Here is a 226122-nt window from a genome sequence, read left to right as displayed (position 1 = left end):
GCACGGACCGAACGGCTTCGACCTGCACGCCCTCAGCGGCAACCTGTGCCGCTGCACCGGCTACCGCCCCATTCGCGATGCCGCGTACACCCTGGGCTCCCCGGAGCAGAACGACCCGCTGCAGCAGCGACTGACACAACCCGCACCCCGCGCCATCCCGACGGATGCCGAGGTCGAGGGGGCACGCTTCATCCGCCCGGCCTCCCTCGACGAAGCACTGCGGTTGCTGCGCGATGAGCCGGATGCGCTCCTGGTCGCCGGTTCCACCGACTGGGGTGTCGAGGTGAACATCCGCGGCCGCCGAGCCCCGCTCGTCATCGCGATCGAACAGCTCGAGGAGCTGCGCACCCTGAACGTCACCGACGACGTCGCCTCCGGCGCCGATGGCGACATCGAGATCGGCGCAGCCCTCTCGCTGTCCGAGATCGAGAAGCGCCTGGACGGCGCGGTGCCGCTGCTGGCCCAGTTGTTCCCCCAGTTCGCCTCCCGTCTGATCCGCAACCGGGGAACGCTCGGCGGAAACCTGGGCACCGGCTCGCCGATCGGCGATACGCCGCCGGCGCTCCTCGCCCTCGGGGCGCGCCTCGTGCTGGCATCCGCCGCCGAAGACGGCTCCGGGGTCGTCGAGCGCGAGGTCGACCTCGCCGAGTACTTCACCGGATACCGCCAGACCGTCAGGCGTTCCGACGAGCTGATCCGCGCGATCCGCATCCCGCGGCCATTGGCGCAGGTCACGGCCTTCCAGAAGATCGCCAAGCGGCGCTTCGACGACATCTCCAGCGTCGCCATCGCCTTCGCTCTCGACATCGAAGACGGGATCGTCACCGCGGCCAGGATCGGCCTGGGCGGCGTCGCCGCCACGCCGCTGCGCGCCCGTGCCACCGAGGACGCCCTGATCGGACGGCCGTGGAACATCGCGACCGTGCGTGCGGCATCCGAAGTCCTCGGCAGTGAAGGCACCCCGATGTCGGATCACCGTGCGAGCGCGGACTACCGCTCGCTCATGCTCAACACCGCACTGCTGAAGCTGTACAGCACGACGGTCGTCGAATCGAAGGAGGTGTCGGCATGAGCGCTCTCGCCGATCGTCCGGCCAACTCCGTCGTCGGAACCCGTGCACCGCATGAGAGCGCGGTGCTCCACGTCACCGGGGCGGCCATGTACACCGATGACCTCGCCGCGCAGACCGCGGGGGTGCTCACCGCGTGGCCGGTGCAGTCGACCAACGCGCACGCGAAGGTCACCATCGACGTCTCCGGAGCGTACGAGGTTCCCGGTGTCGTCCGCGTGCTCACCGCCGACGACGTGCCAGGGGTCAACGACGCCGGCATCAAACACGATGAGCCTCTCTTCCCCAGCGAGGCGATGTTCTACGGGCACGCGCTGGTGTGGGTGCTCGGCGAGACGCAGGAGGCCGCCCGTCTCGGCGCCGAACGCGTCACGGTCGAGTACGAGCCGCTGCCGTCACTGATCACCGTGCAGGAGGCCATCGCGGCCGGTTCGTTCCAGGGCATCGCCCGAACCGTGCAGCGCGGGGATGCGGCATCCGCCCTGACCTCCGCGGCGCACGTCTTCGAGGGCAGCACCGAATTCGGCGGCCAGGAGCACTTCTACCTCGAGACGAACGCCTCACTCGCGCTGCGCGACTCCGAGGGTCAGTACTTCGTGCAGTGCTCGACACAGCATCCCTCCGAGACGCAGGACATCGTCGCCCACGTGCTCGGAATCTCCGCCAGCGAGGTCACCGTGCAGTCCCTGCGCATGGGCGGCGCTTTCGGCGGCAAGGAGATGCAGCCTCACGGTTTCGCCGCCATCGCGGCGTTGGGCGCCAAGCTCACCGGTCGCCCGGTGCGTCTGCGGTTGAACCGCACACAGGACATCACGATGACCGGCAAGCGGCATCCGTTCCTCATCGACTGGAAGGTCGGCTTCGACGCCGACGGCCACCTGCAGGCGCTGGATGCCGTGCTCACCTGCGACGGCGGGTGGAGCCTCGATCTCTCGGAGCCGGTGCTCGGGCGCGCGCTCTGCCACCTCGACAACGCCTACTGGATTCCGAACGTGCACGCGCACGGACGGATCGTCAGGACCAACAAGGCCTCGAACACGGCGTTCCGTGGCTTCGGGGGTCCGCAGGGCGTGTTCCTCATCGAAGACATCCTGGGCCGGGTCGCCCCCGCGCTCGGCATCGACCCGCTCGAGCTGCGCCGCAAGAACTTCTACCGGCCTGGTCAGTCCACCCCCTACGGCCAGCTGGTGAAGGATGCCGACCGGATGGTGACGATCTGGGACCAGCTGCACGGCGAGGCCGACATCGATGCCCGTCGCGCCGAGATCGCCGCCTTCAACGCCACCAGCCCGCACGTGAAGCGAGCACTGGCGATGACTCCGGTGAAGTTCGGCATCTCGTTCAACTTCGCGGCCTTCAACCAGGCCGGCGCGCTCGTGCACGTGTACAAGGACGGCTCCGTTCTCATCAATCACGGCGGCACCGAGATGGGCCAGGGCCTGCACACGAAGATGATGCAGGTGGCGGCGACCGCGCTCGGGCTGGAGCTGCACCAGGTGCGGCTGGCTCCCACCCGCACCGACAAGGTGCCCAACACCTCGGCGACCGCGGCGTCGTCGGGCGCCGACCTCAACGGCGGTGCGGTGAAGAACGCGTGCGAGCAGATCCGTGAGCGGATGGCGAGCGTCGCCGGGCGCATGCTCAACGTCAACGAACGCGACGTGCAGTTCGAGGGCGGTTACGTGACCGGCCTCGGCAACCGCGACCAGCGCCTGACCTTCGGCGAGGTCGCCAACGCCGCCTACCTGCAGCGCGTGCAGCTCTTCGCTGCGGGGTACTACCGCACCGAGGGCCTGCACTGGAATCCAGAGATCATGCAGGGTTCGCCCTTCAAGTACTTCGCCTACGGGGCTGCGGCGACCGAAGTCGAAGTCGACGGATTCACGGGCGGTTACACGCTGCGCCGCGTTGACATCGTGCACGATGTCGGCGACTCGCTCTCTCCGATGCTCGACATCGGCCAGATCGAGGGCGCGTACGTGCAGGGCGCCGGCTGGCTCACGCTCGAGGAACTGCGCTGGGACACCGGCGACGGCCCGAACCGCGGTCGGCTGCAGACCCAGTCCGCGTCGACGTACAAACTGCCCAGCTTCTCGGAGATGCCGGAGCAGTTCCATGTGCGCCTGTTCGAGAACGCCCGCGAGGACGGCGCCGTGTACGGGTCCAAAGCCGTCGGCGAACCGCCGTTCATGCTCGCTTTCAGCGCGCGTGAGGCGCTCCGTGAAGCGGTCGCCGCCTTCGGCCCGGCCGGACGCACTGTCGAGCTCGGTTCGCCCGCCACCCCGGAGGCCGTCTTCTGGGCGGTCCGCGCGGCGCAGCAGGCGGCCGACCCGGCATCCGATCACACCGAGCGCGAGCTCGCGGCCGCTCGCTGAGCGGAGTCTTCGATGGACTGGCTCGACGCTCTGCAGGACCTGCGCTCACAGCGGGTGCCCGCCGTCGTCGTGACCCTGGCCGTCGTGCGCGGCCACGCGCCCCGCAATGGCGGCGCGAAGATGGTGGTCTCCCCCGACGATGTCTTCGGAACCGTCGGCGGGGGCAACCTCGAAGCGACGGCGATCGAGAAGGCCAGGGAGATGCTCGCGGCAGGAGCCGCCGAGCCCGAGCTGCTGGCACTCACGCTCAGCGACAAGGCCGTCACCGAGTACGGTGTGCAGTGCTGCGGAGGAGAGGTCACCATGTTGCTCGAGCCGATGCGCGTGACGCCGACGATCGCGATCTTCGGCATCGGCCATGTCGGGCTCGAGCTCTCCCGCATCCTCGCCAGACACGAGCTGGACCTGCACCTGATCGACTCACGACGCGAGATGCTCGCGCCCGATCGGGTCGGCGCACCCGGTGCCTCCGGCCTCTTCGCGGACAGTGTCGCGCGGGTGCACATCACGCACGCGCCGGTGCCGGAAGCCGCCCTGACCGGACTCCCGCCTGGCGCACACGTGCTCGTGATGACGCATGACCACGTCGAAGACCTCGCCGTGGTCGATCAGTCGCTGCGCACCGACGGCATCGCGTCGATCGGTCTCATCGGCTCGTCGTCGAAATGGTCGCGCTTCCGGAAGAAGCTGCTCGAGCTCGGCCAGACCGAGAGCGATCTCGCGCGGGTGACCACTCCCATCGGCATCCCCGAGGTACCGGGCAAGCAGCCGGCGGCCATTGCCGTCAGTGTCGCCGCCCGGATGCTGCAACTCATCGACGAGGCAGCGCCCGTCGACGTCTCGCGCGACTGACTCGCCCGGCAGCCTCCAGCATCCGCCCCGCCGCAGATGCGCGTCGCATACCGCCGCGGGTACACCCGCATGCCGAGAGTACAGATGTCTGCTGAGATCGGTGGATTCCAGCATGCATCTGTACTTTCAGCATGCATCCGTACCCGGTGAAGCGCTCACCTCACAATTCCCGGTCAGAAGACGGACGTTTCCCCGCACACGGATGAGGCCGCCCCCATGCATGGGGGCGGCCTCGGCCGGCGGATGCTTCGGTCAGCCGGCGAGCAACGTCTCGATCGGCCCGCGCACGAAGTACACGGCGAAGCCGACGGCGACGATCCACAGCAGCCAGTGCACCTTGCGGGCACGACCCGCGAGCGTGTTGACGACAGCCCAGGCGATGAAGCCGGCACCGATGCCGTTCGCGATCGAGTAGGTCAGCGGCATCGTCACGATCGTGAGGAATGCCGGCATCGCGACGGCGAACTTGTCGAACTTGATCTCGCGGATCTGCGACATCATCAGCGCGCCGACGATGACCAGTGCCGCGGCGCCCACCTCGATCGGCACGATCGCCGTCAGCGGGGTGAAGAACATCGACAGCAGGAAGAGTCCGCCGGTGATCAGGGCGGCCAATCCGGTGCGCGCACCCTCGGCGATACCGGCCGCGCTGTCGATGAAGACGGTGGCCGACGAGCTCGACGTGCCGCCACCCATCACCGCACCGGCGCCCTCCACCACGAAAGCGCTGCGCAGGCGGGGGAAGGTCGAGTCCTTGCGGGCGATACCGGCCTCTCTGGCGAGACCCGTCATCGCGCCCATGGCGTCGAAGAAGTTCGTGAACAGCAGCGTGAAGACGAGCATGACCGCCGACAGGACACCGATCCGGCCGAAGGAGCCGAACAGGTCGAACTGTCCGATCAGGGAGAAGTCGGGGATGCTCAGCCACTGGGTCGGAAGCCCCGGCACGGACATGTGCCAGCCACCGGGGTTCTCGCCGTCGGCGCCGAACAGCGGTCCGAGCTTCATCGTCGCTTCGACGATGATCGACCCGATCGTGCCGGCGACGATGCCGATGAGGATCGCACCGGGCACCTTGCGGGCGATGAGGATGCCCATCAGCACCAGCGTGCCGACGAAAATGAGGGTCGGGATCGACGTCAGCGAACCGTTGTCGCCCAGCTGCACCGGAGGACCGGCGGGCGTCCGATTGACGAATCCGGCGTCGACGAATCCGATGAAGGCGATGAACAGGCCGATGCCGACGGTGATCGCCGCCTTCAGCGCCTGCGGGACGGCGTGGAAGATCGCGGTCCGGATGCCGGTGGCACCAAGCAGCACGATGAGCACGCCGTTGATCATCACGAGGCCCATGGCCTCGGGCCAGCTGACGTCTCCGACCACCGATACGGCGAGGAAGGAGTTGATCCCGAGGCCTGCGGCGAGCGCGAACGGAACCCGGGCGAACAGTCCCATCAGCACCGTCATCACACCGGCGGTGAGTCCGGTGACGGCGCCGACCTGTGCGAAGTCGAGCGCGGTGCCGGTGACGTCCTCGCCGCTGCTGAGGATGATCGGGTTGAGGATGACGATGTAGGCCATCGCGAAGAAGGTGACGAGCCCGCCGCGGATCTCCTGCGGGATGCTCGAGCCGCGTTTGGTGATCTCGAAGAAACGGTCGAGCGCGCTCACGGGCGGCTGTTCATCCGGGGCGTCCGCGCCTTTGCGGACTTCGGCGGTCTGAGACATGAAAGTACTCTCCTGCTCGGGTGGGGTGAGGCTGAGGAAATCGGGGAGATCAGTAGTCGATGCGAGTGGCCGTCTGGCTCCACTCGGTGAAGGCGGCGACGCGCTGCGCCGGCGGAAGGGGCTCCTGCGCGACGGGCATGATCGCGCGGTCTTCGTCGCCGCCTTCGAAGTAGCGATAGAAGACCGCGTCGTCGAAGCCGGCGTCTGCGGCGTCGTCGCGGTTGGCGGCGAAGTAGACCTTCTCGATCCGCGCCCACAGCGAGGTCGCGAGACACATCGGGCACGGCTCGCAGCTGGTGTAGAGCACCGCACCGCTGAGATCGAAGGTGCCGAGGCCCTGGCAGGCATTGCGAATCGCGGTGACCTCGGCGTGCGCTGAGGGGTCGAGATTCGCGGTGACGCGATTCACGCCCTCGAACACGCGGCCGTCGGCCGAGACGACGATGGCTCCGAAGGGACCGCCGTCATTGCGAACGTTCTCGGTGGCGAGGTCGACGGCGCGAGCCAGGTACTCGGCCGGTGACGGCTGAACGTCTGCGTGCGTCGTGACGATGGACGTGGTGATGCCGGTGGAGTCCATGGTGAAGAGCTTCCTTGCGTTCGATCGGATGCTCGAGGACTCACGGGTTTCGTGCGTGATCCTCGTCGATCCGCTGACTGTGATTTCGTGCCTGACCGCGACCCTCGAGAGGGCTCCGGCGGGACTCTCCGACAGTAACAGCGAAACGGCTGTCCGTCCAGTTTTTTTGGAATTCCTATTCCACCATGCGGTATTGTTGATTGCGCTTCCGCAAATGCGCCACTAGTGTACGTTTCATGACGCATTTCCGGATCAGTGAGGCCGCCTCCCTCCTCGGCGTGAGCGACGACACCGTGCGCCGGTGGGTCGCCGACGGCGTGCTCGCACTGGGGCACGACTCTTCCGGACGCCAGGTCGTCGACGGTGCCGAACTCGCCGCGCGCGCGCAAGCACTGGCGACAGCGGCCTCCGATGTCGGCGACGTCCGCCGCAGTGCGCGAAACCGCTTCACCGGGCTGGTCACGCACGTCGAGATCGACGGCCTGATGGCCCAGGTCGAACTGCAGTGCGGTCCGCATCGCGTGATCACACTGATGTCATCGGAAGCCGCGCGCGAGATGAATCTCCACGTCGGGTCGAAGGCCGTCGCCGTGGTCAAGGCGACCATGGTCATCCTCGAGACGGAACGGGATGCTGCGCAGTGACTGCCCTGTCCCTTCGGCGCCTGGTCGCCGCCGTCACCCTGGTCGGCTGTCTCGGGATCGTCGGATGCTCGGCATCCGGCCCTTCGGGTGAGACGGATGCCGCGAGCACACCGGACCGCCAGGGCGGAGCGGGACTGAGCGGCGAACTCACGATCTTTGCGGCCGCTTCCCTCTCCGGAGCGTTCGACCAGTTGGCAGCGGACTTCGAGGAGCAGCATCCGGGCGTCGATGTCCGCCCGATCAGCTACGACGGCTCCTCGGTGCTGGCCGTCCAGTTGATCGAGGGCGCGGCGGCCGACGTCTTCGCCGCGGCGGACGAGAAGAACATGACGAAGGTGGTCGATGCAGGGCTCGCCGTCGAACCGGAGTCGTTCGCGAGCAACGTCCTGCAGATCGCGGTGGCACCGGGCAACCCCGAGAGCATCGACTCGCTCGCCGCCCTCGCCAGCGACGGGCTCGCCGTGGTGCTGTGCGCCCCCGAGGTGCCGTGCGGCACGGCCGCGCGTGCGCTCCTCGACGACGCCGGCATCGAGCTCAGGCCGGCCAGTGAGGAGCAGAACGTCACCGCTGTGCTCAGCAAGGTGAAGTCGGGCGAGGCCGATGCGGGCCTGGTCTACCGCACCGATGTCGCGGCGGCCGCCGGTGATGTGACCGGAGTCGACATCGCCGGCGCCGAGCGCGCCACCAACGTGTACCCGCTGTCCGCACTGCGGGATGCCGCGAATCCGACCGCGGCAACGGCGTTCGTCGCGTTCGTGCTGTCCGAGTCCGGCCAGCGAGTACTCGCCGAGTACGGTTTCGGAGCGCCATGACCCTGCTCACGTCGTCGCCACGCAGCACCAGGGCACCGCGTCCGCCGTTCTGGATCGTGATTCCCGCGACGCTGGCGACGCTGCTTCTCGTGCTGCCGTTCATCGCCTTGCTCCTTCGCCTGGATTGGGCAGGCGTGCCCGCGACGATCGCCTCGCCCGAGGCTCTGCAGGCACTCGGGCTGTCGATGTCGACGGCGACGATCGCCACGCTGATCTGCGCCGTCCTCGGCATCCCGCTGGCGGTCGTGATCGCTCGCAGCCCCGCCTGGCTGGCGTCGATCCTGCGCACCCTGGCGACTCTCCCGCTCGTCCTTCCTCCGCTCGTCGGAGGCATCGCGCTGCTCTCCCTGCTCGGCCGCGGCGGCATCCTGGGCGGTGCCCTGACGGCAGCCGGCGTGCAGATCCCGTTCACCACCGCCGCCGTCGTGATCGCCCAGGTGTTCGTGGCGCTGCCGTTCCTGGTCATCTCGGTCGAGGGTGCATTGCGCACCGCCGGCACCGGGCACGAGCTGGTCGCATCGACGCTCGGGGCCGGCCGGTTCACCGTGTTCCGCCGGGTGACGCTGCCACTCGTCGCACCAGGGCTCGTCGCCGGTTCTGTGCTCTGCTTCGCCCGCGCACTCGGCGAGTTCGGCGCGACGGCCCTGTTCGCGGGCAACGCCCCCGGCGTCACCCGCACGATGCCGCTCGCGATCTACACCGCGTTCAACGGCGCCGGCGTGCGCGAGGACACCGCGATCGCCCTGTCGCTCATGCTCATCATCGTGGCCATCGGCGTGCTCGTGCTCATGCGCGGCTGGCGAGCGGATGCGATCCGATGACGCTCGACGTCGGCATCCGCGCCCGCGTCGGAGTGTTCCTGCTGGAGGCCGCGATCACGGCGAACGCGGGCGAAGTGCTCGCCGTTATCGGACCGAACGGCTCGGGCAAGTCGACACTCCTCGGCGCGATCGCCGGTCACCACAGTGCCGTCGAAGGCCGGATCACCCTCGGCGGGCGAACGCTGGATCGCTCAGTGCCGCCGGAGCGCCGCCGGATCGGTCTGCTCGGGCAGCGCCCGATGCTGTTTCCGCACCTGACCGCACTGGAGAACGTCGCATTCGGGCCACGCTCGCAGGGGATGCCGCGCACCGAGGCCCGCGATGTCGCGCACGCACAGCTCGCCGATGTCGGACTCGACGAACTGGCGCAGCGGCGCCCTGCGCAACTGTCCGGCGGGCAGCAGCAGCGCGTCGCTCTGGCTCGCGCCCTGGCGGCTGCGCCCGACGCGCTGCTGCTGGACGAGCCGTTCGCCGCCCTCGACGCGCAGACGGCGGGCCAGGCCAGACGACTCGTCTCCGAACTGCGTGACCGGGCCGGCATCCCGATCGTCCTGGTCACCCACGACCCCCTGGATGCGGTCGTGCTCGCCGCGCAGACCGCGGTGCTGCAGGACGGACGCGTGGTGCAGCAGGGCACGACCGCTGAAGTGCTGGGGCACCCGAACTCGCCCTTCGTGGCGGCCGTGGCCGGCGTGAATCTCGTGGCAGGCTCGGCCGATGCCGACGGCATCCTGCAGACGGGCTCCGGCTTGCGCTGGGCAGGGCAGGGCGACCGGCTGCGCTCCGGGGATGCCGGAACCGCGGTGTTCGCCCCCGGCTCGGTGCGGATCCATTCCCCCGAGGCCCTCGTTGACGCGGCCGCCAACACCTGGACCGGCACGGTCGCGCTGATGGAGCCGGTCCCCGGAGGGGTGCGGCTCTTCACGGCGGAGCATCCGGATATCGCCGTCGATTGCCCGTCGTCCACCGCCCTCACCGCAGGGGCGCGACCGGGCGCGCACCTCCGGTTCTCCATTTCCGACCACGACGTCTCGATGCGCCGCTCGTCCTGAGCGGTGCTACCGTAGCCACTCAAAGGGGACGCGATGTCGATCACTCCAGATCCCGCTGCGCATTCGCGGGCCACAGGGGTCATGCGCCTGCCCTCGACCGGCGGCCTGACCGACCGATTCGACCGCTCGCTGCGCGACCTGCGCATCTCGGTGACCGACCGCTGCAACTTCCGCTGCGTCTACTGCATGCCTCGATCGGTGTTCGGTCGGGACTATGCGTTCCTCGATCGGGAGGAGTTGCTCAGCTTCGAGGAGATCGAGAGGATCGCGCGGGTCGCCGCCGCACACGGCGTGCGCAAACTGCGGCTGACCGGCGGCGAACCGCTGCTGCGTCGCGGCATCGAAGATCTGATCGCCCGGCTGGCTGCTCTGCGCACCCCCGAAGGCGAGCGGCTCGAGATCGCTCTGACCACGAACGGCTCGGCGCTGACTCTCAAGGCGCAGGCGCTGAAGGATGCCGGACTCGACCGGCTGACCGTCTCGATCGACTCGCTCGACGACGAACTGTTCCAGCGGATGAACGATGTGCGCTTCCCGGTCGCCCGGGTGCTCGACGGCATCGATGCCGCGCACGCCGCCGGGCTCGGGCCGATCAAGCTGAACATGGTCGTCAAGCGCGGGCTGAACGACGGTGAGATCGAGGGGATGGCGGCGCGGTTCAAGGGAACCCCGTACGTGCTGCGGTTCATCGAGTACATGGACGTCGGCACCTCCAACGGCTGGTCGCTCGACGAGGTGGTGCCCTCAGCCGAGATCGTCGAGCGTCTCGGTGCGCTCTTCCCCCTCGAACCGGTCGGTGCGGCAGTGCCGGGTGAGACGGCCCAGCGGTGGCGGTACACCGACGGCTCCGGAGAGATCGGCGTGATCTCGTCGGTGACGAACACGTTCTGCGGCACGTGCAATCGGGCGAGGATCTCGACGGAGGGCAAGCTGTTCACCTGCCTGTTCGCCACCGAAGGCCACGATCTGCGTGCACTGCTGCGCGGCGGTGCCGATGACGAGGAATTGGCGACGGCGATGGCGTCGATCTGGGGCGCCAGAGACGATCGCTACTCGGAGGTGCGCGCGAGCCTCACGCCGGAACTGCGCGAAGCCCGCCAGCGCATCGAGATGAGCTACATCGGCGGCTGACGCCGCCCGGCTCCTGCTAACGTCGGCGATGCGCTCCCGAAAGCGCGGATGCAGGAAACGATGAACGCGCTGCACTGGCTGGTCGACAGCTTCAACTCGTACTGGACCCTCCCCGGCGGACAGGTCCTCCTCGTGCGAGAGGTGGTCGGCAACGCCTTCGGCCTCGCGAGTGCGCTCGGGGGCATGCGCCGCAAGATCTGGGCCTGGCCGGTCGGAATCATCGGAAACCTGCTGCTGCTCACCGTGTTCCTCGGTTCGGTCCTCAGCCCGGACCACTCGCTTCCGCATCTGCTCGGACAAGCCGGACGTCAGGTGATGTTCATCGCGGTCGCGATCTATGGATGGATGCGGTGGCGACAGGCCGCGGCCGGGGGCGGCCGCCTGACTCCGCGCTGGGCACCGACGGGCGCGCGGATCGGTCTCGTCCTCGGGATGATCGTCGGCACCGTCGCCCTCACGCCGCTGTTCCGAGCACTCGGCTCCTGGGAGCCGGTATGGGCGGATGCCTGGACCTTCGTCGGATCCCTGCTGGCCACCTACGGCATGGCCAAGGGCTGGACGGAGTTCTGGCTGATCTGGATCGCGGTCGATGTGGTGGGGGTGCCGCTGCTCTTCGGCGCCGGCTACTACGTCACCGGGTTCATGTACGTGTTCTACGGCATCTTCACCGCGATCGGCTTCGTGGTCTGGTGGCGGGCGCACGCGGCATCCGCTCCGCCGGTGAACATCACCCCGCCCGATCCGAGCCCGCGGCACGCCCAGGGCGAGCGGGACTGACGTTCATTATCCCGATCAGGCGACGACCAGAGGACGCACCTCGTGCGCTCTTCCGGCCAATTCGCGCGCGAGATCGTAGTTGGTCTGCATCGCGAGCCATGCCCGCGCAGTCCCCACGCCGGATCGCTCCAGGCGCACGGCGAGATTCGGACTGATCCCGGCGTGACCGTGGATCACTCGGCTGAGCGTGACACGGGCGACCCCAAGTCGCGATGCCGCTTCGGCGACACTGAGACCCAGTTCGGCGAGAACGTCCTCGCGGATGATCGAGCCGGGATGCGGCGGATTCTTCATCATGTCCCACTCCCTCAGTGATAATCCCGATAGTCGACGAGTTCGACATCCAGCCCGATGAAACGAAACGTCACGCGCCAGTTTCCGTTCACCCAGATCGACCAGTGCCCCGCGAGTTCGCCCTTGAGCTCATGAGTACGAAAGGACGGAATCGCAAGGTCCGTGGAGGTCTGCGCAACGTCCAGAGCAGCCAGGATTCGGAGCAACTTGGCCGCGTGGTCGGGTTGGATGCCCCGCTTCGAGTCGTCCTGGTAGAGCGCCTCCAGACCCTTATGCCTGAAGCTGACGATCACAATTCCACCGTATCGCGTATCGCATCACGATACAATCCCATCCATTCCGGTAGCCGCGCCGCGAATGTCACGTTCAAGCCGTGCGCCAAGATATTTGCAGGTTCGATGCGCAGGGCTTCCTCCAGGTAGGCGATCGCGAGGGCGCGGCGCCCCTGCGCCCATTGCAGCCAGGCGATGACGCAGAGGAGAGGAGGACGGAACGGTTCCGGTGCGAGCGCCGAAGTGCGGCGGAGCAGCGCGATGGCGCGCTGCATCCGGACACACGACGGAACCCGGCGAGACTCGCCTCGGAAGAGCCGAACCGGGCGATCGTGCGGGATAGCATCCGCGACTCTGAGGTCTTCGATGTACTCGTCGACGGTGATTCCGCGATTGTGCGCGCGAACCGCGAAACGAGCGATCTTTCGAAACTGCTCCTCCCCGATCTTGCGACCGAACGCGACCTGCAGCGCAAGCGATTCGGGGATGCTGGGGAAGGCGCACATGAGAATCAGTTGGGCGTGGAATTCCAGCCCGAGCTCGCGAACGTCGTCGTCGTCGAACAGCGACTCGACGACAGGCACGATCAGCCCGAGAGTTTCGGCGTGCGTCAGCGCCCCGGAGCCGCCATTGCTCTCCAGATTATCCAGAGCGCGCCACGCCTCATTGGAGGACATCACGATCGTCACCTCCGGCAGACCGTCCCGAACCACCATCAGGTGCTCCCACACCTTGTCCCGTTCCTCCGGGTCGATTGGAGGCAGGTGGATAGTGCGTTCGGAGGCGTCGAGTGCGGAGCCGGTGTCCATGTGCCGATCTTCTCGAAGCGGCGATCGAACCGCACCGCCGATCCGCTTCATCATCAAGATCTGTGGAGAACTCGGGCGACATCAGCTGTGTGCAGAACGAGTCACCGACCGCAGGGCTGACGCGCCTCGACGCGATCCGGCCGCGACGAGCATCGACGTCGGTGGCATCCGCCACGATGGAAGACATGACCGATGGCTACGACGCACAGTTCCTCGCCACCCCGCTGCCGCTGCCGAGTCTCGAGCGCCCGACGCGGTTGCTCCCCTACCCGCGGTTCTCCGTGCTGCTCGACCCTGCACGCAGACTCGCGGCCGTCACCGCGGTGAACATCGACGGCGCACGACTGCGCGAACTCCCCCGCACCGGCGAATGGCGGCTCGACCCGAGAGTCGAGGACGGCGAGCAGACCGGCCCCGAGGTCTACGCCCGCAACGACCTCGACCGCGGCCACCTGGTGCGCCGACGCGATCCCGGTTGGGGAGACACCGACGAGGCACGCGACGCCACGGAGGCGACGTTCTTCTACCCGAACGCCGCTCCCCAGGCGGCCGGCTTCAACCAGTCCAAAGAACTCTGGCTGGGCCTCGAGGACCACGTGCTCGGCTATGCCGAGACGACGGATCAGCGCCTGTCGGTGTTCACCGCCCCGGTTCTCGGCGCCGAAGATCCGACCTACCGCGGCGTCCGCATCCCGCTCCGCTTCTGGAAGGTCGCGGCCTGGCAGGGCCCCACCGGCCTCGCCGCCGCCGGTTTCCTGCTGGACCAGTCCGAACTCGTCGACACCCCCGAAGGACTTCTGGCCGCACCACCACTGGGAGCGTTCCGCACATTCCAGGTGCCGGTGGCCGACCTCGCCGGCATCATCGATATCGACCTGGGTCCGTTGCCGGATGCCGACGTGCTGCCCGGACGAACCGCGCGCCCGGGCAGCTGGCTCACTCTCCGTGAGCCCTCCGACATCGTGCTCTGAGGGCGCTCCCCTACCCCCAAGCCGAGATCGCTCCCAGCACGAACACGACGACGCAGAAGAGTCCCGAGATCGCGAGCCTGGCGATGCGCAGTCCCAGCCGGCGGCGCTCGTGCAGCCACGGGAGAGTCGGGACGCGGAGTACGAGACCCGCGACTCCGCCGGCTGCGAGCACGACGGACACCACCCACAGCACCACCGGAACCCCGGCCCACCCCGTCGCGAAATGCAGCACCGTGAACAGAGCGAGCAGTCCGGTCGACTCCGCGATGGCGCCGATCCGATCCGCGATGCCGAATCGCTTCGGTTTCCCGGCCCTGAGCGCGTAGAGCGCCGAGAAGATGACGAGGACGAAAGCGAGCAGGGAGGAGGGCGACAGGCTCATTCGGTGAAGCCTTTCTTGACGAGGTTCAGGACGACATCCGGAAGCTGAGCCGCCGAGTTGGACAGCACCACCGCTCCTTTGCCGCTTTCGCGATCGAGGACGAGGAACGAGGCGAAGCCCCCGGTCTGCCCGTTGTGAAGCGTCAGTGTCGAGCCGTCGTCCTGGTCGAGGATGAGCCAGGCGTACCCTTCCGCCCCGTCTTCGCCGACGAGGTGGCGGTCCATCGCGGATGCCCCGGGGGCGGTGCCGTCGAGAAGCGCCTGCACGTAGCTGGCCATGTCGCCGATCGTCGAGCGGATGCCGCCGGCCGGCGCGAACGGTCCGATCGACCACGCCTCCTGCGGGATCCCCGTGGCCGAGTATCCGGTGGTGAGATCCGGCTGGTCGGCCCCGCCGAGGACGATTCTGCTGTGCGTCATCTGCAGCGGATCGAAGATCCTCTCCTGCACGAGTTCGGGGTACGAGAGACCTGCGCGCTGAGCCAGGGCCTGCCCGAGCAGCGACATCCCCAGGTTCGAGTAGAGGAAGTGTCCGGGGGCGACGAGTTGCTGACGCCCCGCCTGTTCGAGCAGCTCATCTACGGTGCCGCGATACGGATTGCGATTGGTGACGGTGTCGAGGAGAACCTGCGGGGTGGAGGCCTCATCCAGACCCGGCATCCCCGAGTGATGATTTGACAGACTCTCCAACGTGACCCCGCCGGCCGGGGTTCCGTCCAACTCGGGGAAGACCGCGGCCAGGGTCTCCGTCGGTGTCACCTCACCGCGGTCGATCGCGATCGCGAACAGGTTGCCGGTGAAGGTCTTCGTGACGGAGCCGATCTCGTACTCGGTGTCGTCGTCGGCTCCGAAGCCGGCGGTCACCGTCTCGTCGTCGGAGTCCAGATCGATGAACGCGACGCTCACGCGATCGAGCGCGCCAGCCGAATGGGCGTCCTGCTCGACCGCCCGAGCGAGGGCGGCGTCACCGCTCGTGTGCGGCTGAAGGCTCGGAGAGGGTGGAGTGGCGAAGAGGCCGACGGCGACGGCGACACCCGCTGCGACGACGGCGGATCCGATTGCGAGGGGAGATGACCTGGTCATGCATCCATGCCATCAAGAGCGAGCGCGCTGCAGAAGTGACCTCGTGTCATCCCTTTCCGTGACAAATTGCACGGGCGTGCATTCGCGTTCGGCGCTGAGCCAGGAGCCGAACCGGCGGAGTACGGTGGCGGTGTGGATGAATCCGACCAGCTGCCTGACCACCCGGCCCCCGACAATCCGCAGGGCAAGCTCGTGCTGCTCCGGCACGGCGAGACGGAATGGTCGAGAACGGGCAAGCACACCGGGCGCACCGACATCCCGCTCACCCCGCGCGGGGAGGACCTGGCCAGAGCGGCCGGCGACCTCGTGCGGGATTACGACTTCGGACTCGTCCTGAGCTCACCGCTGCAGCGAGCACGACGAACGGCCGAGCTGGCCGGGTTGGATGCCCAGATCGACCCGCTGCTGATCGAGTGGGACTACGGCGGGTACGAAGGGCGCACGACCAAGGAGATCCGCGCGGAGCTCGGCTACAACTGGACCGCCTTCGCCCACGGCGTGATCAGGGGCGAGACCCCGGGCGAGACGGTCGAAGAGGTCGCCGCGCGCGCCTCGCGGGTGCTCACCCGCGTGCTGCCGGCGATGGCCGACGGCGACGTCGCGTTGATCGCACACGGGCACTACCTGCGCATCCTCGCGGCGGTGTTCCTGCGTGAGGCTCCTCGTTTCGGCGCGCAGATCACCCTGGATGCCGGCTCCGTCTCGGTGCTGGGCTTCGACCGTGAACAACCAGCGATCCTCGCGTGGAACCACGGTCCGCGCCTGCCGTTGAAACCGTCCGAGTCCTGAGGCCGGAATCGGCGGTCGCCGTCGCGGCAGTCAGTCGCGAAGCACCGCGAACAGCGAGTGGATGTTCCCCTCGGGGTCAGCGAAGAACGCGGAGTAGTGCCCCCAGGTCGTCTGCACCGGTGCCGCGACCACGAGGCCGCCGAGCCTCCTGATCTTCGCGAGCAGCTGATCGACTGCCGGAGCATCGGCGCATTCGAAGTTCAGCTCGAACGCTTGGCCCGATCTCGGCATCCGGTAGTCGGGGTGATCGTGCGTGTTCGGCCCCATGCCGGGGCGGGAGAACACGGCGAACCGCACGCCCTCCCCCTCGAACGCCGCATAGTCGTTCTCGACGATGGCCGGTCGCAGCCCGAGGGCATCACGGAAGAACGCCGTCAGCGCCGCCACGTCGTCGGCCAGAACGGTGATTCCCTCGAGTCGCACGTCAGTCACGCCCTCACGCTAGCGGCGGCCTCTGACATCTGCTCTTCGTGCGTCAGCGCCGCACGCGCGCGAGGAACTCGGCGGTGTCCGGATGCTGCGGCGCGTCGAAGATCTGCTCGGGTGGACCCTGCTCGATCAGCACACCCTCCTTGAGGAAGACGACGCGGTCGGCGACCTCCCGCGCGAACGACATCTCGTGCGTGGCCATCACGATCGTGGTGCCGCGGCGCTTCAGCTCGCGCACCAGATCGAGGACCTCGCCGACCAGCTGCGGATCGAGCGCGCTCGTGATCTCGTCGAGAAGCAGAACGGCGGGGTCGGTGAGGATCGCCCGCACGATGGCCACGCGCTGCTGCTGGCCGCCGGAGAGCCGGTCGGGGTACTCATCGGCCTTGGCGCCGAGCCCGAGGGTCTCGAGAAGTTCGCGGCCGCGGGCGTGCGCCTCTGCCGTCGGCATCCGGTGCACCTTGCGCGCCGCCAGCGTGACGTTGTCGAGCACGCTGAGGTGCGGGAACAGGTTGAAGTGCTGGAAGACCACGCCGATGCGGGCACGCACGGCGTCGGCATCCACCCGGGGGTCTGTGATGTCCTCGTCCGTGAGGAAGATCTGACCGTCGTCGACGCGCTCGATGAGGTTCATCGTCTTCAGCAGAGTGGATTTGCCCGATCCCGATGCGCCGATGAGCACGACCACCTCGTGTGCACCGACCGCGAGGTCGACGCCACGGAGCACCTCGTGGTCGCCGAAGCGCTTGCGCACGCCCCGGGTCTCGATGACGGGAGGAGTTTGACCCTCGGGAACGGTCATACGACGCCTCCGGCCTGCTCGCGCTTGTTCAGTCGCGCCGTGAGAGCGTCCGTGAGCCGGATCATCGGCCAGCTGAGGGCGATGAAGAACAGACCGGCGACGATGTACGGCGTGTAGTTGTATGTGTCGGCGACCTGCAGCTGCGCCGCGCGCACCGCATCGATGACGCCGAGCACCGAGATCAGGCCGACGTCCTTCTGCATGGACACGAAGTCGTTCATGAGCGCAGGGACCACCTTGCGGACGCCCTGCGGGATGACGACGATCCGCAACGTCTGCGCGTGGCTGAGTCCCAGCGATCGGGCGGCGACGCGCTGCGAGGGGTGCACGGCCTCCATCCCGGCGCGCAGCACCTCGGCGACATACGCCGAATAGGTGAGGATGATCGCGATCGTTCCCCAGAACGCCGGGGGCATCCGCGGGAAGATCATCAGGGCCGGGATGCCGAAGCCGATCAGGTAGAGCACGATCAGAAGCGGGATGCCGCGGAAGAAGTCGGTGTACGCCGCGGCGAGCGCACGCAGCGGGAAGAACACCGGGCCCCGCAGCGATCTCGTCGTGGCGAGGAGCGTGCCGAGGATGGCGACGCCGACCGCGGCGATGACCAGCACCAGGAGGTTCGTCAGCAGCCCCTGGAAGATCGGTCCGATGCTCTTCACCGCGATCTCGGGGTCGAAGAACGTCTGACGGACGACGGCCCAGCCCGGGGTGTTGACGATGATGACAGCGAGCACCGCGACGAGCACGACGCTGCTGACGAGGGCGATCAGGACCGAACGGCTCGTCGCCCGACGCCGCAGAGCACGGCGTGACAGCTCGAGGTCGCTCGGCTGCCACGCCGTGTCGGCGGAGGTGCTGGTCACTTCAGGACGGGGACGTCGACCGCGTCACTGAGCCACTCCTGCTGCAGCTCGTCGAGCGTGCCGGCGTCGCGCAGGGCGTCGACCGCATCGGTGACCGCTGCCGTGAGCGCCGAGCCCTTCGGCAGCACGAACGCGAACTGGTCGCCGCCGTCGGTGCTCGCGAACTGGCCGGTCACGGTGGCGTTGTCGACCAGGGCGCCGGTGACGTAGAACGCGCCGGGCAGGTCGGTGATCATGGCATCGATCTGGCCGCCCTTGAGGGCGAGCACGACGTCATCGACGGTGTTGAAGACGCTGAGGTTCGCCTCGCCGAGCTGCTCCTTGGCGACGGTGTAGCTGGTGGTGCCGGATGCGACACCGACCGTGGCCTTCTTGAGGTCGGCGATCGAGGTCGAGGATGCGGCAGTCGAGTCGTTCAGCGCGACGACGGCCTGAGTGGTCGTGTAGTACGGCGAGGAGAAGTCGACGGCCTTCTTGCGCTCGTCGGTCACCGAGAACTGCTGGATGTTGATGTCCCAGTCCTTCGGGCCCGGTGCGATCGCCGCGTCGAAGCCGGTGCGCACCCAGACGATATCGTCGGCGTCGAAGCCCAGCTGCTCGGCGACGGCGAGCGCCACGGCGCCCTCGAACCCTTCACCGTTGGACGGGTCGTCGTCGACGAACCACGGCTCGTAGTTGGGCTCACCCGTCGCGATCGTGAGCTTGCCGGCGGTGACGGTCTGCAGCGAGCCGTCATCAGTGCCGGCGGACGAGTCTGCCGGCGCACCGGCGCAGGCGGCGAGAGAGGCAGCGGCGAAGACGGCGACGGCTGCGGCCGCGGCGCGGCGAAGGGTGGTGGCAAGGGGCACGGCTACTCCTGAATAGAGTTCGGTTTTGGTACCAGCGTAGGCGAGTGCCCCCGCCGTGAATCAGCGGCATCGAAACCTGGCGACACGAAGTCGTTCGGCGTCTCGATGGCGGTCATGAGATCGACCCAGGGATCACAGGGAACGACGATGCGGCATAGCGGAGCACGCCCGACACGACGGTGGCCGCGGCTCGGCCCGCGCCCGTCTCGACGAGCTCGGCGATCGAATCGCCCCCCGCCGGCACGTCGAAGAACGTCAGATCGGCGAGTGCGCCGACGGCGAGGTAACCGGTGCGGTCGGGGCCGACGTCGATCCCCATCGCGTGAGCACCGCCGATGGTCGCAGCTCCCAGCAGACGTGCGTGCAGGTCGCGGTCGGTGTACCCCTGCGCGCGGGCGATGCGGGCGAGTTCGGCGACGTCGGCGAGCACATCGAGCGAGGGACTGGACGAAAGGGAGTCGGTGCCGACCGCGATCGGGCTGCCCTCGCGCAGGTAGGCGGCGATCGGTGGTTCCTCGAGTCCGATGACGGCGTTGGAACGCGGGCACAGCGCGACGGTGGTGCGGCGCTCGCGAAGGATCGCCCGGTCTCGTGCACTCATGTAGACGCCGTGCGCGATGTGGCAGTCGGGTCCCAGGACGCCGAGCTGGTCGACGAACTCGGTCGCGCTCGTGCCGAATCCGGCATCCCGCAGCTCCTGGAAGCTCGCGAGCCCTGCGGTGTGCCAGGCCTGCGGATGCTCGTGCGCGAACTCGCTCTCGAACGCGGCCTCACCGAGGTGGATGTGGATGCGCCCGCCGCGCTCGCGCACGATGTCGGGGATCTCCAGCAGCGGCTCGATGTCGAGGGAGTAGGGCGCGTGGGGAGAAAGCCCGGTTCCTGGAGGGGTGGGCAGGGCGTCCAACGCCTGCTCGACCTGAGCACGTCCCGTGCGTGCCCATTCCGTGTTGGTCCAGCTCATCACCTCCCAGTAGGTGATGCCGTGCAGGCCCGCATCGTGGAGCGCCGTCGCGGCGACGTCATCGGTCACCACATCGGCGATGGCAGTGGTTCCGGAGCGCAGCGCCATCTCGGCGCCGGCTGCCGCATCCACCCCCCAATCACGTCCGCCTTCGTAGACGGGATCGAACGCTCGGACCCAGTCGTCGAAGCCGTCGTACTGTCCTCGTCCCACCTGCGCCATGCCGGTGTACTGCAAGTGCGTATGCGCGTTCACGAGCCCCGGCGTGAGAACACCCGGCCAGTGCACCTCCTCCGCGGCGATTCCGCGATCAGCCAGAGAGCGCAGAACCCATGCCCGCTCACCGACGTGCATGATGCGTCCGTCGCGGACGGCAACGGCGCCGTCGACGATCGGGGGCGCCGTGATCGGCACCACGAGCCCGGCCGAGAACACCGTGACCGCACTCATGCCATCGCTCCGCGGAATCGCGGCGAGCGCCATTCGCGCTGCGCCTCGACCTGTGCCGGGCTGCGCTCGTCGATCCGCTCACCGCGGACCGCGAGGGAGGCGACCGCGATCGCCGTGTCGGCGGCAGCCGGGAACGGATGCACGCCCGGCGGCAACGTCGATGTGAGGAGCTGTTCGACGGCGGCGAGCTGCACCGCGAACGAGAGGTCCATGATCTCGATCGGATTGCCCTCGGCCGCAGCGAGGTTCACACACCCGCCGCGAGCGATCAGCACTGCCCCTTCACCCACGCGGTCGAGGAAGGGCGAGGTCGCGCCGCTCTCGGTCGCGTAGGGGCGCAGGCTCGAGAGATCGACGTCGACCTCATGGGGCACACCGCCTGCGACGGCGACGATGCGCGCAGTGCGCAGTGCTTCGGCGCCGATCGTATGCGCGACCCCGGTCGCCGAGACGACGAGCGCACCCGGCGCGAGGTCTTCGAGCCGTCCGATGTCGTAGCCGTCGTGCGCGGCGCGGAGTGCCCGGACCGGATCGGTCTCCGTGACGTGAACACGCGCGCCGAGGGCACTCAGGTGCGCAGCCACGCCTTCCCCGACGGGACCGTAGCCGATGACGACGGCCGGCTGGTCGCGGATCCCGATGCCGACAGCATCCAAGGCGTCGGCGATCGCGAACACGCAGGACTGCCCCGTACCGTATCGGTTGTCGAAAGATGTCTTCATCGGAGCATCGTTGACGGCGATCACCGGGATGCCGAGTACGCCCTCGCGCTCCATCACCCGGAGCGGTGTGAGCCCGCTCGTGGTCTCCTCGGCGGCACCGCGCAGTGACGAGGCGAGACCCTCCTCGTGAGCGAGGCGGATGAGGTGCGATCCGTCGTCGAGCAGCAGGTCGAAACCGCGGCGCAGGAAGGAGACCGCAGCGGCCCGCTCGACGGCACCGGAGATCTCGGGGTCGCCGTCGACGGGGATGCCGCGGGCACGCAGAACGTCGGCGACGGATACGTCGATCTCGTCGGGGTGAGCGTAGACCGCGACCGTGGCACCCGCGTCGCGCAGCAGCAGTGCGAGCTGTGCCGTCTTCGGCTCGAGCACCATCGCGATGCCGATCCGAACCCCTCGCACCGTTCCGGCATCACGCAGTCGCCGAGCGAGGTCGGTCGAGACCGGCATGTGCGCACCCGCGGCGTCGACCCGCGCCGCTGCGGTGTCTCGCGGAGGCAGCGGGCGTCCATTGAGCCGAATCTCCGGCGACTCGCCCGGAGCGAAGACGACACCGCCGTCACCGAAGCGGGCGCCGAGCGCCGGGAGGAGTTCGCGCAGTGCGTCGGCGACAGCATCCGTCCCGACGACCGAGAACTCGCGACCGGCGACGAGCAGGTTCGTCTCGCGGGCGAAACGGCGCACAAGACGCTCAGCAGAGGTGGTCGCTTCGGTCACTCGTTCAGCGTAGACGCACCGGGCAAGGCGCCATGCGCTGCGTCCTGAGCCGTCACTTGCCGTCGGAGCGGAACAGGTTTCGCAGCACGAAGAACACCACGACCGCCACCACGGCGACGATCGCCAGCTTCGCGATGAACCAGAGCAGCGAGAACAGCGCTCCGACGATCCACCAGGCGATGACCACGGCGATGACGACGCCGACGACAGTCCAGAGAGAGTTCTTGGTCATGGGTCCAGCCTAGGGCGGGCCGCTTGACGCAGTCTCTACTGTGGAAGGCGCATCCGCGTCGGAACGAAGGAGACACCGTGTCGCATGTGAACATCGGCAAGATCTACGCTGCCCCATACCGGGCGATGCTGGAGTTCAGCGCCAAGGCCGCTGAGGCCGGAGTGGATGCCGGACTCTCGCCGTTGCTCGTCGAACTCGTCAAGGTGCGGGCCTCCCAGCTCAACGGTTGCGCCTACTGCCTGAGGATGCACTGCGCCGATGCGGTCACGCACGGCGAGACGCCCGAACGACTGGCGGTGCTCGCTGCGTGGTGGGAGTCGCAGTACTTCAGCGCCGAGGAGCAGGCGGCGCTGCAGATCACCGAGCGGGTGACCATGATCGGCGACCATGGCCGGCTCGCGGATCGTGGCGTCGACGTGGAGAGCATCCTGAACGAGAAGCAGATCGCGGCCGTGACCTGGCTCGCCGTCGCGATCAACAGCTGGAATCGCATCGCGGTCAGCAGCCAGTATCCGGTGGGTCCCTGATGGGATCTCCGCAGGCATTGAGTGAGGCCGATCGCCGAGTCGTCGCCGCCTGGGCAGCGGACTGCGCGGAACGAGTACTGGCGTTGTTCGAAGCCGAAGAGCCTGCAGATCCGCGCCCACGGGATGCGATCACTCGAACTCGCGCCTTTGCCGGCGGCGACCTCGATGCCGCCGGGGAGATCCGTCGCCGCTTCGTCGCGGGTCGCGCCGCGAAAGCCGTGACTGCTCCGGCCGCTGTGGCAGCCGCCAGGGCAGCCGCGCAGGCGTCTGGCGTCGCTCACATGGGCGCTCATGCTCTCGGTGCAGCGGCATACGCTGCGAAGGCCGCAGGTTTGGCAGCGCCGGATCGCCCAGATGCCATGCATGACGAGATCCACTGGCAGCTGAGTCATCTGTCCGCCGAGGCAAGGGCCGCGCTTCAGCGCCTCCCTCTCCTGGGCGAAGACTCTGCCGGCCCACTCGGACCTGGGCTTCTCGGTTCTGGCGTTCTCGCAGAGGTCATCCGCGTCATCCAGGCCGACCTGCATGGATGAGCACCCGAGTGCGGCATGCTCCGCCTCGAGGACGGTTAGCATTCAGGAATGACGAGCACGGATCCGATCGAAGACGTTCCCACCGGAGGCGAGGTCATCCGCCTCGGACAGTTCCTCAAGTTCTCCGGCCTGCTCGACTCCGGCGGCAACGCCAAGGAGGTCGTCATCGATGGGTACGTCAACGTGAACGGTGAGGAAGAGCGTCGCCGGGGGCGCCAGCTGCAGGACGGCGACCTGGTCACGTTCGAGGGGCGCACGGTTCGCGTTCGCCGCTGACCTCGGCTCTCCTGGGGTGACGCCGCCACTACCTACACTGAGGTAATGCCCAGCCCGCGACCGCTCACCTTCGAGATCGTCGACCCCCACAGCGAGGATGGGGCGAGGGTGCTCGTGCGGTACTACGCGGACATCGTCGGCCGGTACTGGGGGCGCGCGGCGACGCCGGCCGAGACCGAGAATGCGATGCTCGACGAGCCCAGTGACCACCTGCGCGGTGACGGAGGGTTCCTCGTACTCGTTCGAGATGGAGCGGATGCGGTCGGGTGCGGCGGTGTCCGCATCGTCGAGCCGCACGTCGGCGAACTCACGCGGATCTACCTCGATCCCGTTGTCCGCGGCCGCGGTGCGGGACGAGCCTTGCTGAGCGAACTCGAGGCGATCAGTATCCGTCGGGGAATCCGGACTCTGCGGCTGACCGTGCGCCAGGACCTGGTGGAGGCTCATGGGCTCTATCGGCGTTCAGGGTATGAGCCGGTCGAGGCGTTCTCGACGTCGCCTTATGCCGATCACTTCCTTGCGAAAGAACTCGAGCCACTCGAAGGGGCACCATGATCTCCATCCATCTCCGATACGAAATCGATCCGGACAAGCTTGACGAATTCCGTGAGTACGGGCGCCTCTGGATCCCTCTCGTCGAGCGTTTCGGCGGACGTCATCACGGTTATTTCCTCCCCAGCGAAGGAGACAGCGACGAGGCATTCGCGCTCTTCACCTTCGATTCCCTCGCGGCATACGAGCGTTACCGTCAGGATTCTGCGAACGATCCGGACTGCATGGAGGCGTATCTCTACGCGAAGCGCACCGGGTGCATTCGACGCTACGAACGTCGGTTCCTGACTCCGCTGTTCGGCGCAGCCGACGAGTAGGGCCACCTCGCACTCGGCAGCATGCCGATCGTGGGAGCGGACCGCCCGGGGTCAATCACCGGGAGGGCCATCCAACACGGTCGGAATGTACTCGAGCAGCTGGATGCTCATGTCGAATGTGCGGGCTTCGACGAGGTCCAGGCGGACATCCGGGTAGCCGTCGAAGATGCGGTCGCGGCCGCTCGCCCCCGTGATGACGGGGAAGATCCCGACCCGGTACCTGTCGACAAGACCCGCCCCCAGCAGCGAACGGCACAACGCAATGCTGCCGATGGTGCGCAGCGGTCGATCGGAATCCTCTTTGAGCCGCCGGACGTACGCGACGGCATCCTCTCGCACCAGCGTCGAGTTCTCCCACATGAGCGGCTCCGCCAGAGACGAGGAGAAGACGTATTTGGGGATGCCGTTCAGCACGTCCGTGCCCGGCTCTCCGCCAGCCGTGAGCTTCGACATCACCCGATAGGTCTTCGCGCCCATGAGCAGAGGGTCGTCCTTGTCAGGTGCGCCCTCGAGCCATTCGAGATACCCGGGGCTCTCCATACCCCACCATCCCGGCCACCCCTCGGCGGCACCGTAGCCGTCGAGGGAGCAGATGAAGTCGATCGTCAGCGTCTGCATCGTCGTCTCCTTCGTGCCCCGCGTCGCCACGCGTCAACGGCGACGCGGAGCCGAACGGATCTTTCGGGCAGGAGTCTAGGCCGGTCGACGGCGCGGCGGAACCCTGTCTCGCGGCACGCGACTTCCGCTGCCGACGACGATGGTCGCGGCCATGGTCGCTGCAGCGGCGTAGCCAGGACTCCCACGGCGCGGCCACGCCGGGAACGGCATCCGGGTCACGCGCCGACCGCGGTCACGTGCCCCAGTTTCTGCGGGCTCATCACCCAGAGAATCTGAAGAATTCCTTCGCTCGACGTCGTCGCGGTGACGAGTGTGGTGACCACACCGTCCTCGGTGAGCGTTGCGGCGGGCTGGCCGTTGACTTGAACCCAGTCGATCGCCTTGTTCCTCCAGAAATGGCTCGCGAACGCGGCGATGAACTTCGCCACTTGCAACCGTCCGGTCACCGGAACACGCGCCGCGATCTTGACCCCGTTGCCATCGGTGTAGCTCACGACATCCGCGGCGAAGAGCGATTCGAGTTCTCGAGGATCACCCTTCTGCGCGGCCGTGAGAAAAGCCTCGAGCAGTCGCCTCTGCGAGGAAGGGTCCACCGTCGCGTTCCTCGCGGAGGACAGATGCGACCGCGCTCTGCTGACAAGCTGCCGCGCGTTGACCACGCTGCAGGAGATCACCTCCGCGATGCGCGCGTACGGATAGTCGAACGCCTCCCGCAGGATGTACGCCGCGCGCTCCGTCGACGTCAGCTTCTCCAACGTCAGCAGGATCGCGAACTGCAGCGCCTCCGCGCGCTCTGCGCCGAGGGCGGGATCGTCTTCCGTGTTCACCGGTTCGGGGAGCCACGGCCCGACGTACGTCTCCCTTCGCAGGCGGGCGGACTGCAGGACGTTGATCGACAACCTGGTCGCGATCGTGGTGAGGAATGCCGCCGGCTCCTGCACCTTCGTGCGATCCGTGTTCTGCCACCGGATCCAGGTCTCCTGAACGATGTCTTCGGCGTCGGCCACCGTGCTCAGCATGCGATACGCGATGCCGAACAGCCGTCGACGGTGGGCGTCGAAAGCCTCCACCGCCTGGTCGAGATCGTCACGCACAAGGGAATTGTCGCCGTTCCTCGTCACTTCTTCCACTCTCATGCGAGTCCGTTCTCAACCTGCACCTGTTCATGCGGATGCCGCTCTCCAATGGAGACCGGACAGCGACGCGATTTGTGACAGCCGGATATGAGCGGCATCCGCGGGTCGTCACATCGGGGGCATCCGCGCTGTCATAGCTGATGGGTGCCTCTCGGCCCCCTGAGAGGAAGGAATGACATGGCGAAAATCGTCGTAATCGGAGGCACGGGTCTCATCGGCTCGAAGGTCGTCACGAAGCTCACGGAGCATGGCCATGAGGCTGTTGCCGCGTCACCGAATACCGGCGTCAACTCCCTCACGGGCGAAGGTCTCGCCGAAGCGCTGGCCGGCGCGAACACAGTCATCGACGTGTCCAACTCGCCGTCTTTCGCCCCGGACGACGTAATGGACTTCTTCACGACGTCGACTCGCAACCTGCTCGTGGCAGAAGCCGAGGCCGGCGTGACCCATCACGTCGCCCTCACGATCGTCGGAACGAACCGACCGCAGAGCATCCCCTATTTCGCGGCGAAAGTCGCCCAGGAGAAGCTCATCCGCGAATCCGGCATTCCGTACTCCCTCGTGCATGCCACGCAGTTCTTCGAGTTCGTCGGCAGCATCGCCGACATCTCGACGGACGGCGACACTGTGACGCTGCCCGGCGCGCTCATTCAACCGATCGCGGCGGAGGATGTCGCGACCGCAGTGGCTCGCGCGGCGGCCGGTGAACCGGCAGGGGACTTCGAGATCGCCGGCCCTGAGGCCTTCGGAATGGACGAGTTCGCGCGCCGGGCTCTCGCGTTCCGGGGCGACGCCCGCACGGTCGTCCGCGACGACAGCGCTCCGTACTACGGCGCCCGGATCGCGGAGCGCACGCTCATCCCGATCGACGGCGCTCATGTCTTCGAGACACGCCTCGAGGAGTGGTTGCCGCAGAATCCGCCGCGCGGATAGGGAGTCGGGCCAGCGGGACGAAGGCACCCTGGCTTCGGTACGTGCATGCTGTTGGGGCTCGGCGGGATCACACCCCCTCGGGCCCCACCAGCACGGCTGACTTCTCACACTCAGGCGGAGTCCCCGCCAGGCGCCATGTCGCGGAACCGCGAGTAATGCCCCCGGAAATGGAAGGTCATTGATCGGTTGCGCTCCACTCCTCTACCCACGACATCTCGACCTCGCCATCACGCAGTCGCATGGGCAGCCACACGGCGGGCGAGTTCTCCAGGTCCTTCTCCTGCCAGCGATCGCCGACGTAGAGGAAACGGTCGCCGCCCAGCGGCACGACCGCGCTCACCTGGGAGTCGTAGGTCGCTGTTCCCGGAGGGGCGATGTCCGCCCAATCGCTCCAGGGACCCTCGAGGCTCGTCGCCGTTGACATCTTGTTGTCGTTGGTCGACCAGCCGGTGAGGTCGGAGCCGAACAGGTAGTACAGGCTGTCATGCTTCACGAGAGCAGGGGATTCGTAGCCGATCTCGGGTCGAGCCTGCTGGAGCAGCGTCGCAACGACCGACTCGACGCCGAGGTAGTCATCGCGGAGGCGGTAGATGTGCAGGCCGTTCTCGCGGTCCTCCGACAGCAGATATCCCGTTCCGTGCTCCTGATAGACGCCGATGTCGCGGCTGATGTTGCCGAGCGGTCGCTCGCTGCCGATGTAGGTGTACGGCCCGACCGGGTTGTCGGCCACCGCGTAGCCGACGCGCGCGTCCGCGTAGTCGTGCGACTCGATGTGCAGGAGAAGCACCCACGCACCGTCCGGTCGCTGCAGGGCCTTCGGCCTCTCGATAATGCGGTCGGCGCCGAGCTCGGGGTGGTTTTGCACTTCGAGCGAGTTCCCCTCGAAACGCCACTGGGCGAGGTCCGGCGAGGAGTAGCAGCCGACAGCAGTGAAGAAGGATCCGTTCGACTTGTCTTCACCCCAGGCGTACCACCGGTCCCCCACACGGACCGGCGCACAGCCGTGCAGCTGCGCGACCTGGCCACGGTCGTCGGTGAACACGTGCCCGGGCCGGATGGTGCCGGGCCTGACGGTATCAAAAGACATCATCGTCTCGTTCCTGTCGATCTGATTGTTTACGTAAACAACATCGGCGACGATATCCAATGAACCGCGCCGCGCGCAAGTGCCCGGATCGCTGAGTGCATAGACGCGTGCCGCGACCACACGGCCTCCGTTGCGGGCTGCGGCGGCCGAGATCCGCCCTAAAGTGTCAGAGGATGGGGAGATCGGAGGTACGGATGCCAGAAGCAGGCGCGAAAACGCAGCGCAGTCCATCGATGGCCGACGTCGCGAGAGCCGCCGGAGTGTCCGGACAGACGGTTTCGCGAGTTGCCACCGGTCGCGGCGTGGTCAAGGCGGAGACCCGGCAGCGCATCATCGCCACGATGCAGGAACTCGGCTATCGCCCGAACGGCGCAGCGCGTGCTCTGCGCGACGGCCGGTACCGGAGCATCGGCGTCATCATGTCTTCGCTGTCCTCTCACGGAAACATGCGCACCATCGACGCCATCGCGTCGGAGTGTGCGGCCGGCGGCTACTCCCTCAATCTGATCCCGCTCGGAGCGGCGACGCAGGCCAGTGTCTCCGGGGCGTTCGCCCGGCTCAATGAAGAGGCGGTTGACGGCGTCATCATCGTGATCGAGGCGCACAGTCTCGCCGAGGCCGAGGTCGAACTGCCGACAGGCCTTCCCGTCGTCGTCATCGACTCCGATCGAAAAGGTCGCTACCCCGTCGTCGATACCGATCAGGCTCAGGGCGCGAAGCTCGCGACCGAACACCTCCTCGATCTGGGGCACGAGACCGTCTGGCACGTTGCCGGTCCCCCTGAGTCGTACTCGGCCCACGGCCGTCGGCAGTCGTGGGAGCGCACCCTCATCGAGCGGGGCGCACGCGTGCCTGAAGTCATCACCGGCGACTGGAGCGCTGATTCTGGACACCGCGCCGGGCTCATCCTGGCGGCGCGCGACGATGTGACCGCCGTGTTCGCGGCGAACGACCAGATGTCCCTCGGTCTTCTGCGCGCGTTCCACGAGCGCGGACTCCGTGTTCCGGACGACGTGAGCGTCGTAGGGTTCGACGACATGGCGGAATCTGCGAATTTCTGGCCGGCTCTCACGACGGTCCGTCAACATTTCGATCAGGTCGGCGTCGAAGCGATGCGCGCGCTCATCGCCGCGATGGAGCATCGACAGACGGCCCCCGCCGACCTCGTCCCGACCGAGCTCATCGTGCGCGGGAGCTCGGGGCCTCCCCCGCACCGACGCTGAGGTTTGTGCGCCGCCGGTTCGCACTGACCGGTCTCCGGTGCACGATGATCGCGCCACCGATGACCGCCAGGGCGATCGCCACGGAGATCAGCAATGCGGGGTCGGCGCCCGTATCCGGAAGCGTCGCGATGCCATAGTCCGGCGCGATCGTGACCTGCACGGTGACGCCACCGCTGTCGATGTCGTCGGTGACCTGCTCGTACACCGCGAGAGAGGCGACGGACAGTGACGAGATGAAGCTCCAGGCGGTGTGCCGAGCCCGGAGAAGAATGCGGCGCACGATCATCCCTCGATGCGCGCTTCCCGGCGCCCGGCTTCCCGCGCGGCATTCACGAGCGTCTCGACCTGTCGCCGCCGGCGGCGACCCCGGAATGCCATTCCGCCCACCATGAGCACCAGCGAGAGCAAGACGAGCAGCTGCGGCCATGGAATCGCCGACACCGACACGGTCTGCATGACGGGGCCGATGTGCTCGCGCGAGCCGTCGGGAAGGACGACGGCCCGCTCCACAGAGAGTGGCACCGACAGCAGACCCAGCGGCCAGACATCTCGGAGGTGGAGTTCGACCGCCCGGTCATCGCCGGGCAGGAGCTCGACGGTCTCACCGGAGACGGTCCGGCCATTCCATTCGACGGCGCTGGAGGATTCGAGACGCACGTTGCCGGAGTTGTGGAGCGTGTACCTCACGACGACGGTCCCCGGATTCAGAGGGTTCCATTCGGTGATGTACTCCCCCGCTCCATGCACCTCCAGGCCCGGTGCGACGTCACCCGCGACCCGGACCATCACGCGGAAACCGACCCGACTCTCGACTCCCACCGCGGCCCCCTCCGAAGCACCTTCGGAGCGGATGGAGGCCGCGACTCCCGCCGCGTGGTCGCCCGGTGTCGCATTCTTCGGGACTTCGACGAGGAACGGAACGACAGCGGTTGCACCCGGCTCCACGGTCACCGTTGACGGCAACGTGATCCACGTACCGGCTCGGGTGGACTTCTCGTCCGACGGCAGCATATTGAAGCGTCCGGATTCGGTGAGATAGCCGTCAGCGCTCGCGAGCGAGAACGTGACGGCCGAATCTCCGAGGTTGATGACCGCCATCCGCTCTGTCGTCGTTTCGCCAGGCTCGAGCTCGAGCTCGGCCCACGCCCGGCCATCTGGACCCGATTCGTCGGCGGGGCGCACCGACCAGGTGACGGTCTGGTCGTCATCCGCGGATGCTGACGTCGACCAGACGGCCGGTGCGATCGCAGCAGCGAGGACCGCTGCAGCGCACGCGACCCGCGCGAACCGTGATGAGCGTCTCTTCATCGTTTTCTGGGCCTTCCTGCGACGGGAGCAACCACCGGGGTCGCGATCACGATCGTGAACGCGACCGCGGAGTCCTGCGCTACTCGAAGAGGGAGAGCGTCACCGTTCCCGAGTACGATCCCGGCGCCACCTCGGCAGGAGTGCGCAGCGTGAGGTCCGCCGTAGCGGTCCACTGCCCTTCTGCAGCGATCGCTGCGGAATCGAGCGCCATCGCGAACAGCTCCTGGTCGACGAGACCGAAGGGATCCGGCGCCGTGGTGTCGAGCACGGTCTGCACGGGATCGCCTTCTGTGACCAGGCCCGCGTCACCGCCGTCGATCAGGCGCGGTGTCCAGCCGAGATGATCCGCTCCGATGGCCGGCTGTCCTGCGTCTCCCGCGAAGGCGCTGGACGAGCCGAGCACGTACCACCCCACCCCCGCAGGGATGTCACCCGGGTCACGAGTGTCGGTGACCGTCACTGTCGGCAGCGATCCGGTGAACTGACGGACGAGGGCATCCGACCCGTTCTCGACCAGGGTCGTCGTCGTGCCTGCGATGCTCATCGCGAGCACGCCCGGTTCGTCGATCTGCGCGATCGAAACGGAGACGTCCACCGCCTCGTCACCGTGCTGCTCCTCCGCGACGGCGGCACCGGCGATGCCGACGAAGATCGCCGCTCCGGCGGTCACCGCGGTCCACCTGGCCAGACGTGTTGCATTCATTCGGGTATCTCCTTCGATATGACGGGAAAAGTTGCTTGTGTCAGCCGCACGAGAGCGCCGGGTACGGGGCAGTCAGCGTGCGGCTGACCGGATGACCGGCCACCGTGCCCGTCGCTTCCACGGTCACCTGCCCAGCGACGATCCCGGCCTGACGTGTCGTGAACGCATGCGAAACGCTCTTGTCCACGGTGAACGAGGCGAACGACTTGACGCCGAACGATGACCGCGCGACCGCGGCGACGGAGGCATCCGCATGGTTCTGGACCTGCACCGTCACGACCGCCTTGCCGGCTACGCAGCGGACAGCGGCGCTAGTCCTGACATCGAGCTCGGGGGCAGCAGCCTCGTCGAGGGTCACCATGATCCAGCTCACCTGCACATCGGCTGCGCGCGTCGGATGCAGGACGAGTTCGATCTCGCCGGCAGTCCCGATCGTGATGTCGCCGTACGACTTGGCCTCGTCGGCCGCACCGTAGTCGTGGTCGGCCTCGACGACGGAACCGTTGACGCTCACCTGCGCGCCGCGGTCGTCCCACTGATCCCAGGGATCTGCGTATCCGACGTGCACGGAGTACTTCCCGGGATCGAGATCGCCGAAGCGATACGTGATGTCTCGGCCTTCGACCGCGTACCGCATGGTGGAGAACATGGTGCCGTCGACCCCGCCGTGGGTCTTGCTCCCCTCGCTCACATAGCCCCAGGATGCCCCACTGTCGGCATCCTCTCCGTAAGCCTGATCTGCCGTGGAGTTGAGCAGGTCGTCACCGCCTGCGGACTGAACGCCCAGCCAATCGTCGGTCTCCTGCCCACCCGCGTTCACCGCGTACACGAGGCCATCGGGGACGACCGCGATGGTGCGCGTGAAGGTGCGGCCGCCGAAGTCCGGGAGAGTCCCTGTCGCCGTCACGACGCCCGGTGCGCCGAATGATCCGGAGATGCTCCACGTCACGGGCTGGGTGGATTCGACTCCGTTCTGCCGAACGGTGACCGTCGAGACGTCAAGGCTTCCGCCCACCGGCACGGTGGCAGGAACTCCGCTCACGTCCCACGCCGCCCACTGGCCGAGCTGATCGAGTGTCCATTCGTCATAGACCTCGACCGCCATCGTGTCGCCGCCCTCGCCCAGGCTGATCGGCAGCCACACCATCTGCGCGTTCTTCAGGTCGTTCCCGCCGTTCCAGCGGTCACCCATGTAGATGTACTTCCCGTTCTCGCGATCCACCGGGATCACCGAGGAGGGCTGAGAGTTCCACGAGTTGCTCTGCGCCCACCAGGGGAACGGGTCTCCCTTGTCGGTCCAGGTGCCCATGATGTCGGTCGAGGTCGCCCACCGCGCGGGGTTGGGGTTCCAGCCGGTCGTGCCCGATGTGATGAGGAAGTACCGCTCATCGTGCTTGAAGATCGCCGGAGATTCCCGGGACTGACCCACGAAGATGCGGTTGTAGTCGACGCCCAGCACGGCTTCGTCGGCCGGGGTGGCGAGATCGGTGTAGTCCGCGTTGAGCTTGGAGATGTACATCGTCGCGTTGCCCTCGCTGGAGTAGATGATGTAGCCGGTGCCGTCGTCATCCACGAAGAGGTTCATGTCGCGCGCCATACCCGGGGTGTCCCACCCCTCGGGCGAGTAGTTCAGGTAGTAGCTGTCGATGTACTGGAAGGGACCGAACGGCGAGTCCGAGATCGCGACTCCCGCCTTCGCCTTCGCGTACTGGGCGCTCGACGTCGCGGAGGGACCGTCCATGTGCGCCCACATGACCCACTTGCCGGTGCTCTCGTTGTAGATCGCCTTCGGGCGCTCGATGATCGGCGGCGTGACGCCGTCGACCGGAGTCGTTCCGAGGTCGCGGTACACGGCGTCCTTCTGCTCCTGCGTGTAGTCGCCGTACAGCGCCTCGAAGTACGGGTCATCGAACTGCGCCGTCGACTCCAGCGCCCGCAGCGCGACGCCCTGATCCTCCCAGTTGTAGAGATCGTAGGAGCTGTACACGTGAACACCCGGGGACGAGTGGTAGCCGTTGGTGCGGTCCTCGCCGTACAGGTAGTAGATCGTGCGGCCATCGTCATCCTTCGACGGCACCACCTGGCCGCCATGCGCCTGGATGATGTCGCCGTCGGTGTCGAGCCACTCCTGACCCGGATGGAAACTCGTATACGGAGCGATCTCCGCGCGAGCAGGCTCCAGCTTCCACTGCTGGTTGGCACCCCAGTTGGACTGCCACACGCCCACGTGCGCACCGGCCGACGTCGAGGCGCCGGCCACGTCGAGCACGGCGTTGGTGCCGGCGTTGAGCAGGCTGAAGGTCACGCCGTCGGTCGAGGTCATCAACCACAGCGTCGACGGGTCGCTCGCCGCTTCGGTGTCGCTGACGGTCCGCATCTCGGTATCGCCGCCGGCTGCGGCGAGAGTGCGACCATCACCCGAGCGCAGCGCGAAACGGTCGCGCGAGGTGCCAGGCTGATCGTCGATCAAGGTCGCGGTCCACGTCTGCGCGGCGAGTTGTTCCGGGTCGCGGGCGTTGCCGAGTGCAGCGGTGTCGCCGGCCGCGCTGAGTGGGAGATCGCTCTGCGCGCCCGTGATGGTGAAAGACTCGCCGTTGCGCAGGGCGGGAGCATCGTCGTTCACATCGGAGACACCGGTCACGACGAACGTCGTCACCGACTTCGCGGGGACTGTCAACGTCGCGGTCTTGTCCGCACCCACCACCACCGGATCCCCCGCACGGAGCGCGTTCACAGACGGATCGGATGCCGGAGACCCGGTGGTCACGACCGGAGTCACCGACGCACCGGTCGCGACATCGCCGAACAACGAGAGGTCGATCTGGATCGTCTTGGCTTCGTCGTCGTTCGTGTACACGAGAGTCGCGCCTGAACCGTCGCCGTCGATCGCCGCGGTGGTGTCGTTATCGTTCACCCGGACCAGCTGGTCACCGGGCTTGATGTAGTGCGTGAAGTTGCGCAGCGTGTCGTACTTCGAGTTGGTGCGGATGCCGCACTCGGGGTTCTGGTCACCGTCGGCGATCCGTCGGACGGAGTCGCCCTCGGCGTTGCAGTCGAAGTCGATGAAGACTGAGCCCCAGTTCTTCTTCTCGACCTTCTCCATGTTGTAAAGGTCTTCCACCGGCTGCCAAAGCACCCAGGCTTCCGGCTCGAGCTCACGCAGGTCGGAGTTCACACGCTCGGCGATGCCGAGGCCGTTCTCGATCGCGTCGGGGTTCCAGCTGTCGCCGCCCCAGTTTCCCTCGACTTCGCTCATCCACAGCGGCTTATCGGCACTCTTGGCGATATCTCGGACGAGGTGGCGACTGCCGGTGGAGTAGGTGTGCACGTTGAGCTGAGCCACAGCTCCCTTCGCCTCAGAACTCCAGCCGTTCCAGTCCTCGACGAACCGGTCCGGGCTGGTCTCGTCAGGACCGGAGATGACAGCGTCTGTCGTCGTGCCGGGTTCGGCGAGCTCTGCGGCCAACGCGGTGATCACCGCTGACTGCAGACCGGGACCCGCGTGCGCCCCCTCCTGCCCACCCTGTTTCGGCCATCCGTCGTCGCCGATGTTCGTCTTCCAGTAGTTCGTGTTCGGCTCGTTCAGCGGATCGATCGTGGCGAACTCGATGCCCTGGGTGTCTTCGACGTGCTGCGTCACCGTCTTGACGTACGTGGCGAACTCATCGACCGAATCGGCTCGGATCTGGTCGGCCCACCCATCCGTGCCGCCGCTGACGAAACCGCTCTCGGTCATGAAGTAGGGCGGGGAGTTGCTGAAGGCCTCCCAGGTGTCGACCTCGTCCTTGATCGCCGTGACCCAGGCGAGCTGGGCGGCATCCGAGGAGAAGTCGTAGTCACTCGCGTTCTCGCCCGTCCACGCCGCGCGGAAGCGGTCGCGGTCAGCGAAGGTCGAGGAGATCTCGCCGTTCTCGTCAGCGAGTGGCGCATCGGCATTCCACCGTCCGGGCACGGCGCCGCCGGGCCGGAGGTAGCCGGGCACATCGGAAGCATTGCCCCCGCCGATGTTGTAGCGCGCGATGTTGAGGTTCAGCCCTTCGTCACCGAAGATCTTGTCGATGAGCTCGTCACGCAGGTCGGCCGGGTACCCGCCCGTTGCATTCGCCATCCAGACGAGACTGGTGCCCCATCCGGCAAAGGGCGCGCCGGCGTAGGCGGGGTTCGGTGTGAGCACGACATCAGGATCCGCCGCACTCGCGCTCAGCGCGGGCACCGTGACGAATGCGGATACGGCGACTCCGAGCCCGGCGCCGAGCGCAACGACCTGACGGGTTTTCGATTTCAACATCTTTGTCCAATCTCGAAACTGCGGTGCTGGTGAGGCAGGCGAGCTCGCGAACTTCCGGCTCGCCGCCTCGGGATTTCAAGGATTTCCGTGCGCACTTCTTCGTCCGTCGGAGCCGCGAACGGCGCAGACGGGCCGCCCGCATCGGAAGGCTTCTGGGATGGCGATCCACACCGAAGTGGGAGTCGTCTAGGGAGACGTCAACGCCATTGTTTACGTAAACTATTTGCAGTCGAGTCACGCTAACGCACGTGTGCCGTGTTCGTCAATCCATGAGTCGGGGCGAAAAAGCGGAACCTCAGAGCCCGTCTTCGTCGGACCAGTGGTCCTGCCAGCGCCAATCGATCGGGTCCGAGATCCGTTGGTAGCGGATATCAGTGGACAGGCGGATGCGGCGAGCCGGATCGACGTTGTCGGTCGAGGCGTGCACGATGTGCGCCGAGTGCACCATCACATCGCCGGCCGTGTAGTCGTTCACGAGCCACCGAGTGTCGTACTCGTCGGCGAGGCCCGGCAGGTCAGCGGTGATCGACGCCGCGGGCATCTTCAGCCTTCCGGCGCGTTCCTGAGCCATGACGCGGTGGTGGCTGCCTTCCAGATAGGCCAGCCCTCCGGTCTCGACGGCGCAATCGCCGAGAGGAATCCACATCGACAGCACGCGGTCGGTGCCTTCGCGCAGGTAGACCAGGTCGTAGTGCGCTTGGGTGGCGGTGCCGATTCCGTTCTCGCCGGGCCGGGTGTGACGAATGATCCGGCGCTTGTGCAGGTGGACATCGTCTCCGAGGAACCACTGGAACCATCCGCGGATCGTGGGATGCGAGGTGAGCGCTGCGTACTGGTCGCCGGGGACGATTTCATCGAACAGCGTGCTTCGCGTGAGACCGCGATCGATCTCACCATCGGCGTCGATCCCCTCTGCCACACCGCTCGGGGCAACGAGCCCAGTCGGTTCGAGTTCACCGAAGTAGTAGCTGCGGAAGTCATTGACCAGTGCGGGATCGAGGTGACCGCCGAGATAGAGATAGCCGTCGCGACGGATGCGCTCCCACAGCGCGTCCCTGTCGTCGCGCAGCGATGCGGGGACAGCTTCCAAGCGTCCGAGACGTTCGGGGCGCTCATCGAGAACGTAGCCGTTTGACGTGATCATGTCATGCATCCTGACGGATGCTTGGATGATCGGTCCATGGATTGTTGAACATGAACCTTGGATTTTCAATGCTTCGTGGCCATACTTGGACGATCATGAGCGACTGGTCCCGTTACGCGCATCCCGCACCCGCGTTCGCCGACCGCGCGATCGTGTGCATCGGGGCCGGGGAGTATCGCGGGAATGACAGCGAGGTCCGCGATCGCCCGTTGCGTTCTCATGCCGCGGTGGTGGTGAGCGAGGGGAGCGGCTGGTTCCGCAGTCAGCTCTCCACGGATGTGGCGATCGAGGCGCCGGCCCTGATCTGGCTCTTCCCTGGAATCCGGCACAGTTACGGCCCGGATCGGTCCGGTTGGACGGAGCACTGGGTTCTCTTCGGCGGCACCGTGACCCGAGACCTCGATGCACTACCCGCGTGGAGTCCGGCGACGCCCGTCGTACAGCTGGGGGCCGTTCCAGCTACATTGGCGCCTACCTTCACGCGGCTTCGATCGGACCTCGCGGAGCCGGGATCCGTCGGCGCTCTCCGAGCGTCGGCGATCTGCTACTCCTGGCTCGTTGACCTGGCGGCGTCTGCCAAGCCCGCCGGGGCGCCCGACCTTGTCGCCGCCTTCGCGCGCGGTGCGACCCGCCAGGTGTCGATGGAAGCGCGCGCTCGTGAGCTCGGGGTCAGCCTGGCCGAACTGCGGGCCGAGACTCTGACGGCCACGGGATTGACCCCGCTCCAACTTCTCATCGAATCACGCCTGGCACGGGCACAGTCGCTTCTCGTCGAAAGCGATCTCGAGGTCGGCGTGATCGGCAAGACCGTCGGTTTCGACGACCCCGCCTACTTCTCGCGGCAGTTCACGCGACGCCGCGGAAGTTCCCCCAGCATGTTCCGCAGCGAACAGCGCCGGGTTCCCTCCGAAACAGGTGAAGAGCAGTGACCTCAGAACTTTTCGTCCTCATGACCGATTGGGTGACGCAGCTTCAACCGCGCGAACTCATCGACCACGCACTCGCGCAGGGATATGACGGCGTAGAGGTCTGGTGGCCGACCGACCCGCAGGCGCAAAACCGCCTCCGCGCCGCAGTCGACAGCACGGGGGCTGCCCTATCGCTCCTCACGGGAGGAGACGCCTCTGATCCGCGGGATCATATCGAGGAGATCCACCGCAGAACTGCCGCGATCGCAGACAGCGGGTTGGCTCCCCTGCACGTCACGCTGCACGCCGGGCGAGACCACTGGGACCCCGCCGATCACGATCGGCTTGCGGATCAGATCAGCGAGGACCGGGCAGAGACCGGCCTCGATGTCCTGGTCGAGTTGCACCGATCGCGGATGCTGTACGCGGCACATGCGGCGAAGCGCGTTCTGGAGCGACACTCCGACCTGCGCGTGACCTTCGACGTGTCGCATTGGCTGGTGGTCGCCGAGACGATGCTCGAGGATCAGTCGGGTGCCGTCGAGCTCGCGATCTCCCGCGCCGATCACATCCATGCACGGATCGGGCACCCCCAAGGCCCACAGGTGAACGATCCGGAGGCAGCGGAATGGGCCGCTGTGGTCGAGCAGCACCTGCGCTGGTGGGACGAGATCGTGCGACGTCGGCGATCCGAGAATCGGCCGGTGACGTTCCTCGCTGAGTTCGGTCCCGTCGACTACGCCCCGTGCCACGCGGGCACTCGAGTACCTCTCCGCGATCCGGAATCATCCAACCTGTGGATGCAACGCACTCTTCGCGAACGATACGGCGCGTCCGATCACTAGGCGAAGTCCCCACCCGGCGCCATGTCGCGGAAGCGCGAGTAGTGACCCTGGAAGGCGACGGTGATCGTCGCGGTCGGGCCGTTACGGTGCTTGGCCACGATGAGGTCGGCCTCGCCGGGGCGGATGTCCTTGTCGTAGACCGAATCGCGGTGCAGCAGGATCACCATGTCGGCGTCCTGCTCGATCGAGCCCGACTCACGAAGGTCGCTGATCGCGGGCTTCTTGTCGGTGCGCTGCTCGGGACCACGGTTCAGCTGCGACAGTGCGATGACCGGAACCTGCAGCTCCTTCGCGATGAGCTTGAGGCTACGCGAGAACTCCGAGACTTCCTGCTGACGCGACTCGACGCGCTTGCCCGAGGTCATCAGCTGGAGGTAGTCGATGATGACCATGCGCAGGCCCTCGCGCTGCTTGAGTCGACGGCACTTGGCGCGGATCTCGACGAGCGTCATGTTCGGGCTGTCATCGATGTAGAGCGGGGCATCATTGATGCGCCCTCGGGTCGCGGCGACCGTGGTCCAGTCCCGAGGGTCGAGGTTTCCCTTGCGCAGGTTCTGCAGGGGGATCGCACCCTCGGCACTGAGCAGACGCATCGCGATCTCGCTCTTGCCCATCTCGAGCGAGAAGAAGACGGAGGGGATGTTGTTGCCGATGGATGCCGAGCGCGCGAAGTCGAGTGCGAGTGTCGACTTACCCATGGCAGGACGCGCGGCGACGACGATCATCTGCCCGCCGTGAAGGCCGTTGGTCAGTTCGTCGAGCTCCTTGAAGCCTGTCGGAACGCCTGTCATCGATCCGTCGCGGCCGCTCGCAGCTTCGATCTCCTCGAGCGCGGCGTCGACCGCGACCTGCAGGGGAACGTAGTCCTCTGCCGTCTCGGACCCGGTGATCGAGTAGATCTCGGCCTGCGCGTTGTTGACGATGTCGGTCGCGTCGCCCTGACCGTCGTAGCCGAGCTGCACGATGCGCGTGCCGGCGTCGACGAGCCGACGCAGGATCGAGCGCTCGGACACGATGCCGGCGTAGTAGCCGGCATTGGCGGCCGTCGGCACGATCGACGTCAGCGTGTGCAGATAGTCGGCGCCGCCGGCCCGGCCGAGCTCGCCGGTCTTGATCAGCTCGTCGGTGACCGCGACGACGTCTGTCGGCTCGCCGTGCGAGTAGAGCGAGAGGATCGCCTCGAAGATGAGCTCGTGCTTGGGGATGTAGAAGTCGGCGCCCTTGAGCGTCTCGATCACATCGGCGACCGCGTCCTTCGACAACAACATGCCGCCGAGCGCGCTCTGCTCCGCGAGAAGATCATGAGGCGGCACGCGCTCCGGCGTGCGCTTTCCCCCGAGACGCTCCTCCGAGATGTCGGCGATCGACACACTGCTCCCTTCGACGCGACGTGATTGCTTCGGATGCTGCTCGAACCCGATTCGGTGCGGTGGGCGGTGAGGCGTGCCCACGCAGACAGCGAATCAGGACCCCCCGACATTCGGTCGCTCGACCACGCTAGGAGCGGCCGAATCCACACGCAACACAGGCTGTGGATAACTATGTGGAAAGCGTGCGGACAAAGTCGGAGTGTCTGTGCACAACGCCTGTGGATAACCCCGTGGACTCCCCTGCATCTGAAGTTTCTTTTTACCTACGACCAGGTGTTTCACGTTTCCCCAGCCTGTGGATGGGAATCAACCTAAAGGTTTGATTGAAGGTTTTGCCACCAAGAGGCGGATGTGCAGAACCTGGGGAAAGTCAAGCTGGATCTCTCCCGGGCGCGCCATCGGAGATGTCCCGTCCCGCCGCACCGAATTCTCCTGGACAACGACCAAGCCCAGGAGTACTCTCGGCGGCACGATGCATGGCGCGTCGTGACGAAGTTTGCCTTCAGGGGGGAGGTCGGCGTGGGCGATCGAGCCACCCGGCGCAGCACTCCTGAGGTTGCCGTCTGGGGCGGTTTCTGTGTTCTCGCGTGGGCGATCCTCAGCGTCTTCGCATCCCGGACGCTCGATCAACTCCCCAGAAACTCGACCCTCGCCACCCCGAGGAACGTGGCGAGCACCTTTCCCTCCGTGACCAACTCCCCCGCAGCGGCGTCGTCGAGTGCCGTGAACGGAGCGATGCGCAAGGCATCTCCGTCGAGACTCCAGGTGCCGCGGAAGAGACCGTCCAGAAGGAACGTGCCGGCGCGTGCTCCGTTGCCGGGCGGCAACGGCACGCGGCGGGACGTGTCGATGATCCGCCGTCGATCCCGATGCGAGAAGAGGACGTTGTCGTACTCGGAGAGGAACCGCGGCGGCACCGGGATGTCCGCATCCGGCCGCGGCGCGTCGGGGAGGTCGTACAGCGCGTCTCCATGCTCCGAGGTGAACACCCGCAGCTGCGGCGCCAGGCGATCGAGAACCTCGCGCAGCCCGGTCAGTCCCGACCACGCCTGCACGTCACCAACACTGGCGGGTCCGAAGGCACCGATGTACCGCAGCACGACATCGTCGATCGACGGCGCGGGGACGAGGGGCCTTCCAATCCAGGCGTCCATCAGGGCGAGTCGTGCCGCGCCCTGCGGTTGCCCCCACACACCCCTCGGTGTCGGCTGGACCGTCGGCAGCAGATAACTGACGGCATACGCCATGGCATCGGCATCCAGCTCCGGCCACCGCTCCAGGAAGAGCCGGCGCAATTCGACCCGCGATCGTGGCCCCTGCGCCAGCAGTTCGCGACCGAGCTCCACGACCTTCCGTTCGTCGTCGTGCGTGAGCTGACTGCTGAATCCGCCCTTGAACCCGCGGGCGATCGCCGGTTCCACCAGCGGCCGCAGCTGCAGCGCATCGTCGGCCGTCACCAGATGCACCGTGCCGCGCATCAGGGTCGCGCGGACGAGAGAGCGCTCCTCGAGCGCATCCGCGAGCGCACGAGGCGCGAAGTCGCCGAGCCGTGTCCACAGTCCGACATAGGGAGCCAGCGGCGCTTGCCCCTGCATGCCGACGAGCAGGTGGACCGCATCGGTCACGGACTGGTCACCCCGCTCGATCAACAACTGCCGGGAGAGCAGCGCCCTGTTCAGCGCCCGGTCGCTGAGAATGTGCTCCGGCATGATCAGCGGTGCTCGCCGAAGAAGCGGCGAAGATCCGTGACGAGGACTTCGGGTGCTTCCATCGCCGGGAAGTGGCCGGCGATATCGTGCTCGGTCCAGGACTCGAATGCGGATGCCGGATCGACGACGGGGCGGACCGAGAAGTCGGCGGCGAAGACCGAGACCGCAGCCGGGGGCATAGCCGGGGCCTCCCAGCCGCCGGAGTCGCCTCCCTGCCAACCGCCGGAGTCGCCTCCCTGCCAACCGCCGGAGTCCCCCGTCTCCCCGTCGCCGGAGTCGCTCTCATCAGAAGCTGCCGCGCCCCCGGTGGTGCCGGCCGTCATGGCTGCGAACCTGCGGTACACCTGCATCCCCTCGTAGAGCGCATGCGCAGACGACCAGCCGCCCTCCGTGAACCAGTACAGGCTGACGGTCGTCAGCAGGCGGTCGATGTCGACGGCATCCTCGGGCAGGGCGGCCGTCGGATCGCTCCACTCCTTGAACTTCTCCACGATCCACGCCAGCTGGGCGACGGGCGAATCGTTGAGACCGTAGGCAATGGTCTGCGGGCGGGTGGCCTGGATGTGCAGGTAGCCCGCGCCGTCTTCACGGAAGGTGTTGAACCGCTCCGCGCGTTCCCGATCAGCCTCGTCGAGGCCCTCGACCGGGATCGCCGGGCCCAGCGGGAACGGGCTCGGGCCGTTGACGTGCGTGGCGATGATCCGTCCTGGCGCCACCATCGGCAGCACCCCCACGATGCCCGATCCGACATCGGTGCCCTGCGCGAGGAATCGGTCGTAGCCGAGTCTCGTCATCACCTCGGCCATTGCGCCGGCGACACGGAACAGATCTCCCCACCCCGCACCTGCCAGCGGCGAGAACCCGAAACCGGGCAGTGACGGGATGACAACGTGCACGGCATCCTCTTCTCGCCCACCGTGCGCCACCGGGTCGGTGAGCGGTCCGATCACGTCGAGGAACTCGACGAACGAGCTCGGCCAGCCGTGCAGAAGCAGCAGCGGCCGTGCCCCTGGCACCGTGGAGCGCACATGCACGAAGTGGATCGTCTGGCCCTCCACGTCGGTGGTGAAGTGAGGCAGCTCGTTCAACTGCGCCTCCTGAGCTCTCCAGTCGAACCGGTCGCGCCAGTACTCGGCGAGCGGGCGGAGGTAGCTGACCGGAACGCCGCGCTCCCACGCGGTCTCATCGAGGTCGCGCGGCCACCGGGCCTGCGAGATTCTCTCGCGGAGATCGTCGAGAGCGCGGTCGGAAATGTCGATGCGGAAGGGCTGGATGCTGCTTGATGTGTTTGTCATGATGCAAAAGTAGAAGCAGATGCGGAAAGTTCACTTCCGCAATCTAAAAGAAACTGGAACCATGTTGAGAACCTCCGAGCGCCTGCTGCAGCTGCTGTCCCTCTTGCAGGTCAGACCGTACTGGCCAGGGCACGAGCTCGCCGAGCGCTTCGAGGTGACCACACGGACGATCCGCACCGATATCGAGCGTCTGCGCGAGCTGGGCTACCCCATCCAGAGCACCCCAGGCGTCGCGGGCGGGTACCGGCTCGGCGCGGGAGCCGCCCTGCCCCCGCTGCTCCTCGACGATGAGGAGGCGATCGCGGTGGCTGTGGGTCTGAGCACCGCCGCAGACGGGTCGATCGCCGATCTCGAGGAAGCGTCCGTCCGCGCCCTCGCGAAGCTGCACCAGGTACTGCCGTCGCACCTCCGCCATCGCATCCGCACCATGCAGTCGACGATGGTCGCCGTGCCGTTCCATGGACCCTCGGTCGGCTCCGACTTGCTCCTCACCCTGGCGACCGCGTGCCGGGATGCGGTGCAGCTCAGGTTCGACTACCGATCGCACTCCGACTCGGCGTCGCGCCGCATCGTCGAACCGTACCGACTCGCTCTGCGCGCCGGACGCTGGTATCTGCTCGCCTTCGATCTCGAGCGCGACGATTGGCGCACCTTCCGCGTCGACCGGCTCTCCCCCCGTCTTCCCACGGGTCGGCGATTCACCCCTCGCGAGCTGCCGCCAGAAGGCCCAGCCGACCACGTCGACCGCGGTGTCGCGTCGGCGCCGTGGGAGTACCGTGCGCGCATCGTGATCCTCGCACCGCTGTCGGTGGTCGCCGAGCGTCTACCGTCGTCTGCGGGTCGTCTGACCCAGCGCGATGACGAGAGCTGTGTGCTGGAAAGCGGCTCAGACGATCCGGCCGCGCTGCTGCGTCACCTCAGCATGCTCGACCTCGACTTCTCGGTCGCCGACACACCAGCGCTTGCCGCCGAAGCCCGCCGGCTCGCCGATCGCCTGTCGCGCGCGGCCGGTCGAGAGTGACGGCCCCGGAGATCAGGACGTCATCGCGTCTCGAGCTGAGGCTCACCCTCTTGTCCGTGTGCCGCTTCTCCCACACGGCCACGGATGAAGAAGAGCAGCACGACACCGACCACGATGACGGCGATGTTGCCCAAACCCGCGATGCCGGTGAGCGTCCCGCCGGCTGGGAACAATGTCTGCAGGAAGATCGACGGGTCGGTCATGGCGTGCAGCAGGATCGGCCAGATCAGGTTGCCGGTGACCCGCAACGTCAGATACATGCACAGCCCGAACGCGAACGTGTAGACGAGCTGCAGCAGGGTCACGAACACCGATTGCCCGTTCAACAGGTTGCCGGCGTGCATCGCGGCGAAGAGCGCTGCCGACACCAGAGCGACCACGATCTCTGTATAGCCGTGCTTGCGCATCAGCTTCACGACGAACCCGCGGGTGAGCAGTTCTTCGGCAATGCCGATGAAGAGACCGGCCACAAGCCAGGCGACCACGATGCCGACTCCGGCCTTGCCGTAGTCGATCGTCGCGAAACGCAGCACGTTGAACAGGATGACGACCGCGACCGCGATCCACATCCAGCGGCGCCCCGCGATCGGCTGCGGACCGAAGAGTTCTCGCAACCACCCCAGGGACCAACCGAACGCCAGGAGGATCACCGCGCCGAGCGCGATGGGCAGTCCGGTGCCGACGAGCACTTGCAGCGCCGGATCACGGGTCGAGGTGAGAAGCGGAAGGAACAGCAGCGACCCGAGCTGATACAGCACGAAATACACCCCGACGGCGAGCAGCGAACGCCACCAGCCGCCGCGCTCCCAGAAACGTCGCCATCCCGAGGGGGTCATCTGCTCTGCCACGACTGGCCTCCGTCTCCTTGTTCGCCGCTTGCTGATCAGCCGCCACGAGAGCGTCTGCGCGACGAAGTGCGACGATTTCGTCTGGAACCACGGTAGTGGCAGGAGCGCCGATGCGAGGTCGATTCCGCATCCGCGCAGGCCCAGTCCGATGCGTTTCAGACCTCGCACCGCGTCGCACCTTGGACGCCCCGGAAACGACGAATGCCCCCGTCCCGAAGGACAGGGGCATTCGTACGGGTATCGCGCCTTACTTGGCGGCGACGACCTGCAGCGTGATGACTGCGGTCACGTCGTCGTGCAGACGAACCGTGGCCTCGTGCTCACCGGTCACCTTGATCGGCGACGTGATGTGCACCTTGCGCTTGTCGATCGCGCCGAGGCCCGCGGCTGCGACTGCATCCGCGATGTGCTCGGTCTTGACGGAACCGAAGAGACGGCCTTCGCCGCCCGCCTTGACGGCGAGGCGAACCTTGGTGCCCTCCAGAGCGTTCTTCAGCGCCACAGCGTCGTCACGGTCGTGGATCGCGCGTGCCTGACGCGCGGCCTGGATCGATGCGACCTGCTTTTCGCCACCACGGGTCCACGCCGTAGCGAAGCCCTGGGGGATGAGGTAGTTACGGGCGAACCCGTTCTTGACCTCGACCACGTCACCGGCGCTACCGAGCCCGGCGACCTCGTTCTTGAGAATCAGCTTTGCCATGTCCCTACCCCTCAGCGTCCAGCGCCGGCGTAAGGCAGGAGTGCCATTTCGCGTGCGTTCTTGACCGCCGTGGCGATCAGACGCTGCTCCTGCACCGAGACACCGGTGATACGACGGGCACGGATCTTGCCGCGCTCCGAGACGAACTTGCGAAGGGTTGCGACGTCCTTGTAATCAATGACGCCAACCCGGATGGACTTCGCGGGAGCGGTGGGCTTGCCACCCTTCCGCGGCTTGCGGCGGTCGCCGCTCGACTTTCCAGCCATAGTTATTCCTTATTGATGAGCGGATGCCGAGGCATCCGGAATCCTGTTAAAACGGGGTGTCGTCGCCGAAGCTGCCCGGAGTGCTCCAGGCATCTGCGCTGGTCGAAGAACCGGGCGTCGACCACGGCTCCTCCGACACCTGCTGCTGCGCGGGACGAGACTGTCCACCGCCACCGCCACCGCCGGCACCGCCGGTCGAGGCCGCACGGGTGACCTGCGCCGTCGCGTATCGCAGCGAGGGGCCGATCTCGTCGACCTCCAGCTCGATCGCGGTGCGCTGGTTGCCCTCGCGGTCCTGGTAGGAGCGCTGACGGAGGCGACCCTGCGCGATGACGCGCATGCCCTTCGTCAGCGAACCCGCCACGTGCTCCGCGAACTCGCGCCAGACGGATGCGCGGAGGAACAGCGCGTCGCCGTCCTTCCACTCATTCGCGGCACGGTCGAAGTTGCGCGGCGTCGATGCGATGGTGAAGTTCGCCACCGGCAGCCCGTTCTGCGTGTACCGCAGCTCGGGGTCGGCCGTGAGGTTTCCCACAACGGTGATGACGGTTTCGCCGGCCATGAGACTTAGGCCTTCGCAGCCTTGGCAGCCTTGCGGGCAGCCTTCTCGTCGGAGCGCTTCGCCTCTGCGATGACCATCGCCTGAGCCTCTTCAGACCGCAGCACCTTGGTGCGCATGATCTGCTCGTTCAGCTTCAGCTGACGGTCGAGCTCCTGCGTGGCCTCGCTGGTCGCGGTGAAGTTGACGACGGCGTAGATGCCCTCGTTCTTCTTCTGGATCTCGTATGCAAGACGGCGCTTGCCCCAGATGTCGACCTTGTCAATCGAGCCACCATCGTTGGTGATGACCTTCAGGAACTTGTCGAGCGTAGGGGCTACCTGGCGCTCGTCGATCTCGGGGGTCAGAATGACCATGAGTTCGTACTGGTGCGTCACTTACCCACCTCCTTCGGACTAGAACGGCTTCCGGGAATTTCCCGAAAGCAGGAGGGTGTGTGAACGTGTCGGCCGTTTTCCGGAGATCCCGGAATCGAGCAGACAACCTTGGCAGTCTAGCGGAGATCCGGGCGTGTCGCGAACGCTGCGCCCGTGGTCAGCGGCGGATCGGATCGCGGTGCGGGGTCGGCTCGAGGGTGTAGTCGGTCCCGGCATCCGCCCAGGTGTCCTCCGCGGCACGCCCGCGGGCCTGCCGCAGCGCGACGATGCCGCGCACCAGCGGACTGCCGATTCCGAGCGCGACGCGTCCGACGAGCGTGCGGTCCTCGGCACCGAGCACGCTCGCGCGGTGCCAGGCCGCGTGCAGCGCACCACCGCGCCCGACGGGCACGGGCCTGGCGCGCAGTCCGCCCTCGCGACGCAGCACGACCAGCTGCTCGACCTGCTCCCACCAGGTCGATTCCGCAGCCCGGTGGAAGTAGTTGTCGCGCAACCACTGCGGATGCGGATGCCGGAACCGGCGACCGATGACCTCCTCCGCACCGCCCAGAAGTCCGCTGCCGACGAAGACCGTGTTCAGCAGCGGCTTGCTCACACCGAACATGTCGAGCGCGATCACCGGGACGTCGCGCGCGATCGCCTCGACGATCGCGGTGGAGCTGACCGTGACCAGTCCTTCTGCGCTCTCCAGGGCGGTCGCCATCGGCTGGTGGGAGAACACGAGGTTCGCGGGTCGCGCACCGAGCAGATCCGCATAGGCGTCGCGCTCGAGATGCGTCTCGGCCTCACCCGGCCGCGAGCGCAGCTTCACCACCACACGCCGGGTCGGATCGGCGTCAGCCGCCTGGCGCAGCACCTGGGCGAGTGCCTCGCGCTCGTGCCGTTCGGCCGGCACCAGGGCCTGCGCGGCGAACACGAGGTCCGTACCCAGCACCCGAGGCACGGGGCGCTCAGCGAGAGCGACCGCCCCCGCCGAGAAGGCGCGCGTGCTGCCGTGGCCGACGGCACCGCTCGCCGTACGGTGACCCGCTGATCCGGCGTGCGTCGAGCCATCTGCGCGCGCGATCCCCGCCGAGTCCGGCCGCGCGAACGGCAGCGTGGCCAGTGCCGTCGGCGTCACCACACCGATCCGGCGCCCGAGCTCGGCGAACGCGCGCTCCTCCCGATGCGAGTGCAGCACGAGGAGGTCGCTCTCGCGGCGGTACTCGAGGGCTCCGCGCTGCGCCGGGATCGACATTCCCGGCAGCCCGCTGACGACCACAGGGCGACGCCGCATTCGGTCGATGCGGCGCGCCACGAGCCGCACGAACGGCCCGCGCCCCGCCAGCACGACGACGTCAGGGCTGTGGCCGCCCAGCCAGCCGTCGAGCTCGTCGAATCCGATGCGCGTCACTCCGCCATCGGCGAAGGACGTGCCGGCGAGCGCCGCCCGTTGCTGCGACGGGCTCACGGTCAGCGGCGTGCGCACGATCAGCAGGTGACGACGGATGCCAGGCACCGTGTCGAGCAGCGACGCCGACCACTTCACGAACGAGTCGGCGTCGGCGATCGCGACGACCCGCAGCGGATCCCGGAACGACGCGGAGGCGCTCATGCCGGAACGCGACGCAGCTTCGCCATCGGAGCCTGCTCGCCGGGGAAGACCCGCTTCACGCCGTCGCCGAGAGCGGTCTCGATGACACGGATGTCGCGCACCAGATGAGCGAGACCGGCCGGCTCCAGCGACGCGGCATGATCCGAGCCCCACATGGTGCGGTCGAGGGTGATGTGCCGCTCGACGGCCACGGCGCCGAGCGCAGCGGCCGCAAGGGAGATCTGCAGCCCTCGTTCGTGCCCGGAGTAGCCGACCGGTACGCCGGGGTAGCGGTCGCGAAGCGTGCTGATGACCCGCAGGTTCGCCTCCTCCGGCTCCATCGGATAGGTCGAGGTGGCGTGCATGAGCACGACCCGATCGGTGCTGAGGGTGTCCAGCGCCCGGTCGATCTGCTCGATCGTCGACATGCCGGTGGAGAGGATGATCGGCTTGCCGGTCGCGCGGAGCGCCTCGAGCAGCTCGATGTCGGTGAGGCTGGCCGAGGCGACCTTGTGCGCCACCACGTTGAGGTCTTCCAGGAATGCCACGCTGGGCACGTCCCACGGGGAGGCGAACCAGTCCAGGCCCTGCAGGGTGGCGTGGTCGCCGATCTCGACGTACTCGTCGCGGCCGAACTCCACGCGGCGGCGGTAGTCGAGGTAGGTCATGGTGCCCCAGGGCGTCTCGCGCGGCACGTTGCGCATGTGCTCGGGCGTCGAGATCTCCGGAGTGCGCTTCTGGAACTTCACCGCATCGGCACCCGCGCGCGCCGCGACGTCGATGAGCTGCTTGGCGATGTCCACGTCGCCGTTGTGGTTCAGGCCGATCTCCGCGATGACGTATGCGGGACGGCCCCCTCCGATCACACGCGATCCGATAGTGACGGTCATGTCGTCCTCCAGTCGTAGCCTTAGCTTCCTGGGTACGCGCCGGGGGTGAACATCGCGCGAATCGCGGGTTACCGGGGTCGGTCGACCTGCAGAACGCGCTCGATCAGCTCGCGGACGGCACCCTGTCCGCCGGCGGCGCTGAGCACCACGCGCGCTTCGGATCGCACCAGCGGATGCGCGTTCGCAACGGCCACCGGCCAGCCCACCGATCGCATCGCAGCGAGGTCGTTGACGTCGTTGCCGAGGTAGGCGATGTCCGAGAGCGCGATGCCGTTCTCGGCGGCCCAGTCGGCCAGCGCCGCCTGCTTGTCATCGATGCCGTGCAGCACCGGCACGCGCAGCTTGTCGGCGCGGGCGCGGACGACGGGGTTCGTCTCGGTGGAGAGGATGAGCATCGGGATGCCGGCACGCCGCAGCAGCGACACCCCCATGCCGTCCTCCCGACTCACGCGCACGAACTCGCGGCCGTCGCTGTCGATGAGGGCGGTGTCGTCGGTGTGCACGCCGTCGAAGTCGGTCACGACTGCCCGCACGTCGATCGCCTCGGTTTCGATCACGAGACCGGCCACGGCCGACGCCACGGCGAGGTGCTGAGCATCGTCGATCTCGACCGCCGTCCACTCCGGCACTTCGACGATCCCGAGCCTGCCGAAGAAGCGGTACCCGGCCCGCCGGAACCCCTCGGTGCCGAAGGCGTAGAAGGCTCCGGTCTCGAGGTAGTGCGGTTCGCGGTCCTGGCGCCGCGGGCGGTGCGCGGCGTCGTGGTTGATGGCGACAGCGGTGCCGTCCTCGCCGCGCGCCCACAGGAACCCGTAGGTCTCATGCGCCGAGAAGACGCTGTCGTAGCTTCCGGAGCGCACCTGATCGATGGCCTCGTCGATCCCCTCGCTCGGGATGAACGGCGAGGTGGCCTGCACGAACACGACGATGTCGACCGGTATCCCCTCGCGCTCCAGCTCGTCGAGGGCATGCAGCACTGCGCTCTCCGACGACGCCGTATCTCCGGCGAGCTCGGGCGGGCGCCGGACGACGTGCGCACCGGCGGCAGCGCTCACCGCGGCGATCTCATCGTCGTCGGTGGTGACGACGACGATGTCCACCCCCTCGGCAGCGGCAGCAGCACGCACGGCGCGCACGATCAGCGGAATGCCGCCGACCCTGCTGAGGTTCTTCCGCGGGACCTGCTTGGATCCGCCTCGTGCGGGAATGATCGCTGCCACTCGGATCATCGGCCACGCACCACCTTCCATGCTCGTGCGGCGCGCGTCCGCGCTCCGGCGATCGTCAATCGAAGTTCCTCGGCGCGGCCGACGCCACCGGTGGACCGCAGCGCCCGGCGGACGATCCCCTCCTGCGGTGCGCCGGGCAGGCGCAGTTCGATGAGGCGCTCCGGGGAGAAGTACCGGGCCCGCTCGGCGGCGTTCAGAGACCCGAGCAGTTCCTCCGCACGCGGCCGCAGATGCGCGGCGATGACCGGCTGCATGGCATAGCCGACGGCATCGATGAGCAGCTGCAGCCGCTCGGGGTCACGGTACGGGGATCCTGGCCGGGTCAGCGCGTCCACGATCGTCGCCGGTACTCGATTGCTGTTCTCGTACGGTGTCAGCCGCCGCAGCACGGTGGCTGTTCCCGCCGCGGCGATCGGGCGGCCGGAGAGCGCCTGCACGGTGGGCAGCGCCGTCGAGAAGCCGGCGACCACGCCGACGGCCTCCAATCGGTCGGCGACGAGCTCGGCCCATTCCGGTCCGTCGTAGACGGCGAACTCCATGCCGTGGCTGCGCGCTTGCTCGCGCAGTGCCTCGACGACCTGCGGCGGGGCGGCGGGGTGCGGCTTGAAGACGATACGCCCCGGCGCCCACTGCGCCGCGTGGTCGACCATCGCCTGCTGCATCGCGATCTCCTCGGCAGGGGCGACGAGGCCGAGAGCGGCGAGGTACTGGCCGAGCACGAGCGCCGTCGGCGTGCCATCGGCGAGAGCATCCAGGTCGGGGTCGGACGCCGCCGTCTCGGCGAGCACGGCACCGAACCTGCTCGGCGGCACCGGCACTCGTGCCGCGCCGGTCTCGGTGAACACGAGCGGCTCGACACCCGGCACGACATCGGCGTAGACGACCCGTCCGATGCGCTCGACGACCGTGCGCGGCAGCGCGACGCGGATCGGCGAATAGGTCATCAACCCGTCGCCGATGATGGTCAGTCGCGCGTCGGGGAACAGCGACAGCAGGGTGCGCGCCGGCGCGACCTGCGGGCTCTGCACGCACAGCTCCAGATCGTCGTCGAGTTCCCAGGCGCGGGTGAGCAGGCGCCGCAGCACGACCAGGTCACCCTCAGAGGGGTCCCAGGAACTCGGATGCAGCGGCGTGAGCAGCGCGTCCAGCGACTCGACCCGATCGAACCGGGCGCGCAGCGGGGCGAGGTTCGGGAGCTCATCGATGCCGTGCGTCGTCTCCGGTACGCGGGCGGAGTTGAAGGGCACCAGGATGCGCGGGCCGCCGGCGTCGAAGACACCCTCGTCGATGGCCGCGGCGGCGGTGGCCAGGCCATAGGCGCTGTGCAGGGCGAAGAGCTGCGTCATGCTGCCCGCCCCGCTCCCCGGAGCGAGCGCGCGAGCACTCTCCGTCGCGCTCCGGAGAAGTCATCGAGAACCGCGGCGACCTCGGCGGCGGGCAGCCGACGGAGCAGCTCGCGGATGCCACCGCGCATCTCCGCACGAAGCCGAGGCGTCATCTGCCGGGAGCGGACGAGGTGGTGCGAGCTCAGCGCGAGTGCCGTCCAGACCGCTTTGGGCAGGAAGCGCTGCGCCTCGGCATCCTGTTCCACGATGTCGATCACCTGGCTGAGCGATCGGGCGAAATCGAGCTGCCGGCGATCGTGGACGCGGGTGAGCGAGGTCGAGACGCCGCGGCGATAGAGGAGTGCGGGTGCGTCGACCACGGCGAAGGTATCGGCGTTCAGGTGCAGGCGCCAGATCCACGGCCGGTCCTCAGCGGTGAACAGGCCATCCGGGAATGCGGCGAGGCCGCGATCGATGAGGCTCCGGTGGAAGATCCCTGCCCAGGCGTACGGGTAGTCGACCATCGTCGTGTCGTCGGCGGGGAGGATCGCCTCGCGCGGCGATGCCACGACACCGCGCCAGGCGAACGGAGCGCGCACGAGCGTGCGCTCGGTGCCGGCCACGCGCACGTGGTCGGTGCGCACGAAATCGCAGTCCAGCGCGCGCAGCCGATCGGCGAGCACCTGCAGGCGACGCGGCTGCATCCAGTCATCTCCGTCGACGAAGCAGAAGGCTTCGCCCTCAACGTGCGCCAGCCCCTGGTTGCGGGCGGTCGCGAGACCGACCGGGCGAGGGTTGACGAGCACCTCGGCGTGCGCGAAGCGCTCCGCGTAGCGACGCATCTGCGCTCCGGTGTCGTCGCTCGATCCGTCGTCGATCGCGACGAGCTTCAGCGCGGCCGGATCATCGAACTGCCGCAGCAGCGTCTCCAGCGTCGTCCCGATGAACGCTCCGGCGTCCTTCGCGGGAAGGATGACGGTGACGGATGGCGTGCGCACAGAACTCCCGGGGCTGGACGGTATCCGGCATGGTGGCACTCCCCGCTTTCCGGCGGGCGACGCCCGGGTGAACAGCGAGTGACCGGTGCCGGCCCGCTCAGCGCAGGATCGGGGCGACCTCGATCCAGTTCAGCCGGTCCTCGGCCGTCGGCGCATCCGGAATTCGCCCTGCCCCATCCGGCTCCGGGATGGCGGCCAGCAGCGATCGGGTGTACGGATGCTGCGGCTCGGCCCACAACTCGGCAGTGGGGCCGGATTCCAGCACCTGGCCGCCGTACATGACGAGCGTGCGGTCGGCGATGCGCTGCACCACCGCGAGGTCGTGCGAGATGAACAGCATCCCCGCCCCCGCTTCCGCGACGAGGTCGCGCATCAGGGCAGCGACGCTCGTCTGGGTGGACGCGTCCAGCGCCGAGATCGGCTCGTCGGCGACCAGCAGATCAGGTCGTGCGGCGAGCGCCCTGGCGATGGCGATGCGCTGCTTCTGACCGCCGGAGAACTGGTGCGGGAAGCGCGTCGCGACCTGGGTGGGCAGACCGACGCGCTCCAGCCATTCCTCGACCCGTGACCCTGCTTCTCCGCGGTGTCTCGCGGTGGCGATGCCGTCGGCGATCTGGTCGCCGACCCGGCGACGCGGGTTGAGCGAGGTCGATGGATCCTGGAACACCATCTGGATGCCGGTGAGAGCGGTCGGGCGTCGGCGGATGCCGAGCGGCGCGACCTCGGCATCGCGGAATCGCACGCTCCCGGCCGCGATCTTCTCGATGCCGACCACGGCGCGGGCGAGGCTCGACTTGCCGCTGCCGGATTCGCCGACCAGCGCCACGGTCTCCCCCGCGGCCACCTGCAGGGACACCCCGTCGACGGCGATCACCGGAGGATTGCCGGGGTATCGCACCACGACGTCCCTCGCATCGAGGACAGCGATCTCACTCATTCCCGTCCTCCTCGATCCGTGACCCGGGCAGTGCCGCGAGAAGCTTCCTGGTGTATTCGTGCTGCGGTGAACGGAACAGCGTCTCCCTGTCGGCACGCTCGACAACCTGGCCGTCCTTCATCACCATCACCTCGTCGGCGATGGCGCTCATGACGCCCAGATCGTGCGTGACGAGCAGCACCGCGAGTTCGCGCTCGGACGCGAGGTCGCGCAGCAGGCGCAGGATCCCCGCCTGCACGGTGACATCGAGCGCCGTCGTCGGCTCGTCGGCGAGGAGCACCTCGGGGTCGCAGGCGAGGGCGCACGCGATCGCGATGCGCTGGCGCTGACCTCCCGAGAACTGGTGCGGATAGCGTTTGAGGGCCTCGGCGGGATTCGGCACCTGCACGGTCTCGAGCAGTTCCACCGCGCGGTTCCGCGCCGCCTCGCCGCGGAGTCCGAGGTGCACCCGCATGTGGTCGGTGAGCTGGCGGCCGACCGGGAGCTGCGGATGCAGAGATGCCGATGGGTCCTGGAAGACCATCGCGACCCGTCGACCGCGGATGCGATTCAGCGCGCGACGGGGCATGCCGAGCAGTTCTTCACCACCGAGCGTGATGGAACCGCCGGCGCGTGCCTGCCGCGGCAGCAGGCCGAGCACGGCCAGTGCGGTCAGTGTCTTGCCAGAACCGGATTCACCCGCCAGGCCGTGGATGCGACCCGGCTCGAGTTCCAGGGAGACACCGCGGACGAGAGGACGACCGATGTCGATGGTCAGGTCGCGGATGCTGAGGACGCTCGCGGCGCTCATGCGGCCACCCCCTTCGCATCTGCGACGCGCTCCGCCTGCTTCTCGTGCGTCACCTCAGCCGTCGGGTCGAGGACATCGCGCATCGCGTCCCCGAGGAAGTTGAACGCGAGGACGACCGTGAGGATCGCGAGTCCGGGGAACACGCCCAGCCACCAGGCATCGAAGTTCTGGATCGCGGCCGAGATCATCGACCCCCACTCGGCGGTCGGCGGTTGTGCCCCGAGGCCGAGGAAGGACAGCCCGGACAGCAGCAGGATCGCCGCGCCGATGTCGAGGGTGGCGAGCACCAGCACGGGACCGGCGATGTTCGGGAGGATGTCGACGAAGAGCGTCCGCAGTGGCGAGTGGCCGAGCAGGCGCCCGGCGATCACGTAGTTCTGCCCGCGGAGCCCCAGCACGATGCTCCTGGTGACACGGGAGTACTGCGGCCATGACACCACGACCGCGGCGATCACCGCGTTGAACAGCGAGGGGCCGAGGGATGCGGCGACGACCATCGCGAGGATGACGGTGGGGAACGCCATGAAGAGATCGGTGATGCGCATGAGGGTCTCGTCGACCCAGCCGCCGAAGTATCCGGCAACGGCGCCGATGACGGTGCCGATCACCATCGCGGCGATCACGAGCATGAGTGCGAGCGGAAGGCTCACGGTCGCGCCGGTCATCAGCCGCGAGAAGATGTCACGGCCGTTGCCGTCGGTGCCGAGAAGCGTGTCGATGCCCGGCGGCTGCAGGCGCGGCAGCACCTGCGCGTTCGGGCCGAACGGCACCCACCACTGCGCGGTGAAGGCGACGATGATCCAGGCGGCTGCGATCAGTGTGCCGATCACGCCGAGCGGAGTGCGCCAGGCGCGTGGCCAGCGGAAGCGGAACCGCCAGGGTCCGGATGCTGCGTCGATGCGGCTCATGCGATCCTCACTCTCGGGTCGAGGACGCCGTAGAGCAGATCGACGACGAAGTTGATGAGGAGGTAGATGAGTCCGACGACGAGGCCGACACCCATGATGCCGGGGAGGTCGAGGTTCGCCGCCGAGTTGTAGGCGTAGGTGCCCAGGCCCGGCCAGGCGAACACCGACTCGACGAGCACGGTGCCCGACAGCAGCGATCCGAACGCGACGCCGACGACGGTGAGGATCGGAAGGGATGCACCACGGAGCACGTAGCCGAGGATCACGCGCATGGCGGGCAAGCCCTTTGCCCTCGCCGCCCTGACGTAGTCGCTGCCGAGCACTTCGAGCACAGAGGTGCGGATGAAGCGCGTGAGCAGGCCGATGGTGACAAGCGACAGCACCATCACCGGCAGACCGAGGTGTGCCAGTGCGTCGAAGTACCCGACGCCGTCGCCGTTCAGGAGGTAGTCGATCGTGTACATGCCCGTCACCTTCGGCGGCGGAGTGATCGATGGCGAGATGCGTCCGGATCCCGGTGCGATGTGCAGCTGCAGGAAGAAGATGTAGAAGCTGACCAGAGCCAACCAGAAGGTCGGCACGCTCAGCCCGATCAGGGTCACCACGCGGATCACCTGATCGGTGACGAGGCCCCGGCGGTACGCGGCAAGGGTGCCGAGCACGGTGCTCACCGCGAGGCTGAGGATGATCGCGGCGATCGCGATCTCTATCGTGGCCGGCACCGCGGTGGCGAGGTCGCTGGCGACCGGACGACCGGTCACCAGCGACGTACCGAGGTCTCCGCGGAGCAGGTTCCCCATATAGATGAAGTACTGCACGATCAGCGGCTGGTCGAGGCCGTGCTCCTTGATGAACGCCTCGCGCGTCGCCGGGTTCTGCGATGCCCCCTCGCCCAGCGCCGCGGAGACGGGGTCTCCTGGCACCAGGTTGGTCAGCGCGAACGTGACGATGGTGACGCCAACGAGCAGGAGCAGCGAGGTGCCGATGCGGCGCAGCAGGTAGCCGGCGAGCGGCGACCTGCGCCGCGTCGCCTGCTGCCTCACCGCAACTGTCGTCATGAGAGCGGCCCGCTCAGCCGGCGGGGTTGATCTCGGCGATGTCCATCTCCCACACCGAGTTGTACACGGCGCCGGTGACGGCGTCCGCCGTGGCGATGTTGCGACCGGGGACGATCAGCGGCACGAAGGGACCTTCGGCCTGCATCGCCTCGGCGAATGCCGTGAACGCGGAGGTGCGCTGCGCAGCATCCGTGGCGCTGGCCGCATCCGCAGCGATGCCCGCGATCTCCGGGTTCGCCTCTGCAGTCCAGCCTGAGCGCAGGCCGACCTTGAGGCCCGGCCCGAAGGGGAGGAAGTTCGCCGAGTCGGCGTAGTCCGGACCCCAGAACCACAGGCCGAAGCCTTCGGTGCCGTTGACGTAGGCGTCGAGCTCCGTGGCGAACGGCTGCGGGGCGAGCTCGACCTTGATGCCGGCATCGCCCAGCTGCGCCTGAACGCGCTCGGCGAGCGGAGTGAACTCCACGCCGCCGACCGGGTAGTCGTTCGGGAACTGCAGCTTCAGGGTCTGGCCCGTGTAGCCCGCCTCGGCGAGCGCGGCCTCTGCCTTGTCGAGATCCTGCTCGACACCGCTGTCCAGGGCGCCCTCGAATCCGGGCGGGATGACGCCGGTGGCCTGCACGGCGCCGGCACCGGCCAGTTCGAGCAGCGCGTCGTAGTCGAGCGCGTAGCGGATCGCCTCGGCGATCTTCACGTTCGCGAGCTCCCCTGCGACGGCATCCGACTGGTTGAGGAGCAGGAAGATCGTCTGGCCGGACGGCACCGATTCGACCTCGAGGCCGTCGCCGAGTCCCGCGACCTGGTCGCCGTTGAGGTCCATCGCGACCATCGAGTCGCCGCCCTTGAGGTTGGCGAGCTGCGTCGCACTCTCGGAGACGTTGCGCACGACGACGCGGTCGTACCCGGCCTCTTCGTCGCCGTTGTACTCATCGTTCTTCGTCAGGACGACCTGGGAGGAGAGATCGAGCGTGTCGAGCGTGAACGGACCGGATCCGGCGGACTCGCCGTCGAGGAACTTCTGCGCGCTGTCGGTGCCGTCGATCGCACCGCCGTTCTCGATCACGACGTCGGAGTTGACGATGCCGAGCGCGGGGTTCGCGAGGATCGCGGGCAGCTGCAGGAGCGGGGTCTCGGACGTGATCGAGATCGTCTTCTCGTCGACCTCGGTGATCGTGAGACCGCCGAGGAGGAAGTTGGGCTTCGCGTCGACCATGCCCTGGACGCGCTGCAGCGTGAAGACCACGTCCTTCGCCTCGATCGCCGAGCCGTCGGAGAAGACGCGGTCTCCCTCCAGCGTGAAGGTGAACTCGGTCGCGGTGTCGTTCTGCTCCCACGAGGCGAGACCGGCGACCGGGGTCGAGACATCCGAGCCCTCGAAGTCGACGAGGGTCTCGTAGAGCGCCTTCGCGATCATGTTGCCCGTCGGGTCGTAGGTGTGACCGGGGTCACCCGTCTCGATGGAGAACGCCGTGTCGATGACGAGCGAGCCGCCACCGTCGGAGTCTCCGCCGCCGTTGTTCGCGGAGTTTCCGCCGGAGCAGCCGGCGAGGGCCAGGAGCGCGACGGCTCCCAGGGCGATGAACGATGTGCTTCGGGGCGACACCATGGCGACCTCCAAGGGCGAGGAGTACATTCGGGTAAGTCGGCACCGTTGTGGACGACCGGGATCAGATTCCCACGATATGCGACGATCCGTCTATCAAGAATGCGTAACGCTGTGAAGTTCTGATGCCGAACCCCTTATCGAGGAGCAGTATGTCCAGCAGAGACACGGAAGTCCCGAAGCAATCTGGACGAAGTGCCATGCCACTGGATGATGTGTCGTACAGAATTCTGGACGTGCTGCGCGAGAACGGCCGCGTCTCGATCGCGGCTCTCGCCGAGCGGGTCGGCATCTCGCGGGCGAGTGCGTACACGCGGGTCGAATCCCTTGTGCACGATGGCGTGATCACCGGGTTCAGCGCCCGAGTGGATCCGGCGAAGGCAGGGCTGTCGATCGCCGCCCTCGTATTCGTGACGGTCATGCCGCAGTCCTGGGCGTCGTTCCGCGAGCGCGTGACGGAGATGCCCGACGTGGAGTGGTGTGCCATCACCACGGGCGAGCACGACGCGATGCTCCTGATCCGCGCGGTCGATGTCGGCGGCGTGCATGAATTCTCCACCGGTGTGATCGCGCAACTGCCGGAGGTGCGCACGGTGGTCAGCGTCGTCGTTCTCGACGAGGTGATCCGCCGTGCCTACCTGCTGCCGTCGGATCTCCCCGAGCGCACCACCGAGATCCCGTTGGGAATGACCCGCTGGACGCCGGCATCGCCCGGCCGGGACACGCTGCCGCCGCGCTGATGCCCGCCCCTGCGGTCAGATCGCGGCAACCTCTTCGCACACGCTGAGCTGCGGTGCGCCGTGCATCTCGTAGTGCTCCACGAGGCGGATGAGTCCGTCCGCGGTGAGTTCGAGCTCACTCTCGCCGTCGCCGGTGACCACCGTGCCGTCTGACACCAGCACGTGCACGAACGACACCCAGATCGAGTCGGCCGTGCGCGTGCCGACGAATCGGCCGAACGTCACGGTGTCGCCGGAGTACTCGCCCCAGATCGCACCGTCCCGCTCCCAGTAGACGAACTCGCTCGGCGCGTCAGGGTCGACAGCCGACGTCGTGGAAGACACCATCCGGAATCGGCGGCCGTCGAGGGAGGGGATGGTTGCAGTCGGGTTCACCCCTCGATTATGAGGGATGCACTCCGACACCGGCCGCGCGTCCGGCGCGCCACTCCCTGTCGAGCAGGCCGTAGATCAGCAGCGTCGTCCACTCCTCCTTGAACCAGGAGCTCTCCACCAGGCGCGCCTCCTGACGAAACCCCAGCCGATCCACGACCCGTGCGGATGAGGTGTTCCGTTCGTCGATGCGTGCCGCGATCCGGTGCAGCCCGAGCCCCTCGAACCCGAGCTCGAGAAGGGCGGCCACGGCTTCCGTCGCATAGCCCTTGCCGGATTGTGCGGGGTCGAGGATGTAGCCGACCTCGCCCTCACGATCTCTCTCGCTCCGCCAGAACAGCACCACGTCCCCGACCAGCCGGCCGGTCTCCCGTTCCTCGATACCCAGGCAGACGGCGTCGTCCTGCTTCTCGAACCGAGTCGTCGACCACCGAGTCTGAATCCTCTCCTCGATGTCGGAGAGGGAGAGTTGCCCGTACGGGACGTAGCGCACCGCATCGGCATCCGATTTGTAGACGAGCATCGGCGCGGCGTCATCCAGCGTGAGCGGGCGCAACAGCAGCCGCTCGGTGCGGATCGGATACTCCGGTGCGTACATTCTTCCTCCTGGCGGTGCGGACCCGAACGGCTTCCACCGTAGCCGGGGGCGCGGCGGGTGGGCGCGGCCGGTCCGCAGCGCCCGGGTAGCGTGGTCCCCATGGAGTGGACAGCGGATCCGTCGGCCGGGAGCTGGCTGCGCGAGCGACTCGACGACGGCGTGTCGACGGGCACGGACGCCTGGACCATGCACGTCGTCGTGCCGCGCGGCTACCCGGCGTACGTGCGTGTGTTCCACCCCGCGCGCCGCGACCGCCCGGTCGGAGACGAGTGGCCGGGACTCCCCTACGACGCGCACCGCCACGCGTGGGATGCCTTCCAGGCACGCGACCCGGAGATCATCGGTGAACAGGTGAGCTGGGCAGACACCGCCGCCGCGATGGGCACGAAGATGCATCGCGAAGCGCAATGGCAGCACCTCGTCGCGCCGGGGCGCATCGTCGAGAACGAGGACGGCCCGCGCGACAGCGCCGGGTGGCGTTACCAGGATCCGCCGATTGGCGGGCTGGAGATCGAGTCGCTCGCCGCCGTCGCCGAGCACCTCGTCTCGCACACGTCGACCCCGGATGCCGGATGGGCGGCGGTCTGGGAGGGATGGGGCGGCCTCCTCGGATTCCGTGGTCACGGCCCGTCACGAGCATTCCTCACGTTCAGTGACGATCCGAACCATCAGGCGATGCTCGGCCGCAGCGGTCGCGACCCCTTCAACAGCGTGTTCCGGAGGAAGACGTGGCAGGAGGGAATCCTCTCCCGAGAGATCTCCGAAGGCCCGAGACTCGAACTCCCCGACCGTCGTCATGTCCTGTTCTCTGCAGCACCGCAGACCTTCGCGCACCCCGAGTGGATCCTCGACGCGCCGTGGCGCGACCGCCTGGCCGAGGAGCACGGCTTCCCGGCCGCGGCCCAGAGTCCCAGCATCATCTGGCCCGAAGACCACGCCTGGGTGCTGGGCAGCGAGGTCGACTTCGATTCGACGATCGTCGCCGGATCGGAAGCACTGATCGCGGCGATCTGCGCCGACGAACGCCTCGAGGCTCTGCAGATCCCCGAGGGCGCCGACCTCACCGACGCTGCCGACGAGATGAACCGATGACATCCACCCGACCGGAGTTCACATTCGACGCCCGCCCGCTCACCGAGCCGGTCGATCCCCGAGGAGTGAGCGCTTTCGCCGCGGAATTGCGGGCGCGCGGCACGTCGGGACCCTCCGTGTCGACGATCATCGCCATCGTCTCGCTCGCCATCGCTGCGATGGTGTTCATTCCGGTCACCGCGACGGTCGTCATCGCGATCGCCTCGTCGAGCAGGTCGCCCTGGACCGCAGCCATCCCGCTGGTCATCCTCGCCGTGATCCTCGTCGGCGGCGGCGCGCTGGCGTGGGTCGGTGTTCGCGGAGCACGCGAACGCCGCTACCGCCTGCATCGCTTCGCACAGGCGAACGGGATGAGCTACGAGGCCAAGGTTTCTGATCCACCGCTGCCCGGCATGATCTTCAGCATCGGTGGCGGACGTGTCGCGAAAGACCTGGTGCGGGGAACCTCACCGCGGTTCGTCGAGTTCGGGAACTACCAGTACACGGTGAAATCCGGGAAGAACTCGACCACCTACAGCTGGGGCTACGTCGCCGTGAAGCTCGACGTGCCGCTGCCGAACATCGTCCTCGACGCCGAAGGCAACAACTCGATGTTCGGGTCGAACCTGCCGGCGGCGTTCCAGAAGGAGCAGCGCCTCTCTCTCGAGGGCGATTTCGACAAGTACTTCGCGCTGTACTGCCCGGCCGGCTACGAGCGCGACGCTCTGTACCTGTTCACGCCCGACATCATGGCGCGATTCATCGACAACGCCGCGCAGCTCGATGTCGAGATCGTCGACGACTGGTTGTTCCTCTACACGAAGCGCCAGGTCTCGACCCTCGATGCGGCGACCTGGGCGTGGTTGTTCGGCACCGTCGGCGCACTGATCACCAAGTTCGACCAGTGGGCGCGCTGGCGCGACGAACGACTGCTCGAAGAGAACCCCGCCGCAGCATCCGTGGCGGGAACCCACCAGGCACTGCCTTTCGCGGCGCCTGCCGGAATGCTCACTCCCCCGCCGGGCGTCGCGCAGCAGGGGCGGCGTCTCAAGCGCCGCTTCACCTGGCTGCCGATCGTGGTCATGATCGGGTTCGGCGTGCTCTGGTTCTGGATGCAGCTGCGCTGAGCGGTACCGGATGAGAAGCGGGTGTCGGGGTGGGCGCCTGTTGGGGAACCAGCGTCCACCCCATCCCCCCTCGGGATCGGAAGAAGATCGACTCCCCCTCCGTACGACGGCAATGCCGCCCACGCCTGCGGTCAGCTGGGGACTGACGCTGCACGGCGTATGCGGGAAAGGGTATACCCGCATACGTTGCGGGCGGTTGCGTCCATGCGTCTGAATGCGGCGTGACCTCAGGTCGAGGACGACGCGAGGCCGAAGTGCTCCAGCTCGGCGTCGTTCAGCATTCGGGAACGGATGAGGAACCGCATGCCCGTCGGACCCTCAACGCTGAAGCCGGCGCCACGTCCTGCTACGACATCAATGGTGAGATGGGTGTACTTCCAGTACTCGAACTGCGACTCCGACATGAACACGTCGATCTCGGCATCCAGGCCCACGTCCAGTGAACCGAGAAGAACGTCACTCGGCCCGGTGATGAACATCCCCACGGGATAGCACATCGGTGACGAACCGTCGCAGCATCCGCCGGACTGATGGAACATGAGCGGCCCGTGCTGCGCCGAGAGCTTACGGACGAGGGATGCCGCGGCATCCGTGACCGCAACCCGTCGGCAGGTTTCGGTGCTGACCATGATCGTGCTCCTTCCTGCGTGGTGCCGGGCGGGTGTCCCCCGACACCCGCCCGGATCTGTTGGCAGCTCAGAAGAAGCCCATCGGCCCTTCGGCGTACGAGACGAGGAGGTTCTTCGTCTGCTGATAGTGATCGAGCATCATCTTGTGGTTCTCGCGACCGATGCCGGACTGCTTGTATCCGCCGAACGCGGCGTGCGCCGGGTACTGGTGATACGTGTTCGTCCACACGCGCCCGGCCTCGATCGCCCGCCCCGCGCGATAGGCGATGTCGCCGCTGCGGCTCCAGACGCCGGCGCCGAGGCCGTAGAGCGTGTCGTTGGCGATGCCGATCGCGTCGTCGAAGCCATCGAACGAGGTCACCGACAGCACCGGACCGAAGATCTCCTCCTGGAAGATGCGCATGTCGTTCGTGCCCTCGAAGACGGTGGGGGCGACGTAGTAGCCGTCGCTGAGATCACCACCGAGGTCGACCCGCTCGCCACCGGTGAGCAGCCGCGCCCCGCCCTGCGTGCCGATGTCGATGTAGCTGAGGATCTTCTCGAGCTGGTCGTTCGACGCCTGTGCACCGATCATCGTGGCCGGGTCGAGCGGGTTGCCCTGGATGACCTTGCCGACGCGCTCGAGTCCGTCGGCGAGGAAACCGTCGTAGATCGACCGCTGGATCAATGCTCGGGACGGGCACGTGCACACCTCACCCTGGTTGAGGGCGAACATCGTGAACCCCTCCAGCGCCTTGTCGTAGTACGGGTCGGATGTCGAACGGGCGACGTCCTCGAAGAAGACGTTCGGACTCTTCCCCCCGAGCTCGAGGGTGACCGGGATGAGGTTCTGCGAGGCGTACTGCATGATGAGGCGCCCGGTCGTCGTCTCTCCCGTGAACGCCACCTTGCGAATGCGCTTGTGCTGGGCGAGCGGCGCCCCCGCCTCAATACCGAAGCCGTTGACGATGTTGACGACGCCGGCCGGAAGCAGGTCGCCGATGATCTCGAACAGGAAGAGCAGGGATGCCGGTGTCTGCTCGGCGGGCTTGATGACGACGCAGTTGCCTGCGGCGAGCGCCGGCGCGAGTTTCCAGACGGCCATCAGGATCGGGAAGTTCCAGGGGATGATCTGTCCGACCACGCCCAGCGGTTCGTGAAAGTGGTACGCGACGGTGTTCTCATCCAGCTGACTGATCCCGCCCTCCTGGGCCCGAAGCACCCCCGCGAAGTAGCGGAAATGATCGACGGCGAGAGGGATGTCGGCCGCGAGGGTCTCGCGGATCGGCTTTCCGTTCTCCCAGGTCTCGGCGATCGCGATGCGCTCCAGGTTCTCCTCGATGCGATCCGCGATCCTGTTGAGGACGACAGCGCGCTCCGCCGGGCTGGTCTTGCCCCAGCCCGCGAATGCCTTCCAGGCGACATCGACCGCGCGGTCGATGTCCTCACTGGTGCCGCGGCCGACCTCGGTGAACGGCTTGCCGTTGACCGGGCTGATGTTCTCGAAGTACTGGCCCTTGACCGGGGCGACGAACTCGCCGCCGATGTAGTGGCCGTAGCGGGGGCGGTAGTCGGCGAGCGCTCCGGGCCGACCCGGGGCCGCATAGGCGGTGGACACGTTCTCTTCGACGATGGTCATCGTGACTCCTTCGACGGGCCGCAGCGTCGATGCTGCGTGGCTGTCCCTCGACGGTAGGTCGGCGGAGGTTGCGCCTCGGTGCGCAACGTTGCGCCGGGTTGCAGGGCCTGTCGGCTCAGGCGCCCTCGAGGCGTTCGATCCTCGCGACGAGGCTCGCCCGCTTCGGCGAACGCGCCGGAAGCATCTCCAGCGCGAGCCGGAGCGCCTCGGCATCCACCTGTCCCTCCGGGATCTCCGCGTATGCCAGGAGCACGTCGAGGCTCGCCTCGGACCGCATCGCCTCCCGCAGCGCCGATCGCACTGTCTCGCGGAAATCCTCCACACCGGGGGAGGTCGATTCGGGCAGCACCGGACCCCGATAGGCCGTCAGAGCGACTCGGTGCGCGCCGCGATCGAGGAGCGAGAGCACGTCATGCGCATCGGTCTCCAATGCGGCGGTGAGCCGATACGGACGAGACTCCGGCACGAGTTCGGGTGCGCTGCGCTCGAGGACCTTGCGCAGGCGCACCATCTCGGGGCGCAACGTATCCGGCGAGACGTCGCCGCCGTAGACGAGTTCGCACAGACGCTCGGCCGACAGACCTTGACGGTGCACGGCGAGCATCAGCAGAATCGCCGCGTGCCGGGCGCTGAGTTCGGTGACGATCTCCTCGTGCGCCGACATCGCCTCCAGTCGAGCGCGATCCCGTCCGAGTACACGCAGCGTCGCGCGGGCCGCGCTCGGCGCCTGGTGCTTCGTCGTGCGCGCCCGCGGCGCCTCGCTCCGCGCACGCAGACGGGCGACCATGATCTCCGACTCGACCGCACGCGCCGTGGCATCCACCAGCATGCGCGCCTGCAGCGTGACCGCCTCCGCCCCGCCCGTGACATCGATCACACCCAGCACCCGCATCGTCTCGGGGTCGCGCACCGGCGCTGCCGTGCACGACCACGGGTGCACGAGCCTGTTGTAGTGCTCCGCGCCATGGATCTGCACGGTCTGTCCGAGGGCGAGCGCGGTGCCGGGGGCTGCGGTTCCGACCGCGTCCTCCGACCAGTTCGCGCCGGCCACGAAGCCCATGTCACCCGTGAGCGACCGCAGTTGCCGATCGCCCTCCACCCAGAGCAGGCGCCCTGCCTGATCGCCGACGGCGACGATCACGCCGGAATCCTCGGCGGTGCCGGGAAGCAGCAGTGCGCGGATCATGTCCATCACCGACGCGAGCGGGTGCGACAGCCGGTACGCCTCCAGTTCCTCGGGGACGAGTTCCAGCAGCGGGGCGCCCTCGGGGCCGACACGGCCACGCCAGGATCGCTCCCAGGACTCGCGGACGAGTGGACGGACATGCTGCAACCGCTGATCGTCGAGGTTGCCGGCGAGCAGTTCTTCGTGCGCACGCTCGATGAGGAGGCGTGACGCCGCGGGTTCGCCGTCACGCGAGGAAGACCATGATGCCGCCAACGGGCCTCCGATCCTCTCCGACCTGCCCCGCACCCCAGCATAGGAGCGTTCCCATCCGCGCGGAACAGGCTCTCGAACGGTCAGCTTCGGGCGGCCCACCACTCGCGCAGCCGCTGCTCGGCGGCATCCGCCCCCAGCACACCCTCGTCGAGGCGCAGATCCAGCAGGAAGCGGTAGGCCTCGCCGACCTCGCGGCCCGGTTTGATCCCGAGCACCTCTTGGATGCGGTTGCCGTCGACCTCGGGGCGGATCGAGTCGAGCTCCTCCTGCTCGCGGAGGGCCGCGATGCGCGACTCGATGTCGTCATAGGCGCTGGCGAGACGTGAAGCCTTGCGCTTGTTCCGGGTGGTCACGTCGGCGCGGGTGAGGATGTGCAGCCGCTCCAGCAGATCGCCGGCGTCGCGCACGTACCGGCGCACCGCGGCATCCGTCCATGCACCCTCGGCGTAGCCGAAGAAACGCAGATGCAGTTCGATCAGGGTCGCGACGGCATCCGTCGTGTCCCCGTCGAAGCGCAGGGACTGCATCCGCTTGCGCGCCATCCGCGCCCCGACGATGTCGTGGTGGTGGAAGGTGACGACGCCGCCGTCTTCGAGCTTGCGCGTGCGCGGCTTGCCGATGTCGTGCAGCAGCGCGGCGATGCGCAGCGCGACGTCGGGCCCGGCCTCTGGGTTGCGGGTGTGCTCGAGCTCGATGGCCTGGGTCAGAACCGTCAGCGAGTGCTCGTAGACGTCTTTGTGGTGGTGGTGCTCATCGACCTCGAGGCGCAGCGCGCTGACCTCGGGGAGGAACTCTTCGATGAGACCGGTATCGACGAGCACGCGGATGCCGCGCACCGGATCGTCGGTCTGCATGAGGCGCACCAGCTCGGATTGGATGCGTTCGGGACTGACGATCTTCAGGGTCGCGCGAAGACGCTCGATCGCGGCGCGGGTGCCCTCTTCGATGTCGAAGCCGAGCTGCGCGCTGAACCGGGCGGCGCGGAGCATCCGTAGCGGGTCATCGCCGAAGCTCACGGCCGGGTCGGCCGGCGTGCGCAGGATGCGGGCGACGAGGTCTTCGACGCCGCCGGTCGGGTCGACCAGCTTGACCGCGGGAACCTGCAGCGCCATCGCGTTGACGGTGAAGTCACGGCGGGCGAGGTCGCCGTCGATCGTGTCGCCGAACTCGACGGTCGGCTTGCGGGTGACGCCGTCGTAGCTGTCGGCCCGATAGGTGGTGATCTCGACCTGCTCGCCCTGCACGCGGGCGCCGATCGTGCCGAAGGCGCGGCCGATGTCCCAGTGCGCCGTGGCGATCGGCTTCACGATGCGGAGGATGTCGTCCGGCAACGCGTCGGTGGTGAAGTCGAGGTCGTTCGTCGGGCGTCCCAGCAGTGCATCGCGCACCGGACCACCGACGACGGCGAGGTCGAAGCCGGCGTCGGCGAAGGCGCGCGCGAGCGTCGCGACGACGGGATGCGCGGCGAGCGCGCCGAGGCGGGCCAGGCCGTCGGCCATGTTGAGCATGGGTTCCAGCGTACCGGGGCCGGTGCGGGGTGCCCCTGCCCCGCCGGCCTGCGCCGAGTCCTTCCTCCCGAGTTCCGACGGCGATATATAGGATCGGCGTCATGACCGACAACGACGAGCCGTCCCCCGAAGAGGTCGCGGCGGCCCAGCGCGCCACCTCTCGGCGCGACTTCTTCAAGATCGGCGGCGCGGCCGTCGCGGGCGCGGTGGCGGGCGGCGTCGGCGGGGCAGTGATCGGGAATGCGATCGGTGAACGGCAGGGATTCCTCGAGGGGTCGACCGACTTCGGCGCTCTCGCTCCGCGCCACGCGCCCGGGTTCGATCACCTCGTCGTCGTGATGGGCGAGAACCGCTCGTTCGACAACCTGCTCGGCTATCTGTACTCGAAGGAGGATCTGCCGGAGGGGCAGACCTTCGACGGCCTCAACTTCGGCGACTACGGCAACTTCTCGGTCGACGGCACGACGTGGGTTCCCGCGCACATCTACCAGGGCGACACCGACAAGATCATGGGCTATCCCAACCCTGATCCCGGTGAGGAGTTCCCGCACGTCAACACCCAGATCTTCAACACGGTCGTGCCGGAATCGAACTCGGCCCTGTTCGTGGAGCAGATGCAGCCGCCGTTCAACACACCGCAGAACGGTGAGCAGCCGACGATGAGCGGCTTCCTCACCGACTACATCATCAACTACATGCGCCTGAAGAAGGGCACCGCTCCCACCGCCGACGAAGCCAGTCAGATCATGGGTTCGTTCTCGCCGCAGATGCTGCCGACTCTCTCGACGCTGGCGAAGGAGTTCGCCGTCTTCGACAGCTGGTTCTGCGCCGTTCCGTCGCAGACGTTCTGCAACCGGTCGTTCTTCCACGCCTCCACCTCGCATGGCTTCGTCACGAACAAGCACGGCGGCGGCTACGACAAGTGGCTCGACGCCCCCGCGGCACCGACGATCTTCAACCGCCTCGAAGACGCCGGCCTGAGCTGGAAGATCTACTTCGACGAACTGCAGATGGTGTCCTTCACCGGGGTGCTGCACGCGCCGGTGCTGGAGAAGTTCTGGAAGACCGAGCACTTCGGCACGATGGACGATTTCTACGCGGATGCCGAGCATGGCGAGCTGCCGGCGTACGCGTTCATCGAGCCGCGCATGGTCTACAACCACAACGACTTCCACCCGCCGTTCGGAGCGCTGCACGAGAGCGACGTGTTCGGTTCCGACGTGATCAACAGCGCACACTCCGACGTACGCGCCGGTGACGAGCTCATCCACGACATCTACACGGCGATCCGGCAGAGCAAGTCAGCCAAGGGGTCCAACGCGGTCAACACGATGCTGTTGATCACGTTCGACGAGCACGGCGGATGCTACGACCACGTGCCGCCGCCGGAGGCGACTTCGCCGAGCCCGGCAGATGATCCCGGCGAGATGGGGTTCGAGTTCGACCGGCTCGGCTGCCGTGTTCCCGCCATCGCCGTGTCCGCGTACACCCGGCGCGGCACCGTCATCAATGACGAGATGCACCACGGCTCGGTCATCGCGACGCTGAGCAGGCTGCACGGCCTCAAGCCGCTCACCCGACGCGATGCCACGGCGAACACCATGTTCAACGTCATCAACCTCGACAAGCCGCGGCATCCGGCGGACTGGCCCGAGACGACGCCGTCGTTCACTCCGGAGAACCCCGAGGCGACCCCGCCGCATCCGGCGCACGCGCACAAGGACAAGCCGCTCACGCCGCCGGCGCACGGGCTCCTCGGTCTGCTGCTCGCGCGCTACGGCCTGCCGGACGACGAGGAGCCGCAGACCTACGAAGATGCCTACAACCTGCTGCACAAGCACGGGCGAGGCCTCTTCGGCGTCGAGCAGGGCTGAAGCCGGCTGTCGTCGGCGCGCGGCGGCGGCGTGGTCAGAACAGCGGGTTCTCGCCCCTGGCCTGCGCGAGGGCCGCGGCGCGGTTCTTCAAGTGCCGCATGAGGAGCGTGCTGAGCGCCACGCCTCCGATCAGCGCGACACCGGCAAGGATCCAGACTCCCATCTCGGGGTCGACGAGTCCGAGCACGTAGACGGCCACCACCACGATCAGCAGCACGGTTCCCTCGACGAGGGCGAAGTTGCGGAACAGCTTCGTCTGGCGCTGCGCGTAGTCCTTCTCGACATCTCTCGCGCGTCCACCGACCGACGAGTCCCCTGCGTAGCTCATGCGTCCCACCGTAGCGAAGGCGGTTCCTCGGTCGGGACGGATGTGCGTCCAGCGGTGCTCAGGCGAGCTCGAAGAACAGAAGCCTGTCACGCGCGTCCCAGGGAGCGGCGGGAGAGAATCCCAGCTTTCGATACAAGAGGATCGCCGGCTCGCGCCAATCCCACACCGAAAGTCTCACCGGTCGAGAAGCATCCCGAAGTGCTTCACGGATCAGTGCGCTTCCCACGCCGTGACCTCTCGCTGGCGGTGTCGTCCAGAAGCGCTTGACCTCTGACGCGCCCGCCGTCCTCGTGACGACGACGATCCCGCAATCCGCACTGTCGACCGATGCGACGAGCACGCGCATCCCGGCCAGCGATTTCTCGGGGTCGGAGATCTCGCGCGCGTAGCGATCCGGGAGTACAGCTGCTCGTGGGGTGAGGCCGTGATCCCCCTTCTCCGCTTCCGTCTGCCGGAGATAGTCCCCCAGCAGAGCAGACACGGACTCTTCGTCCTCTGGGAAGGAGGCCTCACGGATATCGACCTTGCTCTGGCGGCCTGTCATGCGCGGTCTTTCGTTGCAGCGCGACGCGCGCGGAGGAGCTTGATGCCTCCGACGGTCAGAAGCACTGCACCGAGCAGAACGACCCCGGCACTGAACCAGGCGACGACATCCCATCCGGACCCGGGTACCAGGACCACAAGGCCCGCGCCTCCACCGATGAGGCAGAGCGCACCACCGAGAAGCGGTCCGCCCGCTCCTGGCGTGGGCGTGTGCTCCCAATCCGTCATGGCGTCAGTATCCCACTGGCGATTCGTCGACCTAGATCGGGTACCCCTCGACGGGTCCTTCCGTGTTCGGCTTCCAGCCCAGTGCCGGCGCGACGTGCTTCGCGAACGACTCCAGCACGTGCAGGTTGTAGTCCGGGCCGAGCTGGTTCGGGATGGTCAGCATGAGGGTGTCCGCGGCCATCACCGCCTCATCGGCGAGAAGCTGCGAGATGAGCACGTCCGGCTCCGCGGCATACGTCTTGCCGAACGTCGAGCGGAAGCCGTCGATGATGCCGACCTGATCGCTGCTCTCCTCGGAACGAAGGCCGAAGTAGGCGCGGTCCATGTCGGAGATGAGGGGGAAGACACTTCGGCTGACCGAGACCCGGGGAGTGCCGGTGTGACCCGCCGCCTTGTAGGCAGCGCGGTACAGGTCGATCTGCTCGCGCTGCAGTTCGTGGAACGGCACGCCCGTCGCTTCGGTGAGGAGTGTCGAGCTCATCATGTTGAGGCCGCGGCGCCCGGTGTCCTCGGCGGTCGCCCGCGAACCGGACCCCCACCAGATGTGGTCGCGCAGGGTCGGTGACTGCGGCTCGATCGCCAGGTAATGCCCGGCGCCGACCATCCTCGGGTCGCCCGGAGCGATGCGCTCGCCCTCGATGGCGGCGAGGAACAGGTCGAACTTCTCGCGGGCGAGCACGCTGCCGCGCTCGGCATCCTCTTCATCGACGTACCCGAACGTCTCGTACCCGCGCAGCGCCGTCTCGGGTGACCCACGGCTCACGCCGAGCGCGATGCGCCCGTCGGCGATGAAGTCGAGAGCGGCCGCCTCCTCGGCGAACTGCAGAGGGTTCTCGTACCGCATGTCGATGACGCCGGTGCCGACCTCAATGCGCTTCGTCCGCGCAGCCATCGCGCTGAGCAGCGGCATCGGGGACGCCGCCTGACGAGCCCAGTGGTGCACGCGCACGTAGGCGCCGTTCACGCCGATCTCGTCGGCACCCTCGGCGATCTCGATGGTCTGCTTCAGCATGTCCCCGGCGGTGCGGGTCGCCGAACCGGGCACGTCGGCGTAGTGCCCGAACGAGAGGAATCCGAAAGCCTTCATGATCTATGCGAACGAATGGATGCGGTCGACTATTCCCGTGAACGGACGCTCACGATGCGGCAGGGGCCAGGAATCCGTCGAACACGAGCGAACGGATGCGGGGCTCGAGATCGGTCCACAGGTCGGCGAACGGCACCTCGAACAGATCGGCGAGCGCCGCGGCGATCTGCATGACGGTCAGTTCGCCGTCGCAGGCGCCGACGAACGCGGCGAGCGCCGGATCGACCGACAGCGTGCGGGCGAAGCCGCCGCCCTGACGCAGTTCGATCACGCTCGGATCATCGTCTCCGGGGAGCAGGTGCCGCGCCTCCGTGACGTCAGCAGCCGTGACGAGAGTCACCGGCAGCCCGGTGCTGAGCAGATCGTGCGCGGCAAGGCCGTTGCGCAGCGCCACCCCGACACCCGACACCGGCTGCGACACGGTCTCGATCCGCCGCAGCGGCGAACCGTCGACAGGACGACGCCGCAGCAGCACGTACCCGAATCCGATCGACGTCACGCCACGCTCCGCGAAATCGTCGAGCCACGCAGTGAGCAACGGCGTGAATGCGGCTTCCCTCGGCGTCGTGCCTCCGTCGCGGATCCACAGCTCCGCGTAGCCCAGTGGAGTGAGTTCCTCCCGCTGGATCACCCATAGGTCGAGATCATCCCGAACCCACGAGGACAGCCGATCCAGCCCGGACGCACCGTTTCGCGACTCCCAGTTGCCGAGCAGTTGAGCGACCCCGCCGGGCGTCAGGTACGCCGGCACGTCACGGATGAACTGCTCGACGAGTGCATCGCCGATGAGTCCGCCGTCACGGTACTCGTACTCCGGCACACCGTCGCCGCGCGGGGTGATCACGAACGGCGGGTTCGACACCACCAGATCGAACGCCTCGCCTTCGACCGGTTCGAACATGCTGCCCTGGCGGAACGTGATGTTCGAGACGCCGTTGATCCGGGCATTGATCTCCGCGTAGGCCAGGGCGCGTGCCGAGATGTCGGTCGCGATGACCGTGCCCGCGTATCGGGCGACCAGAAGGGCCTGGATGCCGCATCCGGTGCCCAGATCGAGGGCACGATCGACCTCGATCGGCATGATGATCTCGGCAAGGGTGCGCGAGGCACCGCCGACGCCGAGCACGTGATCGGCAGGAAGAGCCGTTCCGAGCGCGACCTCGTCGAGATCGCTCGCGATCCACCACTCCCCGACGCCGTCGGCGTCGACGAACGACTGCGGCCGCAGCAGCGCGGTCGGCACTACTGTCTCCGCGCTGACCTCCGCCAGCCCGAGAGCGGCCAGACCTGCCACGCCGAGCCGTGGAACAGCAGCCTCTACGAGGTGCGACGGCTGCGGCATCCCGAGCACGAACAGACGCCCGAGCGTCGCGAGCACTCCCTCGTCGCCCGCGATCGCGCGCAGGATCGGCTCGCGCATCCCTCGCCCGAGAGCGTCGTCGGCGTCCTCTCCCCACAACCGTCGGAGCGGTTCGGAGCGGAAGTCCGCGGCATCGAGGTCGGCGGCGAGAGCCGCGCAGTGCAGGGGCTCCGGAACGGGTGCAGAGGTGTCGGACACGGCCGTCACTCTACGCGTGTTCAGGGTTCTCCTTCAGTCGCCCACCTAGAATCACAAGGTCAGTACTCACGAGCAGCCAGCGTCGCCGGCGTTCGAGGAAGACCCTATGACCGTGAACACTCCCGAAACCGGCCTTCGCGCGCAACTGCTGCGGCTCGCGCGCGGCGCGGTCGCATTCGCGATCGTTCTGGGCGTCTGCGGTGGGGGGGCGTCTGCGAGCTACGCCGCGACCGACAAGCAGGTCGAAGACGGATCGGTGGAACTGTTCATCTCCATCGGCGTGCACGGATCGGTGGCGCCGGGAACCGCGACCACGGCTGCGCTCACCGTGCAGAACAGCACCGATGCCGAGGTCTCCGCGGGGCGCGTGGTGCTCGAACTGGGCCGCACTCCTCTTGCCGACAGCGCGGCCCTGACGGCCTGGCTGGATGAAGGAACGACCGACGCCGTGTTCGCGCCGCTGGGCGCCGATGACACGGCATCCGTCGATCCCCGTGGGTCGACGACGGCGAACGTGGTCGTTCCGCAGGAGTCGCTCGCCGACCTCGCCCCCGGCATCTATCCCCTGCGCGCCGGACTCGACGGGGCCACCACCGACGACCTCGATTCCGACACGGCCATCCTGACCGAGGTCTCGTCGACGAGCGTCCTCGTCATCACCGCCGCAACGGCCCCGCAGGTGGGCGTGCTCGTGCCGATCACCGCGACTCCCACTGGTGGGGCGCTGCTCACCCTCGACGAACTGACCACTCTGACCGCCCCGGACGGCGCGCTCACCGCTCAACTCGACGGCGTCGTCGGCACCGCCGCGGCGCTCGCGATCGACCCGGCCATCCTCGCCGCCATCCGTGCCCTGGGTACGGCAGCGCCGACGAGTGTCGTCGAATGGCTCACTCGTCTCGAGGAGCTCCCCAACGAACGCTTCGCCCTGCAGTTCGGCGACGCGGATGCCGCCACGCAGGCGCACGCCGCACTCCCCGCGCTGCTCGAGCCGACCAGTCTGCGCAACTTCCTCGACCCGAAGATGTTCCCGAGCATCCCGAGCACGGCGACACCGACACCCACACCGGAACCGACCGCTGAGCCGAGCCTGCCCGACGATGCCGAACTGACGACGCTTCCCGGAGCGATGCCCGGCATCCTGTGGCCGCGCGGCGACGTCACCGGCGACGACCTCGCCACGTTCGCCGGATACCTGGGCGGGCCGGGAACGACGATCCTGCCCTCCACCTCCATCGGCGAGAAGATCAGCGGGCACGCCGCCGTCGGCGAGAACGACCTCCTCATCACGGACGCCGCCGTCTCGGCGGCCCTGTCCTCCGCAGCGACCGAGCCCGACGCCGACGCACGGGCGCGCTCCCTCGCGGCGGCGAACGCGCATCTCGTCCTGGCGGCGCAGAGCGCGCCGGGCATTCCCCTTCTCGTCGCGCTGGAGCGGAACGAGCTGCGCACCGCCGAGGCGCTGCGCGCCGCCATCTCGGCCGTCGACACCCCGGCCTTCGAACTCTCCGCGCTGCGGGCCGCACCGCCGGCATCCGTCACTCTGACGGCGGAACCTGATGCGTCCCGAGCCACGGCGCTGCAGAACCTGCTCGCTGACGAGGCGACCCTGAACGAGTTCTCGTCGATCCTCACCGACCCGCAGGTGCTCCTCAGTCCTGAACGCATCCGGATCCTCCGCGTGATCGGGGTCGGCTCGACGGCCGAGGAGTTCGCGGAGGCGATCACCACCCATCGCGCGGCCACGCAGACCACTCTCGACGCCGTCGGCATCGAGCCGTCGAGCCTGATCCAGCTGTACGGCGCGAATGCCGAGTTCGGCTTCTGGGTGCGCAACGACCTGCCGTGGCCGGTGAACGTGCGCCTCTTCGCGGAGCCCTCCGACCTGCGCCTCGACGTGCAACGCGAGACCGAGGTCACCGCGGACGCCGCCAGCAACACCCGCGTCAAGGTTCCGGTGGCCGCGCGCCTCGGCAGCGGCGACCTCGACGTGGAACTGAGCCTGAAGAGCCCGACCGGGGTCGACATCGGAACGACGCGGTACGCGGACGTCTCGGTGCGCGCCGAATGGGAGAGCATCGGCCTGATCATCTTCGGCGGGCTGGCCGCACTGCTGATCGTCGTGGGCGTTGTGCGCACGGTGCGTCGCCGACGGCGGCATGAGGCGGCTGAGGCGTCGGATGCATCGGATGCCGAGACAGACGTTGAGGAAGCGGATGCGGAGGCCGAGTTGGCCCCGCTCGAGGAGGAACGTTGAGCAGTCTCGGCCGAGCGAGCGCGATTCTCGGAGCGGGAACGCTCGTCTCACGCCTGACCGGGCTGCTGCGCACGATCGTGCTGGTGGCGGCGATCGGTGAGATCGGGCGTGCGCCGGACGCCTTCGGCATCGCGAACCAGCTTCCGAACAATGTCTTCACGCTCATTCAGACCGGCATCCTGACCGCCGTGATCATTCCTCAGATCATCAAGTCCGCGGCCCACAAAGACGGCGGTCAGGCCTTCATCTCGAAGGTCTTCACGCTCGGAACCATCGTCTTCCTCGCCGCGACAACCCTGGCAGTCATAGCGGCGCCGTGGCTCGTCCATCTCTACGGGCCCGAGTTCACCCCCGCACAGCTCGCCCTCGGCACGGCGTTCGCGTACTGGTGCCTGCCGCAGATCCTGTTCTACGGTCTCTACGCCCTCATCGGCGAGACCCTCAACGCGAAACGCATCTTCGGTCCGTACACCTGGGCGCCGATTGCGAACAACGTCATCTCCATCGCCGGTTTCCTCGTGTTCATCGCCCTGTTCGGCGGAGACCGCAGGCACGTCGACATGTGGGATCCGACCATGATCGCCGTCCTCGGCGGCACTGCGACCCTCGGCATCGCCGTCCAGGCCCTGATCCTTCTCGCTGCCTGGCGGCGCACCGGTCTGCACCTGCGACCGGACTTCCATTGGCGCGGTGTGGGCCTGCGCGACATCGGCCGGCTCGCCGGCTGGACCTTCATCATGGTGATCGCCGGTCAGCTGGCCGGGCTCGTGCAGTCAATGGTCGTCTCGGCGGCGTCCGGGCAGTTCCCCGCCGGTTTCATGATGGGCAACGCCTGGCTGCTGTTCATGCTGCCGTACTCGATCTTCGCCGTATCGATCGGTACTCCCTACTTCACGCAGATCTCCGAGCACGCGGCGGAAGGCCGCGACGAAGAGGTCCGCGGAGACGTCGCGCGCTGCATCCGAGCCGTCTCGCTCTTCATCGTGGTCTCGATCGCCGCTCTGGTGGCAGCCTCGGTCCCGGCGACCCGCATCTTCACCAACAGTGCGGAGGGCGCCGCTCTCGGGGCCCCGGTGCTCGTCGGCTACCTCGTCGGTCTCCTGCCGCTCTCCGTACTCTTCATCGTGCAGCGCACGTTCTACGCATACGGCGACACCCGCACCCCGTTCTGGATCACGATCGTGCAGTGCGCGATCATCGTCGGCACGGCACTCGTGATCCCGCTGTTCGTTCCGCTCTCGCACCTGGCAGCGGCGATTGCTCTCAGCCAGTCGGCCGCCGGCACCGTGCAGATGATCATCGCGGTCTGGGTGCTGCGACGTCGCCTCGGCGGCCTCGAGCTGGGACAGACGCTGCTCTCGATCGGCCGTTTCGTCATCGCGGCCGTCCCGGCCGGTTTCGCCGGCTGGGGAACGTTCCTGCTTCTCGGCGGCGTCGACGGCTGGTCCGCAGCCGACAAACTGCTCGGAGCCCTTGGCACCAGTGTGATCGGCGGGGTCACCGTCATCGTCTATGCCCTCGTACTGATTGTGCTGCGCGCCCCGGAACTCAAGGTCGCCACCGTGATCCTGCAGCGTTTCCTGCCGAAGCGCTGATCGACCAGGAGGTCGACGAGCCCGCGTCATCTACAGACTGTTCACCTTGCAGCGTCCGTCGGCGCTGTCTCAGGGAATGACCCGCGGTTACCATGGGTTGAAGCAGGGGAACAGACTTTCAGCAACGGAGAGCACATGCGTCAGGTCATCATCATCGGGTCCGGCCCGGCCGGTTTCACAGCTGCCATCTACGCAGCGCGTGCGAGCCTGCAGCCGCTTCTCATCGCCAGCTCGGTCGAGGTCGGCGGCGAGCTGATGAACACCACCGAGGTCGAGAACTACCCGGGCTTCCCCGAGGGCATCCAGGGCCCCGAGCTGATGGCCAAGTTCCAGGAGCAGGCCGAGAAGTTCGGCACCGAGGTTCTCTACGACGACGTCACATCGCTCGATCTGAACGGTCCGGTCAAGACGGTCACGCTGGGCAGCGGCGCAGTTCATGAGGCGTCCACGGTCATCTACGCGACCGGCTCGGCCTATCGCAAGCTCGACGTCGCCGGCGAGGAGCGCCTCTCCGGATATGGCGTGTCGTGGTGCGCGACCTGCGACGGCTTCTTCTTCCGCGAGAAGACGATCGCGGTCGTCGGCGGCGGCGACTCGGCGATGGAGGAGGCGACCTTCCTCACCCGCTTCGCTTCGAAGGTGTACGTCATCCACCGCAAGGACTCCCTGCGCGCATCGAAGATCATGCAGGAACGCGCGTTCGCGAACGAGAAGATCGAGTTCATCTGGAACGCCGAGGTCGCAGAGATCCGTGGCGAGAGCGCGGTCTCGGGTGTGCAGCTGCGCTCGACCGTCGACGGCTCGGTGTCGGAGCTGCCTCTGGACGGCCTGTTCGTCGCGATCGGAAACGACCCGCGCACGCACCTCGTGCACGGCAAGCTCGACCTCACCGCCGAAGGCACGATCTGGGTCGACGGTCGCTCTTCGCGCACCTCGGTACCCGGTGTGTTCGCTGCCGGTGACGTCATCGACCCCACCTACCGTCAGGCGATCACCGCTGCCGGCACCGGAACGGTCGCCGCGCTCGACGCGGAGCACTTCCTCGCCGACCTCGAGGACGCGTCGATGGAAGTTCCCGCTGCGGAGGCCGCGGAGATCATCGTCGCCTGACCAGGCGGGAACACATACCGGTCGCCCGCTGTTGTAGCAGGCGAATCCCACGATCAAGGAGAGTTTCTGATGAGTGCACAGGCGACGAGCCAGGCGACCTGGGAGCAGGACGTTCTGCAGGCCGATGGTCCCGTTCTGGTCGACTTCTGGGCGGAATGGTGCGGCCCGTGTCGCATGGTCTCCCCCGTGCTCGACGAGATCCAGTCGGAGCATCCCGAGAAGATCACGATCCTCAAGCTCAACGTCGATGAGAACCCCGAGCTCGCCATGAAGTACCAGATCACGTCGATCCCGGCGATGAAGGTCTTCCAGGGCGGCGAGGTCAAGCAGACCATCATCGGCGCCAAGCCGAAGTTCGCCCTCGAGAAGGATCTCGAAGCTTTCATCGGCTGACCCATCGACGTATCGAAGCCCGTCACCTCCCCACGGAGGTGACGGGCTTCGTCGTTCGGAGCGGAAGGTGTAGGGCGGAGTTTCACGTGAAACATGGTCAGCAGGGTCATCGCACCCACCTCGTGCCCGCTAGTGTCCTCCGTATGACGACAAATGCACCGAGCAGCTCCCGCCGCGGTCTCGCGATCACCTCCGTCGTTCTGGGGGCGGTGGCTACGCTGATGATCCTCGGCTTCTGGATCATCGGCAGCGCCTTGGACGGACAGGGCCTCTCGAACGGCGCCGTTCTCGCGGTCCTGTCGTTCTACGCGTCCGTCGTCGTCGGCGCGGCGGCCGTTCTTGTCGGTATCGCCGCAGTCATCGTCTCTCGGCCGAGAATCCTCGGGATTGTCGGATTCATTCTGGGTGCTGTGCCCGTCGTCGGGTTCTTCGTGACGATGGCGGCTCAATCCGGACAGTGATCTTCCGGAGGCCAAAGCCGTAGCTCCCCGCGGGCGTCACTGGTTACTTGTCGTAGGCCGACACCTGAGGAAGCCCTCGAGCAGCACGAGCCCGGTCGAGGATCTCTTGAATGACTGCGGTCTTACCTCCGTTGTAGGTGGATGCTCCACTCCTCGCCGCCTGCTCGGCGGCGATCTTCGCGTCTTCGTAATGGGCGGCGTCCGCCGGATTCGTGCGTAGCCAATCGCGCAGGATCCGTTGGTTCGCGGTATCCCACTGTTCCTCCGCGAAGAAGTGGACAATTTGGACACGACGTTCATCCTGCTCGAAGACCATGACCGGGTGCGTTCGGACGCCGCTCCCGACGCGCCACCCCGAGGATTCCAGGCTCTGCCGGTGCTCCTCAAACTCCGTGATGTCCCGGATACGAACGGCCACATCGATGATCGGCTTCGCTCGCATGCCGGGTATCGACGTGGACCCGATGTGTTCGATCACCCACGTCGGGTCGCCGACGCTGCGCAACTGCGCAGCCACGCGTTCGAACTGCTCTGGCCAGGAGGCGTCGTACGGAGTCAGTAGTCCGGACATGTCATCCCTGGCCTTGCCCTCAAGAGGCGACGGTCGGGTCCCAGCGTCGGTGCTTGCGCTTCTCGTCGAGAAGTCCCCACACCGCAGGGGTCAACTCGGGGTACTCCAGGGCGATCTGGCGGAGCACTCGGTAGTGGCGAGCGGCATTCGGGCGCAGCCCGTCATTGGCATTGATGTTGTCGGCGCGGAGCAGATACACGACGAGCTCGTCCACGCTGGGGAGGTCCTCCATGAACTCCCACGGGTCCTCGCCTCCGAGCAGGCGCTCCTGAATCAATACGGCAAGTTCATCCGCCGCTTCCGCACGCAGCACTTCGAGGCTCGCGCGGCGGGGGATGGATTCGGACACGATTCCAGCCTAAACGCTCCCGGAAACGGGGCGGGCGCGGATGCCGCGGTTCGCAGCATCCGGCCCGATTCTCAGCGCTTTCTCGGCGCCGCCGCCCCTTCCGTCATGTCCTCCAACGACTTGCCCTTCGTCTCCTGCACGAATCTCCAGACGAACAGCAGCGACAGGAGCGCGAACGTCGCGTACAGACCGTACGCGAGGCCCAGCGAGATGTCCTTGAGTCCGGGGAACGAGACCGTGATGATCCAGTTCGCCACCCATTGGCCGGCAGCGGCGAGAGACAGCGCCGCTGCACGCATCCGGTTCGGGAACATCTCCCCCAGGAGAACCCAGACCACCGGGCCCCACGACATGCCGAAGGACACGACGAACAGGTTCGCCGCGACGAGCGCGATCGGTCCTGCCATTCCTTCAAGATGCGGAGAGCCGTCGATGACGGGTGCGGTGCCGAAGATGAATGCCATCGTCGTCAGTGTGATCGTCATGCCGATGGATCCGATGATCAGCAGCGGCTTGCGGCCGAACTTGTCGATCGTCGCGATCGCGATCAGTGTCGTCAGGATGTTGATGATCGCACCGATCACGGTGATCACGAACGCCTGCGACTCGTCGAAACCGACGGCCTCCCAGAGGATGTTCGAGTAGTAGAAGATCACGTTGATTCCGACGAACTGCTGGAAGACCGACAGCAGGAGTCCGACCCAGACGATCGCGGCGACCTTTCCCGACGGAGTCCGCAGATCGGCCCAGGACGGCTTCGTCGTGCGCTCCATGGTCTGCTGGATGCGGATGATCGTGGTCTCGATCTTGTCGGGGCCGAGCATCTGCGCGAGCACGACCTTGGCGTCGTCGACGCGGTGCTGCGCGACGAGGTATCGAGGCGATTCCGGGATGGTCAGGGCGAGGCCGCCGTAGATGACCGAGGGGATCGCCATAGCCAGGAACATCCACCGCCAGGCGTCCAGGCCGAACCAGAACGGCTCAGAGGAGCCGCCCGCCGCGGTCGCGATGAGGAAGTCGACGAGCAGTGAGATGAAGATACCGGTGACGATGGCGAGCTGCTGCAGGGATGCGAGACGGCCGCGGATGCGGGCCGGGGCGATCTCCGCGATGTAGGCCGGGGCGATGACCGAGGCCATGCCAACGCCGAGGCCGCCGATCACGCGTCCGACGACGAAGACCCAGAGCCCATCAGGAGCGGGCGCGAACCCGGTCACGATCGCGGAGACCAGGAACAGGACGGCGGCGATCTTCATCACCGCGAGGCGTCCGATCGCATCGGCGATCCGCCCAGCGAGCAACGCCCCCACAGCCGCCCCGATGAGAGCCGACGCGACGGCGAAGCCCAACGCGACCGGATCGGCGTTGAAGGATTTCTCGACCGCCGATACCGCGCCGTTGATCACCGCGCTGTCGTAGCCGAACAGGAAACCACCCAAGGCGGCGACGATCGCGATCCGGATGACTCCGGCGCTCTTCGAGGAATCGTCATCGTCGAAGATCGATTCCTCTGTCGGTGATGCTCCTCCGTGGCCGGCCATGGCAACTCCATCCGCGATCGAGAACACCGACATCATTGCCGGTGGGGAACACCTTGCCATACCGCAACAGGGGAAGCCACCGTTCGAGACGATCCGTTCGGTGGCTTCCCCTGCTTCGCCGTTTCAGACGGAGCTCAACTACTGCCGTAGCCCTCTTCGCCGATCTCGTTCAGGATTCGGTTGAGATCCTGAATCGAGGCGAAATCGATCGTGACCTGGCCTTTGCGCGCACCGAGCGAGATTTTCACGCGGGTGTTGAGGCGGTCACCGAGCTTGCCGGAGACCTCGTCGAGGTACGCACGGCGCGCGCCCGGTGTGGGCTTGGGGGCCTTGCCGGCCGCGGCCGGCTGGGACTTGGCAGCCTCCTCCGTGGCGCGCACGGAGAGATCTTCATTCACGACTTTGTCGGCCAGCCGCTGCATCGCCTCGGGTGTCTGGAGACTGAGGATGGCTCGGGCATGTCCGGCCGACAGCACACCCGCGGCAACCCGCTGCTGCACCGGTACGGGCAGCTTCAGGAGGCGGATCGTGTTGCTGATCTGCGGACGCGAGCGCCCGATGCGGGTGGCCAGCTGTTCCTGCGTGATTCCGAAGTCCTCGAGGAGCTGCTGGTAGGCGGATGCCTCTTCCAGGGGGTTCAGTTCGGAACGATGCAGGTTCTCGAGCAGGGCGTCGCGAAGCAGATCTTCATCCGCAGTCTCGCGCACGATGGCAGGGATCGCCTCGAGCCCCGCTTCGCGCGCAGCCCGGGTACGCCGCTCCCCCATGATGAGCTCGTACTCACCGTCGGAGTTCTTGCGAACGACCACCGGCTGCAGCACACCGAACTCGCGGACGCTGTGCACGAGCTCGGCGAGATCTTCGGTGTCGAAGTGCGTGCGCGGCTGACGCGGGTTCGGAACGATCTTGTGGGGATCGATCTGCACCAGGTGAATGCCAGGGACTTCCGCGAGCTCCGCCTTCGGCTGAACGTCAGGACCGTTGACCTCGATCCCTTGGGACGGTCGGAGGTTCGCGCCGGGGAAGAACACGTCCACCGGACGCTCCACCTGATCTGCAGTGGGGATCAGTGCGCCGATCCCCCGGCCCAGTCCAGTGCGCTTGGCCATCATTTCTCCTTGCTCTGCGACGCGGTACGCGACGCGATCTCGACGGCTGCCTCGCGATAGGCGATTGCGCCGACGGACTGCCCATCGTAGGCGATCACGGTCTGGCCGAAGCTCGGCGCCTCCGACACCCGCACCGAGCGCGGGATCACGGTGTTCAGCACCTGGCTCGGGAAGTGATTGCGGACCTCTTCAGCCACCTGCTGCGCGAGCCGAGTCCGTCCATCGAACATCGTCAGCAGGATCGTAGAGAGGTGAAGTTCCGGATTCAGGTGCTTCTGGATCATCTGGATGCTACCGAGAAGCTGGCTCAACCCCTCCAGTGCGTAGTACTCGCACTGGATGGGGATGAACACCTCGGATGCCGCGGTGAATGCGTTGATCGTCAACAAGCCCAGCGACGGCGGGCAGTCGATGATCACGAAGTCGACGGGGCTGTCGCGGAGATACTCCTGGAGCGCACGACGAAGGCGGTGCTCGCGGGCGACCTGTGCGACGAGTTCGATCTCAGCCCCGGCCAGGTGGATGGTGCTCGGCGCGCAGAAGAGGTTGGGATTCTCTGGGCTGACCTGCACGATGTCCGCCAGGGGGAATTCCTCGATCAGGACGTCGTAGACGCTCGGAACGTCCGCGCTGTGCGGGACGCCAAGGGCGGTCGAGGCGTTGCCCTGCGGGTCCAAGTCGATGACGAGCACCTTCGCCCCCAGGCTCACAAGAGCCGACGCGATATTCACCGCGGTCGTGGTCTTTCCGACCCCGCCCTTCTGGTTGGAAACGGTGAGAACACGCGTCTCCCCCGTGAACTCGACCTTCACAGCTTCCAACGCACGGCGGCGGGCAGTGAGGTCGGCAAGTTCCCGCGCAAGCGGCGTATCCATCCCGAAAGAACTCTTCGGTGATGCCTTTTCGGATTGTTTCACGTGAAACATCCACTCCTTTCGGGGCCGCATTCCACTCTAATCGCAACGGGAGACGTTACCTGTCGCCTTGTCTGGTCAGACGGCTCGGGTTTCTTGGAGACCGGGCTCCGGGATGCTCCCCCTCGTTCGCAGAGCGGGTTCCTTCCCGCTTCGCGGGCCCCTCCCGATGCTCACTCTGGCGACATCCCTGCGCCCTCCGTGGCTTGCGGATAGTGGCTATTCTGCGAGCAATCAGTGGGATGTTGCGGCACTGGCTATCAGCGTCTCGCTGCGCTCGACGACTGCGCTGGAGGAAGTACGTCTATGTTTCACGTGAAACAACGTCGCGGCACTGGGCCAATGTATGGGTCGTTGTGAGGGTGGGGAGTACATGGTGAAACGGTCCCCTTTTGGTCCGTTTCACGTGAAACATCAGGGTGAGTGGAGCGATTTCTGGATCAGGTCGCGTGCCTGTGCGAACGCGCCATTGTCCTCGTACGGCATCCACCTGTCGAGCTGAGTGAGTACCCACTCCCAATGAGCACGCTGAAGCACGACAGGCAAGGGATGATCTTGAGGTGGCCACCCCTGCTCATCGGTTTCACCGACAAACGCGGCTGCGACTCGCCAACCTTCGTCACGCACGCACGATCCGATGCTCACCGACTCCAGGGTCGATTCCACGACGTCGACCGCCATGCTGTTATCCACGCAACCATCGACGCGTTGCCACAGCCACACCGGAACATCGATCGATAAGTACTCCACCCGCTCATCATGTCGATGTTTCACGTGAAACGTCCACACGCAGAGCCCAACTCACCACTCCACCGTAACCATACGATGACCCCCGCACGCAGTCGTCGAGCGAAGCGAGACGCTGCCCCACCCCTACTACTACTACCCACAAATGATGGGGACAACGCTCTGATCACCGACACGAAGGGCGCAGGGATGTCCCCCGAGTGAGCATCGGGAGGGGCCCGCGAAGCGGGAAGGAACCCGCTCTGCGAACGAGGGGGAGCATCCCGGAGCCCGGCCTCCAAGATCCCCAACGCACCGACGAAACCAACCGACCCAGCACCTCAATGTTTCACGTGAAACACCGACAAACCGGCTTCAGCCGCGAACAACCGCCCGCACTACGCGCGTCGTCTCCTCGAGCACACCTTCACCAAGGATCTCCACGCGCACCCCGGAAAGCCGGAACTTCTTGATCTGCTTCTCCGCTGCGTCGATCTCGTTGGCCACGTTCATCCCCTTGAGGAGAATGAGCTCTCCCCCACTGCGAACTAGAGGTGCCGTGATCGGAATGAGTGTACGCAGCGCGCTGACTGCGCGGGCGGTGACGACATCGAAGCCCTGAGGGCGGCGCACTTCCTCGGCGCGCGCACGGAGAACCTCGACGTTGTCGAGTCCGAGAGCTGTCACCTGCTCATTGAGCCAGGTCACGCGGCGCTCCATCGGCTCGACGAGAGTCCACTGCACATCAGGTCGCGCGATGGCGAGTACCACTCCGGGGAGGCCGGCGCCAGACCCGATGTCCGCCACGAACCCGGAGAACAGTGGGGCCGCGATCGCACTGTTGAGAATATGCCGCGTCCACAGTCGCGGCAGCTCCAACGGGCCGATGAGACCGCGCTCCTCGCCCTCGCGTGCCAGTGCATCGGTGAAGGCGCGTGCAAGGTCGATCCGATCCCCGAAGAGATCGGCTGCGACGGCGGGCTCTACCTCTACCCCACTCATGAACGATCTCCGCGTGAATGTTTCACGTGAACATCAACGACGACGAAGAACCGTGTGCCGGTCCGCACCCTCGCCGTACGACTCGGATACGAGTCCGCGTTCGGCCGCGACGTCGTGCACCAGCTTGCGCTCGTAGCTCGACATCGCCGGAAGGGAAGCCTGCGACGCTCCCTCGTCGAGCTTCACAGCCGCAGCATCCACCAGGGTCTCCAGCTGACGACGACGAGCATCGCGGGAACCGCCGACATCGAGGATGAGCCGGGAGAACTGCCCCGTCTTGTTCTGCACGGCGAGGCGGGTGATCTCCTGGAGCGCCTGGACGGTGTCCGGTGCGGAGAGCAGCGCGAGGCCGTTTCCTTCCGCCTCGACCGAGACATACGCACGGGCCTGACGGACATCGAGGTTGAGGTCTCCGTCGATGTCAGCGATGTCCAGCAGCTCCTCGAGGAAGTCCGCGGCGATGTCGCCCTCGTTCTCCAGCTCGGCCACTGTCGGCTCGGTCCGCTCGGTCACGCTCTCGGTCGTCATGAGCCGGTCCCCTTCTTCTTCGCACGCTTCTTACCCACCGGCTGCTGACGCTTCGGTGCTTCGGCCTTCGCCTTCTCGACCGCGTCCAGCAGACGCTGCTGCTCAGCCTCGTAGACCGACATCGGAACGACCTTGCCCGAGGAATCGATCGCCTTGCCCTTGCGAGCCAGCCGCTCTTCGCGGGCCTTCGCCGCCTCAGAACCGGGGGTGGGCATCTCACGGATGACGAGGAACTGCTGGCCCATGGTCCACAGGTTTGAGATGAACCAGTACACGACGACGCCGAGGGGGAAGAAGACGCCGGAGAAGATGAAGCCCAGCGGCAGCACGTAGAGCATGATCTTCTGCATCTGGTACGCCTGCCCGGTCTTGGCTTCCGGGGAGAGGTTCTTCGAGATGATCTGCAGCTGCGTGAAGAACTGCGACCCGATCATGAGGACGACCAGGGTGGCGAGGATGATGATCGCGGTGACGTTCTGTGCGTCCACCGCGTTGCCGAGCGTCTCATGCAGAGATGCACCGAAGACCTTGGCGTCGTAGAACTCTCGCGTGAGATCGGCATTCAAGAGCCCGACGCCGCCGACACCCCAGCCGGCGTGCTTGGTCACATCGTTCAGCACGCTGAACAGCGCGAAGAAGATCGGCATCTGCACCAGGAGAGGCAGACAGCTCGACATCGGCGTCGTACCGTGCTTCTTGTACAGCGCCATCGTCTCGCGGCTCATGGCCTCACGAGAGAGCTGATCCTTCTTGCCGCGGTACTTCTCCTGGACTTTCCGCAGTTCAGGAGCGATTTCCATCATCTTTCGCTGGCTCTTGATCTGCTTCACGAAGAGCGGGATCAGAGCGGCACGGACGACGATGACGAGACCGACGATCGAGAGCACCCAGGTGATGCCGGATGCCGCGGGCAGCCCGACCGCAGTGAACAGGGCGTGCCACGCGACGAGGACCAACTCGACGACCCATTTCAGGGGCCAGAGGATGGTGCTGAGCAGATCGAACCCGCCCGCGGCCGGCGGGGGCGAGGTACTAGCGAACAGAAGGTCGAGACCCACCGATCAGTCCTTTCGAGCAGGGACGACGAAACCGTTCGAGGTCAAGTCGTGGCGGAAGTGTTCGTGCGGCGGTACGTCGTCGACGCCACCGCGAGTCCAGGGATTGCATCGCAGGATGCGCCAGGCCGAGAGCAACGCTCCCCGTCCGGCGCCATGCTGCTGCACCGCACCTACAGCGTAGGCGGAACATGACGGGTAGTACGCACAGACATCTCCATACAGCGGGGATATCACCTTGCGATAGCCGGCCAAGAACCCCAGCACCAGATTGCGGGGGATGAGCGGGATGCTGCGAACTACGTCGTGCGCGTGAAACTGTGCCGTCCCGACCGACGAACCGGGAAGAGCCGTCATGGCAGGGTCCGATCGGTGGCGAGTCGACCCAGGCAGCGGTCCACATCAGCGCGCAGTTCGGCGAAACTCGCCGCGGCAGACGCAGGAAGGGCACGGATGACGACATCCGTGCCCTCAGGGACGCGCTCGAACGCCTCCGCGCAGACGGCTTTGAGCCGTCGACGAACGGTATTGCGCACCACAGCGGTACCCACTTGCTTGCTGATGATGAAGCCGAATCGCGCGGCTCTGCTCTCGCCCGTCGACAACATGGAGGTGACGACGCGCGCCCCGCCACAGCGTGACCCACGTCGAACGACCAGTCGGTAGTCGCTCCCGCGGGTCAATCGATACGGGCGGGCGAGCACAGCGGGCTACGCGGAGAGCTCGGTGCGGCCCTTCGCGCGGCGAGCCGCGAGGATGCCGCGGCCGGCACGCGTGCGCATGCGGGCACGGAAACCGTGCTTCTTGGCGCGACGACGGTTGTTGGGCTGGAAGGTGCGCTTGCTCATGGAATCACTCCGGGAATACTGCCACCGGGTTCACTGCGACCGGAGACATGGGGAACTGCCAAAAATGGCATAAGTCAACCGACTAAGGGTACGTCTTGGCGGCGCCCAGAGCAAATCTGCGCACAACGAGTGACCGCATCCGACACGATGCGCACAGCCATTATCCACAACCCGGCCGCCCGCGTGCGCGCAACACGCGCGCGGAATCTCGTGGGCAGGTTGCCGTTCACAGCTCCGGTGACTACCGTGGCATCCGAAGTTATCCACAGGGGGGCCGTACGTTTTTGACCACCCGCGATCCGCGTCCGGAGCACCATGTCCTCACCTGCCCTGCCCGATGTGCCGATCTGGACGACAGTGCAGGAGCTCCTGGCAGATGACGATCGAGTCACACCGCAGTTGCAGGGGTTCCTCAGCCTCGCGGTTCCGGCTGGAGTCATGGGCGCAACGCTCTACCTCGACGTCCCCAACGATCTGACCGCCGCACAGATCAACAAGCGCCTGCGCCTGCCGATCATGGAAGCCCTCTCCCTCATCGGCGAGGAAGTCACCTCATACCGGGTGGTCGTGAATCACGAGCTCGTCGAGCAGGCGACGGCCCCGATCGCCGTCGCCGACTACGGACGTCCGGAGCAGCCTCGACCCGAATCGCCGATGGAACAGCCGACACCCATCCGGCACGAGTCACGACTCAACCCCAAGTACACCTTCGACAACTTCGTCATCGGCCAATCGAACCGTTTCTCGCACGCGGCTGCGGTCGCTGTGGCAGAGGCGCCGGCGAAGGCGTACAACCCTCTCTTCATCTACGGCGACTCCGGACTGGGCAAGACGCACCTTTTGCACGCCATCGGCGACTACGCGCAGTCGCTGTACACCGGGGTGAAGGTGAGATACGTCTCCAGCGAGGAGTTCACGAACGACTTCATCAACTCGATCGCGAACAACCGCGGGGCCGCCTTCCAGGCGCGATACCGCGACGTCGACATCCTCCTGATCGACGACATCCAGTTCCTGCAGGGCCGCGCCGAAACGCAGGAGGCGTTCTTCCACACCTTCAACACTCTCCACGATCACAACAAGCAGGTCGTGATCACGAGTGATGTCGCGCCCAAGCACCTCACCGGTTTTGAGGATCGGATGCGCAGTCGCTTCGAGTGGGGTCTGATCACCGACGTGCAGGCTCCTGACCTCGAGACCCGCATCGCGATCCTCCGCAAGAAGGCGCAGAGCGAATCGCTGCATATCCCGGACGAGGTGCTGGAGTACATCGCGACGGTCGTCTCCTCGAACATCCGCGAACTCGAGGGGGCCCTCATCCGGGTGTCTGCGTTCGCGAGCCTGAACCGGTCTGCGCTCGACATCTCTCTGGCCCAGACGGTCCTCCGCGACATCATCGACACGGCTGAAGACAACATCATCTCGCCGACCGACATCATCACCGCGACGGCGGGGTACTTCAAGCTCACCGTCGACGACCTGTACGGCTCGAGCCGCTCTCAGCAGATCGCCACCGCCCGTCAGATCGCCATGTACCTGTGCCGGGAGCGCACGAGCCTCTCTCTGCCGAAGATCGGTCAGTTGTTCGGCAACCGCGATCACACGACGGTGATGTACGCGTACAAGAAGATCAGCGAGCTCATGAAGGAGCGGCGCTCGATCTACAACCAGGTCACCGAGATCACCACGCAGCTCGGCCGTCGCTGACGCCTCTCAGCGTCACGACGACGCTCCTGCGAGGGGGGCACGGACATCCCATGGATGCTGTGTCCCCCTTTTCTGTCGGTCGACACGGCCGCGCCACGCCGATAAATGCCTCTATGCACATGTGGATAACTTGTGGATGAGACGGACTCAAGTCGGGACGAATGTGGGTGAATACGGAGAACCTGTGGATAACTACGGGGTTGGTCCAGTCGCTGTGGATCACCCGCACCCGCGGATTCCTCAGGGATTCCACAAGTCACAGCCGTGTAGTTCCCTACTCGCGACTACTATCCACCGTGTTATCCACAGAATCCACAGCGGTTAACACCGTTAAGGAGTTAACCCTTCATGAGCGCGATCCGATCACCAGAAGTCAGCGGAACCCCGGCGTAGGGAACCGCCGGACTGTGGGGCTAGCATGGGAAGCCCTGCACAGGGACCGGATGATGACGACACATCAGAGCACGACGACAAGGGAGCACCCGTGAGGTTTCAGGTCAACCGCGATGTCTTCAGCGAGGCTGTGTCGTTCGTCGTCAAGCTTCTGCCCCAGCGCAATCCGCAGCCGATCCTGGCCGGTGTGCTGATCGAGGCGGATGGTTCCGGACTCACACTTTCGGCCTTCGACTACGAAGCATCCGCGCGGACGACCATCGAAGCAACGGTCGAGACTCCGGGCACGATCCTCGTTCACGGCCGTCTGCTCTCCGACATCGCGAGCCGGCTTCCGAACGCCCCGATCGAGATCGCAGTCGAGGACGACGGCAGCATCACCGTCAGCTGCGGATCCGCCCGATTCACTCTCGCGGCCATGCCGGTCGAGGAATACCCGTCGATTCCCGAGGTCGCCGGATCCACCGGCGTCGTTCCAGCTGATGATTTCGGCACGGCGATCGCTCAGGTCGGCTTCGCCGCATCGCGCGATGATGTCACTCCCGTGCTCACCGGTGTGCAGCTCGAAGTCACGGGTCAGAGCCTGAGCCTGGTCGCGACAGACCGCTACCGGGTGTCGCTGCGCGACATCCCGTGGGACGGCGCCGCCGTCGAACAGGCCGCTCTCGTTCCGGCGCGCACGTTGCTCGAGGTCGGAAAGACCTTCGGTCACGCCGGCACCATCCAGATCGCGTTCTCCGGAGCAGGTGAGCGGGAGATCATCGCGTTCACGGCGGGGAACAAGACCGTCACGTCGCTGCTCATCAAGGGCAACTTCCCGCCCGTACGCCGGTTGTTCCCCGAGCAGACCGATCACTACGCGGTTGTGAACACGGCCGACCTCGTCGAGGCCGTTCGCCGTGTGTCGCTGGTGCTGGACCGAGCCGCTCCGCTGCGGTTCACGTTCACCAGCGAAAGCGTCACGATGGACGCGTCCGGCAATGAGCACGCTCGTGCATCGGAGTCGGTCGATGCGATCCTCTCCGGTGGCGACGACGTCACTCTCGGGCTCAACCCGCAGTACCTGATCGAGGCGCTCGGTGCCGTGAAGAGCGAATTCGTCCGCGTGACGTTCACGTCGAGCGACAACGCGAACAAGCTCAGCCCGGTGCTGATCACCAGCCAGACGTCGGTGGAGCAGGCCGGCCTGGATTCGTTCAAGTACCTGCTGCAGCCCAACCTTCTTCTCCGCTGATCCTCCGCACCCGTCGGCCCTCACCGTCGCGCGATCATCGCGACAACGGCTGACGCGCCGTGCGACCTGCGTCGGTTGACTCCTCGTTTTACATCGTCGAAACGCAGAGTCCCTGGCGCGAAACATGCCGCTGTCAGAGTGTGCGTACCCGAAGAGCACGGCTGCTCCCCACAGCCGTGCAGCCGCGCTCGTCTTCCTCTGACGAAAGACGCAACGCATGCCGGAGAACACCTTCATCCGCGGCGCCCGAGGTCTCATCTCGACCTTCCTCGCCGCAACAGCCATATCCGTATTGACCCTGGGAGTCGCATCCCCCGCTTCTGCCGAAACGGAGCCCGCTCCGGAGAACAACCTCACTATCACCGCTGACAGGCCGAAGGTCAGTGTCGGCGAGACGATCACGGTGACCGTCGCGGCCGAGAGCCTCGTAGACGCCTACGCCTACGAGCTCACGATCGGATTCGACCCTGCACTCCTCGCGCTTGTCGACGGCAGCGAGGTCTTCCCCGTCGGAGGATTCTCATCGGCGACGCTCGCAGACGGTGTCCTCTCAGCGGTGGCCACGCGACTGGGTACTTCACCAGGTCTGTCAGGCGCCCAGTCTCTCGTGACCTTGACGTTCACGGCCCTCGCACCGGGAGACGCGGCAGTCACCCTGCTCAGTGGAACCCTCGTCGATTCCGCAGGAGCGTCCGCCGATGTCGAGCCCGGTGCAGATACGAGCACCGTCATCTCCGGCGGAGATGACGGAGGAGGCACTGACCCCGGCAGCGGAGGAGGCACCGGAGGATCCGGGTCGAACGGGTCGACTCCCCCACCCGCGGAAACGGATCCACTCGCGAGCACAGGAGCGGAGGCAGCTCCGTGGATCGTCGCTGCGGCGCTGGCCCTGGCTGCTGCAGCAGGCGGAATCGTGCTGATCCTCCGTCGTCGGTCGGTGAAGTCATGACCTCACTCGACGCCCGCACCGCCCACACCCCCGATCGCGTAAGGACCACGATGAAGATCCGCACGATTCGTTGCACGACTGTTCTCACGATCGGCTGCGCGATCGCGGCGACCTCGTTCACGATGGCGCCCGCGTCGGCATCGGAATCCGCGAACGCTGCAATGCTCGCGCCCTTCTATACCGAACTCGATCTGACCGGAGATGCGCAGGTCACCACGGCCGACCTCGATCTCGCTGCAGCGTCGCTCGGTCTCACCGAAGCGTCCGCCGGCTGGCAGGAACTCGCTGTCGTGGACACGAACCTCGACGGAATCCTCACAGTCGTCGATCTGGTCGCACTTTCACATCGAATGATCTACGACGACGGTGCCTTCGAGATCATCGAAGCATCGGTGATCGACATGCAGGCGGCGATGAATGCGGGTGTGACCACTTCGGTCGAGCTCACCCAGCACTACATCGATCGGATCGCGGCCTACGATCGCACGATTGTTCCCGGGGGAACCCGTGCACTCAACTCCATCATCACGGTAGGAGATCAGGCTCTTGCTGCCGCAGCGACAGCCGATGCCACGCGCTCGGTCGAGGGCATGACGAGCATGCTCCTCGGAATACCGATCGCGGTCAAGGACAACTACGACACCGTCGACATGGTCACGACGGGTGGTTGCGGATGCTGGAACGAGAATCAGACGGCCGCGGACGCGAAGATGATCGAAGGTCTGCGTGCCGCGGGCGCGGTGATCCTCGCGAAGGCCAGTCTCGACGAGTTCGCCTACGGGTTCGCCTCGGAGTTCTCGTCATTCCAGGCGCCGGGATCCTCCCTGCTCGTCGCGAATCCCTATGACACCACCAAGAGCGCGGGAGGATCCAGCGGCGGCACCGGGGCGGCGATCGCGGCCAACCTCGCAGGCATCGGTTTCGGAACGGACACCGGCGGGTCCATCCGGGTTCCGTCGTCGTTCAACCAGCTCGTAGGGGTGCGCCCCACCGTCGGTCTTGCCAGCCGCGACGGAATCATTCCTCTCGCACTGTCGCAGGACACCGGCGGACCGCTGACACGATCCGTCACGGATGCGGCCGTCGCCCTCGATGCCGTCGTCGGCATCGACGCTGCAGACCCTGTGACCGCGAAACAGGAGGGTCGGGTTCCGGACTCGTACACATCATTCCTCGACGAGAACTCTCTGGAAGGTGCGCGCATCGGCTACATCGCAGGCATGGTGGGAACTCAGACAGGAACCGTTCGGCTGTTCGATGAGGCGTCGTCTGCTCTTGGCGCACAGGGAGCGACCGTGGTGGAGATCACTCCCCCAGACGGTTTCGCTGCGGTCCTGTCCGAGCCGTCCGGGTCGACGAACGAGTTCTTGCACGATCTCAACACGTACATCGCCACTCACCTCGGTGCCGACGTCGAGGCGCGGACTCTGACGGACATCCTCGCCACCGGCAACTACGTGACCTCGCGGGAGCCGGTCTACCAGACGCGCAATGCGGTTTCGGAGGAGACCTACCAAGCCTGGGCGGGTGAGAACGGGACGCACTCCTTGCAGCTCGCCGCGGGCAAGGAACTCGTCACGCAGCTGATGGACGCGTGGGACCTCGACGCGATCATCTATCCGAGCACCAACGCGTTCACCACGCAGGCGACGAACATGCGTCTGAGCCCGAACACCGGGATGCCTGCGGTGACGGTGCCGATGGGCCAGACGATCGAGGGCGAAGACAACCCGGGCGCCGGCGTGAACCTCGAGTTCCTCGGGCGTGACTTCGACGAGGGTCCGCTCCTCGGCCTGGGGTACGCGTTCGAGCAGGCGACGCACGCCCGCACGACTCCGGCACTGTACGGCCCGCTCCCCTGACGACGCGTGGTCGGCGGGAGGATCCCCTCACTTCGGTGAAAGCGAAGGCGATGGGATCCTCCCTTCACGGTCGTCAGGGCGGAACCGGTGTCCCACCTCGAAGGTAGGCTGACCACGTGATTGTGGAACACCTGAGCCTTGTGGACTTCCGCAATTACGCGACCGCCGAACTCTCCCTCCACCCGGGCCCGAATGTGCTCGTCGGGCGCAACGGCCAGGGCAAGACGAATCTCGCCGAGGCGGTCGTCTTCCTCGCCACACTCGGTTCGCACCGGGTGTCGTCGGATGCTCCGATGGTGCGCGACGGCCAGGAGTTCGCGATCATCCGCGCCCGTCTGTCGCACGGGGAGCGCAAGGTTCTCGCTGAGGTTCAGGTCAACCGGCAGGGCTCGAACAAGGCGCGCATCAACGGCTCACCGTCGAAGATCAATGAGCTCCCCCGCTATGCGCACGTCGTCCTCTTCGCTCCAGAGGATCTGCAGATCGTCCGCGGCGACCCTTCATCCCGACGCCGCTTCGCCGATCAGCTGCTCATCCAGCGCACACCTCGCATGGCAGCCGTGCTCGGTGACTACGACCGGGTGCTCAAGCAGCGCACCGCACTGCTGAAGTCGGCGCGCGCCCGCGGCGTCCGCGGTGAAGGACTGACCACGCTCGACGTGTGGGATGACAAGCTCGTCGCCCTCGGCTCCGAGATCATCGATGCCAGGCAGCGACTCGCGACCGATATGCAGGGTCCGGTCGCGACCGCCTATGCGGCGATCGCCGGTGCTGATCACCAGCCGCAACTGGAATGGGCGCTCTCCGTACGCGGTGGCGATCCAGAAGAGGGTGAGGAAGCCGCATCCGATACCCGAGGCGAGATCGCCGACCTGTTCCGCGCCGCGCTGCAGGCGAAGCGCACTCAGGAGCTTGACCGAGGACTCACCCTGGTCGGCCCTCATCGCGACGACCTGATCCTGCGTGTGCGGGGTCTCCCGGTGAAGGGCTATGCCTCGCACGGCGAGTCCTGGTCGGTGGCGCTGGCGTTGCGACTGGCGTCGGCCGAGCTGCTGCGCAGCGAATCGCCGGCAGGGGACCCGGTGCTGATCCTCGATGATGTCTTCGCCGAACTCGATGCGGACCGCCGCCAGCGGCTGGCCGCGCTGACCGCGGGTTATGAGCAGGTGGTGGTGACTGCAGCGGTGGAGGAGGATATCCCTGCGGTGCTGCACGCACACGTGGTACGTATCGACGCGGGCACCATCAGCGACGAACGTCCTGCGATGGACGCAGAGATCCAGCCGGGAGGAGTAGATGACTGATACATCGGCAGCCGAAACTCCGGAGACCGTCGCCACGTATCTGCGCCTGCGGGGACTGAAGCCGAGCTCGAAGTCGTGGAAGCGCAAGCGCCGCATCGCGGACGATGATGACAACGCCCCGTTCACTCCCGGCCGTGATCCGGGAGCCCTCGGTTCGGTGCTCGACAAGCTCAGCCGGGATTCCGGCTGGCAGATCACGCTCGCAAGAGAAGACCTCGTGCGGCAGTGGGCGGATCTCGCCGGCGCCGGCACGGCCCAGCACTCGGAGCCCGTGTCGCTGGAGAACGGCGTCCTGACCGTCAAATGCGACTCGACGGCCTGGGCGAAGAACCTCCAATTCATGCGCGCGACGATCCTCACCGAGATCGGCAGACGGTACCCGGACGCAGGTGTCGAGAACCTCCGTTTCATCGGACCGGACGTTCCCTCCTGGAAATGGGGTCCCAGAGTCGTTCCAGGGCGGGGCCCGCGCGATACCTACGGGTAGGGCATCATCGAGGGGGTTCGGATCGATTACAGGGCCGCACATGGCCGCTGAGCCGCATGAGGCACGAAAATCCCGCTAGAATGGGAGTTCGTGATATCGATGTGGAGAACGCCCTCTGATGACGCCTGAATCCCCTGCTGACGAGACGGAATCGACCACCGGGGGAACCCCCGCATCCGCGAGCACAGCCTCTTCGCGCCCGGCCAAGCAGCCCGGCGAATACGGTGCCGACGAGATCCAGGTCCTCGAGGGACTTGAGGCCGTCCGCAAGCGCCCCGGCATGTACATCGGTTCCACCGGACCACGCGGTCTGCACCACCTGGTGCAGGAGATCGTCGACAACTCCGTCGATGAGGCGATGGCCGGTCACGCCGACTCGATCCTGGTGACCCTTCTCGAAGACGGCGGCGTGCGCGTCGTCGACAACGGTCGAGGCATCCCTGTCGACCCGCACTCCTCCGACCCGACGAAATCGACGGTCGAGGTCGTGCTCACGATCCTCCACGCCGGTGGCAAGTTCGGTGGCGGCGGTTACGCGGTCTCCGGCGGTCTGCACGGCGTCGGTTCCTCGGTCGTGAACGCGCTGTCGACCCGCTTCGAGGTCGAGATCAAACGCCAGGGTCACGTCTGGCGTCACAGCTTCGCGAACGGCGGCGTCCCGCAGCAGGCTCTGGAGAAGGGCGAGGAGACCGACGAGACCGGAACGGTCATCACATTCTGGCCTGACGCTGCGATCTTCACCGAGACCATCGAGTTCGATTACGACACGCTGCGCACCCGCTTCCAGCAGATGGCGTTCCTGAACAAGGGCCTGCGCATCGAGCTGCAGGACGAGCGCCCGGCATCCGCCTATGAGGTGGAGGAGAACGGCGCGACCGTCGAGAAGCAGCCGAGCGATGTGTTCCTTTACGAGCGCGGCCTCGTCGACTACGTCGAGTATCTGAACAAGGTGCGCCACGCCGAGGTCGTCAACGACGAGATCATCGCGTTCGAGACCGAGGACACCGAGCGCAAGATCTCTCTCGAGGTCGCGATGCAGTGGACGACGTCGTACACCGAGAACGTGTTCACCTACGCGAACACGATCAACACCCACGAGGGCGGTACGCACGAAGAGGGATTCCGCGCGGCGTTGACCACTCTGGTGAACAAGTACGCTCGCGCGAACAACATCATCAAGGAGAAGGACGAGAATCTCTCCGGTGACGATGTCCGTGAGGGCTTGACAGCGGTCATCTCGATCAAGCTCGGCGAGCCGCAGTTCGAGGGCCAGACGAAGACCAAGCTCGGCAACACCGAGGCCAAGGCGTTCGTGCAGAAGGTCGTCGGAGACCAGCTCGGCGACTGGTTCGAGCGCAACCCGGTGCAGGCGAAGAACGTCATCCGCAAGGCGATCGACGCGGCCACCGCCCGTCTCGCCGCGCGCAAGGCCCGTGAGACGGCGCGTCGCAAGAGCGTCTTCGAGTCGGCCGCGATGCCGGACAAGCTCAAGGACTGCACCAGCAAGGACCCGTCGATCAGCGAGATCTTCCTCGTCGAGGGTGACTCGGCAGGTGGCTCCGCAGTGCAGGGCCGCGATCCGCACACCCAGGCGATCCTGGCGCTGCGCGGCAAGATCCTGAACGTCGAGCGTGCCCGCCTCGACAAGGCGCTGGGCAACAAAGAGGTCCAGGCGATGATCCAGGCCTTCGGCACCGGTATCGGCGAGGAATTCGATATCGAGAAGGCGCGGTATCACAAGATCGTGCTGATGGCCGATGCCGATGTCGATGGCCAGCACATCACGACGCTGCTGCTGACGCTGCTGTTCCGCTACATGCGGGGACTGATCGAAGCAGGCTTCGTCTACCTGGCGATGCCGCCGCTGTACCGCTTGAAGTGGTCGAACTCGGCACACGAGTACGTCTTCAGCGATGCCGAGCGCGATGCTCTACTGAAGCACGGCCTCGACAACGGCAAGCGGATCCCGAAGGATGCCGGTATCCAGCGCTACAAGGGTCTCGGTGAGATGAACCCGAAAGAGCTGTGGGAGACCACGATGGATCACTCCACCCGCACCCTGCAGCAGATCACGATCGAGGATGCTGCTGCCGCCGATGAGATCTTCAGTGTGCTGATGGGTGAGGACGTCGAATCTCGCCGTAGCTTCATCCAGCGCAACGCCAAGGACGTCCGCTTCCTCGACATCTGAGTGCGAGTGTCCATCTCGCCACGCTCGCTCAACGACCGGAATTGAAACACACACATGACTGACGAAAACCGCCCAGAGCCGGCGCACGACCACGGCAAGATCGATCAGGTCGACCTGCAGTTCGAGATGCAGCGCAGCTATCTCGACTACGCGATGGCCGTCATCGTCGGCCGCGCCCTTCCCGACGTCCGTGATGGGCTGAAGCCCGTGCATCGCCGCGTCATCTACGGCATGTACGACGGCGGCTTCCGCCCCGACAAGTCGTTCTCGAAGTGCGCCCGCATCGTCGGCGAGGTCATGGGGCAGTACCACCCGCACGGCGACTCGGCGATCTACGACGCCCTCGTCCGTCTCGTGCAGCCGTGGTCACTGCGGTATCCGCTGGCGCTCGGCCAGGGCAATTTCGGCTCCCCCGGCAACATGGGCGCCGCCGCCCCTCGGTACACCGAGACCAAGATGGCTCCGCTCGCCCTCGAGATGGTGCGGGACATCGAAGAGGACACAGTCAACTTCACCGACAACTACGACGGACAGACCCAGGAGCCGACGGTGCTCCCGGCGCGGTTCCCGAACCTGCTCGTGAACGGTTCGGTCGGCATCGCGGTCGGCATGGCGACCAACATCCCGCCGCACAACCTGCGCGAGGTGTCGGACGCCGCGCTGTGGGCGCTGGATAACCCCGGCATCCCGCGCGAGGAGCTTCTCGACGGCCTCATCCAGCGCGTCCCCGGTCCGGACTTCCCCACCGGCGCGCAGATTCTCGGCACCAAGGGGATCCACGAGGCGTACCGCACCGGCCGCGGCTCGATCACGATGCGTGCGGTCGTCAACGTCGAGGAGATCCAGGGCCGGACCTGCCTGGTCGTCACCGAGCTGCCGTACCAGGTCAACCCCGACAACGTCGCGGTGAAGATCGGCGACCTCGCTCGCGACGGCAAGATCACCGGCATCGCCGACATCCGTGACGAGTCGTCCGACCGCACCGGCCAGCGCCTGGTCGTCGTGCTCAAGCGCGATGCCGTCGCCAAGGTCGTGCTCAATAACCTGTACAAGCACACGCAGCTGCAGGAGAACTTCGGCGCGAACATGCTGGCGATCGTCGATGGCGTGCCTCGCACGCTCGCGATCGACGGCTTCATCACGCACTGGATCGCCCACCAGATCGAAGTGATCGTGCGGCGTACGCAGTACCGGCTCAACGAGGCCGAGAAGCGCATGCACATCCTGCGCGGCTACCTCAAGGCGCTGGATGCTCTCGACGAGGTCATCGCGCTCATCCGCCGATCGCAGACCACGCAGGAGGCGAACGAGGGACTGCAGAAGCTCCTCGACATCGACGACATCCAGGCCGACGCCATCCTGCAGATGCAGTTGCGCCGCCTGGCCGCCCTGGAACGCCAGAAGATCATCGATCAGGCCACCGAGCTCGAGGCGCAGATCACCGAGTACAAGGCGATCCTCGCCGATGAGCTGCGCCAGCGCACCATCATCCGCGAAGAGCTCACGGGCATCGTCGAGCGTTTCGGCGACGAGCGTCGCACGCACATCCTGCACGGGTTCGACGGCGACGTGTCGATGGAAGACCTCATCGCCGAAGAGGAGATGGTGGTCACCGTCACGCGTGACGGGTACATCAAGCGCACGCGCAGCGACAACTACCGTTCGCAGCACCGCGGCGGCAAGGGCATCAAGGGCGCGCAGTTGCGGGCGGATGACATCGTCGAGCACTTCTTCGTGACGACGACGCACCACTGGCTGCTGTTCTTCACCGACAAGGGACGCGTCTACCGGTCCAAGACCTACGAGGTGCCCGAGTCCGGACGCGACGCGAAGGGCACGCACGTCGCGAACCTGCTCGCGCTGCAGCCCGGCGAGAGCATCGCCCAGGTCCTCGACATCCGCGACTATCAGGTCGCCGATTACCTGGTGCTGGCCACCCGCGACGGTCTCGTCAAGAAGAGCCGCCTCGGTGACTACGACACCAACCGTCAAGGCGGGGTGATCGCGATCCGCCTGAACGAGGAGGACGAACTCGTCAGCGCGCTGATGGTGAACAAGGAGGATGACATCCTCCTGATCAGCCGTCGCGGCATGTCGGTGCGCTTCCAGGCGACCGACGAGGCGCTGCGCCCGATGGGCCGTGCGACTGCCGGCGTCAAGGGAATGAAGTTCCGTGAGGGCGACAGCCTGCTCTCGGCATCCGTCGCGGCTCCCGGGCAGTTCGTGTTCGTGGTGACCGACGGCGGCTACGCCAAGCGCACTGCGGTGGAGGAATACCGCGTGCAGGGACGCGGCGGATACGGCATCAAGGTCGCCAAACTCCACGATGATCGGGGCACTCTCGCGGGTGGTCTGATCGTCGCTGAGGACGACGAGGTCTTGGTGGTTCTGTCCAGCGGCAAGGTGGTACGCTCTGCCGTGGCCGAGGTGCCCGCCAAGGGCCGAGACACCATGGGAGTGGTTTTCGCCCGGACGACGGAAGCCGACCGGATCCTCGCCATTGCCCGCAACATCGAGCGGGGCCTCGCTGAAGAAGTCGAGGAAGCAGCGGATGCTGCGGCAGCCGCGACCGAGACCACACAGACCCCTGAGGAAAGCCAAGACGCATGAGCACAGTAGCTGACAAGCTGGCGAAGAAGTCGACGCGCAAGACCGGCGGCAAGCAGGTTCGCCTGCGCCTGGTCTACGTCGACTTCTGGTCGGCCGTGAAGTTGTCGTTCCTCGGCGCGGTTGCCTTGGCGATCGTCACCATGGTGTCGTTCTTCCTCATCTACCTGGTGGTCCAGGCGACTGTCCTGCCCAAGGCCGATGAGTTCGTCGCGAGCTTCACCGACGGCAGCATCCAGCTCTCCGAAGTCGTGGGTCTGCCCCAGGTGATGGCCTTCGCCGCCGTCGTCTCGATCCTCAACCTGATCGTCTTCACCGTGCTCGGCGCCGTGATCGCCGGAATCTACAACCTCGCCGTGAAGGTGACGGGCGGACTGCTCGTCGGGTTCATGTCGAACTGACCTCTTTTCAGCAAAGGGGCGGATGCTGCGGCATCCGCCCCTTTGTCGTTCCTTCCGGATAACCCGAACTCTGATCTCCGGTCTGCTCGGTGTTGCGGCGTCAGCTGTCGCCGTACCTTGGGAACCATGACGACACAGACTTCGACCCCACCGCAGGTGAAGGCGGCGAAACTCCCGCTGCGGGTGTTCATCACCACGCTGCATCTGGCAGCACTCGGTGTGCTGGGATCAGTAATTCTCACGATGCTCACCGGCCTCCTCGGCGCCGGACTCGGGCTTCTCTTCGCCGCGGGCATCGGGATCATCCTCCTCGTCGGCCTGGTCTACGCTCTGTTCGGCCTCGGCTGGTTCGAGGTGGCCCGTATCGGCACGCTGTACAGCGTCGATATCGCTCCCCTGCGCTGGCGGACCAATGAACGAACCGGATTCAGCGGATGGATCCGCTCGCTCGGGCGACAGTCGATCGATGGGCGGATGTGGCGTTCCATTGTGAACTTCACACTCGCCTGCATCGCCGGAGTGATCGTGCTCCGTCTGTTCTCCGGCCTGATCTGGTCGGTGTTCATCGCGTTCGCTCCATTCACCGACGTGGACTCCGTCAACGGTCCGTTCGGCAGCATCCCGGCCATGTGGGCGCCTCTGTTCGGCATCATCGGAGTGCTCTTCTCCGCCGCCGGCATCCTCGGCCTCGCGCTTCTGCACCGTGTGCTCGCCTTCTCGATCGTCGTGCGCAGCCGCGAGGCAGAACTCACGGAACGAGTCAGGACGACCACCGCGCAACGCGAAGGGGCGGTGCGGGCTGCCGACCTCGAGCGCACTCGCATCGAGCGCGACCTGCATGACGGAGTTCAGCCACGCCTCGTGTCGGTCGGCATGACCCTGGGCCTCGCCCAGCAGAAGATCGACGAAGACCCGGCGACGGCCAAGGCTCTCGTCGAAGAGGCGCACACCTCTACGAAGGCCGCGATCACCGAACTGCGCCAGCTCGCTCGCGGCATCCACGCCTCGGTGCTGGACGATCGCGGGCTGGATGCGGCGCTCTCGGCTCTCGCCGGGCGCTCGCACATTCCGGTGAACCTCGACGTGCGGATGGAAGGGCGCTGCAGCCGCGACGCGGAAGCCGCTGTCTACTTCGCCATCGCGGAGTCTCTGACCAATGCGGCCAAGCACTCCCGTGCCAGTGACGCGAGGGTGATCGTCCGGATCCGAGAGGGCGGAACGCTCTGGGCTCGGGTCGAGGACAACGGGATGGGTGGAGCACAGGTGCAGCCGGGCGGTGGCCTCGATGGCATCGCCAACCGCATCCTCGCCGCCGGCGGAACCTTCCGTCTGGACAGCCCTCAGGGTGGACCGACGTCGCTGGAGGTGAATGTGCCATGCGCATCCTGATCTGTGAGGATTCGGTCCTGCTGCGCGAGGGCCTCGTACGACTTCTGGAAGACGCCGGTCACACCGTGGTCGCCGCGCTTCCCGACACGACTGCTCTCACCGAGAGCGTGGCCGAGACCGACCCGGAGCTCTGCATCCTCGATGTGCGCCTCCCTCCGACGTTCACCGATGAAGGCATCAGGGCCGCACTCGGCCTGAGGTCGACGCATCCGTCGCTCCCCCTGCTCGTCCTCTCGCAGTACGTCGAGGAGCGCTACGCCAGTGATCTGATCGCCGCTCAGGGAGGCCCGCTCGGGTACCTCCTCAAAGACCGGGTCGCCGACGTCTCGGAGTTCCTGGCTTCGGTCGAACGGATCTCGGACGGTGCCACCGTCCTCGATCCCGAGGTCGTCGCTCAGCTGCTGACACGGCGAAACCGGGATGACCGGATGCTGCGGCTCACCGAGCGTGAGCGCACGGTGCTCGCGCTGATCGCCGAAGGCAAGTCGAATCAGTCGATCGCCGGTCTGCTCTTCCTCTCCGAGGCGAGCGTGGAGAAGCACATCACGGCCATCTTCCAGAAGTTGGGCCTCGAGCCCGAGTCGGGAAACCGACGCGTACTCGCTGCCCTTGCACACATTGAGAATCACGGCGGGGCCAACCCCCCGACCACCCAGACAGGAGCGGCACGATGAGTACCGAAGATCGGAACCTGCAGACCGGAACCACTCCCCTGACTCCTCCGTCGGCGGATGCCAGTGCGACCACCGGATCGGCGGCAGATGGCGGGCAGGACGTGCGCCGGGCCTCCGGGGCCAGAGCGATCGTGATCGTGACCGCCGTGATCGGCGGTGTCGCCCTCCTCGGAACCGGGGGCTCGGCCGCCTTCGCCGCAGCGAGCGACCTCTCGCGCACCGACTCCGAGCAGAGTCTCGACGTCGATGGCATCGAAGGCATCGATCTCGACGCCAGTGCGAGCGATGTCACGGTGCAGTTCGACGACGTCGAAGAGGCGGAGCTGACGGTCACCGGCGGACGCGGCAACTGGACGATGGAGCGCAACGAAGACGACCTGATCGTACGCAGCCCTGATACGGGGTTCAGCTGGTGGTTCGGCGGAAACTGGTTCAGTGGACCCGAGACCGTCGTCCTGACCCTTCCGGAGAACCTGCGCACGACCAAGCTCGATGCCGAGTTCACTCTCAGCGCCGGGAGCCTCGAGGCCGTGGGTGATTTCGGTGATCTCGACGTCGAGGTGGGGGCAGGATTCTTCTCCATCGAAGGCAGCGCCCATGTGCTCGACATCGATATGAGCGCGGGTCGTGCCTCCATCGAACTGGACGGAGTGACGGAAGCAGACCTCGCCGTCTCCGCCGGCGACCTGATGGTCGAACTCACCGGAACAGCGCCGGACACCGTGACGATCGACGTGAGCGCGGGTTCGGTGAACCTGGCACTCCCGAACGTCGACTACAACATCGTGCAGGACGTCAGCGCCGGAACACTGGATAGCAGAGTCGAAGAATCGTCGAGCTCGAGGCGCACGATCGACGTCTCGCTCTCGGCAGGCAGCGTGACTCTGCGCCCCGAGGATTGATCGGTCGCGTTCGAGGCACGGACACGACGGAGGGGCCGCGGCATCGAGTCGCGGCCCCTCCTTCCGCTCGATTCGGATTCTCCGTCAGAATCGGGTAAAGTCTTGGAGGTTGACGGGGATATAGCTCAGGCGGTTAGAGCGCTTCACTGATAATGAAGAGGTCCCAGGTTCAAGTCCTGGTATCCCCACTCTGTAACTCAAATTGAACACCCTTTCGGGGCCTTAGCTCAGTTGGTAGAGCGCCTGCTTTGCAAGCAGGATGTCAGGAGTTCGAATCTCCTAGGCTCCACATACGAACCCCGGTTCTGCGTCACGCAGACCCGGGGTTTCTTCGTTCATTCCTCGTCGTCGTACTGCGTCGCGAGCGCAGTCGCGCGGTCGCGAAGAGCGGTGCGCACGGCGCTCGGTGCCTGCACCTCGGCATCCGTACTGAGCTGCCAGAACGCCCACTCGGCATGCCGGAGGTCCTGGAAGCTCACCTCGAGGAGCAGCCCTCCCGCAGGATCTGCCGATTCGGAGAGCACCGCGAGTGCGGTGCCGACGAGCTCCTCGCGCCGTGACGGTTCCACCCGTGCGCGTACGATCAGCTGGTCGCCGCCGGTGCGGAATCGGATGCTGCGCTCCTGCCAGATCCGGTCGAGATCGACCTGCGCTGGTCGGTCGGCGGTCTCGGTGAGTTCTTCTGCCTCGAGGATTCGCGAGAGTCGATAGGTGCGGTCGGCCCCGGAGACGGCGGCGAGGAGGTAGCCCTTGTCGCGCACGGTGACCAGACCGATCGGGTCGACGGTGCGCCAGACCGCGTCGCGATCCGCGGCCGAGTAGTGGATGCGCAGCTTGCGTCCGGCGAGAACGGCGCGACGGACCGCGCTCATGACCGTGGCGGAGATGTCCTCGCTCGATTGGCGACGGGCGAGCAGATCTGTCGAAGGCTCGATGAGGATGCGCTGGGCGGCGTTATCGGCTGCCGCGCGATGGGCGTCGGGCAGGGCGTCGACGACCTTGCGCATGGCCGAGGCGAGCGCCGATCCCAGGCCGAAGACCTGCTCCCCCCTTCCTGATCCGGCGGTGAGCAGAGCCAACGCTTCGTCGTGGTTCAGTCCGGTGAGTTCGGTGCGGAATCCCGGGAGAAGCTCGAACCCGCCGTGCCGGCCGCGCTCCGCGTACACCGGCACGCCGGCGGCGGAGAGGGCTTCGATGTCGCGCAGCACGGTGCGAGTCGACACCTCAAGCTCGCGTGCGAGCGCAGTGGCGGACAGCCGGCCGCGTTGGCGCAGGAGCAGCACCAAAGAGACGAGGCGGTCGGCGCGCATGTGAGAACTCTATTTCGAATACATGACACAGGGTGTCGTGAATCATTGAAAGGCTCGTTGGAGAGGGCAGAACAGCGTCATCCGGCCGGTATCTGCGCTCGCAACGAATCGAATGGAGCTGAAGTGGCAAACGAACGAACAGCAGTCAACCCGGTGACGTGGTCGCAGGGACTGGGATTCAACCAGGGTGAGATCGTCTCCGGGCACACCCGCACCCTGTACATCTCGGGACAGACCGCGATGAGCGCGGAGGGCGTTCCCCAGCACGACGGCGATATGGCTGCACAGCTGGCCCTCGCCGTCGACAACCTGGAAGCCGTGCTCGACGGCGCGGGCATGACGCTGGCGAACCTCATCCGCCTCAACGTGTACACGACCGACGTCGACCTGCTGTTCCCCCACTACGGCGTCCTCGCCGCTCGGCTGGGAGCGGCACAGATCGCACCGACCACGACGATGCTCGGGGTCAGTCGACTGGCGATCCCCGGTCAGCTGGTGGAACTGGAGGGCACAGCCGTCGGCTGATCAGGGCGCCTGCTCGAGCGGGGCGGTCTGTCGTCCGGCGTCCAGGTGCCGGGCAAGGCCGGCCCGCGAGCGCAGCCCTGTCTTCTGCAGGATCCGGGCGACATGGCTCTCCACGGTCCGGGGACTCAGGTGCAGCTGTTCGGCGATCGCCCGATTGCTGTGACCGTCCGCGACCAGGTCCGCGACATCGCGCTCCCGTGGTGTGAGCTGGTCGAGACGGAGGCCTGCCATCTCGATGCGATCGGACAGCTGAGCCAGCCACGCGCGCGCGAGGCGGCGATAGAGGAGAGCGCCGGCCTCGTCGAAGAGTTCCGCGGCCCGCTGGGCTTCCCCCAGAGCCTCCTCGGCGCGGTCAAGAGTCACCAGGACCTGGGCACGGAACAGGGTGCCGTGGCCCGCCTGCGACGGATGCTCCGCCTCGACACCCCACGCGATCGCCGCATCTGCATGACGAAGAGCGGCGGCAGCATCCCCGCGCTTCAACGCGAGTTCTCCCAGACCGATGTGCTTCTGCGAGGCGAAGATGTCCCCGTCGGCGACGTCGAGCTCCGAGGCATCCACCGGGATCCCGAGCAGAATCTCTGCCCGAGACCGCATCAGTCGTACGATGCGGCGCCACCAGCCGACCTGCGGGAGTCCTGCTGCGGCGAGACGTTGATATCGGGCGACGATCTCCTCCGGTCCGACTCTGCCCGGTGCTGCGACGATCGATGCCGTGAGGGCGAGTGGAACGGCATCCGGCCAGTTGTACTTCTCTGCCGCGTCGATCGCGAGCTCGATGAGTTCCTCGGCCTCCTCGCATCGATCGAGGGGAATGTAGATGAAGCCCAGAATCAGATAGAGGTGAGGGAGCACATGGAAGCGCCCGTGCGTCTCCGCCAGGCGGATCGCGCGCTCGAGAAAACGGGCACCCTCTGCGAAGTCGGCGAGGAAGTGCGCGCACCACCCCATCGCCGTGGTCACATCGATCACCAGCAGCATCTCGGATGCTGGCAGGTCCGAGAAGCCGACCTTCGCCACCTGGTACGAGGTCCTCGCGCGCGCAAGGTCGCCTTCCCGGAGGGACGCGAGGGCGCGCAGGCCGGCGAGTGCGGCGGCGTAAGCGGGTACGTCGCCGTCGTTCTGTTCCAGCCAGGTGCGTGAGGCCACCTCGGAATCACTGTCGTGCATCACTTCGAGCGTCACGAGTTCGAGGGCGACCTCCGGATCGAGTGTCATCGCTCGTGCCTCCCGCACCAGTTCGACCGCCTCATCGGGGCGGCTCTGGATGCGGAGGGACTGGATCAGCAGGGCGAAGGACTCCCCGGTCGACTCCTTCGTGGAATGCACTTCGCGCAGCAATGACTCGGCTTCGACGGGCTGCCCGTCGATGAGGAGGGCGCGGGCCAGCATCAGATCGCGCGCACGGTGCGGAATGCGACGACTGCGGTGAAGCATGGCGATGCAGCTCTGCGGCGACGTCGCCAAGACGATCCCCGCCGCTTCGAGGACGGTCTCCAGCTCATCCGAGGTGAGATGGGAGCCGAGATGCTGCAGGTGCGATGCCTGCTGAAGGACGTTGGACGCGCTGCGCGCCGCCGTGCGATGGGCCAGTCGCCGTTCCTGGGGCGTCATGCTGCGGTAGGCGGCTGAGCGGATGAAGGGATGCACGACCCGCAGGCTCTCGGCCTCGATCAGGCCGCGCTGCGCCAGGCGGTCAGCCGCCTGGGCGATGTCCCCGACGCCCAGATCCGCGATGGCGCCGAGCGTCTCCGGTGCGACGGCGGGCGTGAGCGACAGCGCCTGCATCACACGACGTGACTCCTCGTCCAGAGTGAGGAGTTCGCCGCGCAGCGTGTCACCGATCTCCTGATGCGAGACGTCGTCGGCGTCGTCACCGCGGCCGGATTCCGCGAGCAGGCGGAGGAAGAGAGGGTTTCCGGCGGCGAGCTCGATGTACCCCTTCCCCTGGGCGCCGTGAGCCGCCAGCAGCGTCGCCGAATCCGCTTCGTCGAGCGGCCCGAGTGTGATGCGGTGCACGGCCGATCCCCCACGCATGGCCGCACGGATCAGCGACTCGGGTGCTGCACCGGTGCGAAAGACGAAGAGGAAGGAGAGGGGGGTGGACGAAGGTTCCGACAGGAGGCGCTCGATGATGTCGCGCGCCGGCGCGTCGAGCCAATGGGCGTCGTCGATCACGATGACGGTCGGTTCGGCGGCGAGGCCTTCGCGAATGCTGCGCAGAAGGACGCGCGCCGGTCGCTGCTCCGCCAGGAGGACCGGGAGATCCTCATCGAGGAGCTCTTCGATGATCGAGCGGATGCCATCAAGAGGGATGTTCGTGGCGAGTTCGGCCGGGCGGCTGAAGAGCACGCGCTCGGTGAGGCCGGACCGCAGGAACTCGTTCACCACGGCTGTCTTGCCGATCCCGATCGGACCCTCCAGCAGCACGACGCGGTGCGCGCTGTCGTCCGGGTCGGTGAGGTGCGAGCGAAGTCGGGTGAGTTCGGCCATACGCCCGATGAACATGCGGCCCCCTCTTCTCGAACACATGAAGGATATCGGGATGACGCTGGTCAGGACCAGTTTTTCGAGTCATTCGAAGAACTCCCGTATTTCTACGGATGCGGCACGCATCGAGGCCTTCATAGCCTGAGCCTGATTGTGTTCGCCCCCCTTCTCGTCAGGAACAGCTCGATGACATCGCATCCACGCTCCCGCGCCTCCCGTCTTCTCGGTGCGCTGACCAGCGTCGCCCTCGCCGTCGGTTTCAGTGCCGTCGCGATTGCGGCTCCCGCCCACGCCGCTACGGAGGACGGCGTCTACGTCGGTGAGAACAGCCACGGCTACGACTTCTCGATCACCGTCGAGGGCGGGATGGTCACCGACGTCGCCACGACCGCATGGATCGCGTGCGGCGTTCCTCCGATCCAGACCCCTCTCGCCTTCAACGCGATTCCGGACACCGCCATCGCGGCTGACGGCTCGTTCTCGGCGAACTGGACGTACCAGATCGATGCGGACTACAGCGCGGAGTACTGGCTGGGCGGCGTCTTCCACGCGGACGGCACCGTCACGAGCGCGGGCTCGAACGCGGCAGACATGATCGGTACCGGCCTGTTCTGCAGCGGCCAGCAGTTCACGTACGAAGCGGCGATCGATGCCGCAGCGCCGACCATCTCGGTGTCGCCGAACCCGGCGACGCTCTCCCAGATCACCGATCCTGCGGGCGCTGTGCGCATCACCGGTGCGGGCTTCGCGCCAGGGAGCACGGTCAACCTCGTCATCGACGGCCAGCAGGCCGCTGCGCGCACCGCCGACGCCGAGGGCGACGTCGAGGTGCTCCTCTCCTGGCCGAACGCGACGGTCGGCGATCACTCGATGCGGTTGGTCAGCGGCATCCGCTCGGCCGAAACGACCCTGACCATCATCGAAGACCCGACCTACAATCCCACCGCGGCGGTCGATCCTGCCACCGCGACGGTCTCCCGGCTCGGCGGGGCGGGCGTGACCGTCACCGGCGCCGGATTCCCCGCCTCGGTTCCCGTCGACATCGCCTTCGATGGATCGGTCGTCTCGACCGTGACGAGCGGCACCGACGGATCGCTCAGTTACACCCTGGTTCACGCCGGCGCGGCCGTCGGGGCCCACAGCGTCACGCTCACGAACGGTCAGTGGGCGGCATCCGCGACGCTGACCGTCGAAGCGGACCCGGTCGTCTACGACCCGACGGCGGCGGTCACGCCGGACAAGCTCACGGTTTCCGCGATGGCCGCGGGCGGCGTGCAGATCTCCGGCGCCGAGTTCCCGCCCAATGCGCCGGTTTCGATCCAGGTTGCCGGTGAGACCGTTGCGACGGTGGACTCCTCCGGTACCGGCGACGTGTCGTACACGTACGTGAAGGCGGGGGCCGCGGTTGCGCAGTATCCGGTCGTCCTGACCAGTGGTCAGTGGAGCGCGAGCAGCTCGTTCGAGGTGACCGCCGACCCGATGGTGTACGACCCGACGGTGGTCGTGCTCCCCGAGACGCTCACGCAGTCGGCGCTCGCTGACACCGGTGTGCAGGTCGAGGGATCGGGGTTCCCGGAGAACGCCGAGATCGAGGTGCTGTTCGACGGCACCGTCGTCTCGACGGCGACGAGCAGCGCCGCCGGATCGGTCGCAACGACGATCACCCGCGACGGTGTCGGTGTCGGAACGTCGACGGTGCTGCTGCGCAGTGGACAGTGGGAGGCATCTGACACGGTCGTGGTGACCGCAGACCCGGTCGATCCGGCAGAGGTGACCCTCTCGCCGACCACGATCGCCACCGGTGCTCTCGAGACCGACGGTGTCGACGTCACGGCCGAAGGGCTCCCCGCGGACGCTCCGGTGCGCGTGCTGTTCGACGGAGTCGAGGTGGCCGCGTTCACGGCCTCCGCCACCGGTACGGGGTCAGCCTCGTTCACGATCGCCGACGCTGTTCCGGGCGCGCACACCGTGCGGCTCGTGCAGGGCCCTGGGTTTGCCCCCGGCGACGTCCTCGGTGAGGCGGTTCTGACCGTCACCGAAGACCCGCTCCCCGGTGACCCGCAGCTGGTGCTGAGCCTGTCCTCGATCGCGCCGGACGCCCTCGCGACGACCGGTGTGCTGCTCACCGGAACCGGGTTCACGCCCGGTCAGGATGTGTCCGTGTTCTTCGACGGACAAGAGGTCGGCGTCGTCACCGCGAACGCGGCGGGCCACGTGTCGTACACGCTGAGGGTTGCGAACGCTGCACCGGGCGCCCACCCGGTCGCTCTCGTGCAAGGCGACCGCAGCAGCGAAGTGACTCTCACTGTGAAGGCGGCCGCGGAGCCCGGCAACCCCGGCACCCCCGGTAACCCGACGCAGCCAGGAGACTCTGACGGCGGTGGGCTTGCCACGACCGGAGCGGATGCGGGGCTCTGGGCGGGCGTCGCGGGTGTCGCGCTCGCACTGATGGCCGCCGGCGGACTCATTCTGATCCGCCGCCGCGGCGTCGCCTGACCCTCCCCGCACGGCGACGTACGAACTGCTCTCACTCCGATGAAGTGAGAGCAGTTCGTGCGTGTCAGGGAACGGGGATCAGCCCATGCTCGACGACGTTCAGTCGCTCGCTGCCGCCGGCGGTCACGACGACGATGTCCTCGATGCGCGCACCCCACTCGCCTGCGAAGTAGATTCCGGGCTCGATGCTGAACGCCATCCCCTCCCGCAGCACCAGGTCGTTGCCCGGAGCGATGTACGGCTCTTCGTGCACCGAGACGCCGATCCCATGACCGGTGCGGTGCACGAAGGCGTCGCCGAGACCGGCGTCGGAGAGCACCTGTCGTGCGGCAGCATCCACCTCCGAAGCCGTCGCTCCGGGTCGGGCTGCGTCTACCGCAGCCTGCTGCGCACGCACGAGCACACCGATGCGATCGGATGCCTCGGGCGTCGGTGTTCCGACCACGTATGTCCGCGTGCTGTCGGAGTTGTAACCGCTGGGAACCGCTCCCCCGATGTCGACCACGACGATGTCGCCGTCCTCGATGATGCGATCCGACACTTCGTGGTGCGGGTCGGCTCCGTTCGGTCCTGATCCGACGATGACGAACTCGACCGTGCGGTGCCCCTCGGCGACGATGGCCTCGGCGATGTCTGCAGCCACTTCGCGTTCGGTCCGGCCGGCGCGCAGCCATTCCGGTACTCGGCGATGCACGGCGTCGATGGCGGCGCCGGCCCGGCGCAGTTCGGCGATCTCGGCGGCATCCTTGATCATCCGCCCCTCGCGCAGCACCGGCGTGGCGAGTTCCAGGCGCACCCCGAGGCGTTCCCCGATCGGGATCACGTGCAGGGCCGGGAGCGCGTCCGAGATGCCCACGCGCGATGCCGATCCCAGAGCCGCGGCGACCAGGTCGTACGGATTCTCACCATCGACCCAGTCGGCGATGGTGAGCCCGAGTTCACCGATCGCGGTGTCGCGCACCTTGGCGAGCTCCATACGCGGAACCACCACGGTGGCCGGTCGACCGGGGCGGACGATAAGCGCCGTCAGACGCTCGATCGTGTCGCCTTCGACGCCGGCCAGATACTGCAGATCGGGTCCTGGGCCGATGATGATCCCATCGAAGCCCGCCGCGGCGGCGAGGTCAGCGGCACGATCGAGACGGGCGGCGTACACGGAGGTTGCGAAGGGAAGGGTGCTCACCCGCCCCACGCTACTCCGCACAGTGCATCAGCTCACGGCGAGACGGATGCGCTCCGCGAAGAACTCCAGGTCTGCGTCGGTGAGATCGGTGACGGCGTAAGCGGTGGGCCAGACGGTGCCGTCGTCGAGGTTCGAGATCGGTTCGAAGCCGAAGGTGCCGTAGCGCACCTTGAACTTGCTCGCCGGCTGGAAGAAGCACAGGACCTTGCCGTCCTTGCCCCACGCGGGCATGCCGTAGTACGTGCGCGGGACGAGCTCCGGGGCGACCTTCGAGACCAGATCGTGCAGCTTCAACGCGAGCTTCTGGTCCGCGGTGTCCGGCAGTTTGGCGATCGCCTCCTTGAGATCCGCTTCACCCTCCGCCCGCTGTTCCTCCGGAGACTTCTTCGCCCGTGAGCGCCGTGCCTTGGATTCCTTGGCGGCGGCCTGCATGGCTTCACGCTCTTCGTCGGTGAAGTTCTTCGTTTCCTCGGTCATCAGCGGATCCTCTCGTTCGGTGACGCCTGATGGATCCGAGGCTACGCGCGTGTGCTCATCGATGCTTCTCGATTTCTGATCGCTTCGGGCACCGGCCGGTGCCGTCCTGGCGCGCCGGGCGGAGCATCCGAGAGACTGTCGCCATGACGACAGTCTTCACCGGCCGCATCCGTCCCCTCTCACCCGTGACCGATGCCGAGGCGGAGGCGATGGCTGTCGAGGTCGGAAGAGTGGTGGCCATCGGCACCGCCGAGGAGATGACCGCTCGATTCCCGGATGCCGAGATCGTCGCGCTCGACGGCTGGATCATGCCAGGACTCATCGAACCGCACGGCCACCCGGCGTACTCGTCGATTCTGCTCTCTGATCTCGTCGTCGACATCCGCCCCGTCACGATCCCCGATGCAGACGGCGTGCTCGCCGCTCTCAGGGCGGCGGTGGCGGATGCCGGCAGCGAGGCGGTGTTCGCGAACGGGTGGGATGCCCTGCTGCAGCGGGGTCTCCCAGAACCCGATGTTCGCTTCCTCGATGAACTCGCAGGATCCGTGCCTCTTGTCATCATCCACAACTCCGGCCACTCCGCCTACTTCAACAGCGCGGCCGCCCGCGCTGCCGGTGTGGACGGTCGTACTCCGGACCCCGCCGGCGCCTCATTCGGGCGCGACTCCGACGACCACCTCACTGGCGTCGCATTGGAGGAAGCAGCCGTCGAGAAGGTCGTCGCGCCGATGCTCGCGAGTGCGCAGCAGCATCTCCCCCGCCTGCTCAGCGCACATCTGCGAGATCTGGCTGCGCGCGGGATCACGACCGTGTCCGACCTCTCCTGGAATCCCGATCTCAACCCCCTCATCGAGGCCCTGCGCGCGAACCGTGCACTCCCGGTGCGGCTGCGCTGGTACGAGATGTCGCATCCTGGCGGGACAGCAGCCCCGCGGGGCCAGGGCGACTCCGTGATCCGTCAGGTCGGAGTGAAGACGTGGTCCGACGGTTCGCCCTGGATCGGGAACATCGCCACCTCTTTCCCCTACCTCGACACCGAGGCCACCCGTGACCTGGGGCTCGAGCCGCACCATGTCGGTCGCGCGAACTACACAGCCGACCAGTTGCTCGCGATCGCGGAGCCGTACGCGGCCGGCGCCTGGCAATTGGCCTGCCATGCACACGGCGACCGTGCCATCGAAGCGACCCTCGACGTGTACGAGCAGATCATCACCCGGCACGGACTCAGCGATCACCGCTTCCGCCTCGAGCATTGCGGGGCGATGACCGCCGCGCAGTTCCGGCGCGCGGCGTCCCTCGGCGTCACCGTCAGCCTCTTCGTCGACCACATCACCTACTGGGGAGAGGTGCTCGTCGATGATCTCTTCGGTGCGGAGCGCGGCGGCGCATGGGCCGACGCCGGAGCAGCCTTCGCCGCCGGTCACCGGGCGACCTTCCACAATGACGGCTGGGTCACCCCCAACGAGCCATTCCGCAACATGGCGGTCGCCGAGACCCGTACGACCCGCAACGGCTACCGGATGCCCGGGGGAACCCCGGTGACGCGCGATCAGGCCCTCCGCGCACACACCACGAACGCGGCGTGGCAGCTGTTCAGCGAGCACGAGGTCGGCGCGCTCGCGCCGGGGCTCTTCGCCGACTTCATCGTCATCGACCGCGACCCGGTCGTAGTGCCACCGGAGGATCTCGCGATGACCGTGGTGCGGGCCACCTATCTGGCGGGCAGCCGCGTCGTCTGATTCCATCGGACGGCTATGGTGAGAGCCATGGATATGCGGGTCGCGGCATACGCGGTCGTCACCGATGACGATCACCGGATCCTGCTGGCGCGCTGGATCGAGGGACGCCGCGTCGCGTGGACCATGCCAGGCGGAGGACTGGAACCCGGCGAAGACCCCGAGGAAGCGGTCCGTCGTGAGCTCCGTGAGGAGACCGGTTACAGCGTTCAGGTCGGCGAGCTGCTCGGCATCCACTCCCGCGTCATCCCGGCGACGCAACGGGTGAACCGCCCAGGGCAGCAGCGGGCCGACGCTCCCCTGCACACGCTGCGCATCGTCTATCGGGCGCGGGTCACGGGCGGAAAACTCCGTTTCGAGACCGACGGATCGACGGACATGGCCGACTGGTTCACGCTGCCGGCGGTCGCCGAGCTTCAGCGCGTCAAGCTCGTCGACATCGCTCTGCGGATGGCGAAGATCCTGTAGTCGACCGCGTCAATCGCGTGTGGTCTCAGGCACCGAGATGTCGGCGACCGTCGCGCCGTAGGCGGCGATGAGATCGTCGGCCTCGACGAACAGGCTGTAGCCGTGCGATCCCGCACCCATCGCGATCCGTCGCCCCACGATCGACTCGTCGGCGAAGATCGGCCACTCCGTGCTGCTGCCGATCGGCACGATCGTGCCGCGCTCATAGCCGGTTGCGGCGAGGGCGAGTTCCGGCTCTGGCAGCCGCAGCTTGTTGACGCCGACCACGGCGCGCAGCTTGGGCCACGAGATGGACCGGCCGCCCGGGATCAGCGCGAACAGATACGTGTCGTCGGCGCGCTTGACGACGAGGGTCTTCACGATTCCCGATGGGAGGATGCCGAGAAGCTCAGCCGCCTCCGCAAGGCTGTTCGCCTTCGGGCGTTCGCGGATCTCGATGGCGAGGCCATGCGCGGCGGCAGCATCCTGCACCCGGGCATGACGAACACCGCTGTCAGCAGGAACCGACTCTTCGCCGACCAAGTCGGCTGTGCTCACGCGTCAGGCGCGGACAGCGGGTCGTCCGCCACCCAGAGCTCGTCGTCGGCGCGCAGCGCCTGCCATGCGGCGTAGAGCACGCCGACAGCCGCGGCTGCACCGAGGATGATCGCCACGACGGAGCCGAGGCCAGGCCCCGACTTCTGCTTCTTGCCGAAGGCTCCACGAGGTGCAGGAACTGCGACGCCGTGACGCTTGGCGTTCGCGAAGTCCCATGCCGTGAGGGCACTGCCGACGACGCCGCCGACGATCGGGACGACCTTGTCGTCGACGACGTGACGACCGATCTTCACGCTACGGTCGACGACCGGTGCGACGCGGCGGTTGTAGGTGTCCTGCACGACGGGGAGCACCTGCTCGCGGCCGAGGCCGGCGAGCTGTCGGCTCGCCTCACGGGCGACGTCGGCTGCGTGTCCGACGAGCACCTGCTGCGACTCCCACAGCTCGGTGGCGTCGTGCTGCAGACGTCGCAGTTCCTTCTTGCGCTTGCGGCTGAGGCTCACGATGCTCTCCTGTCCATTGGAGTACGGGTTCCCCATCTTGCCAGACGAGTCTGGAAGTGGGGAGGGAATCACCCGGCCCTTGCCAGATCGGATGCAGCGCGCTACCTTCTGCGCCCCGATCGCCCTGGACCGGGCGAACTCACCGCAAGCTCTGCGAGAATAGGGACATGCCTCATGCTTCCCACGTCGCGACCCTGCACACCAACCACGGTGACATCGTCATCAACCTCTTCGGCGACCAGGCCCCGAAGACCGTGAAGAACTTCGTCGGCCTCGCCGACGGCACCCAGGACTGGACGCACCCCGCCACCGGCAAGCCCGGTGAGGGTCCTCTCTACAAGGACGTCGTCTTCCACCGCATCATCCCGAACTTCATGATCCAGGGCGGCGACCCGCTCGGTCAGGGCGTCGGCGGCCCCGGCTACAACTTCAACGACGAGATCAACGCCGAGCTCAACTTCGACGCGCCCTACATCCTCGCGATGGCGAACGCCGGCCTGCGCCGCAACCCCGCCACCGGCGACCTCGAGGGCACCAACGGCTCGCAGTTCTTCATCACCACCGACCCGACCCCGTGGCTCATGGGCAAGCACACCATCTTCGGCGCCGTCGCCGATGACGCCTCGAAGGCTGTCGTCGACGCGATCGCCGCTGTGCCCACCGCTGCCGGCGACCGCCCGATCGAGCCGGTCGTGCTGCAGTCGGTCGACATCGTCGCGGCCTGACCCGCGCTGCCGATCCGGATGACGAGCTCCGAGTTCACGGGCAATCGTGACAACTTCTGCTACCGGCATCCGGATCGGCAGAGCTTCGTGCTCTGCCAGCGCTGCCTGCGCACCGTCTGCCCCGAGTGCCAGACGCAGGCGCCGGTCGGCGTCATCTGCCCGGAGTGCATGACGGCGGAGCGCAAGAATCGCACCCCCGCCCAGAAGCGCGCACAGCGTCGCTGGGGAGGCGGCGGCACGATCACCGCCGTGCGCAGCGGCAAACCCGTCGTCACCTACGCCCTGCTCGCGGTGACGTCGTTCATCAGCCTGCTGCAGATGATTCCCGGCGTCGGTGACCAGATCACGAGTGCGCTCTTGTTCTACGCGCCCACTCTCTATCCCCAGTACAACGGTGGCATCTTCGAGCCCTGGCGCCTGCTGACCCCACTGCTCGTGCACGGCGGCTTCATCCACCTCGCCTTGAACATGCTGGCGCTGTGGATGCTGGGGCAAACGCTCGAGCCGATGCTCGGCCGCGCGCGTTTCCTCGCGATGTATCTGATCAGTGGCCTGGGGGGCTCGGTCGCCGTGGCTTTGCTGGATTTCGAAACTCCGACGGTCGGCGCATCCGGCGCGATCTTCGGCCTCATGGCGGCGCTGCTGATCATCGGACGCCACGTCGGCGCGAACGTCACCGGCATCCTGGTCGTCCTCGGCATCAACTTCGCCTTCGGATTCTTCAACGGGGGCATCTCCTGGCAGGCCCACCTCGGTGGCGCGATCGTCGGCGCTCTCGTGGCCTTCATCTTGACCAGAACACGCCGACGCGAGCAGCGCACCTGGCAGATCGTCCTGCTCGCTGCGGTCACTGTCGCGCTGCTCGTGATCGTCGCCGTCATCCCACCGCTGATCCTTCTCTCCTGATCAGAGGTTCTTAACAGGGTTGTTAACACCTGTGAATAACAACCGTGTAATTCTCCCCACCCTGTGCACAAGCCTGTGGATAACTATCTAGCGGCGTACCTCCGACGCACGACCACGGGCGCAGGGATGTTCTCGGAGTGAGCATCGGGAGGGGCCCGCGAAGCGGGAGGGTCCCCGCTCTGCGAACGAAGAGAACATCCCGGAGTCCGCCCACAGGACACACGTCAGACAAAGAAAAGGCCCCTCACCGAAGCGAGGAGCCTTTTCAGAAGTAGCCGGGGTTCAGCGCCAGCGCGTCGTCATCAGGAAGCCGATCAGGGCGATGCCGAGGCCGATGCCGAGGTTCCAGTTGCCGATGCCGGGGATCGGCAGCGTCGTACCGGAGATGTAGAAGACGAGGATCCAGGCGAGTCCGAGCAGCATGAAGCCGATCATCACCGGCTTGAACCACACCGCGTTGGGAGCGGCATCGCCCTCGGCGCGCTCGACAACGGGTTCTTCGGAATTGCGGTCTCGTGCCATGCCGACATTCTACCCATGTGTCCGCGTATCCACCGAAGAGCCCTGCAGCCGATTCGAGCGTCACTGCGTCCCTGTGCCCTCTCGGGGTTCCGTTCACCGCCGCGGGATAGGATCGCGCCATGACTGCATCCGCCGTGTCCGGGACACGACGAACGCGTCGCAGTGCGGCCCGCCGCCGTGCGACGTTCACGAGTGTTCTCGGCGAGCTGCTGCTCACGGCCGGCGTGCTGGTGATGCTGTTCGTCGCCTGGCAGATGTGGATCGGCGACATCATCATCGCGGCGCAGAAGAACGACGAAGGCGCGGCCATCTCGCAGCAGCTGGCCGAGGATCCGGCTCCGCCCCCGCCGCCGCTCGTCAGGGCCGAAGACGGCACCACCTTCTACGAGCCGGTGATCCCGGCGGCGCCTGCGGACGCCGAGTGGTTCGGGCAGATGATCATTCCGCGGTTCGGGGCCGACTACAACTTCGGGATCTACGGCGGAACCTCGCGCGCGCGCACCCTCGACGACCTCGGCATCGGCGTCTACAAGGACTCGAAGATGCCCGGCGAGGTCGGGAACTTCTCGATGGCGGGCCACCGCACCACCTGGGGCAAGCCGTTCAATCAGATCGACAAGCTGCAGTTGAACGACGCGATCGTCGTCGAGACGCCCGACGGCTGGTACACCTACCGATTCCGCACGCTGGAGTACGTGCAGCCGAGCGCTGTCGATGTGCTGCTCGACGTTCCGCAGATGCCGGGCGCGCAGACCGGGGAGCGGTACATCACTCTCACCGCCTGTTCACCGCTGTACTCTCTCGCCGAGCGGATCGTCGCCTACGGTGTCTTCGAGAGCTTCCAGCCCCGGGCCGAGGGACCGCCGAAAGCACTGACCGATCCGCCGCCGGCACCGGCCGCGCCGTCGGTGTGAGGGTGAGTATGGACACCGACGAAGGAGACGACTGATGTACGCCGCACTCTGGCGCCTGCTGCCCGGTCCGTGGTGGCTGCGGTTGCTCATCCTGCTCGTCGTGATCGCCGCGGTCCTGTACGGGCTGTTCTTCTACGTCTTCCCCTGGGTGAGTCCGTTCGTCACCCCCGGCGAGGTCGACCTCGAATGACCAGCGTGCTCGTGGTCGACAACCACGACAGCTTCGTGCACACCCTGGTCGGCTACCTGCGCGAGCTGGGTGCTGACGTCGCGATGATCGAAGCGGATGCGGTCGATGCTGACGGTCTCGAGCGGATGCTCCCGCAGTATGACGCCGTCATGCTCTCCCCGGGCCCGGGGACTCCCTCCGACGCCGGAGCCTCGCTCGAGGCAGTGCGCATCGCTGCGCGGATGCGGATGCCGCTGCTCGGCGTGTGCCTCGGCCATCAGGCGATCGGCGAGGCGTTCGGCGCCGCGGTGACGGAGGCGCCCGAGCTGATGCACGGCATGGTGTCGAGGGTCGTCCATGATGGCTCGACGCTGTTCACCGGCATCCCCTCGCGATTCGACGTCGGGCGGTATCACTCCCTCGCCCTGGCGGAATCCGACCTGCCGCCTGAGCTCGTCGTGACCGCGCGAACCGACAGCGGAACCGTCATGGCGATCGCACACACCGACCTCCCGATTCTCGGGGTGCAGTTCCACCCCGAGAGCGTGCTCACCGAAGGCGGCTACCGGCTGCTCGCGAACTGGCTCCAGCTCTGCGGCGATCGGGATGCCGTGCGGCGCTCGGCGTCCCTGCACCCCCTCTCCGCGGAGTGAGTGAGGGCTGACGTCAGGGTCAGTCGACGATGAAGAGCTTCGCACCCGTGGCGGTGGAGGAACGGTGCGCTTCTGCCATGTCGGCGACCTGGTACGAGATCCCCGGCGACAGGGTCAGCTTCCGGCCGTCGTCGAGTTCGGTCTCGAGGGTTCCCTCGAGGCACAGCAGCACGTGTCCCTTGGTGCACCAATGATCAGCGAGGTAGCCGGGGGTGTAGTCGACCATCCGGACACGGATTCCCCCGAACTCCTGAGTGCGCCAGTGCGCCTCTCCGCTGGTTCCCGGGTGGACGGTGGGCTCGATCGACGCCCAGTCGATGGTGCCGAATGGCACGTCAGAGATGTTCATTTGCCTGTGCAGTAGCGCAGCTCGATCGGCGATCCGACGGCCACGTCGCCCGGGGCCACCGACATCGAGGCCACGGTGTTCGGGTTCGTCGCCGCGCAGTCCGCGAGCGGCACGTGCGTCGCGACGAGGCCGAGATCTTCGAGAGCGGTCGTGGCAGAGGTCAGCGTCCAGCCCGTGACGTCATCGAGCGTGACCTTTCCGCTGGCGACGACGAGATTCACTGCGGTACCAGGGGCGACCTCGGAATCTGCCGCCTCGCTCGCCTCGATCACGGTGTCGGCCGCGAGGCTCTTGTCGTTGCGCTGGATCACGGAGCCGATCTCGAGACCGGCGGCGGTGAGCGCCGCCTCGGCGGCCGCCCGGGACAAGCCCTCCAGCGATGGCACGACGGATGTCTTGACTCCCGTCGAGACATACACGGTGATCGAATCGCCCTCGGCCACGGTGACGCCCGGCTCGGGATCCGTGCGGATCACGTTGCCTTCGACGATGTCGGTACTCGACTCGAGCACGAGTTTGGCGGTGAGGTCGAGTTTGCCCAGGTCTTCCTGCGCGCGCTCGGCGGAGACGTTCACGAGATCGGGAACGGTGACCGCCGAACTCGGCACCTCCGGCGGGCGCATGCTGATCGTGAGAACCCAGAAGAGCACGGAGACGAGAAGCACCGCGAGCAGTGCGACCCCGGCCCAGATCCACGCCACTGGCGGTCCGGACTGGGTGCGGGCCATCGTCGTGTCCGTGCTGAGCTGCCGGAGGGAACGTGCCGTCTCCTGCGCATGGCGCGGACTCGGGCCGTACAGTTCGCTGGTCAGCGCGCCGAGCTGTTTGCGGCTCGGCGCGTGTCCCGTGGTAGCGGCGTCGAGAGCGGCACGGAAGTTCGAGGCATCCGGGAAGCGCTGGTACGGGTCTTTCGCGAGTGCTCGCAGCACGATCGGGTCGAGGGCGCCCGGAGACTCGTCGTTGACCTCGGTCGGCGGCACCGGGGTCTCGCTGACGTGCTGGTACGCGACGGCGACCGGCGATTCGCCACGGAACGGTTGCCGTCCGGTGAGCAGTTCGTAGAGCACGACGCCGGTGGAGTACAGGTCGGCGCGGGCGTCGACCGGCTCGCCCTTCGCCTGCTCCGGTGAGAAGTACGCGGCGGTGCCGATGATCTGCGTGGTCTCGGCGACGGTCGACGACGAGTCGGACACCGCACGGGCGATACCGAAGTCCATGACCTTGACCTGGCCCTTGTCGGTCACCATCACGTTGCCCGGCTTGATGTCGCGGTGGATGACCCCGGCGCGATGCGAGTAGTCCAGTGCTTCGAGGATGCCGTCGACGTAGCGCACGGCATCGGCGACCGGTACCGGACCCCCCGCGATGATGTCCTTCAGCAGCGTGCCCTTGACCAGCTCCATCACGATGTACGGGGGGTCCTCGGACCCGGCAGCCCCCGAGGTCGTCGTCGAGTCGCCGGCGTCGTAGACGCGCACGATCGAGGGATGCGACATCCGCGACGCCGCCTGCGCCTCGAGGCGGAACCGGGTGCGGAAGGCCGTGTCACGGGCGAGATCGGGGTCGAGGATCTTGATCGCCACCTCGCGGCCGAGCGTCAGATCCTGACCGCGATAGACCTTCGCCATGCCGCCGTACCCGATGAGCTCGTCGACGCGGTATCGACCCGCGAGAACGCGTTGCTCTATGGACACGGATTGACCCCCTGGTACGACTGGTGAAGCTGTTCTCAGACTACGGCGCGGACTACGTTAATTGCCTGATTCCTCGCCGTCCGGAAGGCCGGGAAGGATCGGCTCCTCCATCTGCGGAGAGTTGTCGGACGGACGACTCTCGCCGCAGAAGGCGCGGTACGTCGCGGTCACGTTCTGGCCGGCGGTGTCCGGGTTGATCGTGATCTGCGCGTTGCGGACACTGGCGGCGAAGCTCTGCGTTGTCGCGGTCCCGTCGAACGTGGCGTTCGTCAGGGTGACCTCGTAGGCGCTGCGCACCGGCAGGCCGGAGGGGCACTCGAAGTTCGTCCAGTTCAGGGTGATCTTCTGGCCTGCCATCGCCGGGCCGCTGAGGGTGGGGGCCGAAGTCGGTCCGCCCACCTGCACGGCGCCGATGTAGAGCGTGAGGGTGATCGGCGTGCCGGTCTTGACCGAGCCGCGAGGGCTCACGGCCTCGACGGTGCCGACGAGATCGTCGGACGGTGCGGGCGTGCCGCCGTCCTGGCAGGTCGGTACGAGTCCGGCGGCCGTCGCCGCCGCCAGGGCCTCATCACAGGTCATCCCGACGAGGTTGAGCCCGTCGACGTTGACCGGAGGCACCTCTGGTGCTTGGGTCTGCGTGGGTTTCGGCGTCGGCGTGGAGCTTGCGGACGTCGGCGGAGGCGTCGTCGGGTCTGCGCCGTCCTTCGCGGGATTCATCAGCATCCAGACTGTTCCGCCGAGCACGACGAGAAGAAGGACGATCAGAGCAATGAGCGGCCACGTCCACGGGCTGCGCTTCTTCTTCTCCTTCTCCGCCTCGGCACCCTCGACGGGGAGGGATGCCGTGGTCGGAAGAAGGCGAGTGGAGTCTGCGCCCGCGACGCCGGTCAACATGCGGGTGGCGTCGTCGTCACCGGCGGCGCCGCCGGCGATGGCGGGAACGGCGATCGCCGCGGAGTTCAGGTCACCGCGACGCAGCGCCTGAGCGGCGCGGGCGACGGTGGCAGACGACGACGGTCGATCGCTGGGCTTCTTCGCGATCATCGCCATTACGAGGTTCTGCACCGGGATCGGCACCGTCGGCGGCAGCGGCGGAGCCTGCTCGTTGATCTGGGCCATCGCGATGGCGACCTGCGACTCGCCGGTGAAGGGGCGTCTGCCGGCCAGGCATTCGTACGCGACGATGCCGAGCGAGTAGGTGTCGGTGGCGGGCGAAGCGGGGTGGCCGGATGCCTGCTCGGGCGACAGGTACTGCACCGTGCCCATCACCTGACCGGTCGCGGTCAGTGGAACCTGGTCGGCGATGCGCGCGATGCCGAAGTCGGTGATCTTCACACGGCCGTCGGGCGTGATCAGCAGGTTGCCCGGCTTGATGTCGCGGTGCACGAGACCGGCGGCGTGCGCCGCCTGCAGTGCGGATGCCGTCTGGGCGACGATGTCGAGCGTCTTGTCGGCGCTCATCGCCCCGTCGCGCTCGAGGATCGTGGAGAGTGCCTCACCGGGCACGAGTTCCATCACCAGGTAGGCGCTACCGTTCTCCTCGCCGTAGTCGAAGACGCTGGCGATGCCCTCGTGGTTGACGAGGGCCGCGTGCCGCGCCTCAGCGCGGAATCGCTCGAGGAACCCGGGGTCCCCCATGTACTCGTCCTTGAGGATCTTGATCGCGACGGTACGTCCGATGACGTGATCCGTCGCCTCCCATACCTCGCCCATGCCGCCGATCGCGATCCGCGATTGCAGCTCGTAGCGACCACCGAACGACACACCTTGCGTCGGCCTCATCTGCCCAGCACCGCCTCTATGACCTTCTTAGCAATCGGAGCGGCGATGGAGTCGCCGGATCCTGATTGTCCCTGTCCGCCGCCGTCTTCGACGACGACCGCTACTGCGACCGCGGGGTCGTCCGCCGGTGCGAAACCGGTGAACCACAACGTGTGCGGCTTGTTGCCGTTCTCGGCCGTTCCGGTCTTCCCGGCTACGTCGATCCCGTCTATTCTTGCACCCTGCGCCGCTCCGGTTGAGACGCCCGCGACCATCGCCGCGGTCACCTCATCGGCCACGTCAGCATCGATCGCGCGGCCGAACTCGGTGTTATCGAAGGCGCGCAGCACCGACAGGTCGTTGCCGATCACGGCATCCACCATGTGCGGGTTCATCACGACGCCGTCATTCGCGATACCGGCCGCGACCATCGCGATCTGCAGCGGAGTCGCAGTGACCTGTCCCTGCCCGAATCCGGTGAGGGCCGTCTGCGCGTCGTCGAGGGCGCCCGGGTAGCTGGAGGGCGTCGAGGAGAGCGGCGTCTCGAAGCTGCGGTTGAACCCGAACTTCTCCGCCATCTCGAGGATCTTCTTGTCGCCGAGCTCGACGGCGAGTTCTGCCATCGGGATGTTGCAGCTCAGCCGGAGGGCCTCGGCGATGGTGACGGTCTCGCCGGCACCGCAGGCGCCGCCCCACGCGTTGGAGACGGTGTCCGACGATCCGGAGGGCAGCTGGTAGCGCGCCGGGTTCGGAAGCGTCGACTCCGGAGTCCAATCGCCGCTCGCGAATGCCGCGGCCGCGACGAGGATCTTGAACGTCGACCCCGGGGGGTTGAGCCCGCCGGCGATCGCGCGGTTGTACAGCGGGTTCGCCGGGTCGTCGTCCAGGGATTCGTAGATCGTGTTCGCGGCTGTCGCGTCGTGCGTGGCCAGCTGGTTCGTGTCGAAGCCGGGGGTCGAGGCCATGGCGAGGATGCGACCCGTCTTGGGTTCGATCGCGATGACCGCGCCCTGCAGCCCTTGCAGCGCCTCATAGGCCGCACGCTGGGCCGCCGTGTTCAACGAAAGTTCGACGCTGAAACCGGTCTGCGGCTGGCCGGAGAGGAGGCGCTCGATCTCGGCGAAGAACGCGTTCGATCCGGTACCGGAGAGATCCGCGTTCATCGCGCGCTCGATACCCGTCGCCGAGCCGAGCGCCGGGTTGTAGTAGCCGGTCACCGGGGCCCACATCGCGGCATCCGTGTACACCCGCTGGAACTGGTACTTGTCGTCGCTGGGCACCGAGGTGGCGATGTTGACGCCGTCGACGATGATCGATCCGCGCTGTATCTCGTAACTGTCGAGCTGCGTGCGGCGGTTGTGGCTGTTCTGTGCGAGGGTCTCGGCGTCGACGACCTGGATCCAGCTCGTTGCTGCGAACAGCGACAGGAACATGAACAGCATCACGATGCTGAGACGGCGGATTTCTTTCGTCATCCGATCACCACCCGGGGCTGAGAACGGACGGCGTCGGAGATCCGCAGCAGGATCGCCACGATGAGCCAGTTCGCGATCAGCGATGACCCGCCGGCGGCGAGGAACGGAGTGGTGAGGCCGGTGAGGGGGATGACGCGCGTCACGCCGCCGACCATGATGAACACCTGCAGCGCGATGGTGAACGATAGGCCGGTCGCGAGCAGCTTGCCGAAGTCATCCTGACCAGCGAGGCCGATCCGCATCCCGCGGCTCACGAACACCATGTACAGCACGAGGATCGCGAACAGGCCGATCAGCCCGAGCTCTTCGCCGAGGCTGGTGATGATGTAGTCGCTGTGGGCGAGGGGCGTTTCCTGGGGCCGTCCCTGGCCCCAGCCGGTGCCGATGAGTCCGCCCTGCGCGAGCCCGAACAGGCCCTGCATCGGCTGGTAGCCGGCTCCGTCCGGGTCGACCTGGGTGGGATCGAACAGGAACAGCCAGTTGATGAAGCGGCCGCGCACATAGGAGAGGATCTGTGTCGCGAGGGCGACGCCGGCGACGACGAGCGTCAGGCCGATGAGCACCCAGCTGGTCTTCCCGGTCGCGATGTAGAGCATCGCGACGAACATGCCGAAGATCAGCGTTCCGGTGCCGAGGTCGCGCTGGAAGACGATGATCCCCAGCGAGATCAGCCACACCACGATCACCGGACCCAGTTCGCGCATGCGCGGCCAGGTGATTCCGAGGAAGCGCGTGCCGACAGAGGTGAGACTCTCCCGGGTGCGCACGAGGTAGCCGGCGAAGAAGATCGCCAGGCAGATCTTCGCCAGCTCGCCGGGCTGGAACGCGAACATGCCGCCGAGCGACACCCAGACGGCAGCATTCGCGTCCGGGATGCGCAGTCCGGGGACGAATGGCAGGAGCAGCAGCACGATGCCGGACAGGCCGAAGATGTAGGTGTAGTTGAAGAGGATGCGGTAATTGCGGAGCAGGATCACCAACACGATGGCGCCGATGAGCGAGATGGCCGTCCACGCGAGCTGCTTCGCGGAGTACGCGTCCCAGCCGGTGAGGTCCTTCGCCAGGTCGATCCGGTAGATCATCGCAATACCGAGCCCGGTGAGCAGAGTCGCGATCGGCAGCACGAACGGGTCGGCGTCGCGGGCCACGAGCCGCAGGACCACGTGCAGCGCGAACGCCAGCACCGCGAGCCCGCCGCCGATGAAGAGGATCATCGGGTCGATCAGGCCGAGAGCACCCAGCTGCACCAGGGTGAGTGCGGCACCGCTGAGGGCGCAGGCGAACAGCAGCAGCCAGAACTCCCGGTTGCGCTGCGTCTGCGGCATCCGAATCCGCTTGAGGGCCTTGATGACGCTGGTGTCGGCCGTGACGTCGACGCTCATGGGGTGCCCGCCGTCGGGCTCGTCGTCGGCATCGGCGTCGGCAGCGGGGTCTCTTCGATGACGTTGGCCTCGGCGCCGGCCCGAAGCCGGTCGACGATCGCCATCGCGTCGGCGAGCGAGCGTGCCGTGATCGTGCTCTCCACCCGGGCGCGCTGATACTCGGGAAGGTCTGCGAGCAGGATGTCGGTGTCGTCGAGCGGCGTGGAGAGCACGATCGGGCCGAGGTTCTGCTGCACGCCCTGGAAGATGACGACGCTGTCGTCATCGGCACCGATGAAGTAGCGGGTCTGCGTCCAGCTGTACGCGGCGAAGGCCGCGACGCCGAGCATCACCAGCACGACGAGGAGTCCGGCGATCCACCCGACGCGACGGCGCCGTGCGCGACGCCGATCTTCCTCGATGAGCTCCTCGAGGTACTCGGCCGCGGGCTCGAAGTGGCTCGGCTCGTTGGCGGCCTGGCGCACCGGATGCAGCCAGTTCGTGCGGGCCGGCCGCGCGGACGGCGCGATGAGGCCGGAGGGGTTCGCCGCCGAGCCGACGATCGTCGGTGTGCCGGACGACAGCGGATGGTGCCCGCCGACGTCGACCAGCACGATCGTGACGTTATCCGGGGCGCCGCCGTCGAGTGCCTGCTTCAGCAGGTTGTCGGCCGTGCGACCCGGTGCCATCCCGAGGCGCATCGCCTTGAGCATGTGGGCCTCGTCGACGACCCCGGAGAGGCCGTCCGAGCAGAGCAGCCAGCGGTCGCCCGGCAGCGTCGGCATGACGAACATGTCGAGCTCGGGGTCGGAGTCCATGTCGCTGAGCACCCGCATCAGCACCGAGCGGCGCGGGTGGTACCTGGCCTCCTCCGGCGTGATGCGTCCCGAGTCGACGAGGCGCTGCACGAAGGTGTGGTCGGCGGTGATCTGCGTCAGCGCGTCGTCGCGGTAGAGGTAGATGCGGGAGTCGCCGATGTGGCCGATGACCGCGTACTCGTCGACCATGATGATCGCGCTGAGGGTGGTGCCAAGCCCGGCGAGTTCCGGACGCTCCCTGGCGGCGCGGATGAGGTCACCGGCGGCGGTCGTCGCGGCGGCCTGCAGGGAGGCCTGGGCATCGTCGGTGGTCGCATAGCCCTGGTCGAGGGGTTCCATGAGGGGTTCCATGCGGTGGATGGCGATGCTCGAGGCGACATCGCCGCCGGCGTGGCCGCCCATGCCGTCGGCGACGACGAACAGGTTCGCGCCGGCGTAACCGGAGTCCTGGTTGTTGGAGCGGATCTTCCCGGTATGGGAGATCGCGGCGCTCGAGCCCTCGAAGACCATGCCGGCGTCAGGCTCGCAGCTCGAAAGTCGTGGCGCCCACCTTGACGGGCGTGCCGAGGGTGAGCGCGACGGGCGAACCGGTGACCCGCTTGCCGGCGAAGAAGGTGCCGTTGGTGGAGTCGAGGTCCTGGATGACCCAGGCGTCGCCGCGCAGCATCAGACGCGCATGATGACTCGAGGTGTAGTCGTCGCGGATGACGAGGGCCGACTCGCTCGAGCGGCCGATCGTCATGGCCTCGGTGCCGAGGGGGAGTTCGAGACCCGCCTTGGGTCCCGAGGTGATCACGAGCCTCTTGGCGGTCGCGATGGTCGCAGGCCCCGTGCTGGGCTTCGCGGATGCCGGTTTCGTCGCGGCGGGCTTCGAGATGGGTGCCGCCGCGGCGGATGGTGCAGCCGCCGCGCCGTCGGCGGGAAGCTTGCGCACGCGCACGCCGAACAGATCGGCCCGCAGCGAATAGACGACGCCGAACACGAAGAACCACAGCAGCACGAGGAAACCCACGCGCAGCAGGAGGAGGACCAGTTCACTCGGAGTACTCACGGCATCACCCCGAACGCGCGGGTCGAGTCATCCATCGGGCGGGAGGGCGCCGCGATCGGGACGATGCGGAAGACGAGGTCGGTGCGGCCGATGGTGATGGTGGTGTCGGTGGGCAGTGCGGCCTCGCGCACCTTCTGACCGTTCACCTTCGTGCCGTTGGTGGATCCGAGGTCGCGCATCATGGCGCGCTCGCCGTCCCAGAGGACTTCGGCGTGCTTGCGGCTGGATCCGGCGTCGGCGATGGTGATCTCCGCGTCGGTGCCGCGGCCGATCACGGTGCGCGCCTTGTTGAGGGAGTGGCGGCGTCCGTCGACGTCGATGACCGCCTGCCAGCTGACCCGGCCCTCGACGGTGCCGGAGGTCACGCGGACGGTGCCGGTCGCGACCTTCTCATCGGGTTCGAGGTTGATCGAGAGGGCGCCGGCGAAGCTGTATCCCTGGGAGGTGGCGTGCTTGCTCAGCAGCGCGTGCAGTTCGTCGGTCAGGGCGCGGCCGAGTCCCCGCATCCGTTCGGCGTCGTCGCTGCTCAGGCGCACCACATAGTTGTTCGGCGCGATGATGCGGTCGCGGCTGACGACCGCTGCCTTGGTGTCGGCCTCACGCCGAAGGGCCGAAGCGATCTCCACTGGCTGGATGCCGCTGCGGAAGGTCTTCGCGAACGCGCTGTTCACAGCGCGCTCGAGACCCTTCTCAAAGCTGTCAAGTAGTCCCACTGGGCTCCTCTGGCATGCCGACCGGTAGGGACATCGTAGCCAGGTGTCCTGGGTGAACGCCTCTCGTGACGGCGTGAACACCGTGAGAACAGCATTCACGGTGCGTCTCGCCGCCGCGTCAGGGGTCCGCGCGCGTTGGGCGAGCGCGGAATCGCGTGATATTGTCGTGAAGTTGAGTTCTTCGGAGCGAGACACTCGCGCGAGTGGCGGAATGGTAGACGCGCTGGCTTCAGGTGCCAGTGTCCTTATGGACGTGGGGGTTCAAGTCCCCCCTCGCGCACAGCGAGAAGAAGAGCCCCTGACCTGGGTTTCCCGGTCAGGGGCTCTTTCTGTGTGCGGGAAGGCCGCCAAGGCGGGCATCGACATATGCGGAACGTATGGAAAAACGCAGACGCCAGGGCAACATGCGTCCCGGTCAGATGGAAGGAATCACCTCAACCAGCCCAGGAGAGACGATGAGCATTCTCACAATCGAAAGAACCGAGCACGAAACCGCCCCGTCCCGGTCGCGCGTGCCGCTCGCGGCCGCGACCATCGCCTACACAGCGCTCGTCGCGACAATCACCCTCGGCCCGCAGGGTGCGGTCGGGTCCTTCCGGGAGATCATCGAGCGCGTCGTCGGCAACGTGCCCTTTCCGGTCCTGCCCATCTCCCCCTTCCTCTCTCTGTCATTGAGCGTCCCGAGTCTCGACTTCGAGGTCGCCGCCAACCTGCTGATGTTCGTGCCCTTCGGGATGCTGGCCGCACTCTGGTTCCGGCACGCCAGCTGGCTCGTGCTCGCCATGATCGGCTTCGCCATGTCGGTCGCTGTCGAGGCGACTCAGCTCTTCCTGCCCGGTCGCGTCACCGACGTGAGCGACCTCATCGCGAACACCGTGGGCATGGCGCTCGGCAGTCTGATCGTCATCGCCGCGCGCAACAGTTACGAGTCGCGCCCCGTTCCCCCGAGCTCTTCCTGAACTGACGCTGCCCGTCGCGCAGCGCCGACGAGGCTACTTGGCGTCCGCGCGCCGCGCCCTTTTCGACATCCGGATCTCGCCCAGGACGCGGGCACTCGTCTGCGTCAGCGCGCGACGCGAGAGCAACCGCGTGCCCAGGGCCGTGAGGTGGTTGACGCGGCCGGAGATGACGCTGGGCCCGCCGTTCGCGCGGTCGAGCTCGTGGAAGGCCGCATCGATGACCTGACTCGCGGTCTGCTGGCGGCCGACGGAGGCATCGTCGGTGCCGACGACGTCGAAGAACTCCGTCTTCGTCGATCCAGGACTCACCGCGAGCACGCGCAGCCCGGTTCCTCGCGCCTCGGCCCACAGCGCCTCGGTGAAGCTCAGCACGAACGCCTTGGTCGCGCCGTACACGGCCATGCCGGGTGTCGGCTGGTACGCCGCGGTGCTCGCGACCGTGACGAGCGCCCCGTGCCCTTCGAGCAGCTGCGGCATGAATGCACGCGACAGTTCGACGAGCGTCGCCACGTTCAACTGGATCTCGCTCAGCATCCGCTCCGGATCGGCCTCATCGAACGCGCCGTGGGTGCCGAACCCCGCGTTGTTGACCAGCGAGGTGACGCGGATGCCGCGGCGGTCGAGCTCTTCGTGCAGGGCGCTCGCGGCACCGGTGACGCCGAGGTCGGCGGGAACGACCTCGACCTTCACGCGCGTGGCGGCCCGCAGTTCGGCGGCGAGCTTCTCGAGGCGGTCGACCCGACGGGCGACGAGCACCAGATCAGACCCGCGGGCGGCGAACCGTCGAGCGAACTCGACGCCGAGCCCTGAGCTCGCGCCGGTGATGAGTGCGGTTCCCCCGCGGAGGTCAAGCGTCATGGTGCAGTCCTTCAGTCGATTCAGCAATGTAGACAGTGACATCATTGTGTCGGCATCCGCTCTTGTTGTCAATGACAACATCGAGATAGACTCGTCGGGTGCCCCCGCAGCCCTACCATCACGGCGATCTGCGCCGGACCCTCCTTGAGGCCGCTGCATCCAGCATCGAGAACGACGGCGTCGACGCGCTGTCGTTGCGTCAGCTCGCCCGGCAAGCCGGGGTCAGCCATGCCGCGCCGAGCCGGCACTTCCGCGACAAGCAGGCGCTGCTCGACGCGCTCGCCGAAGACGGCTTCCACCGTCTGGCGGCGGCACTCGAAGAGGCGACCCGCCGTGATGCGACGACCCCGACCGCAGCTCGCAGCAGGTTCGACGACCTCGCCCGCGCGTATGTCGCCTTCGCGTTGGCCCAGCCCACTCTTCTCTCCTTGATGTTCGGGATGAAGCACGCTCCTGACGCTCGCGCGGAGCTCCTCGCCGCGGGCCAAGCGTCGATGGAACTCACCATTCGGGTGGTCGTCGCAGCCCAGGAGGTGGGAGCGATCGGGCCGGGGGATCCGCACCGGATCGCGCTTGCCGCGTTCTCGGCGTTCCACGGCATCGCATCGCTCGCATCCGGGGGTCTGCTGGACGGTGTGCCGGTCGACGTGCTCGTCGACACCGCGGGCGATATCTTCTGGCGGGGTCTGCAACGGGGATGAATCGCCCCCTTGTCAACCGTCCTGCGCTCGCCGCGGATCGGACGGACGATGGACGCTCGATCACGACCCAAGGAGCGCACCATGTCGAACATCGACGCATTCGCGAACAGCCTGCCGCCGGAGATGCCGGGCATTCCCCCGGTCGACGACGTCACGGATGACTCGTTCCCGACCGATCAGCAGCAGCCAGAGACGCAGGGCGAGGAGCCGCTCGACGCCGAGCTGGGCGAGGACGGACAGGGCGATCTCGCTCCGGGCGACGAACCGGAGGGCGCCAGCGACGACGAGCCGCGAGACCTCAGAGACGAAACCCGGTGACGGACAGCCCTTCGGCTCAGCCCGTCATCGTCATAGGCTGTTCCGGTGAGCGATGCACGGGATGACGGTCCGTTCTTTCACGGCACGAAGGCGGATCTCGGCCGCGGCGATCTGTTGACGGCCGGCTTCCGGTCGAACTACCGGCCCGAGATCGTGATGAACCACATCTACTTCACGGCTCTGCCCGATGGAGCGGGGCTCGCGGCCGAACTCGCACCCGGCGACCGTGAACCGCGCGTCTACGAGGTCGAGCCGACCGGCGAGTTCGAGAACGACCCGAACGTGACCGACAAGAAGTTCCCCGGAAATCCGACGCGGTCGTACCGCAGCAGCGCGCCGTTACGCGTCGTGCGCGAGGTCACGGACTGGACGCGGCTCACTCCCGACGCACTCGCCGCGTGGAGAGAGCGACTCGCCGCCCTGCACGCCGACGATCGCGCCGAGATCATCAACTGACGCCGGGCCGCCCCGACGTCATCAGCGCCGTACGGGGTCGCCGGCGCCGTCGAGGAATCGTTCGAGCTCGCGCAGCGTCGGCGCGGCCTCCCAGTCGCCAGGCACTAGGCACGCCATCGCGCCGCAGGCGTTCGCGCGCCGCAGCGTCGCATCGAGATCGAGGCCGTCGAGCAGCGCGCTCAGGTAGCCGGCGACGAACGCATCGCCCGCACCCACGGTGTCGACGACGTCGATCGTGGATCCTGGTGACACGACGACGGCCTCACCCGAGAACGCCGTCGCGCCGTCCGCGCCCTGCTTGAGCACGGTCGTCGCGCATCCGGCATCCCGCAACCTCGCGGCAGCATCCGCCGCTGACGACCCCGGGTACAGGACCGCGAACTCCTCGGCACCGCCGAAGACGATGTCGGCGCGCTCGGCGAGCTCGCGCAGAAGGGGCGAAGCGGCCTCGGCGCTCGCCAGGGACGAACGGTAGTTGATGTCGAAGCTCACGATCGCGCCGGCGGCTCGCGCGCGGCCGATCGCCGTGTGCAACGTCGCCAGCGCCGTGTCGGAGAGCAGGGGAGTGATGCCGGTGACGTGCAGCAGCGACGCCTCTTCGATCCACCCCTCCGGAAGATCATCCGGATGCAGTCGCGACCCCGCCGACCCCGCACGGTAATAGTGCACGGCGGTGGATGCGGCCGAGGGGCGCTCCTTCACCATCAGGCCGGTGGCGGCATCCGGATCGACGATCACTCGTACGTCGATGCCTTCGCCGCGGATCTCCCGCGCCACCCGTTCGCCGGGGGAGTCGTCTCCGACGCGGCCGAGCCACGACGTGGCGACGCCGAGGCGGGCGAGACCGATCGCGACGTTGCTCTCTGCGCCACCGATGCCGAAGGCCAGGGAGTTCGCATGACGCAGCGAGCCGATCTCGGTCGTGCGCACGAGCGCCATGGTCTCGCCGAGGGTGACGACGGACGCAGAGATCACTCCGCGCTCCGAGCGCAGACCTCGACGAACGCGGCGGCACGCTCGCGCAGAGCCTGCAGATCGCTGCCGTTGAAGGCATCGCCGAGCAGCGGGCCGCCGACGCTCACCGCGACCGCGCCGGAGCGAAGCCAGGCCTCGGCGCCGGCAAGGTCGACGCCTCCGGAGGGCACGGCGACGAGGTCGGGGAAGGGCCCGCGCAGATCCTTGAGATAAGAGGGTCCGACCTGTCCGGCCGGGAAGATCTTGACCGCAGACGCCCCGGCGGACCACGAGGCGAACAGTTCGGTCGGCGTCAGCCCGCCCGGAACGATCGGCACCCCGGCATCCTTCGCCTGCGTGACGAACGCGGTCGAAGCCCCGGCGTCGATCGCGCGCGCCAGGTCGTCCGTGTTCGTGACGGTACCGACGCCGAGATCGATCGCGTCGCCGAATCGTTCGAGCAGCCGGGGGAGATGCCCGAATGTGCCAGGCGTCGTGAGCGTGAGCTCGACGCTGCGGATGCCGGCGTCGACGAGCACGTCGAGGACGGCGTCGTAGTCCGTCGCCCGCTGTGCGCGCGCCACGACGATCAGGCGCGAGGTGACCGTGCGATCGGGCAGCGCGACCCGACCGAGGTCACCAGTCATGCACGGTCCCGTCGAGCAGACGGTTCACCGGCAGGTACGCCTTCGTGTACTCGTGTCCGGCCGCGGCTTCTTCATCGAGCTCCACGCCGAGACCGGGCTGGTCACCGGGGTGCAGGAAGCCCTTGTCGAAGGTGAACGAGGTCTGGAACACCTCGAGCGTCTTCTCGTTGTGCGGCATGTACTCCTGGATGCCGAAGTTGTGGATCGCGAGATCCAGGTGCAGAGCCGCGGCCATGCCGACCGGCGAGATGTCGGTCGGCCCGTGGATGCCGGACTTGATGCCGTAGATCGCAGCGAAGTCGAGCAGCTTCTTCATCGCCGTGATGCCACCGGTGTGGGTGACGGCTGAGCGCACGTAGTCGATGAGCCGCTCGGTGATCAGGGTCTGGTAGTCGAAGACGGAGTTGAACACCTCACCGATCGCGAGCGGCGTCGTGGAGTGCTGGCGCACCAGTCGCAGCGCGGTCTGGTCCTCGCCGGGCGTGCAGTCCTCGAGCCAGAACAGATCGTACGGCTCGATGTCCTTCGCGAAGCGTGCGGCCTCGATCGGCGACATCCGGTGGTGTCCGTCGTGCAGGATGCGCAGGTCGGTGCCGAAGTCCTCGCGGATCTGGGCGAAGATCCCCGGCATGTGGTTGAGGTAGTTGCGGGTGTCCCACGTCTCCTCGCTGGGGCGGTCGCCCGAGCGCTTGGCCGGTTCGTAGTCGTAGCGCACTCCAGGGCCGGTCGACGAGACGCCGTAGATCTGGCCGAGGCCGGGCACGCCGGTCTGCACGCGTACGGCGGTGTAGCCGAGCTCCTCGTAGCCGGTGATCGCGTTCTTCAGGGCCGCGTAGTCGGTGCCGGAGGCGTGCGCGTAGACGCGGACGCCCTCGCGGCTGGCGCCGCCCAGCAGCTGGTACAGCGGCATCCCGGCCTTCTTGGCCTTGATGTCCCACAGAGCCATGTCGACCGCGGCGATCGCCGCCATCGTGACCGGGCCGCGACGCCAGTACGGCCCGCGGTAGAGGTACTGCCAGGTGTCTTCGATCCGGTCCTCATCGCGGCCGATGAGCATCGAGGCGACATGGTCGGAGAGGTAGGAGGCGACGGCGAGCTCGCGTCCGTTGAGCGTGGCGTCACCCCAGCCGACGATCCCGTCGGAGGTCGTGATCTTGAGCGTGACGAAGTTGCGTCCTGGGCTGGTGATGTTGACGTCGACGAGCTCGATGGTCATGTCGTTTTCCTCGTGGTGTGGGGGTGCGGCCGTTCGGGCGGCCGCACCCCGGGTTCTCAGGTGGGACGGTGGGTCACATGGCGGCGCGCGGATCGGTGAGATCGCGCCCCGTCCACTCGGGAGCCCAGAGGGCGGCCACGAGAGCGGATGCCGTGAAGAGGCCCATCAGGATCATGACCGGGACGATGCTGCCCGTGGTCGCCGAGACCCACGCCGCGACGACGATCGGGCCGACGCCGGTGGCGATGATGGCCGCGATCTCGCGCACCATGGCGGTGAGCGTGTAGCGGTTGCGGGCGCCGAAGATCTCGGGGATCGAGATGTTCTCCATCGACGCCAGGCCGAGGACCGAGATGTTGTGGATCAGCGCGTAGCCGACGAAGACCCAGACGAGCTCGGCGGTGTTGATCATGAGGAGCGTGGGCACGATCAGTACGAGAGACAGCGACGTCATGATGATGTACATCCGGCGACGGCCGAACTTGTCGCCGAGAAGGCCCATGAGCGGGATCGTGAGGAAGCCGATCAGTGACGAGACGATGACGACCTCGGGGCCGACCTCCTTCGACATCGCGAGGGTGATCGTGATGAACGAGATGAGGTAGGTCTGCACCATGCCCGAGTTTCCGGCCTGGCCGAAGCGCAGGAAGAACGAGACGATGATCGCCTTGAGCGGCTTGCGCTCGAGCGACTCCAGCGTGCGGATGTCGTTGGTCTCGGTGGCGAGCTTGACGACCTCGTCGCGAGAAAGGGCCTTGCCGTCGACGACGTCGCTGCGCTCCTCGAAGACCGGGCTCTCCTTGAGGTTGAACCGCACCCACAGCGCGAAGAGCATGATGACGGCGCTGCCGATGAACGGGATGCGCCAGCCCCAGGCGATGACATCGCTCTCGAGCATGACGGCGAGCAGGATCGCCCAGATCGCCGAGGCGAACAGCGTGCCGCAGTTGGTGCCGAGGGCGACCAGCGAGGCGATGACGCCACGGCGGTTGGCGGGCGCGTACTCCGACAGCATGACTCCGGCGCCCGAGATCTCGGCACCGGCGCCGAAGCCCTGAGCGAGACGCAGGATCACGAGGAGGATCGGAGCGAGGATGCCGACCTGCTCATACGTGGGCAGGAAGCCGATCAGCGTGGTCGCCGCGCCCATGAGGAGGATCGTGTAGAACAGCACCTTGCGGCGGCCGACGCGATCACCGATGCGAGCGAACACGAATGCGCCGATCGGGCGGGCGACGTAGCCGACGCCGTACGTGGCCATCGCGAGCACGACCGCCATGCCGGGGTCTTCACCCGCGAAGAACAGCTGGCTGAACACGAGGGCTGCAGCGAGCGAGTACAGCTGGAAGTCCATGAACTCCAGGGCGGTGCCGAGCCAGCCGGAGACGGCGGCGCGAACGAGGTCGCCCATCGAGCGCTTGGCGGTGGGCGGCGCCGCGGGGGCCTCCACACCGGGGACGAAGGAACTGCTCATCGGAATACTCCTTTGTAGTGATGTGCGCGGGGGGGCGCGGGGCAGCGAGGTGTCGCTAGAGGGAAAGCAGGACCTTGGCCGAAGCGGACGAGTCGCGAGCGAGCTCGAACGCCTGGACGGCGTCGGATGCCGGGAGAACGTGGGAGATGACGGAGTCGAGGGCGTCGGACTCGGCCAGCAGCGCGACCGCGTCGTCGATCTCGGTGGAGAAGCGGAACGCGCCGCGGATGGTCAGCTCCTTCGCGAGCATCGGAGCGAGATTCACTCCGATGTCGGTGTTGGGGAGCATCCCGACCTGCACGATGGTTCCGGCCCGGCGCGCAGCGCGCACGGCCTGCGTGAGGGCGACCCCGACGCCGGAGCACTCGAAGACGATGTCGTATGACTCGTTCTCGATCGTGTCGCGGCCGACGAGCGACAGTTCGGTCGCGCCGAGGGACTGCGCACGCTCGAGCGGTTCGGCGCGCACGTCGCTCGCGCCGACGACGGCGGCCCCGGCGTTGACTGCCGCAGCCACGACGAGCAGACCGATCGGGCCGGCGCCGATCACGAGCACGCGACGGCCGGCGACGTCACCGGCGAGGTTGACGGCGTGGATCGCGACGGCCAGCGGCTCGGCCAGGGCCGCGCGCTCGAGGGGCAGCGAGGCGGGGAGCACGCGGACCATGTGGTCCTCGACGATCAGCAGCTCGGATGCTCCGCCCTGACGGTGCGGGTTCGCCGCCGCGCTGCCGAAGTAGTCGCCACCGGGGCGCAGGTGCGGGCGATCTTCGAGGCCCGGCACGACGGGGCCGTAGCGCGCGGGGTGCACGGTGACGGGCGTACCCGGGGCCAGGCGGCCGGACGGGTCGAGGTCGACGACACCGGAGAGTTCGTGGCCGGGGGTCAGCGGCTCGCGGATCGTGTACTCGCCGTTGGCGCCGTGGAAGTAGTAGTGCAGGTCTGACCCGCAGATGCCCACGTAGTGCACGCGGAGGCGGACCTCTCCGTCGCCGGGGGTCGGAGCATCGCGATCCTCCCAGCGGATGTCTTCCTTGCCGTGGATGGCGAGTGCCTTCATGGCTGCATCTCCTTCGTGGTGGTTCGGGATGCCGAGACGGCATCGGCGATCGCGTGATCGACGCCCCGCCTCTGGATGGTGTCGATCAGCTCGCCGACGCGGGCGATGAAGGCATCCTGTGCCCCGAGATCCTCGCCGAACAGGTGGAGTTCGCCGATGACGCGCTGCGCCAGCTCGCGGCCGTTGCGCGCCGACGCTGCGTATCCGGCGAGACGCTCCCGTGCGCCATCGGTCATCGCCGCGGCGTGCGGGCCGGGGTCGAAGCCCGGAAGTGGAGCGATGCAGGAGAGGTACCCGGCGACGGTCAGGGCGATCAGGTGCGGCATCTCGCCGCCGCGGAGGCTGAGAAGTGCCGGCTCCGGGATGCGCTGGCGGAGCTTGACCGAGCCGTCGGTGCCGACCTGGCTGGTGCGGTGACCGAGGGCGCTGTTGGCCCAGCGCTCGAACAGCTCGCTCTCGTACGCGCGGATGTCGACACCGGTGGGCACGGCGATGGACGGTTCGTACTCGTCACGCAGAACCGCGCGGGCGGCGCTCTCGATGCCGTCGAGCCCGATCGCCTCGGGGATCGTGCCGACTCCGCTCAGGGCGCCGAGGTAGGCGATGAGGGAGTGCGTGCCGTTGAGCAGCCGCACCTTCATCTGCTCATAGCGTCCGACCTCGTCGGTGAAGACCGCGCCGCCCGCTTCCCAGGCGGGGCGACCGCCGGCGAAACGATCTTCGATCGCCCACATGGTGAACGGCTCGGCGGGCACTGGAACCTCGTCGCGGGCGCCGAGCAGGGCGCTGACGCGCACGCGCAGTTCGGCGGTCGTCGACGGCACGATGCGGTCGACCATGCTCGACGGGAACGAGACGGCGCGATCGAGGAACGCGAGGGCGTCGAGGCCCTCGGATCCGGGGAGCTCGTGGAGGAACTCGCGGACGAGTCCTTCGGTGTGGGCACCGTTGGCAGCGAGGTTGTCGCAGCTGAGGATCGAGATCGGCGCGCCGCCGGCGGCCGCGCGGGCCTGGAGTCCGCGGGCGAGCTGCCCGATCGTCGAGCGCGCGGCACCGCCGCGCAGGTCGGCGCGCACCGTGTCGTCGTCGAGGTCCAGGTGCTGCGTGGCAGGGGAGTAGCTGTAGCCGTTCTCGGTGACGGTGAGGGTCACGATGCGGATGCGGGGGTCGGCGATCTGGGCGACGACGCGCTCGGGCTGCTCAGCGCCCACGAAGGCGTCAGTGTGCACGCCGGGGATGGTGAGGGATGTGCTGCCGGGAGCGATCGTCGCGACCGAGTAGAGGAAGTCCTGGGCGTGCAGGGCGTCGACGATCGAGCGGGAGCGCGAGGCGACGCCGATGATGCCCCAGTCGCCGCCGGCGGACTGCAGGGCGGCGGCCGTGTAGACCGCCTGGTGCGCACGGTGGAAGCTCCCGAGCCCGAGGTGCAGGATGCCGGCCTCGGCGGGGGCGACCAGCGGAGCGACTGTCGTGGAGGCGGAGCGGTGCAGAGACTGCGCTTCGTTGCTCACGCGGCAGCTCCTTCGCTGTGGGCCGGGTACCACTCAGGGTGATCGGCGATGATCGTCATGCAAACAAGTGTGTATCAGTTGTACAAACATTGTCAACCCGTTTTACATCGAGGGGAAGGATCGTAGGATTGCTGCGAGGGTGGGAGGTGCACATGGCAGCGACGCTGACAGACGTGGCGCGGCGTGCAGGTGTGTCGATCGCGACCGCTTCCCGGGCCTTCGGAGAACCGGATCGTCTCGCGCCGAACACTCTCGGGCGCGTGCTCGAGGCCGCAGGGGAGCTCGGCTACGCCACGCCGCAATCCGCCACCGTCACCCGCACGTTCGGAGTCGTCGTGCCGGACGTCGCGAACCCGGTGTATGCGACTCTCCTCAAGGCGATTCAGGGGCAGGCCTGGCATGGCCGTCACCGCATCGTGCTGTTCGACGCCGATGAAGATCTTCGCCGAGAGCGCGAGCAGATCGAGCAGGCACGCAAGCTAGACGGGATGCTGCTGTGCTCCCCGCGCCTCCCGGACGACGAGCTCCTCGAACTGGTCGGTGACACTCCCTATGTGGTGATCAACCGTCAGATCGACGGTGCGCCGTGCGTGCTGATGGACACCGAGCACGGCCCCGGCCAGGCGATCGAACACCTCGCAGCCCTCGGGCACACCCACATCGCGTACGCCGCAGGGCCCCGCGGTTCGTGGGCCGATGTGCGGCGGGCAGACACGATTGCCCGGGCCTGTGAGCGTCACGGCATCCGTCTCACGCAGCTGAGCCACCACGCCGCATCCATCCAGGGCGGGCGCGCTGCCGCTGCTCCGGCCGTGGCGAGCGGCGCCACGGCCGTCGTCGCCTACAACGACCTCGTCGCGCTCGGACTCGAGGCCGGGATGCTGGAACTCGGGCGACGCTGCCCCGCCGACGTCAGCATCGTCGGCATCGACGACATCGATCTCGCCGGCGCGGTGACCCCAGCGCTCACGACCGTCCGGATGCCGATCGAGCGCAGCGGCGCACTCGGGGTCGATCTGCTCCTTCAGGCGATGTCGGGCGCTGTCATCGGCGACATCGCGACGCTGGGTTCGCAACTGATCGTTCGCGCTTCGACCGCGGCACCGGCGGTCTGACCTCGGTCATTCCCCCGAGTTCTTCTTGAACTGACGCTCCCAGTCGCGCAGCTCCGACCGGCCGATCAACGAGTCGAGCGAGACCTGGAACAGCAGTCCCTTGCGGGCGTTCACCTGCTTGATGTTGTCGACGATCTGCGTCGAGACGGCGGAGAGGGCCTCGCGGACCTCGCCGACCCGCTCGTCGGGGTCATCCCACAGGTCAGGGCGCGTCAAAAGGTCGAGCAGGTAGTCGCGGTCGAGCGCGGCGACGAGCCTGGCGAGTTTGTCGGAGTACTCCGCCTCGGCGATGGTGGTCTGATCCTCGCCCGCCTTGGCGTCGAGTCGAGCGAAGAGCTGCTCGACGTGCGAGGCGAGGGCGTCGATGCCCGCTGCGGTCTCGGTGGCGACCGGGTTGCCGGGAAGAGCCGCGTAGTCGGCGCGCAATTCGCGCAGGCGGTTCATCCGAAGACGGATGCCGGCCGGCACCGGGTCTGTCGAGACGGCGGGCTTGCGACGGCGGCGAGCGATCAGCGCGATCGCGGTGCCGGCGGCGGCGACGAGCACGACTCCGCCGATCACCACCGGCAGCAACAGGTCGACGCCTCCGCCTCCGCCGCCACCGGGTGAGGTCGGTGTCTCGGCCGAGATCTCCTGCACGGTTTCGACGAGCGCCGCCTGGGTGCTTGCGGCCGACGTCTGATTCTCGTTGGCGATCCGCAGCGCGTCGACCCCGTCGATCGCGACGGAATCTGCCATCAGATCGTCACCGATCGCCAGGATCACCGTCTGCTGATCTGCAGCCTTCGTGAGCTGATCGAGGATGTAGGTGTCGTATTGCTGGTTCTCGATCGCGGCAGCCGCTGGCAGCACCACGACGGCTATCGAGCCGTCGCCCGGGATCACCTCCGTCAGCGCGGACTGCAGATCGGAAGCCCCCGAAACGGCAGGATCGACGTACACGTCACCGGCCTGGATTCCGGCGATGGCGTCGTCGACCCATCCCGACGAAGGCGTGGCGATGAACATTGCCATCTCAGAAGTTGTTGATCACGGAGGCGAACACGAGGTCGATCCGCGCGGCATCCGACGCATCGAAGAGCTGTCCGCCCGTGGCATCCGCGATCCGCTGCAGCGCGGTGGGGTCCGCGCCCTCGCCGTACACGATCGTGAAGATGCGCACCGGAGCGTCGTCGCCGCCCTCCTTCGTGCTCTTGCCGATCTTCGCGATCAGCGAATCGAGTGAGATCGAGGAATCGGTGTCCTCACCATCCGAGAGCACCACGATCGCGTTGATGCGCCCCGGCTCCGCGCGCTCGCGCATGTCCTCATACGCCAGGAGCACCGAATCGTAGAGGGGTGTGCCGTTGCGCTGCGCATAGTGCAGGTCCTCGAGGGACGAGTCGAGCTTCTCGCCGTCGGAGCCGAGCGCCGAGACGTCGCGCAGCACCTGGATGCCGTCGCCCTCGTCGGAGGTGATGCCCGTGGTGAACGCCCACACGCCGATCTCATCGGTGGGGCGGAAGTGGTCGAGGGTCTTCTGCGCACCCTGGATCGCGCCATCCAGACGGGAGCGGCCGTCGCCGATCGGGTCATCCATCGACCCCGAGATGTCGATCAGTTCCAGCACAGACGAAGGCTTGCGCACCTGGGTCCACTGATCGATCGCCGACGAGATCACGTCGACATCCGGCTTCGGCAGCGTCACTGCGGGCTGCGCGGGGTCGATGCCGTACTCGGCGGTGAACAGGTCACCGAGCGGAACCGACTCGTCGAGCGGGCGGAAGCCGTACTCCGGCAGCACCTTCTGCGCCGCCGCGGTCTGCACGAACGCGGCGAAGGCCTCGCCCGCCGTGCGCTGCTCGGCCGTCACCCAGTCCGCGCCGAGCACCGTGATCGGGTTGTCCGACCACAACGAACCGCCCGCCGGGTACACCGCGACCAGCTTCGTCTTCGGCGGCGTGAGCGTCTCGCCCGGCTGCACCGTGTGCGAGTCGGGGTTTCCGGTGTTGTAGTTGATCAGCGACGTCTCCTCCAGGGCGACGGCCGACACGTACGCAGACCCGTTCGCGCCGTTCTGCGTCTCGTCGTACAGCGTCGTGAGCACGTTGCCGGTGGTGTCTCCGTAGTGGATCACGCACTCCTCGAACACGCGGGAGAAGTCGGCGGAGGCATCGACGTCGGCAGCGGTGAGTCCCTCGGCCTTGCCCGATGCCTCATAGGACTGCATCAAGATCGTCGAGAGCCCGGTGGTGGAGGTGTTGGGGTTGGTCTTCGAGATCTTGAAGGCGCCCCAGATGTCCTTGCCCACCGCGCCCCAGCCGGCGGGATCCTGGCACAGGCGGGAGAGGTCGGTGATGCTGATCGGCTTGCCGGGCCAGCCCAGCGCCTCGGCCATCGGCTCCGGCATCCCGAAGACGATCGGGGTGCGGGTGAACGACTTCGGGTCTCCCACGAGGTTCTGGGATGCCGCGGCGGCGACGCGATCGGTCCAGACGGTGGATGCCGGAGACCACAGCGTGGGCCACAGCGTCTGGTCGTCGCTCGGCCAGTCCTCGCCGGAGGTCAGGAAGCGCGTGGCGTTGCCGGACGACACGTTGGTCGGGCGCACCGTCGCGCAGGTGTCGAGGCCCTTGTGCTCCGGCGAGTCCTTGAAGGCCTTCGCCAGCTCGTCGAGCATGTTGACCTTCTCCGAGGAGGTCGCGACGGTGATGTGTGTGCATCCGTCGTCGGGGAAGCCCTGGCCGCCCTCGGTGACGCCGGGGTCATCGCCACCGGTGCAGGCGGCGAGCGAGAGAGCGACCACGGTCGCCAGGGCGATCACCCCGGACATCCGCCGGGCGATGGACGGTCGAGCGGAGCGAGGCGCGGTCATGGGCCTAGGGTACCCAGGTATCGAGCTGTGAGCTCACGATCGTGAGGGGACTGCGATCTACCCGAGGTCGAGCCCGGCGACGACGCGGATTTGACCCTGCACCATGGTTCAGGGTCGACGATGGCGACATGACCCAATCCAGCACCATCACACGCCCCCTGACCGCCGACTTCGACCGACCGCGCTGGGGCCGCGCCGGAGCGATCTACGACCTCATCGTGACCGTCGGATTCGCCACACCCTTCACGGCCTCGCTCCTCTTCGACGCCACACGCTGGATCCATGATGCGTTCGACCTCCCGGGCGCTCAGCTCCCGGCCTTCGACGCCGCTGGGCTCATGTTCGTGAGCATGTTCGGCACGGCCGTGACGATGTGGGCTCTGGCTCGAGTGCTCCGCCCTGAGCCGCGGTTCATCGCGATCGACACCGCCGGCAGGGCGGCATTCTCGCTGTGGATGATCTGGGCGCTGTTGAATGGGCAGAGCACGACCGTCGTCGTGTTCCTGATCGGGGAGGTCCTGTGGCTGGTTCTGCAGCTGAGCGGATTGCTGCGCCTGCGCCGGCGCTGAGCATCGGACGCCTCGCCGGCTCCGCCGGCGTGGCGGTGAGCACCGTCCGCTTCTACGAGCGGCAGGGGCTCGTCGAGCCCGACGAACGATCCGCCGCGGGCTACCGCTCGTACACGGCCGACGCGGTGCAGCGCGTGCGGTTCATCCGCCGTGCCCAGCGCCTCGGGTTCACCCTGCGCGAGGTGGGTGATGTGCTCCGCCTCTCCGATAGCCCTGAGCTCATCACCTTCGGCGACGTCGGCGACCAGGTCGCCGAGAAGCTCGTCGAACTCGATCAGAAGATCGTCGACCTGCAGCGCGTGCGAGACGCTCTTGCCCTGCTGATCGAGACCGGGCCCACGCACCCGCGATGCCCGGTGATCGCGGCGATCACCTGAGGTCAGACCGAGGACGCCCGCATGAACTCCTCGGCCGCGCGCACCTGCTCGGTACTGGGGCGGATGCCGGTGTACAGCACGAACTGCTCGAGCGCCTGCAGGGTGGCGACCTCGGCGCCGCTGATCACCGTCTTCCCCGCTGCGCGCCCCGCGATGACCAGCGGGGTCTCGGCCGGCAGTGCGACCACGTCGAACACCACGGATGCGGCGGCGATCGCCTCTTCGGTGAACGACAGGGCGTGCTCGTCCGGGCCGCCGGCCATGCCGATGGGGGTGATGTTCACCACGATGTCGGCGGTGGAGTCGCCGGCATCCGGCATCCATCCGAAGCCGTACAGATCTGCCAGCGCGCGCCCAGCGCCCTCGTTCCGCGCGATGATCGTCACGTTCGTGAAGCCCGCGTCGCGGAACGCGGCGGCGGTCGCCTTCGCCATGCCGCCGGAACCGCGAAGCAGCACCGATGCTGTGGAGTCGAGTCGGTTTCGTTCGATCAGCTGCGCGATCGCCGAGTAGTCGGTGTTGTAGGCCGTGAGTACGCCGTCGTCGTTCACGATCGTGTTCACGGACTCGATCGCCGTCGCGGAGGGATCCATCCGGTCGACGAGGGCGATCACGTCTTCCTTGTACGGCATCGAGACGGCGCAGCCCCGGATGCCGAGACCCCGCACACCGGCGATGGCCTGACCGAGGTCGGTGGGCGCGAAGGCCTTGTAGATCCAGTTGAGGTCGAGCGCTTCGTAGAGGAAGTTATGGAAGCGCGTCCCGTTGTTGCTCGGCCGAGCTGACAGCGAGATGCACAGCGTCATGTCCTTGTTCAGCATCGGCATCTCCCCAGATTACCGATCTGAGGCACCGCGAGTCGCCCCGTCCAGAGACGTCACAGGAGGATACGGACATGATGGTGGTGCATGCGAAACGACGAAAAGACCACGATGCGGCGAACAGGCCAGGCCGCTCGTCGTCGCACCGCGCGCAGGCTGGTCGGGGTCAACGTCGTCATCGCCGTCATCATCGCCTGCGGATGGATCCCCGGGCCGATCGGCACGGCGGTGTCGGTCATCCTGCCGCTGCTCGGCGTGGTCTCGATCGCCGTCGCACTCGCCGTCTTCGTCATCTTTCGTCGCGCGGCCATTCCTGCTTCGGCAGCGGTGATCCTCTGGCTCGTCGCGATAGCGCCCGCTCTTCCGGCCCTCCCTGGGGCACCGACGGCGACCCCCCTGACGATCGCGAGTCAGAACGTGCGCGCGCAGTCCGGCGGCGGCGAGGGATCGGCGACGGACATCCTGTCCCACCACCCGGATCTCATCACGCTCACCGAGCTGGACGACTCCAGCCGGGAAGCGGCGAATCGCGTCTTCGCGGCGAAGTATCCCTACTCCTATGGCGTCGGCACTGTCGGCATCTGGAGCATGAACCCCCTGGTGGCGGAGGAGCCGCTGGACCTCGGGCTCGGATGGAAGCGCGCGCTTCACGTGACGGTGCAGACCCCTGGCGGGGACACGAGCGTGTACCTCATCCATGCCGCGTCGCTGCGGCCGGGAGCGCAGACGGCCCGGGATGACATGCTCGCCGCACTGGCCGCGACCGTGCGCGACGATCCGTCTCCCCAGGTCATCGCTCTGGGAGACTTCAACGCGGCGACCACTGATCCCGCGCTCCGGTTCCTGGGCGCCGAACTGGATCTCGTGCGACCGAACATCGGGACCACCGGCTTCAGCTGGCCGGCTGCGCTTCCGCTCGTCAAGATCGACCACGTGTTCCAGCGCGGCTTCGACGTCGGGTCGGCCACGACGATGCGCGCCGGCGAAAGCGACCATCTCGCCACGCTCACGACGCTGTCGCGACGGTGACCACCGCGGTCTCGGGGGCATCGGGCGCCGGGTGAATCACCCGTGCTGTGCGTCCGTCATCCCCGAAACCTGCGGTCGTGCTGACCATGTCCCTGGGGGTTGGCGATCGCTGCGCGTTGTCAACCCCCGAGGACCTGATCATCCTTCGCACCTATGGTGAAGGCGCATGCACGAGGGGACTCGATCGTCTCCGTCGTTCCCCAGATGGCGGGTGGCCTTCCCCAGATGGCCGACGATCCGTGCATGCGATCGGGCCCACTCGAGTAGTTCAATCCCCAATGGACTATTCGAGGGGGCCGCTCCAGTTCATCCTCCCACGAATTTTCGATTTTGTCCCCCATATGGGGGACAAATCTCCAGAACGTGCGATATGCTGATTCTGACGCACCCTCCGGTCGTCTTCGGCCCTCATCGCTCCCCCCGCGGTGAGGGCCACACAATTTTCCGGGCGAGAAACGCCCGATCCTCCACGCGGCTCCGCGCCGGAGCCACACCGCTCTTGCAACATTTGGATCACCTTCTGGCAGCGGCTATTGCCCTCGGCCCTCGCTCCACTACCGTTAGCGATGTCGGGGCATACCTGCGTCGGCTTCTTCATCAGCAGAACAGGCAGTACATGAGCACCCAAGGCACGGTCAAGTGGTTCAACTCGGAGAAGGGCTTCGGCTTCATCTCCCCCGACGACGGCGGCGCTGACGTTTTCGCGCACTACTCCGCCATCGAATCATCCGGCTACCGGTCTCTCGATGAGAACCAGCGAGTCGAGTTCGATGTCGCGCAGGGCCCCAAGGGCCTGCAGGCAGAGAACATCCGCCCCCTCTAAGGGCGGGCAATACAGAACTCCCTGACCGGAGACGCTTGCGTCTTCCGGCAGGGAGTTCTGTGCTTTTCGGGGATCAGTGGTGTGTCACGGCCTCGAACAGGTGATCGGGATCAGGTCAACAGCAGCGCGCGAAGCTCCTCGACGGTGGCCGCGCGGAACGCCGCCTCATCGCCCTCGTGCAGATCGCTGAACCCCCACTCGACGAAGATCACCGGCACGCCGTTCGCATTGCCGCCCTCGGCGTCGTGGTGCCGATCGCCGATCAACACGGGCCGCGAGGTGTCTGCCCCGCGCTCGCGAAGCCGGCGCAGCGCCTCGGCGACGATATCGGTCTTCGACGCGAGCGTCGCCTCGTCGGGTGTCGAGCCGACGGTCGCCAGGAACGCCGGCCGCAACCCGAAGTGGTCGACCAGCGCATCGACCTGCAGTTCGGGCTTCGAGCTCGCCGTCGCCTGCGGCACGCCCGCCGCGAGCAGGTCGTGGATGAGATCGGTCACGCCAGGGTAGGTGGCGACGTCAGTCGTGTAGCCGTCGGCCTTGCCGAGCGTGCGGTAGAACTTGACACCCTCGGCCGCCTCGGCCGGCGTCATTCCCACCTGGTCCTGGAAGGACTGGAACATCGGCGGACCGATCCAGTGCACGAGATCCTCCCGCGTCGGTGCCGGGTGGCCGAAGTGGGTGAGGGCGATATTCAGCCGACGGAGGATGCCGACGGAGGCGTCGACGATCGTGCCGTCGACATCCCACAGCACGCAGGAATAGGGGGAGTGAGGCATGGATCCAGCCTATGGCGGCGAGGCAGAGCCTCAGAACAGCCGGGGTACTCCGGACTCGATGCCCTTCATGTCGTCATAGTCGAGGACCAGGCAGCGGATGCCGCGGTCCTCGGCGAGCACGCGCGCCTGCGGCTTGATCTCCTGCGCGGCGAACACGCCCTGCACGGGAGAGAGGTGAGGGTCACGCCCGAGCAGTTCGAGGTAACGCGTGAGCTGTTCGACCCCGTCGATGTCGCCGCGGCGCTTCACCTCAACGGCGATCGCCATGCCGTCGGCATCCCGCACCATGAGATCGACCGGACCGATCGCCGTCGGGAACTCGCGGCGCACCAGCGTCGCGCCCTCGCTGATGAGGTCGACCTGTTCGGCGAGGAGCCGCTGCAGGTCGGCTTCGACGCCGTCCTTCTGCAGGCCGGGGTCGATGCCCAGTTCGTGCGAGGAGTCATGGATGACCTCGTAGATCTGCACGCGCAGCGCGTCGCCGGTCTTCTTGTGGGTGACGCGCCACACCTCGGTCACTCCGGCGATGGCCTCTTCCTCACCTGGTTCCTCGGTCGAGAGGGAGCAGGGCGGGCTCATCCAGTTCAGCGGCTTGTAGCTGCCGCCGTCGGAGTGCACGAGCAGACTCCCGTCGCCCTTGTGCACGAGCAGGCGCGTGGCGAGCGGCAGATGGGCGTTGAGTCGACCTGTGTAGTCGACGGAGCAGCGGGCGATGACAAGACGCACCCGTCGAGCCTAACCGTCTCAGCCGCCGAGCTTCGCCAGTGCATCGAAGATGCCGAGTTCGCTCGCCGCCGTGCGCGCGACGAGGAAGCCGATGATCCCGATGATCCAGGCCGTGTTCTCGGCGCCGGTGCGTTCCATCCAGGCGGCGAATCGCTGCAGCGGGCGGGCCACGAGGGGAGCGGCGACGATCCGCAGCACGAGCAGTACGAGCGCGGGCAGGATCATCAGCAGGCAGTAGCCGGCCAGAGCCAGGATCCGCACGCTCACCTCGACGCCGGCGTCGGCGAGCATCGTCATCGCCAGGATGTAGGGGAGCATCGTCGCGACCTCGACGACGCCCGCAGCGATCGCGACGCCCATCACCATTCCCCGCGACGTCTTCGGATCGAGCATCCGATCCCGCCACCGAACGATCCGACCGGGGCGGGGAGGGGTATCCGTGGCTGCCGACGCGGAACGCGCGGAGGTCGGGGACTCGGCGGATGCCTCCACGAGTCCGTGCTGTGCCATGGGCGCAGCATCCACCCGCTCCTTCGGCTTCGACGAAGGCACCGCGAACGCGGCGATCACCAGACCGACGCCGACGACGAGCCGGCAGATGAGACCGGTGGGGGAGCTGAGGAACTCGTTCGCGACATCGACGACGTTCACGAGTCCCCAGAGGAACAGCAAGCCGATGACGAGATAGAACCCGGCGATCGTCGCCAGGTAGAGCACGATCCGCCCTCCTCGGACCCGCCCGGGGCTCAGCAGGAGGAAGACGGGGATCAGCAGCGTGCCCACGCTCAGTCCGTCGAGCAGCGCGAGCACGACGAGGGAGAGGGCGAGCGGCGCCCCGGCGAAGAGTTCCATTCCTCCACTGTGTGGCGCAGCGCTCCGAACCGGATCGGGCGAAGGTCGCGATCCCGCTCTCATCCCTTCGTCGGATGCAGCGGTGGGATCCGCGTGGTTGCATGAAGACATGGACGACCACACGGCTGCACGTCTGGGCGCGTGGTGCCGACGGCACGGCGACGGCCTCACCGCCACCGGCATCGCGGTGTTCTGCGTTCTTGCCGCGGCGTTCGGATTCGACGGCGTGTGGGACGTGTTCTCGGTGATGCCGGAAAACGTGTCTTCGTGGTGGACGCTGGCGACGGCCCTTCCCGGCACGGCGCTGATCCTGGTGAAGCGGCGGGCGCCGATGCTCACACTGCTCGCCGCATCCGCCCTGTTCCTCATCGACGTGATGACGGTCGGCGGGCTCGGCCCGCTGGTCGTGCTGCTCGACGTGCTCTGGACGGCAGTGTTCCTCGCGACTCCCCGCGCCCGGAGCATGCTGCTGATCGCGCTCGCCGTCTCCGTGGTGCTGACCTTCGCCGCCGCGCTTCTCTTCACGGTCGCGACGCCGGCCATCGCCTTCCTGCTGGCGGTGCAGATGGGTGCGTTGCTCGGAACCGACTATTGGTGGGCGGTCGCGGTGTCGCAGGCGAATGAACTCACCGAGCTGCACCGACAGCGTGCGGAGGATGCGGTGCTCGCCGCCGATCGCGACCGCGCCGAAGCCGTGCGACGCGAACGCGAGCAGATGGCTCGCGAGCTGCACGACGCCGTCGCCGGGCACGTGATGGCGATGGCGATCCGTTCGGAGGCGGCGCTCTCGACTCCACCGGACGAAGCCGCCGATCGGTCTGCTCTCCGTGCGGTCCGCGATGCCGGGCTCGCCGCCCACGCCGAGCTCCGCTCGATGATCGCCGTGCTCCGGCAGGGCGGTGACGAGCTGCGACCCATGCTGCGGCTCGACGACCTCGAGGGAATCGTCGAAGCGTCTCGGCGTGCCGGCTTGAGCATCCGGCTCGCGCGTGAGGGCGACGGAGCGGTCGGGGCCGCGGCCGAACAGGCGATCGTCCGCGTCGTGCGGGAGGCCTTGGCGAACTGCGTGCGACATGCGTCGGGCGCAGACGTGGAGGTGCGGGTGGTCGCGAACGGCGGAGAAACCATGCGGGTCGAGGTGGCATCGCGAGGAGGGGCGCCGGTGTCGCAGCACGACTACTCGGGCAGCGGCTGGGGTCTGAGCCTGCTCACCGAGCGGGTCCGGGCGCTCGGAGGAACGTTCAGTGCCGGACCCACGGACAGCGGCTGGTCGGTGCGCGCCGTGCTCCCCATCGAGGTGAGGGCATGACATCCGCCGCATCGCCGCGCGTGCTTCTCGCCGACGACCACGGCGCCATCCGGGAGGCGTTGCGCATCATGCTCGAAGCGCACGGACTGACCGTGGTCGGCGAAGCGGCCGACGGCGATGTCGCCGTGCGCAATGCCGCCGCGCTGCGCCCGGACGTCGTGCTGATGGACCTGCGGATGCCGGGGCGCGATGGTGTCTCTGCAACCAGGGAGATCGTCGAGCGCGGCCTCGGCGAGGTGCTCGTGCTCACCAGCTTCGATGAGGACGAGCTCGTGTTCGGCGCGATCCGGGCCGGCGCCGCGGGATTCCTGCTCAAGACGGCGGATGCCCAGACCCTCGTTCAGGCGGTGCGGACCGTGGCCGCAGGTGAGGGCGTGCTGGACTCTCGCGTGACCCGGCGTGCGCTCGCCGCCATATCGAACTCGCCCTCCGCGACCGACGTCGACGCGACGAGCGAAGGCGTGACCCGTGCCGACCTCACGGCCAGGGAGGAGGAGGTTCTCGACGGGATCCTGCGAGGCTGGTCGAACGCCCAGCTCTCGCATCGCCTGGGGATCTCGGTGCCGACGGTCAAGACGCACGTGTCGAACGTGCTCGCCAAGCTCGGTGCCAGGAGTCGCTCGCATGCGGCGGCCCTGGCTCGTCAGCGCGATCGCTGACGAGCGTCCCGCCGATCAGTTCGCTGAGGTCTTCTCGTCGTCGCGGAGCGGGCGCGCGGCTCCGGAGAACAATCCGGAGGCCACGACGAGCGCGACCAGGATGAACAGGGTGTTCAGCAGGCCGATGTGCTCGCTGATCACGCCGAGCACCGGAGGGCCGCCGAGGAAGGCGACATAGCCGATGGTCGCGGCCGCGCTCACCCGCGCGGCGGCCTTCGCCGGGTCATCCGCTGCCGCCGACATGCCGAGGGGGAAGCCGAGCGAGGCCCCGACACCCCAGAGCGCTGCGCCGACGAGGACGATCGGCAGGGAGGAGCCGAGGATGAACAGCAGGATGCCGGACGCCGCTGCCACCGCGAGCACGCGCAGCACAGCGACGCGGCCGAAGCGATCGACGAGCGGTCCGCCGAACAGGCGCAGCACCGTCATGCCGACCGAGAACACCGCCAGCGCGATCGCGCCGGTGCCCTCGTCGAAGCCGTGGCCCTGTTCGGCGCCGAGCGCGATCCAGTCGTTGGCCCCACCCTCGGCGAACGACATGCCGAGCATGACCATGCCGAGCAGGTAGGTGCGCGGCTCGCGCCACGCCTCGAGGGCGACGTGCATCCGCTGGCGCCACGCCGGCTTCTCGTGACCCTCGGGATCGAGAGCGGCTTCGCGCGCCGGGACCTGGAAGAAGCAGACGACGGCGATGATGGCGATGGCCGCAGCCATGATCGACGCGTGGGTTGCGACATCGATGCCTGATCCGGCCGCGAGAGCGCCAGCCCCGGCGCCGAGAACCGTGCCGAAGCTGAAGAAGGCATGGAACACCGGCAGGATCGTCTTGCCCATTTGCTGCTCGATCGCCGTGGCCTCGACGTTCATCATCACGTCGACGCAGCCGTTGCCGAATCCGAACAGTGCCATGCCGAGGAGCACGACGGGGACCGAGGTGAAGACCGTCGCGCCCAGGCCGATGAGGGCGATGCCCGCGGCGAAGGTGAGCATCGCCATGAGCATTCCGCGCCGCGCGCCGGTGCGCGCCATCACGGCGGGGCTCGTCGAGATGCCGATGATCGACGCGATGCCCATGCCGAGGAGGATCATGCCGACCTGCGCGTTGTCGAGCCCGAGATCCGCCTTGATGCTGGGAACCCGCGACGCCCACGTCGCGATCGACAGTCCGCTGGCGAGGAAGATGGCGAAGATGGCGGCGCGCCAGCGCACGAACTGCGAACGAGTGAGAACGGTATCCATCCCGGAAGCCTATCGAATCGATTCGACCTCAGCGAAACCGGGGGTATCCTCGGAGTATGAGCAGCTTGGACAGCCCGCGCCGCGCAACGATCGCCGATGTCGCGCGTAAAGCGGGAGTGGCGACTTCGACGGCATCGGTCGTCTTCAGCGGCAAGGCCAAGGTCGCCCCATCCACGAAGGAGCGCGTGCTCGCCGCTGCCGCGGAACTCGGCTATGCCGGCCCCGATCCCCGCGCGGCCTCACTGCGGCGCGGGCGCAGCGGAATCGTCGGCGTCGTCCTCGAGGGGCACCTGCGCACGGCCTTTCTCGATCCGGTCACCACGGCGATGATGGACGGCCTCACCGACGGCCTCGCCGAACTCAGCGCGGGCATCCTGCTGATGCGCGACGAGCCGGGTGAGGGCGGCAGCTCGGCGCTGTCGAGCGCCCCCGTCGACGCCGTCGTGCTGATCGGATGCTCCGGCCGCACTCGGGATTCGCTGGAGGTCGTCCGCAGCCGTGGGTTGCCGGTGGTCGTCATCGAGGGGGATGCCGGTGAGGGCATCCCGCGCATCACCCTGGACAACACCACCGCGGCCGCCGATGTCGCCCGGCACGTGCGCGAGCTCGGTCACGAGAATGTCGCCCTGGTCACCCTGCCCCTCGACAGCGCCCGCGAGCGCGGACAGGTCACGGCCGAACGGCTGGCCACTGCCACCGTCGACGTCACGATCCACCGACTCCTCGGCACGCGCGAGGTGTTCCCGAACGCTCCGGCCTTCTCAGCAGCCGGGAGCTTCATCGACGAGGGGCTTCTCGTCGGCCGCATGCTTCTCGCCGATCCGCTGCGCCGCCCGACCGCGGTGATCGCACAGAGCGACCTGCTCGCCGCCGGTGTCATCCGCGCCGCCGAGGAACTCGGGCTGAGCGTGCCCGGCGATGTCAGCGTCGCCGGTTTCGACGGCATCAGCGTCGACGGGCTCGGGGCGCACACGCTCACCACGAGCGTGCAGCCGGCCGTCGAGAAGGGGCGGGCCGCGGGGGAGCAGGTGGCACGGATGCTGCGCGGCGAGCCTGCGCTCACGCAGAATCTCACCTGCCGCTTCCGCGCAGGCACCACCACAGCGCCGCCTTCCGCCGTTCGTTGACGCGTGCCGCGGCGTTTCCCTCGTCCCGTCAGGGGGAGAGGGGGTGCAGCAGGTCGACCAGGAACACGCGCATCATCTCGACGGGATCGCTGCCGTCGGCCAGCCATCGAACCTGAATGCCTTCCCATCCGCCGATCACGACAGCGGCGAGCACCTCGGAATCGCGACCGTCCGCGAGGCGTCCGAGCTCGCGGTCGTAGTCGATGAGATCGGCGTACATCGCGGTGACGCGCGTGTACCGGCGCACCAGCCACGCGTGCGCCTCATGGTCGGAATTGGTGGCCTCCGAGCTGACGATCGAGAACATCCGGACCAACTCCTGTCGGCGCTTGTTGCGCGCGACCATCTCGAGAATCGTTGGGATAAAACCGTCTGCTCGCGACCGCTTGGCCACGTCGGGGTCGGACGCGTCCTCCTGCTCGAGGACGGCGGCCAGGAGGGACACCTTGGTCGGAAAGTGGTGCATCACTGCGCCCAGACTCAGCTCGAGTTGCTTGGCGATCTGTCGGAGAGATCCGCTCTGATACCCGTGGGCAGCGAATGTCGCGGTGGCGGCGGCGACGATCTCCGCCTTGCGCGGAGTGGTCTTCGCGTAGGGGCCGCGCCGTGCGGGCTGGGACTGCTCCGCCATGGGAACAGCGTATCCGAAATAAAAACAATGCACCTGCACTGGTTTTGGGTATAGTCGATGTGGCGTCACGGGCGTCGGCCGCCGTCCGACGCCCGCCCCATCGAATTCACCCGCCGTCACGGCATTGATGAAGGAGTCTCTCTGATGTTTCCGACGACATTCCCCGAGCCCCGCCTGTTCAGCCCGGGCGTAGACACGCCGGGCCTGCGCTGGGGCCTTCTGGCTCCGGGGTGGATTGCGGATCTGTTCGTGTCTGCCGCCCATGCGCACACCGACCAGCGATTCGTCGCAGTGGCATCCCGTTCGGCCGAGCGTGCCAGCGCTTTCGCCAGCAAGCACGGGATTACGCGCTCCTACGATTCATACGAGCAACTCGTCGATGATCCCGATGTCGACGTCGTGTACATCGCCGCCCCGCAGAGCGAGCATCTCGCCCTGGGACAACTGGCGATCGCCGCGGGCAAGCACACCCTGATCGAGAAGCCGATCGCGACCACCCCCGATGAGGCTCGAATTCTCGTCGCAGCTGCACGCAGCGCCGGTGTTCTGCTGATGGAGGCACTGTGGAGCCGGTACCTCCCGCAGGCCGCTGTGGTTCGCGCGCTCCTCGATGACGGCGTCCTCGGGGAGATCCGCGGGGTGGCCGCCGATCACGGTCAGGCGATTCCCGACTACCCGCGGCATCGGCTTCATCGGCGCGATCTCGGCGGCGGAGCACTCCTCGATCTGGGCATTTACCCGGTCCAGCTGGATTCGATGGTGTTGGGAGCACCTACCTCGGTCACAGCGATCGGTGGACTCCTGGACACCGGAGTCGACGCGTACTCGACACTCGTCCTCGGACACGGAGGAATGGTGCAGTCGACTCTCACGACCACCCTGCTGGTACGTACTCCGTCGACCGCGGTGATCGCAGGAACCGAGGCGAGGATCGAGATGGACGGATCCTTCTACATGCCGACGAGTTTCCGCGTCGTGGGCAACGATGAGCACGGATCACTCGTGTGGAACGACCCGACCGGAGTGACATCGATGGCCGGGTTGTCGTGGGAGGCGTCGGCACTGGCCCGCTTCGTGGGTGAGGGGCGAACCGAATCGCCGGTGCACACCCTCGATGAGACGATCTCGATCCTCGAGACGCTCGACGAAGCGCGCCGTCAACTCGACGCAGCCGGCTGATACCTGCCTTCCTCGCGCTCGGAATCGCACTCGGTCCCGACGCGAGGAAGGTGTTGCCTGATCGGGCGGAACCTAGCTGTGCGGAGTTCCGAGAGGAAGGCTCGTCTCACCGAAGTCGAGGATCGAATAGCGCCCGCACTGCACGACCTCGCCGGGGATCGCGGCCACCGGCAGTTCCCACTGCACGGTGCGCGAGTCCTCGATGAGGAACGAGACCCCGGAGACGGCGAAGTCGGTGCGATTCACCAACCAGGCGTACCCGTTCAGCCGATGATCGACCTGCACGAGCTGCGTGGGATCTTCCAGATGCAGTTTCGGCAGTCGCACGGTCCAGAACTGTCCGGCACCGGGGCGATCCGCCTCGTTCACCCAGTCCGTCACGCAGACGAGATCCGCGTCCGGACGCGCGGCGGCCGAGGCGAGTCGGGGGATCCCGAGCATCCCGCCGATCAGGAGGAGCACGACGGCGGAACCGAGAACGGCCTGCGGCATGAGCAGAGGGCGCGCGAACGGGATGCGAAGGGCACGCGGGGCCGCGACCAGAGCCAGTACCGGCGCGAAGGCGAGCGGCTGCAGGTACCGGGCCGCGTGCGTGCCGAGCGCGATCGCGCCCACGATCACCAGAACCGGTGTCACCCAGGCGATCAAGGCGACGAGATGTGCACCGCGCTCGCCGAAGGGTTCCGCGACGGAGCGGGCGCTCAGCCCCGCCGCCAGGGCGATCAGCGCCAGGAGCACCAGGGCCGCGAGCCACCCTCCGGGTGTGGTCAGCCGCTCACCGACGAGGCCTGCGTAGTATCCCAGCGACTGCATCCACTCCGCGGGCTGTGCGTACGAAGCACCGGTGTTCGCGATCCATGCTGAGAATGGAATACGGCCGAGGAAGCCCACGGCCGTTCCGACGATCAATGTCGCCGAGAGCACCAGAATGAGACCGCGACCAGGTCGTCGGAGCGCGAAGATCGCGAGCACCAGGGTGAGCGGCACCGTCGCCCAGACCGCGTAGAGCGGATTCGAGATCGTCGAGACGACAGCAGTCGCGAACAGCGCGAACAGCAGCCACGGGTGCGGGCGCTCACGGTCGAGGGCGCGGCGCAGCATGCCGACCGTCGCCACCACCGCGACCACGGTCGCAGAGTAATAGGTCGTCGTGAGCTGCAGCGAGGCGAGCTCGAGCGCATCCCGCGACGCGGACGCCTCCGTCATGGCGACGACGCCGAAGACGAGGAGCGCGAGCAACGACCAAGCCGCCGGTGCTGCGCCCTCTCGCCGACGGCCGGCGACGAGCCGCAGCGCACCGTAGAGAGCGACGAGGTTGAGAACGCCGTTCGCCGCCAGCACCCCGTTCACGTCGAAGGGCAGCACGACCGAGAGCGCCGCGAAGACGGCGGTCTCCGGCAGGAACAACACGCTCGACATCGCCCAGTCGAGAGGCTGCCCGTCCACGAGAGCGCGCGCGATCATCGCCACCACGAGCGAGTCCCCGTCGCGGAACAGCAGCTCCGAACGGGCGGATGCCGCCACCTGCGCCGACACGAGCAGGGAGACCGCGACCGCGCCGAGCCAGCCGGCCGCTTCCCGCATCCATCCCCCGCGCATGCGTCAACTCTCGCACGGGACGGCAACCGGTTCGTTTCAGTCCACCTGCATGACCGCACCACGGATGCCGGGTGAATCAGACGTGTGTGGTCCTGCATCCGTGCATCCGCCCTGCAACTGTGCCGTGCCCGTAGCACGCTCCGGTGAGTGCTCCGAAACCCAGAGGCAACATGCGCCCCGTAAACTGGAAGCAGATCCGCCCGCCTGTGCCGTATGGCCGACGAGCCCCGAGGAGTCGCACGATGCTGATGCTCCTCGCCGCGTTCCTCCTCGGATCGCTGCTCATGCCCGTTCTCGTCCGCTGGCTCGGCGCCCGCGCGTTCGCGATCGCCGCACTCGTGCCTGCCGCAGCCTTCGTTCAGGCCCTCGTGGTCACCCCGCAGGTGCTCGATCCGCAGGCCACGCCGTTCGAGACAGTGCCGTGGATCCCCCAGCTGGGACTCGAGCTCTCGATGCACATGGACGTTCTGGGTTGGGTGCTCACCCTGATCGTCACCGGCGTCGGCGCCCTCGTACTGCTCTACTGCCGCTGGTACTTCCACGACGACGCCACCGGCCTCGGTCAGTTCGCCGGCGTGCTCCTCGGCTTCGCCGGGGCGATGTACGGTCTCGTGCTCACCGACGACCTGGTCATGCTCGTGATGTTCTGGGAGGTCACGAGCATCCTCTCCTACCTGCTCATCGGCCACTATCGGCGACGTGCAGCCAGCCGTCGTGCCGCCCTACAGGCGCTGCTGGTGACGACGCTCGGCGGGCTCATCATGTTCGTCGGCGTGGTTCTGCTGGTGGTGGATGCCGGAACGACGAGCATCACCGAGATCCTCGCGCTCGCGCCGACCGGCCCGGTGGTGGATGCCGCGATCGTGATGCTTCTCATCGGAGCGATCAGCAAGTCGGCGCTGTTCCCGTTCCACTTCTGGCTGCCGGGGGCCATGGCAGCGCCCACCCCGGTGAGCGCGTATCTGCACGCGGCCGCGATGGTCAAGGCCGGCATCTACCTCATCGCCCGATTCGCGCCGATCTTCGCCTTCACCGGTCCCTGGCGACCGATCGTCATCTCCCTCGGCGTGCTGACGATGCTGCTCGGCGGCATCCAGGCGCTCCGCGAGACCGACCTCAAACGCATCCTCGCCTTCGGGACCGTCAGTCAGCTCGGTCTGCTGGCGATCGTGGTCGGCTACGGCAGCAAGGCCACGGCCCTCGCCGGCCTCGCACTCGTGATCGGGCACGCGTTGTTCAAGTCGGCGTTGTTCCTCATCGTCGGAGTCATCGACCGTCAGCTGTCGACGCGCGACATCGACGAACTCTCCGGAGTCGGGCGGCAGGCACCGGTCATGGCGACGGCGGCATTCATCTCCATCGCCTCGATGGTCGGAATCGCCCCGACCGTGGGTTTCGTGGCCAAGGAGTCCACGCTCACCGCCCTGCTCGATGCCGCTGTCGCCGGCGAACCGTGGGGCCTGGTCGCCATCATCGGCGTCGTTCTCGGATCCATGCTCACTGCGGCATATGGCGCCAGGTTCCTGTGGGGCGCTTTCTGGACCAAGCGCGACGAGCGCGGCGACCGGGTGCCGGAGACAGCCTGGCCCGATCCGCCGGTCGGCTTCCTCTCCGCCCCGATCGTGCTGGCCGCAGCGACGATCGCCGCGGGGATCGGCGCCCCCGTGCTCGACGTCGCCCTCCGTGGCTACGCGATCACCGCCGAAGCCCCGCTCTCCCGGGAATCCGACCCGGGTCATCTCGCGCTCTGGCACGGGTTCGAACCGGCGCTGGGCATCTCGATCCTCTCCATCCTGCTCGGCATCGGCGTCTTCGTGTTCACGCGGCGCAGCGGCTGGGATCGCAAGGCTCGAGTGCTGCCTTTCACCGCCGCCGACGCCTACTACCTCGTCATGCGCGGGGTGGATCGACTCTCGGTGCTCAGCACCACGTTCACGCAGCGCGGTTCACTGCCGGTGTACGTCGGAACGATCTTCGTGGTCTTCGTCGCGGCGGAGGCGACAGCGCTCATCGCCAGCGACGTCGATCGCTTCCAGCTGTCGGCGTGGCACACTCCGGCGCAACTGGTCGTCGCGCCGATCATGGCCGTCGCCGGCGTCTTCGCCGTGCGCGCACAGAAGCGCTACACCGGCGTGGTGCTCGTCTCGGTGACCGGACTCGGCATGGTCGCGCTGTTCGCGACGAGTGGTGCCCCCGATCTCGCCCTCACTCAGATCCTCGTCGAGACGGTCACCATGGTGACGTTCGCCCTGGTTCTGCGGCGGCTGCCCGCTCGGATGGGCGAGCACAATGCGTCCGTCGGGCGCATCCCGCGCGCCCTCCTCGGCGTCGGCGTCGGAGTGACGATGGCGCTGGTCGCGGTCGTCGCCACCCAGTCCCGCATCGCCGACCCGATCTCGCTCGCCTTCCCCGAACTCGCCTACGACCTCGGCCATGGCAAGAACGTGGTCAACGTCGCGCTCGTCGACCTGCGCGGCTGGGACACCATGGGCGAGCTGTCGGTGCTCGTGCTGGCGGCGACCGGTGTTGCCTCTCTCGTGTTCGTCACGCACCGGGCCGATCTGCTCGCGGCGACCAAGACGCTGCCCAAGAGCAGTCGCCGAGGAGCACGCCATCGGCCACTGGTCGAGACGACCAGAGGCATCCGCATCCAGACGTCGGAGAACCGCAGCAGCCCCAGGGCGTGGCTGGTCGGCGGGCCGAACATGAAGCCCGAGAACCGGTCGATCCTGCTCGAGGTGATCGTCCGCATCCTCTTCCACACCATCATCGTGGTGTCGATCTTCCTGCTCTTCGCCGGCCACAATCTGCCGGGCGGCGGCTTCGCCGGCGGGCTCGTCGCCGGGATGGCGCTCGTGATGCGCTACATCGCGGGTGGCCGCTGGGAGTTGGGTGCGGCTGCCCCCACTGACGCCGGTCGCCTCCTCGGAGCCGGCCTCATTCTCGCCGTCGGGGCCGCGGTCGTGCCGCTGTTCTTCGGCCTGTCGCCGCTCACGAGTTCGTTCTGGGAGTGGGAGATCCCGGTGCTGGGCCATATGGAGTTCGTCACCTCGACGATCTTCGACATCGGCGTCTATCTCGTCGTGATCGGACTGGTGCTCGACGTACTCCGCAGCCTTGGCGCCGAGGTCGACCGGCAGGCGCAGGACATGCGTGCGCGGGGGGTGAACATCTGATGGATGTCTCGCTCACCCTGATCGTGATCATGGCGGTGCTCTTCGCCTGCGGTGTCTACGCGATGTTGGAACGCAGCCTCACCCGGGTGCTGATCGGATTCCTGCTGCTGGGCAACGCGACGAATCTGCTGCTGCTGATCGTGATGGGCGTACCGGGCGAAGCGCCGTTCCACGGCGCCGACGGACGTGTGAGCGACCCGCTGCCCCAGGCGCTCACTCTCACCGCCATCGTGATCACGTTCGCCGTCTCGGCATTCCTGCTCGCGCTCATCTATCGTTCCTGGCAGCTGGGTCAGGCCGACACCGTCGAGGACGACGAGGTCGACATCGCTCTTCGCGCCCGTACCGATGCCGACGAGGACGTCATGGAGGACGAGGGCGACGAGAGCGACGAGGATGCCACGACCGACTTCGTCGGAGTGCAGACATCGCCGATCACCGTCCTGCACATGCGCGACCATCCGGCCATCCACGATGATGCGCCGATGGACCGACCCATGGACCGGGTCGAGCGGTCGAAGCCCGCGTCCTCTCGGTCGTCGAGCGAGTCGGAGGCACCCTCTCGGTCGTCGAGCGAGCCGGACGCTTCTTCCCGGTCGTCGAGCGAGCGAAGCGAGACGAAACGCATCGATCCAACCCCGGACGTCCAGTCCCCGGCATCCACCGACGAAGAGGAGGACCGCCCATGAGCGCGCTCGTCCCTCTTCTCGTCGCCCTTCCCCTGCTCGGCGCCGCGATCACCCTCGTGTTCGGGCGGAACGCACGCCTGCAGGTCATCGTCACGGTGGCCACCCTCGCCGCCGTCTCGGTGATCGCCACGATCCTGCTGATCGCCGTCGACGGCGGCTCGGCACTGGCCGTCTCGGTCGGCGGCTGGCCGGTGCCGTTCGGCATCGTGCTCTACGTCGACCGGCTCTCGGCCCTGCTGGTTCTGGTCTCCAGCATCGTGCTGCTCGCGGTGCTGCTGTTCTCGATCGGCCAGGGCGTCGCGGACGGCGCAGACGAGACGCCGATCTCGATCTTCAACCCGTCGTACCTCATCCTCGCGGCCGGAGTGTTCGACGCCTTCATCGCCGGTGACCTCTTCAATCTCTACGTCGGATTCGAGATCCTGCTCGTCGCCTCGTACGTGCTGATCACTCTCGGCAGCACCGAATCCCGCATCCGCGCCGGCGCCGTCTACATCGTCGTCTCCCTGGTGTCGTCGATCCTCTTCCTCGCCGCGATCGCGATGATCTACGGCGCGCTCGGCACCGTGAACATGGCGCAGATCGCCGAACGGATGGCCGAGCTGCCGCAGGAGACCCAGCTCGTGCTGCACGTCATCCTCGTGATCGCGTTCGGCATCAAGGCGGCCGTCTTCCCGGTGTCGTTCTGGTTGCCGGACTCCTACCCGACCGCTCCCGCCCCGGTCACCGCGGTCTTCGCCGGATTGCTGACGAAGGTCGGCGTCTATGCGCTGATCCGCACCGAGACCCAGCTGTTCGCCGAGAACAGCATCGATACCGTCCTGCTCATCGTGGCTCTGGCGACGATGATCGTCGGGGTGCTCGGCGCTGTCGCGCAGGCCGAGCTGAAGAGGATCCTCTCGTTCACGCTCGTCAGCCACGTCGGCTACATGATCTTCGGTCTGGCGATCGCGACCCCCGCGGCCATCGGCGCGACGGTGTACTACATCGTCCACCACATCGTGGTGCAGACGACCCTGTTCCTCGCCGTCGGACTCATCGAGCGTCGGGCGGGCAGTACCTCGATCCTGCGGGTGAAAGGCCTGCTGAAGGTCGCACCGGTCATCGCCCTGCTCTACTTCGTTCCGGCCATCAACCTCGGGGGCCTCCCGCCGTTCTCCGGTTTCATCGGCAAGTTCGCGCTGTTCGAGGCAGCGGCATCCGTCGGCACCCCCCTGATGATCGTGCTCATCTTCGGCGGCATCCTCACCTCCCTGCTGACGCTGTACGCGCTGATGCGCGCGTGGAACCTGGCGTTCTGGCGCGAGGAAGAGGACTCCACCGAGACCGAGGGACGCATCTCGCACCTCGGCAATGCACCGGCGGCCGACGAGCAGCAGGAGCGGCGCCGCATCCCCGCGATCATGACCGTCGCGACGGCCGGCATGGTCGCCGTCACCGTATCGCTGTCGATCTTCGCCGGGCCTCTCTATGCGCTCTGCGACCGGATCGGCGCCGCGCTTCTCGAACCGATCAGCCTCGTGCAGCTCGAAGACGAGGTGGGGTCATGACTCCGGACAACCGTCGCAGCGTTCTGCACGGCATCCGTGCGCAGCTTCCGTTCCTGGCCTGGCTGGTCGTGCTCTGGATGCTCCTGTGGGCGCAGTTCACCGTGCTCTCCTTCGTCAGCGGGCTGGTCGTCGCGATCTTCGTCACCCGAGTCTTCCGGCTGCCGACCGTCGAGCTGTCAGGGCGGATCAACTTCTGGTACGCCGCACTGTTCGTCGTCCAGTTCCTGTTCGCCGTCGTGCAGGGCGCACTCAGCGTCACGGTGCAGGTGTTCGACTTCCGCCGTCAGCCGGGGGCCGCGATCATCGCCGTCCCGCTGCGATACGCCGACGACCTGATGATGGCGCACGTCGCGGTCGTCTCGTCGCTGATCCCCGGGTCGCTCGTGGTGGAGGCCGATCGCGATCGCCGCATCCTGTACCTGCATGTGATCGGTGTCCGCAGTCACGATGACGTGGAGAAGCAGCGCGCCGGCGTGCTGCGCTGGGAGCAGCGGATCGTCCGGGCGCTCGGCGACCCGGCGCAGTACCGTGCACTCAAAGCCGACGAGCGAACGGGAGGCGTCCGATGAACATCGTGCTGACGGCGATCATGGTCGTGTTCGGGCTTGCGGCGATCCTCACCGTGATCCGGATCGTGCGCGGCCCGTCGATTCTCGACCGTGCCGTGGCATCCGACGTGCTGCTCACCGAAGTGATGTGCGTGCTCGGTGCCGAGATGGCGATCAACGGCCACACGCGCTCCATCCCGGTGCTCCTCACCATCGCCGCCGTCGGCGTCTTCGGGTCGATCGCGGTCGCCCGGTTCGTGGCGAGAAGGGATAACACGACCTCATGAACGTCTTCGGTCTCGAGATCCCCGACGCCATCGTCGACGTGACGGTGCTCGTCCTCATCCTCATCGGAGCACTGCTCTGCCTGTCTGCCGCTGTGGGTCTGCTGCATTTCCGCGACGTGCCGTCGCGCCTGCACGCCGCGACCAAACCGCAGGTGCTCGGGCTCGTGCTGATCTGCGCGGCGGTCGCGCTGTCGCAGCGCAGCATCGGCGGCATCCTGATCGGGCTCGTGCTCGTCGCCCCCATTGTGCTCATGCAGTTCGCCACCGCCCCGCTCTCCGCCCATATGGTCGGTCGGCAGGCCTATCGCAACGGCACCATCGAGCAGCGAAACCTCGTGGTCGACGAGCTCGCCGAGTCGAAGCGCACCCCGCCCGCCGCGGGGTAGGCAGGGGTCGGTCTCTCTCAGCGTTCACAATTCAGGAAGAACGTGGCCATTCGCGCGCGCGAAGACCCGCAACGACGTGTGTTGGACCAAACTTCCTGAGTTGTGAACGGGTGCGTGCGTCTCGACTCTTCCTCCACATCTGTGTCAGCCCGGATACTTGTCCACATCGGGAGGATTCACACACCGCGCCAGCGTCGTGGGCGAGATCCTGTCCGGCATGGAACTGACGCCGAAGCAGATTGCCAGAACGCTGTTCGCCCCCACGGTCTTCAGCCGGGACGATCTTCTCTCCCGCGGATTCTCGCCACGGCAGCTCACCACCGCAGTGCGCAGCGGTCGGCTGAAGCGGCTCCGCCGGGATCGCTACGCCCGCCCAGAAGTGCCGCTCGAGATCGCCGAAGCAGTGAGAATCGGCGGACGTCTCACTTGCCTTTCTTTGCTCAAACTTCTCGGGATATTCGTCCTGGATGTCACGAAAGCGCACGTGCACGTCCCGCGCAACAGCTCGCGACTGACGGCGCCCACTGGAGGCACCTGCAGGCTGCATTGGGGGCTCACCTCGTCTGCGGAACCTCGGCACGTTACGCCGCTGAACGACGCCATCCGACATTCGCTGCGCTGCCAGACCTCCAGAGCGTCGTTGGCGACATTGGACAGTCTGGTCCACCACCGTGTGGTGACCATGACGCAGCTCGAGACGATCTTCTTAGATCTTCCCTCCAGGTTTCATGCGCTGCTCCGCCTGATCGATCCGTCAGCGGCCTCCGGTCCCGAAACGTTCGTGCGATTGATGCTGCGCACGCTGGGTGTGCCGTACGAGACCCAGGTCGAGATTCCTGGCGTCGGTTTCGTCGACTTCCTCGTGGATGGTTGGTTGATCATCGAGTGCGACAGCAAAGAGTTCCATGAGGGCTGGGGAAAGCAGAAAGAAGACCGCTATCGAGATCTTGCCGCGGCCCGGCTGGGGTACATGACGATTCGGCCGCTCGCTTCTGACGTGCTCTATCGCGCAGCCGAGGTCCAGGAGGCTCTGCGACAGATCATCGAGGTGCTCGGACCTCGCTTCTCCCCGCAGTCGCGTTCAGTTCTCAGGAAGAATCCTCCGCGCCGGGGTCGCCTCCGCGTCTCAGGCTTCGATTCGACCAAGGATTCCTGAGTTATGAACAGGCGCACAGGGCGCAACCGGTCGGGGCCGGCGGCCGACCTCAGATCCGGTCTGCGAAGCGCCGGATGAACTCTGCCGCAGGCCCGGAGTCGCTGATCAGCGTGCTGTGGCCGTGCCCGTCGATCTCCCGCAGCTCGGCTTCGGGGATCGCGGAGACGATGTCGCGGCACCAGTCGATCGGCGCGAGCGGATCGGTCTCGCCCCGCAGCACCAGCGTCGGCTGCACGATGCGCCCGTACGCACGCTTGGCGTCGTGGACGACGGTCGCGCGGATCTTCCTGATCAGATGCGGTCCGCCGCGGAGGTACTCCCGTGCACCCCGCCAGAGCACGATCGGTCGTTCGCCGATCAGGTCCCACAACAGGTAGGAGGCTTGGGCGCGGATGCTGCGCGCGGCACTGTTCACGGTGGGCCCCGCGAGCACGACACCGGCGACGAGCTCGGGATGCCGGTTCGCCAGTTCCGCGGCGATCTGGCTGCCCATCGAGTGTCCGATCACGACGATCCCGGTTTCGCCGATGCTGCGCAGATACGCCGCGACAAGATCGGCGTGACGTTCCATGGTGAGGGTGCGCGTCGGCTCCGGGGCCTCGCCGAAGCCCGGAAGGTCGAACGCGATCACGCGGCCGTGGCCGTCGAGTCTCCGCACGACGTCGAGATACACGCTGCGCCCCATGCCGATGCCGTGCAGCAGGATGAAGGTGTGCTCCCCGCGGCCGAAGGTCTCGGCGATCAGCGTGCCACCGCCGTGCTCGAACTCGACGACGGAGGCGGGAGCGTCCTGAGGCGCGAGCAGGCGTTGCGGCATCCGACCACGCTATCCGACCGGGCTGACCGCCGCGTGCGAGGATGAAGGGTGCTCTCTTCAGAATCCGCAACCGACGAGATCCCGGTGGTGGAGCCGAAGAAGGGCCTGTTCGCCCGGATCGCCGACGACCTGAGCGACCCCGTGCTCCGAGCGCTGGTATCGGCGACCGCCGTCTCGCGGATCGGCCGAGGTGTCTTCCTCGCCGTCACCGTGCTGTTCTTCACGCAGATCATCGGGCTCTCCGGCGGTGAAGCGGCCGTGGTGCTCGCGGTGTCGAGCGGGTGCGGCGCCGTGGCCTCCTTCCTCGGCGGCTGGCTCGCCGACCACTGGAGCGCGAGGCGCCTGACCTTCGGCTTCGAGGTGCTGGCCGGACTGATGCTGGCGGCGTACGCGTTCGTCGGCGACTTCGTCTCCGCGCTCGTGCTCGCCAGCCTGTCCGGCTTCTTCGATTCGATCGCATACTCGGCGCGCGCAGCGATCATCGCGCGCGGATTCGCCTCCGAGCGCCGAGTGCACGCCCGTGCCGTGCTCCGGACCGTCACCAACGTCTCGATCGCGGTGGGCTCCGGATTCGCGGCGATCGCGCTCGCACTCGGCACCGCGGAGGCGTATCGCCTGGTGATCGCGGCAGCAGGACTGCTGTGCGCTTTCGGGTCGTTGCCGCTGCTCCGGCTGACCGCAGCGGTCGACGCGCCGTCGCGCTCCCGCCTCGCGCCGGTGCGCACGGAGACCGGCTCGATCGACGTCGAGGCGGCCGCCTCGGCAGCGGCGGAGCACAGCGACTGGCGTCGGCGCTCGCCGTGGCGCGATCAGCGGTACCTGCTCATGTGCGCCCTCTCGGCGATCTTCGGGATGCAGTTCGGTGTCGCCGAGCTCGGAGTGCCGCTGTGGATCACGCAGAGCACCACCGCGCCGGAGGTGCTCGTCTCGGTGATCCTGATCGTGAACACGACGCTCGTCGTGATCTTCCAGGTGCCGGCCTCGCGCGGCACCCACGATCTGAGAGTCGCCGGCAAGGTCACGCTGATCGCGGGATGGCTGATGCTCGTCGCCTGCGTCGTGTACGCGCTCGCCGCGGGGCTGCCGACGTGGTTCGCGATCGCCGTGATCCTCGCCGCCGCCGTCGCCCACACCTTCGCCGAGATCCTGTCGCAGGCCGGGTCGTGGGGCCTGAGCTTCGAACTCGCCGACCCGGTGCGCGCCGGCGCCTACCAGGGTGTGTTCGGCATGGGCTTCTCGCTCGGTGCGCTGGCCGCTCCGATCATCGTGAACGCCACCGCGATCAGCCTCGGCCTCATCGGCTGGGTCATCCTCGGCGGGATCTTCCTCGCCGCGGCCGTCGGCATCTGGCTCATCGCCCGACGGGCCACCGCGGCATCCCCGGTTGGATCCGCGATCTAACCGGCCGGAGTCAGCACCAGGGTTTCGACGGTCGCCTTGGCCACGGCCTTCGCCGTGAACGGCCAGGGGTTCTGGATGCCGGCTGCCCAGTCCGTGGTCTGATCGGTGTAGTTCGCGTGGAACGCGTGCCCGGAGGCACCGGTGAAATGGTTCCAGGTGGAGGCGTCGAAGTCGGACAGGTCGACCACCATGCGCATCGACGGCACCGTGGTCGTGGCGTAGGACGTACCCAGCTCCCAACCGGTCGCGTTCACGATCGACGAGCCTCCGCTCACCGGGAACGGACCGCGGTTGAAGAGGGCCTCGATGGGTGCGATGCCGGACGACCCGAGCGTGTCGCTGGTGAGGGTGATCGCGTGCAGATCACCCCAGTTCCATCGCGTCATCGCATCGCCCTGCAGGGTGACGAGTTCCCGGTATGCCTCCTCGGCGGAGAGGGCGAGCATCTCTTCCATGCCCTTCACCCCGATCTTCTGGTTGGTCCAGAGCGGGTCCGACGGATCGTCGAGGAGCGCGGCGAGCACGGTGGACATGCGCCCCTGGTCTCCGAGGGGCAGGGCGGTCTCCCGCTCGGCGAACAGGTTCTGCGCGAGGTTCGACCACAGGACGTTCGCATAGGCCGCGGCCGCCGACGACGCCGAGTTCTGGGCATCCCAGGTGAGGAGCAGGTCCACGGCTGCTGCGGTACCCGCGCCGTCGACGTCGACATCCGACATCGCGATGGCCAGCTGCTTGCCGACCCACATCTCGTTGTCCATCTGGATGGCGCGCATGTCCTGAGCGGTCAGAGGGGCGGTCGCTGCGCGACGCTCGATCAGATGCGCGATCCGGGCCGCTCGGTAACCGTAGTCCCAGTCCCGGGAGAGGAAGTAGTCGTAGTCGTCTGTCACGATCGCGTTGTTCGCGGTGACGACGTATCCCGAGCTCGGGTTGTACGACACCGGCAGTTCGTCGAACGGGATGAATCCGGTCCAGTCGTAGCTGCTGTCCCAGCCGGGCTGCGGCATCCATCCGTCTCCCGCCCCGCGGATCGGCAGGCGCCCTGGTGTCTGATAACCGATGTTCCCCTCGGAGTCGGCGTAGATCAGGTTCTGGGCCGGCACGTCGAACAGCGACGCCGCGCGGCGGAAGTCGTCGAAGTTCTGCGCCGTGGAGAGTGCGAAGACGGCGGTCGATGCCGTGCCGGGGTCGAGCGCGGTCCAGCGAAGACTCACCGCGTACTCCGCGTCGTCCCCGCCCGCCGGGGGAGTCGCTCCGGCGGTTCCGAGAGCGGGTACGGGGTCGTCGGCGATCGCCGTGAAGTCATCCGCGAGACCCGAGATGATCGGACCGTGCACGGTGGAGCGGATGGTGAGCTCGATGTCGTCGCCGCCAGCGACCTTGATGGTCTCGGTCCGCTCCTCGAGCGGGACGAGAGCGCCGTCGCGCCAGTACTGGTCGCCCTCGATCCGCTCGACGTAGAGGTCGGTGACATCGGTGGTGAGGTTCGTGAACCCCCAGGCGATCTGCGCGTTGTGGCCGATGACGATGCCCGGGAGTCCGGAGAACGAGAAGCCGCCGGCATCGAACGGGCAGGCCTCGTTCACTTCGGAGCACTTGAGCTGCACCTGGTACCAGACCGAAGGCAGGGATGCGCCGAGGTGCGGGTCGTTCGCGAGGAGCGGCAACCCGGTCTCGGTGAGTGCGCCGGAGACGACCCACGAGTTGGAGCCGATTCCTTCTCCGATATCGCCCACCAGCACGCTCGCCGCCTCGATGACGCCTGACGTCTCCTGCCACTGGACCGTCGTCGACGCCTGCTGCAGTTCTCCGTCGCCCATCGGGCCGGTGGAGGCCGCCTCGGCGCCGGTGTCGAGAACCGGCAGCGTGGAGATCTTGGGGACGATCACCGGGTTTTCGCCGAACGGGTACGCCGGGTAGAGCTGCTCGAGAGTGGCCTGCGCCGTGTCCTCGTCGAGCGTCGCGGCGAGCAGCGCACGATCGGTCTCGTCTTCGACGTTGCCTCGGAGGTCCCAGGCCATCGCCTTCAGCCAGGCCACGGAATCCGCGGGTTCCCACGGCTCAGGGGCATAGTCCGGGTTCTGCATGCCGATGACGGCATATTCCAGTGAGAGCTCGGCACCCGAGCGGGAGGAGAGGTACGCATTCACGCCGTCTGCATAGGACTCGTAGTAGCTGAGGGTCGTCTCGTCCATCGCCTCGACCTCCTGCTCGGCGACGTCTCGCCAGCCGAGCGTGCGGAGGAAGGCATCCGTTCCCGCCTGCGATTCGCCGAACATCTCGGCGACGCGCCCGCTGGTCACGTGGCGGCGGAAGTCCATCTCGAAGAAGCGGTCCTGCGCGTGCACGAATCCCTGGGCGTAGAACAGATCATCGGTCGAGTCGGCGGTGATGGTCGGCACACCACGTTCGTCGCGCTGGACGGTGACCTCGGCCTTCAGCCCTTCGAGCGCGACCTCGCCGGCGGTCTGCGGGAACGAGCGCTGGATGGTCCAGGTGACGAAGAACGCGGCACCGACGGCGAGCACGACGATGGATGCGATCACGAGGAACGCGATGCGGCCGACGCGCACCCCTAGCGAGGGTCGGGAGGGTGCAGCTGTCGCCTGCGAATCAGTCGTCATCGTTGAGAGCTCTTTCGGGTAGCGTGCTGGGACCCAGTACCAACAAGCCCCGGTGCGCGTTTCAGGTGGCGCGCCCTCGAATCATACCTACCGAGGCGGCGACGGCACGCGCGTCACATGAGTTTCGTGGACGCCAGGGCGCGCAGCAGCTTCTTGTTGAAGCCGATGAGCGGCAGGCGCAGCACCAGGCCGAGCAGCAGGGCGGGCAGGATGAACGCGGACAGCAAGCCCAACGAGACCCAGAAGTCGTTGTTGTAGATGCCGGCGATCGCGGAGCGCATCGCGTTGACCGCGTGCGTGGCAGGCAGGAACGGACTGACGTTCTGGAACCACTGCGGAAGCACCTGCAGCGGGTAGGCGCCACCGGAACTGGAGATCTGCACGACGAGCATCAGCACGGCCAACGCCTTTCCCGCGTTTCCGAATGTCACCACGAACGTGTAGATGATCAGTGTGAACACCAGCGACATCACCCACCCGGTCAGGATGAGCAGGAACGGATGCTCTGGCTGCACCTGGGTGAACAGCACGCTGCCGAGACACACGAGCGTGCTCTGCAGGAACCCGACGAGCGCGAAGATGCCGAACCTGCCGAGGTACGTCTGAGTGGGGGAGAGGAGAGGGAGCTCGGAGGCCCCGCCCTGCGGAGGGTCGACCCGGATCGACACAGAGATCAGGAGAGCTCCAACCCAGAGCGCGAGCACGGTGTAGAGCGGAGTCATCGCCGCGCCGAAGCTGACGACCGAGAAGACCGGGACCCGCTCGAGCGACACGGGTTCCGCGAGATGGGTTGCCAGCGCCCGCGGATCCGCACCGATGACCTTCGTGAGTTCGCTGAGGTCACCGGTATCGATGGCCTTCGTCAGCGCGGCCGCGAGGGCATCGAAACGATCTGCTGTCTCGGTGAGCGAGCCCCAGATGTCGGTCGTCAGCGACTCGGCGTCCGCCAGAACCGTGCTCAGGGAGTCGGATCCAGAGAGCGACTCCGCCACGGACGAGAGATCGTTGCCGATCGAGTCGATGTTGCCGCCGATGACGGCGAGCGTCTCGGCGAGCGCATCGAGTTTCGGCTGCAGGCTGCCGGTGTAGGCGTTCTGAGCATCCTTCACGGCAGCCTTCGCCTCGGCGATCAGGCCGGTGATCTCGGCGTGCGTGGCCTGAACGTCGGCATCGGTGTCGGTGATGTGCGTCGCTGCTTCGTCGAGGCGATCGTGCAGCTCCTGCTGTCGCGCGATCGCGCCATCGATCCGCGACACGGCCCGATCGAACGAGTCCAGCGCCGACTCGGGCAGGAGCGGGCGAACGTCGTTCACCAGGGTGTCGCGCAGCTCCTGCTGCTGGTCGATCTGCGTCTGCACCCGGGCCGCCACGGCTCGGATCGTGTCGGCCGAGCTCTGCGACTGCGCACTCATCGACGAGAACACGTCGTCGACGCTGTCGGCGACGGCCTGATAGCTGTCGGCCGTGCCGGACAGGGCGCCGCCGAGCGTCGCCGCCGTCGAGGCGAGGATGTCCTTCAGCGACTGGGCGGCATCTTTCCCATTGCCGAGTGCGCCGGTGGCGCCGCGCAGCGCATCGCCGGACGCCGTTGCGAGCTCGGAGGCACTGTCGACCAGGGGTCTGCTCGAGGCGATCAGAGACGTGAACATGTCGGCCGTCGCCGAGCCGGCGCGCAGTTGCGCGGCGACTTCGCTGACGTGTGCCTGCAGGCGCGACAGCGTCGCCTGCGTGTCGGCGTCGTCGAGATACGTGGACAGCGAGGTGATGATGTTCAGGCCGGCCTCGCTGAGCTTCTCCGTGAACACCTCGTTGATGGTGGTGGAGACCTCGCCTGCACCCTGCTCGGTGATCTTCGGAGCGAGGGCGTTCTTCTTCTCGTTGGTGTAGTACTCGATCTCGGTGCGCTCGGCGCCGTTCGAGTAGAACGTCATCATGTCGGCGCTGAAGGTCGGCGGAAGCACGATCGCGGCGTAGTACTCGCCGGATTTCGTGCCGTCGATCGCCTCTTCCTTCGAGGTGAACACCCAGTGCAGATCGTCGTTCGCGCGCAGCGCCGACTGCACCTGCTCGCCGACGTTCAGGCGGATCGGAACAAGATCGCTCTGATATCCCTCGTCGGTGTTGGCGACCGCGACGGTCAGGTTCTTGGTGTTCTCGAACGGATTCCAGCTGGCCATGACGTTGAACCATGTGAACAGCGAAGGGATGATGACCAGCCCGAACAGCACGATGACGGCCATGACGTTGCTCGTCGCCCGGCGCAGGTCGTGTCGGAACACCTGCAGGATGTTCTTCATTCGCGCTCCTGCCGTTCCTGATCGGGGCCATCGTCCGGCCGCTTCGTGTCGTCTTCCGTGTCGTCGAGATCGGCGCCTTCGTGTCCGGAGGGCCCATCGTCGGCGGATTCGCCGGGGAGCCCGGCATCCGACTCCGCCTGTTCCGCGACCGGTTGGGTCGCAAGCTCCTCGGCGTCGTCCTTGTCCGGTGTCGGGTCGGGATCGTTCGCGAAGAGATCTTCCAGAACGGCGGTGTCGTCGGCGACCACGTGCGGCCGCTCGAGCACGGCGGTGCGCGCGGTCGAGGTCGCGGCGTCGGTTGCGTCGTGAGACACGGGGAGAAGAAGCGCATCGCGCCCGATCTCGACGGCCAGCGCATCGCGCAGATCGGCCTCCGGCATCTCCCCCACTTCGGCGGCTTGCTGGATGCTCTGCTTGACGTACTCGAGCGCGACCAGGACGGCGATGAGGATCAGGCACCACAGTGCCCACAGGCCGAGCATCGTCACCTTCGCTTCCGGGAGCAGCCAGGCGACGAGGCCGAGCAGCGCCATGACGGCGACCCCCACGATCAGCGTGAGTCGCAGCAGGGTCGGGTACCGGTCGGAGAACCGTCGAACGCGTTGGGCGACCTCGGCGCGGTAGCCGTCGCCGTCGGTCAGTGCGCGGATGATCTCCGGCGTCCGGCGGCGACCGGTGATCTGCACGTCCTCGCTCACCAGCAGGTGGCTCTCCGCCAGCCGGCTGTTGAACAGAAGCGCGAAGTTCCCCAGCCGTCGACGCAGGAACAGCCCGAGTGTGAATGCCAGCACGACGAAGACGGCGAGCGCTCCCATGAACTGCCAGTAGTGGCCGTCGCAGAAGCCGCTGATGGTCTCACGGAGTGCGTCGATGCCGTAGGTGAACGGCAGGAACGGGTACAGCCCGCGGAAGAAGTCCGGCATCATCTCGATCGGGTAGAGCCCGGATGCTCCCGGGATCTGGAAGATCACCAGCAGGATGCAGAGTCCCTTGCCGACGTAGCCGAAGCACACCGACAGCGCGTAGATGATGCTGAGATAGGCCAGGCCGATGAGCACACCGGTCCCGACGAACGCGAACGGGTTCGCCGTCTGGACGCCGATGACCAGGTTGCCCACGCAGACGAGCACGGCCTGGAACACGGCGATCGATGCCAGCAGCATCCAGCGTCCCAAATACGCTTGCCGCACGGAGACGCCTTCCACACCCTCGGTGTCGACCTCGAGACGCATGATGACCATCAGCACGAACGCGCCGATCCACAGCGACAGGTTGGTGAACAGGGCGGCCATCGCCGAGCCGTAGGCCTTCGTGGGGAACAGGACGTTCTCGTGCACCTCGACAGGGGAGGCCATGAACTGCGCGATCTGTTCGGCATCCAGTCCGCTGATCGTGCTGAGCCGATTCCAGATGTCGGCGGCGCTGAGCGCCAGCACATCGGTGCGCACACCGCCCAGTCCGGACTGCGCGGTGACGAGGTTGCCGTCGAGGGCGGTGAGTGCCTCGGCGGTCGCCGCGAGCTGAGTCCTCATGCCGGTCAGCAGGTTCTGTGCCTGCGTCACCTGGGTGCGCTGTGCGCCCAGGGCTGACGAGAACGCATCCGCACTGGAGGACAGCGCCGACATCGCACGGTTGAGTTCGGGGACGCTCTGCATGAGCGCATCGCGGATGGTGCCCGCCGAGGTCGCGGCGGTGCCCACGGCGGTATTGACCGTGTTCGCGGCCGCCTTGACCGAATCGATCGTGCTCGAGACGTCGCTGTTCAGTTGCTTCAGCTGGTCGAGCACCTGCTGGTCGGCGGCGTTGCGTTCTTTCAGGTCGTCGATCGCCTTGCTGAGCTGTTGGGCTGCCGCGGAGCCGGGATCGGTCTTGTCGAGGACGGCCTGCAGCTCGCCGAGCGCTGTGCCGTTGGCCTTGATCACGGCGGAGAGGTCATCGATCGCAGAACCCACCGCGACGTTCGCCTGTCGCAGGCTGGTCGACAGGGTCGCGATCGAGGCGTTCATCTTCGAGGACGCGTCGGCGAACAGGGTGGCCCCCGAGACGTAGGCGGATGTCACCTTGTCGGTGAAGGTGAGCAGTTCCTGCTGCGCCTCGGCGGCGATGGTCTGGGCCTGGGCGACGGCGCTCTGCACCTCGCCGAGCGTGTTGTCGACCTCGCCCAGCGTCGACACGGCGCCGTCGAGCCTGGTCTGCGCATCGGTGAGCCCGGTCTGCAGTCTGGTGATGCCCTGGCGTGCGGTGCTGACCTTGCCGACGGCGTCATCGAGGGCCGTGACGGTGGTGTCGCGGGCATCGCCCAGTCGGCCTTCGGCGTCTTCACCGGCATCCTTCAGCTGCCCGGTGACGGCCTCGGCGACCACCGACACGAAGGTGCTGTTGATCTGGGTGTCGAGCGTCGAGGCGCCGACATCGGTGATCTTCGGGGCGATGGCGTTCGCCTTCTCGTTGACGAAGTACCGCAGGACGGGGCGCGTGAACTCGCCGCTCGTGATGCTGATGAAGTCGCGGCTGAAATCCTCGGGGATGACGATCGCCGCGTAGCTCCGCCCGCTCCGGACGGCGTCCATCGCGTCGTCCTCGTCCATGAACTCCCAGCCGAGCTGGTCGTTCTCCTTGAGCTGGCTGACGAGTTCGCCGCCCACGTCGATGTCACCGGTCAGATCCGATGTCGCTCCGTCGTCCTGGTTCACGATCGCGACGCTGACGTTCTGGGTGTTCGCGTACGGGTCCCAGAAGGCGACGATGTTGAACCACGCGTAGAGGGAGGGCGTCACGATGACGCCGATGATGATGATCCACGCCTTGCTCACGCGGGCCAGTCGGCGCACGTCGCGCCGGAAGACGCTCCAGGCGTTGGGCATGTGGCCGTCGATCGGCGACATCATGCGTCGACGCTGATGTCGGGGTGTGCGGCGAGGAGCTCGTCGGCCTCGTGCCAGGACAGCCCGGCGATCGAGAGCACGACGCGGACGGCGAGGCTTGCGGCGCCCGCGCTCGCCGCATCGGTGCGAGCGACGACGGTGCGGGCCATCTCTTCGATGAGCCGCGCGAGCGTCGGGGCGGCCAGGTCGGTGCGGAAGCTGCCGTCACCCTGCCCACGGGTGACCAGAGCGGCGACGGCGCGCCGCAGCGGGGCGAGCGCCGCGGCGGTGTGCTCGACATGGGCCTCGTCGAGTGCGAGCGCGGCGGCGACCTGCACGTGCGCGGCCTCCTGCCAGAGGCGTGCGGCGAGGCGCGCGAGGGCGAGTCGGGAGTCGGCGTCAGTGACGGACTCGGCGATGGCGTTGAAGCGCTGGGCTCCGTTGGCGATGAGCTCTCGGATGAGAGCGTCGCGGTCGTCGAAGTGTCCGTACAGGGTGCGGCGCGAGAGACCGGCGCTGCGGGCGATCACATCGACCGAAGCATGGGGGTCGTGGGCGAGCGTCTCGCTCGCGGCGGCGAGGATGCCGGCGCGGTTCGCTCTGGCATCGCTGCGGGGTGCACGGGTGGACATGCGTCCATCGTAGCTAACATGCACAGTCATGTGCAAGATAGTTCGGCGGACTCACAGCGAGAGCGCAGAAACGACGATGGGGACGGATGCCGCAGCATCCGCCCCCATCGAGGAGAAGCGTCAGTCGGTGCCGGAGTCGAAGGCCGCGCCCTCGGATGCCGTGTCCACCGCATCCGCGAGCGACTCGTCGGCCTCGGAGATCGAGCCGTGAACGGCTTCCGTGATCTCGCCGGATTCGCCGGCGGTCACGCGGCCGACCAGTTCGGCGGTCGCACCGCCCACGAGACCCAGCCCCGCGTACTGCTCGAGGCGGGCACGCGAGTCCGCGATGTCGAGGTTGCGCATCGTGAGCTGTCCGATGCGGTCCACCGGGCCGAACGCGGCGTCGCCGACCCGCTCCATCGAGAGCTTCTCCGGGCCGTACGAAAGGTTCGGGGAGACCGTGTCGAGGATGGTCCAGTCGTCACCGCGACGCAGGCGGATCGTGACGGTGCCGGAGATCGTGGACCCGGCCCAGCGCTGGATCGACTCGCGCAGCATCAGCGACTGCGGCTCGAGCCAGCGGCCTTCGTACATCAGGCGCCCGAGACGGCGTCCCTGCTCGTGGTACGTGGCGAGGGTGTCTTCGTTGAGGATGCCGTTCACCAGGCGCTCGTAGGCGATGAACAGCAGTGCCATCGCGGGCGCCTCGTAGATGCCGCGAGACTTCGCCTCGATGATGCGGTTCTCGATCTGGTCGCTCATGCCGAGGCCGTGGCGGCCGCCGATCGTGTTCGCCTCCAGCACCAGCGCGACCGGGTCGGAGTACTCGACGCCGTTGAGCGCGACCGGGCGCCCCTTCTCGAAGGTGACGGTGACGTCTTCGGTCTCGATCGCGACGGAGGGGTCCCAGAACTTCACGCCCATGATCGGGTCGACCGTCTCGAGCGAGACGTCGAGGTGCTCGAGCGTCTTCGCCTCGTGCGTCGCGCCCCAGATGTTCGCGTCGGTGGAGTACGCCTTCTCGGCGGAGTCGCGGTACGGGAAGTCGTGGGCGACGAGCCAGTCGCTCATCTCCTTGCGGCCGCCGAGTTCGGTGACGAAGTCGGCGTCGAGCCACGGCTTGTAGATGCGCAGACGCGGGTTCGCGAGCAGTCCGTAGCGGTAGAACCGCTCGATGTCGTTGCCCTTGTAAGTCGAGCCGTCGCCCCAGATGTCGACGCCGTCCTCCTTCATCGCGCGCACCAGCAGCGTGCCGGTGACCGCGCGGCCGAGGGGCGTCGTGTTGAAGTACGTCTTGCCGCCGGAGCGAATGTGGAAGGCGCCGCAGGCGAGGGCGACGAAGCCCTCCTCGACCAGAGCGGTCTTGCAGTCGATCAGGCGCGCGGCCTCGGCGCCGTACTCGAGCGCACGACCGGGGATCGATTCGATGTCGCCCTCGTCGGGCTGGCCGAGGTCGCCCGTATAGGTGAAGGGCACCGCGCCCTTCTCGCGCATCCACGCGACGGCCACGGAGGTGTCGAGGCCCCCCGAGAAAGCGATGCCGACGCGCTCGCCGACGGGCAGGGACTGGAGGACCTTGGACATGGTTCCCAGTCTATCGGCGGGCTGTCGGCTGTTTCGGCGGGCGACGAGCATTCCGCCGCCGACCCGCAACGGGACCCTCGAGGTCAGCGCGCGTCGGCGGCCTCGAGTTCGACGAGCAGCTCGGGCTCGGCTGCCGTCCGTGCCAGCTCGCGTCGCTGGTGCGCGGCGTAGCGACCGCCCCAGCTCGTCAGCGCGTCGACGAGCGGCATCGCCCCCCGGCCGAGGTCGCTCAGCCGGTACTCGACCTTGGGTGGGACCTGCCGATAGACAGTGCGGATGACGAGCCCGTCGTCTTCCAGCTCGCGCAGCTGTCGGGTCAGCACGCGAGCGGTCGGCTCGTCGAGCAGCCTGCTGAGCTCGCCGAACCGCAGCACCTCGTGCTGGCCGAGAAGGCTGAGGATGCTGGGCTTCCAGGCCCCGCCGAGCACCGCGATCGAGACCTCGGCGTCGCACGCGTCTGCCCAGTCCCGGATGATGCGCTCCGTTTTCTCCCTCATCGGTCTGCCTTCCATTCACGCCATAGTATCCAAAAGGTCACTATGTACCCTCAATGACCGTACTTGTCAGAAGTGTACTAGCCCCTGAGACTGAGATGGTGACCTTCCCGACACCCGTAATAGCCGCTCGCCCCCGCTCGGCCCTCCACCCGTGGCTCGCCATGATCCCGCTGCTTCTCGGCATCCTGATCGGCGCGCTCGCGATCAGCAGCATGTCGACAGCGCTTCCGGCGATCCGAGGCGACCTCACCCTCAGTGACAGCGGCGCTCTCTGGCTCGTCGACGTCTATGCGCTCTCTCTCGCCGCGACGCTGATCATCGCCGCGCGGATCGGCGACGCGTTCGGGCGCAAACGGATCGTGCTCCTCGGGCTCGCCGGCTTCGCAGTGCTCAACGCCGTGGGCGGGTTCGCCCAGGACGGGATGCTGCTGGTCGTGGTGCGGGCTCTGCTGGGCGTCGCCGAGGCCTTCGTCGTGGCCGGCGTCGTGGCCACGATCGGAGCGCAGTATCACGCACGCCAGCGCGTGCTGGCGTACGGGCTGTGGACCGCGACCTTCGGCGCAGGCAGCGCTCTGGGTCCGGTGCTCGGCGGACTCGTCACGGAGGGTCCAGGGTGGCGCTGGCTATTGCTGGGCAGCGTGCCGCTCGCGGTCGTCGCCGGCGTGCTCGCGATCTGGCTCGTTCCTGATTCCCGCAGCTCGCGGCCACCGTCGTGGGACATCCTCAGCATCGTGTCGTCGATCGTCGCCCTCGGGGCTCTCGTCTTCGCCCTGCACGAGGTGCTCGCGGCTCCGCTCGCCGCGGGCATCGCAGGACTCGTCGCGGTCGTGACGCTCGTGTTCTTCATCCGCCGCCAGCGCACCCTGCGCGAACCCCTCATCGACATGCGACTCTTCCGAGTGCCCGGGTTCAGCCCTGCCATCGTGCGCATCGTGGCGAGCGGCGGTGTGTCGACGGCATCCGTGCTCCTGGTGAGTCTGCACCTGCAGGATGCCAGGGGGTACAGCGCGGCCGAAGCCGGGATCGCGATCCTTCCGCAGGCGGTGGCGATCGCGCTCGGCGGGGTGCTCGCACCCCTGTTCCTCCGATGGCTGACGTCACCAGCGCTGACAGTGCTGGCGCTCATGGTGCAGGGGGCGGGACTCGCCTGGCTCGCGACAGGGGTCGATCTCGTTGCGATCCCGCTCGTGCTGGTCGGGGTGGGGTTCGGGATCGCGGCCACGCTCGCCGCGACGACCCTCTTCGACGTGACGACCGACGACGACGCCGGCCAGGTCGGGGCGATCCAGGAGGTCGGCTTCGCCCTCGGCGGCGGCCTCGGAATCGCCGTGCTCGGCACGATCGCCTCGATCGTCGGGCATCGCGGCTTCATCGTCGCGCTCCTCCTTGCCACCGGGATGGTCGTCGCCGCAGCGCTCCTGCCGCTCTGGAGGCGCGCGCCCAAGCCCTCTGTCCGCGAATCCCGCTGAAGAAAGGCCGCCCGTGTCCGCAACGCGCCCGACCGTCCACTGGATCTACGCACACCCCCAGGAGAACTCGTTCAACGCCCGGCTGTTCCGTGACGGGCGGGAGGCGCTGTCGCGCGACTACGACGTGCAGACGACCGACCTCTATCGCCAGCGGTTCGATCCTGTGCTCGCGGCCCCGGATCTGGGCGACCCGCAGGGGAGGGAAGGCAACGTCGTCGACCTCATGGGCGAGGCGTATGCCGAGGGGCAGGTGCCGTCCGATGTGAGCGAGGAGCAGCGCAAGCTTCAGGCAGCCGATCTCGTCGTGCTCCAGTTCCCGCTGTGGTGGTACGGACCCCCGGCGATCCTCAAGGGGTGGTTCGATCGCGTGCTGACCAACGGGTTCGCCTACGGTCCGCTCGACCCGCACACCGGTCTGCCTCTGCGCTACGGCGACGGCCTGCTCGCCGGGCGCCGTGCCCTCGTGATCGTGACGGCCGGTGAGGACGACCGTTCCCTCGGAGAACGGGGCGTGAGCGGAGACGTGGACTCGTTGCTGTTCCCGCTCACCCATGGCACCCTCTGGTACACCGGGATCGAGCCGCTCGACCTGCACGTCGTCCACGACGCCGACGGGTTGGAGTCGACGGGGGTCGATCACGAGAGCGCGCGGCTGGTCGAACGGCTCTCCGGGATCCGCGCCGAATCGCCGAGCACCCCCTACCGCCGACTCCGCGACGGCGAGTACCACGGCACCCGAGCACTCCGAGCGGATCTGCTTCCCGGTCGCACCGACCTCGGTATCCATCGCGTCCCGATCGGCTGAACGGCGTACGGAGAGAAGGCGACTCGAGCAGGCCCAGGACCCGCCACTCGGCGGTCGAATGTCGGCGGATCGGCCGCGCTCGGCGGGTTACGCTCGTGTGCGACGTGCAGGAGGCTGGCGGAGCGCCGCTGCGCTGGCGGCCGAGAACAAAGGAGTTCTGATGACTGACGTCACTCTTCGCCCGCCCTTCGATCCCGAACTCGAGGCGGCTCTCGCGCTCATCGGCGACCAGATCCCTCCCACCCTGACAGCGGAGATGATCCCGCTGCTCCGGCAGGCGCCCGTCGGCGGTTCGGACGAGACGCTGCAGGTGCTCGCCGATCGCGGCTTCACCTGGCGCGACGTCACCATCGCCGGTCATGAGGGTGGAGAGATCATCGTCACGGTGATCGAGAAGGAGGGGCGCACGGGGACCGGTCCCGGCTTCTTCCACACGCACGGCGGCGGCATGATCATCGGCAACCGTTGGCTCGGAGTCGTCGGCTTCCTCGATTGGGCGGAGCGGTACAACGGGGCGATCGTGACGGTCGAGTACCGGCTCGCACCGGAGTTCCCCGATCCCTACCCGGTCGAGGACTGCTATGCCGGATTGGTCTGGACCGCGGAGAACGCCGCAGAACTCGGAGTCGATCCGAACCGGTTGCTGATCGGCGGCGCAAGCGCGGGCGGTGGGCTGGCCGCCGGCACGGCCCTGCTCGCTCGGGACCGGAAGGGGCCGGCGCTGATCGGGCAGCTGCTCATCTGCCCGATGCTCGACGACCGCGACTCGACAGTATCGGCGCAGCAGATCGACGGCATCGGTGTCTGGGACCGAGGGTCGAATCTCACGGGCTGGACCGCACTGCTCGGAGACCGCCGCGGCTCCGCGGACGTCACGGTGTACGCCTCGCCGGCGAGGGCGACCGATCTCTCCGGACTTCCTCCCGCGTTCATCGACTGCGGCAGCGCCGAGGTCTTCCGCGATGAGGATGTGGCCTACGCGACGAAGCTCTGGAAGGACGGGGTGCAGGCCGAACTGCACGTCTGGGCCGGCGGCTTCCACGGGTTCGACATGTTCGCACCCCACGCCGCCGTGTCGCAGGCGACCGCCGCTGCGCGCGACAACTGGGTGAACCGCCTGCTCGGTTGAACTCGCACCCTATGGGGTCGCGGCGCGCGACCCCATAGGGTGGAACTCCCGCGCGATGGAGCCCGACATGCAAGATCTGCTGGGGCGGCTCACCGCCCTCGACCCGGATGCGAGCGAGACGCTCAAAGTCGTCTCCTACTTCGATGCGCTCGTCCAGCACTCCGTCGGCGTCGAGAGCACGCTGCGGGGGGCGGCCGTGCTCAGCGGAGCCACGGTCGGGCAGCGCGACGGCCGGCAGCTCGTCCGAATCCGGGCCGACGGCGTGCGCATCGATCCCGTCGATCCTGGCGGTGCCTGGACGCTGCGGGAAGTCGGAACCGATGCCGTCGCCTGGATCGAGCGCGAGGGCGCGCCCCACACGAACGACGCGATGATCCTCGAGCGGCTCGCGCTGGCGCTCGGCATCATCCGCGCGCGTCGCTCCGTCGGGGCGGAGAGCGCCGTCGAGCTCGCGATCAGCACGTACGCGAACACGGAGGAGCGGGCAGCGGCCGTGTCGAGGCTTCGCCTGCCCGCCGGTCTGGTGCGTGTCGTCGCCTCGCCGCCGGAGCCGGCACCGCTGCCGCAGCATCCGTCCGCCGTGGTCGCGACCCGCCACGGCCTCACCCGCGCGACGATTGTGGATGCCGCCAGTGACGCGCTGCAGGCGTGGGGTGACGCCTCAGGCCTGCGTCTCGGCGTGGGACTTGCCGTCTCCGGCGCACAGATCCCGGCATCCTGGTCGGCTGCTCTGGTCGCCGCGCGACTTTCCAGTCCGGCGGAGCGGGTGATCCACGCCGATGAGCTCGGTCTCGGGCTCATCGTCGCCCAGGCGGCGGACGGCGAACCCCCGCATCCCGACGTGACTGCCCTGGCCCGCCTGGATGAGCGCAGTCTCGAACTGCTGGATGCTGTCATCGACGAGCACAGTGTGCGGGCGGCCGCCATCCGTCTGGGAAGGCATCATTCCAGCGTGCAAGAACGCCTGGCCTCTCTCGTGGAGACCCTGGGGTACGACCCGCGCACTTCCCGCGGGCACACCCGCTACGCGCTCGCACGGATGCTGTTGACGCTCGCCGGCTGAAGCCTGCTCACTTCGCTGTCGCGGCACCGGTCGGCGCCGAGTCGGCCGACAGGTGCCGGTGCCAGTGCAGTTTTCGTCATGGGGCCGGGATCGAGAGAATCGACAAGGGTTCCGACTTCTCGGCGATCGCGCGCGTCGGTACCGGAGTGGTGATCCGCCGCACGCGCGTGGCCGATGGCCGTTCGCCATAGCGTCGTTGATAGGAGTTACTGAAGGTGCTCAGGTCGCGGAACCCGGATGCGGTTGAGATCTGCCCGATGCTCAGTGCTCGTGACTCGGGGTCCTTCAGGAGGCGCCGAGCGACCTTGAGACGCTCCTCCCGGATGAGGTCGGATGGCGTGGTTCCGTGCAGGCGAAGTTGCGTCTGCACGTGTCGCAAGGACCACCCGAGGCGCGCGGCCAGCGCGAAGCCGTCGAGCGCGGGGTCATGGGCGCGTTCCCGGATGATCTGCCGGAGCGACGCGAGCAGCGCCCAGGACAACTCTGTGGGGGGCTCCGTCGACGCGGGATTGGCGAGCATCACCAGGAGGTCGACGACGTGGTCGAGCATGAGGTCGAATGAGGTGACATCCAGATGATCGCGTTCCTGATGGACGAGCCGGAGCTGGTCCTTCAGGATTCGCCCGATGCCTCGACTGAGATCGAGGTGGAGGGGGGCGGGATCTCCGGCGTTGTCCGGTGGAGGCATCCGGACCCGGTCGCGATGGATGATCAGTGCCATATAGGCGAAGCCATTTCCGTCGCGAAGCTCGAGAAGCTCGGAATCCGCACAGACCAGGGCGCCCCAAGGCCTCCCCGAATCGCGAGCGCCGCTGACCGATAGAGCTCCGGTGTCGTTGACGAAGGGAATGTAGAAGGACGCCACCTCGGGCGGAACGTGATGGGGCTGGTGCGGTGAACGCGCCACTCCCGGGCACTCCTCACGCCATCCGACGACCTGATACCGGGTGGATCGCTGGCGCACGACGTCGGCGGAGCAGTCCGTGGAGAGATCGACCCGATGCGGCGCGAGGAGCGACGACACCTGACTCATCCACCACTCACCCTGGATCCGCTGCGAGGGGTCGCGCGTGGTCAGCGTCTCAACCGAGTACACGAGCACCTCCATCGGAACTCTGCGCTGACGATGCATCGAGTGCTCGCCGAACGTGCAGTTTTTCCAGCCATCCCCAGGCTTTCCGGCACAGGCTAACACCCGAAATGGAAGGTTGGCAACCGTTTGCCAATTGTGAGCGGGAACGCTAGTCCGAAGTGAGACCTTCTCCGAGATCGACGCCCTCGGCGTCGGCGAACTCGATGACGACCGGTGACGCATCGTCGCCGCGGGGAAGCTCGACGCGGAGGAGCGTGCCATCGCTCAGCACCCAGTAGTGCGCGCGATCCTCGATCGGCTGCGCAGACCCGCCTGAGGCGCTCGGACCGACCAGCACCTGCGCGGTGACGCTCCCGGATTCGGTGCGAATGTCTTCTGTGCCGAGCGAGACCGCATCGGACTGCCGCAGCAGCTGCGGGTTCTCGGGTCGGTCGGACCCGAGGGAGACCAGTACCGCGATGGCCCCCGCAAGGGCGGAGTCCGACGGATCGAACTCCTGACTCAGCCACCCATCTTCCGGGATCGGCAGGATGGGCTCGCTCGTCGTCGGTTGCTCGCGGATCGATAGCGTCTGGGCCGATGCCTTCAATAGGCCGACGGGCGTGCCGTCTTGGGTGACGGCCCCGTAGACGAGGCCATCGGGAAAGTCGACGTAGCCGCTCACGGCAACCTCGCCCGCAGCATCCGGAGATGACAAGGTGAACGACCGCGTTCCGAGATCGAAGTTGTGGAAGCGCGTGACCGCGAAGAGCTCCGCTTCCTCCACGCTCAGCGGCTGCGGGTCAGGCTCCGATGGCGTCGCCGCACAGCCGGCCATCGAGCCCAGCAGCAGAACCGAGGCGAGGATGACGCGGAATGAAGTCGATCTGCGACACCGCACGCCCCGATCGTACTAGCCGCATCATGGACGAAGCGGAGCCGAACATTTTCTCCTGACGCATCGTTTTTTCCCACGTTGTGGCGCTTCCCGCCTTCTCGGTAATTTTCGAAACGAAGAACGGGCCGCGCTGCGGCCCGTTGGTTGTCGTGGGCAGGGGAGACCGTCGGTCGGACCTGCTCACCCTGGGATGGGGAGCCCCATGTTCGAGAGATTCAGTCCACACGCGCGCACACCGTTGCGCGCGGCCACCGCGGGAATAGCCACTGTCGCGCTTGCCGCCAGCAGCATCCTGTTCATGAGCGCACCAGCGAGTGCAGCATCCGGGACGGTCACCGGCATGGTCTTCCGAGACCTGGCGAGCAACGGGGTGTTCGATTCCGACCCTCTCGCCGACCAGCCGCTGGCCGGAGTGACGGTCACGGCGTACGACTCCGCGGGGGCGGCAGTCGGAACGGCGCAGTCCGCAGCCGACGGCACCTACACCCTTGACGTCGTGGACGCCGCGACGGATGACGTGCGCGTCCAGTTCACCGGTGTGCCGGCAGGGTACGAGCCCGCTTCGCACGGAGCCGGAAACGGCACCAGCGTGCAGTTCGTCACCATCGGCGCCACCGACATCGACTACGGCGTCAACGCGCCCGACGACTACTCGCAGGGCGGCAGCGTGCCGCTCGCTCTGCCGATCCGCTGGACGGGTCTGCGTGATGGTTTCTCCACCGCCGAGCGCCCCTCCATCGTGAGCGTGCCGTGGGATGCGACTCTCAACGGCAACGGCGAGTACGACCAGCGCACCACCCTCGCCGAGTACAGCGAGACCGGATCGCTGTGGGGTACTGCCTACCGGCGCACCACGGGCGACCTCTTCAGCTCGGCGACGCTGCAGCGTCACTCCGACCTCGGTCCCCTCGGCCTCGGCGGCATCTACCTCGTCCCGAACGCCCTGAACGAAGGCGGCACCCTCGGCACGCCCGGAGCCGTCGAGGAATGGCTCGACGTGCAGGGCCTGCCCATCGCGGGCGGCGGCACCGTCGACCTCGGCGAGAGCACGATCGACTGGGACGCCCGTGGCCTGAACGGCCCGACGAACCCGGCTCACGACACGCAGGCCTATGACGCGATCGGCAAGATCGGCATCGGCGACATCGAGGTCAGCTCTGACCAGAAGACGCTGTACTTCGTCAACCTGTTCGACAAGAACCTCTACGCGATCGACATCGCGAACCCGACCGAGGCCACCCGCATTCCGCTGAACCTCGTCGAGGGCGAGCGTCCGTGGGCCATCGAGGTGCATCACGGTCAGGTCTACATCGGCTACGTGCAGACCGGCGAGGGCAACGGGAACGCCGCGGTGACGGACCAGCAGCTGTTCGTGCGTGCGGCATCCGATGCCGATCTCACGCCGCTCGGCACCGCCGGATCGCAGATCTTCGCGACCGGGCTCGACTACGTCAAGGGCTCGCCCGGATCAGACGGCATCGACTCGCGCTTCTTCACTTGGAAGAGCTGGACGACCGCGGCCGACTACGACCGCGACCTGTACTCCTTCGCGAACCTCAGCGACCCTGCGCCGATGATGAACTGGTCGCAGGCCATGCTCACCGACCTCACGTTCACGAGCGAGGGCAACCTTGTTCTCGGCCTGGCAGACCGCTCCGGATGGCAGCTCGGCAACGAGAACTACGGCCCGCTGGACGGCCAGACCGATCTCACACAGGGCGTCTCGGCCGGCGACACGCTCGTCGCCGGTGTGCAGGGTGACGGTTCGTACGTGCTCGAGAACGACGGCGTCGTCGGAGACCTGGAAACCTCGGGCACGCTCCCGAACCAGGGCCCCGGCGGGCGCGAGTTCATCGACGACTCCTTCATCAACGCGAGCAACGACCAGCGCCAGCACAACGAGATCACGCTCGGCGGCCTGGCTTCCATCGCCGGTTTCGAGGACGTCGTGACGACGGCCATGGACCCGACCGAGGGTGCATCGCGCACCGGCATCCGCTGGAGCAGCGCGACCGACGGCAGCAACTCCAACGGCTACCAGGTGACCCAGTCGGGTCACGAGGGCAGCTTCGAGAAGTCGGGCGGTCTCGGTGACCTGCAGGCGCTCGTGAATGCGGCACCGGTCGAGATCGGCAACCGCGTGTGGTTCGACGCCGACCGTGACGGCATCCAGGATGCCGGCGAGCCGGCCGTCCCCGGTGTCACCGTGACCCTGCTCGACGAGGGCGGCCAGCCGGTCGCCGGCGTCGACCCGGTCGTGACCGATGCGAACGGCGAGTACTACTTCTCCGACATCGCGCCCGACCTCACCTACACGGTGGCGTTCGACTCCTCGACCGCCGACGTTTCAGGCCTTGCGGAGTTCGGTGTCACCGAACCGTCGCAGCTGTCCTGGACCGGCCGTGGTGACGACGCCGCTGCCGCCACGCGGGAGATCGACTCCAACGTGGACCCGGCGAACGGACGCGCTCCGGTCACGGTGGGTGGCCCCGGCCACAACGATCACACGATCGACGCCGGCCTGATCGTCCCGCCGACGGAGTGCACCGTGGGTGACTTCGTCTGGGTCGACGCGAACGAGAACGGCCTTCAGGACCAGGGCGAGGCCGGCGTCGCCGGTGCGACCGTGGAGCTGCTTGACGCCGAGGGCAATGTCGTGGACACGACGACGACAGACGCCAATGGCGCCTATCTCTTCGAGGGCATCGACTGCGGCACCTACCGGGTGCGGTTCACGATCTCCGAGGGCAACACGTTCACGACGCCTGGGGCGGGTGCGGACACTGCCGTGGACTCGAACCCGACGCCGTCGGACGAGAACCCGCTGGTCGGTGTGACTCCGGAGTTCGAGGTCACCCCGGAGAGCCCGGAGGATCTGACGATCGACGCGGGTATCGTCCCGGAATCTGAGCTCTGCACCGTGGGCGACTTCGTCTGGGTCGATGCGAACGAGAACGGAATCCAGGATGCCGGTGAGGCCGGTGTCGAGGGTGCGACCGTCGAGCTGCTGGATGCTGAAGGCAACGTTGTGGACACCACCACGACCGACGCTGCAGGCGCTTACCTCTTCGAGGACGTCGAGTGCACGACCTACAGCGTGCGCTTCACGATCCCCGAGGGCCACACGTTCACCTCGACCGCGACCGGCGATGACCGTGCTGTCGACTCGAACCCCACCCACACACAGGAGAATCCGCTCATCGGCGTGACTCCGCAGTTCGAGGTCACCCCGCAGAACCGCGAAGACCTGACCATCGACGCCGGTGTGGTCCCGGAGGCGCCGTTGTGCACCGTGGGCGACTTCGTCTGGGTCGACACGGATGCTGATGGCGTGCAGGATGCCGGGGAGGCTGGCGTTGCCGGTGTCACCGTCGAGCTGCTGAACGCAGAAGGCGACGTCGTCGCGACCGTCCAGACGGACGCGAACGGCGGATACGTGTTCTCCGGTGTGGAGTGCGCGACCTACCGGGTGCGGTTCACGATCCCTGAGGGCAACACCTTCACGACGCCGGATGCGGGTGATGACACTGCGGTGGACTCGAACCCGACGCCGACGCAGGAGAACCCGCTGATCGGTGTGACTCCGGAGTTCGAGGTCACCCCGGAGAACCCGGAGGATCTGACGATCGACGCCGGTATCGTCCCGGTCCCTGACGTGCTGTGCACCGTGGGTGACTTCGTGTGGGTCGATGCGGATCGCGATGGCGTGCAGGATGCCGCTGAGGCTGGCGTTGCCGGTGTCACGGTCGAGCTGCTGAACGCTGAGGGTGACGTCGTCGAGACGGCCACGACCGACGCCAACGGCGGGTACCTGTTCGACGACATCGAGTGCGGCACCTACCGGGTGCGGTTCACGATCCCCGAGGGCAACACCTTCACCACGCCGACGGCGGGCGACGACACCGAGGTGGACTCGAACCCGACGCCGACGCAGGAGAACCCGCTCGTGGGCCTGACCCCGGAGTTCACCGTCACCGAGGAGAACAACGAGGACCTCACGATCGATGCGGGCATCGTCCCCGAGGTGCTGTGCACCGTGGGTGACTTCGTCTGGCTCGATGCGGATCGCGACGGCATTCAGGACCAGGGCGAAGCCCCGGTCGCCGGTGTCACGGTCGAGCTGCTGAACGCTGAGGGTGCAGTGGTCGCCACTGTGACGACCGATGCTGCAGGCGCGTACCTGTTCGACGACATCGAGTGCGGCACCTACCGGGTGCGGTTCACGATCCCCGAGGGCAACACCTTCACCACGCCGACGGCGGGCGACGACACCGAGGTGGACTCGAACCCGACGCCGTCGGACGAGAACCCGCTGGTCGGTGTGACTCCGGAGTTCGAGGTCACCCCGGAGAACCCGGAGGATCTCACGATCGATGCCGGTATCGTTCCGGTTCTCTGCACCATCGGCAACTTCGTCTGGGTCGATGTGGATGCTGATGGCATCCAGGACGAAAGTGAAGTGGGTATCGCCGGTGTCACCGTCGAGCTGCTCGATGCTGAAGGCAACGTCGTCGAGACGGCCACGACGGGTGCGGATGGTTCGTACCTGTTCGAGGACGTCGAGTGCGGCACCTACCGGGTGCGGTTCACCCTTCCTGAGGGCAACACGTTCACGACGCCGGATGCGGGTGATGACACTGCGGTGGACTCGAACCCGGTTCCGACGCAGGAGAACCCGCTGATCGGGGTGACTCCGGAGTTCGAGGTCACCCCGGTCGACCCGGAGGATCTCACGATCGACGCCGGTGTGGTTCCCGAGGTGCCCGTGTGCACCGTGGGTGACTTCGTCTGGGTCGACGCGGATCGCGACGGAATCCAGGACGCGGGCGAGGCCCCGGTCGCGGGTGCCACCGTGGAGCTGCTCGACGCCGAGGGCGAGGTCGTCGCGACGACCACGACCGATGCGAACGGTGGGTACCTGTTCGAGGGTGTGGAGTGCGCGACCTACCGTGTGCAGTTCACCATCCCCGCCGGTTACGAGTTCACGACGCCGGACGCCGGGAATGACACCACTGTCGACTCGAACCCGACGCCGTCGGACGAGAACCCGCTGGTCGGTGTGACTCCGGAGTTCGAGGTCACGCCGGAGAACCCGGAGGATCTGACGATCGACGCCGGTATCGTTCCGGTTCTCTGCACCATCGGCAACTTCGTCTGGGTCGATGTGGATGCTGATGGCATCCAGGACGAAAGTGAAGTCGGTATTGCCGGCGTCACCGTCGAGCTGCTGAACGCCGAAGGTGCAGTGGTCGCCACCGTGACGACCGATGCTGCAGGTGCGTACCTGTTCGAGGATGTCGAGTGCGGCACCTACCGGGTGCGGTTCACGCTTCCTGAGGGCCACACGTTCACGACGCCGGATGCGGGTGATGACACTTCGGTGGACTCGAACCCGGTTCCGACGCAGGAGAACCCGCTGATCGGGGTGACCCCGGAGTTCGAGGTCACCCCGGTGGACCCGGAGGATCTCACGATCGACGCCGGCGTGGTTCCCGAGGCGCCGGTGTGCACCATCGGTGACTTCGTCTGGTTGGACGAGGACAGGGATGGGATCCAAGATGCGGGCGAGGCCGGCATCGCGGGTGTCAAGGTCGAGCTCCTGAACGCAGACGGCGACGTCGTCGCCACTGTGACAACGGGTGCGGATGGTTCGTACCTGTTCGAGGGCGTCGAGTGCGGCACCTACCGGGTGCGGTTCACGCTTCCTGAGGGCAACACCTTCACGCCGCCGAATGCGGGCGACGACGACACTGTCGACTCGAACCCGACGCCGACGACGGGGAACCCGCTGATCGGTGTGACCCCGGAGTTCGAGGTCACCCCCGAGAACCAGGAGGATCTGACGATCGATGCCGGTGTGGTCAAGGCTCAGCCGCCGCTGGCTATCACCGGTGGTGGGCCCATGACGATCTCCATCGTCGCCGGCCTGATGCTCCTCCTCATCGGTGGTGGGCTCGTGGCGCTCCGTCGGCGCCAGACGGCAACGTCGGCCCAGTAAGGCCCAGTAGACAGGTGGGCCGGTCATCATGCGATGGCCGGCCCGCCTGTCTTGTTCGCGTCTCCAGCCCGTATCCCTCGAAGCGCCGTCCTCGAGAGGCGGCAGCGCCGCTGAGGGCGGTGATGAGCTCTGCGATGATTGACCGATCGATTCAGGGACAAAGGTTGGCAGCGTGAGAACACGATTCATTCGCTCCTCGGTGGTGGCTACCGTGGCGGTGATCGCGGCATCCCTGGTCGGCTGCGCCGCGAGCGCCCCCGAGCCTGCTGCCCGTGATCTCGTGCGCGTTCCCGAGGACGCGACGCTGGGCGAGGCGGGCACCCTCATCGCCGATGGGGGGATCATCCTGATCTCGCCCGGAACGTACACCGACTCGCTCGAGGTCCACGCCGACGACGTGACGGTTCGAGGGCTCGATCGGAATGGCGTTGTTCTCGACGGTGAACTCACACGCAGCAACGGCGTGGTCGGCACCGGAGAGCGGGTGACCGTCGAGAACCTCACGGTGCGCAACTTCCTGCAGAACGGCGTGCTGATCACGGGAGTCACAGACGAAAGCGGCGCGGGCGTCGCACGCGGCCCCGACGGATACCTGCCGGGCGATACCCCGCCTCCGGTGCCGGGGTATCTCGTGCAGGCCGTGACGGCGCAGAACAACGGGTTGTACGGGATCTATGCGTTCAACCGCACCGGCGGGGTCATCCGCGACAATCTGGCCAGTGGCGGCTCCGATTCCGGCATCTATGTCGGGCAGTGCGAAGACTGCAACGCGCTGGTGCAGGACAACGTGCTCGTCTCCAACGCCGCCGGCCTCGAGCTGGCGAACGCTTCGCAGGTCGTCGTGCAGGGCAACCGCATCGTCGGCAATCGCATCGGCATCAGCGTCCTGAGCAATTATCTGGAGGCGCACGGTCCCACGGCGTCGGTGCAGATCGTTGGCAATCTCATCGCGGACAACAACGAGCACGAGACGCCGGTGCATGCCGGCGGCGCGTTCGGCATCGGCGTCGGACTCGCGGGCACCGTCGACGCGGAGGTGCGCGCGAACACGATCTCCGGCAATGCTTCGGTGGGGATCTGGGTCACCTCGTCAGAGGATTTCGCGCCGATGGGCACTCGCGTGTCGGGGAACGCCTGGGGCGGCAACGCCCTTGATGCGGCATTCACGCCCGCCGCGGCCGCCCTCGGCTCGAACAACTGCTTCGAACTGGGGGCAGGAGCGACAGCCGATCCGGCTGAGCTCACCTCAGCCGGGTGTGCGGATCCTCTCCCCGCCGGCGTCTTCCGGCAGCCGCCGGCCCCGGACGGTGTGGTGTTCTCGGACGTGCCACTGCCTCCCGAGCGCACCGGCCTGAAAGACATGACAGAGGAGCCGCGCTCCCTGCCGGATCGTGTCGAGCTTCCCGACCTTTCCGGAATCGTCCCACCCGCCGTCGACCTGCTCGCCGAGGGGAACGGGTGAACGGTTCAGACGAAGCGGATGCCGCCACCCCGGAGGAGGCATCCAGCCCCGCGCCGCCCACCCGGCGGGGACTGTTCGCCGCCGCCGGAACCGCGCTGGTCGCCGGAGCCGCCGGATGGGCGCTGGGCCGGGCCGGCGAATCCGATGCACCCGCCGACACCCAGCCGGGAGAGCAACCGGGCGGTGCGGCGGCGTCTCCATCGGCGAGCCCCCTGCCGTCGGCGGAGCGGCGTCCAGGAATCACCTGGCCGGCGATTCCCCAGCGGTACGTCTGGGTCGGCGTCGTGAGTGTCCCGGGCCGGGACGCATCGGCGATTCGCGAGCTCGCGATCCGCGTTTCGCAGGAGTTGCCTGCGCTCCCCGAGGACGCGGGCGAGCCCACCGTCACGGTCGGGTTCGCTCCTGCGGTGGCCCGGTCGCTCTGGGGCGAACGGGCCTCGGCCATGATCGAGCTGCCGGCCTTCGCCCACGATGAAGAGAGCGTCGCCACCGGCGGAGATCTCGCGCTGCAGGTCTGTGCGGAGACGGCGGCGGCGGTCACGCAGATCGTCGTCGGCATCCGCAGAATGCTGGGCGATCACGTCCTCGAGTGGGAGCGGAGCGGGTATCGGGACGCACCGACTCCGCACGGCACGGCCCGGACATCGACCGGATTCGTGGACGGGATCGTGAACCCGAGAACCGCCGAGCTGCTCGCGGCGGGCGTCTGGACCGATGCGAAGCACCGCGACACCCATCTGGTGCTGCGGCGCATGCGGATCGTCCCCTCCTTCATCGCGCTCTCGGATGCCGATCAGGAGCGCGCGATCGGGCGACGCAAGGACACCGGCGCACCGCTGTCCGGCGGGGGACCGCTCGACGACGTCGATCTGTTCAGCAAGGCGGCTGATGGGCATCCGCTGACGCCGCGCACCAGCCATGCCCGTCGCGCCCATCCGGCGAACCTCGGTCGCGCGTTGATGCTTCGACGCAGCTACAGCTTCGATCCGGCCGAGGGCGCGGGGCTGCTGTTCATCGCCTACCTGGCTGATCCGCAGACCTTCATCGCGACCCAGCGACGGCTCGACGAAGACGATGACCTCATCGCGCACACCCGCACCGATGCCTCTGGCTGCTTCTTCGTGCCGGGAGATCTCACCTGAGACCGATGCTGCCGCGGACGCTCGCCGGCTGAGTCCTGCTCACATCCCGATGGCGGCCCCGGTCGACCCGCGCGTCTCCAACCGCGGTGTCGAATCGAGGAAGGCGTTCGGCGCAGCACCGCCGAGCACGTCGAACAGCCGCCGGGTGGCGTGCGCGCCAAAGGCGACCACGTCGTGGCTCAGCGTCGTGAGCGCCGGTGCCATGTACCGGCAGATCAGAGAGTCATCCCAGGCGATGACCGAGGCGTCCTCGGGTACGCGCAGGCCGGCGCGGGAGAAGACCGCGAGCGAGGCGATCGCCATGATGTCGTTGTCGTACACGAAGGCGGTCGGCGGATGCTCAGACGCCAGCGCCTGCTCCGTCGCACGCGCGCCCTCTTCCGGGGAGTAGTCGGTGCGCAGCAGCATGCCCTCGCACCCGAGGGCATGGATCTCGTCATCGAACGCCGCATTGCGGATCTGCGTGTGGGCGAGGTCGGAGAGACCGGCGATGCGCGCGATCCGGCGGTGCCCGAGCCCGGCGAGGGCCCTGACCGCCTCGCGCATCGCCTCGGCGTCGTCGGTCCACACCGTGGTGAGTCCCGGCGCCGCGGAAGGATCCGCGACGGCGACAGCCGGGAACTCCGGATGCTTGGCGAAGTACTCGGCGCGCGGATCGTCGACATGCAGATCGACGAGGAGCACCCCGTCGACGCGCCTGGTCGTGCGCCAGCGACGAAGCGTCTTCAGCTCACTCGCGGAATCCGGCGCCACTTGCAGCAGCAGGCCGTATCCGCGTGGCGACAGCTCGCTCTCCATCCCCGCGAGGAACTGCATGAAGAACGATTCGGCGCCGAGGCTTCGCGGGTCACGTGCCAGCACCAGGCCGAAGCTGTTCGTCTTCTTCGCCGTCAGCGCCTTGGCCGCGGCACCCGGCGCCCAGCCCAGCTCATCGGCCACCAGGAGGATCCGCGCCCTGGTGCTCTCCGAGACCCCCTTGCGTCCGTTGAGAGCGAAGGAAACCGCACCGGGAGACACACCGGCGCGCTCGGCGATCTCGGCGATCGTCACCGTCTGCTTCGCGTGCGCGCTGGTTCCCACCGTCGTACCCTAGACCGCTTCTGCGTGCAGCACGAAAGCCTGCACCGGCCACAGCGTCGGCAGCTGGATTCCCACCTCGGTGAGTACGCCGCCCGGGAGTTCGATCCCCTCCCCGGTGAACCATTCCGGAGCGACCCACCCGCAGCGGGCCTCGCCGATCTCCCGGCGCACCCGCACCCGGTAGCGGCGCGTCGGGTCGAGGCCGGCGAACCGCAGGCGCTCGGCTCTGGCGTCTTCCAGGCTCGCGACGGTCGCGACGACGTAGACGGCCGCGGCATCCGTGACGAATCCCGTGACGCGCCACGCCGGATCCCGCAGGTCCGGATGCACGGTGCGGCCGCCGTGGACGATGGGGCGCAGCTCCTTGTAGAGCGCGGCGAAGCGGGAGATGGCCTCCGTCTCCTCCGGTGAGCAGCCGAGGATGTCCCACTCCAGCCCGGACGATCCCATCAGGCTCGTCGCCATCCGGTAGGACAGGGGCGTGACCCGACCGTTGCTGTGCGTCTCTGCCGGTCCGACGTGGGCGCCGACGAGTTCCGGTGGCAGCAGCATCCCGGTCCAGCGCTGGATGTCCTGACGCTCGACCGGATCGTTGGAGTCGCTCGCCCAGACGCGGTCGGCGTGGGCGAGCATACCGAGGTCGGTGCGCGCCCCGCCGGACGAGCACGACTCGATCTCGAGGCCGGGATGTGCGGCCTTCAGCTCATCGAACATGCGATAGACCGCGAGGGTCTGCGCGTGCTCGCCGGGGCGGCCGTCGTGGACGCTGTCGACGAGATCGCGGTTGTGGTCCCATTTGATGAAGTCGATGCCGAGCTCGGCGACGAGGGCGTCGATCTGGCCGTACACGTGCGCGTACGCGCCGGGGTTCGCGAGGTCGAGAACGAACTGCGTGCGCCAGGACAGAGACGGGTCGTGATCGAGATGGCGGGGGTCGTGCAGCAGCCAATCAGGATGCGCCCGCGCGACGTCGGAGTCGAGGCTCACCATTTCGGGTTCGAACCACAGCCCGAACTCCATTCCGAGCTCATGGACGCGCGCGGCCAGCGGGCCGAGTCCATCCGGCCAGACACGGCGGTCCACGATCCAGTCGCCGAGACTCGTGGTGTCGTCGCGTCTGCCGGCGAACCAGCCGTCGTCGAGAACGAACCGCTCCACGCCGACCGCGGCCGCACGCTCGGCGAGCGCGGCGACCTTCTCGGGGTCGTGATCGAAGTACACGGCTTCCCAGGTGTTGAGCACGAACGGCCGGGGAGAGGACGGATGCTGTCGGCGGGCACGCAGAAGGGAGTGGAAGGCGGCTGCGATGCCGTCGAGCCCCTCCTCGGAGTGCGCGAAGAGCACCGAGGGTGCGGCCAGTTCATCACCGGGCGCGAGCACGATCTCTCCCGGGCGCAGGACCTCGCCTCCGCCGAACTGCGTCACCGAGTCGGTGATCCGGTCGATGCGATAGGTGGCGTCCGACGACCAGGCGACGTGGGTGGCCCACAGCCTTCCTTCGTTCCACCGAGGCGCACCCTCCGACGCCACCAGCAGGGTGGGCGAATCGTGGCCGGGGCGTCCGCGCCGCGACTGCCGCACGGTGGATCCGACCGGCATCGCCGTCACGACGGGGCGCTTCTCCCGCGCCCACCGCCCATCGAAGGTGAGCAGGTGGTCCGTGGTCGTCGGCACGGGGAGGATGCTCTCCAGCCAATCCACCTCGACCGACGGCGAGCCGGTGACGCCGATGTGCCGCAGTCGCTGGTCGACGCGCACGCCGCCGCCCGCCTCGATCGCGAGCTCGATCGTCAGCTCCACGCCGCCGGCTTCGTCCCTGGCCGTGAAGGCGCAGCGGTCCGGCGTGGCATCCGTCGAGCTCACCTGCCATCGCGGGTGCAGCAGGACACCTTCGGAACGCAGCTGCAGGCCGGGTCGGCCGCTCCATGCGTCGGCCTCCTGCGGAGAGAGCGATACCTGCCACGGCGCGTCGAGTGTGCGGGGCACGCTCTGGCGCGATAGCGCTGCCCGGAGGGCGTCATCGTGACCTTCGAGTCCGGTGCGGAGCGGCGCTCCCCAGTGCAGCACGCTGGGAAGGCCGACCGTCGAGAGGTCGATGATGACGGACGTACCGTGAGATTCGAGGTGCACGAGCGGAGCGGTCAACGGGATTCTCCTTCGACGATGGGGGGACGTTCGCCCGAACCGCGCTCGATCAGCCAGGTCGGCAGCTCGATCTGGCTCGTGAACCCGGTCGGCTCGGCCATGCGTGCGATGGCGAGCTTCGCGGCCTGACGGCCGAGCTCGACGGGATCATATGACACCACGGTGACGCCGAGCACGTCGGCCGTGTCGAAGTCGTCGAAGCCGATGAGCGCTGGTTCTGCCCGGTCGGGTCGTGCACGCAGAGCACGTAGGGCGCCGACCGTCATCCGGTTGTTGCCGGTGATGATCGCGGTCGGAGGATCGGATTCGTCGAGGAGCGCGCCGACGATCTCCTCGCCGCCGATCGCACGGTCATCGACCAGCCGCTCGAGTGCGGCGGTGTCGTGCACGCCGTACGCGGCCATGGCCTCGCGATAGCCGCGCAGTCGCTCGGCCTGGGTGTAGACATCGGCCGGATTGCAGACGTACGCGATCTTCCGATGACCTCGCTCGAGCAGCTTCACGGTCGCGCCATGGGCGCCACGTCGGTTCTCCAGCACGATCGAGTCGGCGACGAGATTGCGGGCGGGGCGATCGAGCGCGATGACCGGCGTGCCCAGTTGCCGCTCTCCTTCGAGATACGACTGGTCGTCGGCCACCGGAATGAGCAGGAGAGCGCCGATGCGCTGGGCGAGCAGGGCGTCGGCCACCCGTTCCTCGCCATCAGGGGTGTCATCGGTCGTCGCGACGATCAGGGCGTGGCCGCTGCTGCGCAGCTCTTCCTCGATGCCGGAGGCCACCTTGTAATAGAAGGGGTTGCCGAGATCGCCCATGATGAAGCCGATCGCGTTCGTGGCGCCTCCGCGGCGAAGGCTGCGTGCCAGCGTGTTCGGGCGGAAGCGCAGCCGTTTCGCGGCGCTGAGCACGCGCTCGACGGTCTCGGGCGAGACCAACTCACGATCGGCGTAGACGCGGGAGACGGTCTTCGAACTGACCCCGGCGAGGCGGGCGACGTCGTCAAGTGTCGCCCTGGGCTGCACTGCCATCTTCTGCTCCTTCGCGACACCGATCGGCAGGGAGAGCCTAGCAAACACCCCTGACCGTGTCTATCGAAGGACATTTATGAGACATTAGTTCATTCTCCGTCGATGAGGCATCCCAAGAAAGCCCAGTTCAAAGCGATTTAGACCGGCCAAAATTGCAAAGAAATGATGCTAGACAGCGCTGACATTTAGTTGCAGATCGCGTGCTCAGCGGCCTAATCTGTCCCGAGCAGCCCCACCGCACACCGGGGCGGCCCCAGTTCAAGGGTGAACCTGACAAGGAGTCCTCACATGGCAAAGAAGACAGTGGTGGCAGCAGCAGCGCTCGCCGTGGCGGCGATCGCATTGAGCGGGTGCTCGGCAGGCGCGTCGAGCAATCCCGACAACACGATCGACGGCGAGGTGAAGGGAGACGTCAAGGTCGTGACCTGGCGCACCGACCTCGTCGAAGACGGCACGTTCGAGGCGTACGCCGAGGAGTTCAACAAGGAGTACCCCGACGTGAAGCTCACGTTCGAGGGCATCACCGACTACGAGGGGGAGATGAAGACGCGTCTCTCCACGAAGAACTACGGCGACGTGATCGGCATCCCGACCATGCAGCCCAGTCAGTTCGAGCAGTTCCTCGAGCCGCTCGGCGAGACGAGCGAATTCGCAGAGACCTACCGGTTCCTGAACACGCACACCTACGACGGCACCCAGTACGGCCTCGCCATCGGCGGGAACGCGCAGGGCGTGCTCTACAACAAGAAGGTCTTCGAAGCGGCCGGAGTCGCCGAACTCCCCAAGACGCCCGACGAGTTCCTCGACGCTCTGAAGAAGGTCAAGGACGGCACCGACGCGATTCCGCTGTACACCAACTACAAGGACGGATGGCCGCTGTCGCAGGCGTTCAGCAACCTCGGCTCCATCACGAACGACCCCGACGCCGGCATCCACATGGCCAAGGACGACGCTCCGTGGACGGAGGGCACCGACATCTACGCGATCGACTCCCTCCTCTACGACGCCGTCGAGGCCGGACTCACCGAGCCCGACCCGCTGACGACCAACTGGGAGCAGTCCAAGATCGACATCGGCACCGGCAAGATCGCTGCGATGACGCTCGGCTCGTGGGCGATCTCGCAGATGCAGGCTGCTGCGGAGGACAACGGGGCGTCAGCCGACGACATCGGCTACATGGCATTCCCCACGAGCGTCGACGGCACGCAGTACTCCATCATCGGCGGCGACTACAACCTCGGTGTCAGCAAGCACTCGAAGAACAAGGCGGCCGCCTGGGCGTTCATCCAGTGGCTCATCGAGGACTCGGGCTTCACCGAGACCCAGGGCATGATCTCGACCGTCACCGAGAAGGAGCTCCCGGCCAACCTGGGCGACTTCACCGTGGAGAAGGTCGAGCTCATGGAGACCAACCCGGCACCGGCCGGCGAGGAGAGCCTGCTCAGCGACGTGTCCAACGACTCCCAGATCGACCTGTGGGGTCAGATCTACCGGCAGAAGCTCGTCGACGTTGCACGCGGCGCTGCCGACGGCGACAAGGAGAGCTACTTCGCCGAGCTCAACGAGCGCTGGGCGACCTCGGTCGAAACCCTCGCCGGCTGACGGACTGAATCGACGCGACGGAGAGTGTGACATGGCGATAACGACACCGGAGACGGTCGTCGGCAGCGCACCGGAGGGCCGCATCGAGCGGCCCTCCGGCCCCGCTTCGAGCCGGGCAGCGCGCGGAAAGATGATGCGGCGGCTCACGCCGTACCTGTTCATCGCCGTGGCCGTCGGCCTGCTGGTGCTGCTGACCTATTGGCCCGCTGTGAACCTGATCTGGTACAGCTTCACCGACTGGGACGGGCTCGATCTCGAGAAGAACTTCATCGGGTTCGACAACTACGTCCAGGTGTTCACCGACCCGCGCATCCTCCAGGTGTTCGGGGTCAGCCTGTACTACTTCGCCGCCTCGTTCGTGCAGATGGGCCTCGCTCTCTACTTCGCCACGATCCTCAGCTTCTCGACACGATTCCAGAACCTCTTCCGCGGAATCCTGTTCTTCCCCTACCTGATCAACGGCGTCGCGATCGGCTTCGTCTTCCTCTACCTCTTCCAGCCGGGCGGCACGCTCGACACGATGCTGTCGTGGTTCGGCGTCGCCGAGCCCCCGCAGTGGCTGGGCGACCCCGACATCGCGAACTGGTCGCTCGCGGGCACCAGCGTCTGGCGCTACATGGGCATGAACTTCGTGCTGTTCCTCGGTGCGATCCAATCGCTGCCCAGCGAACTGTACGAGGCGGCGGAGCTCGACGGTGCGAGCAAATGGCAGCAGTTCTGGGCGATCGTGTTCCCCGGCATCCGCCGTGTGATCGGGCTCTCGTTCATCCTCGCGGTCGCCGGCTCCCTCAGCGTCTTCGAGATCCCGTTCATCATGACCGGCGGCGCGAACGGCACTTCGACCTTCGTGATCCAGACGATCCAGTCCGCATTCAACTTCCGCCAGGTCGGTCTCGCTTCCGCGATGGCCGTGGTCCTGCTCCTCATCGTGCTGGCGGTCACCTGGATCCAGCGCAGGCTCTTCCCCGACGAGAAGGTGGATCTGACATGACCGCCACGACCACGAACCCCGCCGTCAATCCGCGGGGTCGCACTCGCCGCGGACCCGACCTGGTCGCCATCCGCGCACGAGGCATCTCCGCGAGCACGGCGAAGTACCTCAGCCTGATCATCGCCGCGTTGTGCACACTGCTGCCTCTGGTCTCCGTGGTGTTCGCCAGCCTCAAGACGGCGCAGGAGTACGGCGCCACGGGCGCGCTCGAACCGCCGCAGAACTGGTTCAACTTCGACAACTTCGTCACGGCGTTCACCCGGGGCGACATGTTCATGGGCTTCGTGAACACGCTGATCGTGCTCGGGGTGTCCCTGGTCGGCACGATCATCCTGGGCACCATGACGGCGTATGCGCTCGACCGATTCGAGTTCCGTGGGCGCAAGCTCGTGATGGGCCTGTTCCTGGTGGCGACGCTCATTCCGAGCGTGACGAGTCAGGTGGCGACCTTCCAGGTGATCAACGGCCTGGGGCTCTACGACACCAAGGCCGCGCTGATCCTGCTCTTCATGGGCACCGACATCATCGCGATCTACCTGTTCATCCAGTTCATGGCGTCGATCCCCGTCTCGCTCGACGAGGCGGCGATGATCGACGGCGCGAACAGGTGGACGATCTACTGGCGCATCATCCTGCCGCTGCTCAAGCCGGCGATCGCCACCGTCGTGATCATCAAGGGCATCGCGGTGTACAACGAGTTCTACTCACCGTTCCTCTATCTCCCCTCAGAAGATCTCATCTCGACCTCCTTGTTCCGGTTCAAGGGCCCGTTCGGCTCGCAATGGGAGATCATCTCCGCCGGCGCACTCATCGTCATCGTCCCGACCCTCATCGCGTTCCTCCTCCTGCAGCGGTGGATCTACAAGGGCCTCACCTCCGGAGCAGTCAAATGACCCTCGACATCCCCGCCACGCTCATCGCCCCGGTCCGCCGGGACCTGCACTCCGGATGGAGCCTGACCGCCGCATCCGGGCCGGTGCCCGAGACGTTCGCGCTCCCCGATGCCGTGCCGGCCGCGGTGCCGGGCTGCGTGCACACCGACCTGCTCACCGCCGGCCTCATCCCCGACCCGTACCTCGATGACAACGAGGCGCTCCTCGCCTGGATCGGGCTGGTCGACTGGACATACGCGACGAGCTTCGAGTGGGTACCCGATGCTCACGAGCGGCACGACCTGGTGTTCGACGGCCTCGACACCGTGGCGACGGTCCGCCTGAACGGGCAGGTCGTGCTCGAGTCGGCGAACCAGCACCGCTCCTTCCGCGTCGACGTGCGCGCGCTGCTGGTCGAGGGCGCGAACACGCTCGAGGTCGCCTTCCGCTCGCCGATCCGGTACGCGAATGCGCAGAGTCTCGAGCTCGGCGCCCGCCCCCGCCCGTATCCGCTGCCGTACGAGGCGATCCGCAAGTCCGCGTCGAACTTCGGTTGGGACTGGGGCATCGCGACCTACACCTCCGGCATCTGGCGCCCGGTGCGCCTGGAATCCTGGTCTGTCGCGCGCATCGCGGAGGCCCGGTTCGCGGCCGCTCCCACGTCAGCCGGAGGTCGGGTCGACATCGACATCGACATCGAGCGGGCGGATGCGGCCACCACGCCGCTCACGGTCGTGGCGTCGCTCGGCGGATCGAGTGTCTCGGCGCAGGTCGTCGGTGACACGGCCTCGGTCGCGGTCGAGGCCGCCGACGTCGAGCGCTGGTGGCCGGTCGGTCACGGCGATCAGCCGCTGTACGAGGCATCCGTCTCGCTTCGCAGCGACGACGGCGTGCGCGATGAAACGACCCGACGGGTCGGCTTCCGCACGGTCGAATGGAACACGACGCCGGATGCCGAGGGCACCCCGTTCACACTGGTCGTGAATGGCCGACCGATCTTCGTGAAGGGCGTCAACTGGATTCCCGACGACGCGCTGCCCGTGCGGGTCGATCGCGCTCGGTACGAGCGCAGACTGCGTCAGGCTGTCGCCGCGAACCTCAACCTCGTGCGGGTGTGGGGCGGCGGCATCTATGAATCCGAGGACTTCTACGAACTCTGCGACGAGCTGGGACTGCTGACCTGGCAGGACTTCCTGTTCGCCTGCGCGGCGTACCCGGAGGAAGAGCCGCTGCGCAGCGAGATCGAGGCGGAGGCACGCCAGCAGATCCCGCGGCTCGCGGTGCACCCCTCGCTGGTGCTGCTCACCGGCAACAACGAGAACCTGTGGGGGTTCGAGGACTGGGGGTGGAAGACCTCTCTCGACGGCAAGACCTGGGGCGCGTACTACTACCACGAGCTCTTCCCGAACCTCGTCGCTGAACTCGCCCCGCACGTGCCGTACAGTCCCGGCAGCCCGTTCAGCCCTGGCGGAGAGCATCCGAATGCCGAGACGCACGGCACCATGCACCTCTGGGAGCAGTGGAATCGCCTCGACTACCCGACCTACCGCGACCAGCGCCCGAGATTCGTGGCCGAGTTCGGCTGGCAGGGGCCGCCGGCGTGGTCGACCCTGGTGCGCTCCGTCAGTGACGCACCGCTCACTCCCGAATCGCCGGGCATGATCGTGCATCAGAAGGCGATGGAGGGCAACGTCAAGCTGACCCACGGGTTGCTCCCGCACTTCCGGATGCCCGCCGACATGGAGAGCTGGCACTGGGCCATGCAGCTGAATCAGGCGAACGCGGTGCGCTTCGCCCTGGAGCACTTCCGCTCGTGGGCGCCGCACACGATGGGTGCCGTCGTCTGGCAGCTCAACGACTGCTGGCCGGTCACGTCGTGGGCCGCGATCGACGGCGATGAGCGCTTGAAGCCCCTCTGGCATGCGCTCAAGATCGCGTTCGCGCCGCGGGTGGTCTCGGTGCAGCCGCGAGGCGAGCGGCTCGCTGCCGTGCTGAGCAATGACACGGCTGACGAGTGGTCGGGAACGTTGTCGGTGCGGCGGCTGACGTTCGACGGCGCCGCACTGGCGAGCGTCGACGTGCCGTTCGCCGTCGAGGCGTGGGGCGCGGTGACGATCGCTCTCGACGCCGCGGTGACGACGCCGTCGGATGCCGCCGCCGAGGTATTGGTGGTCGATGCCGGTGAGCGCGGGTTCTGGTTCTACGCCGAGCCGCGCGACTCGGCGCTCGTCGCGGCTTCGCTGTCGTTCCAGACGACACCGGTCGAGGGCGGCACCGAGGTGCGGGTGAGCGCTGCCACCCTGGTGCGTGATCTCTCGCTGCTCGTCGACAAGGTCGATCCGGCGGCCTACACCGAGCAGGGACTCGTGACGCTGCTGCCCGGCGAGACGGCGACGTTCCTGGTGCGGCATCCCGCCGAGGCCCGCGCCGACGAGTTCACGTCCGAGCGCGTGGTCCGGACCGCGAATGAGCTGGTCGCTCGATGAATGCCGATCCCCGTTCGTTGAGCGACACTTCGACTCGCTGGCGCTCGCTCAGCACAGGTCTCCGCGTGACGAAACGCGCTGACGAGGCCCTCGCGCCCTACGTCGCGGGGATGACGTGGGGATGGACCGGCATCCGCGGCACGTGGGCCGCTCCCGCAGCATCCGCATCGATGGCGGCGATGGTGGACCACGGAGTGAACTGGACCGCCATCGCGTACGCGGTCGAACAGGCCACGGCGCAGTCGACCGAGATGCCCTGGGACCAGGCTCCCACCGTCACCGAGAAGGAGATCGTCGGTGCCATTCGCGAAGCCAAGGTGCGCGGGCTGAAGGTGTGCTTGAAGCCGGTCGTGAACGTCAGCGACGGCACCTGGCGCGCCTACATCGGGTTCTTCGACTGGGATGTCCCCGGTGAGCCGAGTTGGAGCGCCTGGTTCGCCTCGTACACGGAGGTCATCCTGCACGCGGCCAGGATCGCCGAGGCCGAGGGCTGCGAGATGCTCTGCATCGGCTGCGAGATGGTGCGGGCAGACGCCCGTGAGAGCGAGTGGCGGGCACTGATCGCGGCCGTGCGCGAGGTGTACTCCGGCATCGTCACCTACAACTGCGACAAGTACCAGGAGGACCACGTCACGTGGTGGGATGCCGTCGACGTGATCACCTCGAGCGGGTACTACCCGATCGACAGCTGGGAGGCCGAGCTCGACCGCATCGAATCGGTCGTCGCGGCATCCGGCAAGCCGTTCTTCTTCATGGAGGCCGGCTGCCCGTCGCGCGTCGGCTCACCGGAGAAGCCGAACGACTGGAACCTCGTCGGCGCTCCCTCGGGCGAAGAGCAATTGCGCTACTACCGGGCCATGTTCGACGCGTGCGATGCGCGGCCATGGATGCGCGGTTTCATGCTGTGGGACTGGCCGCCCGCGCTCTATGCGCAGGGTGATGCCGACGCCAATGACGACTACTGCCCCTACGGCAAGCCCGCTGGCCGGTACCTGCGCGAGAGGTACCTGGCCAAGACACGTCGCTGACCGCATCCCGCCCCGTCCGCCCTGTCCCGCCCCCTGACGCGAGGTCGAAAAGACATCGCAGAACGCCGAACGGGATGCGTTTCTGACCCCGCACCACACCGGAGCGGCGTCTGTCGACCTCGTCAGCCCCCCGCTGACCGGGCTGCGGCTGCCTCATCACGCGGCCGCAGTTGCTGCACCCCACAACGCGAGCACCGACGCTCGCAGCGAAGGAGATCAATGATGAAACGCCTGTTCGCACTGCTGATCGGCGCGGTGATCGCGCTCGCAGCGCTGTGCACCGCCCCCGCCGCGGCCACCGCTGCAACCACCGGATTCTCGGTGAGCGGCGGCCGCATTCTCGACGCCAACGGCACGGAGTTCGTCCCGCAGGGGATCAATCACGCGCACGTCTGGTATCCGAGCCAGACCGGCTCGTTCGCGGCGATCCGCGCCGCGGGAGCCAATTCCGTTCGCGTCGTCATCAGTGGCGGCCGGTACGGAACCACATCGGCCGCGGAGGTGACCAGCGTCATCTCCCAGTGCAAGGAGAACCAGCTCGTCTGCATCTTGGAGAACCACGACACCACCGGCTACGGAGAGGATGCCGCCGCCGGAACGCTCGCCGCGGCGGCGCAGTACTGGACCAGCGTCAAGCAGGCGCTGATCGGCCAGGAGAAGTACGTGATGATCAACCTCGGCAATGAGCCCTTCGGCAACGCGGGCTATCAGAACTGGACGTCGGCGACGATCTCGGCGATCCAGACGCTGCGCACGGCCGGTCTCACGCACATGCTCATCGCCGATGCCCCGAACTGGGGTCAGGACTGGTCGTTCACGATGCGCGACAACGCGGCGACGGTCGCCGCGGCCGACGGCAACACGGTGTTCAGCGTGCACATGTACGGCGTCTTCGACACCGCGGCCGAGGTGCGCGCGTACATCGACTCGTTCCGCAGCCGCGGGCTGCCCCTCATGGTCGGCGAGTTCGGCATCGATCACTCCGACGGCAACCCCGACGAGGCGACCATCATGAGTTACACCCGCAGCACGGGCATCGGAATGCTCGGGTGGTCGTGGTCGGGCAACAGCGGCGGGGTCGAGTACCTCGACATGGCGAACGGCTTCAACGCATCGTCGCTGACACCATGGGGCGAGCGCTTCATCAACGGCGCCGACGGCTTGAAGGCGCGCTCGCCGCAGGTCGCCAGTGTTTTCGGCACGGGTGGTGGCACGGGTGGTGGCACCGCTCCGAACGGCTACCCGTACTGCGTGAGCGCAGCATCCGACCCGGATGGTGACGGCTGGGGCTGGGAGAACTCGCGTTCCTGCGTCGTGCGCGCAAGCGGGGGCACGGCTCCGAACGGGTACCCGTACTGCGTGAGCGCAGCATCCGACCCGGATGGTGACGGCTGGGGCTGGGAGAACTCGCGTTCCTGCGTGGTGAGGTAGACGATCTGGGGATGCCCGCGGGATACGTTCCGCGGGCATCCCCGTCGGCTGGAGAACCTGCAAGGCAGATACCGGCTGTGCATCCCACCCTCTTATGTCACGATCAAGAGGTGAGTCCGAACGCTGACGATCCTCAAATCGGTTCGCTCGATGTCGATTCCGAGGCGCTCCTCGGCACCGGTGAGAGCCTTGTATCGCTGCTCGAAGCGCTCGGCGTGGAGTTCGCAGACGGTTCCCGTGACGACGTGCCCGCTGACGGATGGCGTGTGCTCCGCCGGCAGGATTCTGGCGGTGTGGTGATAGGTGCGCCCGCGGGTGCCTCGGCGGCAACCTGGCGTGTGGCGCAGATCGGCGTCGACCAGTTCGGGGCACCAGGTCCCCCCGTGAGCGTCTACCCCGAATCGCTCCCGGTCCGTCGAAGCCGGGCGGAGCGTGCGCGGGGACTCGTTCTCCGGTGGGCGCCGCTCAGCCAGGACGAAGCAGCCAACGGCGTGTTCGTGATCGACATCGTGAACACGGGCGAGGCGAGATGGAGGCCGGACGGCGATCCCTTCCTCGTCATCGGCACCATCAAGGGACCTGGAATCGCAGACACGGGGACGAGCTTCGGTTACTTCGGCGGGCAGAACCCGGCCGTTCCGCTGGACCCGGGAGAATACGCGCGAGTCCACGTCAGCATCGACGAGTCGCAATGGCGACCGCTTCAAACTGGTCGCTATGAACTGCACGCGATGCTCGCGATGCTGCCCGTCGTGACGACCACACCCCTGCCGCTCGAGCTCACTCAGGAACAGATCGATCAGCACAGAACGCGATTCCATTCGCGCGCCCGCACGCCGGCTGAAGAAGTCGAGGACCTCCGCCAGAACCACCGTCGCCAGAAGGCGCTCGTCGAGAGTGCCGGTGTGCTCGAAGAGATCGCACGTCTCGTCACGAACGCGGCCACCGTCGATGAGGCCACGGCTGCGGTGGAACTCCTGCTGCACGCAGACGCGGAGGCGGCTACCGCTGTCGTCCACACGCCCCTGATGCAATTCACGACGGACGCCATCCGACGGACGCGGGACAACGTCCTTCGGATCGAACGGAGGCTGGCGGCGCGCGAGAGCGGATGAGTGGAGGGCCTGCGCACCACCGAGGATTGATCAGGTGGGTCGGTAGCGAGCCAACTCGTCTCGGGCGGTCCGCGTCAAAATCTCCTCGGCCACCGCATCTCCGATGACGGAGGCGAGCGTGATACCGGGATGCGCCACGGCGACGTACACGCCGGGTGTTCCGGAATAGCCGACTCTTGGCTCGCCGTCCGTGGTCATCGGGCGCCACCCGATCTCCGCGCTCAGCAGGGTCGCTTCCTGTGCGCCTGTGAACGACTCCCCGAACAGACGGCGCGCGTCCTCGCCAGCCTGCATCAGCTCTTCCGTCGAAGACTCCTTGTTGTAGTCGAGTGGCATGAGCACGGTCCCGTCGACGTCCTGGCGCGCTTCGAACAGGTCGTTGGCGACGATGCCCCGGACGATGCCCGAAGAAGCTCGCAGTCTCACCATGATGGCGGGGCTCGATACCATCGGCAGGTCCAGCCCGGCTGTCGCGCAGAGGGCCGATGACCCGATGCCTGCAGCCACGACCACGGTTGCGGCGTTCAGCTTCTCCGAGGCAAGCTCGATACCGTCGACGACGCCATCTCGAGAGCTGACCAGTCGAGTGACGGGAGTGCCGAACCGCACAGATGCCCCATTCGCCTGCGCGGCACTGATCAACGCCTCAGTGGCGCGGGTGGGATTCAGCCACCCGTCGTCCGGACGAAACTCCGAGAGCGCCGGCGGTGCCGTCAGGTGGGGCTCGCGCATCGCCGCCTGGCCATCCCGGGTTGCCGCACTGGCGAAATGGTCGCCCCAGACGAGGGCGCCTGACCAATGGACATCGAGACCGGGAACTTCTCGTGCGAGGCGTTCCCAATGAAGACGACCGAGCGCGCGCAATTCCCCTGCAGCGCTGAGATCGCTGGGCGCGCGGCCGATCCAGCCGAAGGAATGTCTCGTTGCGCCGGCGCCCGGCAGGCCTGCATCGACGAGGGTGACATCCGCGCCGCGGGCGGCAAGGTGATAGGTGATCGATGCGCCCAGGATTCCAGCGCCGATCACGATCATTGGGGGCGTCGACATGGTTTTCAGCGTAGTTGCGACCCTGCCGCCGCGCGTCTTCGCCGGGGTTCGTGATCGCTCAAAATCCTTCTCTCATCAGCCTGAAAGCGAGGTCGGAATGTCGGTGGCCCCGTGTTGAATGGGAGGTATGAACAGCCCAGACGAAGTCCTGGAAGAGGTCGTCTCCGACCTCTTCGGGCTGCTGCGCGCGGACTCCATCGCGGGGCTGTCGGATGCCGAGAAGCTAGCCGTTCTCCGCAGAGCCGGCGAGGCGCTGCGGCTCCTGGAAGCGGTGGTCGTGGAGACGGTGTCGTCGGTCGAACCCGGGTTCGAAGACGCTTTCGGATGCCGCAGCATGAACGAGCTTCTTCAGCGTGCGCTCCTCACGGATGCCTCAGGAGCGAGCCGCGTCGTGAAGGCTGCAAGGGCGGTGGAGCGCGAGATCAGCCTTGTGTCCGGTGAGCGTCTGCCAGCTCGGTGGCCCGCGCTGCGCGATGCGATGCTGGACGGCGGAATCGGTGTCGCGGGGTTGCTGGCCGCGACCAGGGCACTCGATCAGGCAGCAGACCGGATCGGGGTAGAGGACAGGCTTCGCGCCGACACGCACCTCGCCGGGTACGCCCGGGGTTTCAGCGCAGAAGCGTCTGACGCGGGTTCCGAACCACAGGACCTGGCACCGCCGGCCACACCTGACGATCTCCGGCAGGCCTCACAATACCTTGCGATGGTGCTCGACCCCGATGGGGCCGAGCCCACCGACCGCGACGCCCAGCACCAGAGGTATCTGACCATCGGTCGTATCCGCAACGGGGTGCACCCGCTCCGCGGGAACATCCTTCCCGATACCGCCGCGCAACTGCAATTGATCATGGACGCGCAGAACAATCCGAAGGTGGGCGGGGCACCCGCACCTGGTGTCGCGTTCCGGCCCACCGAGGAGGCGCTCGGCGACGACGCCGACGAGGACCCGTTCAACGCCGATCCGCGGAACGTCATCGACCCCCGTACGGCCGGGCAGAAGCGTCACGACGCGCTCGCCGCAGCGCTCGGGATCGCCGCTCGCCACCACGACATGCCGACGCTGGCCGGTGCTGCCCCGACACTCGTCGTGCACGTCGACGCCAAGGACTACGCCGCCGGCACCGGATGGGCCACCATCCCCGGCGCCGACACCTCCGTTCCGCTCAGCGTCGCCGCACACACGGGTTGCACCGGCACCATCCAGCGGGTGCTGTTCGACGAAGGCCGCATCATCGGGATCACCGTGACCGACCGGGTCTTCACCGTCCATCAGCGCCGCGCGATCATCGCCCGCGACAAGGAGTGCCTCATCCCCGGATGCCACGTGTCCGCGTCCTGGTGCGAGATCCACCACGTGACCGAACACGCCCGCGGTGGCCCGACGCACACCGACAACGGCGTCCCGTTGTGCTGGTGGCATCACCGATCTCTCGACCACTCCGGGTGGGAGATCCGCATGGCGAACGGTGTGCCCCAGATCCGTGGGCCCGCGTGGTGGGACCCCGACCGGGCGTGGCGCACCCCGCGCTCCACACGGACGCCGCTCCGAGTCTCAGCGATGACATCTCGGTGATCTCGTCGCGGCGCGTGACCGACCGCGGATGTCATGCGCGGCGGTCGTCGAGCGACGCGGTTGATTGACTCGTCGCAGTGTCGTCGCAGCGTCGCAGCGTCGCAGCGTCTCAACGGCTCTGACGGTTCGGCGCGGGTGCTTGGCCCGGCGCTCGCTCCCAGGTATCCGAATCGAGCACCGCCGCAGGTGCCCGGCCTCAGGCCCCGGTCGCGAGGAACAGCCGCCCTGCACCCTCGACGCGGATCGCCGTACTCCGCGCGATGAACACGGCTCGACCACGCGGAACCTCGATGTGCTCCCCTTCGGATTCGAGGGTGAAGGAACCATCCGTCACCAGCGCGATGCCCGGACCGGGGATGCTGATCTCACCGGAACCCTCGCTCGCATAGAGCTCGAACCCGGGATTGCCCTCATTTCCACCGGGGTGGAACAGGCGCACGCCGTCACCCCGTTCCTCCGGAACGAGCCGTGGGTCGCCGCCCTCGCGGGCATCCAGCACCCGCCCGAGCTCCTCGGTGTCGATGTGTTTCGGCGTGAGACCGCCGCGCAGAACATTGTCGCTCGGGCCCATCAACTCGATCCCCGCGCCGAGCAGGTACGCGTGGATGTTGCCCGCGGGCAGCCAGAGCGCCTCACCGGCCCGCAGCGTCACGTGCTGCAGCATCAGCGCGCCGAGGATGCCCGGGTCGCCAGGGTGAGCCGTGGCGATGGGGGTGAGCACGGTGAACCGGGCGTCGTGCGCACCGGCGGAAACCGCAGCCGATACCAGCGGCGGGATCGCATCGTCACCGGAGAGCAGCCAGAGGAACGCGCGGCGGATGCCGTCTTCCCCGGCGAGCAGGTCGCGCCAGGTCTGCAGCCCCGGCAGTTCGTCCGATGCGGTCAGCGCGGCCAGTGCGTCAAGATCCGCCTGCACGTCGACCACCGCGCGGAATCCGCACAACGCCTCGAAGCCATCGTGCAATGCCACGATCAGTTCCGGCTTGGCGTGCGGGTCGCGGTAGTTGCGATGCGCGGCATCCCGCGGGATGCCGAGTTCGTTCTCCCGCGCGAAGCCCTCCTGGGCCTGCGCGGTGCTGGGATGCGCCTGCAGCGACAGCGGCTCGGCCGCGCACAGGATCTTCAGCAGGAACGGCAGGCGGCCACCACTGGCCCGCTCCCACTCGTCGAGCGCCGGCCATGGCGCATCCCCGACGAAGACGCTCGGGGCCGACGGGTGCGCGCCGAGCCAGAGCTCGGCCTCGCGGTTCCCATGCCCTGCGGTGCCGCGCACGCGCGCGACTCCGTCGATCTGGCCCCAGGCGTAGTCGCGGGGCGTGTTGTCGATCTCCCAGAACAGTGCGCTCATGCGGCCACCTCGCTCGACGTTCGAACCGCCTGTGCCAACTGCTGGCGCAGCGGATGCCGCGGCGCGAGGTCTGCGAGCGCGGCTGCCCCGTCGAGCCCGGTGCCCAGCGGCGGCACGAAGCGCACCTCCGGGCGCACGGCGCGCACATTCACTTCGAAAGCCTCGCGGATGAGATCCGACTGCAGCACGCCTCCGATGGCGCCGACCGGAGCATCCGCGGGAGCATCCGTCGACCGCAGCGCTGACGTGACCGAGAGCGCCAGCTCCTCCGCGGCGGCGCGGCAGATCGCCAGGGCCACCGCGTCGCCGTTCGCCGCGAGCTCGGCAGTCGGCGCCGCGAACGAGGCCACGAGCCGCACCCGATCGGGAGCCGCCTGCAACTGGGTGTACGCCGCCTCCAGGTCGGGCCAGCGCTCCTGCACCACGGCGGTGAGAGCGGTCGCGGCCCCACGCCCGTCATGCGCGCGCATCACCGCATCCAGAGCTTCGCGTCCGATCCAGTACCCACTGCCGGCGTCGCCCATGATGTTGCCCCAGCCGTCCACGCGGACAGCCGACCGAGGGCCGACGCCGAGCGTCACCACACCGGTGCCGACGGCGAGAACCGCTCCGTGCCGATCGCCGAGGACGCCGAGGAACGAGGTCACCGAGTCGTGGGCGACGATCACCCGCTGCACGCCGGCGAGTCCAGGCCGACGGATCAGCCCTTCGGCTTCCGCGTGGACGTCGGTCACGCCGGAGACACCGATCGCCAGTGTCGCGGGGGCATCGCCCGCGACGTGCGCGATCCGCTCGGCGATGTCGGCCAGCTGCGGCAGCAGCGGGCGATCGGTCAGCACCCCGGGGAGCAGGTCGTCACGGGAGGTCCCGTCGTCCCAGCGCAGACGCACCTTGGTGCCGGTCTGCCCCGCATCCATCGCGAGAAGGTCGAGCGCGCTCATCGGAGTGCGGCCCGCTGGTGAGGGGAGTGCGGCATCGGCGTGATTCTCTCGTCTGCGGCCCCGAACGGCATCGGGGCAGGCGGCTGATCGAATGACAGCGTAAGACAACCGGGGCCTCGGCGCGAGCCGGATCGGCGCCCGTTGTCCGAAGTTGTCTCGGGCATCAGATGCCTGTGAATCAGCGGGATTCCGAGGCCGGACGCGCCCTCTCGGGTGGTTCAGAAGTGCGGGATGTCCGACCGAATGTCCATCGACGACATTCGGCGATCAGAACCCGGGATACTCGCCGAGCTTCTTCTCGAACTCCGCACGATCGGACTCGCTGAGCAGTTGACTGGCCAGGACGGCGATCTGCAATCCCTCGAGCGGCTCGCCGGTGCGGGTGTTCTGAGCCTCACGGGTCTTCAGGAAGTCTCCGGTGGAGTCGTTCGAGAGGTCATAGACATTCGCGTAGAACCGCAGCGGCTCCGGATAGTTCTCGGTGTAGTACTCCCAGGTGTGCTGCGTCCGCGGGTCGTCGGTGCCGTAGAGCTTCGCGAGCATCGAAGGCTCGAGACCCGAGGACGGGTCGTTGAACGAGTACAGCTCCCACAGCCCGTGCGCGGTGACGACCTCGTTGATGACGGCCATCACCTCGAGCTTCTCGTCGTAGTCCTGGATCGGCTCGTTCGTCGCCCAGCCGGGCGAGGTGAACTCGACCAGCATGGATTCGCCACCGTAACCGTTGCGTTCGGGACGGAGATCCTCGGCACCCGCCTCGACCCAGGTGTACCCGAACTCCTCACTGAGGCGCTCGCGGATGTCGGTGAGGAGGCTCTCAGACGCGGCGCGCACCTCTTCCAGCGAGGACTGACCGAGGATGTCCCCCGGGTCGGTGTCCTTGATCCCCGGGTACGCCTCCTCGTGCTTCTGCTCGTCGGACTTCATTCCGTCGTAGTTGCCGGAGGCGGAGGTCTGCACCGCACTCATCGCGCCGACGGTCGCGACATTCAGCACCAGCGTGATCGCCAGCGCGACGGCACCCAGCATCCGTCCCCTGGTCGTCACCAGCGCGGCGATGATGACGGCCACGACGACGAGCTGCAGCGCGAGCATCGTCACGCCGTACAGCAGGTCGGTGCCACCGGCGACGAGGGTGCCGAGCAGGATGAGCGCGAAGAGGATGCCACTGACCAGGGCGATCCAGCCGAGGGCGCTCGACGGCTGCGTGGTGGACTCGGCGGTCACCACCGTCGGCTGCGCGGGTGTCGCAGGGAGAGGCCATGACGGAGACTGCGCTCGCCGCGCACCGGCATAGCCGCCGGGCGGAGGCAGCGGCGGAGCACCCTCGGTACCCGCCACGTACCGGGCGCGCTGCTTCTCGTGATCCGTCACCATGGCTTGTCCGTTCCCGATCCCCCGGGGTCGTCGCCGTTCTGCTGCTGGTCGCGCTCCTCGGTGCCCTGCTCCAGTTTCTCCTGCAGATCCTCGAGTTTCTCCTCCGAGGGCTGCGGTTCCGGTTGCTGCTCCTCGGGCTGCTCCTGCGCCTCGGGTGACTGCTGCTCCTGCTGCTTCTGCTGCAGACGATCCTTGAGCTGCTCGAGAGACTCGCTCATGTCGCGGTTCGGGTCGGGCGACTGGTTCTGCGCGTCCTCGCTGTTGCACTCCTCCGGAGTCTCCAGCGTCACCGTCAGCGCCTCGCCGTAGAACTCGGCCGCCGAGACACCGTCGCCCTCCGCTCGGGCCGCGTCGCCTCTCCGCTCGACGACCAGCGCCAGGTTGATGCGGACCGCGCACACTTCGAGGCCCTGCGCGAGTCGGAGTGCCTCCTCGAGCTTCACCTGCGCCTGCGGCAACTGTTCGGCGGCGCCGAGCGCGGTCCCGACGTTGTACGGACCCTTGTACGGCTCGAACCAGTTCAGGAACTCCTGGCCGCGGGCAGCGGACTCCGACGACGAATAGTCGCCGACCACATAGGAGGTGATCGACTGGTGCGCGAATGCGTACATGCTCAGCAGCTTGCCGACGAACAGCAGCGCGGCGAGCGTGAGCGGGAGGGTGCCGATCGCGATCCAGAACCGGATGCGCCGGCGCCGGCGATTCGATGCCAGGAGGGCGGATGCCGCCTCGGCGTGGGAGGTCCCGGTCATGAGGCACCTCCCTCATTCGGCGTCGACGCTGGAGAGGCGCGTTTCGTCTCCTCGCTGCGCTCGTCGCTCAACGACCGGGGGGTGGACTCGCTGGTCGTCGAGCGAGCGGAGCGAGACGAAACGCCCGCATCTGACGTCGACGCCGGCGCGCCCTGCTGCCGGAGCCGGGCGATCAGCATCGTCGCGCGTGCCAACTCGAAGCCGAGGAGGGCGACGACGGCAAGGGCGGCGATCCAGTACAGCTCGATGACGTTGCCGACCGAGCCGGACTCGGAGTAGCTGGTCGTGGTCGTCGGTGCCTCTGGCAGCTCCGGCTCGGCATCCGCCGTGCGGTGCTGGTACTCGAGCCCCAGTTCGCCGGCGAGGGTCTGCAGGGTCTGCTCGTCGATGACCGACATCGCGGGCTCGCCCTGGTACTCGATGTACTCCGCGTCGCCGTCGCCGACCGAACCGGTGGTCAATCTCATCGGTCCGCCCTCGGTGGTGCCGTAGCCGAAGACCATGCCGGCATCGGCATACTTCGCGCTGGACCGGAAGGATTCGGGAGAGGAGTTGGCCGTCTGCTCGCCGTCGCCGAAGTAGAACACCATCCGCGACCGGTCGGACGCGCGTTCGGATGCCCCCTTCAGCGTGTCGGCGAGGAGCCGATTGGCGATGCCGATCGAGCTGCCGCGGGACTGACTGGTAACCTCCGGCCGGAGAACCTCCAGCGACGAGATGAGCGCCGTGGTGTCGGTGGTCAACGGCAACCGCAGCTGCGCCGACGCATCGAAGGTGATCAGGGCGAAGCGCGCACCGGGGTACTCGTCGACGATCGCCTGGATGTCGTCGCGCACGCCGTCCAGGCGCGGCTCTTCGCCATTCCAGTCCTCGGCGACGATGCTCGCCGTGGTGTCGACGACCAGCACGATGTCGGTGTCGGTGGCGAGAGTCTGGGTCGCGCCGCCCGGGATCCCTGGGCGCAGGAACATCACGAAGCAGGCGAGCAGCAGCACGAGACGCAGCGCCCAGAGAGCCTTGTCCTTGGAACGCACCATGGCCATCACCGCGACAGCGGCGACAGGGGCGCACAGCAGCAGGAGCAGCAGCGGATGCAGAACAGGCTGGAAGATCACAGTCGCACCCTCCACAGCATCACGATGAACGACAGCGCAGCGATCATGAGCACCACGATCCAGAGGTTCGGGGTGTCGGTCCACACCACCTGGGCCTGACCGCGCAGCTCGGTCGCCTCCTGCTCCTGCACCTGAGCGACGATGTCGGCGACGGTCGTCGTGTCGCGCAGCCCGTACGCGGTGCCGCCCGTCATCTCGGCGGCCTCCGTCAATTGAGCGCTGACTTCGGCATCCTTTCCCTGCACCGGATTCAGGCCGAAGACCCGCACGCCTTTCGACTTGGCGTACGCAGCCGCTTCTTCGAGGGTGACGATGGAAGCTCCGTTCACCTCGTTATCGGTGGCCAGGATGACCGAGCGCGAGCGCTCCTGGTCGGGGTGGTCGAAGCCCAGCGCGCACGCGGCGAGGCCGTCGCCGATGAGGGAAGCTCCGGCACCGTTGAGCGTGCCGACCCAGTGCTCCGGCACTTCGTCGATGTAGTCGAAGCTCTCGCGGATGTCTGCGAGGTGATCACGGATGAAGTCGTAGTCGTCGGTGAGGGGGAAGATCTGCACCGGCGAGCTGTTGAAGATCGTGAGTCCGATGCGCTCGCCCTCGAAGTCCGCGAGCAGCTCTTCGAAGACGGAGAGCACCTCGACGTCGACCTCGCTCATCGAGCCGGAGACGTCGAGGCAGAGCATGATGTCGCGGCTGGTGTTCACGGGCTGGATCGTCTGCGACGACATGGGGCGCGCGGCCACGACCCCGGCGGCGACCGTTGCGATCGTGCCGAGGATCAGGATCCCCGAGAGCGCGAGCACGCGGCGGCGGAGCGCCTGCCGATAGGTCGGCAGCGCGCGCAGTCGCTCCGCGCGGGCGATCCGGGCCGTCTCCTCGGTGCCACCACGCGAACCGCGGCGCAGGCCGAGCACGAGTCCGATCGCGATGGCCACGACGATGACCGCGATCGCGACGATGGTCATCCAGAAGTTCGCTAGTGCCATGTGCGCACCACCGTCCGTGCCGCCTCGGCGCCGGCGAGGGGATCGATTGCCGGGCCCTGGCGGAAGATGCTCGGGTAGTAGTGCCGGCCCATCGCGTCGATGAGTGCGGGGTGCACGCCGCGGGCGATGAGGTCGTCGAGGGCGAGCACCGGTGCTTCGAGGCCGCTGTACTCGTTCACGAAGGTGCGCACCACTCGACTGAGTTCGAGATTCGCGTGCCGCGCCGACAGGCGTCCCTCGCGATAGTCGGTCTCGATCCGCTGGATGCGATCGAAGTACTCGACGCGCAGCTGGGAGAGGACGTCGACCGTCAGCAGCGGAGGAGTATCGGTGGCCCCGGCGATCGTGACGCTGCGGCGCGGCCGAGTGAGGAAGATCACCAGCCAGGCGGCGAGAACCAGCAGCGCGAGGACGCCGATCGCGAGCAGCATCCATCCCCAGCCGTACTGGCCGGGAGGGTAGAACTCGTCAGAGCCGGGCATTGGCACCCCGCACGGATCCTGATCGCGATGCCAGCAGCCGCAGCAACTGCGGCACGGCGTCGTCCTGCCCGTCCAGGGAGGCATGGCTGATCTCGAGACGTTTCAGCACCTCAACCAGGCGCGCAGCATCCGCCTCGCTCTGCGCGGTGAGCTCCCGCACGATGTCGAGGTCGCCCTGCACGAAGTCGGGAACCTCCCAACGGCTGTCCACATCGGAACGTATGCGTCCGGTGGCATGGTCGAGAACCGGGTCGGCGTCACGGAGCGTGAGCCACAGCACGTCGTGCTGCACGCGCATCCGGCGAAGCGTGCGCTCCGTCTCATCCGTGATCGGTGCTTCGTCCGTCACTACGACCACGATCATCCGCCGGGAGATCGTGCGGGTCACGAACGAGAGCAGGTCGTCTCGGGCGCTGGGTGCCGCGCTCTCGCGGATCGCGGTGTCGATCGTGCGCAGGGCATGTTCGAGTGCACCCTCGCTGCGCCCGGGAGCGCGCCGCCGTACCCCACCGGCATCGCCGTAGACCACGGTGAAGTCGTCGCCATGTCGGAGGGCCAGCACGCCCAGGGCGCCGGTCGCGATGATGGCGAGGTCCTTCATGGGTTTCTCGTCATATGCCAACGCCTGCATGGAACGGCCGGTGTCCACGATGAACAGCACCGTGTGCATCCGCAACGCTCGATGACGCTTCACCAGGGGCGTGCCCTGCTTGGCCGTCGCCCGCCAGTCGATGTCGCGCACCTGATCGCCGTACTCGTACTTGCGCAGATCCTCGAAGTCGAGGCTGCGGCCGTGCAGCAGCGACGCATAGGCGCCGTCCAACGCATGCATCGACTTGCGCGAGGAGTGGATGAAGAGCTTGCTCTTCACCTGGGTGATCAGGCTGGCCATGGGTCTCAGGGTCAGGGGGTCGGTACGGCCGCGAAGATCTGGTCGATGATCTCCTCGCTGCGGATGCCTTCGGCGTCGGCCTCGAAGGTGAGGAGTACGCGGTGCCGGAGGATGAGGTGCCGCAGCTCCCTGATGTCCTCGGGGAGCACGTGTGCACGGCCGTTCAACAGAGCAAGAGCGCGGGACGCCTGCAGGAACGCGATGCTCGCGCGGGGGCTGGCGCCGTACTTGATGTAGCGGGCGCGCTCTTCGCCGATGTACGGCGCGGGGTTCCTGGTGACGTACGCGATCGACACGATGTAGTTGCGGATCGCCGGATCGACGTAGATGCGGCTGGCGACATCCTGCAGCAGGTGCACATCGTCGAGGGTGACGGCGCTCGTCACATGCCGCTCGGGGTCGAGCACGCCGGAGTCGATGCGGGTGAGGATCTCGAGCTCGTCAGCCGGGCTCGGGTACTCGACGATCTCCTTGAGCAGGAAACGGTCCATCTGCGCCTCGGGCAGCTCGTACGTGCCCTCTTGCTCGATCGGGTTCTGCGTGGCGATCACGAGGAACGGCTTGGGCAGGTGGTGCACCTCACCGCCGATGGTGGTCTGGTGCTCCTGCATCGCTTCGAGCATCGCGCTCTGCGTCTTCGCGCTGGAGCGGTTGATCTCATCGAGCAGCACGAAGTTCGCGTGCACGGGGCCGAGGACCGTGCGGAACGACCCGGTGGCGGCGTCGTAGATCTGGTTTCCGGTGATGTCGCTGGGCAGCAGGTCCGGTGTGCACTGGATGCGCTTGAACTGTGCCTTCACGGTGTCGGCGAGGGTGCTCGCGGCTGTCGTCTTGGCAAGCCCGGGGACGCTCTCGAGCAGGATGTGGCCGCCGGCGATGAGAGCGACGAGCAAGCTCATCCGCAGACGTTCCTGACCCACCATCTTCGCCGAGTACGCGTCGGAGATGATTTTGAGGATGTCGCCGGCACGCGCGATCTCAGAGTCCGTGGGGGCTGCCTTGGCTCCCGCAGCGACCGAGGGGGCGGGAGTCGGCGGTGCCGGTGGCGCCGGTGGCGCGGGCGGAGGCGGAGGAGCGGAGGCCGCACCTGCTGCGGGGTATGGATCGATCATGATTTGTCTCCTCGCTGACGCAGGGGAGGCGCGATGCAGTCATCTCCCCCAGACAGACAGCGTAACCGCTGGCGTTTGTGCGAGAACCATCCGACCGTGGGCACAAATCCCCATCTGCGAGGGGCTGACGAGCCACTTAATACTTGCATTGTCCTATATATGTGTAATCCTATAAACATGCAGCTCCGTCATGCCATCCTCGGGCTCCTCGATCTCGCCCCGCAGAGCGGGTACGACCTCGGTCGCGCCTTCGAGCGCTCCGTCGCGCACTTCTGGCACGCCGACCAATCGCAGATCTATCGCACGCTCGACCGCCTCGAGGCGGACGGGGCGATCACCACCCGTACGATTCCGCAGCAGGGCAGGCCCGATCGTCGGGTGCACGCGCTGACAGAGACGGGGAGAGCAGAGCTGGCGGGATGGCTTCGCGCTCCGCTGGAGGACCTGCAGCCCAAGGAGCCGTTCCTCGCGCGGCTCTTCTTCGCCGCCCCTCTCGGCGTCGACGGCATCCTCGCGCTCCTCGATGAACGAGAGACGATGGTGCGCGCCGGACTCGATCAGCTGCGAGCGCTGCCCCGGCCGAGCGGCGATCTCGAAGCCCTGCTCCGTGTCGCGACGCTCGACTCGGGACTGCAGCAGGGAGAGGCAGAGCTCGACTGGCTCCGCTCGACCCGGCGGATGCTGGAAGCGCAGGTGGCCCGATGAACGCCGAGTACCCGATCGAGCACGGGCCGCGGTCGGGGGAGTCGATCATCCTGCTGCACGGCGGGAACGTCGGCAGCTGGATGTGGGAGCCGCAGGTCGAGGCCCTCAGAGGCCGGCATCTGATCACCCCCGACGTGATCGGCTTCGACACGCGCGCCGCGGAGCGCTGGCCAGGACTCGGCGGGGCGGCCGACGACATCGCGGCGATCATCCGTGAGCGCGCCGTCGGCGGACGCGCGCACGTCGTCGGACTCTCGATGGGCGGAGTGATCGGCGTGCATCTTGCGGCCCGTCACCCTGACGTCGTGCGCTCCTGCATGGTGACCGGGGCGATGATGCTCGGCCTCGGCGGGATCGAGCGTCGCGTCGCCGAACTGCAGCTGGCCGTCTGGGAACGGCGTTGGTTCTGGCGGATGCAGGCCGCGATGTTCCGCATTCCGGCGGACTCCCGAGAGCGGTTCATCGCGGCAGGGACCGGCGTGAGCAAGGAGACGGCGCACGGCATGTACGGCGAGGTCTTCGCCGGATCGATGCCGGCGGGGAGGTTCGACTACACCGGGCCGATGCTCGCGATCGCCGGGGAACGGGAGCCGAAGAGTGTGCGGGCGGCGTTCCCCGCACTCGCGGCGGCGATGCCGCAGACGCGCACCTGGATCGCTCCGCGGATGCCGCACGTCTGGAGCATCCAGGACCCGGAGCTGTTCACCCGGACGATCGTGGATTTCGTCGATCGCGACGTCGTCCCACCCACACCACGAAGCAGGCGACGGCGATGATGGCTGCCGCGATGCCGACGACGTAGCCGCTGACACCCAGGTACCCTCCCGGGACGGAGTGCGGATTCAGGAACGGATACGGATACCACCAGACTTCTCCCGTCGCCGGAGCGACGATGAGGTTCGCGCGGACGAGTGTGTACACGACCCAAACGATCGGATAGATCGCGGCGACGAGCACCGTGCTCCAGCCGACCATGCGGCGCCGCGGCGCGAACAGCACATCGGCGAGCAGGAACAGCGGGATGACGACGTGCAGCACCTCGTTCGCCCAGACGACGGTCACGCCCTGGGGCAGTTCCACATTCCTGAGCAGCAGGTTGTAGACGATGCCGGTCACGATCATGTACGTGCTCACACAGACGAGCAGCACCGCGAACCACTGCGGCTCGGAATCCGTGTCGCCTCGATGGCGCAGCGCCCAGATGCCGCCGATGGCCAGCACGATCGCCGCCAGGAGGTTCGACTCGATCGTGAAGAAACTGAGGAAGTTCGTGCCGACGGTGAGCAGATGCCCACCCCAGTCGGTCGTTGCAGCGAGGGCGTTCTGAAGTGAGCGGGACAGCTGCGCGATGATCGCGGCGAGTGCGAGTGCGGATGCTGCGAATCGTGCGTAGGGCCACCAGGTCGTCATGTTTCCTCCGCGCGTCAGAATACCGACCGCTCTGCCGAGCCGCGCGGCTTCGGCGGGTTGGAGGCCGGGGGCAGGGCCGATCCGCCCCGTTTCGTGGCTGGCACGCCGATATGTGGCTAGTGTCTGACCTGGGGGCCGGGGCGGGGAGACATCGGGCGGGTCAGGCACAGCGGAGGGTACATGAGCGACACCGGCACGGGAATGATCGGCACAGGCATCGGAGACAGGGTGCGGCGCCGGCGCGGCGGGCTCAGCATCCAGTCGAAGCTCCTCATCATGCTGCTTGCGGTGAGCCTGCTGTCGTCGATCGTCATCGGCGCCGTCGGCTTCGTCAACGGGCGTCAGGCGCTGCATGACGCGGCCATCGACCAGCTCATCACGATCCGGTCCATGCGCGCCTCCGAAGTGCTCGAGGCAGTCGATGACGCCAAAGAGGCGGCATCGCTGCACTCGCGAAACCTCAGCGCACAGACGCTTTCGACGACGTTGAACGCGGCCTTCGACGAGCTGCAGCAGACGGTGATCACCGATGAGCAGCAGGACCAGCTCGAGGCGTACTACTCGAACACCTTCGTTCCCGCGCTCGAGGATCGCACCGGCGAAGAGTACGGGACCGAGGCATTCATCCCCGAGTCGAATGCCGGCCGCTACCTCCAGCTCCAGTACACGACGCGCAACCTCGACTTCGACGCGGACTACGACACCCTGCTGCGCGCGAATGACTCCGGCGACGGATCGTCCTATTCCGCGGGGGCCGAGCGCTACGGCGACTACTTCTCACGGTTGATCGAGGAGGCCGGTTACGAAGATGCTCTGCTGCTCAACCTCGAGGGAGACGTCGTCTTCTCGGCGTACAAGGGCGTCGACCTCGGCACGAATCTCAACACCGGTCCGTACCGCGACACCGCCTTCGCCCAGACCTATCGCGACACCATCGCGACGAACTCGGTCGACGCGCTCGGCATCACCGACTTCATGCGGTGGATCCCCTCCATGAACATGCCCACGATGTGGGTGATCTCCCCGGTCGGCAACGACAGCGGCATCACGGGTGCCATCGCCTTCCAGGTCTCCCTCGATGCCGTCAACAACGTGATGACCGGCAACGAGGGGTGGAAGAGCCAGGGACTCGGCGACACCGGAGAGGTCTACCTGGTCGGTCGTGACGATCTCATGCGCAGCACCTCCCGCCGCCTCGAGGAAGACCCGGAGGCCTACGTCAAACGGCTCATCGCCGGCGGGATCGCCCCGACGATCGCGGAGCGCATCGGCGAGGTCAAGGGGACGGTTCTTCTGCAGCCCGTGCAGACGACGGCGGTGCAGGAGGCCCAGGCCGGACGCAGCGGAACGATCGTGGGGCGCGATTACATCGGCGGCGACAGCGTCACCGCCTATGCCCCGCTGGAGATCGAAGGCCTCGACTGGGTGATCATCGCGCGCATCGACACCGCTGAGGCGTTCGCGCCGGTCGCCGATTTCACCCGCAATGTGCTGCTGTCCCTGCTCGGCATCCTCCTCGGAGTCTCGCTGCTCTCGCTGGTGCTCGCCCAGGTGTTCACGAGGCCGATCCACCGACTCGTCGAGGCGGTGCGTCGCGTGGCCGCCGGTGATCTCGCGGTGCAGGTTCCGCAGGGGTCACGAGACGAGTTCGGCGACCTCGGCAACGCCTTCAACGACATGGCGTCGAGCCTGCGGATCAAACAAGAACTCATCGACGAGCAGCGCATCGAGAACGAGAAGCTGCTGCACACCCTGATGCCCGAGAGCGTCGCCGCACGGTACAAGCAGGGCGACGAGGCCATCGCCGAGGCGCACGAGAACGTATCGGTCGTCTTCGCAGAGCTCACCGGATTCGACGAACTCGCCAGCAATCTCAACGGCGAAGAGGAGATCGGCTACTTGAACGCGCTCATGCGCGGATTCGATGAAGCAGCGCAGAAGACCGGCGTCGAGAAAGTCCGCACCCTCCGCGGCGGCTACCTGGCGTCCTCGGGTCTTTCCGTTCCGCGCGTCGACAACGTGCGCCGCAGCGTGGAGTTCGCGAGAAGCCTGGTCGACGTGATCGAGCGGTTCAACGCGCAGAACGGCACGTCGATCGGATTGCGCGCCGGCGTCGACACCGGCACCGTCACCAGCGGCCTCGTCGGCCGCACGAGTCTCGCCTACGACCTGTGGGGGGATGCCGTGAGCCTGGCCTACCGGGTCAGATCGGTGACCGGTGAGCCGGGGGTCTACGTCAGTCAGACCGTGTACGACCGCACCCGCGAGGGCTACACCTACGTCGAGGCGGGGACCGTCGAGTCTCAGGGACGCACCGAGACCGTCTGGAAGGTGGCCTGAGATGCTCGAGGAGGCGTTCGCGGACGGCTGGGGCTGGTGGGTGATCGCACTCGCCGTGGGGGTTCCGGCCCTGCTCGTCGTCCTGACCGAGCTGATCGGATTCCTCAGTCGTCGTCAGCATCCGCTCGCAGGTCCGCTGACGCTCATGCGCAACTGGGTGGTCCCGGTCGGCGCCCTCTTCGCGCTGCTCGCCTTCGCGATCCAGTCCCCGGCCGACGCCGTCTGGGTCAGGGTCGTCGCGACGGTGTTCGGGTTCCTGGTGATCCTGCTCGTGCTGTCATCCTTCAACGTCGCCCTCTTCGCCAACGCGCGAGTGGGCACCTGGCGGCAGCGCATTCCGACGATCTTCGTCGAGATCGCCCGCCTCATCCTCGTCGTGGTGGGTCTCGCCATCCTGTTCTCCTGGGTCTGGGGTGCCGACGTCGGAGGCCTCTTCGCCGCCCTCGGCGTCGGGTCGCTCGTCATCGGTCTGGCGCTTCAGAATGCCGTCGGCGGTGTGATCTCCGGGCTCCTCCTCCTGTTCGAACAGCCTTTCAAGATCGGGGACTGGCTCGACACCGGCGGTGTCAAAGGCCGGGTGGTCGAGGTGAACTGGCGCGCCGTGCACATCGAGACCGGTGGCGGCATCCAGATCGTGCCCAACGCGACCCTGTCCGGTGCCTCGTTCACGAACATGAGCGAACCGGCAGGACCGTACTGGGCGACGGCGTCGTTGAAGTTCTCCACGGATGACCCTCCGCACGAGGTGATGTCGCTGCTGGTCGAACTCGCCGACGGGCTGCCGATGCGAGCGGTCGGCGAGCGGGCCAGCGTCGAGTACTCGGGTGCTGCGGCATACACGGTCTCCGTTCCGGTCACCGCACCGCCCGACGCTTCACAGGCGATGACCGTGTACCTCTCCTGGCTCTGGTACGCGGCGCGGCGCCGGGGGCTCGCCCTGGATGGGGATGCCACCGACCCGGTCGCCGATCCGGCTCGACTGGCCCAGGCTCTGGATGCCGTCGGTCCCACGCTGCACCTGCGTGACGAGGATCGCGAGGGGGTTCTCGAGGGGGCCAGGCTCGAGCGCTACGGCGTCGCGGAGGTCGTGCTGCCGTCGGGAGTCGTTCCCGACGAGGTGCGGATCATCGTCTCGGGACGTGCGTCACTGCGCGTGGAGATCGGCGACGCACGCATCGATGTCGGCGTCAGCGAGCCCGGCGAGCTCATCGGTCAGAGTGCGCTCACCCGCGAGCGCACCAGGGTCGTGACGACCGCGAGCGAGATCCTCACGGTACTGGTGCTGCCACTCGCCGTCGTGGACGACCTCGTGCGCGTGCGACCACGGCTCGCCGCGGAGATCGGGGCGTCGCTCGAACTGAAGCGGTCGCAGGCGGAGGAGGCTCTGGCGCGCTCCGGGGTCTCGGCGAACACGCTCTCCTCGCGCTGAACGCCGCGCGCGGTCAGGTTCGAGCGCGCCGTCGCATCCGCGTGACGAGAACGCCCAGCAGGCAGAGCGCTCCGCCGATGAACATCATCAGCGTGGGGACTTCGCCGAGGATCATCCACGACATCAGGATCGCGATCGCGGGCACCACATACGTCGTCGCCGAGGTCTGCCCCGCGGTGCTGCGCTGCAGAACATAGGCCCAGGTCGTGAAGGCGATCGCGGTGGGGAAGATACCCAGGTAGACGACCCACAGGGTGGCATCGAGCGGCGCCGTCTGCAGGTCGCTGACGAGGCGGCCCACCCACGGGAGCAGTGCGATGGTGCCGACGATCGCTCCGAGCCACGTCAGCGTCGTCGCGTCGACCCCCGAGGTGAGCAGATGCTTCTGCACCAGCGTGCAGCCCGCGTACATCACGGCCGCGAGCAGGGCGAGCAGCAGACCGGTGATGTCGAGACCGGCGCTCGTCGAGGAGTTCATGCCGATCAGCACCACACCGAGGAAGGCGATCGGCGCCCCGATCAGCAGCGGCTTGGGGAAGCCCTCGCGCAGGAACAGGCCACTGAAGACGACGACCATGAGAGGCGCGAGATTCACGACCATCGCCGCGGTGCCGGCATCGAGCGTGAGCTCTGCGCTGTTGAGCGCCAGGTTGTAGACGCAGAACCATCCGACGCCCCAGACGACCACGAGCAGCCAGTGGCGGCGCTCGGGCATGCGGATGCCGTGCCGCAGGGCGATGATCCCCAGCGCGACGGAGCCGACGGCCATCCGCAGCAGCGCCAAGGCGCCAGGGTCGTAGTGCGGACCGGCACCGCGGATGCCGATGAATGCCGACGCCCACAGCACGACCGTGACGAGCGCGGCGACGAGAACGAGCGGGGCGCGCGACTTGTCGACGGCGGTGCTCGACAGGGCCGGGGTGCGGCCGGTGACTTCTGGCATCTTCCGATACTCCCAGCGGCCACCGACATCGGGCGACCGGCTGGAACGCCATCCGTCGTCCATTTCCCGCCAGCTCTGCCGAACCAGCCTTTCCGGCATGAAGCAGAGTGAGGCTGACTCCGTCTCATGCGGGAACCCTCGTTTCGGCGTGAGGCACCGGCCCAACGGCATCTGTACAGCCCTTCGGTAGGATGGGGACCGCCCGAATAGGGCCAGCTCATCGGCCGGTGCAAGCCCGGCGAAAGCAGGGGGGTTACCCATGCCAGGAATCGTGATCATCGGCGTGCAGTGGGGCGACGAAGGAAAAGGCAAGGCCACCGATCTGCTCGGTGAGCGCACCGACTGGGTGGTGAAGTTCAACGGCGGCAACAACGCCGGGCACACCGTCGTCGTCGGCGACGAGAAGTACGCGCTGCACCTGCTGCCCTCCGGCATCCTCTCGCCCGGAGTGACCCCGGTGATCGGCAACGGCGTGGTCATCGACCTCGAAGTGCTCTTCTTCGAGCTCGAAGCGCTCTCGGCCCGTGGCATCGACGTCTCCCGGCTGCGCGTCAGCGCGAACGCGCACATCATCACGCAGTACCACCGCACGCTCGACAAGGTCACCGAGCGCTTCCTCGGCAAGCGCATGATCGGCACCACCGGCCGCGGCATCGGCCCGGCCTACGCCGACAAGATCAACCGCGTCGGCATCCGCGTGCAGGATCTCTTCGACGAGAACATCCTGCGCCAGAAGGTGGAGGGCGCACTCGACCAGAAGAACCACCTGCTGGTGAAGATCTTCAACCGTCGCGCGATCACCGCCGACGAGGTCGTCGAAGACCTGCTCTCCTACGCCGAGCGGCTGCGTCCGATGGTCGCCGACACCGGCTACCTCCTCGCCGAGGCCCTCGATCGCAATGAGGTCGTCGTCTTCGAAGGCGGCCAGGCGACCATGCTCGACGTCGACCATGGCACCTACCCGTTCGTGACCTCGTCGTCCGCGACCGCCGGTGGCGCCTCGACCGGATCGGGTGTCGGCCCCGGCAGCCTCGACCGCATCGTCGGGATCGTGAAGGCGTACACGACCCGCGTCGGCTCCGGTCCCTTCCCCACCGAGCTCTTCGATGAGCAGGGCGAATGGCTGCGTTCGCGCGGCTTCGAGTTCGGCACCACCACCGGGCGTCCCCGCCGGGTGGGCTGGTACGACGCCCCGATCACGCGCTACGCGACCAGGGTGAACGGCATCACGGATCTTGTGCTCACCAAGCTCGACATCCTCACCGGCCTTGAGCAGATCCCGGTCTGCGTCGCCTACGACGTCGACGGCGTGCGCTTCGACGAGGTGCCGGTGAACCAGACCGACTTCCACCACGCGAAGCCGATCCTGGAGTACTACCCGGGCTGGAGCGAGGACATCTCGACCGCGCGCACGTTCGAGGACATGCCGAAGAACGCGCAGGACTACGTTCTGGCACTCGAGGCGATGAGCGGCACCCGCATCTCGGTGATCGGCGTCGGGCCCGAGCGCGATCAGGTCATCGTCCGTCACGACCTGGTCGACTGAGCCTCGCACTCGTGACACGTTTCTGGATCGGCGGCTACGGCCCCGGCATGGATGGTTCGGCCGCGGGCATCGGGATGCTGGCGGGAGACGAAGGGCGTGAGGCCACGTCGCTCGCCTATCGCGGTGCGGTCACCGATACGCCGTCGCCGTCGTGGCTGGCGCAGCATCCGACCCTCGACGTCGTCTACGCGGCGTTGGAGGGTGACGCCGCGGTGCAGGCCTTCGCTCGTACCGGCGAGTCATCGCTGTCGCCACTCGGAGAGCCGGTGCCGGTCGGGAAGTACGTCTGCCACGTCGCCATCTCGCCGAGCGGCTCCTCGCTGATCGCCAGCTGCTACGGCGACGGCCGAGTGGTGCGCATCGGTGTCGACGCCGCCGGCCGGCTGATCCCGGATACCGACAACCGTGCGGCCGCGCTGCGTGCCGCATTCTTCGGCGAGCCCGACCCGGATGACGCCGCCCCCGCGGGCACAGGCGTCGCCGCATCCGACCCGTATGCCGAAAGCGGCATGGAACGCGAATCGCACGCGCACGCCGCCGCGTTCCTCCCGGA

210 protein-coding genes, 3 tRNA genes and 1 pseudogene (2 of these 214 only partly in view) are annotated in these 226122 nt (G+C 67.3%); 96 read left to right on the top strand and 118 right to left on the bottom strand.

Annotated features, from left to right (window positions below; genetic code table 11):
• The 3 genes in view from MRBLWO13_RS05340 to xdhC are tightly spaced (at most 12 nt apart) and all read left to right on the top strand, a layout consistent with a single transcriptional unit that may run on beyond the window.
• Positions 1-1072 carry the 3' portion of an FAD binding domain-containing protein gene (locus MRBLWO13_RS05340; RefSeq protein ID WP_341976767.1) on the top strand. Its footprint begins 437 nt before the window's first position, so 1072 of the gene's 1509 nt are visible here — the last part of the coding sequence; its start codon lies off the left edge, out of view; it ends in the stop codon at positions 1070-1072.
• Positions 1069-3444, top strand: a complete 2376-nt coding sequence (gene xdhB, locus MRBLWO13_RS05335; protein ID WP_341976766.1) for a xanthine dehydrogenase molybdopterin binding subunit — start codon at positions 1069-1071, stop codon at positions 3442-3444. The genes MRBLWO13_RS05340 and xdhB overlap by 4 nt, the downstream gene beginning before the upstream one ends.
• A 12-nt stretch (positions 3445-3456) precedes the next feature.
• The gene (gene xdhC, locus MRBLWO13_RS05330) at positions 3457-4296 is read left to right on the top strand and encodes a xanthine dehydrogenase accessory protein XdhC (protein ID WP_341976765.1); all 840 of its coding nucleotides are present in this window, start codon (positions 3457-3459) and stop codon (positions 4294-4296) included.
• 252 nt (positions 4297-4548) lie between these two features.
• On the opposite strand, the gene MRBLWO13_RS05325 is transcribed toward xdhC, so the two are convergent.
• The gene (locus tag MRBLWO13_RS05325) at positions 4549-6024 is read right to left on the bottom strand and encodes an NCS2 family permease (RefSeq protein ID WP_341976764.1); all 1476 of its coding nucleotides are present in this window, start codon (positions 6022-6024) and stop codon (positions 4549-4551) included.
• 49 nt (positions 6025-6073) lie between these two features.
• On the bottom strand, positions 6074-6604 hold the full coding sequence (locus MRBLWO13_RS05320) for a nucleoside deaminase (RefSeq protein WP_341976763.1): 531 nt from the start codon (positions 6602-6604) through the stop codon (positions 6074-6076).
• 236 nt (positions 6605-6840) lie between these two features.
• On the opposite strand from MRBLWO13_RS05320, the gene MRBLWO13_RS05315 reads away from it, so the two are divergent.
• From MRBLWO13_RS05315 to pnuC, 6 genes are read left to right on the top strand one after another with little or no spacing between them, the layout of a single operon-like run.
• Positions 6841-7248, top strand: coding sequence for a TOBE domain-containing protein (locus tag MRBLWO13_RS05315; protein WP_341976762.1), 408 nt, complete (start codon positions 6841-6843; stop codon positions 7246-7248).
• Entirely contained in the window at positions 7245-8060 is an 816-nt protein-coding gene (gene modA, locus MRBLWO13_RS05310; protein WP_341976761.1) for a molybdate ABC transporter substrate-binding protein, read from the top strand. Before MRBLWO13_RS05315 ends, modA begins: the two co-directional genes overlap by 4 nt.
• Positions 8057-8881 (top strand): ABC transporter permease, encoded by an 825-nt coding sequence (locus MRBLWO13_RS05305; RefSeq protein WP_341976760.1) that lies wholly within the window; start codon positions 8057-8059, stop codon positions 8879-8881. Before modA ends, MRBLWO13_RS05305 begins: the two co-directional genes overlap by 4 nt.
• Entirely contained in the window at positions 8878-9933 is a 1056-nt protein-coding gene (locus MRBLWO13_RS05300; protein ID WP_341976759.1) for an ABC transporter ATP-binding protein, read from the top strand. Before MRBLWO13_RS05305 ends, MRBLWO13_RS05300 begins: the two co-directional genes overlap by 4 nt.
• A 33-nt stretch (positions 9934-9966) precedes the next feature.
• Positions 9967-11064, top strand: a complete 1098-nt coding sequence (gene moaA, locus MRBLWO13_RS05295) for a GTP 3',8-cyclase MoaA (RefSeq protein ID WP_341976758.1) — start codon at positions 9967-9969, stop codon at positions 11062-11064.
• 60 nt (positions 11065-11124) lie between these two features.
• Positions 11125-11841: a nicotinamide riboside transporter PnuC gene (gene pnuC, locus MRBLWO13_RS05290; RefSeq protein ID WP_341976757.1), complete on the top strand. Its 717-nt coding sequence runs from the start codon at positions 11125-11127 to the stop codon at positions 11839-11841.
• 15 nt (positions 11842-11856) lie between these two features.
• Here the strand turns inward: pnuC and MRBLWO13_RS05285 are convergent, their stop codons facing one another.
• Genes MRBLWO13_RS05285 through MRBLWO13_RS05275 form a run of 3 tightly spaced genes read right to left on the bottom strand, consistent with a single transcriptional unit; the run spans position 11857 to position 13216 of the window.
• Positions 11857-12138: a HigA family addiction module antitoxin gene (locus tag MRBLWO13_RS05285; protein ID WP_341976756.1), complete on the bottom strand. Its 282-nt coding sequence runs from the start codon at positions 12136-12138 to the stop codon at positions 11857-11859.
• A gap of 11 nt (positions 12139-12149) precedes the next feature.
• The gene (locus MRBLWO13_RS05280) at positions 12150-12428 is read right to left on the bottom strand and encodes a type II toxin-antitoxin system RelE/ParE family toxin (RefSeq protein WP_341976755.1); all 279 of its coding nucleotides are present in this window, start codon (positions 12426-12428) and stop codon (positions 12150-12152) included.
• Entirely contained in the window at positions 12425-13216 is a 792-nt protein-coding gene (locus tag MRBLWO13_RS05275) for a hypothetical protein (RefSeq protein WP_341976754.1), read from the bottom strand. The genes MRBLWO13_RS05280 and MRBLWO13_RS05275 overlap by 4 nt, the downstream gene beginning before the upstream one ends.
• Positions 13217-13401: 185 nt before the next feature.
• Between MRBLWO13_RS05275 and MRBLWO13_RS05270 the strand changes: the two genes are divergently transcribed.
• Entirely contained in the window at positions 13402-14187 is a 786-nt protein-coding gene (locus MRBLWO13_RS05270; protein ID WP_341978280.1) for a DNA/RNA non-specific endonuclease, read from the top strand.
• Between the two features lie 10 nt (positions 14188-14197).
• Here the strand turns inward: MRBLWO13_RS05270 and MRBLWO13_RS05265 are convergent, their stop codons facing one another.
• Together MRBLWO13_RS05265 and MRBLWO13_RS05260 are read right to left on the bottom strand one after the other, a co-directional pair.
• On the bottom strand, positions 14198-14569 hold the full coding sequence (locus MRBLWO13_RS05265; protein ID WP_341976753.1) for a hypothetical protein: 372 nt from the start codon (positions 14567-14569) through the stop codon (positions 14198-14200).
• The gene (locus MRBLWO13_RS05260; protein ID WP_341976752.1) at positions 14566-15651 is read right to left on the bottom strand and encodes a serine hydrolase domain-containing protein; all 1086 of its coding nucleotides are present in this window, start codon (positions 15649-15651) and stop codon (positions 14566-14568) included. The genes MRBLWO13_RS05265 and MRBLWO13_RS05260 overlap by 4 nt, the downstream gene beginning before the upstream one ends.
• A gap of 132 nt (positions 15652-15783) precedes the next feature.
• Here MRBLWO13_RS05260 and MRBLWO13_RS05255 point away from each other — a divergent pair, with 132 nt between their 5' ends.
• Positions 15784-16440: a histidine phosphatase family protein gene (locus MRBLWO13_RS05255; RefSeq protein WP_341976751.1), complete on the top strand. Its 657-nt coding sequence runs from the start codon at positions 15784-15786 to the stop codon at positions 16438-16440.
• A gap of 30 nt (positions 16441-16470) precedes the next feature.
• Here MRBLWO13_RS05255 and MRBLWO13_RS05250 read toward each other — a convergent pair whose 3' ends face one another.
• From MRBLWO13_RS05250 to MRBLWO13_RS05220, 7 genes are all read right to left on the bottom strand, one after another.
• Complete coding sequence (locus MRBLWO13_RS05250) at positions 16471-16872, bottom strand: VOC family protein (protein WP_341976750.1); 402 nt, start codon at positions 16870-16872, stop codon at positions 16471-16473.
• Positions 16873-16915: 43 nt separating this feature from the next.
• Positions 16916-17671: an amino acid ABC transporter ATP-binding protein gene (locus MRBLWO13_RS05245; RefSeq protein WP_341976749.1), complete on the bottom strand. Its 756-nt coding sequence runs from the start codon at positions 17669-17671 to the stop codon at positions 16916-16918.
• Positions 17668-18534 (bottom strand): amino acid ABC transporter permease, encoded by an 867-nt coding sequence (locus tag MRBLWO13_RS05240; RefSeq protein ID WP_341976748.1) that lies wholly within the window; start codon positions 18532-18534, stop codon positions 17668-17670. The genes MRBLWO13_RS05245 and MRBLWO13_RS05240 overlap by 4 nt, the downstream gene beginning before the upstream one ends.
• Positions 18531-19382, bottom strand: a complete 852-nt coding sequence (locus tag MRBLWO13_RS05235) for an ABC transporter substrate-binding protein (protein ID WP_341976747.1) — start codon at positions 19380-19382, stop codon at positions 18531-18533. The genes MRBLWO13_RS05240 and MRBLWO13_RS05235 overlap by 4 nt, the downstream gene beginning before the upstream one ends.
• A gap of 112 nt (positions 19383-19494) precedes the next feature.
• The gene (locus MRBLWO13_RS05230; protein ID WP_341976746.1) at positions 19495-20793 is read right to left on the bottom strand and encodes an amidohydrolase family protein; all 1299 of its coding nucleotides are present in this window, start codon (positions 20791-20793) and stop codon (positions 19495-19497) included.
• Positions 20790-22232 (bottom strand): adenosylhomocysteinase, encoded by a 1443-nt coding sequence (locus MRBLWO13_RS05225; RefSeq protein ID WP_341976745.1) that lies wholly within the window; start codon positions 22230-22232, stop codon positions 20790-20792. Before MRBLWO13_RS05225 ends, MRBLWO13_RS05230 begins: the two co-directional genes overlap by 4 nt.
• A 52-nt stretch (positions 22233-22284) precedes the next feature.
• Entirely contained in the window at positions 22285-22464 is a 180-nt protein-coding gene (locus MRBLWO13_RS05220; RefSeq protein WP_341976744.1) for a hypothetical protein, read from the bottom strand.
• Between the two features lie 77 nt (positions 22465-22541).
• On the opposite strand from MRBLWO13_RS05220, the gene MRBLWO13_RS05215 reads away from it, so the two are divergent.
• Genes MRBLWO13_RS05215 through MRBLWO13_RS05195 form a run of 5 tightly spaced genes read left to right on the top strand, consistent with a single transcriptional unit; the run spans position 22542 to position 24669 of the window.
• A complete protein-coding gene (locus MRBLWO13_RS05215) occupies positions 22542-22991 on the top strand; it encodes a carboxymuconolactone decarboxylase family protein (RefSeq protein WP_341976743.1) in 450 nt (149 codons plus the stop codon).
• Positions 22991-23524 carry a putative immunity protein gene (locus MRBLWO13_RS05210; RefSeq protein ID WP_341976742.1) on the top strand — a complete coding sequence of 178 codons (534 nt, stop codon included), beginning with the start codon at positions 22991-22993 and terminating at the stop codon, positions 23522-23524. Before MRBLWO13_RS05215 ends, MRBLWO13_RS05210 begins: the two co-directional genes overlap by 1 nt.
• A gap of 48 nt (positions 23525-23572) precedes the next feature.
• Positions 23573-23800 carry an RNA-binding S4 domain-containing protein gene (locus MRBLWO13_RS05205; protein WP_341976741.1) on the top strand — a complete coding sequence of 76 codons (228 nt, stop codon included), beginning with the start codon at positions 23573-23575 and terminating at the stop codon, positions 23798-23800.
• Between the two features lie 45 nt (positions 23801-23845).
• Positions 23846-24355 (top strand): GNAT family N-acetyltransferase, encoded by a 510-nt coding sequence (locus MRBLWO13_RS05200; protein WP_341976740.1) that lies wholly within the window; start codon positions 23846-23848, stop codon positions 24353-24355.
• Positions 24352-24669 (top strand): NIPSNAP family protein, encoded by a 318-nt coding sequence (locus MRBLWO13_RS05195; RefSeq protein ID WP_341976739.1) that lies wholly within the window; start codon positions 24352-24354, stop codon positions 24667-24669. Before MRBLWO13_RS05200 ends, MRBLWO13_RS05195 begins: the two co-directional genes overlap by 4 nt.
• 51 nt (positions 24670-24720) lie before the next feature.
• Here MRBLWO13_RS05195 and MRBLWO13_RS05190 read toward each other — a convergent pair whose 3' ends face one another.
• Together MRBLWO13_RS05190 and MRBLWO13_RS05185 are read right to left on the bottom strand one after the other, a co-directional pair.
• Positions 24721-25287, bottom strand: coding sequence for a dihydrofolate reductase family protein (locus MRBLWO13_RS05190; RefSeq protein ID WP_341976738.1), 567 nt, complete (start codon positions 25285-25287; stop codon positions 24721-24723).
• A 215-nt stretch (positions 25288-25502) separates the two neighbouring features.
• On the bottom strand, positions 25503-26381 hold the full coding sequence (locus MRBLWO13_RS05185) for an RNA polymerase sigma-70 factor (protein WP_341976737.1): 879 nt from the start codon (positions 26379-26381) through the stop codon (positions 25503-25505).
• Between the two features lie 219 nt (positions 26382-26600).
• On the opposite strand from MRBLWO13_RS05185, the gene MRBLWO13_RS05180 reads away from it, so the two are divergent.
• Positions 26601-27356, top strand: a complete 756-nt coding sequence (locus MRBLWO13_RS05180) for an SDR family oxidoreductase (protein ID WP_341976736.1) — start codon at positions 26601-26603, stop codon at positions 27354-27356.
• A gap of 175 nt (positions 27357-27531) precedes the next feature.
• Here the strand turns inward: MRBLWO13_RS05180 and MRBLWO13_RS05175 are convergent, their stop codons facing one another.
• Entirely contained in the window at positions 27532-28446 is a 915-nt protein-coding gene (locus tag MRBLWO13_RS05175) for a family 43 glycosylhydrolase (RefSeq protein ID WP_341976735.1), read from the bottom strand.
• Positions 28447-28637: 191 nt separating this feature from the next.
• Here MRBLWO13_RS05175 and MRBLWO13_RS05170 point away from each other — a divergent pair, with 191 nt between their 5' ends.
• Positions 28638-29666, top strand: coding sequence for a LacI family DNA-binding transcriptional regulator (locus tag MRBLWO13_RS05170; protein WP_341976734.1), 1029 nt, complete (start codon positions 28638-28640; stop codon positions 29664-29666).
• Here MRBLWO13_RS05170 and MRBLWO13_RS05165 read toward each other — a convergent pair.
• From MRBLWO13_RS05165 to MRBLWO13_RS05145, 5 genes are all read right to left on the bottom strand, one after another.
• Positions 29623-29946 carry an LPXTG cell wall anchor domain-containing protein gene (locus tag MRBLWO13_RS05165; RefSeq protein ID WP_341976733.1) on the bottom strand — a complete coding sequence of 108 codons (324 nt, stop codon included), beginning with the start codon at positions 29944-29946 and terminating at the stop codon, positions 29623-29625. The two genes, MRBLWO13_RS05170 and MRBLWO13_RS05165, sit on opposite strands and share 44 nt — an antisense overlap.
• Before the next feature lie 2 nt (positions 29947-29948).
• Entirely contained in the window at positions 29949-30974 is a 1026-nt protein-coding gene (locus MRBLWO13_RS05160; protein WP_341976732.1) for a DUF916 domain-containing protein, read from the bottom strand.
• A 79-nt stretch (positions 30975-31053) separates the two neighbouring features.
• The gene (locus tag MRBLWO13_RS05155) at positions 31054-31677 is read right to left on the bottom strand and encodes a hypothetical protein (protein WP_341976731.1); all 624 of its coding nucleotides are present in this window, start codon (positions 31675-31677) and stop codon (positions 31054-31056) included.
• A gap of 40 nt (positions 31678-31717) precedes the next feature.
• Positions 31718-35965, bottom strand: a complete 4248-nt coding sequence (locus tag MRBLWO13_RS05150; RefSeq protein WP_341976730.1) for an RICIN domain-containing protein — start codon at positions 35963-35965, stop codon at positions 31718-31720.
• A 295-nt stretch (positions 35966-36260) separates the two neighbouring features.
• The gene (locus MRBLWO13_RS05145; protein ID WP_341976729.1) at positions 36261-37109 is read right to left on the bottom strand and encodes a phytanoyl-CoA dioxygenase family protein; all 849 of its coding nucleotides are present in this window, start codon (positions 37107-37109) and stop codon (positions 36261-36263) included.
• 95 nt (positions 37110-37204) lie between these two features.
• Here MRBLWO13_RS05145 and MRBLWO13_RS05140 point away from each other — a divergent pair, with 95 nt between their 5' ends.
• Positions 37205-38038 carry an AraC family transcriptional regulator gene (locus MRBLWO13_RS05140; protein ID WP_341976728.1) on the top strand — a complete coding sequence of 278 codons (834 nt, stop codon included), beginning with the start codon at positions 37205-37207 and terminating at the stop codon, positions 38036-38038.
• Positions 38035-38862: a TIM barrel protein gene (locus MRBLWO13_RS05135; RefSeq protein WP_341976727.1), complete on the top strand. Its 828-nt coding sequence runs from the start codon at positions 38035-38037 to the stop codon at positions 38860-38862. Before MRBLWO13_RS05140 ends, MRBLWO13_RS05135 begins: the two co-directional genes overlap by 4 nt.
• On the opposite strand, the gene dnaB is transcribed toward MRBLWO13_RS05135, so the two are convergent.
• From dnaB to MRBLWO13_RS05120, 3 genes are all read right to left on the bottom strand, one after another.
• Positions 38859-40232, bottom strand: coding sequence for a replicative DNA helicase (gene dnaB, locus MRBLWO13_RS05130; protein ID WP_341976726.1), 1374 nt, complete (start codon positions 40230-40232; stop codon positions 38859-38861). The two genes, MRBLWO13_RS05135 and dnaB, sit on opposite strands and share 4 nt — an antisense overlap.
• A 626-nt stretch (positions 40233-40858) precedes the next feature.
• Positions 40859-41941 carry a winged helix DNA-binding domain-containing protein gene (locus MRBLWO13_RS05125; protein WP_341976725.1) on the bottom strand — a complete coding sequence of 361 codons (1083 nt, stop codon included), beginning with the start codon at positions 41939-41941 and terminating at the stop codon, positions 40859-40861.
• Positions 41942-41943: 2 nt separating this feature from the next.
• Positions 41944-43236, bottom strand: coding sequence for an epoxide hydrolase (locus MRBLWO13_RS05120; protein WP_341976724.1), 1293 nt, complete (start codon positions 43234-43236; stop codon positions 41944-41946).
• A 61-nt stretch (positions 43237-43297) separates the two neighbouring features.
• On the opposite strand from MRBLWO13_RS05120, the gene MRBLWO13_RS05115 reads away from it, so the two are divergent.
• Positions 43298-44257 (top strand): YafY family protein, encoded by a 960-nt coding sequence (locus MRBLWO13_RS05115; RefSeq protein ID WP_341976723.1) that lies wholly within the window; start codon positions 43298-43300, stop codon positions 44255-44257.
• Between the two features lie 20 nt (positions 44258-44277).
• On the opposite strand, the gene MRBLWO13_RS05110 is transcribed toward MRBLWO13_RS05115, so the two are convergent.
• From MRBLWO13_RS05110 to MRBLWO13_RS05040, 15 genes are all read right to left on the bottom strand, one after another.
• The gene (locus MRBLWO13_RS05110; protein ID WP_341976722.1) at positions 44278-45105 is read right to left on the bottom strand and encodes a CPBP family intramembrane glutamic endopeptidase; all 828 of its coding nucleotides are present in this window, start codon (positions 45103-45105) and stop codon (positions 44278-44280) included.
• Positions 45106-45352: 247 nt separating this feature from the next.
• Entirely contained in the window at positions 45353-45805 is a 453-nt protein-coding gene (rplI, locus tag MRBLWO13_RS05105; RefSeq protein ID WP_341976721.1) for a 50S ribosomal protein L9, read from the bottom strand.
• A gap of 11 nt (positions 45806-45816) precedes the next feature.
• On the bottom strand, positions 45817-46071 hold the full coding sequence (gene rpsR, locus MRBLWO13_RS05100; protein WP_102193582.1) for a 30S ribosomal protein S18: 255 nt from the start codon (positions 46069-46071) through the stop codon (positions 45817-45819).
• A gap of 46 nt (positions 46072-46117) precedes the next feature.
• The gene (locus tag MRBLWO13_RS05095) at positions 46118-46633 is read right to left on the bottom strand and encodes a single-stranded DNA-binding protein (protein ID WP_341976720.1); all 516 of its coding nucleotides are present in this window, start codon (positions 46631-46633) and stop codon (positions 46118-46120) included.
• A 5-nt stretch (positions 46634-46638) separates the two neighbouring features.
• The gene (gene rpsF, locus MRBLWO13_RS05090) at positions 46639-47007 is read right to left on the bottom strand and encodes a 30S ribosomal protein S6 (protein WP_102193584.1); all 369 of its coding nucleotides are present in this window, start codon (positions 47005-47007) and stop codon (positions 46639-46641) included.
• Between the two features lie 157 nt (positions 47008-47164).
• Positions 47165-48601 carry a DUF6716 putative glycosyltransferase gene (locus MRBLWO13_RS05085; RefSeq protein ID WP_341976719.1) on the bottom strand — a complete coding sequence of 479 codons (1437 nt, stop codon included), beginning with the start codon at positions 48599-48601 and terminating at the stop codon, positions 47165-47167.
• Entirely contained in the window at positions 48598-49470 is an 873-nt protein-coding gene (locus MRBLWO13_RS05080) for an N-acetylneuraminate synthase family protein (protein WP_341976718.1), read from the bottom strand. The genes MRBLWO13_RS05085 and MRBLWO13_RS05080 overlap by 4 nt, the downstream gene beginning before the upstream one ends.
• A 68-nt stretch (positions 49471-49538) precedes the next feature.
• Positions 49539-50699, bottom strand: coding sequence for an acylneuraminate cytidylyltransferase (locus MRBLWO13_RS05075; protein WP_341976717.1), 1161 nt, complete (start codon positions 50697-50699; stop codon positions 49539-49541).
• Entirely contained in the window at positions 50696-52045 is a 1350-nt protein-coding gene (locus MRBLWO13_RS05070) for a polysialyltransferase family glycosyltransferase (RefSeq protein ID WP_341976716.1), read from the bottom strand. Before MRBLWO13_RS05070 ends, MRBLWO13_RS05075 begins: the two co-directional genes overlap by 4 nt.
• Positions 52042-53022: a glycosyltransferase family 2 protein gene (locus MRBLWO13_RS05065; protein ID WP_341976715.1), complete on the bottom strand. Its 981-nt coding sequence runs from the start codon at positions 53020-53022 to the stop codon at positions 52042-52044. Before MRBLWO13_RS05065 ends, MRBLWO13_RS05070 begins: the two co-directional genes overlap by 4 nt.
• Before the next feature lie 97 nt (positions 53023-53119).
• Positions 53120-53959, bottom strand: a complete 840-nt coding sequence (locus MRBLWO13_RS05060; RefSeq protein WP_341976714.1) for an ABC transporter ATP-binding protein — start codon at positions 53957-53959, stop codon at positions 53120-53122.
• On the bottom strand, positions 53952-54749 hold the full coding sequence (locus tag MRBLWO13_RS05055) for an ABC transporter ATP-binding protein (protein ID WP_341976713.1): 798 nt from the start codon (positions 54747-54749) through the stop codon (positions 53952-53954). The genes MRBLWO13_RS05060 and MRBLWO13_RS05055 overlap by 8 nt, the downstream gene beginning before the upstream one ends.
• The gene (locus MRBLWO13_RS05050) at positions 54746-55657 is read right to left on the bottom strand and encodes an ABC transporter permease (RefSeq protein ID WP_341976712.1); all 912 of its coding nucleotides are present in this window, start codon (positions 55655-55657) and stop codon (positions 54746-54748) included. The genes MRBLWO13_RS05055 and MRBLWO13_RS05050 overlap by 4 nt, the downstream gene beginning before the upstream one ends.
• Complete coding sequence (locus tag MRBLWO13_RS05045) at positions 55654-56715, bottom strand: ABC transporter permease (protein ID WP_341976711.1); 1062 nt, start codon at positions 56713-56715, stop codon at positions 55654-55656. Before MRBLWO13_RS05045 ends, MRBLWO13_RS05050 begins: the two co-directional genes overlap by 4 nt.
• Before the next feature lie 13 nt (positions 56716-56728).
• The gene (locus tag MRBLWO13_RS05040) at positions 56729-58318 is read right to left on the bottom strand and encodes an ABC transporter substrate-binding protein (protein ID WP_341976710.1); all 1590 of its coding nucleotides are present in this window, start codon (positions 58316-58318) and stop codon (positions 56729-56731) included.
• A gap of 197 nt (positions 58319-58515) precedes the next feature.
• On the opposite strand from MRBLWO13_RS05040, the gene MRBLWO13_RS05035 reads away from it, so the two are divergent.
• Entirely contained in the window at positions 58516-59055 is a 540-nt protein-coding gene (locus MRBLWO13_RS05035) for an Lrp/AsnC family transcriptional regulator (protein ID WP_341976709.1), read from the top strand.
• A 15-nt stretch (positions 59056-59070) separates the two neighbouring features.
• On the opposite strand, the gene MRBLWO13_RS05030 is transcribed toward MRBLWO13_RS05035, so the two are convergent.
• Together MRBLWO13_RS05030 and MRBLWO13_RS05025 are read right to left on the bottom strand one after the other, a co-directional pair.
• Positions 59071-59430 (bottom strand): hypothetical protein, encoded by a 360-nt coding sequence (locus MRBLWO13_RS05030; RefSeq protein ID WP_341976708.1) that lies wholly within the window; start codon positions 59428-59430, stop codon positions 59071-59073.
• Positions 59431-59437: 7 nt separating this feature from the next.
• Complete coding sequence (locus MRBLWO13_RS05025; RefSeq protein ID WP_341976707.1) at positions 59438-60025, bottom strand: GNAT family N-acetyltransferase; 588 nt, start codon at positions 60023-60025, stop codon at positions 59438-59440.
• A 99-nt stretch (positions 60026-60124) separates the two neighbouring features.
• On the opposite strand from MRBLWO13_RS05025, the gene MRBLWO13_RS05020 reads away from it, so the two are divergent.
• Together MRBLWO13_RS05020 and MRBLWO13_RS05015 are read left to right on the top strand one after the other, a co-directional pair.
• Positions 60125-61117, top strand: coding sequence for a hypothetical protein (locus MRBLWO13_RS05020; RefSeq protein ID WP_341976706.1), 993 nt, complete (start codon positions 60125-60127; stop codon positions 61115-61117).
• Positions 61114-62223 (top strand): hypothetical protein, encoded by a 1110-nt coding sequence (locus MRBLWO13_RS05015; protein ID WP_341976705.1) that lies wholly within the window; start codon positions 61114-61116, stop codon positions 62221-62223. Before MRBLWO13_RS05020 ends, MRBLWO13_RS05015 begins: the two co-directional genes overlap by 4 nt.
• A gap of 227 nt (positions 62224-62450) precedes the next feature.
• Here MRBLWO13_RS05015 and MRBLWO13_RS05010 read toward each other — a convergent pair whose 3' ends face one another.
• The 4 genes from MRBLWO13_RS05010 to MRBLWO13_RS04995 form a co-directional block, all read right to left on the bottom strand.
• Positions 62451-62852 (bottom strand): DUF779 domain-containing protein, encoded by a 402-nt coding sequence (locus MRBLWO13_RS05010; protein ID WP_341976704.1) that lies wholly within the window; start codon positions 62850-62852, stop codon positions 62451-62453.
• A gap of 67 nt (positions 62853-62919) precedes the next feature.
• On the bottom strand, positions 62920-64470 hold the full coding sequence (locus tag MRBLWO13_RS05005; RefSeq protein ID WP_341976703.1) for an aldehyde dehydrogenase family protein: 1551 nt from the start codon (positions 64468-64470) through the stop codon (positions 62920-62922).
• Positions 64471-64585: 115 nt separating this feature from the next.
• Positions 64586-65911: a GAF domain-containing protein gene (locus MRBLWO13_RS05000; protein ID WP_341976702.1), complete on the bottom strand. Its 1326-nt coding sequence runs from the start codon at positions 65909-65911 to the stop codon at positions 64586-64588.
• Positions 65912-65991: 80 nt separating this feature from the next.
• On the bottom strand, positions 65992-67419 hold the full coding sequence (locus tag MRBLWO13_RS04995; protein ID WP_341976701.1) for a CCA tRNA nucleotidyltransferase: 1428 nt from the start codon (positions 67417-67419) through the stop codon (positions 65992-65994).
• A gap of 101 nt (positions 67420-67520) precedes the next feature.
• On the opposite strand from MRBLWO13_RS04995, the gene MRBLWO13_RS04990 reads away from it, so the two are divergent.
• Positions 67521-69293 (top strand): alkaline phosphatase family protein, encoded by a 1773-nt coding sequence (locus MRBLWO13_RS04990; RefSeq protein WP_341976700.1) that lies wholly within the window; start codon positions 67521-67523, stop codon positions 69291-69293.
• A 34-nt stretch (positions 69294-69327) separates the two neighbouring features.
• Here the strand turns inward: MRBLWO13_RS04990 and MRBLWO13_RS04985 are convergent, their stop codons facing one another.
• The 5 genes from MRBLWO13_RS04985 to MRBLWO13_RS04965 are packed head-to-tail and all read right to left on the bottom strand — an operon-like array spanning position 69328 to position 73037.
• On the bottom strand, positions 69328-69621 hold the full coding sequence (locus tag MRBLWO13_RS04985; RefSeq protein WP_341976699.1) for a hypothetical protein: 294 nt from the start codon (positions 69619-69621) through the stop codon (positions 69328-69330).
• Positions 69622-69679: 58 nt separating this feature from the next.
• Complete coding sequence (locus MRBLWO13_RS04980) at positions 69680-70165, bottom strand: GNAT family N-acetyltransferase (protein WP_341976698.1); 486 nt, start codon at positions 70163-70165, stop codon at positions 69680-69682.
• Positions 70162-70392 (bottom strand): hypothetical protein, encoded by a 231-nt coding sequence (locus tag MRBLWO13_RS04975; RefSeq protein WP_341976697.1) that lies wholly within the window; start codon positions 70390-70392, stop codon positions 70162-70164. Before MRBLWO13_RS04975 ends, MRBLWO13_RS04980 begins: the two co-directional genes overlap by 4 nt.
• A 31-nt stretch (positions 70393-70423) precedes the next feature.
• Positions 70424-71479, bottom strand: coding sequence for an LLM class flavin-dependent oxidoreductase (locus tag MRBLWO13_RS04970; protein ID WP_341976696.1), 1056 nt, complete (start codon positions 71477-71479; stop codon positions 70424-70426).
• Positions 71480-71528: 49 nt separating this feature from the next.
• Positions 71529-73037: a methyltransferase gene (locus MRBLWO13_RS04965; RefSeq protein ID WP_341976695.1), complete on the bottom strand. Its 1509-nt coding sequence runs from the start codon at positions 73035-73037 to the stop codon at positions 71529-71531.
• A gap of 106 nt (positions 73038-73143) precedes the next feature.
• Here MRBLWO13_RS04965 and MRBLWO13_RS04960 point away from each other — a divergent pair, with 106 nt between their 5' ends.
• The 5 genes from MRBLWO13_RS04960 to MRBLWO13_RS04940 all read left to right on the top strand — a co-directional run bounded on the left by MRBLWO13_RS04960 (position 73144) and on the right by MRBLWO13_RS04940 (position 78853).
• Positions 73144-75294 (top strand): DUF6049 family protein, encoded by a 2151-nt coding sequence (locus tag MRBLWO13_RS04960; protein WP_341976694.1) that lies wholly within the window; start codon positions 73144-73146, stop codon positions 75292-75294.
• Positions 75291-76889 (top strand): murein biosynthesis integral membrane protein MurJ, encoded by a 1599-nt coding sequence (gene murJ / locus MRBLWO13_RS04955; RefSeq protein ID WP_341976693.1) that lies wholly within the window; start codon positions 75291-75293, stop codon positions 76887-76889. Before MRBLWO13_RS04960 ends, murJ begins: the two co-directional genes overlap by 4 nt.
• A 135-nt stretch (positions 76890-77024) precedes the next feature.
• Positions 77025-77999, top strand: a complete 975-nt coding sequence (trxB, locus tag MRBLWO13_RS04950; protein WP_341976692.1) for a thioredoxin-disulfide reductase — start codon at positions 77025-77027, stop codon at positions 77997-77999.
• Positions 78000-78068: 69 nt separating this feature from the next.
• Positions 78069-78392, top strand: a complete 324-nt coding sequence (gene trxA, locus MRBLWO13_RS04945; protein ID WP_102193608.1) for a thioredoxin — start codon at positions 78069-78071, stop codon at positions 78390-78392.
• A gap of 143 nt (positions 78393-78535) precedes the next feature.
• Entirely contained in the window at positions 78536-78853 is a 318-nt protein-coding gene (locus tag MRBLWO13_RS04940; RefSeq protein WP_341976691.1) for a hypothetical protein, read from the top strand.
• Between the two features lie 43 nt (positions 78854-78896).
• On the opposite strand, the gene MRBLWO13_RS04935 is transcribed toward MRBLWO13_RS04940, so the two are convergent.
• The 12 genes from MRBLWO13_RS04935 to rpmH form a co-directional block, all read right to left on the bottom strand.
• Complete coding sequence (locus MRBLWO13_RS04935; protein ID WP_341976690.1) at positions 78897-79424, bottom strand: GrpB family protein; 528 nt, start codon at positions 79422-79424, stop codon at positions 78897-78899.
• A gap of 19 nt (positions 79425-79443) precedes the next feature.
• Entirely contained in the window at positions 79444-79773 is a 330-nt protein-coding gene (locus tag MRBLWO13_RS04930) for a tryptophan synthase subunit alpha (protein ID WP_341976689.1), read from the bottom strand.
• A gap of 71 nt (positions 79774-79844) precedes the next feature.
• The gene (locus tag MRBLWO13_RS04925) at positions 79845-81314 is read right to left on the bottom strand and encodes a sugar porter family MFS transporter (RefSeq protein ID WP_341976688.1); all 1470 of its coding nucleotides are present in this window, start codon (positions 81312-81314) and stop codon (positions 79845-79847) included.
• A 134-nt stretch (positions 81315-81448) separates the two neighbouring features.
• Positions 81449-82423 carry a ParB/RepB/Spo0J family partition protein gene (locus MRBLWO13_RS04920; protein WP_341976687.1) on the bottom strand — a complete coding sequence of 325 codons (975 nt, stop codon included), beginning with the start codon at positions 82421-82423 and terminating at the stop codon, positions 81449-81451.
• Positions 82423-83298 (bottom strand): ParA family protein, encoded by an 876-nt coding sequence (locus MRBLWO13_RS04915; protein ID WP_341976686.1) that lies wholly within the window; start codon positions 83296-83298, stop codon positions 82423-82425. The genes MRBLWO13_RS04920 and MRBLWO13_RS04915 overlap by 1 nt, the downstream gene beginning before the upstream one ends.
• Positions 83299-83751: 453 nt before the next feature.
• Positions 83752-84087 (bottom strand): hypothetical protein, encoded by a 336-nt coding sequence (locus MRBLWO13_RS04910; protein ID WP_341976685.1) that lies wholly within the window; start codon positions 84085-84087, stop codon positions 83752-83754.
• Between the two features lie 351 nt (positions 84088-84438).
• Positions 84439-85065, bottom strand: coding sequence for a 16S rRNA (guanine(527)-N(7))-methyltransferase RsmG (gene rsmG / locus MRBLWO13_RS04905; RefSeq protein ID WP_341976684.1), 627 nt, complete (start codon positions 85063-85065; stop codon positions 84439-84441).
• A 33-nt stretch (positions 85066-85098) separates the two neighbouring features.
• The gene (locus MRBLWO13_RS04900; protein WP_341976683.1) at positions 85099-85593 is read right to left on the bottom strand and encodes a R3H domain-containing nucleic acid-binding protein; all 495 of its coding nucleotides are present in this window, start codon (positions 85591-85593) and stop codon (positions 85099-85101) included.
• Positions 85590-86651, bottom strand: coding sequence for a membrane protein insertase YidC (yidC, locus tag MRBLWO13_RS04895; protein WP_341976682.1), 1062 nt, complete (start codon positions 86649-86651; stop codon positions 85590-85592). Before yidC ends, MRBLWO13_RS04900 begins: the two co-directional genes overlap by 4 nt.
• A 3-nt stretch (positions 86652-86654) precedes the next feature.
• A complete protein-coding gene (gene yidD, locus MRBLWO13_RS04890) occupies positions 86655-87005 on the bottom strand; it encodes a membrane protein insertion efficiency factor YidD (RefSeq protein WP_341976681.1) in 351 nt (116 codons plus the stop codon).
• Positions 87002-87352 (bottom strand): ribonuclease P protein component, encoded by a 351-nt coding sequence (gene rnpA, locus MRBLWO13_RS04885; RefSeq protein WP_341976680.1) that lies wholly within the window; start codon positions 87350-87352, stop codon positions 87002-87004. Before rnpA ends, yidD begins: the two co-directional genes overlap by 4 nt.
• A gap of 6 nt (positions 87353-87358) precedes the next feature.
• A complete protein-coding gene (gene rpmH, locus MRBLWO13_RS04880; protein WP_013584598.1) occupies positions 87359-87496 on the bottom strand; it encodes a 50S ribosomal protein L34 in 138 nt (45 codons plus the stop codon).
• 315 nt (positions 87497-87811) lie between these two features.
• Between rpmH and dnaA the strand changes: the two genes are divergently transcribed.
• From dnaA to MRBLWO13_RS04810, 14 genes are all read left to right on the top strand, one after another.
• The gene (gene dnaA, locus MRBLWO13_RS04875) at positions 87812-89203 is read left to right on the top strand and encodes a chromosomal replication initiator protein DnaA (RefSeq protein ID WP_341976679.1); all 1392 of its coding nucleotides are present in this window, start codon (positions 87812-87814) and stop codon (positions 89201-89203) included.
• A gap of 484 nt (positions 89204-89687) precedes the next feature.
• A complete protein-coding gene (dnaN, locus tag MRBLWO13_RS04870; RefSeq protein WP_341976678.1) occupies positions 89688-90830 on the top strand; it encodes a DNA polymerase III subunit beta in 1143 nt (380 codons plus the stop codon).
• 217 nt (positions 90831-91047) lie between these two features.
• Entirely contained in the window at positions 91048-91779 is a 732-nt protein-coding gene (locus MRBLWO13_RS04865; protein WP_341976677.1) for a cohesin domain-containing protein, read from the top strand.
• Positions 91776-93641, top strand: coding sequence for an amidase family protein (locus tag MRBLWO13_RS04860; RefSeq protein ID WP_341976676.1), 1866 nt, complete (start codon positions 91776-91778; stop codon positions 93639-93641). Before MRBLWO13_RS04865 ends, MRBLWO13_RS04860 begins: the two co-directional genes overlap by 4 nt.
• A 116-nt stretch (positions 93642-93757) precedes the next feature.
• The gene (recF, locus tag MRBLWO13_RS04855) at positions 93758-94945 is read left to right on the top strand and encodes a DNA replication/repair protein RecF (protein WP_341976675.1); all 1188 of its coding nucleotides are present in this window, start codon (positions 93758-93760) and stop codon (positions 94943-94945) included.
• Complete coding sequence (locus tag MRBLWO13_RS04850) at positions 94938-95432, top strand: DciA family protein (RefSeq protein WP_341976674.1); 495 nt, start codon at positions 94938-94940, stop codon at positions 95430-95432. The genes recF and MRBLWO13_RS04850 overlap by 8 nt, the downstream gene beginning before the upstream one ends.
• A 118-nt stretch (positions 95433-95550) precedes the next feature.
• A complete protein-coding gene (gene gyrB / locus MRBLWO13_RS04845) occupies positions 95551-97623 on the top strand; it encodes a DNA topoisomerase (ATP-hydrolyzing) subunit B (protein WP_341976673.1) in 2073 nt (690 codons plus the stop codon).
• A 54-nt stretch (positions 97624-97677) separates the two neighbouring features.
• On the top strand, positions 97678-100233 hold the full coding sequence (gene gyrA, locus MRBLWO13_RS04840; RefSeq protein WP_341976672.1) for a DNA gyrase subunit A: 2556 nt from the start codon (positions 97678-97680) through the stop codon (positions 100231-100233).
• The gene (locus MRBLWO13_RS04835) at positions 100230-100631 is read left to right on the top strand and encodes a DUF3566 domain-containing protein (protein ID WP_341976671.1); all 402 of its coding nucleotides are present in this window, start codon (positions 100230-100232) and stop codon (positions 100629-100631) included. The genes gyrA and MRBLWO13_RS04835 overlap by 4 nt, the downstream gene beginning before the upstream one ends.
• 126 nt (positions 100632-100757) lie before the next feature.
• Positions 100758-102020 (top strand): histidine kinase, encoded by a 1263-nt coding sequence (locus tag MRBLWO13_RS04830; RefSeq protein WP_341976670.1) that lies wholly within the window; start codon positions 100758-100760, stop codon positions 102018-102020.
• Positions 102008-102694, top strand: coding sequence for a response regulator transcription factor (locus MRBLWO13_RS04825; RefSeq protein WP_341976669.1), 687 nt, complete (start codon positions 102008-102010; stop codon positions 102692-102694). Before MRBLWO13_RS04830 ends, MRBLWO13_RS04825 begins: the two co-directional genes overlap by 13 nt.
• Positions 102691-103596 (top strand): DUF4097 family beta strand repeat-containing protein, encoded by a 906-nt coding sequence (locus tag MRBLWO13_RS04820; RefSeq protein WP_341976668.1) that lies wholly within the window; start codon positions 102691-102693, stop codon positions 103594-103596. The genes MRBLWO13_RS04825 and MRBLWO13_RS04820 overlap by 4 nt, the downstream gene beginning before the upstream one ends.
• 114 nt (positions 103597-103710) lie before the next feature.
• Positions 103711-103784 (top strand) — tRNA-Ile (locus MRBLWO13_RS04815).
• Positions 103785-103812: 28 nt separating this feature from the next.
• Positions 103813-103885: transfer RNA gene (locus MRBLWO13_RS04810), tRNA-Ala, on the top strand.
• Between the two features lie 46 nt (positions 103886-103931).
• Here MRBLWO13_RS04810 and MRBLWO13_RS04805 read toward each other — a convergent pair.
• A complete protein-coding gene (locus MRBLWO13_RS04805; protein WP_341976667.1) occupies positions 103932-104906 on the bottom strand; it encodes a WYL domain-containing protein in 975 nt (324 codons plus the stop codon).
• A gap of 123 nt (positions 104907-105029) precedes the next feature.
• Here MRBLWO13_RS04805 and MRBLWO13_RS04800 point away from each other — a divergent pair, with 123 nt between their 5' ends.
• Complete coding sequence (locus MRBLWO13_RS04800) at positions 105030-105431, top strand: RidA family protein (protein WP_341976666.1); 402 nt, start codon at positions 105030-105032, stop codon at positions 105429-105431.
• On the opposite strand, the gene MRBLWO13_RS04795 is transcribed toward MRBLWO13_RS04800, so the two are convergent.
• Positions 105432-107939 carry an AAA family ATPase gene (locus MRBLWO13_RS04795; protein WP_341976665.1) on the bottom strand — a complete coding sequence of 836 codons (2508 nt, stop codon included), beginning with the start codon at positions 107937-107939 and terminating at the stop codon, positions 105432-105434.
• Positions 107940-108107: 168 nt separating this feature from the next.
• Here MRBLWO13_RS04795 and MRBLWO13_RS04790 point away from each other — a divergent pair, with 168 nt between their 5' ends.
• On the top strand, positions 108108-110417 hold the full coding sequence (locus MRBLWO13_RS04790) for a hypothetical protein (protein ID WP_341976664.1): 2310 nt from the start codon (positions 108108-108110) through the stop codon (positions 110415-110417).
• Between the two features lie 64 nt (positions 110418-110481).
• Here the strand turns inward: MRBLWO13_RS04790 and MRBLWO13_RS04785 are convergent, their stop codons facing one another.
• Positions 110482-111600 (bottom strand): Xaa-Pro peptidase family protein, encoded by a 1119-nt coding sequence (locus tag MRBLWO13_RS04785; RefSeq protein ID WP_341976663.1) that lies wholly within the window; start codon positions 111598-111600, stop codon positions 110482-110484.
• A gap of 27 nt (positions 111601-111627) precedes the next feature.
• Positions 111628-112077 carry a DUF1801 domain-containing protein gene (locus tag MRBLWO13_RS04780; RefSeq protein ID WP_341976662.1) on the bottom strand — a complete coding sequence of 150 codons (450 nt, stop codon included), beginning with the start codon at positions 112075-112077 and terminating at the stop codon, positions 111628-111630.
• 143 nt (positions 112078-112220) lie between these two features.
• Here MRBLWO13_RS04780 and MRBLWO13_RS04775 point away from each other — a divergent pair, with 143 nt between their 5' ends.
• Positions 112221-113816, top strand: a complete 1596-nt coding sequence (locus tag MRBLWO13_RS04775; RefSeq protein ID WP_341976661.1) for an amidohydrolase — start codon at positions 112221-112223, stop codon at positions 113814-113816.
• 27 nt (positions 113817-113843) lie between these two features.
• Positions 113844-114281, top strand: coding sequence for an NUDIX hydrolase (locus MRBLWO13_RS04770; protein WP_341976660.1), 438 nt, complete (start codon positions 113844-113846; stop codon positions 114279-114281).
• Between the two features lie 9 nt (positions 114282-114290).
• On the opposite strand, the gene MRBLWO13_RS04765 is transcribed toward MRBLWO13_RS04770, so the two are convergent.
• The gene (locus tag MRBLWO13_RS04765; RefSeq protein WP_341978278.1) at positions 114291-114752 is read right to left on the bottom strand and encodes a YbaK/EbsC family protein; all 462 of its coding nucleotides are present in this window, start codon (positions 114750-114752) and stop codon (positions 114291-114293) included.
• 62 nt (positions 114753-114814) lie between these two features.
• Entirely contained in the window at positions 114815-115321 is a 507-nt protein-coding gene (locus MRBLWO13_RS04760; RefSeq protein ID WP_341976659.1) for a DNA helicase, read from the bottom strand.
• Positions 115322-115488: 167 nt separating this feature from the next.
• On the opposite strand from MRBLWO13_RS04760, the gene MRBLWO13_RS04755 reads away from it, so the two are divergent.
• Both MRBLWO13_RS04755 and MRBLWO13_RS04750 read left to right on the top strand, forming a co-directional pair.
• Positions 115489-116046, top strand: a complete 558-nt coding sequence (locus tag MRBLWO13_RS04755) for a peptidylprolyl isomerase (protein WP_341976658.1) — start codon at positions 115489-115491, stop codon at positions 116044-116046.
• Between the two features lie 18 nt (positions 116047-116064).
• The gene (locus MRBLWO13_RS04750; protein ID WP_341976657.1) at positions 116065-116952 is read left to right on the top strand and encodes a rhomboid family intramembrane serine protease; all 888 of its coding nucleotides are present in this window, start codon (positions 116065-116067) and stop codon (positions 116950-116952) included.
• A gap of 282 nt (positions 116953-117234) precedes the next feature.
• Here MRBLWO13_RS04750 and MRBLWO13_RS04745 read toward each other — a convergent pair whose 3' ends face one another.
• The gene (locus tag MRBLWO13_RS04745) at positions 117235-117474 is read right to left on the bottom strand and encodes a cell division protein CrgA (protein WP_341976656.1); all 240 of its coding nucleotides are present in this window, start codon (positions 117472-117474) and stop codon (positions 117235-117237) included.
• A 119-nt stretch (positions 117475-117593) separates the two neighbouring features.
• Here MRBLWO13_RS04745 and MRBLWO13_RS04740 point away from each other — a divergent pair, with 119 nt between their 5' ends.
• From MRBLWO13_RS04740 to MRBLWO13_RS04730, 3 genes are read left to right on the top strand one after another with little or no spacing between them, the layout of a single operon-like run.
• On the top strand, positions 117594-118388 hold the full coding sequence (locus tag MRBLWO13_RS04740) for a class E sortase (RefSeq protein ID WP_341976655.1): 795 nt from the start codon (positions 117594-117596) through the stop codon (positions 118386-118388).
• A 34-nt stretch (positions 118389-118422) separates the two neighbouring features.
• Positions 118423-118578, top strand: coding sequence for a hypothetical protein (locus MRBLWO13_RS04735; RefSeq protein ID WP_341976654.1), 156 nt, complete (start codon positions 118423-118425; stop codon positions 118576-118578).
• Entirely contained in the window at positions 118575-119210 is a 636-nt protein-coding gene (locus MRBLWO13_RS04730) for an aminodeoxychorismate/anthranilate synthase component II (RefSeq protein ID WP_341976653.1), read from the top strand. Before MRBLWO13_RS04735 ends, MRBLWO13_RS04730 begins: the two co-directional genes overlap by 4 nt.
• A gap of 19 nt (positions 119211-119229) precedes the next feature.
• Here MRBLWO13_RS04730 and MRBLWO13_RS04725 read toward each other — a convergent pair whose 3' ends face one another.
• Genes MRBLWO13_RS04725 through MRBLWO13_RS04690 form a run of 8 tightly spaced genes read right to left on the bottom strand, consistent with a single transcriptional unit; the run spans position 119230 to position 128432 of the window.
• Positions 119230-119559 (bottom strand): DHCW motif cupin fold protein, encoded by a 330-nt coding sequence (locus tag MRBLWO13_RS04725; protein ID WP_341976652.1) that lies wholly within the window; start codon positions 119557-119559, stop codon positions 119230-119232.
• The gene (gene pknB, locus MRBLWO13_RS04720) at positions 119556-121253 is read right to left on the bottom strand and encodes a Stk1 family PASTA domain-containing Ser/Thr kinase (RefSeq protein WP_341976651.1); all 1698 of its coding nucleotides are present in this window, start codon (positions 121251-121253) and stop codon (positions 119556-119558) included. Before pknB ends, MRBLWO13_RS04725 begins: the two co-directional genes overlap by 4 nt.
• 57 nt (positions 121254-121310) lie before the next feature.
• Positions 121311-123035: a serine/threonine-protein kinase gene (locus tag MRBLWO13_RS04715; RefSeq protein ID WP_341976650.1), complete on the bottom strand. Its 1725-nt coding sequence runs from the start codon at positions 123033-123035 to the stop codon at positions 121311-121313.
• Positions 123032-124489: a penicillin-binding transpeptidase domain-containing protein gene (locus MRBLWO13_RS04710; RefSeq protein ID WP_341976649.1), complete on the bottom strand. Its 1458-nt coding sequence runs from the start codon at positions 124487-124489 to the stop codon at positions 123032-123034. Before MRBLWO13_RS04710 ends, MRBLWO13_RS04715 begins: the two co-directional genes overlap by 4 nt.
• Complete coding sequence (locus MRBLWO13_RS04705) at positions 124486-125871, bottom strand: FtsW/RodA/SpoVE family cell cycle protein (protein WP_341976648.1); 1386 nt, start codon at positions 125869-125871, stop codon at positions 124486-124488. Before MRBLWO13_RS04705 ends, MRBLWO13_RS04710 begins: the two co-directional genes overlap by 4 nt.
• On the bottom strand, positions 125868-127178 hold the full coding sequence (locus MRBLWO13_RS04700; protein ID WP_341976647.1) for a protein phosphatase 2C domain-containing protein: 1311 nt from the start codon (positions 127176-127178) through the stop codon (positions 125868-125870). The genes MRBLWO13_RS04705 and MRBLWO13_RS04700 overlap by 4 nt, the downstream gene beginning before the upstream one ends.
• 7 nt (positions 127179-127185) lie before the next feature.
• Positions 127186-127719 (bottom strand): FHA domain-containing protein, encoded by a 534-nt coding sequence (locus tag MRBLWO13_RS04695; RefSeq protein WP_341976646.1) that lies wholly within the window; start codon positions 127717-127719, stop codon positions 127186-127188.
• Entirely contained in the window at positions 127716-128432 is a 717-nt protein-coding gene (locus tag MRBLWO13_RS04690; RefSeq protein ID WP_341976645.1) for a DUF3662 and FHA domain-containing protein, read from the bottom strand. The genes MRBLWO13_RS04695 and MRBLWO13_RS04690 overlap by 4 nt, the downstream gene beginning before the upstream one ends.
• Positions 128433-128629: 197 nt before the next feature.
• Here MRBLWO13_RS04690 and MRBLWO13_RS04685 point away from each other — a divergent pair.
• Together MRBLWO13_RS04685 and MRBLWO13_RS04680 are read left to right on the top strand one after the other, a co-directional pair.
• A tRNA-Leu gene (locus tag MRBLWO13_RS04685) sits at positions 128630-128712 on the top strand.
• A 175-nt stretch (positions 128713-128887) separates the two neighbouring features.
• Positions 128888-129391, top strand: a complete 504-nt coding sequence (locus MRBLWO13_RS04680) for a VanZ family protein (RefSeq protein WP_341976644.1) — start codon at positions 128888-128890, stop codon at positions 129389-129391.
• 33 nt (positions 129392-129424) lie between these two features.
• Here MRBLWO13_RS04680 and MRBLWO13_RS04675 read toward each other — a convergent pair whose 3' ends face one another.
• Positions 129425-130249: an SDR family oxidoreductase gene (locus MRBLWO13_RS04675; RefSeq protein ID WP_341976643.1), complete on the bottom strand. Its 825-nt coding sequence runs from the start codon at positions 130247-130249 to the stop codon at positions 129425-129427.
• Between the two features lie 98 nt (positions 130250-130347).
• Here MRBLWO13_RS04675 and MRBLWO13_RS04670 point away from each other — a divergent pair, with 98 nt between their 5' ends.
• The 3 genes from MRBLWO13_RS04670 to arr all read left to right on the top strand — a co-directional run bounded on the left by MRBLWO13_RS04670 (position 130348) and on the right by arr (position 131724).
• Positions 130348-130950: a TetR/AcrR family transcriptional regulator gene (locus MRBLWO13_RS04670; protein ID WP_341976642.1), complete on the top strand. Its 603-nt coding sequence runs from the start codon at positions 130348-130350 to the stop codon at positions 130948-130950.
• A gap of 81 nt (positions 130951-131031) precedes the next feature.
• Positions 131032-131268: a hypothetical protein gene (locus MRBLWO13_RS04665; RefSeq protein ID WP_341976641.1), complete on the top strand. Its 237-nt coding sequence runs from the start codon at positions 131032-131034 to the stop codon at positions 131266-131268.
• A 45-nt stretch (positions 131269-131313) separates the two neighbouring features.
• Positions 131314-131724, top strand: a complete 411-nt coding sequence (gene arr, locus MRBLWO13_RS04660) for an NAD(+)--rifampin ADP-ribosyltransferase (protein WP_341976640.1) — start codon at positions 131314-131316, stop codon at positions 131722-131724.
• A gap of 21 nt (positions 131725-131745) precedes the next feature.
• On the opposite strand, the gene MRBLWO13_RS04655 is transcribed toward arr, so the two are convergent.
• From MRBLWO13_RS04655 to MRBLWO13_RS04630, 6 genes are all read right to left on the bottom strand, one after another.
• The gene (locus tag MRBLWO13_RS04655) at positions 131746-132699 is read right to left on the bottom strand and encodes a sugar kinase (RefSeq protein ID WP_341976639.1); all 954 of its coding nucleotides are present in this window, start codon (positions 132697-132699) and stop codon (positions 131746-131748) included.
• Entirely contained in the window at positions 132696-133325 is a 630-nt protein-coding gene (locus MRBLWO13_RS04650; protein ID WP_341976638.1) for a bifunctional 4-hydroxy-2-oxoglutarate aldolase/2-dehydro-3-deoxy-phosphogluconate aldolase, read from the bottom strand. The genes MRBLWO13_RS04655 and MRBLWO13_RS04650 overlap by 4 nt, the downstream gene beginning before the upstream one ends.
• Positions 133315-134541 (bottom strand): D-mannonate dehydratase ManD, encoded by a 1227-nt coding sequence (gene manD / locus MRBLWO13_RS04645; RefSeq protein WP_341976637.1) that lies wholly within the window; start codon positions 134539-134541, stop codon positions 133315-133317. The genes MRBLWO13_RS04650 and manD overlap by 11 nt, the downstream gene beginning before the upstream one ends.
• 73 nt (positions 134542-134614) lie before the next feature.
• Positions 134615-136015: an MFS transporter gene (locus tag MRBLWO13_RS04640; RefSeq protein ID WP_341976636.1), complete on the bottom strand. Its 1401-nt coding sequence runs from the start codon at positions 136013-136015 to the stop codon at positions 134615-134617.
• Between the two features lie 55 nt (positions 136016-136070).
• Positions 136071-137075 (bottom strand): L-idonate 5-dehydrogenase, encoded by a 1005-nt coding sequence (locus tag MRBLWO13_RS04635; protein WP_341976635.1) that lies wholly within the window; start codon positions 137073-137075, stop codon positions 136071-136073.
• Positions 137072-138586 (bottom strand): mannitol dehydrogenase family protein, encoded by a 1515-nt coding sequence (locus tag MRBLWO13_RS04630; protein ID WP_341976634.1) that lies wholly within the window; start codon positions 138584-138586, stop codon positions 137072-137074. Before MRBLWO13_RS04630 ends, MRBLWO13_RS04635 begins: the two co-directional genes overlap by 4 nt.
• Positions 138587-138738: 152 nt before the next feature.
• On the opposite strand from MRBLWO13_RS04630, the gene MRBLWO13_RS04625 reads away from it, so the two are divergent.
• Positions 138739-139701: a LacI family DNA-binding transcriptional regulator gene (locus MRBLWO13_RS04625; protein ID WP_341976633.1), complete on the top strand. Its 963-nt coding sequence runs from the start codon at positions 138739-138741 to the stop codon at positions 139699-139701.
• Positions 139702-139707: 6 nt separating this feature from the next.
• Here MRBLWO13_RS04625 and MRBLWO13_RS04620 read toward each other — a convergent pair whose 3' ends face one another.
• Both MRBLWO13_RS04620 and MRBLWO13_RS04615 read right to left on the bottom strand, forming a co-directional pair.
• Positions 139708-140715, bottom strand: coding sequence for a hypothetical protein (locus tag MRBLWO13_RS04620; RefSeq protein WP_341976632.1), 1008 nt, complete (start codon positions 140713-140715; stop codon positions 139708-139710).
• A 1-nt stretch (position 140716) separates the two neighbouring features.
• Positions 140717-142555 (bottom strand): substrate-binding and VWA domain-containing protein, encoded by a 1839-nt coding sequence (locus tag MRBLWO13_RS04615; RefSeq protein WP_341976631.1) that lies wholly within the window; start codon positions 142553-142555, stop codon positions 140717-140719.
• A gap of 128 nt (positions 142556-142683) precedes the next feature.
• On the opposite strand from MRBLWO13_RS04615, the gene MRBLWO13_RS04610 reads away from it, so the two are divergent.
• A complete protein-coding gene (locus MRBLWO13_RS04610; protein WP_341976630.1) occupies positions 142684-143124 on the top strand; it encodes a hypothetical protein in 441 nt (146 codons plus the stop codon).
• A complete protein-coding gene (locus MRBLWO13_RS04605) occupies positions 143076-143501 on the top strand; it encodes a MerR family transcriptional regulator (protein WP_341976629.1) in 426 nt (141 codons plus the stop codon). The genes MRBLWO13_RS04610 and MRBLWO13_RS04605 overlap by 49 nt, the downstream gene beginning before the upstream one ends.
• Before the next feature lie 2 nt (positions 143502-143503).
• Here the strand turns inward: MRBLWO13_RS04605 and MRBLWO13_RS04600 are convergent, their stop codons facing one another.
• Positions 143504-144328, bottom strand: coding sequence for a shikimate 5-dehydrogenase (locus MRBLWO13_RS04600; protein ID WP_341976628.1), 825 nt, complete (start codon positions 144326-144328; stop codon positions 143504-143506).
• Positions 144329-144409: 81 nt separating this feature from the next.
• Here MRBLWO13_RS04600 and MRBLWO13_RS04595 point away from each other — a divergent pair, with 81 nt between their 5' ends.
• Both MRBLWO13_RS04595 and MRBLWO13_RS04590 read left to right on the top strand, forming a co-directional pair.
• Positions 144410-145351 (top strand): endonuclease/exonuclease/phosphatase family protein, encoded by a 942-nt coding sequence (locus MRBLWO13_RS04595; RefSeq protein WP_341976627.1) that lies wholly within the window; start codon positions 144410-144412, stop codon positions 145349-145351.
• 616 nt (positions 145352-145967) lie between these two features.
• Positions 145968-146174 (top strand): cold-shock protein, encoded by a 207-nt coding sequence (locus MRBLWO13_RS04590; protein ID WP_046014597.1) that lies wholly within the window; start codon positions 145968-145970, stop codon positions 146172-146174.
• Positions 146175-146284: 110 nt separating this feature from the next.
• On the opposite strand, the gene MRBLWO13_RS04585 is transcribed toward MRBLWO13_RS04590, so the two are convergent.
• The 3 genes from MRBLWO13_RS04585 to MRBLWO13_RS04575 are packed head-to-tail and all read right to left on the bottom strand — an operon-like array spanning position 146285 to position 148528.
• Entirely contained in the window at positions 146285-146950 is a 666-nt protein-coding gene (locus MRBLWO13_RS04585; RefSeq protein ID WP_341976626.1) for an HAD hydrolase-like protein, read from the bottom strand.
• A 30-nt stretch (positions 146951-146980) separates the two neighbouring features.
• Positions 146981-147676 (bottom strand): endonuclease NucS, encoded by a 696-nt coding sequence (nucS, locus tag MRBLWO13_RS04580; RefSeq protein ID WP_341976625.1) that lies wholly within the window; start codon positions 147674-147676, stop codon positions 146981-146983.
• An 18-nt stretch (positions 147677-147694) separates the two neighbouring features.
• Positions 147695-148528, bottom strand: a complete 834-nt coding sequence (locus tag MRBLWO13_RS04575) for a GAP family protein (RefSeq protein WP_341976624.1) — start codon at positions 148526-148528, stop codon at positions 147695-147697.
• Between the two features lie 109 nt (positions 148529-148637).
• Here MRBLWO13_RS04575 and MRBLWO13_RS04570 point away from each other — a divergent pair, with 109 nt between their 5' ends.
• Positions 148638-149837: a histidine kinase gene (locus MRBLWO13_RS04570; protein WP_341976623.1), complete on the top strand. Its 1200-nt coding sequence runs from the start codon at positions 148638-148640 to the stop codon at positions 149835-149837.
• Positions 149834-150496: a response regulator transcription factor gene (locus MRBLWO13_RS04565; protein ID WP_341976622.1), complete on the top strand. Its 663-nt coding sequence runs from the start codon at positions 149834-149836 to the stop codon at positions 150494-150496. The genes MRBLWO13_RS04570 and MRBLWO13_RS04565 overlap by 4 nt, the downstream gene beginning before the upstream one ends.
• A gap of 15 nt (positions 150497-150511) precedes the next feature.
• Here MRBLWO13_RS04565 and MRBLWO13_RS04560 read toward each other — a convergent pair whose 3' ends face one another.
• A complete protein-coding gene (locus MRBLWO13_RS04560) occupies positions 150512-151735 on the bottom strand; it encodes an MFS transporter (protein WP_341976621.1) in 1224 nt (407 codons plus the stop codon).
• A gap of 56 nt (positions 151736-151791) precedes the next feature.
• Here MRBLWO13_RS04560 and MRBLWO13_RS04555 point away from each other — a divergent pair, with 56 nt between their 5' ends.
• The gene (locus MRBLWO13_RS04555) at positions 151792-152862 is read left to right on the top strand and encodes a LacI family DNA-binding transcriptional regulator (RefSeq protein WP_341976620.1); all 1071 of its coding nucleotides are present in this window, start codon (positions 151792-151794) and stop codon (positions 152860-152862) included.
• A 28-nt stretch (positions 152863-152890) separates the two neighbouring features.
• Here MRBLWO13_RS04555 and MRBLWO13_RS04550 read toward each other — a convergent pair whose 3' ends face one another.
• Positions 152891-153493 (bottom strand): TetR/AcrR family transcriptional regulator, encoded by a 603-nt coding sequence (locus MRBLWO13_RS04550; RefSeq protein ID WP_341976619.1) that lies wholly within the window; start codon positions 153491-153493, stop codon positions 152891-152893.
• Between the two features lie 144 nt (positions 153494-153637).
• Here MRBLWO13_RS04550 and MRBLWO13_RS04545 point away from each other — a divergent pair, with 144 nt between their 5' ends.
• Positions 153638-154672 carry a Gfo/Idh/MocA family oxidoreductase gene (locus MRBLWO13_RS04545; RefSeq protein WP_341976618.1) on the top strand — a complete coding sequence of 345 codons (1035 nt, stop codon included), beginning with the start codon at positions 153638-153640 and terminating at the stop codon, positions 154670-154672.
• Positions 154673-154744: 72 nt separating this feature from the next.
• On the opposite strand, the gene MRBLWO13_RS04540 is transcribed toward MRBLWO13_RS04545, so the two are convergent.
• A complete protein-coding gene (locus MRBLWO13_RS04540) occupies positions 154745-156271 on the bottom strand; it encodes a hypothetical protein (protein ID WP_341976617.1) in 1527 nt (508 codons plus the stop codon).
• Positions 156272-156513: 242 nt separating this feature from the next.
• On the opposite strand from MRBLWO13_RS04540, the gene MRBLWO13_RS04535 reads away from it, so the two are divergent.
• From MRBLWO13_RS04535 to MRBLWO13_RS04505, 7 genes and pseudogenes are all read left to right on the top strand, one after another.
• Entirely contained in the window at positions 156514-159447 is a 2934-nt protein-coding gene (locus MRBLWO13_RS04535) for a Na+/H+ antiporter subunit A (protein WP_341976616.1), read from the top strand.
• Positions 159447-159944, top strand: a pseudogene (locus tag MRBLWO13_RS04530) (Na(+)/H(+) antiporter subunit C); the annotation flags it as partial. The gene MRBLWO13_RS04535 and the pseudogene MRBLWO13_RS04530, both read left to right, overlap by 1 nt.
• Before the next feature lie 188 nt (positions 159945-160132).
• Positions 160133-161686: a Na+/H+ antiporter subunit D gene (locus tag MRBLWO13_RS04525; protein ID WP_341976615.1), complete on the top strand. Its 1554-nt coding sequence runs from the start codon at positions 160133-160135 to the stop codon at positions 161684-161686.
• A complete protein-coding gene (locus MRBLWO13_RS04520) occupies positions 161683-162255 on the top strand; it encodes a Na+/H+ antiporter subunit E (RefSeq protein ID WP_341976614.1) in 573 nt (190 codons plus the stop codon). The genes MRBLWO13_RS04525 and MRBLWO13_RS04520 overlap by 4 nt, the downstream gene beginning before the upstream one ends.
• Positions 162252-162521, top strand: coding sequence for a monovalent cation/H+ antiporter complex subunit F (locus MRBLWO13_RS04515; protein ID WP_341976613.1), 270 nt, complete (start codon positions 162252-162254; stop codon positions 162519-162521). Before MRBLWO13_RS04520 ends, MRBLWO13_RS04515 begins: the two co-directional genes overlap by 4 nt.
• Positions 162518-162907, top strand: a complete 390-nt coding sequence (gene mnhG, locus MRBLWO13_RS04510; RefSeq protein WP_341976612.1) for a monovalent cation/H(+) antiporter subunit G — start codon at positions 162518-162520, stop codon at positions 162905-162907. Before MRBLWO13_RS04515 ends, mnhG begins: the two co-directional genes overlap by 4 nt.
• Before the next feature lie 217 nt (positions 162908-163124).
• Positions 163125-164063, top strand: a complete 939-nt coding sequence (locus MRBLWO13_RS04505) for a hypothetical protein (RefSeq protein ID WP_341976611.1) — start codon at positions 163125-163127, stop codon at positions 164061-164063.
• Between the two features lie 49 nt (positions 164064-164112).
• Here the strand turns inward: MRBLWO13_RS04505 and MRBLWO13_RS04500 are convergent, their stop codons facing one another.
• Complete coding sequence (locus MRBLWO13_RS04500; protein ID WP_341976610.1) at positions 164113-164880, bottom strand: alpha/beta hydrolase; 768 nt, start codon at positions 164878-164880, stop codon at positions 164113-164115.
• Positions 164881-164928: 48 nt separating this feature from the next.
• Here MRBLWO13_RS04500 and MRBLWO13_RS04495 point away from each other — a divergent pair, with 48 nt between their 5' ends.
• Entirely contained in the window at positions 164929-166281 is a 1353-nt protein-coding gene (locus MRBLWO13_RS04495) for an MFS transporter (RefSeq protein WP_341976609.1), read from the top strand.
• On the opposite strand, the gene MRBLWO13_RS04490 is transcribed toward MRBLWO13_RS04495, so the two are convergent.
• The 6 genes from MRBLWO13_RS04490 to MRBLWO13_RS04465 all read right to left on the bottom strand — a co-directional run bounded on the left by MRBLWO13_RS04490 (position 166278) and on the right by MRBLWO13_RS04465 (position 176761).
• Positions 166278-168905 carry a penicillin acylase family protein gene (locus MRBLWO13_RS04490; RefSeq protein WP_341976608.1) on the bottom strand — a complete coding sequence of 876 codons (2628 nt, stop codon included), beginning with the start codon at positions 168903-168905 and terminating at the stop codon, positions 166278-166280. The genes MRBLWO13_RS04495 and MRBLWO13_RS04490 overlap by 4 nt on opposite strands.
• A gap of 113 nt (positions 168906-169018) precedes the next feature.
• The gene (locus MRBLWO13_RS04485; RefSeq protein WP_341976607.1) at positions 169019-171202 is read right to left on the bottom strand and encodes a YhgE/Pip domain-containing protein; all 2184 of its coding nucleotides are present in this window, start codon (positions 171200-171202) and stop codon (positions 169019-169021) included.
• A complete protein-coding gene (locus tag MRBLWO13_RS04480) occupies positions 171199-174090 on the bottom strand; it encodes a YhgE/Pip domain-containing protein (RefSeq protein WP_341976606.1) in 2892 nt (963 codons plus the stop codon). Before MRBLWO13_RS04480 ends, MRBLWO13_RS04485 begins: the two co-directional genes overlap by 4 nt.
• A complete protein-coding gene (locus MRBLWO13_RS04475) occupies positions 174087-174698 on the bottom strand; it encodes a helix-turn-helix domain-containing protein (protein WP_341976605.1) in 612 nt (203 codons plus the stop codon). Before MRBLWO13_RS04475 ends, MRBLWO13_RS04480 begins: the two co-directional genes overlap by 4 nt.
• Positions 174699-174818: 120 nt before the next feature.
• Complete coding sequence (gene argG / locus MRBLWO13_RS04470) at positions 174819-176264, bottom strand: argininosuccinate synthase (protein ID WP_341976604.1); 1446 nt, start codon at positions 176262-176264, stop codon at positions 174819-174821.
• 83 nt (positions 176265-176347) lie between these two features.
• Positions 176348-176761, bottom strand: a complete 414-nt coding sequence (locus MRBLWO13_RS04465; RefSeq protein ID WP_341976603.1) for a helix-turn-helix domain-containing protein — start codon at positions 176759-176761, stop codon at positions 176348-176350.
• Positions 176762-176922: 161 nt separating this feature from the next.
• Here MRBLWO13_RS04465 and MRBLWO13_RS04460 point away from each other — a divergent pair, with 161 nt between their 5' ends.
• From MRBLWO13_RS04460 to MRBLWO13_RS04445, 4 genes are all read left to right on the top strand, one after another.
• Positions 176923-178230 carry an MFS transporter gene (locus MRBLWO13_RS04460; RefSeq protein WP_341976602.1) on the top strand — a complete coding sequence of 436 codons (1308 nt, stop codon included), beginning with the start codon at positions 176923-176925 and terminating at the stop codon, positions 178228-178230.
• A gap of 13 nt (positions 178231-178243) precedes the next feature.
• Entirely contained in the window at positions 178244-179035 is a 792-nt protein-coding gene (locus tag MRBLWO13_RS04455) for an NAD(P)H-dependent oxidoreductase (protein ID WP_341976601.1), read from the top strand.
• A 160-nt stretch (positions 179036-179195) separates the two neighbouring features.
• A complete protein-coding gene (locus MRBLWO13_RS04450; RefSeq protein WP_341976600.1) occupies positions 179196-180164 on the top strand; it encodes an alpha/beta hydrolase in 969 nt (322 codons plus the stop codon).
• A gap of 67 nt (positions 180165-180231) precedes the next feature.
• On the top strand, positions 180232-181227 hold the full coding sequence (locus MRBLWO13_RS04445; protein WP_341976599.1) for a hypothetical protein: 996 nt from the start codon (positions 180232-180234) through the stop codon (positions 181225-181227).
• A gap of 76 nt (positions 181228-181303) precedes the next feature.
• On the opposite strand, the gene MRBLWO13_RS04440 is transcribed toward MRBLWO13_RS04445, so the two are convergent.
• Together MRBLWO13_RS04440 and MRBLWO13_RS04435 are read right to left on the bottom strand one after the other, a co-directional pair.
• Positions 181304-182323 (bottom strand): helix-turn-helix transcriptional regulator, encoded by a 1020-nt coding sequence (locus MRBLWO13_RS04440; RefSeq protein ID WP_341976598.1) that lies wholly within the window; start codon positions 182321-182323, stop codon positions 181304-181306.
• A 145-nt stretch (positions 182324-182468) separates the two neighbouring features.
• On the bottom strand, positions 182469-183200 hold the full coding sequence (locus MRBLWO13_RS04435) for a hypothetical protein (RefSeq protein WP_341976597.1): 732 nt from the start codon (positions 183198-183200) through the stop codon (positions 182469-182471).
• Positions 183201-183495: 295 nt separating this feature from the next.
• Between MRBLWO13_RS04435 and MRBLWO13_RS04430 the strand changes: the two genes are divergently transcribed.
• The 3 genes from MRBLWO13_RS04430 to MRBLWO13_RS04420 all read left to right on the top strand — a co-directional run bounded on the left by MRBLWO13_RS04430 (position 183496) and on the right by MRBLWO13_RS04420 (position 191799).
• Positions 183496-189195: an SdrD B-like domain-containing protein gene (locus MRBLWO13_RS04430; protein WP_341976596.1), complete on the top strand. Its 5700-nt coding sequence runs from the start codon at positions 183496-183498 to the stop codon at positions 189193-189195.
• Positions 189196-189367: 172 nt separating this feature from the next.
• Complete coding sequence (locus MRBLWO13_RS04425; RefSeq protein WP_341976595.1) at positions 189368-190657, top strand: right-handed parallel beta-helix repeat-containing protein; 1290 nt, start codon at positions 189368-189370, stop codon at positions 190655-190657.
• Positions 190654-191799 carry a Dyp-type peroxidase gene (locus tag MRBLWO13_RS04420; protein ID WP_341976594.1) on the top strand — a complete coding sequence of 382 codons (1146 nt, stop codon included), beginning with the start codon at positions 190654-190656 and terminating at the stop codon, positions 191797-191799. Before MRBLWO13_RS04425 ends, MRBLWO13_RS04420 begins: the two co-directional genes overlap by 4 nt.
• A 39-nt stretch (positions 191800-191838) precedes the next feature.
• On the opposite strand, the gene MRBLWO13_RS04415 is transcribed toward MRBLWO13_RS04420, so the two are convergent.
• The 3 genes from MRBLWO13_RS04415 to MRBLWO13_RS04405 are packed head-to-tail and all read right to left on the bottom strand — an operon-like array spanning position 191839 to position 196049.
• Positions 191839-192879 (bottom strand): LacI family DNA-binding transcriptional regulator, encoded by a 1041-nt coding sequence (locus MRBLWO13_RS04415; protein ID WP_341976593.1) that lies wholly within the window; start codon positions 192877-192879, stop codon positions 191839-191841.
• 9 nt (positions 192880-192888) lie between these two features.
• Complete coding sequence (locus MRBLWO13_RS04410) at positions 192889-195024, bottom strand: alpha-galactosidase (protein WP_341976592.1); 2136 nt, start codon at positions 195022-195024, stop codon at positions 192889-192891.
• Entirely contained in the window at positions 195021-196049 is a 1029-nt protein-coding gene (locus MRBLWO13_RS04405; protein ID WP_341976591.1) for a LacI family DNA-binding transcriptional regulator, read from the bottom strand. Before MRBLWO13_RS04405 ends, MRBLWO13_RS04410 begins: the two co-directional genes overlap by 4 nt.
• Positions 196050-196337: 288 nt before the next feature.
• Between MRBLWO13_RS04405 and MRBLWO13_RS04400 the strand changes: the two genes are divergently transcribed.
• The 7 genes from MRBLWO13_RS04400 to MRBLWO13_RS04370 all read left to right on the top strand — a co-directional run bounded on the left by MRBLWO13_RS04400 (position 196338) and on the right by MRBLWO13_RS04370 (position 205574).
• A complete protein-coding gene (locus MRBLWO13_RS04400) occupies positions 196338-197651 on the top strand; it encodes an extracellular solute-binding protein (RefSeq protein ID WP_341976590.1) in 1314 nt (437 codons plus the stop codon).
• Positions 197652-197682: 31 nt separating this feature from the next.
• Complete coding sequence (locus tag MRBLWO13_RS04395) at positions 197683-198642, top strand: sugar ABC transporter permease (RefSeq protein WP_341976589.1); 960 nt, start codon at positions 197683-197685, stop codon at positions 198640-198642.
• Positions 198639-199535, top strand: coding sequence for a carbohydrate ABC transporter permease (locus tag MRBLWO13_RS04390; protein WP_341976588.1), 897 nt, complete (start codon positions 198639-198641; stop codon positions 199533-199535). The genes MRBLWO13_RS04395 and MRBLWO13_RS04390 overlap by 4 nt, the downstream gene beginning before the upstream one ends.
• Positions 199532-202000, top strand: a complete 2469-nt coding sequence (locus MRBLWO13_RS04385; protein ID WP_341976587.1) for a glycoside hydrolase family 2 protein — start codon at positions 199532-199534, stop codon at positions 201998-202000. The genes MRBLWO13_RS04390 and MRBLWO13_RS04385 overlap by 4 nt, the downstream gene beginning before the upstream one ends.
• A gap of 110 nt (positions 202001-202110) precedes the next feature.
• Positions 202111-203028, top strand: a complete 918-nt coding sequence (locus MRBLWO13_RS04380) for a 1,4-beta-xylanase (RefSeq protein WP_341978276.1) — start codon at positions 202111-202113, stop codon at positions 203026-203028.
• 222 nt (positions 203029-203250) lie between these two features.
• Positions 203251-204459, top strand: coding sequence for a cellulase family glycosylhydrolase (locus MRBLWO13_RS04375; protein ID WP_341976586.1), 1209 nt, complete (start codon positions 203251-203253; stop codon positions 204457-204459).
• A 110-nt stretch (positions 204460-204569) separates the two neighbouring features.
• Complete coding sequence (locus MRBLWO13_RS04370) at positions 204570-205574, top strand: hypothetical protein (RefSeq protein WP_341976585.1); 1005 nt, start codon at positions 204570-204572, stop codon at positions 205572-205574.
• Positions 205575-205604: 30 nt separating this feature from the next.
• On the opposite strand, the gene MRBLWO13_RS04365 is transcribed toward MRBLWO13_RS04370, so the two are convergent.
• Positions 205605-206621, bottom strand: coding sequence for an FAD-dependent oxidoreductase (locus MRBLWO13_RS04365; RefSeq protein WP_341976584.1), 1017 nt, complete (start codon positions 206619-206621; stop codon positions 205605-205607).
• A gap of 127 nt (positions 206622-206748) precedes the next feature.
• On the opposite strand from MRBLWO13_RS04365, the gene MRBLWO13_RS04360 reads away from it, so the two are divergent.
• A complete protein-coding gene (locus MRBLWO13_RS04360) occupies positions 206749-208194 on the top strand; it encodes a DUF222 domain-containing protein (protein ID WP_341976583.1) in 1446 nt (481 codons plus the stop codon).
• Positions 208195-208390: 196 nt separating this feature from the next.
• Here the strand turns inward: MRBLWO13_RS04360 and manA are convergent, their stop codons facing one another.
• The 9 genes from manA to MRBLWO13_RS04315 all read right to left on the bottom strand — a co-directional run bounded on the left by manA (position 208391) and on the right by MRBLWO13_RS04315 (position 217196).
• Positions 208391-209542: a mannose-6-phosphate isomerase, class I gene (gene manA, locus MRBLWO13_RS04355; protein WP_341976582.1), complete on the bottom strand. Its 1152-nt coding sequence runs from the start codon at positions 209540-209542 to the stop codon at positions 208391-208393.
• Positions 209539-210483, bottom strand: coding sequence for a BadF/BadG/BcrA/BcrD ATPase family protein (locus MRBLWO13_RS04350; RefSeq protein ID WP_341976581.1), 945 nt, complete (start codon positions 210481-210483; stop codon positions 209539-209541). The genes manA and MRBLWO13_RS04350 overlap by 4 nt, the downstream gene beginning before the upstream one ends.
• Positions 210484-210750: 267 nt before the next feature.
• Positions 210751-211860, bottom strand: coding sequence for a hypothetical protein (locus MRBLWO13_RS04345; protein WP_341976580.1), 1110 nt, complete (start codon positions 211858-211860; stop codon positions 210751-210753).
• Positions 211854-212612: a hypothetical protein gene (locus tag MRBLWO13_RS04340; protein ID WP_341976579.1), complete on the bottom strand. Its 759-nt coding sequence runs from the start codon at positions 212610-212612 to the stop codon at positions 211854-211856. The genes MRBLWO13_RS04345 and MRBLWO13_RS04340 overlap by 7 nt, the downstream gene beginning before the upstream one ends.
• Positions 212609-213727 (bottom strand): VWA domain-containing protein, encoded by a 1119-nt coding sequence (locus MRBLWO13_RS04335; protein ID WP_341976578.1) that lies wholly within the window; start codon positions 213725-213727, stop codon positions 212609-212611. The genes MRBLWO13_RS04340 and MRBLWO13_RS04335 overlap by 4 nt, the downstream gene beginning before the upstream one ends.
• Positions 213724-214710 (bottom strand): VWA domain-containing protein, encoded by a 987-nt coding sequence (locus MRBLWO13_RS04330; RefSeq protein WP_341976577.1) that lies wholly within the window; start codon positions 214708-214710, stop codon positions 213724-213726. The genes MRBLWO13_RS04335 and MRBLWO13_RS04330 overlap by 4 nt, the downstream gene beginning before the upstream one ends.
• The gene (locus MRBLWO13_RS04325; RefSeq protein ID WP_341976576.1) at positions 214701-215192 is read right to left on the bottom strand and encodes a hypothetical protein; all 492 of its coding nucleotides are present in this window, start codon (positions 215190-215192) and stop codon (positions 214701-214703) included. The genes MRBLWO13_RS04330 and MRBLWO13_RS04325 overlap by 10 nt, the downstream gene beginning before the upstream one ends.
• A complete protein-coding gene (locus MRBLWO13_RS04320; RefSeq protein ID WP_341976575.1) occupies positions 215179-216084 on the bottom strand; it encodes a DUF58 domain-containing protein in 906 nt (301 codons plus the stop codon). The genes MRBLWO13_RS04325 and MRBLWO13_RS04320 overlap by 14 nt, the downstream gene beginning before the upstream one ends.
• Before the next feature lie 11 nt (positions 216085-216095).
• Positions 216096-217196, bottom strand: coding sequence for an AAA family ATPase (locus MRBLWO13_RS04315; protein WP_341976574.1), 1101 nt, complete (start codon positions 217194-217196; stop codon positions 216096-216098).
• A gap of 177 nt (positions 217197-217373) precedes the next feature.
• On the opposite strand from MRBLWO13_RS04315, the gene MRBLWO13_RS04310 reads away from it, so the two are divergent.
• Entirely contained in the window at positions 217374-217901 is a 528-nt protein-coding gene (locus MRBLWO13_RS04310) for a PadR family transcriptional regulator (protein ID WP_341976573.1), read from the top strand.
• Entirely contained in the window at positions 217898-218677 is a 780-nt protein-coding gene (locus MRBLWO13_RS04305; protein WP_341976572.1) for an alpha/beta fold hydrolase, read from the top strand. The genes MRBLWO13_RS04310 and MRBLWO13_RS04305 overlap by 4 nt, the downstream gene beginning before the upstream one ends.
• Here the strand turns inward: MRBLWO13_RS04305 and MRBLWO13_RS04300 are convergent.
• Positions 218604-219311: a Pr6Pr family membrane protein gene (locus tag MRBLWO13_RS04300; RefSeq protein ID WP_341976571.1), complete on the bottom strand. Its 708-nt coding sequence runs from the start codon at positions 219309-219311 to the stop codon at positions 218604-218606. The two genes, MRBLWO13_RS04305 and MRBLWO13_RS04300, sit on opposite strands and share 74 nt — an antisense overlap.
• Before the next feature lie 180 nt (positions 219312-219491).
• On the opposite strand from MRBLWO13_RS04300, the gene MRBLWO13_RS04295 reads away from it, so the two are divergent.
• Positions 219492-221651 (top strand): adenylate/guanylate cyclase domain-containing protein, encoded by a 2160-nt coding sequence (locus MRBLWO13_RS04295; protein WP_341976570.1) that lies wholly within the window; start codon positions 219492-219494, stop codon positions 221649-221651.
• Between the two features lies 1 nt (position 221652).
• On the top strand, positions 221653-223080 hold the full coding sequence (locus MRBLWO13_RS04290; protein ID WP_341976569.1) for a mechanosensitive ion channel family protein: 1428 nt from the start codon (positions 221653-221655) through the stop codon (positions 223078-223080).
• 13 nt (positions 223081-223093) lie between these two features.
• Here the strand turns inward: MRBLWO13_RS04290 and MRBLWO13_RS04285 are convergent, their stop codons facing one another.
• Positions 223094-224023 (bottom strand): EamA family transporter, encoded by a 930-nt coding sequence (locus MRBLWO13_RS04285; RefSeq protein WP_341976568.1) that lies wholly within the window; start codon positions 224021-224023, stop codon positions 223094-223096.
• Positions 224024-224282: 259 nt separating this feature from the next.
• On the opposite strand from MRBLWO13_RS04285, the gene MRBLWO13_RS04280 reads away from it, so the two are divergent.
• Together MRBLWO13_RS04280 and MRBLWO13_RS04275 are read left to right on the top strand one after the other, a co-directional pair.
• A complete protein-coding gene (locus MRBLWO13_RS04280) occupies positions 224283-225569 on the top strand; it encodes an adenylosuccinate synthase (RefSeq protein WP_341976567.1) in 1287 nt (428 codons plus the stop codon).
• An 11-nt stretch (positions 225570-225580) separates the two neighbouring features.
• Positions 225581-226122, top strand: partial view of a beta-propeller fold lactonase family protein gene (locus tag MRBLWO13_RS04275; RefSeq protein WP_341976566.1) — the 5' portion only. 562 nt of this gene lie beyond the right edge of the window; the window shows 542 of its 1104 coding nt (coding positions 1-542); the start codon lies at positions 225581-225583; its stop codon lies beyond the right edge, outside the window.

Origin of the sequence: Microbacterium sp. LWO13-1.2 (assembly GCF_038397725.1) — a bacterium.
In the GTDB taxonomy this organism is placed as follows: Bacteria; Actinomycetota; Actinomycetes; order Actinomycetales; family Microbacteriaceae; genus Microbacterium.
Note: the sequence above shows the minus strand (reverse complement) of the source record. Positions and strands in the feature narration are given on the sequence as shown.

Excerpts from the sequence above, each read along its gene's own strand:
- xdhB (WP_341976766.1), top strand. The coding sequence starts at position 1,069 with ATGAGCGCTCTCGCCGATCGTCCGGCCAACTCCGTCGTCGGAACCCGT.
- xdhC (WP_341976765.1), top strand. The coding sequence starts at position 3,457 with ATGGACTGGCTCGACGCTCTGCAGGACCTGCGCTCACAGCGGGTGCCC.
- MRBLWO13_RS05325 (WP_341976764.1), bottom strand. The coding sequence starts at position 6,024 with ATGTCTCAGACCGCCGAAGTCCGCAAAGGCGCGGACGCCCCGGATGAA.
- MRBLWO13_RS05320 (WP_341976763.1), bottom strand. The coding sequence starts at position 6,604 with ATGGACTCCACCGGCATCACCACGTCCATCGTCACGACGCACGCAGAC.
- MRBLWO13_RS05315 (WP_341976762.1), top strand. The coding sequence starts at position 6,841 with ATGACGCATTTCCGGATCAGTGAGGCCGCCTCCCTCCTCGGCGTGAGC.
- MRBLWO13_RS05305 (WP_341976760.1), top strand. The coding sequence starts at position 8,057 with ATGACCCTGCTCACGTCGTCGCCACGCAGCACCAGGGCACCGCGTCCG.
- MRBLWO13_RS05300 (WP_341976759.1), top strand. The coding sequence starts at position 8,878 with ATGACGCTCGACGTCGGCATCCGCGCCCGCGTCGGAGTGTTCCTGCTG.
- moaA (WP_341976758.1), top strand. The coding sequence starts at position 9,967 with ATGTCGATCACTCCAGATCCCGCTGCGCATTCGCGGGCCACAGGGGTC.
- pnuC (WP_341976757.1), top strand. The coding sequence starts at position 11,125 with ATGAACGCGCTGCACTGGCTGGTCGACAGCTTCAACTCGTACTGGACC.
- MRBLWO13_RS05285 (WP_341976756.1), bottom strand. The coding sequence starts at position 12,138 with ATGATGAAGAATCCGCCGCATCCCGGCTCGATCATCCGCGAGGACGTT.
- MRBLWO13_RS05275 (WP_341976754.1), bottom strand. The coding sequence starts at position 13,216 with ATGGACACCGGCTCCGCACTCGACGCCTCCGAACGCACTATCCACCTG.
- MRBLWO13_RS05270 (WP_341978280.1), top strand. The coding sequence starts at position 13,402 with ATGACCGATGGCTACGACGCACAGTTCCTCGCCACCCCGCTGCCGCTG.
- MRBLWO13_RS05265 (WP_341976753.1), bottom strand. The coding sequence starts at position 14,569 with ATGAGCCTGTCGCCCTCCTCCCTGCTCGCTTTCGTCCTCGTCATCTTC.
- MRBLWO13_RS05260 (WP_341976752.1), bottom strand. The coding sequence starts at position 15,651 with ATGACCAGGTCATCTCCCCTCGCAATCGGATCCGCCGTCGTCGCAGCG.
- MRBLWO13_RS05245 (WP_341976749.1), bottom strand. The coding sequence starts at position 17,671 with ATGACCGTTCCCGAGGGTCAAACTCCTCCCGTCATCGAGACCCGGGGC.
- MRBLWO13_RS05230 (WP_341976746.1), bottom strand. The coding sequence starts at position 20,793 with ATGAGTGCGGTCACGGTGTTCTCGGCCGGGCTCGTGGTGCCGATCACG.
- MRBLWO13_RS05220 (WP_341976744.1), bottom strand. The coding sequence starts at position 22,464 with ATGACCAAGAACTCTCTCTGGACTGTCGTCGGCGTCGTCATCGCCGTG.
- MRBLWO13_RS05210 (WP_341976742.1), top strand. The coding sequence starts at position 22,991 with ATGGGATCTCCGCAGGCATTGAGTGAGGCCGATCGCCGAGTCGTCGCC.
- MRBLWO13_RS05205 (WP_341976741.1), top strand. The coding sequence starts at position 23,573 with ATGACGAGCACGGATCCGATCGAAGACGTTCCCACCGGAGGCGAGGTC.
- MRBLWO13_RS05200 (WP_341976740.1), top strand. The coding sequence starts at position 23,846 with ATGCCCAGCCCGCGACCGCTCACCTTCGAGATCGTCGACCCCCACAGC.
- MRBLWO13_RS05195 (WP_341976739.1), top strand. The coding sequence starts at position 24,352 with ATGATCTCCATCCATCTCCGATACGAAATCGATCCGGACAAGCTTGAC.
- MRBLWO13_RS05190 (WP_341976738.1), bottom strand. The coding sequence starts at position 25,287 with ATGCAGACGCTGACGATCGACTTCATCTGCTCCCTCGACGGCTACGGT.
- MRBLWO13_RS05180 (WP_341976736.1), top strand. The coding sequence starts at position 26,601 with ATGGCGAAAATCGTCGTAATCGGAGGCACGGGTCTCATCGGCTCGAAG.
- MRBLWO13_RS05175 (WP_341976735.1), bottom strand. The coding sequence starts at position 28,446 with ATGATGTCTTTTGATACCGTCAGGCCCGGCACCATCCGGCCCGGGCAC.
- MRBLWO13_RS05170 (WP_341976734.1), top strand. The coding sequence starts at position 28,638 with ATGCCAGAAGCAGGCGCGAAAACGCAGCGCAGTCCATCGATGGCCGAC.
- MRBLWO13_RS05160 (WP_341976732.1), bottom strand. The coding sequence starts at position 30,974 with ATGAAGAGACGCTCATCACGGTTCGCGCGGGTCGCGTGCGCTGCAGCG.
- MRBLWO13_RS05155 (WP_341976731.1), bottom strand. The coding sequence starts at position 31,677 with ATGAATGCAACACGTCTGGCCAGGTGGACCGCGGTGACCGCCGGAGCG.
- MRBLWO13_RS05150 (WP_341976730.1), bottom strand. The coding sequence starts at position 35,965 with ATGTTGAAATCGAAAACCCGTCAGGTCGTTGCGCTCGGCGCCGGGCTC.
- MRBLWO13_RS05145 (WP_341976729.1), bottom strand. The coding sequence starts at position 37,109 with ATGATCACGTCAAACGGCTACGTTCTCGATGAGCGCCCCGAACGTCTC.
- MRBLWO13_RS05140 (WP_341976728.1), top strand. The coding sequence starts at position 37,205 with ATGAGCGACTGGTCCCGTTACGCGCATCCCGCACCCGCGTTCGCCGAC.
- MRBLWO13_RS05125 (WP_341976725.1), bottom strand. The coding sequence starts at position 41,941 with ATGCCGGAGCACATTCTCAGCGACCGGGCGCTGAACAGGGCGCTGCTC.
- MRBLWO13_RS05120 (WP_341976724.1), bottom strand. The coding sequence starts at position 43,236 with ATGACAAACACATCAAGCAGCATCCAGCCCTTCCGCATCGACATTTCC.
- MRBLWO13_RS05115 (WP_341976723.1), top strand. The coding sequence starts at position 43,298 with ATGTTGAGAACCTCCGAGCGCCTGCTGCAGCTGCTGTCCCTCTTGCAG.
- rplI (WP_341976721.1), bottom strand. The coding sequence starts at position 45,805 with ATGGCAAAGCTGATTCTCAAGAACGAGGTCGCCGGGCTCGGTAGCGCC.
- rpsR (WP_102193582.1), bottom strand. The coding sequence starts at position 46,071 with ATGGCTGGAAAGTCGAGCGGCGACCGCCGCAAGCCGCGGAAGGGTGGC.
- MRBLWO13_RS05095 (WP_341976720.1), bottom strand. The coding sequence starts at position 46,633 with ATGGCCGGCGAAACCGTCATCACCGTTGTGGGAAACCTCACGGCCGAC.
- MRBLWO13_RS05085 (WP_341976719.1), bottom strand. The coding sequence starts at position 48,601 with ATGAGCGCCTCCGCGTCGTTCCGGGATCCGCTGCGGGTCGTCGCGATC.
- MRBLWO13_RS05080 (WP_341976718.1), bottom strand. The coding sequence starts at position 49,470 with ATGACCGTCACTATCGGATCGCGTGTGATCGGAGGGGGCCGTCCCGCA.
- MRBLWO13_RS05075 (WP_341976717.1), bottom strand. The coding sequence starts at position 50,699 with ATGATCCGAGTGGCAGCGATCATTCCCGCACGAGGCGGATCCAAGCAG.
- MRBLWO13_RS05070 (WP_341976716.1), bottom strand. The coding sequence starts at position 52,045 with ATGACGCAGCTCTTCGCCCTGCACAGCGCCTATGGCCTGGCCACCGCC.
- MRBLWO13_RS05060 (WP_341976714.1), bottom strand. The coding sequence starts at position 53,959 with ATGAGTGAGATCGCTGTCCTCGATGCGAGGGACGTCGTGGTGCGATAC.
- MRBLWO13_RS05055 (WP_341976713.1), bottom strand. The coding sequence starts at position 54,749 with ATGAGCGCCGCGAGCGTCCTCAGCATCCGCGACCTGACCATCGACATC.
- MRBLWO13_RS05050 (WP_341976712.1), bottom strand. The coding sequence starts at position 55,657 with ATGAGCCGCATCGACGCAGCATCCGGACCCTGGCGGTTCCGCTTCCGC.
- MRBLWO13_RS05045 (WP_341976711.1), bottom strand. The coding sequence starts at position 56,715 with ATGACGACAGTTGCGGTGAGGCAGCAGGCGACGCGGCGCAGGTCGCCG.
- MRBLWO13_RS05040 (WP_341976710.1), bottom strand. The coding sequence starts at position 58,318 with ATGGTGTCGCCCCGAAGCACATCGTTCATCGCCCTGGGAGCCGTCGCG.
- MRBLWO13_RS05035 (WP_341976709.1), top strand. The coding sequence starts at position 58,516 with ATGCCACTGGATGATGTGTCGTACAGAATTCTGGACGTGCTGCGCGAG.
- MRBLWO13_RS05025 (WP_341976707.1), bottom strand. The coding sequence starts at position 60,025 with ATGTACGCACCGGAGTATCCGATCCGCACCGAGCGGCTGCTGTTGCGC.
- MRBLWO13_RS05020 (WP_341976706.1), top strand. The coding sequence starts at position 60,125 with ATGGAGTGGACAGCGGATCCGTCGGCCGGGAGCTGGCTGCGCGAGCGA.
- MRBLWO13_RS05015 (WP_341976705.1), top strand. The coding sequence starts at position 61,114 with ATGACATCCACCCGACCGGAGTTCACATTCGACGCCCGCCCGCTCACC.
- MRBLWO13_RS05010 (WP_341976704.1), bottom strand. The coding sequence starts at position 62,852 with ATGGTCAGCACCGAAACCTGCCGACGGGTTGCGGTCACGGATGCCGCG.
- MRBLWO13_RS05005 (WP_341976703.1), bottom strand. The coding sequence starts at position 64,470 with ATGACCATCGTCGAAGAGAACGTGTCCACCGCCTATGCGGCCCCGGGT.
- MRBLWO13_RS04995 (WP_341976701.1), bottom strand. The coding sequence starts at position 67,419 with ATGCTCAACATGGCCGACGGCCTGGCCCGCCTCGGCGCGCTCGCCGCG.
- MRBLWO13_RS04990 (WP_341976700.1), top strand. The coding sequence starts at position 67,521 with ATGACCGACAACGACGAGCCGTCCCCCGAAGAGGTCGCGGCGGCCCAG.
- MRBLWO13_RS04985 (WP_341976699.1), bottom strand. The coding sequence starts at position 69,621 with ATGAGCTACGCAGGGGACTCGTCGGTCGGTGGACGCGCGAGAGATGTC.
- MRBLWO13_RS04980 (WP_341976698.1), bottom strand. The coding sequence starts at position 70,165 with ATGACAGGCCGCCAGAGCAAGGTCGATATCCGTGAGGCCTCCTTCCCA.
- MRBLWO13_RS04975 (WP_341976697.1), bottom strand. The coding sequence starts at position 70,392 with ATGACGGATTGGGAGCACACGCCCACGCCAGGAGCGGGCGGACCGCTT.
- MRBLWO13_RS04970 (WP_341976696.1), bottom strand. The coding sequence starts at position 71,479 with ATGAAGGCTTTCGGATTCCTCTCGTTCGGGCACTACGCCGACGTGCCC.
- MRBLWO13_RS04960 (WP_341976694.1), top strand. The coding sequence starts at position 73,144 with ATGACCGTGAACACTCCCGAAACCGGCCTTCGCGCGCAACTGCTGCGG.
- trxB (WP_341976692.1), top strand. The coding sequence starts at position 77,025 with ATGCGTCAGGTCATCATCATCGGGTCCGGCCCGGCCGGTTTCACAGCT.
- trxA (WP_102193608.1), top strand. The coding sequence starts at position 78,069 with ATGAGTGCACAGGCGACGAGCCAGGCGACCTGGGAGCAGGACGTTCTG.
- MRBLWO13_RS04940 (WP_341976691.1), top strand. The coding sequence starts at position 78,536 with ATGACGACAAATGCACCGAGCAGCTCCCGCCGCGGTCTCGCGATCACC.
- MRBLWO13_RS04935 (WP_341976690.1), bottom strand. The coding sequence starts at position 79,424 with ATGTCCGGACTACTGACTCCGTACGACGCCTCCTGGCCAGAGCAGTTC.
- MRBLWO13_RS04925 (WP_341976688.1), bottom strand. The coding sequence starts at position 81,314 with ATGGCCGGCCACGGAGGAGCATCACCGACAGAGGAATCGATCTTCGAC.
- MRBLWO13_RS04920 (WP_341976687.1), bottom strand. The coding sequence starts at position 82,423 with ATGGCCAAGCGCACTGGACTGGGCCGGGGGATCGGCGCACTGATCCCC.
- MRBLWO13_RS04915 (WP_341976686.1), bottom strand. The coding sequence starts at position 83,298 with ATGGATACGCCGCTTGCGCGGGAACTTGCCGACCTCACTGCCCGCCGC.
- rsmG (WP_341976684.1), bottom strand. The coding sequence starts at position 85,065 with ATGAGTGGGGTAGAGGTAGAGCCCGCCGTCGCAGCCGATCTCTTCGGG.
- MRBLWO13_RS04900 (WP_341976683.1), bottom strand. The coding sequence starts at position 85,593 with ATGACGACCGAGAGCGTGACCGAGCGGACCGAGCCGACAGTGGCCGAG.
- yidD (WP_341976681.1), bottom strand. The coding sequence starts at position 87,005 with ATGACGGCTCTTCCCGGTTCGTCGGTCGGGACGGCACAGTTTCACGCG.
- rpmH (WP_013584598.1), bottom strand. The coding sequence starts at position 87,496 with ATGAGCAAGCGCACCTTCCAGCCCAACAACCGTCGTCGCGCCAAGAAG.
- dnaA (WP_341976679.1), top strand. The coding sequence starts at position 87,812 with ATGTCCTCACCTGCCCTGCCCGATGTGCCGATCTGGACGACAGTGCAG.
- MRBLWO13_RS04865 (WP_341976677.1), top strand. The coding sequence starts at position 91,048 with ATGCCGGAGAACACCTTCATCCGCGGCGCCCGAGGTCTCATCTCGACC.
- MRBLWO13_RS04860 (WP_341976676.1), top strand. The coding sequence starts at position 91,776 with ATGACCTCACTCGACGCCCGCACCGCCCACACCCCCGATCGCGTAAGG.
- MRBLWO13_RS04850 (WP_341976674.1), top strand. The coding sequence starts at position 94,938 with ATGACTGATACATCGGCAGCCGAAACTCCGGAGACCGTCGCCACGTAT.
- gyrB (WP_341976673.1), top strand. The coding sequence starts at position 95,551 with ATGACGCCTGAATCCCCTGCTGACGAGACGGAATCGACCACCGGGGGA.
- gyrA (WP_341976672.1), top strand. The coding sequence starts at position 97,678 with ATGACTGACGAAAACCGCCCAGAGCCGGCGCACGACCACGGCAAGATC.
- MRBLWO13_RS04835 (WP_341976671.1), top strand. The coding sequence starts at position 100,230 with ATGAGCACAGTAGCTGACAAGCTGGCGAAGAAGTCGACGCGCAAGACC.
- MRBLWO13_RS04830 (WP_341976670.1), top strand. The coding sequence starts at position 100,758 with ATGACGACACAGACTTCGACCCCACCGCAGGTGAAGGCGGCGAAACTC.
- MRBLWO13_RS04825 (WP_341976669.1), top strand. The coding sequence starts at position 102,008 with ATGCGCATCCTGATCTGTGAGGATTCGGTCCTGCTGCGCGAGGGCCTC.
- MRBLWO13_RS04820 (WP_341976668.1), top strand. The coding sequence starts at position 102,691 with ATGAGTACCGAAGATCGGAACCTGCAGACCGGAACCACTCCCCTGACT.
- MRBLWO13_RS04805 (WP_341976667.1), bottom strand. The coding sequence starts at position 104,906 with ATGCGCGCCGACCGCCTCGTCTCTTTGGTGCTGCTCCTGCGCCAACGC.
- MRBLWO13_RS04795 (WP_341976665.1), bottom strand. The coding sequence starts at position 107,939 with ATGTTCATCGGGCGTATGGCCGAACTCACCCGACTTCGCTCGCACCTC.
- MRBLWO13_RS04790 (WP_341976664.1), top strand. The coding sequence starts at position 108,108 with ATGACATCGCATCCACGCTCCCGCGCCTCCCGTCTTCTCGGTGCGCTG.
- MRBLWO13_RS04780 (WP_341976662.1), bottom strand. The coding sequence starts at position 112,077 with ATGACCGAGGAAACGAAGAACTTCACCGACGAAGAGCGTGAAGCCATG.
- MRBLWO13_RS04775 (WP_341976661.1), top strand. The coding sequence starts at position 112,221 with ATGACGACAGTCTTCACCGGCCGCATCCGTCCCCTCTCACCCGTGACC.
- MRBLWO13_RS04770 (WP_341976660.1), top strand. The coding sequence starts at position 113,844 with ATGGATATGCGGGTCGCGGCATACGCGGTCGTCACCGATGACGATCAC.
- MRBLWO13_RS04755 (WP_341976658.1), top strand. The coding sequence starts at position 115,489 with ATGCCTCATGCTTCCCACGTCGCGACCCTGCACACCAACCACGGTGAC.
- MRBLWO13_RS04750 (WP_341976657.1), top strand. The coding sequence starts at position 116,065 with ATGACGAGCTCCGAGTTCACGGGCAATCGTGACAACTTCTGCTACCGG.
- MRBLWO13_RS04745 (WP_341976656.1), bottom strand. The coding sequence starts at position 117,474 with ATGGCACGAGACCGCAATTCCGAAGAACCCGTTGTCGAGCGCGCCGAG.
- MRBLWO13_RS04740 (WP_341976655.1), top strand. The coding sequence starts at position 117,594 with ATGACTGCATCCGCCGTGTCCGGGACACGACGAACGCGTCGCAGTGCG.
- MRBLWO13_RS04735 (WP_341976654.1), top strand. The coding sequence starts at position 118,423 with ATGTACGCCGCACTCTGGCGCCTGCTGCCCGGTCCGTGGTGGCTGCGG.
- MRBLWO13_RS04730 (WP_341976653.1), top strand. The coding sequence starts at position 118,575 with ATGACCAGCGTGCTCGTGGTCGACAACCACGACAGCTTCGTGCACACC.
- MRBLWO13_RS04725 (WP_341976652.1), bottom strand. The coding sequence starts at position 119,559 with ATGAACATCTCTGACGTGCCATTCGGCACCATCGACTGGGCGTCGATC.
- MRBLWO13_RS04715 (WP_341976650.1), bottom strand. The coding sequence starts at position 123,035 with ATGAGGCCGACGCAAGGTGTGTCGTTCGGTGGTCGCTACGAGCTGCAA.
- MRBLWO13_RS04710 (WP_341976649.1), bottom strand. The coding sequence starts at position 124,489 with ATGACGAAAGAAATCCGCCGTCTCAGCATCGTGATGCTGTTCATGTTC.
- MRBLWO13_RS04705 (WP_341976648.1), bottom strand. The coding sequence starts at position 125,871 with ATGAGCGTCGACGTCACGGCCGACACCAGCGTCATCAAGGCCCTCAAG.
- MRBLWO13_RS04700 (WP_341976647.1), bottom strand. The coding sequence starts at position 127,178 with ATGGTCTTCGAGGGCTCGAGCGCCGCGATCTCCCATACCGGGAAGATC.
- MRBLWO13_RS04680 (WP_341976644.1), top strand. The coding sequence starts at position 128,888 with ATGAGCATTCTCACAATCGAAAGAACCGAGCACGAAACCGCCCCGTCC.
- MRBLWO13_RS04675 (WP_341976643.1), bottom strand. The coding sequence starts at position 130,249 with ATGACGCTTGACCTCCGCGGGGGAACCGCACTCATCACCGGCGCGAGC.
- MRBLWO13_RS04665 (WP_341976641.1), top strand. The coding sequence starts at position 131,032 with ATGTCGAACATCGACGCATTCGCGAACAGCCTGCCGCCGGAGATGCCG.
- MRBLWO13_RS04650 (WP_341976638.1), bottom strand. The coding sequence starts at position 133,325 with ATGACTGGTGACCTCGGTCGGGTCGCGCTGCCCGATCGCACGGTCACC.
- manD (WP_341976637.1), bottom strand. The coding sequence starts at position 134,541 with ATGACCATCGAGCTCGTCGACGTCAACATCACCAGCCCAGGACGCAAC.
- MRBLWO13_RS04640 (WP_341976636.1), bottom strand. The coding sequence starts at position 136,015 with ATGAGCAGTTCCTTCGTCCCCGGTGTGGAGGCCCCCGCGGCGCCGCCC.
- MRBLWO13_RS04635 (WP_341976635.1), bottom strand. The coding sequence starts at position 137,075 with ATGAAGGCACTCGCCATCCACGGCAAGGAAGACATCCGCTGGGAGGAT.
- MRBLWO13_RS04625 (WP_341976633.1), top strand. The coding sequence starts at position 138,739 with ATGGCAGCGACGCTGACAGACGTGGCGCGGCGTGCAGGTGTGTCGATC.
- MRBLWO13_RS04620 (WP_341976632.1), bottom strand. The coding sequence starts at position 140,715 with ATGGCAATGTTCATCGCCACGCCTTCGTCGGGATGGGTCGACGACGCC.
- MRBLWO13_RS04615 (WP_341976631.1), bottom strand. The coding sequence starts at position 142,555 with ATGACCGCGCCTCGCTCCGCTCGACCGTCCATCGCCCGGCGGATGTCC.
- MRBLWO13_RS04610 (WP_341976630.1), top strand. The coding sequence starts at position 142,684 with ATGACCCAATCCAGCACCATCACACGCCCCCTGACCGCCGACTTCGAC.
- MRBLWO13_RS04600 (WP_341976628.1), bottom strand. The coding sequence starts at position 144,328 with ATGCCGATGCTGAACAAGGACATGACGCTGTGCATCTCGCTGTCAGCT.
- MRBLWO13_RS04595 (WP_341976627.1), top strand. The coding sequence starts at position 144,410 with ATGCGAAACGACGAAAAGACCACGATGCGGCGAACAGGCCAGGCCGCT.
- MRBLWO13_RS04590 (WP_046014597.1), top strand. The coding sequence starts at position 145,968 with ATGAGCACCCAAGGCACGGTCAAGTGGTTCAACTCGGAGAAGGGCTTC.
- MRBLWO13_RS04585 (WP_341976626.1), bottom strand. The coding sequence starts at position 146,950 with ATGCCTCACTCCCCCTATTCCTGCGTGCTGTGGGATGTCGACGGCACG.
- MRBLWO13_RS04575 (WP_341976624.1), bottom strand. The coding sequence starts at position 148,528 with ATGGAACTCTTCGCCGGGGCGCCGCTCGCCCTCTCCCTCGTCGTGCTC.
- MRBLWO13_RS04570 (WP_341976623.1), top strand. The coding sequence starts at position 148,638 with ATGGACGACCACACGGCTGCACGTCTGGGCGCGTGGTGCCGACGGCAC.
- MRBLWO13_RS04565 (WP_341976622.1), top strand. The coding sequence starts at position 149,834 with ATGACATCCGCCGCATCGCCGCGCGTGCTTCTCGCCGACGACCACGGC.
- MRBLWO13_RS04560 (WP_341976621.1), bottom strand. The coding sequence starts at position 151,735 with ATGGATACCGTTCTCACTCGTTCGCAGTTCGTGCGCTGGCGCGCCGCC.
- MRBLWO13_RS04555 (WP_341976620.1), top strand. The coding sequence starts at position 151,792 with ATGAGCAGCTTGGACAGCCCGCGCCGCGCAACGATCGCCGATGTCGCG.
- MRBLWO13_RS04550 (WP_341976619.1), bottom strand. The coding sequence starts at position 153,493 with ATGGCGGAGCAGTCCCAGCCCGCACGGCGCGGCCCCTACGCGAAGACC.
- MRBLWO13_RS04545 (WP_341976618.1), top strand. The coding sequence starts at position 153,638 with ATGTTTCCGACGACATTCCCCGAGCCCCGCCTGTTCAGCCCGGGCGTA.
- MRBLWO13_RS04540 (WP_341976617.1), bottom strand. The coding sequence starts at position 156,271 with ATGCGCGGGGGATGGATGCGGGAAGCGGCCGGCTGGCTCGGCGCGGTC.
- MRBLWO13_RS04535 (WP_341976616.1), top strand. The coding sequence starts at position 156,514 with ATGCTGATGCTCCTCGCCGCGTTCCTCCTCGGATCGCTGCTCATGCCC.
- MRBLWO13_RS04525 (WP_341976615.1), top strand. The coding sequence starts at position 160,133 with ATGAGCGCGCTCGTCCCTCTTCTCGTCGCCCTTCCCCTGCTCGGCGCC.
- MRBLWO13_RS04520 (WP_341976614.1), top strand. The coding sequence starts at position 161,683 with ATGACTCCGGACAACCGTCGCAGCGTTCTGCACGGCATCCGTGCGCAG.
- MRBLWO13_RS04515 (WP_341976613.1), top strand. The coding sequence starts at position 162,252 with ATGAACATCGTGCTGACGGCGATCATGGTCGTGTTCGGGCTTGCGGCG.
- mnhG (WP_341976612.1), top strand. The coding sequence starts at position 162,518 with ATGAACGTCTTCGGTCTCGAGATCCCCGACGCCATCGTCGACGTGACG.
- MRBLWO13_RS04505 (WP_341976611.1), top strand. The coding sequence starts at position 163,125 with ATGGAACTGACGCCGAAGCAGATTGCCAGAACGCTGTTCGCCCCCACG.
- MRBLWO13_RS04500 (WP_341976610.1), bottom strand. The coding sequence starts at position 164,880 with ATGCCGCAACGCCTGCTCGCGCCTCAGGACGCTCCCGCCTCCGTCGTC.
- MRBLWO13_RS04490 (WP_341976608.1), bottom strand. The coding sequence starts at position 168,905 with ATGACGACTGATTCGCAGGCGACAGCTGCACCCTCCCGACCCTCGCTA.
- MRBLWO13_RS04485 (WP_341976607.1), bottom strand. The coding sequence starts at position 171,202 with ATGAAGAACATCCTGCAGGTGTTCCGACACGACCTGCGCCGGGCGACG.
- MRBLWO13_RS04480 (WP_341976606.1), bottom strand. The coding sequence starts at position 174,090 with ATGATGTCGCCGATCGACGGCCACATGCCCAACGCCTGGAGCGTCTTC.
- MRBLWO13_RS04475 (WP_341976605.1), bottom strand. The coding sequence starts at position 174,698 with ATGTCCACCCGTGCACCCCGCAGCGATGCCAGAGCGAACCGCGCCGGC.
- argG (WP_341976604.1), bottom strand. The coding sequence starts at position 176,264 with ATGTCCAAGGTCCTCCAGTCCCTGCCCGTCGGCGAGCGCGTCGGCATC.
- MRBLWO13_RS04465 (WP_341976603.1), bottom strand. The coding sequence starts at position 176,761 with ATGAGGGAGAAAACGGAGCGCATCATCCGGGACTGGGCAGACGCGTGC.
- MRBLWO13_RS04460 (WP_341976602.1), top strand. The coding sequence starts at position 176,923 with ATGATCCCGCTGCTTCTCGGCATCCTGATCGGCGCGCTCGCGATCAGC.
- MRBLWO13_RS04450 (WP_341976600.1), top strand. The coding sequence starts at position 179,196 with ATGACTGACGTCACTCTTCGCCCGCCCTTCGATCCCGAACTCGAGGCG.
- MRBLWO13_RS04445 (WP_341976599.1), top strand. The coding sequence starts at position 180,232 with ATGCAAGATCTGCTGGGGCGGCTCACCGCCCTCGACCCGGATGCGAGC.
- MRBLWO13_RS04430 (WP_341976596.1), top strand. The coding sequence starts at position 183,496 with ATGAGCGCACCAGCGAGTGCAGCATCCGGGACGGTCACCGGCATGGTC.
- MRBLWO13_RS04405 (WP_341976591.1), bottom strand. The coding sequence starts at position 196,049 with ATGGCAGTGCAGCCCAGGGCGACACTTGACGACGTCGCCCGCCTCGCC.
- MRBLWO13_RS04400 (WP_341976590.1), top strand. The coding sequence starts at position 196,338 with ATGGCAAAGAAGACAGTGGTGGCAGCAGCAGCGCTCGCCGTGGCGGCG.
- MRBLWO13_RS04395 (WP_341976589.1), top strand. The coding sequence starts at position 197,683 with ATGGCGATAACGACACCGGAGACGGTCGTCGGCAGCGCACCGGAGGGC.
- MRBLWO13_RS04390 (WP_341976588.1), top strand. The coding sequence starts at position 198,639 with ATGACCGCCACGACCACGAACCCCGCCGTCAATCCGCGGGGTCGCACT.
- MRBLWO13_RS04385 (WP_341976587.1), top strand. The coding sequence starts at position 199,532 with ATGACCCTCGACATCCCCGCCACGCTCATCGCCCCGGTCCGCCGGGAC.
- MRBLWO13_RS04380 (WP_341978276.1), top strand. The coding sequence starts at position 202,111 with ATGACGTGGGGATGGACCGGCATCCGCGGCACGTGGGCCGCTCCCGCA.
- MRBLWO13_RS04375 (WP_341976586.1), top strand. The coding sequence starts at position 203,251 with ATGAAACGCCTGTTCGCACTGCTGATCGGCGCGGTGATCGCGCTCGCA.
- MRBLWO13_RS04365 (WP_341976584.1), bottom strand. The coding sequence starts at position 206,621 with ATGTCGACGCCCCCAATGATCGTGATCGGCGCTGGAATCCTGGGCGCA.
- MRBLWO13_RS04360 (WP_341976583.1), top strand. The coding sequence starts at position 206,749 with ATGAACAGCCCAGACGAAGTCCTGGAAGAGGTCGTCTCCGACCTCTTC.
- manA (WP_341976582.1), bottom strand. The coding sequence starts at position 209,542 with ATGAGCGCACTGTTCTGGGAGATCGACAACACGCCCCGCGACTACGCC.
- MRBLWO13_RS04350 (WP_341976581.1), bottom strand. The coding sequence starts at position 210,483 with ATGAGCGCGCTCGACCTTCTCGCGATGGATGCGGGGCAGACCGGCACC.
- MRBLWO13_RS04345 (WP_341976580.1), bottom strand. The coding sequence starts at position 211,860 with ATGGTGACGGATCACGAGAAGCAGCGCGCCCGGTACGTGGCGGGTACC.
- MRBLWO13_RS04340 (WP_341976579.1), bottom strand. The coding sequence starts at position 212,612 with ATGACCGGGACCTCCCACGCCGAGGCGGCATCCGCCCTCCTGGCATCG.
- MRBLWO13_RS04330 (WP_341976577.1), bottom strand. The coding sequence starts at position 214,710 with ATGGCACTAGCGAACTTCTGGATGACCATCGTCGCGATCGCGGTCATC.
- MRBLWO13_RS04325 (WP_341976576.1), bottom strand. The coding sequence starts at position 215,192 with ATGCCCGGCTCTGACGAGTTCTACCCTCCCGGCCAGTACGGCTGGGGA.
- MRBLWO13_RS04320 (WP_341976575.1), bottom strand. The coding sequence starts at position 216,084 with ATGGCCAGCCTGATCACCCAGGTGAAGAGCAAGCTCTTCATCCACTCC.
- MRBLWO13_RS04315 (WP_341976574.1), bottom strand. The coding sequence starts at position 217,196 with ATGATCGATCCATACCCCGCAGCAGGTGCGGCCTCCGCTCCTCCGCCT.
- MRBLWO13_RS04310 (WP_341976573.1), top strand. The coding sequence starts at position 217,374 with ATGCAGCTCCGTCATGCCATCCTCGGGCTCCTCGATCTCGCCCCGCAG.
- MRBLWO13_RS04305 (WP_341976572.1), top strand. The coding sequence starts at position 217,898 with ATGAACGCCGAGTACCCGATCGAGCACGGGCCGCGGTCGGGGGAGTCG.
- MRBLWO13_RS04300 (WP_341976571.1), bottom strand. The coding sequence starts at position 219,311 with ATGACGACCTGGTGGCCCTACGCACGATTCGCAGCATCCGCACTCGCA.
- MRBLWO13_RS04295 (WP_341976570.1), top strand. The coding sequence starts at position 219,492 with ATGAGCGACACCGGCACGGGAATGATCGGCACAGGCATCGGAGACAGG.
- MRBLWO13_RS04290 (WP_341976569.1), top strand. The coding sequence starts at position 221,653 with ATGCTCGAGGAGGCGTTCGCGGACGGCTGGGGCTGGTGGGTGATCGCA.
- MRBLWO13_RS04285 (WP_341976568.1), bottom strand. The coding sequence starts at position 224,023 with ATGCCAGAAGTCACCGGCCGCACCCCGGCCCTGTCGAGCACCGCCGTC.
- MRBLWO13_RS04280 (WP_341976567.1), top strand. The coding sequence starts at position 224,283 with ATGCCAGGAATCGTGATCATCGGCGTGCAGTGGGGCGACGAAGGAAAA.